A 227,523-nucleotide genomic window follows, 5' to 3' on the forward strand; every position below is an offset into this window, starting at 1 on the left:
TCCGCCGCATCCGTACCTTGACCCTCGCTGCCCTCGCGCTCACAGCCGCAGCGATCGCCCCCACCCGTGCCGAAACCGTCGGCGAAGTCGGGGTCGATTGGCTCGGCAACGACATCAAGATCGATGCCGTGCGCGATCCGAAGGTCAGCGGCGTGACCTGCCACGTCACCTATTTCGACCGCAGTGTCATCGACCGCCTCAAGAACGGCAATTGGTTCGAGGATCCTTCGAACAATTCGATCGCCTGCCGGCAAACGGGTCCGATCGCCATTGGGGACATCGAACTGTCGAATGAAGGCGAAGAGGTCTTTCGCTCCGGGCTGTCGCTGATCTGGAAGCACCTGCTCGTGACGCGCATCTACGACAAGGCCAACGACACGCTCATTTACCTGGCGCATTCACGCCAGGTGACGGATGGATCCGCCAAAATGTCGATCTCCACGGTTCCGCTTTTCGGCCAGTCCGTAACCTGGGAAAATGGGCGGCCCGACTGATGCGGTCTCTGGACACGAAGGAACGGGACGGCAAATGAGGCCGTCCCGCTCGCCTGCGCGGCGATGCGGGACAGCTATACCAAATCTCGATGATTAGGAACGAGACTTGGTATTAACAGTTTTAACGACCTTCAGTGCTGCCGGTGCTGAATTAGCGCCTCGGGGGAACGATTCCCCGATAGTACTGACCCTCACCGGGCGTGTACTCCGGATAGGGATCGCGGTCGATCGTCCGCCCATCGAAGATGCTGCCCGTCGGCATCACGTCGATGCTGCCGGTCGGCATGCGGTCGACACGCTCATTCGGTGTCACGGTGACCGGCGGCAGCGACATCAGCGGCTGGCTCTGGGTCCCCGGAGGGTTGTGCGGATCGACGCCCTGGTAATAGCTGTCCGCCAAGGTCGGTGCGGCGCCTCCAAGGAGCGCGGACGAGAGGACAAGTGCGGGAATCGACGTCTTCAGAGATGGTCTCATAGCGTTCACTCCTTTGTCCGTTCGGCATCCCGCCTCCGGCGAACGCCGAGCTTCACGACAGCCAGGCGCATCCATTCATGCGCACAGGACGGCAGTCGTTCTTCGGGATTTCTGCGCATTCCGTCCTTAAATCGGAGGCGATTTAAAGAACACGCAACGAGTTAACGCCACACCGCGGCGGATGTTCGGCGTAAGCGTTGACGTTTGGTCACGTTTACTCATACGAGCGTGATGCCGGCCTGCACGGAATTTGACTTGACGCACATCTCAATGCACGCGCGGCCGGCGATCAGCCGGCCGAGCGCTCCAGTCAAGCAATCCGGCTGCTAATTCACGGAACTGGCGCCGGAGGGATGATGCCCTGGTAGTAATCTCCTTCGCCGCCCGCTTGATATTCATTCAGATGTCGCTCACGGATCTCCGAGGGCGACAGGTTGTAGATCGGCGCTGGACGGACATAGACCGGTCCCATAGGGCCCGGATCGACATAAATGCTGCCCGTCGGCATGGTGTCCACGTAGACGCTTCCGGTGGGCGCGGGATCGAAATAATACGGGCTCACTGTCCGCGGCACGACAATGATCCTGTTCTGGGTTCCCGGCGGGTGATGCGGATCGATGCCCGGATAAAAACCGTTCGCAAGGGCCGGAGTCGCCGCGCCAGCAAGCGCCGAAGAAAGGGCGAAAGCCGCTAGTGACGTTTTGAGCAATGTTTTCATGGCTGTGCTCCTGTTCCGATCAGTATCCGCATGCTTCGCGAAATACTGGAAGGTTCGCCATGATAACTCGTTTCCCGCTCTAGGTGTTCCTGCCAGCAATCGGCATGGTCACTTCGCGCAGGCGGCCGCAGCGCGAGCGAGCGCCGCTGCCTGCGCCTACTGCATGTCGCGTGGCGTTGTAGGGCCCGCGCCTTCTGCTCTCCGAAAGTCGAATCCGAATTTCGGAAAATTCTTCAGGCGGCCTGGGCTAGTTCGTCGGCGATTACCGTATCCAGATTGAGGAAACAGACCATCGTCTTCTCGAGCGCGACGATACCGCGGCAGAAGGCGCGCTGGGGTTCCGGTATGATTTCCGGCGCCGGTTGCAGGTCCTCGCCGCGGATGGTCATCATGTCCGAGACCTGCTCAACCAGCAGGCCGACGAGCTTGCCGTTGATGTCGGTGACGATAATGGCCGCGCGCTCCGACGGTTCGGTCATCTTCATGCCCAGCCGGCTCGCCATGTCGATGACCGGGATCACCGCGCCGCGCAGGTTGATGAGGCCGAGCACGTAAGGCGGCGTGTGCGGCATCGGCGTCACCGGCGCCCAGCCGCGGATTTCACGGATGGCCATGATATCGATGCAGAATTCCTGGTCTCCGAGATGGAAGGAGACGATTTCGAGTTGGGCACCAGTCTGCTTGATTGCGTTGCTCATGATCAGAATTCTTCCCAATTGTCACTGGACGGCGCGGCCGCCGATGTGTTGCCGAATGCGCCCGCCAGCTTGCCCATGAGCGCCTTGGCGGGGGATGGAGCGGGTCGGGTGGCTGCCTGCACCGAGGCGGGCTTGCGCAGCGGCGCCGGTCTTGCAGGGGCTGCCGTGGCCAGCACTTTCTCTGATCCGGCCCCGGCACTCCTCATGGCCGGTCGCACCGGGGCTGCCGTCGACGCCGATGTCGGGGCCGCAGCGCGCAGGGCGGTTTCTCGCATCTCGCCATTGCGGAACTGGTTGACGAGTGAGCTCAGCCTTTCGGCGTCCTGGGCAAGCGTGTGGCTCGCCGCATTGGTCTGCTCGACCATCGCGGCGTTCTGCTGCGTCATCTGGTCGAGTTGGCCAACAGCCGTGTTGATTTCGTTCAGCCCGGTCGACTGCTCCCGCGCCGCTACCACGATCGAACTCATATGTTCGTTGATGCGTGCAACATTGACGCCGATGCGACCGAGGGCGTCGCCCGTTGCCCGAACCAGCTTGACGCCGTTTTCGACTTCGTCGCCAGAGCGCGTGACCAGCGCCTTGATATCCTTCGCCGCGCCGGCGGCCCGCTGCGCAAGCTCGCGAACCTCCTGGGCGACGACGGCGAAGCCCTTGCCCGCCTCGCCCGCCCGGGCCGCCTCGACGCCGGCGTTGAGCGCCAGCAGATTGGTCTGGAAAGCAATCTCGTCGATGACGTTGATGATCTTGCCTATTTCGTTGGACGCGTCTTCGATTCGCGCCATGGCGGCGATCGCATCGCCGACGATGCGGCCGGATTCCTCGGCGTTGACGCGCGTCTCATCGACCATGCGGCTCGCCTCTTCGGCCCGCTCTGTCGCCGTTTTCACCGTTGCGGTGATCTCCTCTAGTGCGGCGGACGTCTGCTCCAGCGAGGCGGCCTGCTTTTCTGTCCGCCGCGCCAGATCGTCGGCGGCGCTGCGCATCTGGCGGCCATTGCCCTCGATCGAAACAGTGTTCTCTTTCACATTGGCGAGTGCGTGGCTGAGCCGGTCGACCGCATTGTTGAAATCGCGCCGAAGCGCATCGAGGTCGCCGTCGAAAGGCTCGTGAATGGCAACGGCAAGGTTGCCCTCCGCGAGTTGATTGAGCGCGCGGCCCAGGGCATCGACGGCGGATCCGATACGGGCAACCGCCTGCTCGCGCTCGGCCGCCTGGCGTTCCCGCGCCTGGTCCATTTCTTGCCGGTCGGCGGCGGAAGATTGTTCGAGCGCCCGCGCCTCGATGGCCGCGGTGCGGAACAACTCGACCGAGCGCGCCATCTCGCCGATCTCGTCGCCGCGCTCGAGCGTCGGCACGGCCGAGGAAAGATCGCCCGACTGGATCCGCCGCATGCTGTCGCGCAGGCCAAGCACGCCGCGGCGCAGCACGCCTCCGTGGAACCAGATCAGCGCAAGCATGCCGCCCATCGCCAGAACTCCGGCGAGCGCCTGGAAGAGCACCGCATTGCCGGACTCCACGCGCGCGTCGGCAATGCGGTCTGCGGCGAGAGTGGCGGCAGCTTCGGCCATTTCGGTCAGCGCCGCGCCCATACGCTCGCCGGCACGGTCGATCACGTCGTCGACGCGCGCGAAATCCGCCGCGGGCGCGCCGGCTTCCACCATCTGTTTCAGGTCCACCTCTACAGCTTTGCGCAATGCGGCAAGATCGTCCTCGTAGGTGGAAAGAACCGGCTCCTTGCCAACAAGGCGCGCCAGTCCCTTGAGATCTTTCGTCTTCGCGTCCAGCAAGTCGAGCGAGGCCTCAATCCCGCGCAGGCGCTCCGGCTGAATCTTGCGCTCCTCACGATCGATGATCGTATCCATCGCGATCAGCACGAGTTCGATGCCGGCGAAGCGCATTTCCTGCGCCGTTCTCATACCCTGCTCCGCCACCGCTGCCTTCTCGAGAGCCGCCTCCGACCGGCTGTTCTGATACCAGCCGACCGCCAGGACGGAGCCGAAACCGAGCAAGGCGGCACCTGCAAGTGTTGCCAACCTCTGGCTGACCGAAAGGTGGCGCTTGGCGGTGGAATGTTCGTTCATGATGGACAGCCCGTGACACGGACCTGCCTCCGCCGGCATGGTCCTTCGTTGCGGTGAATGCGGAAGCCGGACCTGATCGAACCGGATGACGTCATGTCAGAGGGAAGCGGTGCACTTCTCCGCATTGACGGACTTTGGCAAACAGACCTTAACCATTCGCTAAAATACAATCACCGATCATCGGCGATAGCCGCAATTTGCCGGCGCCCCTTCCCTCGCCGTACGACGATGTTATGATCCGCCCCATGCGCATGGAAACGAAGAAAGCAATCTCTCCCCTCGTCCTCGCCTTCGCCGCGGCGGTGCTCGCGCTCGTCTCCCTGTTCGCGTTCCAGGGCTGGATCGCGCACAGCGCGGATATCTTCCTGTCGCTTGGTCAGGCGGGCCTTGCCTGGTGCCTCTGAGCCGGGGAGGCTCAATACTTGCCATGCAGTAGCTTGCGCCGATACGGTAGCGCCTCGTTCCGGCTCATGCCTGCGGCAATTGTGTCTTTGCGCCGCCCTCAGCGACGCGGTATCAAGGCATTGCGCGTTTTTTGATGGCGGACGATGAGCCGCAACGGACCGGTGGCAATGATGAAATCCATACGTATCGTTCTCTGGGCAGCCATCCTCGTCATGGTGGCCGTGCTCGGCTGGCTAACCTACGATATGACGCAGTCCAGTCAGCAGGCATCCGCCGGCCCCTTCGGCGTGCCCTTCACACTGGTGGCCCAGAACGGCCAGCCAATCACCGAAAAGGCGTTCACAGGCAAGCCGACTGCGCTTTTCTTCGGCTTCACCCACTGCCCCGAAGTCTGCCCGACGACGCTCTTCGAGTTGAATGGATGGCTCGAAAAGGTCGATCCGAAGGGCGACCGGCTGCAAGCCTATTTCATCACCGTCGACCCGGAGCGCGACACGCCGGACGTTCTCGGCCAGTACGTGTCGAACGTCTCCAAGCGCATTACGGGCATTTCCGGTCCTTCCGACGACGTCCTGGAAATGGTCAAGGGTTACCGCGTCTACTACAAGAAAGTGCCGACCGACGAGGCAAACCCCGACGGCGACTACACGATGGACCATACCGCGTCGGTATTCCTGCTCGACGCCAACCGAGAGTTCCGGGGCACGATCGCCTATGGCGAGAACCCGGACACGGCGGTCAGGAAGCTTGAAAACCTGATCAAGGGCTGATTTCGCCCCGTTCCATTCCGCGCAAGCCGATGCTTTACCTTTACGCCGCATTCATGATAGCGGCGGATCGACTTCACAGCGTCTCGCGCGCCGGTTCGCACGACGAAAGGGCGCTGGCCGCAGCCGAAGGAAAGACCATTGAGCGAGATACGCCTTTTTGTCAGCACCACCGAGAAGCAGGCCGAAGCCGTTCTCGACCTCATGACCGCAGTTTTCGGCGAGGAGGACTTTGCGATCGCGACGATGGAGATCGACGAGAAACGCGACCTCTGGGAAGCCTCGGTCTATATGATGGCGGATGAGGAAGCTGAGGTGAAGGCGCGGCTCGAAGAGGCGCTGCAGGCCGGCTTCTCCCATCTTCCGATCGAACGCGAGGTGTTGCCGGACGTCGACTGGATCGCCAAATCGCTCGAAGGGCTTGCTCCCGTGCGCGCCGGCAGCTTCGTCGTGCATGGTTCCCATGATCGCGACAAGGTGAAGACCGGCGAGATCGCCATTGAAATCGACGCCGGTCAGGCCTTCGGCACCGGCCATCACGGAACGACCGCCGGCTGTCTGGAAATGCTCGCATCCGTCGCGCGGGCGCGGCGCATCCGAAACGTGCTCGATCTCGGCACCGGCAGCGGCGTCCTGGCGATCGCCGCCTGGAAGCTCCTGCACGTGCCGGTGCTCGCGACCGATATCGATCCGGTCGCAACCCGCGTGGCGACCGAGAACGCTCGCCGCAACGGCGTCGTCAGCGGCCTTGCCTTCGCGACCGCGCCGGGCTTCCACTCCACCACCTTCAGCGCCAACGGCCCGTTCGATCTGATCATCGCCAATATTCTGGCGCGGCCGCTGATGAAAATGGCGCCAGAACTCGTCCTCAATCTCGCTCCCGGCGGCTCGGTCATCCTCTCGGGCATCCTCGCCGAGCAGCGCTGGAAGGTCCTCGCCGCCTATAACGGCCAGCACCTCAAACATATGCGCACGATCTGGCGCAATGGCTGGGTGACGATCTATCTGGCCAAGTAGCGATGATCGCAGGGGCCGAGGCTTGCGGCCAATCTTTCCGCTCTCGTTCCTAGCTGTGCTTGTACACGGAGCCCGACTAGGCTCGGCGCCCGGCCCGAGCCTCGGCCCGAAAAACGAAGAGGCCACCCGTTCGATCATGAACGGGTGGCCCCTTCGAAAGAAAGGCGATGCCGAAGCATCGCCATGGCCGATCGAAACCGACCATTTGCCCGCGAGCCTGAGGAGGAGGAGCGCTCGAGCGGGCTCTACCGTTCCGAAGTTGACCACCCTGAGGGAGGAGGAGAACAGATGACCAACTATTCTCGGAACTGCAGCTTCTTGAACCGGGAACGGTTGCCCCTGTTCGTTGGCCGCGCTTATAACCCATAAATTCTGTAGGGAAAGATGTTTTTCCCGCATGGGAGCCATGCACCCGGCGCATAAATATGACAAATGAGCTTCGATCAAGAAATGCGAGGCGAAAGCACGGCAGGATATCGCCTCTTTCCCCTGAAGCAGGCTTTCCGCTAACATGGCGAACTCACCTGCGGTCTTCGCAAAGTTTTACCGGACGTATCCATGTTTCAATCCTTCGAAGTCACTTCCACGCCCCAGTTCGGCAGGGAGCGTGTCGCCGCCTTGCGCGCCGCTTTCGCGCCGCTTGGTATCGACGGCTTTCTCGTGCCGCGGGCCGATGAATTTCAGGGCGAATACGTACCAGCCTGCTCCGAGCGGCTCTCCTGGCTGACCGGCTTTACCGGCTCGGCCGGCGTCGCGCTTGTCACGGAACGCGACGCGATCGTCTTCGTCGACGGACGCTATGTAACCCAGCTCAAGGAGCAGGTCGACGCGAGCGTCTTCACCGGCGGCGACCTCGTCGGCGAGCCGCCGCATGTCTGGCTGGAGCGCCACGGGCCGAAGGGATGCCGCCTCGGCATAGATCCCTGGCTGCATACCGCGGCCGAAGTCCGCCGCCTGGAAAAAGCGCTTGCGACGATCGACGGCAGGCTGGTCTTGCTAGGGGACAATCCGCTCGACCGCATCTGGACCGACCGACCCGCCGCCCCGGTCGGCCGCGTAACGATCCAGCCGCTCGAGCATGCCGGTCGGCTGGCGAAGGACAAGCTCGCCGAGATTGCCGCGGCCGTCGAGAAGGCGACGGCGGCGGCCGTCGTGCTGGCAGATCCCTCCTCCATCGCCTGGACCTTCAATGTCCGCGGCAGCGATGTCCCGCATACGCCGCATCCGCTGGCACGCGCCATCATCCATGCAAATGGACGTGCCGAAATCTTCATCGACAAGCGCAAGACCGGGATCGAACAGGAGGCCTACATCACACAGCTCGCCGACATCCTGCCGCCGGCCAGTTTCGAGGATCGCCTCGCCACGCTTTCTTCGAGCGGTGCAGCGATCATGATCGATCCGGATCTCTCCTCCTTTGCGATCGGCGAACTTATCCGCAGCAAGGGTGGCGTGGTGATCGAGGCAACCGATCCCGCCCGCTTGCCGCGCGCCTGCAAGAATGCGCAGGAGATCGCCGGATCGGTCCGTGCCCACCTCCAGGACGGGGCCGCAATGGTTGAATTCCTCGCCTGGCTCGACAAGGCCGACCCCGGCAGCATCACGGAAATCGGCGCGACGAAGCGACTTGAAGCCCTGCGCACCGCCGTCGGCGAACGCATGCAGAATCCGTTGAAGGACATCTCCTTCGATACTATCGCCGGCGCTGGCGCGCATGCGGCGATCATGCATTACCGGGTGACGACGGACACCGACCAGGCAATCGAAGCCGGAACCGTGTTCCTGATCGATTCCGGAGCGCAATATGTCAATGGCACCACGGACATCACCCGCACGGTGGCTATCGGTTCCGTACCGCAAGAGCAGAAACGATTCTTCACCCTGGTCCTGAAAGGCATGATCGCCATCAGCACGGCGCGCTTCCCCAAGGGCACGCGCGGCGTCGACCTCGACCCCCTCGCCCGCATAGCGTTGTGGAAGGCAGGTGCCGATTATGCCCACGGCACGGGCCATGGCGTCGGCTCCTATCTGTCCGTGCATGAGGGGCCGCAGCGTATCGCCCGCCTTGCGACGCAGGAGTTGCTGCCGGGCATGATCCTCTCGAACGAGCCGGGCTACTACCGCCCTGGCGCCTTCGGCATCCGCATAGAGAACCTTGTCGTCGTCCGGCAAGCGGCCGACATCGAAAGCGGCGACCTGCCCATGCTCGGATTCGACACCCTGACCTACTGCCCGATCGACCACCGGCTCGTGCTGCCGGCATTGCTGACGGACGAGGAGCTGGCCTGGCTCAACGATTATCACGCCGAGACGCGCGAGAAGCTGATGCCCTTGATTGCCGACGAGGAGACCCGTCGGTGGCTGGCGGCTGCCACGGAAGCGATCCGTCGCTGAGTGAGGCAAACCGGAAGAAGAGAAAGGGAGGCCCGGCGGCGTGGGTGGGGCTACAGGGGCAACCGGGCCTCCGTTGGGAGGTTCGATGTCTCAACCAACGCCACCGTCATATTTCACGCAGAGGCTTCGCGTAACCCGGGAATTCTACGGGTTCTGCAGGATTTTCAGACGGAAATCGCGATTGGTCGTCCGCTATCCTTCCAGGAAAGTGGAGAACGCGACGATGCCCGCTGGCCGATTCAGATTCCAAGCAAACGCTTCGCCTCGCCGAGCGCTGCCTCCGAACCGGGATGATCACCGGCATTGTGCAGGTCTTCTCCCTGCTGGCGCAATTGCTTGACCTTATTCATGTCGGCCTCGGAAAGGGAAGCCGTCTGCAGGGCCGCATCAATCGCCGCCATTTGGCTCGGGCAGGAATTCGCAAAGGCAGTCACAGGCGCGAGCGCCAGAAAAAGGGCAACCGAGATCCTGGTCAACATGGTTGCTTCCTCCACGACCGGCGGCCTGTTCCGCCCGCCGGTAACGGGAGCATCATAAACCGCGGCCGGTCCGCCGCCAAATCCCGACACTGTGATGCGCGGCAAAGGCTATAGGATGCCGTGCCGAATCGCCATCACGACAGCCCAGCCGACAACCAGCATACGGAGCGTCGAGAAGCGGAGCCCGACCGCGAAGGCGACCAACATCGATGCCGCTACCTCGATTCCGCCACTGACGAAGGCGGGGGCCACAAGCGTCGTCAGCACCGCCGCCGGCACGGCGTTGAGCGCCGCTTCGAGGCGCGGCGGAATGTGCTTCAACTGGGTGATCAGCACATAGCCGCCGACCCGGGTCGCGAAGGTGGCGACCGCCGCGGCGAGGATGACAAAGAGCAGGTCGAAATGCTGGACCGTGTCCATGGCTCAGTTCCCCTGCTCCAACGGATCGCATTGCCGCTCCGCCCGGCTGTTGGGCAGGCAGGCGGCCAGAACGATACCGGCGAGCGCGCCGATGCTGACATGCCAGGGCGAGCCGACGAAATGCATGGCTGCAATGGAGGCGACCGCGCTGGTCGCCACGATCGGCAGGAACCGGTCTCGCTTGCGGAAGCCGAGCACGAGCCCTAGAAAATAGATCGGGAGGAGCACGTCGAGCCCGATCGCCTTCGGATCGCCGATCATCTGCCCGAAGACCGCGCCCACCACCGTGGTGACGAGCCAAAGGACATAGATGATCAGGGCGAAGCCGAGATACCAGGAGAAGGTCACCGGAAGATCGCGCTCCGCCCGCCTTTCGCTCTCGGCATATTGAGGATCGACCAGCAGGAAGAAAGCGAAGAACTTCTGAATTGGCGTGTAGTGTTTGATGTGCCTCGTAAGCGAGGCCGAATAAAGCACGTGGCGGAAGTTGACCGCGAAGATCGAAAGCACGATCAGCCACGGCTGGACATGGTTGCCGAAGAGCTCGATGCCGACCATCTGGCTGGCGCCCGCATAGACGGTTGCGCTCATCAACACCGCGTCTGCTATCGAAAAGCCGTTATCGATTGCCAGCGCGCCGAACAATGCGCCAAACGGCGATGCCGCCACGATGACCGGGAAGCCCTCGCGCAGGCCCTCGCGAAATTCAGCTCTGTTCATGAGAATCCTCCGGCGGACACCCAAGCGCAAGAACGCATCGGCCGCCGCTTTTCCTTGGAGAAATAGGAGTTGCGGCAGGAAACGACAATTCAATTAGGCTGATGCAATGATTGAATCTTCTGATGCTTGAAAAGTCCGACCACTCACCGACGACTGATTGCGCCCCTGTCGCGCCTATCGAAGCGCCCCGGGAATCGGAACCGATATTTGGAACCCCGATGCGCAGATTCGAAGCGTTACAGCGATCTTTGCGCGTCTGAAAAGACGCGCGGCGCTGTCGCTCAGCGCTTCACCTGAAACGTATGCTCGATCCCGGGGAACGTACGGGCCTTCACCTCGTTGGCATAGTCTTCGACCGCCTTGGAAATCGCCGGCGCGAGCTCGGCGAAGTGTTTGACGAAGCGCGGTTTGAAATCGTTGAACAGACCGAGCATGTCGTCCGAGACGAGGATCTGGCCGTCACAGGCGGGCGACGCGCCGATGCCGATCGTCGGCGACCGGAGCATTGCGGTGATCTCGCGGGCAACCGGCTCGACCGTGCCCTCGATGACGATCGCGAAGGCGCCGGCATCGTCGATCGCCTGGGCATCGCGTCGGATCTTCGCCACTTCCTTGTCGTTGCGCCCGACCGAACGATAGCCGCCGGTGGTGTTCACGAGCTGAGGCATCAGCCCGACGTGGCCGAGCACCGGAATGCCGCGGGAGACGAGGAAGTCGACCGTCTCGGCCATCTCCGCCCCACCCTCAAGCTTGACCGCGCTGCACCCGGTTTCCTTCAGGACACGCGCGGCGCTTCGGAAGGCCTGTTCCTTCGATTCCTGATAGGAGCCGAAGGGCAGGTCGACGACCACGCAGGCGCGCTCCGCACCGCGCATCACCGCCTGGCCATGTGCGATCATCATGTCGAGCGTCACGCCGACCGTGGTGTCGAGGCCGTAGAGTACCATGCCGAGCGAATCGCCGACGAGCAGGAAATCGACATGCGGATCGAGGAGCCGCGCGATCGGCGTCGTATAGGCCGTGAGGCTGACGATCGGTCGCTCACCCTTCAGAGCCTCGATATTGGCGGGGCTGAGCCGCCGCTTCGTATTCTGAACGCTCATTCTCAGGCTACCTTTGCATAACTGGCGGAATTCGGTGCGATGACGCGATTGTCGAGCAGCTTCGTCGTCCCGAAGCGGACGAAGAGGAGGAGCAGCACCGGCTTGTCGCCGATCTTTCCGATCGGTTCGAGTGTATCCGGATCGCGCAGCGCCACCACTTCGGGGCGGGCGAGCGGCTCGGATGAAAGAAACTCTGTGACACCTTTCTCGACGGCGCCGGGATCGCTCTCACCGCTTGCAATCAGCCGCTCGGCCTCGTCCAGGGCCTTTGGCACGATCGCAGCGGCGCGGCGCTCCTCGGCCGTGAGATAGATATTGCGCGACGAACAGGCGAGCCCGTCGTCCTCCCGCACTGTCGGCACGCCGACGACCGCCACGGGCTGCGCCAGATCCTCCACCATGCGGCGGATGATCTGCAACTGCTGGAAGTCCTTCTCGCCGAAATAGGCGCGGTCGGGCTGGGCGATGTTGAACAGCTTGCTGACGACGGTCGCGACCCCGGCAAAATGCCCAGGCCTTACCGCGCCCTCGAGTTCGGAGCCCAGCTTGGGCAGGTCGACGACGGTTTCCATCGGCCGCGGATACATGTCGGCAACGCTCGGCGCGAAGAGGAAGTCGACGCCGCCCTCCTCCAGCATCCTCTCGTCGCGGGCGAGGTCGCGTGGATATTTGGCGAGATCCTCGCTTGGCCCGAACTGCAGAGGATTGACGAAGATGCTGGCAACGACCACGTGGTTTTCGCTGCGGGCGCGGCGAACGAGCTCCATGTGACCGACATGGAGATAGCCCATGGTGGGCACAAGCCCGATCGACTTCCCAGCGCGCCGGTGCTCGGCAAGGGCCGCACGCAGCGCGGCGATGGTGGTGATGGTCTTCATCTCCGGACCCTCCAATCCGCCGGGGCAGGAAAGACGCGCCCCGTTTCGCTGATATGGCTAGCCGCCGGCCCCGCGAAAAGGCAATTGCACAAATTTTGGCGGCAAAGCTCTATCTTGTGCGGCGCAAAAACACAAATGGAAATGGCGGAAGCGTGGCGACATCAAGGCAGCGATAATCGAGAGACGGTGGCTCGAAACACTGCGAGACCGGCATTTCCTGCGCACTACATGGACAACGAGAGAGACCTTGAAAGCCGTTGCCTCCGCGCCAGATATTTTTCTCGCCCCCTGTCGGCAAGCGGCCCAAGCCGGCGTCCTTTGCCGGTCACACCACATCACGAGGAAAAATCCATGCGCATGATCTTCGTCAATCTGCCGGTCAAGGACCTCGAGGCCTCCCGCGCCTTCTTCTCCGCCCTCGGCTTCACCTTCAATGAGCAGTTCTCCGACGACACCGCCGCCTGTACGGTCATCGACGAAAACGTCTTCGTCATGCTTCTGACCGAGCCGAAGTTCCGCGACTTCATCACCGGCGAGATCAGCGACACCGCCAAGGGCACGGAGGTCATCACCGCCCTCTCCGCTGCGAGCCGGCAGGAATGCGACGACATGCTGGAGAAGGCGCTTGCGGCAGGCGGCAAGCCCTGGAAGCCGGCCATCGACTACGGCTTCATGTACGGCGTCAGCTTCCAGGACCCCGACGGCCACGTCTGGGAATTCATGTGGATGGACATGTCCGCGCAGCAGGCGTGAGCGACGGTCACGCCTTCCAGGTCTCCCTGCGCCGCCGACGCGGCGTGGAGGCTGGATATCTTTGTCCTTGAGCGAGATCGATTTAAGGAGCCAATAGCATCCGATAAGATACCCGGCGCCTTCCTCATCGCTCACAATGGCAACAATGGCGGAGGCATCCAGAAACATCAGACGCCGCCCCATTGCTCGTCCATGAATTTCTTCATGTATAAATTGGGATCGTCCGGCCGCATAGCGCGGACATCATCCTGAATCTTCTTGATCCGGTCCCTCAGTGTCAGTGGTATAGCACGCTGCGCGTGCTCCAGTTCATGTTGCAACGCGGTGTGAACTGCCTCTGTCTTATCGGGCGCTTCGATGACCTCCTGGACCTGCTACGCCAGCGCATCAACGGCACTATCTTGGCAACCGGGCTCGGCCGATGGCCCTGCTGCCAACGACAATCCAATCGGCGCAATTCGTGAAGCAATAGGGTTAGAAGCGGTAGGTCACGCCCGCGCCGATCAGCCACGGGTCGAGTTTTGCCTTGCCGCTCAGCGGACCGAGGACATCGTGGTCTGCCTTCCAGTCGGTTTCGAGGAAGATCTTCTTCACGTCGAAATTCACGCCCCAATGCTTGTCGACCATGTAGTCGAAACCGACCTGCAGCGCAGCACCCAGGTGATTGTCGACGTCGAGGTTGCGGAAGCCGGGCTTTTCACTCTGGTTGTAGAACAGCGAGTAGTTGATGCCCGCGCCGACATAGGGCTTGAAGGCGCCGAAATCGGTGAAATGGTACTGCAGCGTCAGCGTCGGCGGCAAGAGCCAGGTCTTCCCCACCGGCACGCCGACAGCGCCATCTTCCTTGATGTTGGCGTAGGTCGTGCCAAGGACGAGTTCAGCAGCGATGTTATCAGTGAAGAAGTAGCTGATGTCGAGTTCCGGGATCACCGTATCGGAAAAGGAAAGGTCCGAGCCGGGCACGCCTTTGATCGAACCACTATCCTCAGTGATTACGCCTAGGCCGCGTACGCGGATCTGCCAAGGGCTTAGCCCAATCGCCACGTCCTCCGCCACAGGGGCAACCGGTGCCGGCGTCAAATCCGCAGCGGCCGCCCCGAAGGCGAAAAAAGCCGCACCCGCACCTACGATCCACCTCGGATGCCGTGCCCCATTCATCATCATTTGAACTCTCCTTGAATCAGCAATGATCTTTGCAAGGAGAGCGTTAGGCCTGCGCCGGCAGACACCGGTTGACCGAGATCAACCGTCCCACCAAAAATCCGCCTGACAGTGCGCGCGCCACCCGCGGGCGTCGGCGGATGCGAGCCGACGCGGCCCAAAAGCGTGACCTATGGCCCGCGGGCTAAGGAGTCATAGATAATGGCAAAGGGTATAAGCGCTTCGCATGAAGCCGATCAAACGCGTGCTTTAGGCGCCGATCAGCGCCAGCCACTCGTCCTCGTCCATGGTCTGGATGCCGAGCTCGCGCGCCTTGTCGAGTTTGGAGCCGGCGCCAGGGCCGGCGACGACGATGTCGGTCTTCTTCGACACCGAACCCGCGACCTTGGCGCCGAGGCTCTCGGCCTTTGCCTTTGCCTCGTCGCGCGTCATCTTTTCGAGAGAGCCGGTGAAGACGACCGTCTTGCCGGCAACCGGGCTGCCGGTGGTGACCGGCATTTCGGCGCTCTCCGGCGTCACCTCTTCGAGCAGGTCCGAGATGACCTTGACGTTACGCGGCTCCTTGTAGAACTCGACGATGGCGCGGGCGACGACCTCGCCGATGCCGTCGATGCTGTTGAGTTCGTTCCAGGCGTCACCGGAATAGCTGCCCGCCTCTTTCATCGCCGCGCCGAATGTTTCGTAGCTACCATAGGATCGCGCCAGGAGCTTCGCCGTCGTCTCACCGACATGGCGGATGCCGAGGGCGTAGATGAAGCGGTGGAGCGCGATCGAGCGGCGGGCATTGATCGCATCGTAGAGCTTGCGCACGCTGACCTTGCCGAAGCCCTCGATATTCTCGAGCTTCGTCAGCGAGGTCTCCTGCCGGCGCTCCAGCGTGAAGATATCGGGGGCCGTGCGGATCTTCAGGTTGTCGTCGTCGCTCTCGAAGAAGAACTCGATCTGCTTGGAGCCGAGCCCCTCTATGTCCAGGGCATTGCGCGAGACGAAATGTTTCAGGTGCTCGACCGCCTGCGCCCGGCAAACGAAGCCGCCCGTGCAGCGGCGCACCGCGTCGACCTTGCCGGTCTTCTCGTTGATGTCGCGCACCGCATGGCTGCCGCAGACCGGGCACGCCATCGGGAAGCTGTAGGGCGCCGTGCCCTCCGGCCGTTCATCCATCACCACGTCGACGATCTGCGGGATCACGTCCCCTGCCCGCTGCACGATCACCATGTCGCCGATGCGGATGTCCCGGCCATCGCGGATCGGCTCGCCATTGTTGCCGACGCCGCGAATATAGTCCTCATTGTGCAGGGTGGCATTGGTAACGACGACGCCGCCGACGGTGATTGGCTCCAGCCGCGCGACCGGCGTGAGCGCACCGGTGCGGCCGACCTGGATGTCGATGCCCTTCAATCGCGTGAAGGCCTGCTCGGCCGGGAACTTGTGCGCGGTTGCCCAGCGTGGGCTACGCGAGCGGTAGCCAAGCCGTGTCTGCAGGTCGAGCCGGTCGACCTTGTAGACGACGCCGTCGATATCATAGTCGAGATCCGGGCGCTCGCGCTCGATATGGTGATAGTGCTCCAGCAGTTCGTCAGCGGAATGGAAGCGGCGCATCAGCGGATTGACCGGGAACCCCCAGGCCCTGAATGCCTCCACCATGCCGAACTGCGTATCCGCCGGCATGTCCGAGACTTCGCCCCAGCCATAGGCGAAGAACCGGAGCTTGCGGCTCGCCGTCACCTTGGCATCGAGCTGCCGGAGCGAGCCGGATGCCGTGTTGCGCGGGTTGACGTAGAGCGGCTTGCCCTGCGCGGCCATCTCGGCATTGAGCGCGGCGAAATCCGATTTCGCCATATAGACCTCGCCGCGCACCTCGACGACATCCGGCGCATCGGCCGGAAGCCTCTGCGGGATCATGCCGATCGTGCGGATGTTGGCGGTGACGTTCTCCCCCGTCGTGCCGTCGCCACGCGTCGCCGCCGTCACCAGGCGGCGGTTCTCGTAGCGGAGCGACATGGAAAGCCCGTCGATCTTCGGCTCGGCGGTAAAGGCGATGGAATGGTCCGGGATGAGACCCAGATAGCGATAGACGCTCGCCACGAAGTCGCGCGCATCCTCGTCGGAGAAGGTGTTGTCGAGCGAGAGCATCGGCCGCGCATGAAGGACGGGCTGGAATGTGAGCGACGGTGCCGCACCGACCGTCTTCGACGGGCTATCCTCGCGGATCAGCGCCGGAAAACGCGCCTCGATCAGATCATTGCGCCGCTTTAGAGCGTCGTAGTCAGCATCCGAGATTTCCGGCGCATCCTGCCCGTGATAAAGCGCATCATGGCGTGCGAGTTCAGCGGCGAGAAAGGCAAGCTCCTCGGCCGCTTCCGCTTCGCTCAATTCATCGACGGTTTTCTGATTGCTCGACATGCGCCACGACTCCGAAATGGGAGTCGTCTTATAGCAAAGATAAGCGACGGGAAGACCGGTTCCCTCGCGTTTTCAACGCCTTTGCGTCCGAAAGATCAGCCATTGCCCGCCAGCAATCTTGCCGCGGCCGCTCTCGCCTCCTCGGTGATCGAAGCGCCGGCCAGCATGCGGGCGATTTCCTCGGTGCGTGCGTCGTCGTCCATACGGGCGACGCGGGTGGCGATCGTCTCGGCCTTCTCCGCCGACGGCCCCTTGGAGATCAGCAGATGTGTCGCCGCCCGGGCGGCGACCTGCGGCGCATGCGTCACGGAAAGCACCTGGACGGTCTTCGAGAGCCGCTTCAGCCGCTGACCGATGGCATCGGCCACCGCGCCGCCGACGCCGGTGTCGATCTCGTCGAAGACGAGCGTCGGCGCCGAGCCGCGATCGGCCAGCGCCACCTTGAGCGCCAGCAGGAAGCGCGAAAGCTCGCCGCCCGAGGCAACCTTCATAATCGGCCCCGGCCGGGTGCCGGGATTGGTCTGCACATGGAACTCGACGACGTCGATACCATCGGCCGTCGGCAGGGCCGGATCCGTCGCGACCTCGACCATGAATCGCGCGCGCTCGAGCTTCAGGGCCGGCAGTTCTTCCATCACCGCGGCCGAGAGCGCCGCCGCCGTGTTGCGGCGCTTATCGGAAAGCGCACGCGCTGCTCCGTCGAAGGCGGCTCGTGCCTCCGCGACCTGCGCTTCGATCTGCTTCAGCTTCTCTTCGCCCGCATCGAGATCGGCGAGGTCGGAAATCATCCGCACGGCGAGGGCCGGCAGCTCGACGACGGGCACGGAATATTTGCGGCCTGCGGCTCGCAGCGCAAACAGCCGCTCCTCGACGCGCTCCAGTTCCTTCGGGTCGAACTCGGTATTGCGCAGCGCCCGTTCCACCGCCATCTGCGCGTCGGAAAGCTGATTGAGCGCGCCGTCCAGAAGCTCGACGGTTTCCTCGAGCAGGCCCGGCGCCTCGTGGCTCTTGCGCTCGAGCCGCCGAACGAGCGAGGCGATCAGCGGCACGGGCGACGCGTTGCCGTTCAGGAAATCGGACGCCTCGCTGATGTCGCCGGCGATGCGCTCGACCTTCATCATCCGCGCCCGCGCTTCTGCCAGTTCGTCCTCCTCGCCATCGCGCGGCGACAGCGCTTCCAGTTCCTCGACGGACGAGCGCAGGTAATCCGCCTCCCGCGCCGCCGCCTCCACCTTTTCGCGGTGCTTCTTGAGGCCGCGCTCCGCATCCTTCCAGGCGCGGTAGAGCGTTGCAACCTCGTCGGCCGCCTCGACGGTACCGCCGAAGGCGTCGAGCAGTGCGCGATGGGCGTCGACGTCGACAAGCGCCCGGTCATCATGCTGGCCGTGAATCTCAACGAGCGTCTGTCCCGCCTGGCGCATCAACTGCACGCTCACCGGCTGGTCGTTGATGAAGGCCTTCGTGCGGCCGTCCGCCGATTGTACGCGGCGGAAAATGAGATCGCCGTCGTCGTCTATGCCGTTTTCGCGCAGGAAGAGCCGCGCCGCATGTGCCACCGGCACGTCGAAGACGGCCGTCACCTGGCCCCTGTCCTCGCCGTGACGGACGAGTGAGCCGTCGCCGCGGCCGCCGAGTGCCAGCGACAGGCTGTCGAGAAGGATAGATTTGCCGGCGCCGGTTTCGCCGGTCAGCACCGAGAGCCCGGCGTCGAAGCTGAGGTCAAGCCGTTCGATCAGGACGATATCGCGGATCGAGAGCTGCGCGAGCATCCGATTTCAGATCTTCCTAGAGCAGTTCCAGCAAAACTGCGTCGCGGTTTTGCGTTCGGAATTGCGTGAAAACAAAAGGCGAGGCAATCAGGCGCCGATGAGCTTCTTGCCGGCGCGCGCGATCCAGGACGTGCCGCTTTCGCGCGGTTCGAGACCGCCCGACTGCAGCAGCTTATAGGAATCGGCGTACCACTTGCTGTCCGGGTAGTTGTGACCGAGAACCGCCGCCGCCGTCTGGGCCTCCGCCGTCACGCCCATGGCGTAATAGGCCTCGACGAGACGTGCCAGCGCTTCCTCGACCTGGTTGGTATTGGAATATTGCTCGACGACGACGCGGAAGCGCGAAATGGCGGCAAGATATTCCTTGCGCTCGAGATAGTAGCGGCCGACCTGCATCTCCTTGCCGGCCAACTGATCGCGGGCAAAACGGATCTTTGCCTGCGCATCGTCGACATATTCGGACTCGGGATATTTATCCACGACCGCCTGCATCGCGTCGATCGCTTTCATCGCCGGCTTCTGGTCCTGCGTCACCGCCGGAATCTGCTTTGTATAGGCGAGGCCCTGGATATATTGCGCATAGGCCGCGTCTTCCGACTGCGGATAAAGATTCAGATAGCGACTGCTGGAGTTGATCGCCTCCTGATACTGACCATTGCGGTAGGCGACGAAGGCATTCATCACCAGCGCCTTGCGGGCGTATTCGGAGAAGGGATGCTGACGGTCGATCGCCTCGAACTTGCGCGCCGCTTCGGTGGTCTTGCCGGCGTTGAGATTGGCGAGACCCTGATTATAGAGCACTTCCGGCGGATCCGTCTCGGCGGCAAGCTTGGTGATATCGATGTCGGGATCGTTCTGGCAGGCAGTGATCAGGCTGCTGCCGGCAAAGATCGCAAGGACGATCGTGGCAACGCGCGCCGCTTTTCTCATCTCAACAGAAACTGCAAGAACCATCGGATATTCCCGTTTCACCTACAACGCCGCGCATCTAAATAGAGGCGCAAAGATGCTGTAGCACTTCAAGTTACTGCATGATTCTTTCGATCTCAGGAATCATGCGGTCGCGGTCGGCTCCAGACTTGCGCGTTTTAGAGCAAGTTGCCTCAAGACCGCAACGTCATGATCGGCAATTCATGCAAATTTGTGGCACTGATACCGACCTGCATCGATATCGACCGATTGTGTGGAACCAGCTGCGGATCTGAGGAATGCGTCATTTCAGACGCAGAGGTCGGCGCTGAAGCCGAATGACTGCCGAATTCGTCTGAAAGAAAATGCCGGCCCCTGAGGGCCGGCGACTGGAGAAACGATGAACTTGGTTGCTATGCCGACCAGGGCGAATGGCCGGTGGCCGCAACCGCGACCATGTCGCGCAAGCGCGTGCGCTGGCGCTGTGTCGCAGTTTCCACCACCTCGTAGGCGCTCGGATCGCTGAGCAAGGCCTTCAGCGCATTGGCGTTCATCCTGTGGCCGCCGCGATAGGAACGGTAGCAGCCGAGAAACGGCGCGCCTGCGAGCGAAAGATCGCCGACGGCGTCGAGCGTCTTGTGGCGCACGAACTCGTCGGCATAGCGCAGCCCCTCAACATTGATGACCGTGTTGTCGTCCGAAATCACCACCGAGTTCTCGAGGGACGAGCCGAGCGCGAAACCGCCCGCCCACAGCCGCTCGACGTCGCGCATGAAACCGAAGGTGCGCGCCCGCGACATTTCCCGCTTGAAGACCGCGGGAGTCAGATCGCCCTTCCAGGACTGGCGGCCGATCAGCGGACAATCGAAGTCGATCTCTACCTCGAAGCGCATGCCGTCATACGGCGTGAACTCCGACCAGGAGGCGCCGGATTCGACGCGCACCGGCTTCAGCACGCGGATATAGCGGCGCTTCACGGCAAGCGCGCGGATGCCAGCCTGCTCGATGGCTTCGATGAAAGGCTCCGAACTGCCGTCCATGATCGGCATTTCCGCGCCATGCACCTCGATCAACAGGTTGTCGAGGCCGAGCGCGTAGATCGCCGCCATGACGTGTTCGATGGTCGCGATGGAGGTCGCCGGCGAGAAGCCGAGAACCGTGCAAAGATCCGTATTGCCCACCTGCGACGACACGGCCCTGAATTCGCTGATCCGCCCGTCCGCGAGCACCCGCTGGAACACGATGCCGGCCTCGGCCTCGGCCGGATGGAAGGTGATCTCCACCTCCGAGCCCGAGTGAACGCCAATTCCCTTGAGGGTCACCGGGTTTGCAATCGTCGTCTGAAACCCGAGCAATTCAATTCCCATTCTCGTCGTCACTTTCAATCAACGGCCGAAGGCCAATCTGCTAACGGGCGAGCGACGTTCGACACCAACGGCCGAGATCTCGACACTGCGGCTCGAATTCCCTTTCGAACCAACAGCGTCCAATCGAATCGCATGCGCCCCCATCCCGATCGTGAAAATAAGAGTTCGGAGGCACCATTCCAAATCACTGTTCGTTTCGTTTTGTTACGCAATTCAAACGCACACAACAGAACAGGCAACCCATTGAAAGATTAATCAATAATGGAAAATGCCCGGGCGTAAGCCCGGGCACCGGCAAGGGAAGGAACGACCGCGGATCAGCTCGACTGGCGGCGCAGGAAGGCCGGAATTTCGAGCTGATCGTCGTCATGCGTCCGCATCTGCGGCGTGACGCGGCCCTGGTCGTCGAGTTGGCCGCGACGCGGCGCGTATAGGCTCGCCTCCGGCGAAAGGGGGCGACGCTGCTGCGACGCGGCGCTGGGCGCAGGTGCGGTCATGTCGGAAGAGACGCTCTGGGTGTCCCTTTCGCGCAATCCGAGCGAGCTCGTGATCCGGTTGAGGAGGCCCATCGGACCACGCTCTTCCTGCAGCGACGGGGCCGCCGGCTGTGCGCGGCGCTCCATCTCGGCCTTCACGACCGGCGGAAAGTCCTCGACCTTCGGCATGCGGACCGCCTCGGCATGCTGCCGCACGACCGGGGCCGGCTCCTGGCGAAGCGGTTGCGGTTGCGGCTGAGCCTGCAGCGACGTTTCGGCGGGCCGCTGTACCGGCTGGGCCTGGCGCGCTACGGGAGCGGCCTCCACCGGTGCAACTCCGGCAAAGAGCTTGCTCTGCGGACGAAAGGCCTCGTCCTGGGCTGGCTGGGCCGGGCTCAAGACCTGGGCGCGGGTGGCGATATCCAGTTCGCGTTCCATCTCGGCCTCACGGATCGCCACAGCGACGTGATCGACCGGCTGCGGCGCCTGCTGGACAGGCTGTGGCGCTGCCTGCTGAACCGGCTGCTGCGGCTGGGGCGCCGGCTGCTGTTGCATGGCCGGTTGCGGCTGGGCCGGAACCGCAGCGGACGGGCGAACGATCGGCTTCGGCGCTACCGGGCGAAAGTCGGCCGAACGGCCGGAACCTTCCGCGATCGCGCGATCGATGCCGGTTGCGACGACCGAGACGCGGATCAGGCCCTCGAGCTCTTCGTCGAAGGTCGCGCCGAGGATGATGTTGGCGTCGGGGTCCACTTCCTCGCGGATGCGCGTCGCGGCTTCGTCGACCTCGAAGAGGGTGAGGTCGCGGCCGCCGGTGATGGAAATGAGCAGTCCTTGCGCGCCCTTCATCGAGGTCTCGTCGAGGAGCGGGTTGGCGATCGCGGCTTCGGCAGCGGCCATGGCGCGGCCCTCGCCGGAGGCTTCGCCCGTGCCCATCATGGCCCGGCCCATCTCGCGCATCACCGAGCGGACGTCGGCGAAGTCGAGATTGATGAGGCCTTCCTTGACCATCAGGTCGGTGATGCAGGCGACGCCCGAATAGAGCACCTGGTCGGCCATGGCAAAGGCGTCCGCGAAGGTCGTCTTGTCATTGGCGATCCGGAAGAGGTTCTGGTTCGGGATGACGATCAGCGTGTCGACCGACTTCTGCAGGTCGGCGATGCCCTGGTCGGCGATGCGCATGCGGCGACCGCCTTCGAACTGGAAGGGCTTGGTAACGACGCCGACGGTGAGAATGCCCTTGTTGCGAGCGGCTTGCGCGACGATCGGGGCCGCGCCCGTGCCGGTGCCGCCGCCCATGCCGGCGGTGACGAAGCACATATGAGTGCCGTTCAGATGATCGATGATTTCATCGATGCACTCCTCGGCGGCTGCCCGGCCCACCTCCGGCTGCGAGCCGGCGCCAAGACCTTCGGTGACGGCGACACCCATCTGGATGATCCGTTCCGCCTTGGTCATGGTGAGCGCCTGCGCATCCGTGTTGGCGACGACGAAATCGACGCCCTGGAGGCCTGCGGTTATCATGTTGTTGACGGCGTTGCCGCCGCCGCCGCCGACGCCGAAGACCGTGATGCGGGGCTTCAGCTCGGTAATGTCCGGCTTCTGCAAGTTGATGGCCATTTTACCGTTCCTTCTCTTACTCTGGCCGCCTTGCCGAGCCGGCCAAATCCTTGAAAACTCAAACACCTGGTCTCGCCGGCACTGGTGCCCGGCAAAACCTAGAAGCTTTCCTTCAGCCATTGCCCCATGCGGGCAATGCGGCTGTTGCCGCCGAAGGCCGAGAACACGCTGCCGTCGCCGGCATGGGTCTCGAGATCGGCGACCTGCGGGTAGATCATCAGTCCGACCGCCGTGGAAAATGCCGGCCCCTTCGCCGCGGCGGGCAGACCGGAGACCCCGAGCGGCCGGCCGATGCGGACATTGCGCGCCAGGATGCGCCGAGCTGCCTCCGGCAGGCCGGTCAGCTGGCTGGCACCGCCCGTCAGCACGATCCGCTTGCCGACGACCGGGCTGAAGCCGGAGCGCTGGATGCGGTCGCGGATAAGCTCCAGCGTCTCCTCGATGCGAGCGCGCACGATGCGGGAAACGAGCGCGCGGGGCACATGGGTCGGCTGGTCCCGCTCGTCCTCGCCGATCGGCGGAACCGAGACGATGTCGCGCTCGTCGGCGCTGTTGGCGAGCGCCGAGCCGTGTACGACCTTGAGCCGTTCCGCATCCTCGATGCGGGTCGAAAGACCGCGCGCGAGGTCGGTGGTTACGTGATGACCGCCGAGGCTGACGGCATCGGCATGGACAAGCTTGCCTTCGGCGAAGACGGATATCGTGGTCGTGCCGCCGCCCATGTCGATCGCGGCGCAACCAAGCTCGACCTCGTCGTCGACAAGTGCCGATAGGCCGCTGGCATAGGGGGTGGCGACCATGCCCTCGACCGAGAGATGCGCGCGATTGACGCAGAGCTCGAGGTTCTTCAGCGCTGAGCGCTCCGCCGTCAGCATATGCATGTCGACGCCGAGCACGTCCCCGAACATCGCCAGCGGATCACGGATGCCGCGTTCGCCGTCGAGCGAGAAGCCGGTCGGCAGCGAATGCAGGATCGCCCGGTCTGTGCGCTGGGATTGCTGGCCCGCGGCGGCGAGCACCTTCCTCAAGTCATTAGCATCGACCTCCTGGCCGCCGAGATCGATCGTCGCGGTATAGACGTCGCTCTGCAGGCGCCCGGCCGAAACGTTGACGATCAGGCTGTCGATCGTCAGGCCCGCCATGCGCTCGGCGGCATCGACCGCAAGCCGCACGACACCTTCGGCCGCATCGAGATCGGCAATCACGCCGTTCTTGACGCCGCGCGACTTCTGGTGGCCGATGCCGATGATTTCGATGTTGTGGGTACGGCCGGGGAGAATCTGGCTTTCGGCGCGCGGCGTCAGCCGGCCGATCATGCAGACGATCTTGGTCGAGCCGATATCGAGCACGGAGACGACATGAGACCGTTTCGACGAAAGCGGCTTCAGGCGCGGAAGGCCGAAACTGGAGGAACCGAACAGATTCATATCCGCTTCTCCTGCTTCTCGAGTTCCTTCAGCATCTTCTCCCTCGCCTTGAGCGCGACCTCCCGGCGCGCCACGGCATCCGGGGTCAATTGAACGGTCGTGCGATCGTCGAGCCTCAGATCGACGGCGGCAATGTCGCGCTCGAGAAGCCGATGCCCTTCTTCCATTTCGGCGAGCACCTTCATCGCCCGAGCGACGTCCCGTTCGGGAAGCTTGACGACGATGCCGTTCCTGAGGACCAGATCCCAGCGCCGCCCCGCCACACGCACGAAGGCCTTCACGCGCGAGCGGAATTCCGGCCAACGGGAGAATTCGTCGTAGAAGTCGGCGGCCGCCGTCTCGGCATCGCGGCCGACAAAGAGCGGCAGCGTGGCGAACTTGTTGTCGCGCAACGGCGCGATGACGCTGCCGCTGCGTTCGATGAGCGACAGGTCCGATCCGTGCTGCCAGATGCCGAAGGCCTTGCGCTCGGTGAGGTCCACCTCGATCGTGCCGGGATAGACCTTGCGCACGGTGACGCTCTCCACCCATGGCAGCTCGCCGATCAGCCGACGCGCTTCGGCGATGTCGAGTGCGACCAGCGAGGTTGCCCCGTCGAGTCCGAGCTGCTGGAGGATATCGATCTCAGAAGTCTGCTCATTGCCGGAAACACGCACATCCTCGATCGCAAAGCCTGCAGCGGTCGTCGAGGCCTGCGCAAAGTTCTGCGTGTGGCCGCCCAGTGACATCCCGTAGAGGCCGGTCGCCAGCAGGAAGACGGCGGTCGAGAAGGTCCCCGTATGCGCAGGAAATCGGACGCGCCCCGTCCCGAGGCCGACGAGCAAGCGTGCGCTCTTGCGCAGCGGACGCGGCAATACGAGAGCGCCGTCCGCCTCGGCCGAACCGCCGAGCGGGTGACGAACCCTTTTGCCCCTTTTGCCCCTCAACGCAAGCACGATGCGTCCTCCACCATCCACCTGAGAAATTCACCAAACCGAAGGCCCGCATGCTGTGCCATTTCAGGAACAAGAGAGGTCGGGGTCATGCCGGGCTGGGTGTTGATCTCCAGCCAGACAACCTCGCCCTCGCCCTCGCCGCGATCATCGAAACGGAAGTCGGAACGACTGACGCCGCGGCAGCCGATAGCCTCATGCGCCTTCAATGCGAGTGTTTGTATTTTTTGGTAAATATTTGGTGAAATCTCAGCGGGAATGACGTGTCTTGAACCACCTTTTACGTATTTGGAATCATAGTCGTAGAAGGCATGGCCCTGGGGAATGATTTCGGTGACGCCGAGAGCCATGTCACCCATCACGCCGCAGGTGAGTTCGCGCCCGGCGACATAGCGCTCGACCATGACCCGGTCGCCGTAGCGCCACTCGCTCGACGTGATGACCTGCGGCGGATGCGACTGATCCTCCTTGACGATGACGACGCCGAAGCTCGAGCCTTCGCACACCGGCTTGACCACATAGGGCGGCTTCATCGGATGTTTGCTGTCGAAAGCATGGCGATCCATCACCAAGGCTTCGGCGACCGGTATGCCGGCAGCCTTGGCGACATGTTTTGCCTGCGCCTTGTCCATGGCGAGCGCGGAGGCAAGCACGCCGGAATGCGTATAGGGAATTTCCAGATATTCCAGGATGCCCTGGATCGTCCCGTCCTCGCCGAAGGGGCCGTGGAGCGCGTTGAAGACGACATCAGGACGCAGTTCCGCCAGTACCGCCGCAACATCGCGCCCGACATCCACGCGCGTGACGCGATAACCCTCGGCTTCCAGAGCATCCGCGCAAGCTGCCCCGGAGGAAAGGCTCACCGGCCGCTCCGAGGAAAATCCACCCATCAGGACAGCAACGTGCTTGCCGCTCATTCAAACCCCCAAACAATACGCCACTATCGCGAAGCTTGCTTGCGCCTGGCTGATTCAGCCCTTGAGTCGCGAGATCGCCGCGTAGGGCCACTACAACGACATTATGGTTAATGAACCGTTTACTTTGGTTAACTCTTGTTGTGGTGCCACTGCGCTTCCGCCGGGCAGAATCAACCAATAACAGCCGTCACGGCTGAATCGGGACTTTGTAAGGCGGAGGCGGGAAATGCCGCGCGGGGCCGGATCCATCGGCGCGCCGGCGGATATGCGGATGGGCCGCAGCGGTTTCCGCCGCGGGCCGTTTTCATCTCAACAGGTCGCCGCCTCAGGCGACGGCGCGGCCGAGAAATTCCTTGATCTCGTGGCCCGGCATGAAATTGCCGACGCGCTTGATCTCCCATTCGAGCTTCACGCCGGAATGCTCCATCACGCGGGCGCGTACGGTCTCACCGAGATATTCGAGTTCGTAGCCGCTCGCCTGGCCGGTGTTGATCATGAAGTTGCAATGGAGCGGCGACATCTGGGCGTTGCCGACCATCAGCCCCCGACAGCCGGCTTCGTCGATCAGCTTCCAGGCGGAATGCCCCTCCGGATTCTTGAAGGTCGAACCGCCGGTCTTTTCCCGGATCGGCTGTACCGTCTCGCGGTGCTGGCGTACCGCGTCCATGTCGATGCGGATCTTCGCCTTGTCCTCCTGATAGCCTTCGAAGACCGCATGCGTGAAGATCAGATCCTTGGCCGCGTCGGAGTGGCGATAGGAATATCCCATGTCCGCATTGGTAAGCACATGCCTGTTGCCCTGGCGGTCGACCGCATGGACCTCGACCAGCCGCTCGCTTGTTTCGCCGCCATTGGCGCCAGCATTCATACGCAGCGCGCCGCCGATCGACCCGGGAATGCCGTAGTAGAAGTAGAAGCCGCCGATGCCGTGGTCGAGCGCCATGGCGGCGATGTTCTTGTCCGGGCAGATCGCGCCGGCCTTGATGCGGTTTTCGCCGACCATTTCGAGATCGCCGAAGCCCTTGGCCGAAAGCCGGATGACAACGCCAGGAATGCCGCCGTCACGCACGAGCAGGTTCGAGCCGACGCCGATCACCATCACCGGCACATCTCTCGGCACGAGCTTCAGGAAGGCGATGAGATCGTCCGTGTCGTGCGGCTGGAACATGAGTTCGGCAAGGCCGCCCGCGCGAAACCAGGTCACACGGTCCATCGGCGCGTCGGGCGTGATGCGGCCGCGAATTGCATCGACGCCACTTCCGAGCGCCTCAAGGAGTTTCTGACCGTTAACCTGCTTCATGCTCGATTTCCTGAAATTCCGCGAGGTCCCTGGGCAGGGTCGCGGCCCAATAGGTAATGCTGCCAGCCCCCAAGAGAACCACAAAGTCGCCCGGCTGCGCAATCTTGGAGACGATCGGCGCGAGCGCTTCCTGGCCGGAAAGATGGCGGGCATCGCGATGGCCGGCCGCCTTGATGCTGCTGACGAGCGCTTCGGAACTCACGCCGTCGATCGTGTCCTCGCCCGCCGCATAGACGGGCGCGATCAGGATCGTGTCGGCGTCGTTGAAGCAGGAGGAGAAATCCTCGAACAGGCTCGACAGCCGCGAATAGCGGTGCGGCTGGTGAATGGCAATGACGCGGCCGCCGCAAGACTCGCGCGCCGCCTTGAGGACGGCTTTGATCTCCACGGGATGGTGGCCGTAATCGTCGAAGATGCGCGCCCCGTTCCATTCGCCGACAAGTGTGAAGCGACGCTTGACGCCACCGAAGGAGGCAAGCCCGCGGGCGATATCCTCCGGCTTCATTCCGAGCCGCTGGGCCACGGCGACGGCCGCCGTGGCGTTCGAGACATTGTGCCGGCCGGGCATGGGCAGGCGCAGGTCTTTGAGTTCGATCACCTGGCCGGTGCGACGACGGCGAATCACGACATCGAAAACGGAGGTCGCACCGTCCATGCGGATATTGTGGTAGCGCACGTCGGCCTGCGGGTTCTCGCCATAAGTGACGATCTTGCGGTCCTCGATCTTGCCGACCATGCCCTGGACCTCGGGGTGATCGAGACAGAGCACACCGAAGCCGTAAAACGGCACGTTCTCGACGAACTGCCGAAACGCCGCGCGCACCGCATCGAAACTGCCGTAGTGGTCGAGATGCTCGGGATCGATATTGGTGACGACGGCGATGTCGGCGGGAAGCTTCAGGAATGTGCCGTCCGACTCATCCGCTTCGACCACCATCCAGTCGCCCGCGCCCATGCGCGCATTGGTGCCGTAGGCATTGATGATGCCGCCATTGATCACCGTCGGATCGAGACCGCCGGCATCGAGCAGCGCCGCGACCATGGAGGTCGTCGTCGTCTTGCCATGTGTGCCGCCGATCGCGATCGCATTGCGGAAGCGCATCAGTTCCGCCAGCATCTCGGCACGACGCACGACCGGCAAGAACTTCTCGCGCGCGGCGATGAGTTCCGGATTGTCCTTACGGATCGCAGTCGAAACGACCACGACTTCGGCATCGCCGAGGTTCTCGGCCCGATGGCCGACCGAGATCTCGATACCCTTCTGCCGCAGGCGCTGGACATTGGCATTGTCGGCCTGGTCCGAACCCTGAACGCGATGACCGAGATTGTGCAACACCTCGGCAATGCCGCTCATGCCGATACCGCCGATACCGATGAAATGTACGAGCCCGATCGTCGTCGGCATTTTCATGAGCGTGTTTCCTTGAATTTCGCCACTGTCGAACCGCTGGCAATAGCGTCTACCAGGGACGCAAGCAAGCGCGCCGCCTCCGGCTTGCCGGTTTGGCGGGCCTTGGCCGCCATGTCGGCCAGGCCCTCTGGATTGTTCATGGCATCCGATAGAAGCGTCCCGAGGCGGTCGGCACTGAGTCCGGCCTGCGCGATCACCTGCGCCCCGCCCTTGGCGGCAAGGGCCGCAGCATTCGCCGCCTGGTCGTGATCGAGCGCATAGGGATAGGGCACGAGGATCGATGGCCGGCCGATGGCGGAAAGTTCGGAAACGGTCGAGGCGCCGGAGCGGCAGATGACGAGATGCGCCGAAGCGAGCCGCGCGGCCATGTCCGAAAAGAAGGGGGAGACTTCGGCCCGGATGCCGAGTTTCTCATAGGCCGCGATCACCCCTTCGCGGTCCTCCGGACGCGCCTGCTGCGTCACCTTGAGCCGCTGGCGCTGCCCGTCGTCGAGGCGGCAGATCGCCTGCGGCACCGCCTTGGAGAAGAATTGCGCTCCCTGGCTGCCGCCGAAAACGACAAGATGGAACATCCCGTCGCCTGCGGAGGCGTAGGGGTGCGCAGCCGCCTCGAGCACGGCCGAACGAACCGGGTTCCCCGTCGTCACGGTCTTTGCGGAGAAGGCTCCGGCGCCTTCGGGGAGGAACCCGCCCGCAATCGCCTGCACCCGCGAAGCCAGCATTCGGTTGGCGCGGCCCATGACAGCGTTCTGCTCGTGGATCAGCGAGGGAACCCCCATCTGGGTCGCCGCGAGCAGCGGCGGCACCGTCGGATAGCCGCCGAAGCCCACCACCGCACGGGGTTTCAGCCGCGCGATCAGCCGCCGCGCGGCCCTGAGCCCCGTCCAGAGCTTCCACGTCGACCGCGCCAGTTTGATCGGATTTTTCGAGCCGATCGTCGCCGACGGCACCACATGGAGCTCGTCCGCCGGAAACTTGCCGGCAAAGCGCTCGGCACGACTATCGGTCACCAGATGCACGCAATAGCCGCCGGCCTTCAGTTCATGCGCCAGTGCTTCCGCAGGAAAGAGATGTCCGCCGGTGCCGCCGGCGGCCAGAAGAACAATGCCTTTATTGTTACCCATAACCATGTCCTACTCCGCCGGGATCCCGACGCCGGAGCGGAAGAGGCTGCGCTCGACCGCGCGCTTTTCCGGTCGATGCCGAGTCAAAGCGAGGATGAAGCCCGCCGTTACGCAGATCGCCACCATCGACGAACCACCATAGGAAATCAGCGGCAGGGTCATGCCTTTTGCCGGCAGCAGTTCGAGATTGACGCCGATATTGATCAGCGACTGGACGCCGATCTGCAGCACCAGGCCGGCGACGGCAAACCTGTTGAAGTCGTTGCGTTCGCGGAATGCATGGTTGAGACCGCGCATCACCAGGAAGGCAAAGATCATCACGATGACCATGCAGAAGAGAATGCCGAACTCTTCAGCCGCCACGGAAAAGACGAAGTCGGTGTGACTGTCGGGAATGATGCGCTTGACCACGCCCTCGCCCGGACCGCGACCGAGCCAGTCGCCGCGGATGATCGCCTCGCGCGCCGTATCCACCTGGAAGGTATCGCCCTCGCCGGTCAGGAACCGGTCGATACGGCCGGCGACGTGCGGCAGCACGGTGTAGGCTGCGAAGAAGCCACCCATCGCCAAAGCCGCAAGCACGATAATCCAAAGCCACGGCATGCCGGCCATGAAGAACATGCCGCCCCAGACCGTTGCGGTCAGCACCGTCTGGCCGAGGTCCGGCTGGGCGACGAGCAGCGCGCCTACGATGCCGAAAAGGAGGATGGATAAAAGATTTCCGGGAATTTCCGGCTGCTTCGCGTGCTCGGCAAAGAGCCAGGCGCAGACGACAACGAAGGCGGGCTTCATGAACTCGGAGGGCTGGATGGAGATGCCGGCGATGGAAATCCAGCGCATCGAACCCTTCACCTCCTGTCCGATGAAGAGGACGAGGACCATCATTCCGAGCGAAGCGCCGAGCAGGATGATCGCCGCTCGCCTCACCTGTCGCGGCGAGAGGAACGAAATGCCGATCATTACCGAGAGCGAGGGAAACAGGAACAGCGCGTGGCGCTTCACGAAGTGAAAACTGTCGAGGCCGAGCCTCTCGGCAACCGGGGGGCTTGCCGCGAAAGACAGCATGAAACCGACCCCCATCAACAGGATGAAAGTCGCCAGAAAGAGCCTGTCTATCGTCCAGAACCAGTCGGCCACGGGGCCACGTTCGGCTCGGCTTACCATCTGTCTGTCCCCTTTTCGGCGCCTTTGCGCCCGTCCTTGAAACCGGCCCGACTGCCGCGCCCCTTCTCGCGGCCGTCAGATGAGCATGGTCACGCCTTCGAGCGCCGCCACATGGCCGACGAAGGCATCTCCGCGCAATTCGAAGTTCTTGTACTGGTCGAAGCTTGCGCAAGCCGGGGAAAGCATCACCGCCGCAGGGCCTTGCGTGTCCCGCGCCGCATCCGCCGCCGCATGCGCCACCGCTTTCTCGAGCGTCCCGGAAATCTCGTAGGGTACCGCCCCGCCCAGCGTCGCGGCAAAGGCCGGCGCCGCCTCGCCGATCAGGTAGGCCTTGGCAATCTTCGGGAAGAACGGCGCAAGCGAGGTGATGCCGCCCTCCTTCGGCAGCCCCCCGGCGATCCAATAGATCCGCTCATAGCTCGAAAGCGCGGGCGCGGCCGCATCGGCATTCGTCGCCTTGCTGTCGTTGACGAAGACGACTTCGCCTATTTTTGCGACCGGCTGCATCCGGTGCTTCAGGCCCGGGAAGCTCTTCAGCCCGTTGGCGATATCCTTCTCGTCGACCCCGACGGCGAGGCACGCGGCAACGGCCGCGGCAGCGTTCTGGGCATTGTGCCCGCCGCGCAGGGTCTCGATGCCGGAAAGGTCAAAGAAGAGCGCGGACGTGCCGCCATGAGCGCGCATCAATTGCGCGCCCTCGGCATAAATGCCCTCGGCAAGCACGTGACGGCGTGAGATGCGCACGACCTTCGTGCCGGCTCGCTCGACCCGGTCGGCGATCAGGCTCGAGAAACTGTCGTCGACGCCGACAATCGCGGTACCGCTGCCCGCCACCAGCCGTTCCTTGATATCGGCATAGTGCTGCATGGTGCCGTGTCGATCCAGGTGGTCGGGTGTCAGGTTGAGCAGGATGCCGGCCGTCGCGTCAAGCGTCGGCGCGAGATCGACCTGATAGGAAGAGCACTCGACGACATAGAAGCGTCCGGCCTGTGGCCGATCGAGCGTCAGCACCGCCGTGCCGATATTGCCGCCAAGCTGGGTGTCGCGCCCGCTCGTCTTCAGGATATGCGCAATCAGCGCCGTCGTGGTCGATTTGCCGTTTGTGCCGGTGATCGCGACGAAAGGGCAATCGGGCGCATGTGCCCGGCGCTCACGCACGAAGAGTTCGACATCACCGATGATCTCCACGCCCGCATGATGGGCAAGATCAACGCTCCAATGCGGCTTCGGATGCGTCAACGGTACCCCGGGCGAAAGCACGAGGGCGGTCATGGCCTGCCAGTCGGCCCCACGCAGGTCCATCGTCGCAATCCCGGCTGCGGCGGCTTTGGTGACGCTCTCCGGATTGTCGTCCCAGGCGGTGACCTCCGCCCCGCCGGCGACAAGCGCCTGGGCCGTCGCCAGTCCCGAACCGCCCAGACCAAAGAGGGCAACCTTCCTGCCGGCGAACGTAGTGACCGGTATCATCGCGGCTCACCGGAGCTTCAGGGTGGAAAGGCCGACCATGGCCAGGATGACGGCAATGATCCAGAAACGGATCACCACCTGGCTCTCCGTCCAGCCCATCTTTTCGAAATGATGATGGATCGGGGCCATCAGGAACACGCGCCGGCCGGTGCGCTTGAACCAGAAGACCTGGATGATGACCGACAGCGTCTCGATGACGAAGAGGCCGCCGATGATGATCATGACGATCTCGTGCTTGGTGGCGACGGCGACGGTGCCGATCAGTCCGCCGAGCGCGAGCGAGCCGGTATCGCCCATGAAAATCGCCGCCGGCGGCGCATTGAACCAGAGAAAGCCGAGACCCGCGCCGATGACCGCGCCGAGGATGACGGCCAGTTCGCCCGTGCCCGGCACGAAATGGATCTGCAGATAGTTCGCGAAGACGGCATTGCCGGCGAGATAAGCGATCAGGCCGAAGGCCGCCGAGGCGATCATGACCGGAACGATGGCAAGCCCGTCGAGACCATCCGTCAGATTCACGGCATTGCCCGCGCCGACGATGACGAAACCACCGAACAGCACGAAGAAATAACCGAGATTGAGCATCAGGTCCTTGAAGAACGGAAAGGTGAGCGACGACCCGAAGGTCGAGCCCGCGGCGCCCGCGGAAAGCGCCGCCTGCATCATGAAGAAGACCGCGATGGATGCGATGACGAATTCGATGCCAAGCCGGGCCTTGCCGGAAAATCCCTTGTCCGATTGCTTCGTAACCTTGAGATAGTCGTCATAGAAGCCGATTGCGCCGAAGCCGAGCGTCACCAGGAGTGTGGAGACGACGTAGATGCTGGAAAGATCGGCCCAGAGCAGGGACGAGCCGACGATGCCGGCGAGAATCATCAGCCCGCCCATGGTCGGCGTGCCGGCCTTCTTGAAGTGCGTCTGCGGTCCGTCGGCGCGGATCGGCTGCCCCTTGCCCTGGCGGATGCGCAAGGAAGCGATCATCGCCGGGCCGAACAGGAACACGATCAGGGCCGATGTGAAGAGAGCTGCGCCCGTGCGGAAGGTGATGTAGCGAAAGAGATTGAAGAATTGAAAGTGGTCCGCCAGTTCCACGAGCCAGATCAGCATAAGGGACTTTCCCCAAAAGTTTGTAGTCGGACACCGTCCGACAGAATCACCTGACAGACGATACCCGCTTGCGTTCGACTATGTTAAGGCCATTTCCCTTGTCCATGGCCTCTATCCACCAGTGCGAAGGCAGCGGTAAGGCCCGTTTTTAAGCTTCCCCCGTCTCGGCCGTCCGTTCCGGATAGGTGCCACGAAGCGCTTCGACGATCTGCCCGCAGCCGGTGCCCTTCGAGGACTTGACCATCACGACGTCGCCGGCAGCGACCGCGCCAACCGCATAGGATGAGAGATCTCCGACCGATTCGCGGTAGATCACGGAAATTTCCGGCGGCAGGGCATCGCGCAGATGCGCCATGGCCGGTCCGGCGAGCCAGACGTCGGCAATGCCCGCCTCGACGATCGGTGTCGCGAGACCCGCATGCACTTCGGCCGCATGCTCGCCCATTTCCAGCATGTCGCCGAGGATCGCGATGCGGCGCCCGCCCGGCGCCGGTTCTGCATCGCGCAGGAGCGCGATCGCCGCCCGCATCGATGCCGGATTGGCGTTGTAGCTTTCGTCGATCAGCGCCATATGGCCGGTGCCGATCTCCAGATGGTGCCGCAGGCCCCTGCCCTTTTCCGGCTGTATCGTCGCAAGCGCAGCGACGACGCGGTCGAGGTCCGCTCCGGCGCACTCGGCCGCAGCGATCACCGCCAGTGCATTCTCGGCGATGTGGCGGCCGGGCGCACCGATTGCGACCTCCAGCGTCCTACCCCCTATACCGGCCCAGAGCACGGAGCCCTCGGCACCGCCGGCAAACTCGACCAGACGATAGTCGGCCTTCGGATTGGCTCCGAAGGAGTGGATGTGACGGACACCCGCCGCCTGGGCCGCCTTTTCGAGCAGCTCATATTGCGGGGTGTCGCGGTTGATGACGGCATGGCCGCCTGCGACGACGCCCTCGAAAATCTCCGCCTTCGCCGCGGCGATCTCGTCGAGGCTAGAGAAATTGCCGAGATGGGCAGCGGCAATGCTGGTGACGAGCGCCACATGCGGGCGCACCATCCGCGTCAGCGGACGGATCTCGCCCGGATGATTCATGCCGATCTCGAAGATGCCGAAGTCGGTCGCCTCCGGCATACGGGCAAGCGTCAGCGGCACGCCCCAGTGATTGTTGAAGGAGGCGACCGAGGCATGCACGCGCCCAAGAGGCGCGAGCACGTGCCGGAGCATTTCCTTTGTCGTGGTCTTGCCGACGGAGCCAGTGACGGCGATGATCTTCGCGGCACTGCGGTCGCGTGCCGCGCAGCCGAGCCGGATCATCGCCTCGAGCACGTCGTCGACGACGATCATCGGCGCGATCAGCCGTCCGAGCGCCGGGATTTTCGCTTCACTGACGACCAGCAGCGCGGCGCCGTTGGCAAGCGCAATGCCGGCATAGTCGTGGCCGTCGACGCGATCGCCCCTGATCGCGAAAAAGGCTTCGCCCTTGCCGATCGTGCGGCTGTCGATCGATATCCCGACGATGCCTTCCGGGAGGGTACCGACCGGCCGGCCGTTCATCGCCGCCAGAAGATCGCTGCTTGTCCAGAGCCAATTCAAGTCACAGCCCTCCCGAGCGCCTTCAGCAGTTCCGCATGGTCCGAGAACGGCAGCGTTAGCGAACCGATCGTCTGCCCCTCCTCATGCCCTTTGCCGGCAACGATCAGCGTATCGCCGGTCGTCAGCATGCCGACTGCGGCGCCGATCGCCTCGGCGCGGTCGGCGATTTCGATCGCGTCCTTGGCGCCAGCCATGATCTCGGCGCGGATCGCCTCCGGAACCTCCGAGCGGGGGTTGTCGTCGGTGACGATCACGACATCCGCAAGCCGGCTGGCGATTTCGCCCATGATCGGCCGCTTGCCCTTGTCGCGGTCGCCGCCGCAGCCGAAGACGAGAATCACCCGCCCGGTCGTGAATGGGCGCACCGAATCGAGCACGTTCTTAAGCGCATCCGGCTTATGGGCATAATCCACATAGGCCAGGGCGCCGTCCCGCGTCTGCCCGACGAGTTCCAGCCGTCCGGAGGCGCCCTGCAGCTTTTCGAGCGCGGCAAATGCCGCCGCGGCGGAAATGCCCGTCGACATGGCGAGACCGGCGGCGACAAGTGCGTTGGCCACCTGGAAATCACCGGCCAGAGGCACGTGGATTTCGAAGATATCGTCGCCAACATGCACCTCCGCCGACTGCTTGTGGCGGAAGTGCTCGACGCGCTTCAAGGCGATATATTCGCCGTCGCGGCCAACGGTGCGCACATCATGACCCGCCCTGCGGGCGGCGGCGATCGCCTCCGCCGACCACTGGTCGTCGGCGAAGATCACCGCGGGCGAACCCTTCGGCAGGAGCGTTTCGAAGAGGCGCATCTTCGAAGCCATGTAGTGCTCGACTGTCGGATGGTAGTCCATATGATCGCGGCCGAGATTGGTGAAGGCGGCGGCCGCGAGCCTGACCCCATCCAGGCGGTTCTGGTCAAGCCCGTGACTGGAGGCTTCCATGGCCGCATGGGTGACGCCGGCATCGGCGAGTTCGGCAAGCAGCCTGTGCAGCGAAACCGGGTCCGGCGTGGTGAGCGAACCGTACTCGTTGCGACCCGGCGCCGTGACCCCGGTCGTCCCGATCATCGCCGCCGGAAGACCGGAATGAGCCCAAATCTGGCGGGTGAAGGATGCAACCGAGGTCTTGCCGGCGGTTCCCGTCACCGCCACCATGGTCTCGGGTTGGCGATGGTAGAAGGCGGCGGCGCCTTGCGCCAGAAAGCGGCGCGGTTCCGCAAGCGTGAAGACCGGGACACCCGCCTCCGCATGGGAATCGGCAGCGACGATCGCCGCCGCGCCGCGGGAAATGGCGTCGGCGATATAGGCGGCACCGTTCGCCTTCGTCCCGGCGACGGCGACGAACAGATCGCCCGGCTTCACCTGCCGGCTGTCGGCCGAGAGGCCGGATATCTCGACATTTGCCGAATCATCCTTCAGTTGCGCCGAAAGTTCCGGGAAGTTTGGCCCCGCCAGGTCCCTGATCTTCATGAACCGCCTGTCTCACATCGATATCGGCCCACCGCGCGCAGTTCCTGCAGCCGCGACGGGTCGCTTTAACACCTTACAGCACCGCGCGTTTTTCAGACGCGCAAGGTCGCTGTAACTCTTTGAATCTGCGCATCGAGCTTTCCGAAAATCGGGTACGGTTTTCGGGCCGAAGCGCTAGAATCGCCGCTTGGTTGATCCCGGATCGGCTCCGACTTCAGGAACCAGGCAGCGGATGACGAATCGTCCGCATTCTCATTTCACGGTCAATAAGACACAAGCAAGGCAGAACCGTCTTCTCCGAATTTCGGCTCGACGCCGAGAAGCGGTGCGGTTCGACTGATGATGTCGCGCACCATGGGTGCGGCGTTCGACCCGGCGGTCCGACCCCCACCTTCGCCGGTCTTCGGGGCATCGATGAAGGTCAGCACGATATATTGCGGATCATCGATTGGAAACGCCGCAAGGAAGGCGTTGAAGTTCTGATCGTGGGCATAGCGGCCGTTGACCACCTTGTCGGCCGTTCCGGTCTTGCCGCCGACATTGAAGCCGGGGACGAGCGCCCGTTTGCCCGAGCCGGCAATGCCGTTCCAGCGCAGGAGATACCGCATGCTGTCGCTGGTGCTCTTCTTGACCACTACGCTTGCGAGATTGTTCGCCTCCTCTTCCGTGCGCGGCAGGAAGGTCGGCGGGATGAGCTTGCCGCCATTGACAAGGGCGGCGCCCGCGACGGCCGTCTGCAGCGGCGTGGTCGAGACGCCGTGGCCGAAGGAGATGGTGATCGAATTGATCTTTTTCCATTCGCGCGGCTGCGTCGGCGCCTTCACCTCCGGAAGCTCCGTCGGAAGCTTCGTCAGCAGGCCCAGGCGCGTAAGGAATTCCCGCTGGCCGGGAATGCCGACGAGGTCCGCGATCTTGGCCGTGCCGATGTTCGACGAGTACTGGAAGATTTCCGGCACGGTCAGTACGCGGCGCTTGCCGTGGAAATCCTTGATGGTGAAGCCGCCGATGCGGATCGGCGCCGACGCGTCGAAACTGTCGTTGAGCGTCACCTTGCCGGAATCGAGGCCCATGGCGATGGTGAAGGTCTTGAAAGTGGAGCCCATTTCGAACGTGCCGTTCGACATGCGGTTCATCCAGCCCTCTTCGGCACCCTCGGCCGGATTGTTCGGGTCGTAATCCGGCACGGACGCCATCGCCAGCACTTCGCCGGTACGAACGTTGAGCACGACGGCGCCGGCCGCGATCGCCTCGTAGTTCTTCATGCCTGCCGCGATAACGTCGCGCACGATATTCTGGACGCGCAGGTCGATCGACAGCCTGACCGGCTCAAGCTTGGCGTCGCTGGTCATGCCGATGGCCGCCAGATCGGCAAGACCCTCGTTGTCGATATAGCGTTCCATGCCGGCGATGCCGCGATTGTCGATATTGACGTGACCGACGATGTGGGCGGCGGTCGGGCCGCCGGGATAGAAGCGGCGCTTTTCCGGGCGGAAGCCTATCCCCGGAATGCCGAGCGCCAGGATCTCGCTCTGCTGCTTCGGGGTCAATTGGCGGCGCAGCCACTGGAATCGCGAGCTGGACTTCAGCTTGTTGTAGATCTCGCGCGCATTGAGATCGGGAAGGACGGTGGCCAGACGCTCCACAGCCTCGTCGGCATCGACGATCTTGTGCGGCTCGGCATAGAGCGAAACCGTGCGGATGTCGGTCGCCAGGATTTCTCCGTTGCGGTCGAGGAGATCGGGGCGCGAGGCCATCAGGCTGTCGGCGCGGCCTATCGAAGAAACCGTCTCGGGGCTGGCCATGCCATATTGCACCAGGCGCCCGCCGATCACCACATAGACGATCCCGAAACTGGCAATGAGGATCGCCAGGCGACTCTTCGCCTGGCTGGCGCTCTTCTTGCGCGTCCCCTGGAATGTGACGTTGAGACCCGTCTCGGGGGCGCGATTGTTGCCCCCGGCGGAGAAGTGCGCCTTGCTTTTCAAGAGCATGATGCGGGAAAGAAAGGACATCAGTGCGCCACCGAGCCTGTGTTGATATTATCGGCCTGAATGACCGCGGCGATCCCGTCTTCCGGCGCCGCCTCGCCTTCCGGCCGAGGCAGATCGGCCCGCAACATCGGCAACTCCTCGGGACGAGCCAGTTGCGTGGGCGGCGTCGGCGCCAGCTGCAGATCGGCGTCAAAGGCCGCGACGAGCCGTTCGAGACGGTTCGGCTGAGTCAAGAGCGCCCAATCGGCCCTGAGCAGGTCGATCGTATCCTCCTCGAGCTTGATCGCCGCATCCAGTTTGCGGACTTCTTCGCGTTTGTTCTCGGCCTGATGCTTGATCGTGTAGGTGACCGCGGCGGCGGCCGTCATGATGACGATCAGGACGATATCGAGCGTTCTCAGCATCGTTGCTTAGCCCCCTAGCCTTGCAAGGCTCGCCAGTTCCGGAAGATTGAAAATGGACAGATCGCTCCCCGGCGACGGCGCCTCCGTGCGGATGCCGGCCCTGAGCTTGGCAGATCGGGCACGCGGATTGCGGGAGGCTTCGTCATCGCTCGCCGCGATCATAGGCTTGCCGACTGGCGCGAAGGTTGCGGCACGCGCCGCCACCATTGGCAGATGCCGCGAGCCGCCCGCCTTGCCTGCGCGATCCTGAAAGAAGGCCTTGACGATCCTGTCTTCCAGCGAATGGAAAGTGACGACGACGAGACGTCCGCCGGGTTTCAGCACACGCTCGGCGGCAAAGAGTGCGCTGGCAAGTTCACCGAGTTCGTCGTTGACGAAGATGCGTAGCGCCTGGAAGACCCGTGTCGCGGGATGAATCTTGTCCTTGGCCTTGCGCGGCACCACCGTTTCGATCAGGCCCGCAAGGTCGCGCGTCGTCTCGAAAGGCTGTTCGGCGCGGCGCTTCTCGATCGCCCGGGCGATGCGCCCGGCCTGCTTTTCTTCACCGAGGAAGCCGAAGATGCGGATGAGATCGGAAACCTTGCCGCGATTGACGACGTCGGCGGCAGTCACCCCGCTCGCCGACATACGCATGTCGAGCGGCCCTTTTTTCTGGAAAGAGAAGCCGCGCTCGGCCTCGTCGATCTGCATGGACGAGACGCCGATGTCGAGCACAACGCCGTCGAGCCCCCCTTCCGGGGCATGCTCCGCGAGCACGGAAAACCGCGACTGCACAAGCTTGAGCCGTCCGCCGGCGGCCGCGACCAGCGCCTGTCCCGCGGCGATCGCGGTCGGATCGCGGTCGAGCGCAATCACATCCGCACCCGCATCGAGGATCGCAGAGGTGTAGCCGCCCGCGCCGAAGGTGCCGTCGAGAATGACCTTGCCGGGCGCCGCATGGAGCGCTGTCAGCACCTCGGGAAGCATGACGGGAATGTGACGAACCGGTCCGCCATCGGCTTCAGAAGTCCTGTCGCCTAGATCCGCCACCATGCCGCCTCTCCACATTAACTGGGCCGCAACCCCCGTTGCGTGCGCCCTTCCCGGGCCTCCGCCTGCGCCCTCGCAAACGCCTGCGGCTCCCAGAGCTGAAAATGATCGCCCCGTCCGACGAAAGCCACCTCCGTCGCGATGCCGGTGAAGTCGCGGATGAAATCCGTGATCATCAGCCGGCCCTCCGGATCGAGCTTCAAGAAGATGCCACCCCCGTGAACGAGCAGCGACATCTGGTTGGCCGCATCCGAAAACGGATCCTCGGCCGCCATCTGCCTCTCGAACCGCTCCAGAAGCTCCGGCCCGCCGACGCTGATCGCCGGGAAGACGAAATCCTGGAAACAATATAACTCCCGCACGCCCGCCTCCGAAAGCACGGCGCGGAAGGCCGAAGGCACGGAGACCCGCCCCTTGGCATCGATCCGGTTCGTAGCATGTGACAAGAAGCGGTTCATGACGCGAAACGGCCGCCTCCGGTTGACGGGCCATCGTCATCGACCCGCACGAACACACGTCTGCGCGCGCGAAAAACCCCCGCCGGACGCTTACGCATCCGCCTGAACCCTCCGAAGAAGGAGACTTCGAATTTCGCGATGGCGGGCCACGACGCGGCCCTTGCGCAGTACCATTATGGGATAACATGGGACCATATGGGCGTCAATGGGAGAAGGCCGAATTCAGCCTCCTGAATGATCAAATATTGATAGGTTGTTAAGTTTAACAAAGGGTTACGACGACACCCCTAGTCCATTGGAGTCCCGAGCAAATGCGGGTGCCGACAAGCACAGGAACGTGGCCGGAATCGGCTTGCGCCGCGGGCGACCCGAGGCGGGCGCCACGAGTTCCGCGGGCTCTGCGCCCGAAATGACATGGAAGAGAAAATCGCCAGTTGGCCTGTAAGCCGGGTTCTGTATGGCCCCGTCTCCCGCAGGAAACGGAACGTGGCAGCCATTCATCTGGGACTGCGCTTGCGCGCAGCCTCGTGCAACCCACCCGGATGACGGGCCTGGAAACCGGCTGGGCGCTTGCGCGCCCGTGTCATCCCTATTCGGTCTTGCTCCCGGTGGGGTTTGCCGTGCCGTCCATGTCGCCATGTCCGCGGTGGGCTCTTACCCCACCCTTTCACCCTTACTCCGCGAAGCGGAGCGGTTTGCTTTCTGTGGCACTTTCCCTGGGGTCGCCCCCGCCGGACGTTATCCGGCACCGTGTTCCCGTGGAGCCCGGACTTTCCTCACCCCGCGGCCTTTCGGCGCTTGCGGGGCGCGGCTGCCCGGCCAACTGGCAGAGGCTCATTAACCGAGCAAGCCGGCAAGCGCCAGAAAAATCGCGCCTCTCTGCCGCTCGATCGCCGGCTCACTGAAATGCGACGGCGAAATCGGTCTCGTACTCGCTTGCATTCAGACGGCCTTCCATGGCGAGCATTGCGCCAAGCCTGCCGATCTCGTCGGAGCTCTTGGCGGCCTGACCATTGCCGCCCGTCAGAACGGCGACGCGTTCGCTGGCAAAGCCGATATAGGGGTAGCCGTGTCGGGTGAACGACGTGACGCAAGGAGAAAAATGCGTCGAAACCGGCTTGAACCTCGGCATCACTTCGCTGAGCAGCCCGTCCATATGGGAGGCCGCTTCGGCGCTGCCTCCGCTGCGGAACCAGTCCCGGACCGCCGGCTCGCCCGCAAGCACCCGATCGGTCGGGTCGCCGCCGATCTTGATGTAGTGTTTGCCGTCGGCATAGGCAACGGGCGGCAGCAGGTAATAGCTTTTCTCCTGCTCCGGCGCCGCGACGATCAGCGACGGCATACCTTCGAAACCAGGAAGATCATCTTCGCCGACCTCGGCGAACAAGACGCTGCGCGCCTTGACGTCAAGATCGATCGGCCTCGCCAGCAAGGCCGTCGAAAGCGAAAATCCGCCGGCGGCGACGAGTACGCGCCCCGCCCGGATAGCCCGCCCATCGGCGGTGGCCACGACCACCTGCTCCACCTCTTCCGAGACCGAAACCACTTCGGAGCGGATGATCCGGGCACCCTGTCTTTCCGCTGCCTTGGTCTGGGCGCGTACCAGTGCACGCGGATTGATATAGCCTGCGCCGCTTGCCTCGTGGACGCCCGCATGGCCGGCCGCGAAACGGAACCAGGGAAAGCGCTTCGCGAGTGCGCCACCGCCGATCAGGGGCGCTTCCACGCCCATCCTGTCGCGGGCGCGCTCGACCTTCTCGAGATAATCGAAATCGCCGCCGGGAGCCGCGATCAAGCAACCGCTCTCGAAATAGAAATCCATCCCGCTCGCATCCGCGATTTCCGGATAACGATCGATCGAGCGGCGGGCAAGACGCGCCCAGACCGGGTCCGCATCGATCGTGCGGGTGATGCGGGCATTGTCGTAGTGGCTGGCGAATACGCCGCCGTGACTTGCCCAGTCCTCGGGCTCGTCAGGTCCGACGAGCGCAACGATCGCGCCGGCGAGGCTGAGGTGACGCGCCGCCGCCGCTCCCATCATGCCTTTACCGACCACAACGAAATCAAAGCTTTCCGACATGCATTTCCCCGATCTGCTTGCCTGCGGGAATAGCACGTGGATTTTCTACGGTACACCGGAACGCGAGACCTATCCGGCTACCTCCTGCATCGCGGCCGAACCGAGGCTCCGCATCGCGACGATCTTTCAACGTCGTGCGGCGGTCAATCCAGGATCGCCTTGACCTTGCCGCAATAGGCCTTCGAAACAGGATTCATCCGCTTGGCGCCGTGGCCGGCATTGTATTTCAGGATCGTGCCGCAGGTGCTGCCGTCCGAAAGCTCCTGCGCCTTGGCCAGATACAGCATGCCGAACTTAATATTGGTTTCCGGATCGTAGAGCCCTTTGGCAGAGCCGGAATAGCCCATCATGCGCGCGGTGGCGGGCTTGATCTGCATGAGCCCGATCTCGCCGGCGCGGCCCCGTGCCTTTGCATTGAAATTGCTCTCGACCTCCACGACGGCGCGGGCGAGATCGACGGCAACGCCATATTGCTTGGCGTAGGAGTGGATGAGATCGCCATAGTAGGATTTCGGCGAAAGGGAAGGTGTGGGAAATCCTGCGGTCCTGGTAACGGACTTCAGGGATGAGGTCTTGATGGTTCGGTCGACACCCCCTGCATACGACGTACCCATCCCGGCGACGAACATGCCAATGCATGCCGCCACCGCAGCAACAGACGATATTCTCATGTAGTTTGGAGTCTCCGGTCTGCGGATCCGGCCGGACGGCGCACCCCACCGTCGCGACCGGTTTCCCGATCGTTTTTATTTGGCAAGGTCCCGGTCTCTGCCTGCGTCCCCTGCGGTTGACGCGGCGAAAATGACCGCCCCATCATGGTAAACATGTGGCAACGCAAAAAATTTGTGCATAAAGCCGTCGAAGGCGCTAATTTAGCGCGATCGAAATTTGCAACCTATGCGCTGAATTTCGGCAGGCCGGCCAGCAGACGGTGAAGCGTATCTATGGTGGAAATGTCCGCGATCCCGTCCACCCGGGATTGCCGGAAATGCCTTTGGAAGGCGGCCACTACGCCTTCGGTGCGCTCGCAGAAATTGCCCGTGACTTCAATGCCATAGCCGTAAAGCGAGAGCATGGACTGCAGCGCCTCCACCGGCTGCCCGTGATCGCCGCGCTGGAAGAAGCGTCCGCCGCCCACCGGCGCCGGTTCGACCCAGTGACCGACCCCCTGTCGAAAGAGCGCATTCCAGGGGAATTTTTCTCCCGGGTCGACCTTGCGAATCGGCGCCACATCGCTATGGGCAAGCACCCTTTCGGGGGCAATTTGCCAGCGCTCGCCACAATCTCGACACAAATCGACGACGGCCGCGATCTGCGCCGCCGGGAAATCCGGCAGCCCGCCCAGATGGCCTGGATTGGCGATCTCGATACCGATGGAGCAGGAATTAATGTCGGCCTCGCCCTTCCACAGGCTCTTGCCGGCATGCCAGGCACGACGATCTTCCGCCACGAGCTGGTCGACGCGCCCGTCCTCATGCACGAAATAGTGACAGGAGACCTGGCTTTCCTCGCGACAGAGCCAGTCCAGCGCCGAGACCGCTGTTTCCATGCCGGTATAATGGAGAAGGATCATATCCGGCCCGCGCCCGCCCGCGCGCTCCCCATGATTGGGTGACGGCACGAAACGGGCACCGGCGAAGTCGCAGCGCGTCGATGTCATGCGGCGCGGCGTTCTCTCTCGATCGCTTCGTAGGCCGCGTTCAGCGCGGCCATACGATCCGTTGCAATGGCATGAAACTCCTCCGGCACGCCGCGCGCAACCAGCATGTCCGGGTGGTTCTCGGAAACGAGCACGCGATAGCGCTTGCGGATCTCGGCGAAATCGTCCTTCGGCGAGACGCCGAGTACCTGGTAGGGATCGCGTCCTTCGGCATGGACATGACGCGCCATGATGCGTTGGAACCGCGCCTCGTCCATCCTGAAGATTTCGGCGACGCGCAGCAGAAATGCGAATTCCTTCTCATGCACGACGCCATCGGACGCGGCGATATGGAACAGTCCGTCGACGATGTCCTCGAGAATCGGGCAATTGCGCTCGCAGGAGGCGCAAAGCGAGGCCATCTTCTCCGCATAGGCCTCGAAGCCCGCCACGTCCTGGCGCGCGAGATTATACAGCCTGGCGACGTTCTTCGCCTGGTCCGCCGGGAATTTGAAGATATCCCGGAAAGCCGCGACCTCGGCCTCGCTCACAATGCCGTCTGCCTTTGCCATCTTCGCCGAAAGGGCGATCATGGCGACCGAGAAGGCAACCCTGCGGCGCGTTTCCGGATCGCCCTCGAAGAGGGTTCTGACCGCCTCGACCACCCCTGCAAGCGCATTGCCGGTGGCCGTGACGATTTTGAGGAGGCTGTCCCAAACTGTCATGAGTGCGATTGTTCCCTGTCCACCACCGAGCATGGCCAGATGTGGTGGCAAATTGCAAGCGGCTGTCCGCGCGAAACGTCATGGATTGACGAATTTGTGATGGCCCCTCAATAAATCAATTGGCCGTGAATCGCAATTGAATTCGCACGGCGACACGACGGGGGCATCCTCGAATTTCCCGCTAGGCGCCAGGCCATGGGAGCGATCCACAGTCCTGTCGTTTTATTTCCATCCGATTTGCGCTAGATCACAGGGATCATTGAGCATGGCAGCGTTCCGGGAACGCTTACCGTCGTGCGGTCCCGTCGCCCAAATCCCGAGGAGGAATCATGGCCAAGAAGAAAGTCGCAATGCTGACGGCGGGCGGGCTCGCGCCCTGCCTTTCATCCGCCGTCGGCGGCCTGATCGAGCGCTATACGGACATCGCGCCCGACTACGAGCTCGTGGCCTATCGTTCCGGTTACCAGGGGCTGCTTTTGGCCGACCGCATCGAGATCACGAAGGAGATGCGGGAAAAGGCCCATCTTCTCCATCGCCACGGCGGTTCTCCCATCGGCAACAGCCGTGTGAAGCTCACCAATGCCGCCGACTGCGTCAAACGCGGTCTGGTCAAGGAAGGCGACAACCCGCTTCGCATCGCCGCCGACAGGCTCGCAGCCGACGGCATCAGCATTCTGCACACGATCGGTGGCGACGACACCAACACCACGGCGGCCGATCTTGCCGCCTATCTCGGCGCCAATGGTTACGACCTCACCGTGGTCGGCCTGCCGAAGACCGTCGACAATGACGTGGTGCCGATTCGCCAGACGCTCGGCGCCTGGACGGCGGCCGAATACGGCGCGCGCTTCTTCGACCATGTCAGCAACGAGCAGAGCGCCGCCCCGCGCACCCTCGTCGTCCACGAGGTGATGGGCCGCCATTGCGGTTGGCTGACCGCGGCGACGGCACGCGCCTATATGCAACTGTCCGGCAGCAAGGACTATGTCGACGGCTTCATGATGAACGAGCAGTTGAAGAACATCGACGGCCTCTACCTGCCGGAGATGAAGTTCGACCTCGAATCGGAGGCCGCGCGCCTGCGCGACATCATGGACCGGGCCGGCTTCGTGACGCTGTTCGTCAGCGAAGGTGCCTGCCTCGATGCGATCGTTGCCGAACGCGAGGCGGCCGGCGAGACGGTCAAGCGCGATGCTTTCGGCCATGTGAAGATCGACACCATCAATGTCGGCAACTGGTTCTCAAAGCAGTTCGCCGCCCTCCTCGGCGCCGAACGCGCGATGGTGCAGAAATCCGGCTACTATGCCCGCTCCGCACCCGCCAATGGCGACGACCTGCGCCTCATACAGAGCATGGTCGACCTTGCGGTCGAAAGTGCGCTCAACAAGGTTTCCGGCGTCACGGGCCACGACGAGGACCAGGGCGGCCGCCTGCGCACGATCGAATTCCCCCGCATCAAGGGGGGCAAGCATTTCGACACGTCGGCGAAATGGTTCGGCGAGGTGATGGACACCATCGGCCAGAAATGGCAGGCGGCAGACTGAGGTCGCGCAACGGTTAGCGATGCCCTCTCCTCGGGTTTAACCCGAGGAGAGGGCATTCCTCACGCGACACCGGCGGATCATCCACTCATTGGAGTTCGAACGACGGTGTGAAATCGCCGCGCTGCTTGCCGCAGTGGACGGCATGGGTTAAGGGAGATTGAGCACAGCGGACGGCAGCCGCTGATTTGCAAGGGGCTACGGGGCCCAGAAGCACGAAAGTGACAGCATGGCGAAGATCCGTATCTCCCTTTCGAAACAGGCGCTTGCGGCCTCTGCACTGGTTTCCATCGGAATTGCCTCCGGGTGCTCGACCGTCGAGCGGACCTCACTTGAAGAACTGACCGCCGTGCAGACGGTCACACCCATCCCGAAGCCGGGAACGGAGATGACGGCCTATGCGCTGCCGGCACCGGTCGGTGCAACGGCCGACGCATCCGCCACACTTGCGGCCGAGGCAGCGACCTCGACCACCGCGACGGAGGCCGCGGTAGCTGAAGCCGGCGCTGTATCGTCACCGGATGCGACGCTTGCCTTCGCCGCGCCGCAGACAACCGCGGTTCCGGACGCACGGCCCGCCCAGGCCATCCAGGTGGCCATGGCAGAGACTGGCGCGGCGCCCCTGTCGCCGGAAGTGACCGCCGCCGCCGACTCGGCGAGCGAACCGGCCGTCCCGCTGCTCGGCATTGCCGCCGCAATGGAATCGGATTTCGACACCGGCGAACCGGTCGGCCTCGAAACTCTCGTTGCCAAGCGCATGATCGTGCCGACCGAGCGGCCAAAGAGCGGCGTCATCGGTTCTGCGGTCGATGCCGTCGCCAAGGCCATTCCTGGCTCGCTGAAGCTCACCCGGACACCGACGAGTTCCCGACCCGAGCTCGACCGGCTGATCGAGTACTACGCCGAACTCAACGGCCTTCCGGTCGAACTCGTGCATCGTGTGGTCAAGCGCGAGAGCAATTACAATCCACGCGCCTACAGCCGCGGCAATTACGGGTTGATGCAGATCCGCTACAACACCGCCAAGGGGCTTGGCTATGAGGGCCCCGCCGAGGGCCTGTTCGACGCGGAGACCAATCTCAAATACGCGACCAGATATCTGCGCGGTGCCTGGATGGTTGCCGACAATCAGCACGACGGTGCCGTGCGCCTCTATGCCAGTGGCTACTACTATCATGCCAAGCGCAAGGGTATGCTCGACGAACTCGGGCTGCAGTAAATCCCCGACCCCGGCCGCGCTCAATCGAGCGCATCGATGACTTTGGCGTTCAGCGCCTGCACATTATAACCGTCGCGCCAGGGCGTGAGGCCGAGCCGGACGACGGCGAGGCGAAGAGAGGGAACGAGCATGATGGCTTGCCCGTCATGCCCAAGCATCCAGAAGCTGTCCGCCGGGAACCCGCCCGTCCCGGCCCTTATGCCATTCGCCGTGAGCCAGACCTGGCCCGAGCCGTAATCGCCGCCGGAGGCTGCGGAAGGTTTGCGCATGAAGTCGACGTAGCCCTCCGGCAGAAGCGCCCTCCCCTTCCAGCGCCCGTCGTCGAGCAGGAACTGCGCAAAGCGTGCCCAATCCTGCGCCGTCGCATACATGTAGGACGAGCCGACGAAGGTGCCGCTTTGATCCGCCTCCATCACCGCGCTCGTCATGCCGAGAGGTTCGAACAAAGCCAAGCGAGGATAGGCGAGCGCGGCGGCCGGATCGTCGAAGCTCCTCATCCAGAGCCGGGACAAAATGTTGCTGGTGCCGCTCGAATAGCTGAACTTCGTGCCGGCCGCCGCTGCGAGCGGTTTCGATGCGGCGAAACCGGCCATGTCGCTTTCGAGGAAGAGCATGCGCGTCACATCGGTGACATCGCCGTAGTCCTCGTTGAAGGCCAGACCGCTTTGCATCCCCAGGAGATCCGAAAGCTTGATTGCGGCGCGTTCGTCGCGATCCCATTCGGCCAGGAGACGGTCCTGCTCTAAATCCATCCGCCCCTCGGCAATGCGCATGCCGACCAGCGCCGCCGTGACCGATTTCGTCATCGACCAGCCGAGCAAGGGGGTGTCGCGATCAATGCCGGGGCCGTAGCGCTCCGCCACAAGGCGGCCATCGCGAATGACCGCGATGGCGCGCATGCCGGGACCTGCCAATTCGGGATCCTCGAGAAAGGTCTGGATCGTTGGGTCGATCTCCGCCCGCCCCCCCTCCGGCCATTCCGCTTCGGGATCGCCGGCTTCGGGATCGCCGACCGCAGCCTTCGACCCCGCGTTTCCGCCAGCCGCCGGATTTGCGAAAGCCTCGGCGACGCCATTGCCGGTGTTCATGCAGCCGAGCCCCGGCCGATGGACCGCACGGCCGGGCGCGGCGAACCCGAATATGCGCGCGGTCACGCGCTGCTCGTGATGGTCGACGGATATGCTGACGAACTTCAGCAAGGGATGGCCGGGGGCCTGGACATCCACCGCGAGCACCTCTTGTGGGTCGCGCCCGGCGAGAAAGACATTGGAGCAGACGATCTTGGCGGCGTATCCATCGCCGACCTTCAGAAGCTCCGGCGGATAGAGCGCCAGCCAGCCGGCGGCGGCTGCCGGTGCCGCAACGGCCAAGGCTCCGAACTTCTTCGACAAACCTCGCATGATCACTCCTGTTCCCCATGAGGAAACCAGAATTGCCGGAAAAGAGAAAGCCCCATAGGCAGGTCGTCCCGGATTTGCCGCGCGTCTCCGAGAAGGTCATGCACAGACTGCGCGCGCGCCCGTCATCAAAGTGTAGTCGAGTCATTTTAGAAGCGGCTCAGTTTCAACTTGGATGGCAGCAAGATGACGGACCTCGCACCCGATGCCGGCTTCGGCAGGAAGAACACGAAGCTGAAGAGCGCGCTCCTCCAGCATAAGACCTTCTCCTTGGCAGGCCTTTCAGAGCGACTGTTCGGGGTGCTCTTTTCGGGCCTGGTCTATCCCCAGATCTGGGAGGATCCGATCGTCGACATGGAAGCGATGCAGATCCGCTCCGGACACCGGATCGTGACAATCGGCTCCGGCGGCTGCAACGTGCTGACCTATCTTTCCGCCTGCCCGGCCCGCATCGACGTGGTCGACCTCAATCGTCATCATATCGCACTCAACCGGCTGAAGCTCGCGGCCTTCCGCCACCTGCCGAGCCACAAGGACGTGGTGCGGTTCCTCGCATCCACCGGCATGCGCACGAACGGCGACGCATTCGACCTCTTCATCGCGCCGAAGCTCGACGCCGCCAGCCGCGCCTATTGGACCGGCCGCGACATCACGGGGCGCCGCCGCATCAGCGTTTTCGGCCGCAATATCTATCGCACCGGCCTGCTCGGCCGCTTCATCGCCGCCAGCCATCTCCTCGCACGGCTGCATGGCATCGATCCGGAGGATTTCGTCCGGGCGCGCTCGATGCGCGAACAGCGGCAATTCTTCGACGACAAGCTCGCGCCACTCTTCGAGCGCCCGGTCATCCGCTGGTTGACCAGCCGCAAGAGCTCGCTGTTCGGCCTCGGCATTCCGCCGCAGCAGTTCGACGAGCTCGCCAGCCTCAGCGACGAGAGGTCGCTCGCGGCCGTGCTCCGTCACCGCCTCGAAAAGCTGACCTGCCATTTCCCGCTGCGTGAAAACTACTTTGCCTGGCAAGCCTTCGCCCGGCGTTACCCGCTGCCGCACGAGGGCGATCTGCCTCCTTATTTGCAGGGCTCGAAATACGAAACGATCCGCAATCATGCGGATCGCGTTGCCGTCCACCACGAAAGCTTCACCGAACTGCTCGCCCGCAAGCCTGCCGCCTCGGTCGACCGATACGTGCTGCTCGACGCCCAGGACTGGATGAGCGACCGGCAATTGAACGACCTCTGGAGCGAGACCACCCGCACGGCCGATGCCGGCGCGCTGGTGATCTTCCGCACGGCGGCGGAAGCCAGCATCCTGCCGGGCCGGCTTTCGGCCGCACTGCTCGAACAGTGGGACTACGATGCGGAAACCTCCATGCGGCTCGGTTCGCAGGACCGCTCGGCCATCTATGGCGGTTTCCATATCTACCGAAAGAGAGCATGAGTGCCGTGCAAGAAGCGGAAAACAACCATGCGCGGCTCATGGACCGGATGTACCGCTATCAGCGCTACATCTACGACTTCACCCGCAAATACTATCTCTTCGGGCGCGACACGCTGATCCGTGACCTTCAGGCGCCACCCGGCGCCTCTGTGCTGGAGATCGGTTGCGGCACCGGCCGAAACCTCGCCATGATCGGCGAACTCTATCCGGAGGCGCGTCTGTTCGGGCTCGATATCTCCGCCGAGATGCTGGTGACCGCCAGGTCAAAGCTCAAGCGGCACGGCCGCCCGGATGCGGTGCTGCGCGTCGCCGACGCCACACATTTCCATGCCGCCTCCTTTGGCGAAAAGAGCTTCGACCGAATCGTCATCTCCTATGCGCTGTCGATGATCCCTGCATGGGAAAAGGCGATCGAGGCGGCGATCGAGGCGCTCAACCCGGGCGGCTCCCTGCACATCGCCGATTTCGGCCAACAGAAAGGCTGGCCGGGTGGCTTCCGCCGCCTGCTGCAGGCGTGGCTGAGGCGCTTCCATGTTTCGCCGCGCGACACGCTCTTCGACGTCATACGCGAGAAAGCGGATATTCGCGGGGCGACGCTCGAACTCAAATCGATCGGCAGGGGCTATGCCTGGCTCGCCGTCTATCGCCGGCCCGCCACAGATTGAACTCGAGCGCGCTCGTCCAAACAGACGCGCAGAGTTGGCCGCGCGCCGCAATTCCTGCTTGAGCTAACGCAATTTTTACGATGATATGGTGAAAAGGAGGCAAGCCTCCCCGGGGGACATCGCACAGACATGGAAACCATCGCGTGAGGCAGGATCGTCGTTCGTCTCCAAATGGAACCCTCATGCGCCGGATTCTCCTGGCTCTGTTGCCAATCGCGTCCCTTCTTTCCGCCTGCTCGTCCACCGATTACGACCTGGTGAAGACGGCTTCCATCCCGCCACGCTTCCACGATACCGATCCCCAGGATTTCGGCGACCGTACCCCGCACCATCACAGCATCCACGGCATCGACATCTCCAAGTGGAACGGCAATATTGACTGGGTGAAGGTCAAGAATTCCGGCGTTTCCTTCGCCTTCATCAAGGCCACCGAGGGCAAGGACAGGCTCGACGCCCGCTTCCACGAATACTGGCAGCAGGCACGCGCCGTCGGTCTCGCCTACGCGCCCTATCATTTCTACTATTTCTGCTCGTCCGCCGATGCGCAGGCCGACTGGTTCATCGCCAATGTGCCGAAGAGCGCTGTCCATCTGCCGCCCGTGCTCGACGTCGAATGGAACGGCGAATCGAAGACCTGCCGCTATCGACCGGCCCCGGAAACTGTGCGCTCCGAAATGAAGCGGTTCATGGACCGACTGGAAACCCATTACGGCAAGCGGCCGATCATCTACACCTCGGTCGATTTTCACCGGGACAATCTGGTCGGCGCCTTCAACGACTATCATTTCTGGGTACGCTCCGTCGCAAAGCACCCGAAAGACATCTATGTCGACCGTCGATGGGCATTCTGGCAATACACCAGCACCGGCGTCATTCCGGGCATTGACGGCCGGACGGACATCAATGCCTTCGCCGGGTCGACCAGGAACTGGCAGAAATGGGTCGCCGCCGTCTCGCAGGCGCGATAGCCGCAAGACTGGTTTAAATCCGCTCGTCTTGCCGCCACATTTCTTCATTCGGTCATAATGCTCTGGAAGAGCGTCGGCGGATTTTCCCAGTGGACAGCATTGCAGCCGGTTGCCCGATAGAACCCGGCCGGACATGGAAAGGATCAAGATGCGCAAGGCCCTTCTCTCCCTCGGACTGCTCGCTCTTGCCAGCACCACAGCAGCGGCACAAACCCAGACTGCCGCGCCGGTCGCCTGCGGCGGTGATCTCCAGACCTTCCTGGAGGGCGTCAAGGCCGAGGCGATCGCCCGGGGCGTTCCCGCCGAGGCCGCCGACCATGCGCTTGCGGGTGCCGCCATCGACCAGAAGGTATTAAGCCGCGACCGCGCCCAGAGCGTCTTCAAACAATCCTTCACGGAGTTTTCCAAGCGCACCGTCAGCAAGTCGCGCCTCGATATCGGCGCCAAAAAAATGCGCGAGTATGCCGAGATTTTTGCCCGCGCCGAACAGGAATTCGGCGTGCCGGCGCCGGTGATAACCGCCTTCTGGGCGATGGAAACGGATTTCGGCGCCGTTCAGGGCGATTTCAACACGCGCAATGCCCTGGTGACGCTCGCCCATGACTGCCGCCGCCCGGAGATGTTCCAGCCGCAGCTTCTCGCCGCGATCGAGATGGCCCAGCACGGCGACCTCGATCCCGCGACGACCACCGGCGCCTGGGCCGGCGAGATCGGTCAGGTTCAAATGCTGCCGGAGGACATCATCGCCTATGGCGTCGATGGTGACGGCGACCACCATGTCGATGTGAAAAAGAGCGCGCCGGACGCGATCCTGACGGCGGCGAAATTCATTCAGAGTCTCGGTTTCAAGGCGGGCCAGCCCTGGATCCAGGAAGTGACCGTCCCCGCCCAGCTTCCCTGGGAGAAAACGGGGCTGCAGTCGGGCATGACCGCGGGCGACTGGTTCGCCCTTGGCGTCACCCCACGCGACGGCAACACCGCCAACAGCGCGCTCGAAGCATCGCTGGTGCTGCCGCAGGGCCACAAGGGCGTCGCCTTTCTGACCTATCCGAACTTCAACATCTATCTCGAGTGGAACCAATCCTTCATCTACACGACGTCGGCCGCCTATTTCGCCAGCCGCCTCGCTGGGGCACCGCCCTATCAGCCAGGCAATCCGGAGCCGGGGCTCGGCGACGCGGAAATGAAGGCGCTGCAGGAAAAGCTGCAGGCGCTCGGGCACGATGTCGGCAAGATCGACGGAATTCTCGGTTCCGGCACCCGCACCGCCCTGCAAAAGGAGCAATTGAAGCGCGGGCTCCCGGCAGACGGCTGGGCAACGTCCGCTGTGTTGAGCGCGCTCTGACGAGCTAACGAAGCGCTATTCTTGATTCTCGCAGGAAGCGGGTGGCAACGCCCGCATTCTTCCATTATTGCTTGCACGAATCCAATTTTCCGGAACTCGGGATAAGCACTGCTTCCCCAAGTCCGCCGAGCACCGATGGCAGACAACCCATGCAATATGTTCAGACCGGAAAGACGCAGATGAGCCTGCGCCTGTGGGCGCTGTTGATGCTGCTCGGCGTGATCTGGGGCGGCTCGTTCTTCTTCGCTCGCGTGGCCGTCCTCCATGTGCCGCCCTTCACCCTCGTGCTCGCGCGCGTCGCTCTCGCCGCTCTTGCATTGCATGTCTATCTTCGCGGCCGCCACGGCCTCTACCCGGCACTCACCGCGCGTTGGCGCGAATTCCTCGTGATGGGGCTCATCAACAACGCTATCCCGCACGCCTTCATCTTTCTCGGCCAGATCCATATCGGCGCCGGCCTCGCGGCAATCCTCAACGCGACAACGCCGGTCTGGACGGTGCTGATCGCCAACATCGCGACCGAAGACGAAAAGCTGAGTGCCGCGAAAATCAACGGCTGTCTGCTTGGCCTTGCCGGCACGATCGTGCTTATCGGGCCGAACGCTCTGTCGGACCTCTTCGGCCGCGCGAGCGACATTCCCCTCTGGGCGCTCGTGCTACCGGTTCTGGCGGCGGTGAGCTATGGCCTTTCCGCCACCTACGGCAAGCGCTTCCGCGACCTGACGCCGACCGTCACCGCAGCGGGACAACTGACGGCCTCCACGGTCCTCATGCTGCCGGTCGCCGCCTTTACCGACATGCCATGGACCTTGCCGCTGCCGCCGATCACGGCCATGGGAGCAATCCTCGCTCTCGCGCTGGTCTCGACCGCCTATGCCTACATTCTCTTCTTCCGGATCATGGCGGAGGCGGGCGCCACCAATACATCGCTGGTGACCCTGCTGGTGCCGCCAAGCGCGATCCTGCTCGGCTATCTCTTCCTTGGAGAAAGGCTGCAGGCGATCGACTTCGCCGGCATGGCCCTGATCGCGGCCGGCCTGGCGGTTCTCGACGGGCGCATCCTGAGACGCCGCCGCCCGGCCTGAAGATTCGCAAAGATCGACCTGCCGGCGTGTTCACGCGCCGTTACAGCCGTTCATATTAACTCCCGCGCAGTAAATATGAAAAAAATGTGGCACGAAAATTCTTGTTTTGTACCAATGAGTTAGTCCTGTGCATATGTGCGACCGGTTCACCTGTTTTCGCGCTGCAGCACAAGATTTGCTTTGAACTGCCGCTCTTTCGCCCTATGTTTTACCCGTCAACGCAGGGAGGATCATCCTATGGGACTTACACATTCGTTGAATGTCCTCATGATCAGTGCAGCGTTCGCGTTTGTGGCCGTTATGCTCTTCGTCTGAAGCAGGGCCGCTGAAAGTCCAAAAAGGAAGAGGGACTTAAGTTTCCGGAATTAGAATCGCAGCAAATCCGGGGAGGCAGGCCGCTCCAGGAGCACCCGGCCTAGAGAGCTGTAACAGGACCGAAGCCCATGGACGTGGATGCGTTCATGGGCTTTCGCATTCAGGCGGCGGCGCCATCGCCAGCGCATCGGCGTGGATCCGAAAGCCCATAGCGTCCTTTGCGCGAAAGGACGCTCGGCAGCCAACGATGTTGCCCTCTTGCCACAGAGCCCGATGATGCCTGCAATTCGCAATTGCAGAGACTTGCCGAACGGCAAATCTCATGTAAGATACACACACTCGCAATTCAATCAGAGGAGGCGTGAGATGGATACTGTTGTCGTGTTTGTGCGCCTCTCTTGCGGAGCGATTCTGCCGTCGATGCATCATAAATCGACCGGAAGCCGATTTACATCCAAGGGACTGTAATCCTTGGATTTCCGCTGAAGCGGCATCTTTCCCATTTGACCTGACGTGACCGTCTGACGGAGCGACGTCTCGCGACTTCCGCTGCCGCATCGGCGCGTCTCTTCACCATCGAGAGGACCCGGCAGCGTTACCGCGTCGGGACGGAACACCATGCGCGATTCACAATTATTGATTGCAAATACTCTTACGGCCACGGTTGATGACCTGTGCCAGCAATTCGGCGTCTGGAAGACTGCGCGTGCATTGGCGCGCGCCGCCTGGCGGCAGCGCCAGACCACGAGCCATGTCTCCCACCTGTCGAATCGCATGCGCCGGGACATCGGCCTGCCGGAAAGCGACGATACGCCCGAGCAAATCGGTTCTTTCCTGTGGGACATCAGGATTTGAGACCGGGCAACAACGGGAGGCCACGACGGTTGGAAGAGCCCGATTGTCGTGGCCGGCATACATATATGGAGCGTCAGGCCCTGCGGGAAGAAAACCGCAGGCTCTTCCCCAATACAGCGCCGCGCGTCTTATCAGACGCGCAATGGTCGCTGTAGCACTTTGGATTGCTGCATGTCTTTGTCCTTAAATCGAGTTCGAATAAAGGAGACATGCAGTAGTCTTTCAGCGCGCTCCTGCGGCCGTCTTGATCGAGCCGACGGCCATTTCCCGGGCGTTCACCGGCGAACGGACATAACCGAGGAGTTCGCACACGGCGATGACGAGAGGGGAGCGGTTCATGGTGTAGATGTGAAAGTCGCGCACGCCGCGCCGAACGAGATCGACGATCTGCTCGGCGGCGATGTGACTTGCCTCCCGGAACCTCTCCTCCGGCTGGTCATCGAGATGCGCGAGCCGCGAGGTGATCGCATCTGGCACCGTCGAGCCGCAAAGCCCGGCGAATTTCATCACCTGCGATAGATTGTTGATCGGCAGGATACCCGGGACGACCGGGACTTCAATGCCGGCACGCCGCACCTGATCGAGGTAGCGCTCGAAATCGTCATTGTCGAAGAAGAACTGCGTGATCGCCCGCGTCGCGCCGTTGTCGACCTTTCGCTTCAACATGTCGATGTCGGCCGCAGCATCACGACTTTCCGGATGTTTTTCCGGATAGGCGGACACCGATATCTCGAAATCGCCGCGCGCACGCAGCGCCTTGACGAGCGCCGCAGCGTTCTCGTATCCGCCCGGAAACGGCTGGTAAGCGCTGCCGACGCCTCCCTGCGGATCGCCCCGCAATGCCACAAAATGGCGGACGCCGCAGGCGACGAACTCTTCGATGATTGCATCGACCTCGGGCTGGGGTGCGCCGACGCAGGTCAGATGCGCGGCCGTGTTGCTGAGTCCCATCTCGCCGATCATGCGCCTGGCCGTCGTCAGGGAGCGGGCTTTTGTCGAACCGCCGGCGCCGTAGGTCACGGTCTGGAAGGCCGGGGCGAAGGCCGAAAGATCCGCCACCGTTTGAAAGAGCTGCGCTTCCATTTCTTCGTTCTTCGGCGGGAAATATTCGAACGAGAGGCTGATCTCGGCGCGCTCGCTCGGATGAAGCGTCGTTCTTTCCATGCTCAAACTCCCCCCGCCTGAAGACGCTGGCGCATATCGGCGATGTTGCTGGCAACGCGCTGGTCGCGCGCGAGCCAGATGGTGACCGTCAGTTTCCTCTCATCGGCGCCCTCGGGCGCGAGATCGGTCGTCTTCTCGAGCGCGAGACCGGCCCGCTGCAGCCAATCGGTCATCGTCTGGTGCGAAAAGCCGAGCCGCGCATGCGCATGCTCGTCGCGCAGATATTCGAGCCCATGCGGGGCAAAATCGATGATGACGAGGCGGCCGCCGGGCATGAGCATGCGCGCGGCCTCCGCGATCGCCGCCTCGGGCTCCGCCAGATAATGCAGCACCTGATGGATCGTCACGAGATCGAAGGATTGATCGTCGAGCGGCAGGTTGAAGATGTCGCCATGGCGGATCGACGCCTTGGTGATGCCGGCCTTGTCGAGGTTGGAGCGGGCAACCGCCAGCATGTCGCGGCTGGCATCGACACCGATCCCGCGCCGGTAGATGCCTTCGAAGAGTTGCAGGATACGGCCGGTGCCGGTTCCGAGATCGAGCAGGCTGTCAACGGGTTCGTCGCCGACCATTGCCTTCAGTGCCGCCTCGACATCGCCTTCGCTCACGTGCAGACGCCTCAGTTCGTCCCATTCGGCGGCGTTGCGGCTGAAATAGGCCTGCGCCTTTTCCGCGCGCGCCTTCTTCAATGCCACAAGCCGCATCTCGTCGCGCGCGAGAACGGCATCATCGGCAGCGGCCGCCGACAGCAATCCGCGCACAAGCGCCACGCGGCCACCTTCCTGGCGCAGCCGGAAATAGGCCCAGGCGCCTTCCTGATAGCGATCGATCAGGGCGACTTCGCCGAGGAGTTTCAGGTGCCTCGAGATGCGGGGTTGCGACTGGCCGAGAATTTCGGTCAAGTCGGTTACGGTGAGATCGCTGGCGGCAAGCAACGCCAACAGGCGCATGCGCGTCGGCTCCCCCGCCGCCTTCAAGACGTCGACCAGCGCATCCAAGCCAAGTGTGTCACGATCAACCATCGCCTTCCCCATCAACACATAAAGATATCTTTATGTGAATTACGGATGGCACGCAAGCGAATTTGCGCAGGAAGGCAACGGGATGGCGTTGGCAGACAGGCGGGCGAAAAGCTCCGCGGACCAGACGATACCGCATGGCCGCGCTTCTGAACCGCGAGGCCCAAGGCCTCGACCCTCATTCCTGTGCTTGTCACAGGGATGAGGCGCTGGGGGTGACCGCGCCCTAACGCGTCAGGCGCTTGTAGGTCACCCGTGTCGGGTTGACCGATTCGGGGCCAAGCCGGCGGATCTTGTCCTTCTCATAGTCTTCGAAGTTACCCTCGAACCACTCGACGTGGCTGTCGCCCTCGAAGGCGAGAATGTGGGTCGCGAGACGGTCGAGGAACATCCGATCGTGGCTGATGATCACGGCGCAGCCGGCGAAGTTCTCGAGTGCATCCTCGAGCGCGGCCAGCGTCTCGGTGTCGAGATCGTTGGTTGGCTCGTCGAGCAGGATGACATTGCCGCCGGATTTCAGCATCTTGGCGAGGTGCACCCGGTTGCGCTGGCCGCCGGAAAGCGTGCCAAGCTTCTGCTGCTGATCGCCTCCCTTGAAGTTGAAGGAGGAGCAATAGGCGCGCGAATTGACCTCGTGCTTGCCAAGCTTGATGACATCGTTGCCGCCGGAAATCTCTTCCCAGACGGTCTTGTTCGGGTCGAGCGCGTCGCGGCTCTGGTCGACATAGGCGAGCTGCACGCTGTCGCCGATGCGGAAGGAGCCGTCATCCGGCTGCTCCTGGCCGGTGATCATCCGGAAGAGCGTCGTCTTGCCGGCGCCGTTCGGACCGATGACGCCGACGATGCCGCCCGGCGGCAATTTGAAGCTCAGCCCATCGATCAGGAGCTGGTCGCCATAGCCCTTGGAAAGGTTGTCCGCTTCGATGACGACCTGGCCGAGCCGCTCGCCGACTGGGATGATGATCTGCGCGTCGCCCGGGCGCCGATCGGCCGCCGCCTTGACCAGCTCGTCATAGGCGCGGATACGGGCCTTGGACTTGGCCTGACGCGCCTTCGGGCTCGAGGAAATCCACTCCTGCTCGCGGCTGATCGCCTTCTGCCGGGTAGCCTCCTCCCGTCCCTCCTGCGCCATGCGCTTGGCCTTGGCTTGGAGATAGGCCGAATAGTTGCCCTCATAGGGAATGCCTCGGCCACGGTCGAGTTCGAGGATCCATCCGGTAACGTTGTCGAGGAAGTAGCGGTCGTGGGTGATCATCAGCACGGCGCCCGGATATTCGCGCAGGTGCTTTTCGAGCCAGGCGATCGTCTCGGCGTCGAGATGGTTGGTCGGCTCGTCGAGCAGCAGCAGGTCCGGCTGCGAGAGCAAGAGCTTGCATAGCGCGACGCGGCGCTTCTCACCGCCCGAGAGGTTATTGACGTCGGCGTCGCCCGGCGGGCAGCGCAGCGCATCCATCGCCATTTCCACCTGGCTGTCGAGGTCCCACAGGTTCTGGCTGTCGATGATGTCCTGGAGCTTCGCTCCCTCTTCCGCCGTCTCGTCGGAATAGTTCATCATCAGCTCGTTGTAACGGTCGAGGATCGCCTTCTTGGCGGCGACGCCCTCCATGACGTTCCCGACCACGGTCTTTGCGGGGTCGAGTTGCGGCTCCTGCGGCAGGTAGCCGATCGTAGCGCCTTCCGCGACCCAGGCCTCGCCGGTATATTCATGGTCGAGGCCGGCCATGATTCTCAGGACCGTCGACTTGCCGGCCCCGTTCGGACCGAGGATGCCGATCTTGGCGTCCGGATAGAAGGACAGATGGATGTTCTCCAGGACCTTCTTGTTGCCGTAGGCCTTATTGAGCCCGGCCATGTGATAGATGAATTGACGTGCCATAAAGCATGCTCCGCATCGGAAGGGGAATTTGGCCGCTATGTAGGCGAAATATGGTGGCGGGGCAATCCGCCAAAGGCTTTGCCCACGCCGATCCCTTGCTCGCGGAGTGCCGCTTCGATCAAGTCCGTTTGACGGCGGCCACGATCCCCTTTGCACATTTGAACTCGGTCGGTCCGGCCGCCTGGATCAGGTTCCGAAGATCCGCCCTGCCCGAAAATTCTCCGGTCAGGCCGATGGTGAGGCCTGTGATCACACTTCGCCCAGCCACCGTCTGGCAACGCATCCGCACCCGCTCCCCAGCACCGGCTCCGAAGCTTTTGTCGAATGCCGCCTTGATCTCGGCTTCGCCGACCTCGGCTCCGATCCTGCCGGCAAAGAGCACCTGCACGGCGGACTCGTTCAACTGGTCGAGCAGACGAAGCTGCAAGGCGAAGTAATCCTCGGCATTTTCCGCCTGGCAGGTGCCGCTGCGCAGCCATTGATGCCGGTCTAGGCCGGATTTCACGCCCGGCATGGCGACGAGCAGGCGCGCGGCCGTCTCGTCCGCCATGGCGAGCTTCGGCAAGTCGAGCCAGTCACCCTTGCGGTCGCGGCCCTTCAGTTCCGCCTCGACGCCGCAATAGCTCTTCCTGAGCGGCCACAGGCCGTGAAGCGAAAAATGCGTCGCGTCGACCCGCTCGGCCGCCTGCTCGGCGCACTCCTTGCGCGTCGGCCGCGTCTCGCAGAAACCCGGCTGCCAGCTGACCGCCAGGACATATTGCGTCCGGCCGGCTTCCACCGCCTCCCCGCCCCCGGCCGCCGCTTGTTCCTGCGCCGCCGCCGGAGATACAAGAACCAGACCCAGCACAAGCGCTGCAACCCGCGCTACACTCACCATTCCCCGCACTGCCATAATGGCCTCCATTGAAAAACAAAACGAGAACAAAAGAACAACAAAAGCGGGAAAATTGCAACCCCCTGCTGAAGGCGCCTTACAACACCCCGGAATTCTCCTGACCTCATGCGCAACAAGCAACAAGCGGCGATTGCCTTTGGCGGCCAAATCGATTTGATATCTCAGGGCAGATTTATGCTCGGCTCTTCCGCAAGGGCATGGCGGTGCCGTGAGGAAATGTTCGGAGATTGGAATGTTCGGGCAGGTAAAAACGCTTCAAAGCCCGACGGGCGCTATGCTCGCCTGGCGCCACTGGCCTGCCTCTGGCGAACCGATCGCCATTCTGCTCGTCAGCCATGGCCTAGCCGAGCATTCCGGTCGCTACGCCCGCTTGGCAGAAGCCATCGCCGCCGACGGCATTCATATCTACGCCCATGACCACCGCGGACATGGTCATACGCGCGCACCCGACGCGCCGCCGGGGATGTTTGCCCGGAAGGGTGGCGTCGAAATGGTCATTGCCGACTTGCGCGCCGTGCGCGAGATGGCCGTCGCGCGTCACCCCGGTCTGCCGGTCATCCTCTTCGGACACTCCATGGGTGGCCTGATCGCCCTCAATGCAGCCGAAACGCATCCTCGATCCTATGATGCGCTCGCCGTCTGGAACTCCAATTTCCGACCGGGTTCTGCCGGCCGCGTGGCCCAGGCGATTCTCCGGATCGAGCGAATGCTGAAAGGCTCGGATGTGCCGAGCCCGATGCTTTCGCGTCTCACCTTCGGCGCCTGGGCTCAGGCTATCCCGAACCACAAAACCGCCTTCGACTGGCTGTCGCGGGACGAGGAAGAGGTTGCGAAATATATCGCCGATCCGCTCTGCGGCTTCGATGCCACCGTATCGCTGTGGATCGATCTCTTCATTCTCGTCTATGCCGGAGCGCGGGCGGACCGATTGGCGCGGCTCCCCGCGCGCCTTCCCGTTCACCTCGCCGGCGGTACCGCCGATCCGTCGACCGACGGCGGAGCGGCAATTCGCTGGCTTTGCGATCGCATGAAGGCGCGCGGGATGACGGACGTAACGGTCGCGATCCATGAGGGCATGCGTCATGAAACGCTGAACGAGCTCGGCCGGGAGAAGGCGACGCAAGACTTTGCCGCCTGGTGCCGGGACGCGGTGGGCGTGAAAGCCCCTACGGGCGCACTCTCATGAGCGATGTGGTCCTCTCCCGGTCGGCACCGGACCGCCGTGTCAGCTACGGCCTGATGCTGATGGTTCTTTCGGTGCTGATTTCGCCGGTGATCGACGTCTTCGCCAAGCTGGCGATCGCCACCGTCCCGTCGGCGGAGATCACCGCCGTGCGTTTCCTGCTGCAGGTCGTCTTCATTCTCCCTGTCGTCCTCTACCGGCGCACTCTGCTCGATCTCACCTGGAAAAAAAGCGCGCTGCATGCGCTGCGCGGCGGTCTCCTCGTTCTGACCATGCTTTCCTTCATCACGACGCTCAAAGTGATGGAGGTGGCCGATGCTATCGCCATCTTCTTCGTCGAGCCGATCATACTCACCATTCTCGGCAGCATCTTTCTGAAGGAGACGATCGGCTGGCGGCGCTACACCGCCTGCGCCGTCGGCTTTTTCGGCGCCATGCTCGTGATCCAGCCGAGCATGCAGGAGGTCGGACCGATCGCGCTCCTTCCGATCGTCGCGGCTTTCACCCTCGCCGTCTTTCTGCTCCTCACCCGAATGGTCGCGCAAAACGAGGACCCCTGGTCGATGCAGTTCCATGCGGGCATCTGGGGCTGCCTTTTCTGCCTCGTGCTGCTGGCGTTCGGCCAAGGAACGGGCTCGAGCATCGTAGATCCCGTCTGGCCGGAAGGGCGCGTCTGGCTCTACCTGTGGGGTGTCGGCGTCGCTGCCACCGTATCCGGCGTGCTCGGCGTCTATGCCTATCGCGCCGCCCCCGCCTCGGTGCTCGCGCCCTTGCAGTATCTGGAAATCGTGTCGGCGACGATCCTCGGTTGGCTCGTCTTCGGCGATCTGCCGGATGCGCTGAAGTGGCTCGGCATCGCCATCATCATCGGCTCCGGCCTCTATATCATCTGGCGCGAGCGACGGCTGCAGAAGACCGCCGGCACGCCGCCGGTCTCGCCGGCAATCTGAGGCGAAAAACAAAGCATTGGGAGGCGTTCGCATGAAAACGGGAGGGCAACTGGTCGTCGAGGCGCTGGTGGCGAACGGCGTGAAGCGCATATCCTGCGTACCGGGGGAAAGCTATCTGGCCGTGCTCGACGCGCTTTGCGACACCGATATCGACGTGGTCGTCTGTCGCCAGGAGGGGGGCGCCGCGATGATGGCGGATGCCTGGGGCCGGCTGACCGGCGAGCCCGGCATCTGCATGGTTACCCGCGGCCCCGGCGCAACGAACGCGTCTGCCGGCCTCCACATCGCCCGGCAGGACTCGATCCCGATGATCCTGTTTATCGGCCAGGTCCAGCGTGACGCCCGCGAGCGCGAAGCCTTTCAGGAGATCGAATATCGCCGCGCCCTCACCGAGGTCGCGAAATGGGTCGGCGAGATCGACGACCCCGCGCGCATCCCGGAATTCGTCACCCGCGCCTTTGCCGCCGCCACCTCTGGCCGCCCCGGCCCGGTGGTGCTCACGCTGCCGGAGGACATGCTCACCGAGACCGCCAAAGCCCCCGCCGCACGCGCCTACCAGCCGGTCGAAAGCCATCCGGGACCAGGTCAGATCGCCCGCCTCGAGGCGCTCCTCACGGAAGCGAAACGACCGATCGCCATTCTCGGCGGCACCCGCTGGACGGCTGACAGCGTCGCCGAATTCCAGCATTTCGCCGAGCGCTGGCATCTGCCGGTCGGGTGCTCCTTCCGCCGCCAGATGCTGTTCGACCACCTGCATCCGGTCTATGCGGGCGACGTCGGCATCGGCATCAATCCGGCGCTTGCGGAGGAAATCCGGCAAGCCGATCTCGTTCTGCTCGTCGGCGGCCGCTTCTCGGAAATGCCCTCCTCCGGCTATACGCTGATCGATGTGCCTTATCCGAAACAGACGCTGGTCCATGTGCATCCCGATCCATCCGAAATCGGACGCGTCTATCGCCCGGATCTCGCAATCGCCGCGAGTCCCCGCGATTTCGTCGCCGCGCTCGAAATGGTGCGGCCTGCCGCAGACCCTTCCTGGTCCCCTCGCACGGCGGCCATGCACGCAGCCTATCTCCGATGGTCGACTCCGCCGGTGACGGGGCCGGGCAACGTCCAGATGGGGCCGATCATGAACTGGATCGAGGCCAACACTGACCCCGATACCATCTTCACCAATGGCGCCGGCAACTATGCCACCTGGCTGCACCGCTTTCATCGCTTCCGCCGTTACGGCACCCAGGCGGCCCCCACCTCCGGCTCCATGGGCTACGGCGTGCCGGCGGCGGTGGCGGCCCGTCACCTCCACCCCGACCGCGAAGTCATCTGCTTTGCAGGCGACGGCTGTTTCCTGATGCACGGCCAGGAATTCGCGACCGCGATTCAACATGCGCTGCCGATCATCGTGCTCGTTATCAACAACGGCATCTACGGCACGATCCGCATGCACCAGGAGCGTGAATATCCCGGCCGCGTCAGCGCGACGGATCTGACCAATCCGGACTTTGCCGCGCTTGCCCGCGCCTATGGCGGCCATGGCGAGACGGTGGAGCGGACGGAGGAATTTGCCGAAGCCTTTCTTCGGGCCCGCGCCAGCGGCAAGCCGGCGATCATCGAGATCAAGCTCGACCCGGAAGCGATCACGCCGACCCGCACCCTCAGCGAAATCCGTAAGGGTTGAGAAGAGACAACGCCAAACCTCGGCGCCAATCTTTGCATTTGAGGCACCCGCCTTTTACCGCGCCTGCCTTCAGCAGAGACTCGGTCCTGTCATGCCGAAACCTCCATGCACGCCGGCTAACGGACGACGTGCCTTCAGCCGCGGATATGCAGCGTCTGCTGATAGACGGCGGTGGAGCGAGCCCCGGAACGGCAGTAGCCCAGCATCGGGCGCGGAAATTCGTCGAGTGCATCGACCATGCGGGTGACGGCGTCTGCCGTGACACCCATCGGGCCGATCGGGATATGGGTGATTTCCAATCCCAATTCCTCGGCACGCGCGGCGATCGCATCGAAGGTGGGTTGGTCGGGTACTTCGAAATCCGGACGGTGGCAGACGATGGACTTGAAGCCGAGCGCCTTGATCTCGTCGAGGTCCGCGACCGTGATCTGGCCCGCGACCGAATATTCATCGTTGATCTGGCGAATGTCCATGATGGCGTTTCCTCATGAGTCCTTTGCCTTGGTGTAGGCCGGGCGGCAAGCGGCGTCAATCGCCGGAGCGGGATGAGGAAAAGTGTGTGCGGTTTTCCGCCCGCATCCCGCTGAAACTAACGGAACATTGCTTTCAGGAGACCGCGAAGGCGAGCGCATAGTCGCGGCGCTCGCCCGGCTCCAGAAGGGCGAGTTCGCCGCCGGCAGCAAGCTCGGCCCGCTTCGCCAGCCGGTGCGACGCCGGCTCGATGCTGATCACATCGGCACTGCCGCGCTGGCAGCGCCAGATCTGCAGAAACGGCAGCGTCTCGGCCCGGAACCGGACGTGAAGGCTGCGGCCTGCAAGCCCCGGCAGCGCGACAAGCGAAACCTCCGCCCACCCGTCGCCGCCAGCGACGGCGGGCAAGCAGAAATGGGCGCTCTCCTCTGCGCCGAAGCGCCAGGCAAGCGAACCGCCCTCGACCGACGTGCTTTCGATCAGCGTTTCCGCGCCGAGGAGGCGGCCGGCGATGTTCATGTGATACATCATCATCGGCGCAAAGGCCGTAGCTCCGATATTGACGACTCGATCCTCGAGCAGCACGCCTCCACCATCCCGCTCGGCTCGCCAGCAGCGCTCGATCGCCGCCCTGCCGCCGCAGGCAAGTTCGACCTCGATGACGGCCGTGCACCGGTTGCCGGCGGAAGCCATGTCCGTTCTCGTCACCGGTGTCCCGCAGAGCGACCCATGCAGCGGATAACGCGCGCCGTCACCCCGGCCGGGGAACGGTTCCGGATGACGGATATGGTCGGGGCCGCACGTGAAGAAGAAACCGGCCAATGCGCGGTCGATCCGTGGATCTCCGTCGGAGGGAACTGCGTCGCCGGGCGACAGATCGACGCCGGCAACGACGAAGGCGGCGATATCAAGGGCAGACGATCGGTCGAGCAGGAGACAGACCTCGCCCCCAGGGCCTGCACTGTCTCCTTTCTTGGCGCCGGTCCCCACTTCCATCCGTTTACCCCCCAGAATCAGCTGTAACGAGGGTAGAATAGCCTAACGGGACAGGTGTTTGCCCGGCACTTCCCCATGAACTATCCGGCACCGGAAAACGTTATGAATTCAAGAAACTCGGGGCGTGGCGGCGATCGGCCGTTGCGCTCGCTGGCAGGCTCGCCTAACGGATTTAAGGGAATGTTCATGATGAATTCATTTATTTCACATTAACGTCGAAATCGGCATGTACCGCCGCGAGGCAGCCCCGAATGAAAACAGGTTCTATCGTGACGTCAGCGACCCGCATTGGACTTTCGCTTCTCACCGCCGCCGGTCTTGTGGCCGTGGAGCTGGCGCCTGCGCATGCACAGGAAGGCTATCGCGGCTATTGGCACCGCGGCGATGTGATGCTCGTTACGCCCGAGGGTGACATTCTCGACTACATGCCCCGGGATGGCGAAGTGCACGCCGTGCGCGATCGCAGCGGCCGCACGGTTCTGATCGACGACTGGGGCAATATCGTTGCGACCGTCGTGCCGAATGACGGCTATGGCGTGCGCCGCCGCGGCTACGGCGTCGACGTCTATTCCAACCGGCGCGACCGCGGAGACGTCTACTCCGAGCCCGGCGAGTTTACCGGCACCGTCCCCGATTATCGCGATGTGACGCCGGCACCGGTGGAGCGCGAAGAGCTTCCGAACAGCCTGCCTTCGCTGACCGAGGGCGACCAGGCCGCCTATGATCCGCAATATGACGAACCGTTGAGGCAGCCTATGCCGCGGGCTGCCCCGGTAAAGGGCAAGTCCCAGGCGGAGATCGCGGCGCTGCAGGTTTTCCTTGACCGGGAAGGTTTTTCACCCGGCGTGATCGACGGCAGGATGGGGTCGAACGTCACCAAGGCGATCGAGGCCTGGCAGCAGGCAACCGGCGAAACGCTCGATCCCAACAACACCGAGGATATTCTCGAACGGCTGCGCTTCAACGGCGGTCTTCCGATCGCCACCTACACCATCACCGCGGCCGATGCGGCCGGGCCCTATGTCGCCTCGATTCCGGAAGATTACGCCCACAAGGCCCAGCTTCCGCACCTTTCCTTCACGTCCACCGCCGAGATGCTCGGCGAGAAATTCCATATGGACGAGAACTACCTGCGCGAACTCAATCCGGGTGTCGATTTTTCCATTCCGGGCACGACGATCAAGGTGATCAATCCGGGTCCGAATAAGACCGGCAAGGTGGCGCGGATCGTTGCCGACAAGGGGCGCAAGCAGGTTTTCGCCTATGATCAGGCCGGGAAGATGATTGCCGCCTATCCGGCGACGATCGGATCCGCCGACACGCCCTCGCCGACCGGCACCGTGAACGTCGAGCGGATCGCTTTCAATCCGGGCTACACCTACAACCCGAAGATCAATTTCAAACAGGGCGCGAACGATAAGATCCTGAACCTGCAGCCTGGCCCGAACGGCCCGGTGGGCACCGTCTGGATCGCGCTCTCCAGGCCGACCTACGGCATTCACGGAACCCCGGATCCGTCCAAGATCGGCAAGACGCAGAGCCATGGTTGCGTGCGGCTGACCAACTGGGATGCGACCGAACTCGGCAAGATGGTAAGCCCGGGCGTCACCGTCGAATTCGTGGATGAGCCTGGGGCGCAGATGTCAGGGGATGTCTTCAGTCCTTATCAATAACACGCCGCCGGACTGGGCGGAGCCGCACGGAGCATTCTCGCCCCGCTTTTGCCGCTTCGTCCGGCATCGTCAGCCTTCATGACTTCATGAAACATTGTCATGAAAATGTTTGCCACATTCGCTCTATCACAGGCAAAGAACCCCGGCTGACAAAGGAATATCCGCGATGGCGACGGAGCGCCTCCTTCCCAATCTCTGGCATGCGACGGCACCGGCTGCCCCCGCAACCGCACCCCTAACGGGGGAATTGAGGTGCGATGTGGCGATCATCGGCGGCGGCTTCACCGGCCTCTCAGCCGCCCTGCATCTCGCCGAGATGGGCGTGAAGGCGGTGGTGATCGAAGCCCGGGCCATCGGCCATGGCGGCTCGGGCCGCAATGTCGGTCTCGTCAATGCCGGCATGTGGGTGAAACCCGACGACCTCATCGCCACACTCGGAACCGAAGCCGGAAACCGTCTGCTGCATGAACTCGGCGACGGCCCGTCGCTCGTCTACGAGCTCGTCGCCAGACACGGTATCGCATGCGAAGCAGTGCGCAACGGAACGCTGCACATGGCCGCCGGCGCCGAGGGATTGAAAGAGATCCGCGAGCGCGAGGCGCAGTGGCGGAAGCGCGGCGCGCCCGTCGAGGTGCTGCCGGCCGAGAAGGCGCATGCGCTTTCCGGCGCCGAAGGTTTCACCGGCGCCCTGCTTGACCGGCGAGCCGGCACGATCCAGCCGCTCGCCTATGCACGGGGGCTCGCCGCTGCGGCGATCGCCGCCGGCGCCGAGATCTTCACCGACACGCCGCTCCAGGCCGCCGAACGCACGGGTGACCTCTGGAAACTCGAGGCCGGTCGCGGCACGCTTACGGCCCGATATGTCATCGTCGCCACCAATGCCTATGGCGCGCTGGTGAACAGCGCGCCATGGAAGGCGCAGACGCAGGAACTGACGATCCTTCCCTTTTTCCAGTTCGCGACCAATCCGCTTGCCGACGGCATCGCCGAACGCATCCTGCCCGAGCGCCAGGGAGCCTGGGACACCGGCCTCGTGATGACGTCGTTCCGCATGGATCAGCAGAATCGGCTGATCTTCGGTTCCATCGGTCGGCTCGACGCGATGGCGGAAGGCACCCACCGCGCCTTTGCCGCCCGCGCGGTGCGCAGACTCTTCCCCTATGTAGGCGATTTCCGCTTCGAATATTGGTGGGATGGCCGCATCGGGATGACCACCAACAACCTGCCGGTCATGCACAAGCTCGCGCCCGGCGTCGTTTCGATCAGCGGCTACAACGGCCGTGGCATTGCGCCCGGAACCGTCTTCGGCCGCGCGCTTGCCCGCTACGTCTCCGGCGACATCTCGGCAATTCCGCTCACCGAAACCCCGATCATCCCGGACCCATGGCGGAACCTGAAGTCCGCCTTCTACCACGCCGGCGCCCAGGCCAAGCACTTCATCGACCGGCGTTTCTAGGGGCGCCATCTCCGCCACCCCGGGGATCCCTGTGCTCGTCAGGGGAGTTTACGTAGGCCGGCCTCTTCGACGACCTACGCAGCGGCCTGGTACCCGGACGTCCCCGGCTTGGCGCTGCCCGAGGTACGGAAGGCGCTGAGGCGTAGGGCGATCTGCTCGACCTCCGTCGTCAGCGCCTGGCTCGAGGCGTTCGCCTGTTCCACCATCGCCGCGTTCTGCTGAGTGATCGTATCCATTTGAGTAAGGGCGCTGTTGACCTCCTGCAGGCCCGTCGCCTGTTCGGCGGTACTGGCCCTGATCGAGCCGAAAACCGAACTTACCTCCACAACCTGCGCCACAATCTGCTGCAGCGATTGCGCCACCTTGTTGACCGAGGCAACGCCGTCTTCCACCTGCTCGCGCGATTTCGCGATCAAGGATTGGATGTCCTTGGCCGCATCGGCGCAGCGTTGCGCAAGGGCGCGCACCTCGGACGCAACGACGGCGAACCCCCTGCCGGCATCGCCCGCACGCGCCGCCTCGATTCCGGCATTGAGCGCCAGGAGATTGGTCTGGAAAGCGATCTCGTCGATGACGTCGACGATCCGGGCGATGCTCGTCGACGAGGTTTGGATTTCCTGCATCACGCCGATGGCGTGGTTGACGACCTCGCCGCTCTGCTCGGCATTCGAACGCGCCGCCATAACCGTCGAGTTGGCCTGGTCGGCGCCCTCGGCCGTCTGGCGCACGGTACGGGTGACCTCTTCGATCGCGGCGGCGGTTTGCTCGAGATTGGCGGCCTGGCGTTCCGTTCGCTTGGAAAGGTCATCGGCCGCCGCGGCGATTTCCTTGGCGTTCACATGAATCTGGCTGGCACCGGCGCCGATGCCGCCGATGGCCTGCCCAAGTTCCGCGATCGCATGGTTGAAATTCTCGCCGAGTTCCCTGTAGGCCTCGGGCAGATTGGAGTCGACCCGCGCCGTCAGATCGCCGTCGGAAATCCTGGCCAGCGCCGCGCCAAACGTGCGACCCACCAGCTCCCGCTCTCCGGCAAGTGCCCCCTCCTGCACCGCGCGCTGCTTCGTCAGGTCCGAGGCGTTCATATAGACGGAGATCGAGAGGTCCATGTCGAGGAAGATGCCCTTGATGAGGCTTGCGATCATCGCCCCCATTTCTTCTGCGGAGATCTTTTGGCGCGAGAACGCACCGCCCTTCGGCCAATGCGCCTTCACGACCTCGCCGATCAGATGCTCCGCGATCAGCGCGTAACCGCCGATATACCAGCGCGGATCCAGGCCAATCTTGGCATGGACCTGTCCAATGGTACGCACCTTGGCGCCGTATTCGTCATTGAAGTCGCCGTCAACGATATTCGCCCAATGACCGACCTGTGCGCCCTTGGCAGCCTTCATGTGGGCGTCGGACGAGAAGAAGCGGTTCGTTTCCGGCGTCTGCCGCACCTTGGCGTAGAAGCGGTCGAGCGCAGGTCCGAGCGCCGTCTGCAAGACGGGCTTCAACGCCCTGAGCTTCGCTCTCGCGGCATCATCCAGTGCCATGAACTCGAGGCGGCCGGCAAGATCGTTGTTGCCGCGTCCGGCTTGTTCCGTATTCATCCGCAAACTTCCCTGCGTACAAAGGTCTCTCAATGGATCATGGAAGGTTCGGAACCGAGGATGTCGACGGCATCCGGGGGAACCACCTGTCGGCCGCTTTCATGGCGGCCGCCCCAAAGACGAGGCGACGGCGCAGGCTCACTTTCCGTAGAATGGGGTTAAAGTAACAGGGTAAAGGAAGCCTTACGGCAGGTCGTATTCGCTCGCTTCTGCGCGAAAATCTCAACCGGAATTGACACTCGTCAAACCCGGTCGAAATTCGGGAGGAACACTCCTGGATGAGATATCAGGCGGCGCGCGGCAAAGCCCAGTGCAGGCGCAAGGCAAGGGAGCGGCGAACGCGCATGGGGAGGATCTCCTGCACTTCGCGGGCAAGCGCAAAGGCATTTTCGCGCGCCTTGTCAAGATTGCTGACGCGGTCTGCATCCATGGTCTGCAGCGTTCCGCCGCATTCGAAGATCTCGCGATAGGCGGCACGCTCGACGATCGGGGTGTCGAGGACGGAAACGCCGCGGGCGGCGAGCAGGGCCTTGATCGTCTGCAGCGCCCGGGTGGTGACCAGCGAGCTGACGCGCGTCAGTACCACCGCGTGGTTGATGCGCGTCCTCGCCTTCTCTTCGATCTGGCGGATGAGTTCGAGGATCTGCACCGCGCCGCGCGCATCCATGGCGCAGCCCTGAACCGGGATCAGCACCTGATCGGAAAGCCCGAGCGCCAATGCGACGATCGCGTCCTTCGCGCCGGCAAGATCGATCACGATGAAATCGACCTCATCCTTGAGTTCGCGGATGTGGCAGGGCAGAGAGGCCGGCGTGATGTGCGAAATCACTTCGAGATTGGGGATGTTGCCGGAAAGCTCGAACCAGTTGGTGATCCAGCGCTGCGGATCCGCGTCGAGAATAACCACGCGGCTTCCCTGTCGGGCAAGTTCCGTTGCCAGGATCAGAGCCGCCGTCGTTTTGCCGGCGCCACCCTTCGCATTGGCGAGTGTAATGACCGCCATCTTCCACCTCGTTCTTTCGATGCTCCATCCCCCCGCGCCTCGGGGCAGATTCGATTAACGGAACCTTTCAGAACATGGTTAACAAAATGGAAATTTGCGACTGCCAAAGATTAACCGCGGCGCTGCCGCTTCAGGCCCTTGCACGCAAGAAAGCCCGGGAAATCAGCGCTTTCCCGGACCTTAAAGAAATTAACGCATCGGCCCGAAGATCGTACCGATTGTCGGAAAGCCCGACGCGCAATTCAAAGAGTTGCAGCGATCTTTGCGCGTCTGAAAGACACGCGATCAGATACACTCGACAAAGAGCTTCCTTGCCGATTCGAGCGTCAGTTCCACCGGATTGCCGCCGGCCGTCGGATCGACGATCGCCATTTCCGCCATTTCGTCGATGCGGTCGGTCCCGACCCCGAGGGCCGCGAGACTGTCCGGAACGCCGAGTTCCTCGCGCAGTTGCAGCACATAGTCGTAGAAGCCGTCAAAGCCGCCGGCAATGCCGAGATAGGCGGCGGCGCATGCGATCTTTTCCTCGATCGCCGGGCGGTTGAAGCGCAAGACCGGCGGCATCACGACGGCATTGGTCATGCCGTGATGGGTGTTGTAGATGGCGCCGACCGGATGGGAGAGCGAATGGATGGCGCCCAGCCCCTTCTGGAAGGCGACCGCCCCCATTGCCGCCGCGCTCATCATATGGGCGCGAGCCTCGACATCGGCGCCATCCTTGTAGGCGCGCGGCAGGTACTCCTTGACGAGCCGCATGCCTTCGAGCGCGATGCCGGCCGACATCGGGTGGTAGAACGGTGAGGAATAGGCTTCCAGGCAGTGGGCAAAGGCATCCATGCCCGTGCCGGCCGTGATCACCTTCGGCATGCCGACCGTCAGTTCCGGATCGCAGATCGTCACCGCCGGCAGGAATTTCGGGTGGAAGATCACCTTCTTCACATGGGTCTGCGAATTGGTGATGACGCTTGCACGGCCGACTTCCGAGCCGGTGCCAGCCGTGGTCGGCACCGCGACGATCGGCGCAATGCCCTCGACATTCGCGCGCGTCCACCAATCGCCGACATCTTCGAAATCCCAGACCGGCCGCGTCTGGCCGGCCATGAAGGCGATGCATTTGCCGAGATCGAGGCCGGAGCCGCCGCCGAAGGCGACGACGCCGTCATGGCCGCCATCCTTGAAGGCCTTGATGCCGGCCTCGAGATTGACGTCGTTCGGATTCGGATCGACCTCCGCGAAGATCGCGCGGCCGAGACCGCCGGCGTCGAGGATATCGAGTGCGCCTTGCGTGATCGCCATCGGCGCGAGGCCGCGATCGGTGACGAGCAGCGGCTTCCTCATGCCGACGGCCTTGCAATGGTCGGCAAGCTCCTTGATCCGGCCGGCACCGAACTTGATGGCCGTCGGATAGCTCCAGTTGGCAATGATCGTCATGCTGTCACTTTCTTCAGGTGATAGGATTTGGGACGGGTAAGATTCTGGAAGCCGATGACGGAGAGCGATCCGCCGCGGCCCGTTTCCTTGACGCCGGTCCAGCAGAGCGCCGGGTCGAGATAGTCGGCCCGGTTCATGAACACCGTGCCGGTCTCGAGCTCGCCTCCGATCCGGGCGGCACGTTCGGCGTCCTTCGTCCAGAGCGAGGCCGTCAGGCCATACCGGCAATCATTCATCAGTTCGATCGCCTGCGCATCGGTCTTCACCTTCATGATGCCGACGGCCGGGCCGAAGGTCTCCTCGCGCATGAACGCCATCGAGTGGTCGACATCGACGAGAAGCTGCGGCGCGAGATAGGCACCGCCGTCGTCCTCGGGGAAGAGCTTCGGATCGATCAGCGCCTTTGCCCCCTTCGACACCGCATCGGCGATCTGGCCGCGCACCGTCTCCGCGAAGCGCCTGTTGGCCATGGGACCGAGCGTCGTTTCCGGGGCAAGCGGGTTGCCGAGCTTGTAATTGGACACCCAGGCGACGGATTTTTCGACAAAGGCATCATAGAGCGACTCGTGCACATAGATGCGTTCGATGCCGCAGCAGCATTGGCCGGAATTATAGGTGGCGCCGTCCATCAGCGTATCGACCGCCGCGTCGAGATCGGCATCCTCCATCACATAGCCCGGATCCTTGCCGCCGAGTTCGAGCCCGAGGCCGGTGAAGGTGCCGGCCGCCGCGCGCTCGATCGAGCGCCCGCCTTCGACCGAACCGGTGAAATTGATGAAGTCGAAGCTCTTGGCGGCAATGAGCGCCGCCGTCGTCTCGTGGTCCAGGAACAGGTTCTGGAAGACGTCCTCCGGCACGCCGGCCTCGACAAATGCGCGCACCAGGCGCTCGCCGACGAGGATCGTCTGGCTCGCATGCTTGATCACGACCGTATTGCCGGCCATCAGCGCCGGAGCGACGGTGTTGATCGCCGTCATATAGGGGTAGTTCCAGGGCGCGATGACGAAGACGACGCCATGCGGCTCGCGTTCGATGCGCCGCTCGAAGCGCTCGCTCTCTTCGACGACAAGCGGCTTCAAAGCGTCGCTAGCAATGGAAGCGACATAGTTGGAGCGCTCATTGAAACCCTTGAATTCGCCGCCATAGCGGACCGGCCGACCCATCTGCCAGGCAAGTTCCGGCACCACCTCGTCGGCCATGTCGTTGAGCCTTGCGACGCCGGCAAGCACCAGCTTGACCCGTTCGTCAAGCGGCCGTTTCGCCCACGCCTTCTGTGCGAGCCGCGCTTTCGCCACCGCCTCCTTGGCGCGCTCCAGCGGCATGGCCGGGCGCTCGGCATAGACCTCGCCATTGACCGGCGAAATGCATCTGATCATCGTCATGATCGCCTTCCTGCTTTCCTGTTCGACTAATCTTTCGCGAGTTACCCCTCCCCAACCCCTCTCCACAAGGGGGAGGGACTTAACCTGCGGCACCGCCTTTTGACAGTAACTCGGCCGTGCCGCTTGCGGCGGCGCTGAGTTGGTCACGAAGGTGACGTCAGCAAGCCCCTCCCCCTTGTGGAGAGGGGTTGGGGAGGGGAAATTCAGGCACCTACGCCCGCTCGAAGCCGCGCGCGACCTCCCAATCGGTGACGCGCCGGTCGTATTCCTCCTGCTCCCAGCGGGCCGCGCGCGTATAATGGTCGACGACGTCATCGCCGAATGCGGCCCTCAGCATCTCCGATCCGCTCAGCAAATCGGCCGCTTCCCTCAACGTGTGCGGAATTTCGCGCACGTCCTTGCCGTGATAGGCATCGCCGACGAAGGGCGCCTCCAGTTCCAGCTTGTTTTCGATCCCCGCGATGCCAGCCGCGAGCAAAGCGGCGAAGGCGAGATAGGGATTGAGGTCGGAACCGCCGACGCGGCACTCGATGCGGATCCCCTTGGTGCCGTCGCCGCAGAGGCGATAACCGGCCGTGCGGTTGTCCTTGCTCCAGATCGCCTTGGTCGGCGCGAAGGTGCCGGCCATGAAGCGCTTGTAGGAATTGATGTAGGGGGCAAGAAAATAGGTAATATCGCTCGCATGAGCGAGTAGCCCGGCAACATAGTGACGCATCAGCTCGGACATGCCGTAGCGGCCGTCCTTGTCGTAGAACATCGGCGTCTCGCCGTCGGCACTCCACAGCGACTGGTGAATATGCGACGAGGAGCCGGCGGCCGAGTAGTTCCACTTGGCAAGGAAGGTGATCGCCTTGCCACGCTGCCAGGCGATCTCCTTGCAACCGTTCTTGATGATTGTATGGCGGTCGGCCATCGTTAGCGCATCCGCATAGCGGACGTTGATCTCTTCCTGGCCGGCGGACGCCTCCCCCTTGGAGTTTTCCACCGGAATGCCAGCGCCCTGCAGGCCGTTGCGGATCGCCCGCATCACGTCCTCTTCCTTGGTCGTCTGGAAAATGTGGTAGTCCTCGTTGTAGCCGCTGACGAGCTGCAGGTCGCGGTATCCGGAGAGCCGCGCATCGTCATAGGATTGGTCGAAGAGGAAGAATTCGAGCTCACTCGCCATGAAGGCCTTGAGGCCCATCCCTTCGAGCCGCGCAACCTGTTTCTTCAGGATGGCGCGCGGCGAATGCGCCACCTCCGTATGGGTGTCGTGGTCGAGCACGTCGCTGATGACGAGCGCCGTTCCTTCGAGCCAGGGAATGCGCCGCAGCGTCGCAAGGTCAGGCTTCATCGTATAGTCGCCATAGCCCTTTTCCCAGCTCGTCGCCCTGTAGCCCTGGACCGTCTCCATCTCCAGGTCGGTTGCGAGCAGATAGTTGCAGCTATGCGTTTCCTTCCAGGCGCTCTCGACGAAATACTGGGCATGAAAGCGCTTGCCCATCAGGCGGCCCTGCATATCGACCTGGCAGGCGAGCACCGTGTCGATGCGGCCCTCGGCCACGTCTTTCTTCAAATCATCGAATGTATAGTTCGCGCTCATGGAGAAGTCCTGGTTCCGGTGTCGATCCGGTTTGCGTTGGCCCGTCGGCATCCGGGACCGCGGTGCCGCCCCGGATGCGAAGTTGGTGACGATCGTGATCAGCTGTAGCGGTAGGGCGGACCTGCCTTCTCCATCACGTCACGATATTTCTTGAGGATCTCGACGACCTTGGCCGCGCGCGGGCTGGTGGCCGCGATCTCATCCCAGAACTTCAGCGCTTCCTGTTCCACGGTCTTCCATTCCTCGTCCGGAATGGTCGTCAGTTCGAGCTTGGTGCCTTCGGCGCGCAACTGCGCCTCGCCGCCCCAGTACCAGTGCTGGCGATAATAGTGCGAGGAGTCGATGCAGAGACGGAACAGCGTCTTGAGATGCTCGGGAACCTCGTTCCAGCGGGCGGAGTTTGCGAAGAACGAACCGCACCAGGCGCCGGAGATGTTGTTGGTGAGGAAATACTTGGTCACGTCCGCCCAACCGACCGTGTAGTCCTCGGTGATGCCCGACCAGGCGAGACCATCGAGTTCGCCGGTCTGCATGGCGACCTGAACGTCTTCCCAAGGCAACGTCACCGGCACGACCCCGAAGCGCGTCAGGAATTTGCCGGCCGTCGGGAAGGTGAAGATGCGCAGGCCCTTCAGATCCTCGAGCGACTTGACCGGCTTGACGGTCGCGAAGTTGCAGGGGTCCCAGGACCCGGCAGATAACCAGGTGACACCCTCGACCTCGCCATAGGCCTCGGCCCAGATTTCGTTGAGGCCGTATTGGTGGAAGAGCGTCGGCACGTCGAGGCTGTAGCGCGAGGCAAAGGGGAAATAGCCGCCGAATACCTTGATGTCGACCGGCGAGGCCATGGAATCGTCGTCGCTCTGGACGGCATCGATCGTGCCCGCCTGCATGGCGCGGAAGAGTTCGCCCGTCGGCACCAGCTGGTCGGAGGTATAGAGATCGATCTGCATCTCGCCATTGGCCGCCTTGTTGAAGGCGTCGATCGCCGGCTTGATGACGTGCTCGGCGAGCGCCGGGCCGGCATAGGTCTGCAGGCGCCAGGTGATCTTGCCCTGCGCGCGCACGGCCGGCGCCGCCAGCGCCGTGGTGCCGGCGGCGGCAGCGAGCCCCGCCTTCTTCAGAAAATCGCGTCTGTTGGTCATCTTTCTGTTTCCCTCTTTCCTGGTTCAGTTGCACTTCTTCTATTTATTGGAGCCCTGCACCAGCGGAGAGGGCTCAATGTCTTGCGGCGCAAAGCGCCGCCTCCCGTCAGCCCCTCACATAGACGTGCTGCGGCAACCAGAGTGCGATCTCCGGAAAGGCCGTCACGATCGCCAGCCCCACCATCATGACAAGGACGAAGGGCAACACCGATTTGTAGATATCCGCCAGGGTGATCTCGGGTGGCGCCATGGCCCGCATCAGGAACAGGTTGTAACCGAATGGCGGGGTCATGTAGGCGATCTGGCAGGTGATCGTGTAGAGCACCCCGTACCAGATGAGATCGAATCCGAGGCTGCCGACGAGCGGTATGTAGAGCGGCGCCACGATGACCAGCATCGCCGTGTCGTCGAGGAAGGTGCCCATGAGGATATAGGAGATCTGCATCAGGATCAGCACCTCCCAGGGACCAAGGCCCCATTTCTCCAGGAACAGGTACTCGATTGCCTTGACCGCACCGAGACCGTCGAAGACGGCGCCGAAGCACAGCGCCGCCAGGATGATCCACATGAACATGCAGGATATCCCGAGCGTCTGCTCCACCGTCCGGTCGAACACGCGCCAGGTCAGCCGTCCTTTGACCCAGGCCGCCACGAGCGCGGAGATCGCACCGACAGCCGAGCTTTCGACGAGGCTGGTGATGCCCATGACGAAGAGGCCCATCATCAGGAAGAAGATCATGAAGGGCAGGATGCCGGCTCTGAGCAATTTGAGCTTCTCGGCGAGCGGAAGATCTCGTTCCTCCTTCGGCAGCGCCGGCCCGAGATGCGGCTGGATCTTGCAGCGGATGACGACATAGAGCGAAAACAGGAACGCCAGAAGCAGGCCCGGGAAGACACCGGCGAGCCAAAGCTGTCCGACCGGCTGGCGGGCGATCATGCCATAGAGCACCAGCACGACGCTCGGCGGCACCAGGATGCCGAGTGAGCTGCCCGCCTGGATGACGCCGGAGACCATGGTCTTGTCATAGCCGCGCCTCAGCAGTTCCGGCAGCGCGATCGTCGCTCCGATCGCCATGCCGGCGACGCTGAGACCGTTCATGGCGGAGATGATGACCATGAGCCCGATGGTTCCGAGCGCCAGCCCCCCGCGCAATCCGCCCATCCAAACATGGAACATCTTGTAGAGGTCCTCGGCGATGCCGGACTCCGACAGCATGTAGCCCATGAAGATGAAGAGCGGCAGGGTCAGAAGAGGATACCACTTCATCAGCTTCATCGAGGCGGCAAAGGCCATTTCGAAGCCGCCGTCGCCCCACAGGAATGCGGCGGCGACCACGCCGACGAAACCGATCGCGGCGAAGACGCGCTGACCGGTCAGCATCGTCATCATCATCGACGAGAACATCGTGAAGGCGATCATTTCGTAGCTCATGCGAGCGGCCTCCCGATGGCGTGGGCAAGGTCTTTGATGAAGATGGATGTCGCCTGGAGGAAGGTCAGCACGATGCCGATCGTCATAATGATCTTGATCGGCGCCATATAGGGCGCCCAGGCCGAATAACTGGTCTCGCCATATTTCAACGCATAGGCGGTACTGGAAACGCCGCCGTAAAGCAGGAACGCCAGATAGACGAGCAGCAAGATGATGGTGACGGCATCGACTATGGCGCGTGTGCGCAGCGTCCAGCGGCCATAGAGCAGGTCCATGCGGACGTGGCTGTCGAGCTGCAGCGAATAGGCCCCGCCCAGGAGATAATAGGCAGCCATGACGAACTGGGCCATTTCAAGGGTCCAGAGCGATGGCAACAGCCACGCCTTCGAAATCGATGAATAGAGCAGGATGCCCATCATCGCGAAAATCAGATACATGGTGGCCCTGCCGACGCGCCGATTGAATCCATCGACGACTCGGACATAGGTCTTCAGATATTCAGGCATGGCGGCAACCCCGCCGGGCGCATGCGTTATCCCCTCGAGGAAATGCGCCTCCCCGTGCTGTCCATCCAGGCATCGGCTGTCTTTCTCCTGTTCAATAGATCACCGGTCATCACCGCGAGCGCTGCCGCTCCCCAGGGGCTTTTATTGTGCGGATAAGGCAGCCGCGCTCTTGGCGAGCAGCCCTTCCAGATAATCGGCCATGCCCCTTTGGCCGATCTCGTCGCGGATGAGATCGTTCCTGATCTCGATCATCACATTGGGCAGTCCGTAACGGACGCCGTATTCTATCAGACTGTGCGTCACCCCGTCCTGAGGACCGTATGGCTCGTTGCGGCGGACGTCATAAGTGCCATCCGCGGCCGCAATCGCCAGCATACGGTCGGCGAGCCGGCTGTCGGCATCATGGAGAATGCCAAGCTGCACGGCGCGCGGCCTGCCAAAATAGACCGGGGTGAAGCTGTGCATAGTGACGAGCACGGGCCTCCGCCCGCCCGCCTTGCGCTCGACCACGAAGCGCGACACGGCATCGTGAAAGGGCCGGTAGAGCTCGTCGACCCGCGCCCGGCGCTCGGCCTCGGACATCGTCCTGTTGCCCGGCACCTCGTAGATCTCGCTGGCGACTGGCATTGCGGCCTCCGATTCCGGCGGCCGGTTGCAGTCATAGGCAAGACGGGAGAACCGCTGATGGATCAGCGCGCCGTCAAGTTTTGCGGCGAGCAGATCGGCAACCGCAAGCGCGCCCGGATCCCAGGCGATATGGCTCTTGAGAACGTCCTCGGAGAGCCCGAGCGTCCCCAGTCGCTGCGGCAGGCGGCGCGACGCGTGCTCGCACAGGAAGACGAATTCTCCCTTTGCCTCCGCATTCGTGACGGTGACCGGATTGCCTTCGGCGTCAGTCAAAAGCCTTGTCACAACCGGCGCCCCCATCAAACAGCCCAGCCGACGATAATCGTGAAAAGAATTCTTCACAGAAAAACGACTGTCAACCAGAATCTGAAACAATCTCTTCAAAAATCCGATTGACTCCTGTCGCGACGGCGATGTTAAATTCACCTCAAGCTGGCAGAGACCGGCTGAGGGGCACGGCATTGAACGATACTGCGGCATCCATGACGGTGTCGGATGTGATCAACGCACATTTCACGGCGCTGACGCGCGCCGAGAAGCGCTTGGCGGAGACACTTCTAGACAACTATCCCGTGTCCGGACTCGGCTCGATCACCACGGTCGCCGAGAACGCGGGGGTCTCTTCGCCGACAGTTGTCCGCATGGTGCAGAAGCTCGGCTTCCGCGGTTTTCCCGATTTCCAGGCGAGACTGCACCAGGAACTGGAGGCGACGATCTCCAATCCGATCGCCAAGCACGATCGCTGGGCGGCGAGCGCACCGGGGACGCATATCCTCAACCGTTTCGCCGACGCGGTCATGGGCAATATGCGCCAGACGCTTTCGCAGATCGAACCCGCCGAATTCGACGACGCCGCGGCACTCGTCGCCGATCGCAAGCGCCATGTCTATCTCGTCGGCGGGCGCATCACCCGCTCGATGGCCGACTATCTCTTCACCCATCTTCAGGTCATACGCACCGGCGTCACGCAGATCGCCCACAACCCGAGTTCCTGGCCCCACTATGTGCTGGACATGCAGCAGGGCGATGTCCTGATCCTTTTCGATATCCGCCGCTATGAGCAGGAAATGGAGACGCTCGCCCGCTTTGCCCGCGAACGGCGCGTCGAAATCGTGCTCTTCACCGACCAGTGGGGCTCGCCTGTGGCCAAGTCCGCGTCCAAGGTTTTCCGCGCGCGGATCGAGGTACCCTCGGCCTGGGACAGCTCGGTCCTTCTCCTGTTCCTCGTCGAGGCGCTGATCGAGGCCGTGCAGAGTTCAAATTGGGAGGAAACCCGCGACCGGATGAAGACCCTCGAGGGCCTGTTCGACTCGACCCGCATTTTCCGCAAGCCGGTCTAGGAGGTGCCCGGCATTATCCGAGGTCAAATGATGAAGCATGTGGCGAGCGCAACACCTCGACCCTCGAAGAACCGGCTTTCGAGCCACCGCATCTTGGTTGTAAGCGGGGCGACGACTGTCACATAAGTTTCATCGCAGCGCTTTATCAGCATCGCCGAAACTAATGGAAACCCAATAAGGAGAACGCCAGTGATTTCAAAGACTCAACGCTTGCTCTCGCTTTCGACCGCCGTGCTTCTGGCGACGACGGCCATCGCCGCCGCCGAGCCCAGCGAGGAGCTCATCGCCGAAGCCAAGAAGGAAGGCATGCTCACCACCATCGCTCTGCCCCACGACTGGTGCGGCTATGGCGACGTCATTGCCTCCTTCAAGGCCAAGTATCCGGAAATCCAGGTCAACGAACTGAACCCGGATGCCGGCTCGGCCGACGAAGTCGAAGCCGTCAAGGCCAACAAGGACAACAAGGGCCCGCAGGCGCCCGACGTTGTCGACGTCGGCCTCGCTTTCGGTCCGCAAATGAAGGCCGAAGGCCTGCTGCAGCCCTACAAGGTCTCCACCTGGGACGAGATTCCGGACTCCGTCAAGGATGCCGAGGGCTACTGGTACGGCGACTATTACGGCGTGATGTCCTTCCTCATCAACAAGGACCTCGTTACCAATTCGCCGAAGGACTGGGCCGATCTGCTGAAGCCGGAATATTCCGGCCAGGTCGCCCTCGCCGGCGATCCGCGCGCTTCGAACCAGGCGATCCTCGGCGTACTCGCCGCAGGCCTCGCCAAGGGCGCCAAGGCCGGGAAGGAAGCCGGCGAAGCCGGTCTCGACTTTTTCGCCGAGTTGAACAAGGCCGGCAATTTCGTCCCGGTCATCGGCAAGTCGGGCACGCTTGCCCAGGGCTCGACCCCGATCATCGTTGCGTGGGACTACAACGCGCTCGGTTGGGCCAAGACGCTGGAGGGCAACCCGCCGACCGAAGTCGTCGTTCCGGAAAGCGGCGTTCTCGCCGGCGTCTACGTTCAAGGCATCTCGGCCTATGCACCGCATCCGAATGCCGCCAAGCTGTGGATGGAGCACCTCTATTCCGACGAAGGTCAGCTCGGCTGGCTGAAGGGCTTCTGCCACCCGGCACGCTTCAACGCGATGGTCAAGGACGGAAAGGTTCCGAAGGAACTGATCGACGCCCTCCCGCCGGCGGATGCGTATGAAAAGGCTTACTTCCCGACGTTGGAAGAGGTCGACGCGAACAAGGCTGCCGTGACCGGCGGCTGGGATTCCGTCGTCGGCGCAAACGTCCAGTAAGCGTTTCCGCAATCATTCCGTCCCGGCCGGTTTCCCGTCCGGGACGGATGCGACAATCATCGGAACTTTAGAGGAACGGCCGCGTCTGCGACGCGGCCCCGTAGGGCGCAAGGAATGTCAACTGCTCACATCAGCGCCAGGTCGCCGGCGCGTCGTCTTCCGCTTCACTGGCTGGGCATCCTGCCCTTTGCCGCTTTTGTGACGCTTTTTCTCATTCTTCCGACGATGAAGATCGTGGTCGGCGCCTTTCAGACACCGGACGGCAGCTTCACGCTCGATAATATCCAAGGTCTTTTCACCCCTTCGATCCTCGCAGCCTATTGGATCTCCATTAAAATCAGCGTCGCTTCGGCGCTCCTCGGTTGCCTGGCCGGCTTTGCCATCTCCGCAGCCGTCGTGTTCGGCGGATTGCCGAGAGGTATCCGCGGGCCGCTACTGACTTTTTCCGGCGTCGCGTCCAACTTTGCGGGCGTACCGCTGGCCTTCGCCTTTCTCGCAACGCTCGGGCCGGTCGGCATCGTCAACGTTTTCCTGCGCTCGGAGCTTGGCGTGGATCTGCGGGCGCTCGGCTTCAACATTCTGTCCTTCTGGGGCCTGACCATTACATATCTCTTCTTCCAGATCCCGCTGATGATCCTCATCATCACGCCCGCACTCGACGGACTGAAGCGCGAGTGGCGCGAAGCGGCATCGATCCTCGGCGCCACCGGGTTTCAATACTGGCGGATGGTCGCCTTTCCGATCCTGCTCCCCTCTATCCTTGGCACCCTGGCGCTTCTCTTCGCCAATGCCTTCGGCGCCGTCGCAACCGCCATTGCATTAACCGGCTCGTCGCTCTCGATCGTGCCCATCCTGCTCTTCGCCCAGATCCGCGGCGACGTGCTCGGCAATCCGCACCTCGGCTACGCGCTTGCCTTCGGCATGATCGTGGTTACGGGTGTCGCCAACGCAATCTACATCTGGCTTCGCGCCCGCAGCGAGAGGTGGCTGAAATGAAGAAGATCTGGGCCTGGGGCGCCCTCTTTTTCGGCATCCTCTACTTCACGCTTCCGCTCGTGGGGATGACCAACTTCTCGCTGAAGATGCGGCGCGGAGAATATTCCTTCGAGGCCTATGCGAGAGTGTTCGGCGATCCGCGCTTCCAGGAGACCTTCACCTACTCCGTGACGCAGGCGCTCTTCACCATCGTCTTCGGTGTGCTGCTCGTCGTGCCGACGGCCTACTGGATCCGCCTCAAGCTGCCGGGCCTGCGTCCCTATGTCGAATTCGTGACGTTGCTGCCATTGGTCATTCCGGCAATCGTCATCGTCTTCGGCTATATCCGGCTCTACAACACATCGAGCTGGCTGCCCCTGACAGGCTCCGCTTTCGGCACCAACATACTGCTAATGTTCGGCTATGCCACGCTGGCGCTGCCATACATGTACCGTGCGGTGGACACCGGCCTCAGGACAATCGACGTGGCCACGCTTACCGAAGCCGCCCAGAGTCTGGGCGCCGGTTGGACCACGATCCTGGCGCGGATCATACTGCCCAACGTGCTTGTCGCCGTGCTCTCCGGCGCCTTCCTCACCTTCGCCATCGTCATCGGCGAGTTCACCATGGCAGCGCTGCTGAACAGGCCGGCTTTCGGCCCCTATATGCAGCTTCTCGGCGCCAACCGCGCCTATGAACCGGCGGCGCTCGCCGTCATCGCATTCGGAATCACCTGGGGCTGCCTCGGCCTCATCCAGCTCGTCTCGCGCTTCCAGAAAAGCGCGCCTCCCAAGGCCTGAGGACCGTTCGCATGAGTTTCCTGTCACTGACCAACATCAAGAAATCCTTCGGCCCGGTCCAGGTCGTGCACGATTTCAACATGGGCATCGAGAAAGGCGAATTCGTTTCTTTTCTCGGGCCTTCCGGCTGCGGCAAGACGACCATCCTCCGGATGATCGCCGGCTTCGAGACGCCCTCCGACGGGACGATCACGATAGACGGCAAGGACCAGGGTTCGCTCAAGCCCAACCAGCGCAATATCGGCATGGTGTTCCAGGCCTATGCGCTGTTCCCCAACATGAACGTGCACGACAATGTCGCCTTCGGCCTCAAGGTGGCCGGCGCTTCCAGGTCGGAAATCGATACTCGGGTGAAGCAGATGCTCGGGCTCATCAAGCTCGACCACCTGGCGGACCGTTTCCCCTATCAGATGTCCGGCGGTCAGCAGCAGCGTGTGGCGCTGGCCCGCGCCCTTGCGGTGAAGCCGCAGGTGCTGCTGCTCGACGAACCTCTCTCGGCGCTCGATGCGAAGATCCGCGTCTCGCTACGCGAAGAAATCCGGCAGATCCAGCAGCAGCTCGGCATTACCACCGTGTTCGTCACGCATGACCAGGAGGAGGCGCTGTCGATCTCCGATCGCATCGTCGTCATGAATGCCGGGCGCGCCGACCAGATCGGCACGCCTTTCGAGATCTACAACACGCCGGCGACCCGATTCGTCGCCTCCTTCGTCGGCACGCTCAACATCATCGAGGCCAAGGTGGCCGACCCGGCCACCGGTGCCGTCATGGTGGGCGACCAACCGGTTACTCTGGCGGAGCCAATTGCCAACCTGAAGGGTGGCGACACGATCTCGCTGGCCTTGCGGCCGGAGGCAGGCTCCATAGCCGAGAGCGCCAGCGGCGATACATCGCTTGTCGGCGAGGTCGAAGCGACGAACTTCCTCGGCTCGGTCATCCGCACCAGGCTGCGCGTGGGCAATGACCTGATCTCTTTCGACATGTTTAACAATCCCGGCGTCGTGCCGCCGTCTTACGGCGAGAGCGTCAAACTGCGTTTCGCCGCCAAGGACCTGCTGGTGATCCGCGAATAGGCCCTGCCTCCCGGCCGCGACCTCTCCTGCGGCCGGGTGCCCCGAAAAAATCTGTCGTGATTTCTCGCTTTTTCGTCGTTCACCGCATTTGACCGGCGCCGAGCCGTCTCTATAGTCGCGAGCGTTCTCAGGGCGGGGCGAAATTCCCCACCGGCGGTAACGACCGGCGAGCCGAAGGCTCTTCGGTCGAAGCCCGCGAGCGCTTCGAGCAGCCTGCTTGAAGGTCAGCAGATCCGGTTGAACTCCGGAGCCGACGGTTATAGTCCGGATGGAAGAGAGCAAGCAGGGGTGACGTCCCTCCGACAGCGCCGCGCATCTTGTCAGATGCGCGAAACACGCAGAAGGGTCGTTGCGCATGCCTGTTCGCCCGACGGGATCATTGGAAATATGCCAACCCTGAAAGGCTTGAGATCATGACCGTTCTTTCCCACCCCTCGATCAGGATTGCCATCGTCCGTGCCCGCTGGCACGCCGATATCGTCGATCAGTGCGTCGATGGCTTCATCGCGCAGTGGACGTCGCTCGGCGGCAATGCGGCCGATGTCGAGATCTTCGACGTTCCCGGGGCGCTGGAAATCCCGCTGCACGCACAGATGCTCGCGAAGTCCGGACGCTACTCGGCGATCCTCGGCACCGCCTTCATCGTCGACGGCGGCATCTATCGCCACGACTTCGTCGCCGGCACGGTGCTCGACGGCATGATGCGCGTCCAACTCGACACGAACGTGCCGGTCCTCTCGGCCGTGCTTACGCCGCACAACTTTCAGGAATGCGAGTCGCTGATCGCCTTCTTCCGCGACCATTTCGTTATCAAGGGCGAGGAAGCGGCGAACGCCTGCGCGCAAATCCTCGACGCCCGTGCCAAGCTTGCGCTCATCAACGCCTGACGGTCTCGTTCAATTCGGAAGGAGGGCGCAGCAGGGGCGCGCCATCCTTCTTTCTGAACCCATGAGGAATCATTGCTCTCAATGTCCGAGACTATTGATGTAGAGCGACAGGAGTTGCGTCTGCGAGGAGATGCCGAGCTTGCGGTAGACGTTGCGACGATGGACTTTCACGGTCCCGGTCGAAATGCCGAGCTTCAATCCGATCGACTCCGATGAATGCCCCTGCAGCACGAGTTCGATGATCGAAGTCTCCCGCTCCGTGAGGTTGAGATGTCGCCAGACACCATCAGCGGGCGGATGCGTCGCCTTGCGGCGGTTCCGACCGGTTTTTGCGAGCGCCGCGTCGAAGCGGCGGTCGAGATCGGCCCAATGGTGCCGTACCAGCGCTGCGACGAGCGGTTCGACCTTCTTGAGCAGCGCGAATTCCGCCGCGCTGAAGCTGCCGGTCGCTTCCCGCCGCATCAGCGATAGGACGACGGTCACCTGCCCGCTCACTGGAACAAAGAAGCCTACCTCCTCCGCAAGACCGGTCTGCACATAGTAGGTGCGGTAATATTCGCTGGAGAAGAAGCGATCGGGGGCGAGTTCCCGCATCCGCCAGACCCCCGGCTTCGGCGCGCAGGCGGCATGATAGAAAGGATCGAGCAGATAGGGGCCGGCCTGGTACAGGCTCACGAAGAGCACATGCTCCTTCGCGTTGAACGTGCTGAAGAGATCGAGCGGCCGTTCTTTTCCCCGATATGCGAAGACGACGACATAGTCGAAACTCATCAGGCTCAGCATCAGCCGTCGGAACGTGTTTCCGAGAGCCTCGTCCTCCATCGAGGCGCCGTCCACCAAAGACGCTGTGACCCGAAAAAGTCCCTCGAAGTCGATGCCCAAATCGCCCTCCCGGCCCGTTCCCGCCCTGCAGCGCGTCCGCGGATATACTCCTGCCACAGGCCAATTAGCGCTTAAATACCTCTCTTGGGGTATATACCTGCACGCCCTCATCTGACTAGGCTGCTTATCAATGACGGGGGGACGAGGCGGCGCCAGAACCGTGAACGATCTCCGATAACAACCGCAGGGAACAGACGTGGGATCCGCTTCGACGAACGATATTGAATTCCGTTCGGTCGCCAAACGCTATGGCAGCGTGACGGCCGTGTCCGGCATCGACCTAGCGGTTCCCAAGGGCGCCTTCGTCGCCTTGCTCGGCCCGTCCGGCTGCGGCAAGACCACATGCCTGAGGATGATCGGCGGTTTCGAGCAGCCGAGCGAGGGGACCGTTCATATCGGTGGCGAAGCGGTGAACGGCGTGCCTGCCTATCGCCGGCCGGTCAACATGGTATTCCAGCACTATGCGCTGTTTCCCCATCTCGACGTCGCGCAGAACGTCGCCTACGGGCTGAAGCAGATGCGCCCGCGCATCGCCGCCGCCGAAATAAGCCGGCGGACACAGGAAGCGCTGGAAATGGTGCGCCTCGGCGGCTTTGCGAAGCGCCGCATCCACGAAATGTCGGGCGGACAGCAGCAGCGAGTCGCACTCGCGCGCGCCATTGTCAACAAGCCTAAGGTGCTGCTTCTCGACGAACCGCTCGCCGCCCTCGACAAGAAGCTGCGCACCGCCATGCAGATCGAGTTGCAGAGCCTGCAGCGCGAGCTCGGCATCACATTTGTGCTCGTGACGCACGACCAGGAGGAGGCGCTGTCGATGAGCGACCTCGTCTGCGTCATGAACGCCGGCCGGATCATTCAGGTCGGCACGCCCGAGGAGATCTATGACCGGCCGGCGACGCTCTTCGTCGCCGATTTTGTCGGCAAGACCAACCGCATCGCCGCCACGATCGAGCCCGGCGCGGGTCCGATCCGGCTCGCGAACGGCCTGGGATTGACAAAACCCGCGCGGGTGAACGGTACCGTCGGCGCCGCCATGGTGGCGCTGCGCCCGGAGGCGATCCGTCTCGTGCGCGACGGTGCCTCGACGCTCGAGGGCACCGTCACCCATCGCATCTTTCTCGGTTCTTCGGTGGAATATTCCGTCGAGGTCGACGGCCTCGGCGATTTTCTGGTGACCGCCGACCGCCGAGCCCTCGTCGAAAGCGAGCTCGCCGAACCGGGAGAAAGGATCGGTCTCAGCTTCGATGCGAACGCAATGCATATCTTCCCGGCCTGACCGGCCGGTCTGCTGCCATAAATGCCTGTCAAGAACAAGGGAACAGCGTCATGACCAAGTGGTACAGAGAAAATGCCCCAATCACTGCAGCGAAGCTCGCCGACGAACTGATGCGCCTGAAGCGCGGCTCGGTCTCACGGCGCCATTTCCTCGGCGTAACCGGCCTCGGCCTCGCCGCCGCTGTCCTGGCACGCCAGCCCGGCCTCTTCAATTCAACCGTTTTCGCCGGCGATCTCGGCAGCCAGATGTCGATCGCCACCTGGCCGAACTATCACGATCCCGCCACCTTCGAAGCCTTCACCGCTGCCACCGGCGTCGCCGTCGAGGTCAATGTCTTCGGTTCGAATGAAGAGATGCTCGCGAAGCTGCAGGCGGGCGGCACCGGCTGGGACCTGTTCGTTCCCACCAATTATACGATCTCGACCTATGTCAAGCTCGGCCTGATCGACGAACTGGACATGGGACAATTGCCGAACTTCGATGCGTCGACCGAGAATGCGCGCTTCACCCATGAGGGCATGGTCGACGGCAGGACCTATGCGGTTCCCAAGAACTGGGGAACGACCGGGATTGCGGTGAACACGAGCAAGATCAAAGCGCCGGTATCCAGCTGGAAGGACTTCTTCGAGGTGGCGATGTCGGAGGCCGACGGCCGCACAATGGTGCATGATTATCAGTTGACCACCATCGGCAATGCGCTCGTCTCGCTCGGCTACTCCTTCAACTCGATCAAGCCGGAGGAGTTGGCCAAGGCTGAGGAACTGTTGCTCCGCGTCAAGCCGCATCTCTACGCGATCAACAGCGACTACCAGCCGGCGATGCGCGCGACCGATGCCTGGATGACCATGTGCTGGACCAATGACGGCGCCCAGCTCAACCGCGACATGCCGGAGATCGAGTACGTGCTCGGCAAGGACGGCGGCGAGATCTGGACGGACTTCTATGCCATCCCGAAAAGCGCCGCCAACAAGCCGGCCGGCTATGCGCTGCTCAATTACCTGATGGCGCCGGAAAACGCAGTCAAGGAGCACATCGCCAACGGCGCGCCGACCACCGATAGCCGCGTGCTGAAGCTGCTGCCGGAGGAGGTCACCTCGAACAAGATCGTCTATCCGGACGAGGCGTCGCTGACGCCGCTCGAGTTCGGCGCCGCCGTGACCTTGACCGACCCTGGTCGCGCCGAGCTGATGGCCCGCTTCAAGTCCGCCTGACCCGTCACAGACAGCCTTTTCCCTCTCATCCGGCACGGCAATCCGAAATCTGGCCGAAGTCTGGATGGGGGGGGGGACAAGTTCAACAGCACCCGGCCGATCCCCCATGCGTGCAGCAAACAGGAAGAGGAATCTCGTAACGGCGGCGCTCATCGCGCCGGCAGCCGGCTGGCTCTCCGTCTTCCTCGTCCTCCCGTTCATCGCTATGCTCGTCTTCGCCTTTGGCGAACGGGCGCCCGAGGGCGGCTATCAGCCGGCCTTCACCTTCGCGCAGTTCGCCAATCTGCCGACGCGCGCCACCGCCTTCTGGAACACGCTGATGCTGGCGCCGGCCGGGGCCTTCCTCTGCCTGCTGGTTGCCTACCCAACCGCGTATTATCTCGCGGTGAAGGCAAATCCGCGCTACCGGCTCATCCTCGTCTCGCTCGTCGTGGTGCCGTTCTGGACGAGCCTTCTCGTGCGCACCTATGCGTGGATGTACATCCTTGGATCGCGCGGAATCCCCAATCTTCTGTCGATGATCGGCATTGAGGACGTGCGCCTGCTCAACACCCCGGGCGCCGTCCTGCTCGGCATCGTCTATGGCTACCTACCGCTGATGATCATGCCGATCTACGTGAGCCTCGAGAAGCTCGATCGCAGGCTCCTGGAGGCATCGGCCGATCTCGGGGCGAAACCCGTCTCGACCTTTTTCGGCGTCACGCTGCCACTCTCCCTACCCGGCGTCATGACAGGGGTCGCGCTTGTCACCATCCTGCTCCTCGGCGAGTATCTGATCCCGCAACTCCTCGGCGGCGGCAAGGTCTTCTTCATCGGCAACGCGCTCGTCGATCTCTTCCTGCAATCGCGCAACTGGCCCTTCGGCTCGGCGATCGCCGTTACGCTCGTCGCCGTGGTTGTCGTGGTGCTGATGGCGGCGATGCGGATCGCCTGGAAAATAGCCGGAACGCGGCAGGTGGATCTCGTCTGATGCGCGCCTTTCTCTCCGCCGTTTATCTGTTCCTCTACGCGCCGATCGCCCTCGTCGTGCTGTTCTCCTTCAACGCAGGTCGAAATGCGAGCGAGTTCACCGGCTTTTCCACCGCTTGGTACGGCAAGGCGCTCTCGAACACCTTTCTCGTCGCCGCGCTGCAGAACAGCCTGATCATCGCCTTCACCAGCGCCGTGCTCGCCGCGATCTTCGGCACGATGGCGGCGCTCGGGCTGGAACGGCTCAGGCCGCGGATGCGCGCGCTCTTCGATGCGCTGCTTGCCGCGGCGATCGTGGTGCCGGGCGTCGTCATCGGCATCGCTACGCTTGTCGCCCTCGTCGCGCTCTTTTCCATCGTCAATCCGGCACTCGCGAACCTTTGGCCGGGGGAGCGGCCGCCGCAACTCGGGCTCGGCTATGGCTCGATCATCGCCGCGCACGGGCTGTTCTCAATGGCGCTCGTCACCATGATCGTCAAGGCGCGCATCGCAAGCCTCGGCCGCGACATCGTCGAAGCGTCGAGCGACCTCTACGCGACGCCACTGACGACCTTCCGACTGATCGTGCTGCCGCAGATCCTGCCGTCGATCCTCGCCGGCTTCCTGCTCGCCTTCACCTTTTCCTTTGACGACTTCATCATCGCCTTCTTTGTCGCGGGCTCGAAAACGACGCTGCCGATTTACGTCTTCGCATCGATCCGCCGCGGCGTGACGCCCGAGATCAACGCGATCGCGACGATGGTGCTGGCCGCATCGCTGCTCCTCATTTTGAGTGCTCGCCTGTTGATGCGCGAAAAGAAGAGCAAATCCGGGGAGTGAAACGATGATTCTGAAAGACCGGATCGCCATCGTCACCGGAGCGGGCTCCGGCATCGGCAGGGCTGGCGCCGCCATGATGGCGCGCGAGGGCGCCCATGTCGTCATCATCGACCGCAGTCGGGAGGCTGCGGAAGCAACGGCAGTCTCGATCGCCGGCGCGGGCGGCAGCGCCGAAGCACTCGCCGTCGACGTCACTGATGACGCCGCGCTTTCGCATGGCGTCGCCGATGTGCTCGACCGCCACGGCCGCGTCGACATCCTGCACAACCATGCCGGAGCCCAGGTCGCGGGCGACCTCGAAGGGGTCGACGTCGAGGGTTTCGACCGGTCCTGGAAGCTGAACGTGCGCGCCCATTTCATGGCGGCCCGGCTCGTCATGTCGTCTATGAAGCGCGCCGGCCGCGGCGTCATCCTCAACACCTCGTCTTCATCCGGCGTGCTCTATGACCGCGAGATGATCGCCTACACGACGACGAAGCACGCGGTGATCGCCATGACTCGGCAAATGGCCGGAGACTACGCAAAATTCGGAGTGCGGGTGAATGCGCTCTGCCCCGGATGGGTGGACACGCCCTTCAACGAACCCTTCATTCGCCAGATGGGCGGTCGCGACGCGATCGAAGCCTATATCCGCGACAAGGTGCCGCTCGGCCGCTGGGCAAGCGTCGAGGAAATCGCCGAGTCGATCCTCTTCCTCGTCTCGGATCGGTCTTCCTACATCACCGGTCAGATCCTCGTGGCCGACGGGGGCGAGACGGTGGTCTGAGTTTGAATCGGCGCCTCAGCACGACTCGGCAAGCCGCTGTTCCGACTCGGACAAATGCCGTCGTTGAACCGGGGTATGAGATCATTGAATTAGATTTTGAGCTTCAGCCGCCGGCGCGTCTCGCTCGGGCTCTCGCGATAGTGCGCCCGATAGCTGCGCGAGAACGATGAAGAGGAATTAAAGCCGGAAATCGCCGCGATATCGGCAAATTCCATCCGCGTCTCGATCACCTTGCGGCGTGCCGCATTAAGCCTCAGCGCCAGATAGTGCTCGTGCGGCGCAACCCCCATGGTCTCCCGGAAAAGGTCCTGCAGGTGCCGCGCGCTGACGCCGACGCGGCGTGCTAGCTTCGCAAGCGTCAGCGGCGCCTCGACGGTTTCCTCCATCAGCCTGACCGCCACGCCGACACGGGCGTCGAGAATGCGCATGTTGCCGATCGCCGGCACCTGCAGGAGGTCGCCGCGGGTGCGCTCCTGCTCGTAGATGAAGAGGCGGGAGACTTCGAGCGCCAGCGAATAGCCATGCGCCCGCCGGATCAATTCCAGCATCAGATCAAGCGTGGGCAGCGATCCTCCGGTGGTGATGCGCTTGCCGTCTATGACGAAACGCTCGCGGACCATCGTCACCTGCGGATAGGTCGAGGCAAAATCCTCGAAATCCTCCCAATGCGTCGTCGCGGAGAAATTGTCGAGCAGGCTTGCCTCCGCAAGCAGCCAGGAGCCGGATTCGATCCCCGCCATCGCCACGCGGTGCCGCGCGGTCTGAGAAAGCAGCATCTTCAAATGCGAGGTGGCGCCGCGCCGCCAATTGTAGCTTGACAGCACGAAAAGTGGCGCCGTCTCGCGCTGCGGCCGGAACGCACCGGCGACAGGGATCGGGATGCCGCTCTTGGTCTCGATCGCCTCGCCGTCCGGACTGAACATCGTCCAACTGTAAAGGCTGCGTCCGGCAATCCGGTTGGCGGCCCGCAACGGCTCCACGACCGACGCGACGAGAATGAGATTGGTCTCCGGCAGGACCAGCAGATCGATGTGCTGCACCTGCAAAGCAATGTCTTCCATTTGCGAAACTCCCCGCTCGTGCCGAGAATGTATAGGATCCTTCCGTTTATGGAAAGCAGCGGCGACCTTTCTGGCTCGTAATGGGCTCAACGAAAAGGGAGACAGCTATGCCGCTCAGCATGAACCGAGAGGTTTTCATCACCTGCGCAGTCACCGGTTCGGGGGACACCGTTTCGAAATCCGGCCACGTTCCGGTGACGCCGAAACAGATCGCCGAAGCCGCGGTCGACGCCGCCAGGGCGGGTGCCGCAATCGTCCATTGCCATGTCCGCGATCCGGAGACCGGTGCGCCCGCCCGCCGCCTTGATCTTTACAGGGAGGTGACCGACCGCATCCGCTCCGCCGATGTCGACGTAGTTCTCAACCTGACCGCGGGCATGGGCGGCGACCTCGTCTTCGGCAATGTCGAGAGCCCCTTTCCGTTAAACGAAAACGGCACGGACATGGCCGGCGCCACCGAGCGCGTCTCCCATGTCGCCGAATGCCTGCCGGAGATCTGCACGCTCGACTGCGGCACGATGAACTTCTCGCTCGGCGACTATGTCATGACCAACACGCCGTCCATGCTGCGCGAAATGGCGCGTCAGATGACGGCGCTTGGCGTGCGCCCGGAAATCGAGGCGTTCGACACCGGCCACCTCTGGTTCGCCAAGCAACTCGTCGAGGAAGGTCTGATCGAGGATCCGGTGCTGATCCAGCTCTGCATGGGCATTCCCTGGGGGGCGCCGGACGATCTCAACACCTTCATGGCGATGGTAAACAACGTGCCGGCAAACTGGACATTCTCGGCCTTCACGATCGGCCGCAACGCCATGGCCTATCCGGCCGCCGCGATCCTTGCCGGCGGCAATGTCCGGGTCGGCCTCGAGGACAATCTGTACGTCGCCAAGGGCCAGCTCGCGACCAACGCCCAGCTTGTCGAAAAGGCCGTATCGGTCATCGAAGGCATGGGCGCCAGGATCATCGGGCCGCAGGAGGTCCGCGAAAAGCTGAAGCTGACGAAGCGGTAAGAACACCCCTCCCCGCCCTCCCACAAGGGGGAGGGCTTACTGCGCGGTACTGCATGGGCCTGAAAGCTAGCGTCGGTACCTGTTGAGGCGTTGGGACGGAACAGCGGCAAGCACAGCGCAGCGAGGGACGAAAAGGACCTGGAGCCACCCATCCCTCCCCTTGTGGGAGGGTGGCCCGAAGGGCCGGAAGGGTTACGACGCAAATGGAGAGGGCATGACCATTATCACCAAGGCCGCCTGCATCGGCGGCGGCGTCATCGGCGGGGCCTGGGCGGCACGTTTCGTGCTTGCCGGCATCGACGTCAACATATTCGACCCGCACGCGGAAGCCGAGCGCATCATCGGCGAAGTCATGGCCAATGCCGAACGCGCCTATGGCATGCTGACCATGGCGCCGCTGCCGCCGCGTGGCAAACTCGCCTTCTGCAAGAGCATCAAAGAAGCCGTCGAGGACGTTGACTGGATTCAGGAAAGCGTTCCGGAGAGGCTGCCATTGAAGCGCGGCGTCCTCACCGAAATCGACGCGGCCGCCCGCCCAGACGCGCTGATCGGATCATCGACCTCCGGGCTGTTGCCCTCCGACCTGCAGACGGAGATGAAGCATCCGGAACGCATGTTCGTGGCGCACCCCTATAACCCGGTCTATCTACTGCCGCTGGTGGAGCTCGTCGGCGGGAAGAAAACCTCGCCGGAGACGATCAGGCGCGCGGAAGCAGCCGTTGCGGAGATCGGCATGAAGGGCGTGGTCATTGCCAAGGAGATTGAGGCCTTCGTCGGCGACCGTCTTCTCGAAGCGCTCTGGCGCGAAGCGCTCTGGTTGATCAAGGACGACATCTGCGACACCGAGACCCTCGACGATGTCATGCGCTATTCTTTCGGCATGCGTTGGGCGCAGATGGGCCTTTTCGAGACCTATCGCATCGCCGGCGGGGAAGCCGGTATGCGCCATTTCCTCGCGCAGTTCGGCCCCTGTCTGAAATGGCCCTGGACCAAATTCACCGATGTCGTCGATCTCGATGACGAACTGATCGAGAAGATCGGCGCGCAGTCAGACGCGCAGGCGGCGGGCCGTTCGATCCGCGAACTCGAGCGCATCCGCGACGAAAACCTCGTCGGCATCATGCATGCGCTCAAGGCTGGCGACGGAGGTAAGGGCTGGGGCGCCGGCAAGCTGCTCGCAGACTTCGAGACGCGCCTCTGGGCGAAGGGCGGCAACCCGTCGAAAACCTACGACACCTCGGGGCCGCTGCGCCTCGTCGACACCAGGGTCAACGCCGCCTGGGTCGACTATAACGGCCACATGACCGAGCACCGCTATCTGCAGCTCTTCGGCGATACGTCCGATGCGCTGCTGAGGCTGATCGGCGTAGACTTCGCCTATGTCGAGGCCGGCCACAGCTACTATACGGTGGAGACCCATATCCGCCATCTTGGCGAGGCGAAGCTCGGACAGGCGATTTACACGACGCTGCAGCTCCTGAGCTCCGACGACAAGCGCATCCACTTCTTCACGCGGATCCACGACGCGGCGTCCGGCGAGGTCATCGCCACCGCCGAGCAGATGATGCTGCACGTCGATGCCAGCGCCGGCAAGTCGGTGCCGGCACCCGCAGAGGTGACGGCGAAGCTGCGACCGATCGCGGACGCTCATGCGAGGCTGCCGGTGCCACAGGGTGCAGGGCGGCATGTAGGGCAGCGGCGCTGAAGGCCTTGCGGGCGGATGTGCCCCCATCCGCCCGCGGGACCTCTCCCCGCCTGCGGGGAGAGGGTTAGTCCTCGGGTTAAACCCGAGGAGAGGAGCAAAATGCAACGCCCGCAGCGGCCAACAGGTCGATGAGGAGCGATCGGCAGGCGAAAGCAAGCGAATAAAAATTGACGAGGGAGAACGATGAATTTCGCATTGACCGAAGAACAGCAGATGATCGTCGACACGGTCCGCAGCTTCGTCGAGACCGAGATCTATCCGCATGAGAACGAGGTCGAGCGCGCCGGCATGGTGCCGCGCGAGCTCGGCCTCGAGATCGCCCGCAAATGCAGGGAGCTCGGCTTTTTCGCCTGCAACTTCCCCGAAGAAGTCGGCGGCGCCGGGCTCGATCACCTCACCTTCACGCTCGTCGAGCGCGAACTCGGCCGCGGATCGATGGGACTCACCGTGTTCTTCGGCCGCCCCTCCGGCATTCTGATGGCCTGCAATGACGAGCAGCGCGAGCGTTACCTGCTGCCGGCCGTTCGCGGCGACAGGTTCGACGCGCTTGCCATGACCGAGCCGGATGCGGGGTCCGACGTGCGCGGCATGAAATGCTTCGCCCGGCCGGACGGCGGCGACTGGATCGTCAACGGCACGAAGCATTTCATCAGCCATGCCGACATTGCCGATTTCGTCATCGTGTTCATCGCCACCGGCGAGGAAGAGACGCCGCGCGGGCCGAAGAAGAAGATCACCTGCTTCCTCGTCGACCGCGGCACCCCGGGTTTCGAAATCCGCGAAGGCTACAATTCCGTCTCCCATCGCGGCTACAAGAACTGCATCCTTACCTTCGACGATTGCCGGCTGCCCTCCGCGCAGATCCTCGGCGAGGTGCACAAGGGATTCGAGCTTGCCAATGACTGGCTCTATGCGACGCGGCTGACGGTTGCCGCCACCTCGGTCGGACGGGCGCGCCGCGCTTTCGATTACGCGCTGAGCTATGCCGCGGAGCGCAAGCAGTTCGGCAAGCCGATCGGAGCCAACCAGGGCGTCTCCTTCAAGCTCGCCGACATGATCACCGAAATCGACGCCGCCGACCTGCTGACGCTTTCGGCCGCCTGGAGGCTCGATCAGGGTCTGCCGTCGAACCGGGAAATCGCTTCGGCGAAGGTCTTCGCCACCGAGATGCTTGCCCACGTCACCGACGAGGCGATCCAGATCTATGGCGGCATGGGCCTGATGGACGACCTGCCGCTCGCCCGCTTCTGGCGCGACGCTCGCGTCGAACGCATCTGGGACGGCACCTCGGAGATCCAGCGGCACATCATCAGCCGCGATCTGCTCAGGCCGTTGGGGGCTTGAGCGATGGCGACTTTTCTCGCTTGCGATGTTCAAAAGACCCCTCCCCAACCCCTCCCCACAAGGGGGAGGGGCCACACTGCCGCGCCCTCCTTCCCTAACTTGAACGGACGCCACACGTGGAGATGTCGGGTTGGGCGAGACGGCGCCGCCACGAAGCCCCTCCCCCTTGTGGGGAGGGGTTGGGGAGGGGTCTTTCCTGGCAAAGGAATCCGGAGATGACACGGATTCCCCGCTCTCTCGATCGCCTCATCCGCCCCCGCTCCATCGCGGTCTTCGGTGGCAAGGAGGCCCGCCGGGTCATTGAGCAATGCGACCGGATGGGCTATTCCGGCCAGATCTGGCCGGTCCATCCGCGCGAAGAGGAAATTCTCGGCCGCCGCTGCTACCGCTCCGTCACCGAACTTCCGAAGGCGCCGGACGCCGCCTTCGTCGGGGTCAACCGGGCGCTGACGATCGAGATCATCCGCGAACTTGCGACGCGCGGCGCCGGCGGCGCCATCTGCTATGCCTCGGGTTTTCGCGAGGCGGCGAACGAGCTTGCCGACGGCAACGGCCTGCAGGAGGCGCTGGTCGCGGCCGCCGGCGACATGCCGATCGTCGGGCCCAATTGCTACGGCTTCATCAATATGCTGGATGGCGCCCTGCTCTGGCCCGACCAGCACGGCATGCAACGCGTCGAGCGCGGCGTCGCGATCCTCACGCAATCCTCCAACATCGCCTGCAACATCTCGATGCAGAAGCGCGGGCTGCCGCTCGCCTATGTCATGACCGCCGGCAACCAGGCACAGACGGGACTTTCCGACCTCGCCTGCGCCGTCGTCGAGGATCCGCGCGTTACCGCCGTCGGGCTCCACATCGAGGGTTTCGACAGCATCGAAGCGTTGGAGCGTCTGGCGGCGCGCGCGCGGCAGTTGCGTAAGCCGATCGTGGCGCTGAAGGTCGGCAAGTCGAAGGCCGCGCAGCTTGCGACGGTGTCCCACACCGCCTCTCTTGCCGGCAATGACCGCGTCTCTTCGGCGCTTCTCGCCCGCCTCGGCATCGGCCGCGTCGACACGCTTCCGGAGCTTCTGGAAACGCTGAAGCTCCTGCATCTCCACGGCCCGCTCGATAGCGCCGATATTTCCTCGATGAGCTGTTCCGGCGGCGAGGCCTCGCTGATGGCGGATGCGGGCGTCAAGCGCCGGCTCAATTTCCGTCCTCTCAAGGAGGACCAGCGCCAGCCGCTCAAGGAAGCCCTCGGCGAAATGGTGACGATCTCCAATCCGCTCGATTACCACACCTTTGTCTGGGGCAATCGCGAAAAACAGAGTGCGGCCTTCGCCGCGATGATGCGGGGCGGTTATGCGCTCAACCTGATCGTGCTCGATTTCCCCCGCCTCGACCGCTGCGACGCCGCCGACTGGGTGACGACCTGCGAGGCGGTGATCGACGCAGCGAATGCGACCGCTGCCGCTGCCGGAATCGTTGCCAGCCTTGGTGAAAACATGCCGGAGGAAACGGCGCTCTCGCTGATCGCGGCGGGCGTCGTGCCTTTCTTCGGCATAGACGAGGCGCTCGCCGCCGCCGAGACCGCCGTCTCCATCGGCGCCCACTGGAGAAAGCCCCCTCTCCCGCCGCTCGTGACGACGGCGGTTTCAGAGGGCGAAGCCGAAACCCTGACGGAGGCCGAAGCCAAAGCGGAACTCGCGCGAGCCGGCATAGCCGTTCCGCCGGGCAGAACCGCGCAATCGCCGACGCAGGCGGCGAATGCCGGCGACGCGCTGGGCTTCCCCGTTGCGCTCAAGCGCCTGGGCGTCGCACACAAAACTGAAGCCGGCGCGGTCAGACTGGATCTCGCCTGTCGCGATCAGGTGCTTGCCGCGGCCGAGGCGATGGCCTCGGGCGCATCCGGCTATCTGGTTGAGAAGATGGTCGCCAAACCGGTCGCGGAGGTGATCGTCGGCGCCACGCGCGACGCGGTCGCGGGCCCGGTGCTCACCATCGGCGCCGGCGGAATCCTGGTGGAACTGCTGGACGACACGGCGATCCTGACGCTTCCGACGACGGAAGAGGCAATCCGCGAAGCCATTGATGGCCTGAAGATCAGCAAACTGATGGGGGGCTATCGCGGCGCTCCGCAGGCGGATGTCGCATCTCTCGTAAAAACTGTCGCTGCCGTGGCATCCTATGTCGTTGCAAACGCTGCGAAACTCGACGAACTGGATATCAATCCCATAATGGTGTTGCCGGACGGCCGCGGAGCCGTTGCCGCCGACGCCCTGATCCGCCGGAGGAAATAGCGCCTATGACCGGACCGATCCACACCCGTCGCGAAGGCGGCATCCTCGAAGTCACCATCGACCGGCCGAAGGCGAACGCCATCGACTTGAAGACGAGCCGGATCATGGGCGAAGTCTTCCGGGATTTCCGCGACGATCCGGACCTCCGGGTAGCCATCGTCACCGGTGCCGGCGAAAAATTCTTTTGCGCCGGCTGGGACCTTAAGGCCGCGGCAGCGGGCGATGCCGTCGATGGCGATTACGGCATCGGCGGTTTCGGCGGCATGCAGGAACTGCGCGACCTCAACAAGCCGATCATCGCCGCCGTCAACGGCATCTGTTGCGGCGGCGGCTTGGAAATCGCGCTGTCGACGGACCTGATCCTCGCCGCGGAGCATGCAAGCTTTGCGCTGCCGGAGATCCGCTCGGGCACGGTCGCCGATGCCGCCTCGATCAAGCTGCCGAAGCGCATCCCCTACCACATCGCCATGGACATGCTGCTGACCGGCCGCTGGCTCGAGGCCGGCGAGGCCCATCGCTGGGGCTTCGTCAACGAGATCCTGCCGGCCGCGCGGCTGATGGAGCGCGCCTGGGAACTCGCGCGCCTGCTCGAAAGCGGACCGCCGCTCGTCTATGCCGCCATCAAGGAAGTCGTGCGTGAAGCCGAGGGCCGCGACTTCCAGACGACGATGAACAGGATCACCCGCCGACAGTTCAGGACGGTCGATGTGCTCTATTCGAGCGAAGACCAGTTGGAAGGGGCGCGCGCTTTTGCCGAGAAGCGCGATCCGATCTGGAAAGGGCGATAGGCAGGTGCCGCGAAGTCCCAGGGCTTTGCGATCAGAACCTGCGGCAAAGCCAAGGAATCTAAGCAGATAATCGTGGGTAAACCCATGAATATCTGCTTAGAATGAAACGACCGGCCGCACGTCGACGAAGAACGGCCCCCATAGACAGACTTTATGGGAAGAATTGATAAACTGGGACGTTACAAGCTGCATCCAACTGGCTAGCCTTAGCAGCAGCGGTGGCCCTGAAAGAACAGGAGGACGGGCAAGAAGATACTCGAACAGGCTACGAAGCCGCCTTGAGCCATTACAAAATGGCGAAGCGCAACAGTCTCTGACGATAGACAACAAACGGCGAATGCCGGCTAAAGAAGGGAACAGGGGAATGAGCGATTACAAGGACTATCTGACACGACAAGTCATGCTGGGCAAAATGAACCGGCGCGAATTTCTCGGACGCGCGGCCGCCCTCGGTATAGCCGCGTCGACGGCGAACACGCTTTTCGCGACCAGTGCCGCAGCGCAGGAGCCGAAGCGCGGCGGTCACCTGAAGCTCGGCCTCGAGGGCGCAGCCGCCACCGATTCCAGGGATCCGGCGAAGGCGCTGTCGCAGTTCCTGTTCGTCGTTGGCCGCAACTGGGGCGACACCCTCGTCGAAAGCCATCCGACGACCGGTGCACCGGTGCCGGCGCTTGCCGAATCCTGGGAGCCTTCCGCCGACGCGTCGACCTGGACCTTCGCGATCCGCAAGGGCGTCAAGTTCCACGACGGCAAGGAACTGACCGTCGACGACGTGGTCAAGACGCTGCAGCGCCACACGGACGAGAAGTCCGAGTCGGGCGCGCTGGGCGTCATGAAGTCGATCAAGGAGATCAAGGCGGACGGCGACAAGCTGGTGCTGGTGCTGACGGAAGGCAATGCGGACCTGCCGCTGCTTCTTTCCGACTATCACCTGATCATCCAGCCGAACGGCGGCCTCGATAATCCCGACGCGATGATCGGCACCGGTCCTTACAAGGTCATGAGCTTCGAACCGGGCGTGCGCGCCACCTTCGAGAAGAACGCCGACGACTGGCGCACGGACCGCGGCTATGTCGATTCGGTCGAACTCATCGCCATGAACGACGCGACGGCGCGTATCGCCGCGCTTTCCTCCGGCCAGGTGCACTTTATCAACCGTGTCGACCCGAAGACGGTGTCTTTGTTGAAGCGGGCGCCAACCGTCGAGATCCTGAACACTTCCGGCCGCGGCCACTACGTCTTCATCATGCACTGCAACACCGCGCCGTTCGACAATAACGACCTTCGGATGGCGCTGAAGCTGGCGATGGATCGCGAGACCATGGTCCAGCGCATCCTTGGCGGCTACGGCAAGATCGGCAACGACTTCCCGATCAACGAAACCTATGCCCTGTTCCCGGAGGGGATCGAGCAGCGCACCTACGATCCGGACAAGGCCGCCTTCCACTACAAGAAGTCGGGTCACAGCGGATCGGTCCTGCTGCGCACGTCCGACGTCGCCTTTCCGGGCGCGGTCGACGCGGCCGTTCTCTATCAGGCGAGCGCAAAGAAAGCCGGCATCGACATCGAGGTCAAGCGCGAACCGGGCGACGGCTATTGGACCAATGTCTGGAACGCCCAGCCCTTCTGCACCTCCTATTGGGGCGGTCGGCCGACCCAGGACCAGATGTATTCGACCGCCTATCTGTCGACGGCCGACTGGAACGACACCCGCTTCCTGCGCCCGGATTTCGACAAGCTCCTGCTCGAGGCACGTTCCGAACTGGATGAGGCCAAGCGCAAGGAGATGTACCGCACCATGGCGATGATGGTGCGCGACGAGGGCGGCCTGATCCTGCCCATGTTCAACGATTTCGTGAACGCGGCGAGCAAGCAGGTGAAGGGCTATGTCCACGACATCGGCAACGACATGTCGAACGGCTATGTCGCGACCCGAGTCTGGCTGGACGCCTGACGATGGCAAGCGGACCAATGGCTGGTCCGGTTCCGACGGATGAGACCGCGCGCGAAATCGACGCGCGGTCCACCGACCCTTCCGGAATGCCAGCAAACCCCACAGCCGCCGTCGCCACGGGCGAGATCGGCGGCACGTTCTGGCGGCGTTTCGTCTTTCGTCGTCCGCTCGCGGCGCTGATCCTCAAGCGCCTCGGGCTAAGCGTTGGACTGCTCTTCGCCGTGTCGCTGATGATTTCCGGCGGCATCGAGGCGCTGCCCGGCGATTTCGCCACCACCTATCTCGGGCAATCGGCGACGCCCCAGGCGGTGGAGAACATCCGACGGGATCTCGGCCTCGACCGGCCGTGGAGCGAACGCTACTTGAGTTGGCTCGGCGGCGCTGTCACGGGCGATTTCGGCACCTCCTGGGCGAGCAAGCAATCCGTCAGCGAACAGATCGGCAAGCGGCTCGGCAATTCTCTCTTTCTCGCCTTCTTCGCGGCACTCGTCTCGGTGCCGCTTGCCGTCGGCCTCGGCATGGTGGCGGTACAGTTCCGCAACCGCATGCCGGACAAGATCATCAATGTGATCTCGCTTGCGGCGATTTCACTGCCGGAATTCTTCGTTGGCTATCTTCTGATCATGGTCTTTGCCGTCGAATGGGGCGTCGCCACCTTCCCGGCCACCGTCTATGACAGCATGGCGCTTGCCGATCGGCTGTCGGCGATCGCGCTTCCCGTCGCGACGCTCGTGCTGGTCGTCCTTGCCCACATGATGCGCATGACGCGGGCGGCGATCCTCAACGTGATGTCCTCGGCCTATGTCGAGACGGCGGAACTGAAAGGGCTCAGCACCTTCCGCATCATCGCCCGTCATGCCGCGCCGAATGCGGTGGCGCCGGTGATCAACGTCATCGCACTCAACCTCGCCTATCTGGTCGTCGGCGTGGTCGTCGTGGAGGTCGTCTTCGTCTATCCGGGCATGGGGCAATACATGGTCGATGCGGTGACGGTGCGCGATATGCCGGTCGTGCAGGCCTGTGGCCTCATTTTCGCAGCCTTCTACATCTTCCTCAACATGGCGGCCGACATTCTCGCCATTCTCGCCAATCCGAGACTGAGGCATCCGCGATGAACGTGAAATCCATACCAATCAGCGCCTGGGTTGGCATTGCCGGCATCGCCATTGCGATCCTCTGCGCGGTCTTCGCGCCATTTCTCGCCCCCTTTGGCGAGCGGGAAATCGTCGGCGAGATCTGGATGCCGGCCGGTGGGGAATTCCTGCTCGGAACCGACAATCTCGGGCGCGACCTGCTCTCGCGCCTGATCTATGGCGCCCGCACCACCATCCTGGTGGCGCTGGCGGCCACCGTACTTTCCTTCGCGCTTGGCATGATCTTAAGCTTCGCCGCAGCCGTGATGGGCGGCTTCGTCGACCAGCTGTTTTCGCGCTTCAACGACCTGATGATGGCGATCCCGACACTGATCTTCGCCCTTGTCGTGCTTGCCGTGCTGCCACAGCACCTCTGGATCCTGATCCTCGTCATGGCCGTGCTCGATTCCACCCGCGTCTTCCGCATTGGCCGTGCCGTGGCGCTCGATGTCGCGGTGATGGAGTTCGTCGAGGCGGCAAGGCTGCGCGGCGAAGGCTCGCTCTGGATCATTTTCCGGGAAATCCTGCCGAACACGCTGTCGCCGCTGCTCGCCGAATTCGGCCTGCGCTTCGCCTTTTCGATCCTGTTCCTCTCCACGCTCTCCTTCCTCGGCCTCGGGATCCAGCCGCCGGCCGCCGATTGGGGCGGCATGGTCAAGGACAACAAGGACGGCATCATCTTCGGCATCTCGGCCGCGCTCGTGCCCGGTGCCGCGATCGCCACGCTTGCCATCTGCGTCAACCTGGTCGTCGACTGGCTGATGAAGCGTACTTCGAGCCTGAAAGGAGGCCGCGGCGATGCCTGATCTGCTTTCCGTAAAGAACCTCAAGATCGAGGCGACGAGCTATCCGCCGGGCGAACCGCCGAAGGTGGTCACATTGGTCGAAGGCGTTTCCTTCGAGCTCGAGAAGGGCAAGGTGCTGGGCCTGATCGGCGAATCCGGCGCCGGCAAGTCGACGATCGGCCTTTCGGCGCTCGCCTATGGCCGCGGCGGCGTCCGCATCACCGGCGGCGAAGTGCTGCTCGACGGCAAGGACATCCTGAAGCTCGACAAGACCGGCATCCGCATGATCCGCGGCGCCCGGGTCTGCTACGTCGCCCAATCCGCCGCTGCCGCATTCAACCCGGCCCACAAGCTCGGCGACCAGGTGATCGAAGCCTCGCTCCGCCACGGCATCATGACGCGCGAGGAAGCAAAAGAGCGCGCGCTCTATCTTTTCCGCGTGCTCGGCCTTCCCAACCCGGAAAACTTTGGCGAGCGCTATCCGCACCAGGTCTCCGGCGGGCAGTTGCAGCGCGCCATGACCGCCATGGCGCTCTGCCCCAATCCGGAGTTGATCGTCTTCGACGAACCGACGACGGCGCTCGACGTGACGACGCAGATCGACGTGCTCGCGGCCATCAAGCACGCGATCGAGGAAACGCGTACGGCGGCGCTCTACATCACCCACGACCTCGCGGTGGTGGCGCAAGTTTCCGACGACATCATGGTGCTGCGCCATGGCAAGACCGTCGAATACGGCACGACGAAACAGGTGATCGAAGCCCCAAAGGAAGACTATACGCGGGCGCTGGTCAGCGTCCGCCAAACGAAGCGGGCAGAAGCCGAAGACCAATCCGGCACACTTCTCAAGATCGAGCATGTCCATGCCGCCTATGGCAACGGCTTCAAGGTGCTGCATGACGTCTCGATGCATCTGCCGAAGGGCCAGACGCTGGCGATCGTCGGCGAATCCGGCTCCGGCAAATCGACCCTCGCGCGCGTCATCACCGGGCTCCTGCCGCCGACCGAGGGGCGGATCACCTTCGAGGGCAAGGAGCTGCCGAAGGCTCTGAAGAGCCGGACACAGGAGGAACTGCGCCGGATCCAGATGATCTACCAGATGGCGGACACGGCGATGAATCCGCGCCAGACGGTGCGCGACATCATTGGACGGCCGCTCTCCTTCTATTTCGGAATGCGAGGCGCGAGGAAGACCGAACGTATCAAGGAACTGCTCGACCAGATCGAGATGGGATCGCGCTTCCTCGACCGCTATCCCGCCGAACTGTCCGGCGGCCAGAAGCAGCGCGTCGCGATCGCTCGGGCGCTCGCCGCCGAGCCCGAGCTCATCCTCTGCGACGAACCGACCTCGGCGCTCGATCCGCTTGTGGCCGAAGGCATCCTGAATCTGCTTCTGAAGCTTCAGGAGGAAACCGCTGTTTCCTATGTCTTTATCACCCACGACATCGCCATCGTCCGAGCCATTGCCGATAGCGTCGCCGTGATGCATCGCGGCCGGCTGGTTCGCTTCGGGCCGAAATCGAAGGTACTGTCGCCCCCCTTCGACGACTATACCGACCTCCTGCTGAAGTCGGTTCCGGAAATGGAGATCGGCTGGCTCGAAAGGGTGCTCGCGACTCGGCGCATGGAAAGCGCCGGGAATTGACGGCAGGCGGATCGGCGGCGCGCCCTTTTACGCCCGCACGCTCCTTCCGCTGCTTAAGATAGTGCGCCTTCAGGTGCATCTCGAGGAACTGCATGACCGACCGCAACTTCACCGTCATCGAAAACGAATGGATCGCGCTCAAAGACGGGACTCGGCTTGCCTCGCGCATCTGGATGCCGGAGGGAACCGAGCAGAACCCCGTGCCGGCGGTGCTCGAATTCCTGCCTTATCGCAAGCGCGACGGCACCAGTGCGCGCGATGAATCCACCTATCCCGGCTTCGCCGCAGCCGGCATCGCCGGCGTTCGCGTTGACATCCGCGGATCGGGCGAATCCGAAGGCGTGATCGACGGCGAATACACGCCGCGCGAGCTGTCCGACGCATCAGAGATCATCGAATGGATCGCCGCGCAACCCTGGTCGAACGGCAAGGTCGGCATGATGGGCATTTCCTGGGGCGGCTTCAACGCGCTGCAGGTGGCCGCCCTCAAGCCGCCGGCCTTGAAGGCGGTGATCTCCATCGCCTCGACCGTCGACCGCTACAATGACGACATCCACTACAAGAACGGCTGCCATCTCTCCGCACAGCTCTCCTGGGCTGCGACCATGCTCGCTTACCAATCGCGCTCCCCCGATCCGGAACTCGTCGGCGAACGCTGGAAGGAAATGTGGCTGGAGCGGCTGGAGAACGAACCCTTCTTCCTCGAGGAATGGCTCGAACACCAGCGCCGCGACGACTTCTGGCGCCACGGCTCCATATGCGAAGACTTCGACGGTTTCCCGGTTCCGGCTCTCGTCATCGCCGGCTGGGCCGACGGCTACCGCAACACGCCGATCAAGGCGATCGAGGGTCTGGGCGACAGGGCCAAGGCGCTGATCGGCCCCTGGGTGCACAAATATCCGCATTTCGCCTGGCCGAAGCCGCGGGCGGATTTCCTCAGCGAGGCGATCCGCTGGTGGAACCGCTGGCTGCGAAACGAACGGAACGATGCCGAGCAGCTGCCGCAGATGCGCGCCTATATCCTCGACGGGCCGAGACCGGCGCTCCGCCGCGATGAGGATGCCGGCCGATGGATCGCCAAGGATGTTTGGACGGCACCCGAGATGCGCTCCTTCGGCATTGCCCGCGACGGCAGCCTCGCCAGCGGCCGTTCGAGAGAAGGCATCGGCGACGTCTACCTCCGTTCGCCGCTCGACACCGGCACGGCCGCCGGCGAGTATTTCACCCTCAAGCCGGACGCGGAGCTGGCGGGCGACCAGCGCATCGACGATGCCGGCTCCCTCACCTTCGAGACGCATCCTTTGCTCGAGGCCGAGGACTATCTCGGGCAACCGGTCCTCAGCCTCGACGTCAGTTGCGCCGCCGCGACCGCCAACCTGATCGCACGCCTCGTCGACGTCCATCCGGACGGCACGGCGACCCGCGTCTCCTTCGGCGTGTTGAACCTGGCCCACCGCAACGGCAATGCAAAGCCGGTGCCGATGGAGAAGAACCATAGGACGCGCATCACTCTCGTGCTCGACGCCTGCGGCTATCGCTTCCGCGCCGGTCATCGTATCCGCCTGTCGCTGTCGACATCCTATTGGCCGATGATCCTGCCGAGCCCAAGCGATCCCGGCCTGACGGTCGACACGGAGAGCCTGTCGCTTTCGCTGCCGCTCCTCGGGGACCATCGCGAAATCGTCGTGCCGCAGCCAGCCAATCCCAACCCGCTGCCGCATTATATCGCGCACTCGCAGCCGCAGACCCGACGGACGGTCGAACGCGACATGACGCGGGGCGTGACCCATTACACGATCTATGAGGACACAGGCCTCGTCGAGCACCCCGATACCGGCAATGCGACACAGGACATACGCTGCGAAATCTGGTCGATCGCCCCCGACGATCCGCATTCTGTGACGGGCGTCTCCACCTGGACCTGTACCGCCCGGCGCGATGGCAGATCCTTGAAGACGATCTCGAAGTCGCGACTTTCCTGCACCGGGAGCGAATGGATCACCTCGGCCAAGGTCGAAGCGTTCGAGGAGGAGACAAAGATCTTTGAAAAGACCTTTGAGAAGCGCATTCGACGGGACCTGATGTGAGGCCGTGGATGTCGTAAGCCTTGCAGAGGATGGAGGATGGATCTGCACCGTTCGAAACCGATGCCGGCCGAGCCGGAAATTCTCGCCTTCCATGTGCGTTGCGAAGCCTTCTATCCGGCTGACGCCGTGAATGCTTCCGTGGGGGATCAGCGGCGATACTACGACGCGCTCTGCGCCGAATTCGATGCGCCGACACCGGACGGGCTGACGCGGCGAGATGCCCGCATCGGTGGGCGGATTCCGGTCCGCTATTACCGGCCGGCGGAGGTCGCGACCGAGGCGCGCATTATTTATCTCCACGGCGGTGGCTTTGTCGTCGGTTCGCTCGACAGCCACGACGCCATTTGCGCAGAGCTGGCGGACAGAACGCGGGCGGAACTGGTCTCGGTCGACTATCGGCTGGCACCGGAGCATGTCTGGCCCGCGGCCCACGAGGACTGCTACAGCGTGCTCGAGACGCTGATCGCCGAGGGCAGGCCACTGGTGATCGTCGGCGACAGTGCCGGCGGCAATCTCGCGGCCGGCCTCGTGCTCAGGGCCAGGTCGGAAGGGCTTGCCGGCATCGCCGGACAGGTGCTGATCTATCCCGCGCTCGGTGGCGATCTCGTCGGCGGCTCCTATGTCGAAATGGGTGAAGCGCCCGGGCTTTCGACGGCGGATGTCGCCTATTACCGGGAGATCCTGAGGGCACCGGCGGCCGATGTCTTGGCGCACCCGCTCAAGGCGAAGGACTTCGCCGGGCTGCCGCCAACCTATATAACCGCCGCCAGGTTCGACCCCTTGCGCGACGACGCACGCACCTACGCGGCTGAGCTTGCTGCCGCGGGCGTCGACATCACCTTTCGGGAGGAGCCGCAGATGATCCACGCCTGGCTCCGGGCGCGGCATGTGAGCCCAGGAGCGCGGGAGGGCTTCCGCCGCCTCGTCGATGGCGTGGCGAGACTGGTCGGAACGGCATGAGCGCAGCCGGAGAGACCGACCTCGCACGACTGCTTGCGCAGATGAATCCGATCCTGCGCGAGAACGAATATGTCTATTGCAGCGTCCAAGGCGACGTCGAGCGCTGGATCCCGCTCGAACCGATTGGCACTTTCCGCGAGGCCGAGGGCGTGACGCTGATCCTTGAGCGCTCGCGCGCCGAAGCCGCCGGGCTGCCCTATGGTCCCGTGTTGCGCCTGATCACGCTCGGCGTTCATTCTGCGCTTGAGGCGGTCGGCCTCACAGCGGCGGTCTCGGCCGCGCTCGCGCGCCAAGGCATCAGCGCCAATATCGTCGCCGCGTTTTACCACGACCACATCTTCGTGCCGGCTGCGGATGCAGCGCGGGCCCTGGAAGCATTGCGGGCGCTGTAGCCCGGCTTCGCTTAGCTCAAAGCAGGTGGAACAGCCCAACACATGGACTTGCGTTCCCTGCTCCGGCTGGTCTTAATCGCTTCATGGCATTCACGCTCCGACAATTGCAATATTTCGTCGCCGTCGCCGAACAGGGCTCCGTCACCCGCGCGGCACAGAACCTGTCGATCTCCCAGTCCTCGATAACAGAGGCGATCAAGGAACTTGAGGGAGACCTTGGCGTCGAGCTCTTCGACCGCCATCCGCGCGGGCTCTCCGTTACCCATAACGGCCACCAATTCCTGCGCCACGCGACCAAGATACTTGCCGATGTTTCCGATGCGCGGCGCAGCTTCTCCGACAGCCGCGAGGAACGAGGCGGCAAGCTCAATCTCGGCGTCACCTCGCTGGTTGCCGGTTACGTGCTCTCCGACCTGCTCGCCCGCTATCGCCGCGCCTGCCCGGGTGTCGAGGTGAGCGCCCTCGAAGACAATGGCTCCTATCTCGAACATCTACTGATCGGTGGCGAACTCGACGTGGCGGTCATGGTGATCTCAAACCTGCGCGATCGCATGGCGCTGCAGGCGGAGATCCTCGAAACGTCGCCTTACCGCCTGTGGCTGCCGATTGGGCATCCGCTCGTCAGCGCCGACATCATCTCGGTCGGGGATATCGCCAGGGAACCGCTGATCATGCTGACGGTGGACGAGATCGAGGAGAACACCGGCAAGCTTCTGACGGCGCTCGGCGCGCGGCCGCATGTGGCCTTCCGCACCCGTTCCGTCGAAGCCGTCAGGAGCCTCGTGGCAACCGGCGCAGGCATCGCCCTGTTGCCGGATCTCATTTATCGGCCCTGGTCGCTCGAAGGCGACCGGATCGAGAGTCGCGATGTCTCCGGCGCCCTACCGGTGGTGCAGGTCGGCATGGTCTGGCGCAAGGGGTCGAGCCTGCCGCACTCGGCACGCGACTTCGTCGGCATCGCCGAGGCGATGCGCAGCGCACGACCCCGCTGATCCGTAGTGATATCGGAATTTCCGATAACGGCATTCTGATTAATGAATTTGCGAATACGTCGGAATAGAGGCACGCTTCACCTCGGGAATAAAGCCGCTGAATGAGCGGCTCAACTGGGGAGACTTCCGATGAAGCAGATGTTGAAATCCTGCACGGCGCTGACCCTGTCGCTCGGCCTCGCCGCCCCTGCCCTGGCGCAGGAGCCGCTGAAGGAACTCGGAGCGGGTGAAGGCGCACTGTCGATCGTCGCCTGGCCCGGCTATATCGAGCGCGGCGAGACGGACAAGAACTACGACTGGGTCACCGAATTCGAGAACAAGACCGGCTGCAAGGTCAGCGTGAAGACCGCCGCCACCTCCGACGAGATGGTGGCGCTGATGAATGAAGGCGGCTTCGATCTCGTCACCGCCTCGGGTGACGCCTCGCTACGCCTCGTTGCGGGAAAGCGCGTCCAGCCGATCAACACCGATCTGATCCCTAGCTGGAAAACGATCGACGAGCGCATGCAGAACGCGCCCTGGCATACGGCCGACGGCATCCATTACGGCACTCCCTATGTCTGGGGACCGAACGTGCTGATGTACAACACGGACGCGTTCAAGAGTGAACCGCCGAAGAGCTGGAACGTCGTCTTCGAAGAAATGACGCTGCCCGACGGCAAATCCAACAAGGGGCGCATCCAGGCCTATGACGGCCCCATCCATGTCGCCGATGCGGCCAACTACCTGATGACGCACAAGCCCGAGCTGGGCATCAAGGATCCTTACGAGCTCGACGAGGACCAGTACAAGGCCGCCCTCGACCTGCTCCGCAATCAGCGCAAACTGGTCGGTCGCTACTGGCACGACGCCATGATCCAGATTGACGACTTCAAAAACGAAGGCGTCGTCGCTTCCGGCTCATGGCCATTCCAAGTCAACCTGATGCAGGCCGAGAAGCTGCCGATCGCCTCGGTCATTCCGGAAGAAGGCGTGACGGGTTGGGCCGACACGACCATGCTGCATGCCGACAGCGAGCATCCGAACTGCGCCTATATGTGGATGGAACACACGCTGTCGCCGAAGGTCCAGGGCGACGTTTCCGCCTGGTTCGGCGCCAATCCCTCCGTCGGCGCCGCCTGCAAGGGCAACGAGCTTCTGACCGACGAAGGCTGCGCCACCAATGGCTACGACGATTTCGAGAAGGTCAAGTTCTGGAAGACGCCGGTGTCCAAATGCGAAAGCCAGGGCGAATGCGTGCCCTATCACCGCTGGGTATCGGACTATATCGGCGTGATCGGCGGGCGGTAATCCTCCGGCAATCGGATTGCAAGCATTTGCCCCTCTCCTCGGGTTTAACCCGAGGACTGGCCCTCTCCCCGCAAGCGGGGAGAAGGTCGCGGCAGCGGGATGAGGGGCCGGAATCCTGGAGAATTTCTATGACCGCCGTCCTTTTCGACAATGTTTCCCGCCACTTCGGCGCGGTGCGCGCCGTCGATCGCGTGAAGCTCTCGATCGCCGAGGGCGAGTTCTTTGCCATGCTCGGTCCGTCGGGCTCCGGCAAAACCACTTGCCTCCGGCTGATGGCCGGCTTCGAGCAGCCGACCAGCGGCCATATCGAGATTTTCGGCGAAACCGCCGAGGGCGTGCCCCCCTACCGGCGCAGCGTCAACACCGTCTTCCAGGACTACGCCCTCTTCCCGCATCTCTCCATCCTCGACAATGTCGCCTATGGCCTCATGGTCAAGGGGATCGGCCGCGAGGAACGGCGCAAGGCCGCCGAGGATGCGCTCGCCATGGTCAAGCTGCCGGGCTACGGCGAACGCCGGCCGGGGCAGCTTTCCGGCGGACAGCGGCAACGCGTGGCGCTTGCCCGCGCGCTCGTCAACAAGCCGAAAGTGCTGCTTCTCGACGAGCCGCTCGGCGCGCTCGATCTGAAGCTGCGCGAGCAGATGCAGGAGGAATTGAAAAGCCTGCAGCAATCGCTCGGCATCACCTTCGTCTTCGTCACCCATGATCAGGGCGAGGCGCTGTCCATGGCCGACCGTCTCGCCGTTTTCAACGAGGGGCGCATTCAGCAACTGGGCACGCCGGAGGAGGTATATAAGCGCCCGAAGACCCGCTTCGTCGCCGATTTCGTCGGCTCGGCCAACGTGCTGCCGGTCGATCTCTGCCGCAGGCTTGGGCTGAAGGCGTCCTTCGCCAGCCTGAGGCCGGAGGCAGTGGCGATTGCGCCTGCCTCGAACGGCGCGCTCAGCCTTTCCGGCACGGTGGCGTCGCGCAGCTTCCTCGGCGCGACCAACCGCATCGTCGTCAATGTCGACGGCGCGCGCATCGCCGTCGCCAGTCCCGCCGCGAACGTCGTTCCCGCCATCGGCAGCCCCGTCACGCTCAGCTTCGCCGCCAGCGACCTGCATCCAATGGAGGACGCATGACGACCGTTGCCGAAAGCTTCCCCCTTCCCGAGCGCCGCGGTACCGCCGGCCGCCTTTCCGACTTCTTCTGGAGGCACCCGCATGTGCTCCTGGCGATTCTCCTCGGACCGCCGCTGCTCTGGCTCGGCATCGTCTATCTCGGTTCGCTCTTCGCGCTTCTCCTGCAAAGCTTCTTTTCGATCGACGACTTTTCAGGTCTGATCAACTACGAATTCACGCTTGCGACCTATCGCCAGCTCCTGAGCGAGGCCAATCTCGACATCATCATCAGGACGGTGGTGATGGCGGCCCTGGTGACGCTCGCCTCCGCCGTCGTCGCCTTCCCGATCGCCTATTACGCCGCCCGCTACGCCCGCGGCAAAGGCAAGGCGCTGTTCTACCTCGCCGTCATGCTGCCGCTCTGGTCCAGCTATCTCGTCAAGGTCTATGCCTGGAAGCTGATCCTCGCCAAGGAAGGCATTCTCACCTGGTTTCTCGCCAAGCTGAACCTTCTCTGGCTGCTCGACGCCTGGCTATCGCTTCCCATCGTCGGCGGCAGTTCGCTTTCGATCAGCTACAGCGGTACGTTCATCGTCTTCGTGTATGTCTGGATGCCCTTCATGATCCTGCCGATCCAGGCGGCGCTGGAACGGGTGCCGGCCAATCTGATCGAGGCCTCGTCCGATCTCGGCGGCACGCCGGCGCAGACTTTCCGCCACGTCATCTTTCCGTTGGCGCTGCCCGGCATCGTCGCCGGCTCGATCTTCACCTTCTCGTTGACCCTCGGCGACTACATCATCCCACAGATCATCGGCTCGTCGCGGCTCTTCATTGGCCAGGCCGTCTATGCCCAGCAAGGCACCGCCGGCAACGTCCCGCTCGCCGCCGCCTTCACGGTCGTGCCGATCGTCATCATGGGAGCCTATCTCTGGATGGCCAAACGCATGGGGGCCTTCGATGCGCTCTGAGAAATCTAACCACGCCCCCCTCGGCCTGAAGATCGCCGCCGCCGCCGGCCTCGCCTTCATGCATCTGCCGATCCTACTCATCTTTCTTTACGCCTTCACGACCGAGGAGAAGAGCTATCAGTTCCCGCCGCCGGGGCTGACGGCGCATTGGTTCGCGGTCGCCTGGAGCCGGCCGGATGTCTGGGCGGCGCTGACGCTCTCTCTCAAGGTGGCATCGATCGCGACCGCCACCGCACTCGTGCTCGGCACGCTCTGCGCGGCGGCCGTCAGCCAGACGCGCTTTTTCGGCCGCGAGGCGATCTCGCTCCTCGTCATCCTGCCGATCGCGCTTCCCGGCATCATCACCGGCATCGCGCTCAGATCGGCATTCTCGATCGCCGAGATCCCGTTTTCCTTCTGGACCATCGTGCTCGGCCACGCCACTTTCTGCATCGTTGTCGTCTACAACAATGCGGTTGCCCGCTTCCGGCGCATCTCCGGCTCTTTGATCGAGGCCTCGATGGATCTCGGCGCCGACGGCTTCCAGACCTTCCGCTATGTCATCCTGCCGAACATCGGCACGGCGCTGCTTGCCGGCGGCATGCTCGCTTTCGCGCTGTCCTTCGATGAGGTGATCGTCACCACCTTCACGGCCGGTCAGCAGTCAACCCTGCCGATCTGGATGCTTGAGGAGCTGATCCGACCGCGCCAGCGCCCGGTCACGAATGTCGTTGCCATGATCGTCGTGATCGTCACCTTTTTGCCGATCCTCGGCGCCTACTACCTCACCCGCGACGGCGACAAGGTTGCCGGCGCCGGCAAATGATAACCTGAAGGGAGAACAGACATGGACACCCAACTCCTGATCGGATCGCGCTTCGAAGCCGGGACGGAAGCCGAGGAGCATATCCTGAACCCGAGAACGGGTGCCAGGATCCTCGACCTCGCCGAAGCCTCTCACGCGCAAATCGACGCGGCCGTCGACGCGGCCGACCGCGCCTTTTCGAGCTGGTCGCAGACGACGCCCGCCGAGCGTTCCGCCCATCTCCTGAAAATCGCCGATGCGATCGAGAGGCACGCCGACGATTTCGCAACGCTGGAAGCGTTGAACTGCGGCAAGCCGATCAGTGCGGTCAAGAACGACGAAATGCCGGCCATCATCGATTGCTGGCGCTTCTTCGCCGGCGCGGTGCGCAACTTGCATGCTCCGGCGGCGGGCGAGTATTTGCCTGGCCATACTTCGATGATCCGTCGCGACCCGATCGGCATTGTTGGCTCGATCGCGCCGTGGAACTATCCGCTGATGATGATGGCCTGGAAGCTTGCGCCGGCGATCGCCGGCGGCAATACCGTCGTCTTCAAGCCTTCCGAGCAGACGCCCTTGACGGCATTGAAGCTGGCGCGGCTTCTGGCCGACATCCTTCCCGAGGGCGTCGTAAACGTCATCGCCGGCCGCGGCGAAACGGTCGGCAACACGCTGATCAATCATCCGAAGATCACGATGGTGTCGATCACCGGCGACATCGCCACCGGCAAGAAGGTGCTTGCCGCCGCCGCCAAGACGGTGAAGCGCACCCATCTCGAACTCGGCGGCAAGGCGCCGGTTGTCGTCTACGAGGACGCCGATCTCGAAGCGGTCGTCGCCGGCATCCGCACCTTCGGCTACTACAATGCCGGCCAAGACTGCACCGCCGCCTGCCGCATCTATGCCGAGGACGGCATCTACGAGAAACTGGTCGCCGACCTCTCGTCAGCCGTCTCGACCATCAGGTACAATCTTGAGGACGACACCGAGAACGAGATCGGTCCCTTGATATCGAAACGCCAGCGCGACCGCGTCGCGAGCTTCGTCGAACGGGCGGCCGACCAGAAGCACGTTAAAATCACCACCGGCGGCCGTGCCGGCAGCGAGGACGGCTACTTCTTCCAGCCGACAGTGATTGCCGGCGCGACGCAGGAGGACGAAATCGTCCGCCGCGAAGTCTTCGGCCCGGTCGTCTCGGTGACGCGCTTTACCGCCAAGGATGACGTCATCGGTTGGGCGAACGACAGCGACTACGGCCTCGCCTCCTCCGTCTGGACGAAGGACATCGGCAAGGCGATGCGAGCCGCCTCCCGGCTGCAATATGGCTGCACGTGGATCAACACCCATTTCATGCTGACCAACGAGATGCCGCATGGCGGCGTCAAGCAATCGGGCTACGGCAAGGACATGTCGATCTACGCGCTCGAGGACTACACCGCCGTGCGCCATATCATGATCAATCACGGCTGACTCGGCCAACAGCCGCTCTCCCCTGCTCGTCCTCCGCAGCAGCTGCGGAAGGTGGCGTTGCAGCCGCCGCTGTTGCATAACCGGCAGCGCCATCGCTCAGGCGGGCATCGACACGATGCCCGCCTCCCGCCGAAAGGCGAGGCAGGGCACTCGGGGGCCGTTGCGGTGATTGCCAGCCTGGCGCCAGCCACTGTAAGACTCCATCAGGAGAGTCTTCATGCTGTGGCTGATTGCATTGCTGTCCGGTGTAGCCATCGTTTATTTCGCGGTCCGCTATGGCCGTTTTCGCAATTGGGTGGAACCGGTCCTGTCGATTGCGGTTGCATTGGGACTTGCCGCCGCCTTCCTGATCTGGCTGAGTGAGGGCACGCCCGAGCAGACGCCCCGCCCGCAACCGACGAGGACCGGCGCCGGTCTCTCCGCTTCCGACATCGTGCTCCGGGACCTCACCTTCGAGTCCAACCAAGCCGAGCGCAGCTACCGTGTCCACGGCTCCATCGACAACACTTCCGATATCCCGCTGGAATATTTCCGGTTAACCGTCACCCTGGAAGACTGCCCCGATGGCACATGCCGGCGCATCGGCGACGACACGGCCCTTATTCTCGTTCGCGTCCCCGCAGGCCAAACCCGTCCGTTCGAAACTTTTCTCACCTTTCCGTTCCGTGCGGATGAGCCGCCCGTAGCGCCGAAGTGGAGCTACGAGGTGAGTCAGGTCAGAGGTGCGACACGGCGGTGATCGCAGCCATTTCAAGAAAATATGCAAGCGGCTTCGCTCGCACCCGCGAAAACGGCCTGCCCTCAGCAATAAATGCTGTACCTTTCCCGGATCGCCCGGTCGATCTCCGGTTCGATCACCGAAGGGGCGGCATCTGCGAGGATGCGGTTCTTTCTTGCAATCGCGCGCTGCACGAGATCCGGCCGGCCGATCTCGGCCCACTCCTTCGGGCTCGTCCGGTCCGCCACCGCCGGGTAGATATATTCCGTCTGCATCAGCCCAAGCGTCTGCGGATGGCCGAGATAATGGCCGGGGCCGTCGAGACAGACGGAGCGCATGGTCTCGAGCGAAACGGAATCCTCCGTCACATCGATGCCGCGGATGCAGCGTTGCACCTGGCCGAGCAAGTCGTCGCCGAGCACCAGCGATTCCAGGCAGAAGCCGAGTAGCGAGGCGTGCATGCCGACGGCCTCATAGACCATGTTCAGCCCCGAAAGCCCGGCCATGACGTTGGAGATCGCCTGCTCCCAGCCGGCCTGCATGTCCGGCAACTTCGCATCGGCGATACCTGCGGCAGCCCCGCCCGGCAGGCGGTAGAACTGGTGCATCTGCGCGCAGCCCGCCGTCAAAAGCGCCTGCTCGCCGGAACCGCCGGACATTGCCCCGGTTCTCAGGTCCGAAACGAAGGGCCAGGTACCGAAGACGGCCGGATGGCCGGGCGAGAGCGCGTTGACGTAAACGACACCCGCCAGGCATTCCGCAACCGCCTGGACGATCGCGGTCGCGAGCGGCGCCGGGGCGGTCGCACCCGCCTGCCCGGCCGAAAGCAAAAGGATCGGCATGCCACCGCGGATGCACTTCTCCATGGTGATGCAGCTCTCTTCTGCAAACTTCATCGGCGGCACCACGAAACAGTTGGAATTCGAAACGAAGGGCCGTTCACGCCACCGCTTCTCGCCGCCGGCAATCATGTGGATCAGATCGAAGCAGCCCTCGACATGCGTCGGGTCGGAGAAGCTCGTGCCGACATGCTTGGTCGTGCCGGCGCAGCAGGCATAGAGCGTGTTGATGTCCATCAGGAAATTGTCGGGAATGTCGCGGCAGACCATCGCCCGCTGGAAGAAATGAACATTGTCGAGGTGTTGGACGAGCTGGGCGGCGTTCAGGAGGTCTCTTGCGGTCGACTCGCGGTATTCCCGCTTCTCGACATCGACCACATGCACCGCCGCACCCGCGGTGCCGTAATAGACGCGGGTGCCGCTGAGTTCGAGATCCTGCCTGGGATCGCGGGCGTGAAGGGTGATGTCGCGCGCGGCAATGGCGAGCATGTCCTCGACCAACGCCCGCGGAAAGCGGATACGCCCGTCGTCGCCGAGGATCGCACCGGCGCCGGTCATGATCTCGATGCCGGACTTCGGCGCGTTGGCAAGGCCGATCTCTTCCAGCGCCTCGAGCGCCGCCTCATGGATGCGCTTCGCCCCCGCATCCGTCAACGGCTTGTATTGGCCGCCGGAAAGACCGGGGCGGACCGGCCTGATGTTCTCGGCCAAGGGTGCCGAGCGCAAGGCGACGCGCGCCGCCCTCCCCCCCGACCGTCTCGAAACCGCAACTGCGCATTCCTCAGCCATCATTCATCTCCCAATGGCGCTCTTGTTTCGCGTGACCCGGTTCCCGCTTTCGCGGCAAGCTTACGCTTGCACTCGCTCCGCCTTTGGATCGTACATAGGTCTAAGCGATGCCTCGGCCTTGACCCGGGTTCCGGCAATTTCGATCTCATAGCTTGACGCCAGCACGTGCGCCTCGCTCTCGCCCCTGCACGGCACGTAGCCGAGCCCGATCGCGCCGCCGAGATGGTGGCCGTAGTTGCCGGACGTGATCGTGCCGACGATTTCGCCATCGCGGACGATCGCCTCATTGTGGAAGAGCAGCGGCTCCGGATCGGCAAGCCGGAACTGCACCAGCCGGCGCGCCAGGCCTTCCGTCCGCTTGGCAACCACCGCATCCCGGCCGACGAAGTCGCCCTTGTCCAGCCTCACGGCAAAACCGAGCCCGGCCTCGAGCACGTGGTCCTCATCGGTGATGTCATGGCCGAAGTGGCGGAATGCCTTCTCGATGCGGCAGCTGTCGAGCGTATGGAGGCCGCAGAGTTTCAGGCCGACACCCCGGCCGGCCTCCTCCAGCGTCTCGAAGACATGCGCCGCCTGGTCTGTCGAAACATAGAGCTCCCAGCCGAGCTCGCCGACATAGGTCACGCGATGAGCGCGGGCGAGCCCCATGCCGATCTCGATCTCACGCGCCGTGCCGAAGGGATGGGCCTCGTTGGAAAAATCGTTGGGGCTGACCTTGCGCATCAGATCGCGCGATTTCGGTCCCATGACGCAGAGCACGCTTTCGGCCGCGCTTACGTCGGTGATCACCACGAACGCGTCGCCACGATGCTTGTGCAGCCAGGCGAGATCGCGTTGCAGCGTGGCGCCCGGCACGACGAGCAGGAAGGCGGTCTCCGCAAGCCGCGTGACGGTCAGATCGCTCTCGATGCCGCCGCGGGCGTTCAGCATCTGGGTGTAGACGATGCGGCCCGGCTCGACATCGATCCGATTGGCGCAGAGACGCTCGAGGAAGGCGAGCGCATCGCGCCCCTCCACGCGGATCTTGCCGAAGGAGGTCATGTCGAAGAGGCCGACTTCATTGCGGACGGCCAGATGTTCTTCCCGCTGGTTGTCGAACCAGTTCTGCCGCTTCCAGGAATAGCGGTATGCGCGCTCTTGGCCCTCTCGCGCGAACCAGTTGGCGCGTTCCCAACCGGCCACTTCGCCGAAGACGGCGCCGCGCGCCTTCAGATGCTCGTGCAGCGGCGAGCGGCGGACGCCACGGGCCGTCGCCATCTGGCGATAGGGGAAGTGATCAGCATAGAGCAGGCCGAGGGTCTCGGAGACGCGCTCCCTGAGATAGGCGCGGTTCTTCTGGAACGGCTGGGCGCGGCGGATGTCCACCTCCCAGAGATCGAAGGGCGGTTCGCCGTCGTTCATCCATTGCGCCAGCGCCATGCCGGCGCCGCCGGAGGAAACGATGCCGATGGAATTGTAGCCGGCCGCAATCCAGTAACCCTTTAGCTCGGGCGCCTCGCCGAGATAGTAACGGTCATCCGGCGTGAAACTCTCCGGGCCGTTAAAGAAGGTGTGGATGCCGGCCGTCTCCAGCATCGGCATGCGGGCGACGGCCATTTCGAGAATCGGCGCGAAATGGTCGAAATCCTCCGGCAGCTGATCGAAGCAGAAGTCCTCGCGGATACCCTCCATGCCCCAGGGCTTCGCCTTCGGCTCGAAGGCGCCGATCAGCATCTTGCCGGCATCTTCCTTGTAATAGGTACACTCGTCCGGCACGCGCAGCACCGGCAGGCGGGCGAGGCCGGGGATCGCCTCGGTGACGATATAGAAGTGCTCGCAGGCATGCAGCGGCAAAGTGACGCCGGACTGGCGGGCCAGTCCGCTCCCCCACATGCCGGCGCAGTTGACGACGTTTTCCGTCTCGATCGTGATGCGCTCGCCATCCTCTTCGCAGGTGACGCCGCTAACCCGTCCTCCTTTGGTCAGGACCGAGGTGACCTTCACCCCCTCGACGATCGTGGCGCCGTTCTGCCGCGCGCCCTTGGCGAGCGCCATGGCGATATTGGCGGGGTCGCATTGGCCGTCGAGCGGCAGATGCACCGCCGCCTTCACGTCGGCGACATTGAGGTGCGGATAGAGTTCCTTGACTTCCCCCGGACTGATTTCGCGCACATCCACGTCGAAGGCGCGGGCGAGCGAAGCCTGCCGGTAGATCTCTTGCCTGCGCTCCTCCGTCAGCGCCACGGTGATCGAGCCGTTCTGGCGCATGCCGGTGGCAATGCCGGTTTCCGCCTCGAGCTTCACATAGAGATCGGCCGAATATTTCGCGAGCCGCGTCATGTTCTGCGAGGCGCGAAGCTGGCCGATCAGTCCGGCCGCATGCCAGGTAGTGCCGCAGGTGAGCTGCTTGCGCTCCAGGAGCACGACATCCGTCCAGCCGAGTTTCGACAAATGATAGGCGACCGAGCAGCCGGAAATGCCACCGCCGATGATCACCGCGCGTGCTTTTACAGGGATCGCTTTCGTCATGCCTTCAGTCTTTCATTCGAGGGATCCCAGAGCGGCTGGTCCGGCTCAACGGTGGCATTGAAGCGCTCGCCGAAAATCTCGACCTCGACCTCCTGGCCGGGAACGGCGAGATCGGCGCGCAGCATTCCGAGCGCGATCGACTTGCCGACGCGGTAACCCCAGTTGCCCGAAGTCGTCTCGCCGACGACCTCGCCGCCGGACCAGAGCGTCGACATGTAGGGCGCGTCGCACTCCCCGGCCTCGACCGTCAGCGTGACGAAGCGCTTGGTCACGCCGCGCTGCTTTTCCCTCTCCAGCGCCGCCCTGCCCTTGAAGCTCGGCTTCGACCAGTCGACGAAGCGCTCGAGCCCGCCCTGAAGGATCGTGTAATCGGTCGAGAGGTCCCCCTTCCAGGCGCGGTAGCCCTTTTCGATGCGCAGGCTGTCGAGCGCCTCCATGCCGAAGGGCTTGAGCCCATGCCACTGCCCGGCATCCCAGACCGCATCGAAGATCGCCGCCGTATCCTCGACCTTTGTGTGGATTTCCCAGCCGAGCTCGCCGGCGAAGGATACCCGCACGAGCTGGCAATAGCGTCCGGCGATCGCGGCCGTCTGATGCGTCAGCCACGGCAACGAGAGATCGGCGCCGGTGACCGCCGCAAGAATTGTGCGCGACTTCGGCCCGGTCAGGATCTGGCAGGCGAATTTCGCCGTCACGTCCTCCAGTGTGAAGGCGGCATCGGCGGGGCGGTGCTTCCGCAGCCATTCGAAATCGTGCCACTGCGCCGTCGCCGCGGTGATCAGGAAGAAGAAATCTTCCTCGATCGCCATCACCGACATTTCCGTGACAATGCGGCCCATGTCATCCGCGAAGTAGGCAAGGCCGATGCGCCCCGGCTTCGGCATTCGGCCGGTGATGAGGCCGGAGAGCCATTGGCGCGCGCCCTCGCCCTTCAGCCGGAAGCGCGAGAAGCCCGGCAGGTCGAGAATGCCGGCGGCATCGCGCACCGCCAGGCACTCCTCCTCGATCCGCTTCGCCCATGGTCCCTCGCGTCCCCAGGTCTGCGTCGCCGCCTCGGATGTGTCGTCGCCGGGCTTGGCGTACCACATGGCGCGTTCCCAGCCGTTATAGGGCTTGAACTGCGCCCCGAGCGAGGCGATGCGGTCATGGATCGGCGAGAGCTTCCTGTTGCGCCCGGCCGGCCAGTAATGTTTCGGGAAATGCATCGCATATTCGTGGCCGTAGATTTCCATCCCCTTGGCGATGCAATAGTCCCGGTCGGTGTAATCGGTATAGCGCCGCGGATCGCAGGACCACATGTCCCATTCCGTCTGGCCTTCCATCACCCATTCGGCGAGCACCTTGCCGGCCCCGCCCGCCTGGCAGATGCCGAAGGTGAAGACGCAGGCCTCGAAAGCATTCGGAACGCCCGGCATCGGCCCGATCAGAGGATTGCCGTCCGGGGCATAGGGGATCGGTCCGTTGATGATGCGCGAAAGACCAGCCGTGCCGAGGATCGGCACCCGCTCGACGGCGTCGTTCAAGTACCATTCCAGCCTGTCGAGATCGTCCGGAAAGAGCTGGAAGGAGAAATCCTCCGGCATCGGGTCTTCGGGCGTCGACCAATGCGCCCGGCAATTCCGCTCGTAGGGGCCGAGATTCATGCCGTATTTCTCCTGCCGGAGATAGTAGGAGGAGTCGACGTCCCTGAGCAGCGGCAGCTTGTGGCCCGCTTCTTTCGACCAGGCGGCAAGCTCGGGGATCTCGTCGAACAAAATATATTGATGGCTCATCACCATCATCGGGACCTCGCGACCGAACATCCTGCCGACCTCACGAGCGTAATAGCCCGCGGCATTGACGACATATTCGCAGCGGATTTCGCCTTGCGGAGTCGTCAGCACCCATTCGTCCGTTTCGCGCCGCGCAGCGGTCACCGGGCAGAAGCGGACGACCTTCGCACCGAGATCACGCGCCCCCTTGGCAAGCGCCTGGGTCAATTGCGCCGGATCGATATCGCCGTCATAGGGATCGTAGAGCGCGCCGGTCAGATCATGCGTTTCGAGGAACGGATAGCGGCCGCACATCTCGTCCGGCGTCAGGATATCGAGGTCCATGCCCTGATAGCGTCCCATGCCGACGACGCGCTTGAACTCCTGCAGCCGCGCCTTCGAATGGCCGAGGCGGATCGAACCCGTGACGTGGTAGTTCATCGGGTAGTCGACGCGTGCCCCGAGTTCGCGATAGAGCGAAGCGGAATAGCGCTGCATGTTCATGATCGACCAGGAGGAGGAAAAGGTCGGCACATTGCCGGCCGCGTGCCACGTCGAGCCGGCGGTGAGCTCGTTCTTCTCCAGGAGCACGCAATCGCTCCATCCGGCCCTGGCAAGGTGGTAGAGCGAGGAGGCCCCGACGGCTCCCCCGCCAATGATCACGACGCGTGCGTGAGACGGCAAACTCGACATGCACTCTCCCTCTTTTGCCGCGATATTTGACGAGGAGCGACGCGCCATCAAGGAAGCGATCGAGGCTTTATTGATCGACAATTTCGATTAGATTGCATGATGACGGTCGGGAGAGCGACGCAAAAATGCAAGTTGATCTGATTGAGACATTTCTGGACCTGATGGAGACGCGCAGCTTCAACCGCACGGCCGAACGGCTGAACGTCACCCAGTCCACCATTTCCCATCGGATGAAGGCGCTCGAGGCCCAGTTCAGCCGCAAGCTCTTCAGCCGCAACAAGGGCGGCACCGTTCCGACAGCCGCCGGCCTGCGCTTTCTCGATTATGCAAAAGCCTTGCAAAATCAATGGCACGAGGCAACGCGGGCAGTGGCGGGTGCCGGCGCGCTGGAACGTTCGATGCGGCTCGCCATCCAGCATGATCTCGCCGAGAGCTTTGTCGGCCCTTGGCTGGCGGCAATCCGCCGCGAGTTCCCGGAGACCGAGATCTACATGGAGGCGGACTATTCGAACCAGATGAACCGCGATCTCGCCGCCGGCGATCTCGATCTCGCGATCCTCTATACGCCGCATTACCTGCCCGACCTGCACTACGAACGGATCGGAGAACTGCATTACAAAATGGTCAGCGCCGAGCCCCGCGACCTCGCCGGGATCCGGGCGGAAACCTATATCCGGGCGAACTATTCCCCCGCCTTCGAGCGGGTTCATCGCCTGGCGCTGCCGCATCTCTCCGTCGCGCCGGTTGCGGCCGGGCAGAACATGGCAATCACTGCGCTCCTGCAGACGCTCGGCGGTGCCGCCTATGTCACCGGCGACACGGCCGCACGCCTCGCGAGCGACGGCCTCGCATATATCGTCTCGGAGGCGCCGGTGATACCGCAGACCATCTATGCCGCAACCAGCCTGCGCAGCCGGCACGCGCACCAGCACCGCAAGATCATTGGTTTGATGATGGAGCTTTTATCGGGTCCGTAAACGTTCGCCGCGACGCGGATCGCAAAGCCGGTGCTCAATGCGCGCGGAATTGCGCCTTCAGCCGCAACACATCGGCCGCACTCACCCCTTGCGGATCGACGACCGCGACCCATGCGTCGATATAATGTTCCGGCGCATAGACATGGCCGAAGCCGATCGGTGAAGTCGTCGCGAGCGCCATGTCGGCGAGAAGCTGCAGCCCGGTCACCATGGGAAACCAGCTCAGCGCCGGCGAGACGTCGGGGCCGCGCGGCACCTTCATCCAGTCGGGCTCGCGGTAAAATGCATGCGGATCGAAGAAGGTCACCGGATCGCTCGCATATTGCAGGTAGACGATCCGCATCGCGCCCCAATTCACCCCTGGGATATCGAGGTCGTTCTCCTGATTTGTGAAGCGGATTATCGAACTGTCGCGATAGCGCGGCAGCCAGGCGGGCGAATCCGGGACACGGTCCGCCGTAACCGAGCGCCAGAGGTCGCTTTGGAAGGGCGGACCGCTCCAAAGCGCCCCCTGGAAGGGATCGCTGATGATGTCGAAGAGATCGAGCGAGCCCTGCGAATTCATGGCGCCGAGGCTCAGGCCGTGCAGATAGAGCTTTGGCCGCCGGTCGTGCGGCAAGGTCGTCCAGTAGCGATAGACCTCCTCGAACAGCGCATCGGAGGTCTCGGCTCCATATCCCGGCTCGACCAACAGCGAAAGCCAACTTGTGAGGTAGGAATATTGCACCGCCACACTCGCGACATCGCCTTTCAGCAGATATTCGAGCGTATCGAGCGCGGCGGGATCGATCCAGCCGGTTCCCGTCGGCACGACGATCACCAGCGATCCACGCTCGAACCCGCCGGCGCGCTTGAGCTCTTCGAGCGCCAGCCGCGCCCTTTCGCGCGGCGTCTCGGCGGAGTTCAGCCCGACATAGACCCGCACGGGATCGGGCGCACTCCGGCCGAAGAAGGCGCCGATCGCCCTACCCGACGGCCCGGAAGCCACGAACTCGCGCCCCTGCCGACCGAGTTCGTCCCAGTTCAAAAGAGAGGCATCGCTTCCGGTCTTCACCGGATCCATCGGCGCCGCCACGTCGGGATCGATGAGCGCGTCGAGCGTCTGGAAGGAACTGTCGGCGGCATGCAGCGCGAGGTTGAAAATGACGCCGTTGGCGAGCGACCAGAAGAGCATGATCGCCATGAGGCCGCCGATCGCCCTGGCGACGGGACGTGTGAGGAACCGTTCCAACCAGCGCGAAATGACGCGGAAGATGAGCCGGAACAAGCGCGCGGTGAGGACGAGCAGCAGGAAGACGAGACCTGCAACGAGGCCGAGCTTGACGGGTTCAACACTCTCGATGGGCGCGAGCCCCATTATGCTGCGCACCGTATTCTGCCATGCTGTCGTCTGCCACAGGAACACGGCCGCCGCGGCGATGCAGACGATCGCTGCTGCAATCTTCAGCGTGCGCTGACGCCGCGGCGAAGGCTCGCGCAACTCGAAGAAGGACCAAAGCCAGCGCAGAAACACGCCGATCGCGTAGCCGGCCGCAAGCGAAGCGCCGGAGATCACTCCCTGGATCGCATAGGGCCGCGGAATGAGGCTCGGCGTCAGCGAAACCGCAAAGAACAGGACGCCGACGAGCATGCCGGACGCGGAGAACGAACGCAGGAAGCCGCCCACCGGATGCGGCAGCGGCCGCGTCCTACCCGATAGTTCCGTCTGCCGAAACCGTTCCATCGCGGACCTCCACTCCATACGTCGCCGCCGCAATCGTCACTTCCGTTTGTCGTCCGGGGAATGCAAACCTCTGTCCGCCCTGCTGACGCCCAGAAGCCGATTCCGATCGGGGAAACATGCAGGCGCGCAGTCTCGGCGGCAATGTCGCCCCATGAGCCGGCACAGTCAATTGCCGCAATCCGGCCCCTACTCCGCAGCGCCGGCCTTGTCGGCATAGTTCGGGCCGCGAGTCACCTCGACCGGCGTCTTCATGATGATCTCGCGATGCGGGAACGGGATCGAAATGCCGGCCGCCTTGAAAGCGTCCCACAAGGCAAGCAACACTTGGCCGCGGATATTCGTCAGTCCGTTGCTGGGGTCGGAAATCCAGAACCGCAGCTTGAAATCGAGCGACGATGCCCCGAAGCCGGTCATCCAGCAGACCGGCTGGGCGTAGGTGCTGGCGACCCGGGGTGTGGCCTTTGCCGTCTCGATCGCAATGCGCACGACCTCGTGCGGGTCGCTGTCAAAGGAGGTCCCGAAGTCCACTTCGATGCGGACATATTCGCTGGAAAAGGACCAGTTCACCACCTGCTGCGATATGAAGTCCTCATTGGGAATGAGATATTCCTTGCCGTCCCTGGTGATGACGGAAACGAAGCGGGATCTGAGGTCGCGGATCGAGCCGAACGTATCGCCAAGCGTGATGGTATCGCCCGGCTTGATGGACTTATCGAGCAGGATGATGATGCCGGAGATGAAGTTGGAAACGACCTTCTGCAGGCCGAAGCCGATACCGACGCCGACCGCGCCGGAAAAGATGGTGAGTGCCGTCAGGTCTACCCCCGTTGCCGACAGCGCGACCGCGCCGGCGAACATGATCAGCCCGATCTTGATCAATTTGCTGATAAGCACCTTGAAGGAGGGCGTGAGATCCCCGGAGCGGTCGATCCAGTGCGCCGTCACATTGCCGATCAGGACGGCCGCCCAGATCAGCGCGGCGGAAAGGACGATCGCCTTCAACACGATCAACATCGAAAGGCGAACAGCGCCGAGATTGATCGCCACGCCATCGAGAGCCGCCAGCACGACCTCGTCCAGCCCGAGTGCATAAAGCGCAAAGTAAGACCAGCCGGCGACGGCGACCACACGCGCCAGCACCAGGTTCCGGATGATCCGCGTCAGCACCGAAATGACGAACCACGCGGCGGCGAGCGTGAGCGCGGTGGAGACCAGCCAACGATAGGACGGCCAGCCATACCGCAACAGCAGCACATCCGCGATCCACAACCAGATGATCAGGAAGACCCATTTGAGCCGCCGCATGAAGGCGATGATCACGCGAAGCAGGTCCGGATTTCCCTTGATCGTGCGCGCGCGTGCTTCCACCGCCGGCTCTATGTGTTTCGCCAGGATGCGGGAAACCAGGTAGCCGACCGCGATCAACGCCAGCTGGTAGAGAGTCCACTCATTCAAGACCATCGTCCGCAGCCAGGACTCCGTGGCCTCGATCGCTTGCAGGAAATCCATTGCCGTCCTCCCAGAGCGCCGGGCGCCCGGTGACGGTGAATGCGCCACGGACCCACCCTAGTTCTTTGAATCTAGGCCAATTTTCCCATTTTCAATGCTCGTGGCGGCAGAGAGCCTTTGAAGGCCATAGACAGACCCGCCCCCGCAGACCGCCGTGGCAATCCAGCTCGAGTTCACTCCCAGGAATCCGCCGATCGAACTCGCCGGCGATATTCTGCGCCTTATCTCCTCGATACCGGCGGAAATCTGCGCCGGCCATGATCAAGCTGCTGCAAATCGCCAGGACCGGTCCAAGCATTTGATATAATTTGAAAGAGCCAGGCCCGTTCACCCGGAGGAGAAAGCAATGACCGCGCCGCACCCATCAAAGACCCATATCGGCAATCATAAACTGCATCCCGAAACGCTGATGCTCAATTATGGCTACGACCCCGAGCTCTCCGAAGGCGCGGTCAAGCCGCCCATCTTTCTCACCTCCACCTTCGTCTTCCACTCGGCGGAAGAGGGCCGCGACTTCTTCGACTTCGTCTCGGGCCGGCGCGAACCGCCGGCGGGCGTCGGCGCCGGGCTCGTCTATTCCCGCTTCAACCATCCGAACAGCGAGATCGTCGAGGACCGGCTCGCCGTCTATGAGCGGGCGGAAGCGGGCGCACTCTTTTCCTCCGGAATGTCGGCGATCGCGACCACGCTGCTCGCCTTCGTTCGCCCGGGCGATGTCATCCTGCATTCGCAGCCGCTGTACGGCGGCACCGAAACGCTGCTGGCGAAAACCCTTCCGAATCTCGGCGTCTCCGCCGTTGGATTTGCCGACGGCATAGACGAGCAGGCGGTCAACGGCGCGGCGGAGGAGGCGATGAAGAAAGGCCGCGTCGCCTTCATTCTGATCGAGACGCCGGCCAATCCGACCAACAGCCTCGTCGACATCTCCCTGATCCGCCGCATCGCCGACGGGATCGGCGAAAAAATGGGGCACCGGCCGATTTTCGCCTGCGACAACACCCTGCTCGGCCCGGTGTTCCAGCACCCGATCGATTATGGCGCGGACCTCTCGCTCTATTCCCTGACCAAATATGTCGGCGGTCACTCCGACCTGATCGCCGGCGCGGTCCTCGGTTCCAAGGCCCTCGTCAAACAGGTGAAGGCGCTGCGCGGGGCGATCGGCACTCAGCTCGACCCGCATTCCTGCTGGATGATCGGCCGATCGCTCGAAACCCTGTCGGTCAGGATGGAGAAGGCGAACGACAACGCCCGTATCGTCGCCGAATTCCTGCGCGACCATCCGAAGGTCGAGCGCATTCACTACCTGCCCTTCGACGACGGGGAATCGAATGCCGGCCGTGTCTTCGCCGCCCAGTGCACCGGCGCCGGCTCGACATTCTCCTTCGACATCGCCGGCGGCCAGGAGGCGGCCTTCCGCTTCTTGAATGCGCTGCAGATCTTCAAGCTCGCAGTCAGCCTCGGCGGCACCGAATCGCTCGCAAGCCACCCGGCCGCCATGACCCATTCGGGCGTGCCGATCGAGGTCAGGCGCCGGATCGGCGTGCTCGAATCGACCATCCGCCTGTCGATCGGCATCGAGCATCCGGACGACCTCGTCGCCGACCTCGCCAATGCCTTGACGACGGCCTGATTCAACTGCGGGCGAGGCCGAGCACGAAAAGCGCCAGCGCCCCGATCGAGGCGATAGTGCGGACATGATTCCAGCGAACCCAGTCGGTCAGGTAGCGCTGCTGCCAGAGCGCTGCGGCAGCCTCGCCGCGCGCCGCTGCGAGCGCATCGTTCAAAGGAACGTTGAAAATGACAGTCACCAGGAATGTGCCGACGAGATAGGCGAGCCCACCGGCGGCAAGCAGGTAGCTCCCCCTCTCGCCCATTATGAAAGCAGCAACAATCAGCGCCAGGCCGAGAATCGCGGTGCCCATGAAGGCAACCAGGAACAACGGGTTCTGGATCGCCACGTTTATGGCGTTCATGGCGGCGATTCCCTGTTCCGCCGGAAGCCGCGACAGGGCCCGCATGACGCAGACCGAGAAGACGAAGAAGAGCCCCGCCATCAGGCCGGAACCGATGGCGGCTGCAAAAGCAAGGCCGGGAACGAAAGCTGCCATGACTTATCTCCAGATCGAGCAAGCGGGAACTGCAAGCGCTCGGAACGGGAACGCAACTGCAGAGATAGACGAGAGGCGCGATACAGTCACGAGGCGCAGCACCATTTTGGAAAGATCGGCCGCCCGCCATTTCGCAAGCCCGCGCCTGGCATCAATCCCGTTCATTTTACGGGTCCGGCTCGATTGACATCAGGCGCGGCCGCACCTAATCATCGGGGATCGATTGGTTCCCGGAAAGCGAACGCGCTTCGGGAGTAAACGGGAACGTGACGGGTGGACCCAAGCTGGGCATCTTAATCACGGCCGACCCCGCGACTGTAGTGCGGTGTGAATTTGCCGTTCCGGAGCGATCCGGAAAAAGCCACTGGGAAGGACCGCGAGAGGGCGGTTCGATCTGGGAAGGCGAGGCAAATCCCTGGTGTAAACCTGACGCCGCGAGCCAGGAAACCTGCCAATCGATGCGGGCGCAACGCCCAATCGGGAACATCCCTTGCCATCACGGAGGTTGTCATGGCTACGTCTAACGTTTCGAGCGTCTCGCTCTCCCTCAGCGATCGTCTGGTTGCGGGCATTCTTGCCCTTATGATCGGCGGTTTCCTCGTCTTCGGTGCAGGCCTTGCAAATTCGGCCGTGCTCCACGACACGGCGCACGACACCCGCCATTCCTACGGCTTCCCCTGCCACTAAGCCAATGGAACGCCTTGCGCGTTCCGGATCGAAGCTGAACAGAGCCGTCAGGCGCTCCGAGCATGTGCGCATGCCATCCGGCATGATGTCGCGGCTCGCGCATCGGCGTCCTTTGTGCGCTCTGAAAGGCGCAGGGCGCTGTAGGGGTGCCCGACTGCGTTGGCTGGACCGTGCTCCCTACAGCGCCGCGCGCGTTATCAGACGCGCAAAGGTCGCTGTAGCACCTTATATTGCTGCATGTCTTTGTCGTTAAATCGAGGACGATTAAAGGAGACATGCAGTAGGGGAAGCGCTGCATTGAGGAAAATCGACACATGATCGTCAAGACACTTCTGGCCGCAATCGTGGCCGGGCTGATCGCCGGCGTCTTCATGACCGCCGCCCAGGAACTGCGCGTCACGCCGCTGATCCTGCATGCCGAGGAATTCGAGGGCGGAGAGCAGCCTGCTGCGGGTCACGAGGAGCATTCGTCTCTGAACGGTGTTTCGCCGCTCGAAAAACTTCTCGCCTTCGTTTCGCCGATAACGCCCGCCTATGCCCATGAGGGCGGACACGAGGAGGAGAGCGGAATCCTGTTCGGCATGAGCCGCTTTTCAGGAACGCTGCTCGCCAACCTGGTCACGGGCGCCGGCTTCTCGCTGCTGCTTGCCGGCATCAGCATCATGACAGGCCATCGGATCACGCTTGCAAACGGGGCGCTCTGGGGCGCCTGCGGCTGGCTAGCCGTGCACATGCTGCCGGCGCTCGGTTTGCCGCCGGAGCTGCCCGGCTTCCCGGCTGCCGACCTTGGCGAGCGCCAGGTCTGGTGGGCCTTGACCGTGCTGCTCTCTGCCGCGGGTCTCTACCTGCTGGCCTTGCGCGGAGAACTGGGCTCGAAGGTCGCGGGCCTCGTGCTGATCGCCGCACCTCACGCCTATGGCGCGCCGCAGCCGCTCGATATGTCGAGCAACGTTCCGGCCGTCCTTGGCGCGGAATTCGCGGTTGCGGCACTAGCCACGACACTCGCCTTCTGGATCGTCCTCGGCATCGTTTCGGGCTTCATCAACGACCGGGTCGTGAAGGCCGGCTAAGCAGGCTCACCCCTCCCCAACCCCTTTCTCGGCCGCACCGTTTCCACCCAAATCTCGCCAGTTGGAGCAGACGCTAGAGCGCGTTTCGATCTGACTGGATCAGATCGGCGCTCTAACGCTTTCGTTCTGAGGCATGATCTTATCGATCCTCGTTTCACTCCGGTCGGATCATGCTCTAAGGGTATTGGGAGCGCAGGCGATCGCCGCGGGCTCCAAGCCCCTCCCACCTGTGGGGAGGGGCTTGGTTCGGCTAAGGGCATTCTCAGTCAGTTTGGTGAGTGCGTCCATTCTATCGTGGGTGACAATCCACCACTTCACATCCAACCGACTTCCCCTCCGGCTCAAGCAAATGCGCCTTTAATCTCTCGCGCCGTGTCTCGGCCCTCAGCAGCACGCAGGTGTCGCAGAAATCGCCGCCTTCCGTCCGATAGTAGAGACAGCAGCCGCTGCGCATCCGATAGGTTCGACAAAGCGCACCGCCCGGGGTTTCGACGCTTATCTCTTCATATCGCAGGTCGCGCGACGCGAGCGGTGAGCCCGCGCGTTTGACGATGGCGAGAGCCCGCTCGATCGCGACCGCCTGCTCCCCCCGCAGACGCCCGATTTCCAGGAAAGCGCCCGCCAGGCCGTCGGTCGCAAGCCGCCATTGCGCCCGTGCGGAAAGACCGCAGCGGCGCTTGATGAGCGCTATGATCGATTTCATATGCAGGACGAAGCCATCGTGGAACTGTTGCTCCCCCTCCTCACCTTTCCCGGCGGCCGCAGACGGCGCATCGAGGAGGAAATGAAAGCGGCCAGCCTCGAAGCTTCGCCCGCCATCGATCCGCGGATAGGTCTCGAAGCGGAGCCCCGCGATCCGGGGCACAAGGCCGGTGGCGAGATAGACAGCGCCCATCGCGAGGCCGAGTGGGTGACAGTAGAAGGCGATCAGATGCGCCGCCCGGATCTTGTCGTCCATCCCGGAGGCGAAGCGGTCCTGATAGGCAAGGCAGGCCTCCATTCCGGTCGAGCCCTCCGCCCAGAAGGCGGCCGTGACCGCGAAGCCCATCGGCCCCTCGAGCGAGCAGCCAACTTCCGGAAAGGCAGCCGTGAGCCAATCGATCGACGCCGCAAATCCCCCGCTCTCCCGCATCGGCCCTGCACCCTCCTCACCATTCACACTCCAGCGCCGCCCGTCTCATGCGAGGCGCAAAGGCCGCCTCTCTTACTCAGCACACGCGGTGAAAGCCATCCGCCCGTAAAGCCCGCCCTTTCCAGCCCCCGCGTGAACGCCGGAATGCCGCGCGTCAGCTCCCAAAGCAAGCCGCTTCGCCAGTTCTCGATCATCATGACCGTGAGTCCCTGGTCAAGCCCGACGACGCGATCGTCCACCCAGCCTTCGGGCCCCTCACCCGGCAGGCTCGGATTGAAGCCGCCGGGAAGGCGCCCCTCGCGAAGCAGCGCCGGATAGCGGGCGAGCAGGTGGGAAAGGCCGCTCAGGCAGGCGTCCGGCTCGAATGGCAGGCCAGCAAGCGGCGCCCAGGGAACCAGCGTACCGTCATCGGCGCCGAAGGGGGCGCCGCGCGCCGCATAGCCGAGCAGTCTCTGCCAACGGCCATTGCGGAGCTTCGCCCTTCCCCGTGGCGCATGGCAGGCGCTGAACCCCCAGAGGTCGCGGCAATAGCCTGCAAAGCCGTGCGGATTCGCCTCCGCATGGGCGCGCTGGAGCCTGATCGCCCGGCGCGTGTTCTCGAAATAGTCGCTTGACGCCTCCTGCATGCCCCCGTCGCGAATGGCGCGGAAGTCGATCCAGGCATGCGGAAAGAGATGGATGAAGAGCGCGCCCTGGTGAAGATGCCGCGTTCCGTCGATCGTCAGCCATTCGTGTGCCGCGGCATAGGCGCCGTAGCTTTCCGGCGCGATCGGATGGTCGGGAGCGCCGAGCGCCAGCACATAGATCAGCAGCGCCTCGCTATAGCCGCGCCAGCGGTGCTTCAGGAAGCGCCCGGGCGGCCTCCATCCCATGGTGATCGTCTCGCCGCGATTGAGCGCCCAAGCCCAGTCTGCCCGCGCGTATAGCCGCTCGGCAAGATCGCGAATGCGCGCCTCGGCCGCGTCCTGCCGGGTGAAATAGGCGGCAGCCGTCAGCACACCGGCAAGGAGCAGCGCACTGTCGATCGTCGAAAGCTCGCTATTCCAGGCGCGCTCGCCCGTCCGCATGTCGAGGAAATGGTAATAGAAGCCGCGATAGCCGCTCGCCCGGGAATCGCTCGCCTGCCTGCTGCCCTCGAGGAAGCGCAAAGCGGTGAGTACGCGTTGGGCCGCATCCCCCCGGCCGATCCAGCCGCGCTCCACCGCGACCGGATAGCAACTGAGCCCGAAGCCGGTTGCCGCGATGCTCGCCGGCGAACCGGGCCGCGCCGTATCGGCGACGAGGCCAGTCCGCGCACCCGAATGCAATAGAAAATAATCGAAGGCGGCGCGCTGCAGGCGGTCGATCCGGGCAAGATCGCTGAAGGGCGCGGCATGGAGCATCGGGGCGGCCTCGTTCAATATCCGCGCCCTTTGACGCGGCGATCAACTATTATTGTAGCCGCGGCTTACCGCAACAGTCGCCGATTTGCGATCCTGTGATAAAGTCCCGTGATGGAGCCGGTCGGAAACCGAAGCTTCCGACGGCAGAGCTGATGATCGGCAGATGCGATGTTGAGCACTCTGGCATTGATCCTGTCTCTTAGCGGCAGCCCCGTGCAAACGGCGGCCGCTCCCCCCGATGTCGACGTGGAACTGCTGCTGGCCGTCGATGTCTCCGGCTCGATGGACATGGAGGAGGCGCGGGTGCAACGCTCCGGCTATGTCCAGGCGCTGCGGCATCCGGATTTCATCAATGCGATTGAGGGCGGCTATCTCGGTCGCATCGCCATCGGCTATTTCGAATGGGCCGGGATGGTCAACGAGGCCTCGGTCGTCGGCTGGCAGGTCATCGAAAGCGCGGAAGACGCCGATGCCTTCGCCTCGCAGATCGAGGCCCGGCCGATCGGCCCCAGGCGCGGCACGTCGCTCTCCAATGCGATCCTCTTTGGCACGAACCAGATCGAGTCGAACGATTTTTCAGGCACCCGGCGCGTTCTCGACATTTCCGGCGATGGGCCAAACAATACCGGGCCGCCCGTACCTCCTGCGCGCGACGAGGCCGTCTCCCGCGGCATCGTCATCAACGGCCTGGCAATCATGATCCGCCCGTCCTTTTCGACCGGGCCGCTGGACGAATATTACACGGCCTGCGTCATCGGCGGTCCGGGCGCCTTCGTACTGCCGGTACACGAGCCCGAGGATTTCGCGATCGCGATCCGCCAGAAGCTCGTTCTCGAAGTGAGCGGGCTGCCGCCCGCGGCGACGCTCACCCCCGCTGCCGCGGAATCCGCGGCAGACTGCATGATCGGCGAAAGGCTGCGACCGGGCTTCCTCGACAGGATCTACCCGGAACTGGACCGCTAGCCCGCATTTCTCACACTCGCTATGCCCTGCGCCGGTTGAAACAAGCGACAGGGTAGGAGAATGGTACAGAGCGGTGTGGGCCATCGGGCAAGCCATTTGACGCACACTGTCGCCTGCTTCAACCGGCCCGAAGGGTCGCGTTTTGGCGGACGTCTTCAGGCGAAAGCCGCTTGACCATAGCTTCGGCTATGCTTTGCGCGCCTTTCGCCTGCATTCGTCTCGCCAAAACGTGACGCAGGGCACAGCGAGTGTGAGAAATGCGGGCTAGACCCCCTACTGCAGCACCCGCGGGCTGAAGTCCAGGTCCACTCCGGTGACGGTGTCGCGTCGGTTCCGTATTTCACTGGACACCGCCTGCAGCGCCAGATCGACGCAGTATTCCAGGGCCTGCGCATCCATGGCGCGAGCGCTGTCGCGGATATGCGTCAGCATTCTCGCAATGCTCGCGAGTTCCGATTCATGATCGGCCGTAGACGAGACAGAGTAAGTCATCTGAACCCCCATTCCAGCTTTCCCTTGGCCGACTATAGCCGAATTCCGTGTTATTGCGCGTTGCACAAGCGTTGCACGCTATATGGTTGTGTACCGTAAAGGACTTACAAGTAGACGTCGTGTAGAAACAATGCAACCGCAACCGCGCTTTCGCCGCGGTCGCGGATCACGCCACCCGTCCTTACTCGATCGCCAGTCGAGAACTCGCGCGAGGATACTCTATGCCCTCGCCTGGAGTGGCGATGGCCATTGCTTGAGAGTAAACTGAAGTTGGAGGTGTTTCCATGCGCCGTCTGCTCGCCGCCGCCTTTGTGTTCGCTCTTGCATGCCAAGCCCGAGCGGAAGTTCTGATCGGGGTCGCGGGCCCAATGAGCGGAAAACTTGCCTGGACTGGTACCCAGCTGAAGCGCGGCGCGGAGATGGCCGTGGCCCAGATTAATAGTGCCGGCGGCGTACTCGGCCAGCAGGTCCGGCTTATAGTGGCCGACGACTACTGCGATCCTCAGCAGGCGGTTGCCGCGGCCAAGAAGCTTGTCGCCGACGGTGCGGGCTTCGTCATCGGGCATTATTGCTCCGGAGCCTCGATACCCGCTTCCGAGATTTATGAGGAGGCGGGCGTTCTGCAGATTTCGCCGTCATCGACCAACCCGTCATTGACCGATCAGGGACGCGCCAACGTCTTCCGCGTCTGCAGTCGCGACGATGCCCAGGGCTTCGTGGCCGGCAATTATCTGGCCGACCATTGGGGCGAGAAGAGGATCGCCGTTCTTCACGACAACACGACCTACGGCAAGGGTCTCGCCGACGAGACTAAAAAACAGTTGAACAAACGCGGAGTGACCGAAACGATCTACCAGAGCTACGCCCCCGGGAAGGACGACTATTCGGCCGAGATTGCTGCTTTGCAGGCAGCGGAAATCGCGGTGCTCTATCTGGGCGGCTACCATACGGAGACCGCGCTCATGGTTCGCGCCGCGCGCGACCGAGCCTATTCGCTTCAGGTGATCTCCGGCGATGATACGGCAACCGAGGCATTCGGCCTTATTGCCGGTCCTGCCGCCGAGGGCACGCTCTTTACCTTTGTCGCCGACCCGCGCCAAAATGCCGAGGCAGCGGAAGTCGTCGAGCGCTTTCGGGCCGAGAATTTCGAGCCCGACTCCTGGACTCTGCACAGCTACGGCGCCGCACAGGTCTGGGCACAAGCGGTGACGAAGGCGGGATCGCTGGAGCTGAAGCGCGTCATCGCGGCGCTGCGCCAAAATCATTTTGACACGGTGTTGGGCCGGATCGATTTCAATGAGAAGGGCGATCTCACCGTTCAGTCCTGGGTGTGGTATGTTTGGAGAAATGGCGAGTACGTGCCGATGCAGTAATTTCGCGCTCACTGATGCGGCTCGCCCGTGAGGCAGACTGTGCGGACCATGTTGACCGCATTGGCCGGAGCGAGGGGTCGCCGCGATGTTTGAGCGTCTTGGCATTCGCGGTCGTCTGCTGTTCGCCTTCTTCGGTATCAGCGCCTTCGCGGTGCTTGCATCCGCGGGCGCCCTGTACGCATTCCTGCAGTTGAGTCGGATGCTCGAACGGGTGACTGAGCACCGGGTCCCATCTGCAACTGCATCACTTGAACTCTCCCGCCACGCCGAGAGGGTTGCGGCCACGGCACCCGCCGTCCTTGCTTCGAACAGCAAGGCGCAACACAGCGAGATGTCGGCCGCGATCAGGAGCGAGATGGCGCGCCTCGAAGAGCTGCTTGCCGACCTTACAGGTGCGACGTTGAGCACAGCCGTCGTCGGTGAGATCGAAGACGCGGCGATTGGTCTGCGACGTAACCTGAACGCTCTCGATAATCTGGTCTCTGTCCGGCTTGCCGCTGTTGCACGCAAGGACGAACTCATACGACGCCTGTCGACCACAACCAGTGCCAGCCAGCGGCTTGTCGCACCCGGTATACTCGTGATGAGCTCCAAGGTACCCCGCTGGCGCGCGGCCACGGAGGATGAGAAAGCGACACCAGAGGCACGCGCCGCCGCGACCATGGATCTTGCGCGGGCAATCGCCGCCTACTTTCCTCAGCAGGCCGCTCAACGGGAGATCTCGGCTATAAACGGCACGCTCTTGCAGGCGGCAGCCGCACCGACCCGCGGCGACTTGTCGCTTCTTTCGTTTCCCTTGCACCGCTCGGTCGATGCCCTCGAGGCGGTGACACCCGAATTCGATGAGCAACTGCGCACGCGGTTTCAGCAACTCGTCGGCGAATTCAAGGCGCTGATCGACGGACCAGGGAGCATTCCAAGCGCCCGCGATGAAGAGCTCGCGGTGCTGGCAGAGGGCGAAAGACTGGTGGCGGAGAACAAGCGATTGTCGCGCAATCTAACGTTTGCCGTGGACCGCCTGGTGGCGGCCGCCAAGGGCGATATCGCCGAGGCGGGCCGTGAAGCCGTCATGGTTCGGAGCTTCGGTACCGGAATCGTCCTTGGCTCCGCACTTCTCAGCCTGCTGAGTTCAATCCTGATCGTGTGGCTCTATGTCGACCGCAACCTCCTGGCCCGTCTCGCGGGTTTGAGCCGCAGCATGCTCGCGATAGCGGCGGGCAATCTTCGGGTGCCGCTACCGGAAACCGGCGGCGACGAGATCGGCCGCATGGCCAAGGCCCTTCGCGTGTTCCGCGACACGGCGGTCGAGATCGAGGAAAAGAACCTGCGCGATGTCGCCGAAGCTCGCCAGCGCCTGGTCGATGCAATTGAAAGCATTTCGGAGGGCTTCGCCTTTTATGACGGAGAGGACCGGCTTCTCCTCTGCAATAGCAGATATCGTGAGATTCTATATCCGGGAATGGACGAAACCGTCGTTTCCGGAACCCGGTTCGAGAACATCATCCGCGCGGCGGCGGAACGCGGCCTGATAGAGGACGCGATCGGCCGGGAGGAAGAATGGGTCGCCGAGCGTCTGGCAGCGCATCGCAATCCCTCCGGAACGCTCTTGCAGCAGCGTGACCCGGATCGATGGATCCAGATCAGTGAACGCCGGATTTCAGGTGGCGGCACTGTCGCGGTCTATTCGGACATCACCGAGCTGAAGCGCCGGGAGCAGGATCTTTCCGAGAAAACGACAGCGCTCGAGGCACTCTCCGCCAAGCTTGCCAAATATCTCGCGCCGCAGGTTTACAGCTCGATCTTCAGCGGCCGCCAGGACGTCAGGATCGAGAGTCAGCGAAAGAAGCTGACGATCTGCTTCTCCGACATCGCTGCATTTACCGAGACGACAGACAAGATGGAATCGGAGGAATTGACCCAACTCCTCAACCAGTACCTCACCGAAATGTCGAAGATCGCGCTCGCCTTCGGTGCAACCGTCGATAAATATGTCGGCGACGCCATATTGATGTTCTTCGGCGACCCCGAAACCCGCGGAGTGAGGGAAGACGCGATCGCCTGTGTTTCAATGGCTCTCGCCATGCAGCGGAGAATGGGCGAACTCGGCGAGGCCTGGCGCGGCATCGGCATCGAGTCGCCGCTGCGTTGCCGGATCGGTATTCATACCGACTATTGCACGGTCGGCAATTTCGGCAGCGAAGACCGGATGGATTACACGATCATCGGCGGCGCCGTAAATCTCGCCGCGCGCCTCGAGCACGAGGCAGCACCCGGAACCGTGCTGATCTCCTACGAAACTTTCGCGCAGGTACGGGAGCTGATCCACTGCGAGGAAATGGGTCACATCCGCATCCGGGGAATAGCCTATCCCGTCGCCACTTATCGCGTCATCGACTTCCGGACCAACCTGACCGGAGGTTCTCAGTCCATTCGGACGGAACTGCCTCATCTGATACTTGAGGCGGAGCCTGACCTCATGTCGACCGGCGAGCGCAAAGAGGCGGTTGCCGCCCTTCGACGGACCCTCGACCGGCTTTGTCGCTAGCGCATCGGCCGAAAATCGTACCGGATTTTCGCAAAGTTCGATGCGCAGATCTCGCCGATAGCGGATAGGGGCAAAATCCCCTCACGAGGCAATCGCCTTCGACAGGGCCCGCGGGCCGAAACGGCGGGCTCTTTCGCCCTCAGGGTGTTCGAGCGCCGGGGCAAAGACCTTGACGACGGAAAACGGCAGATCGTCGCAAGACAGAGGAACGGCGATCAGCCGCTCGACACCCATCCCCTTCACCCGATCGATGACGTGGCGCAGCAGCGTATCGACCCCACCGCCAATGCTGGAAGTCTGAACCGCCTTCGCCTGCGGCACCGCCAGGAAGGCGCGCCGCGTCGATTCCGGCAGCGGCCGCTCGAAAGCCTCGGAATAGACGTCGTCGCGGGCGCCGCTGATATAGGTGAGCCGCGACTGCGCCGCCTCGGTGACTGCCCGGATCGCGGCGCGGCTGGCGGAGAGATGCGCCCCGCAACCGCTCGTCACCTCCACGTAGCGCAGGCCCGCGGCGGTCGCCGTGCCACGCGGCCCGAGAAACGCCAGGAAACAGGGAATGGCAATGTCGCTGGTGATGTCGAAGAGCCGCAGGTCGAGCTCCGCATCGCGAAGGCGGCCGACGAGCGCGTCGAGCGCCGGATCGCCGAGCGCCTCGGGGGCGATGCATTGCCGATGGCGGATATCAGGACCGGACACCTGCCAGAGAACATGCGCGTCGCGCTCGACCCGCTCCAGAAGGCCGTGCAGGATTGCCTCCTCCCGGATGTTGCCCGATGCGAGCCCGTCGGAGGACATCCAGAAACGCGAGGGCCGCGTACGGTCGAGAAGCGTCGCCCCGAGCGGCACGAATATGTCGCCGCCGGAGACGAGATCCGTGCCGCGAACCCATTCGGCCGCTTCATCCCGAGGAAGATCCCCCTGCCCCGCGGAGATCAGCGCGTTGAGCGGATCGACGGCCCGCCCCGAGGCGCTGAGCTCGTCGGCCGTCGCCATCACCGTTTCGACTGCCGGCTCGCCGGCAACCGCGCGCTCCAACGCTTCCATGACGGCGGATATGCGTGCATCCGCATCCGTCAGGCCCTTGCCCTGCGCAACGACGATGGAACGGGAATTTGGCGTATAGGCACACCAAATCGGGATTCCGACCCTGTCGAGACCCGTATGCCTGGCGACACGCGTTACGCCGAAGACGCCAAGATAGGGCCGAACGCGGGCGAACGTTTCTTCCGGGGTGCACACCCGGTCGGAATAGCTGTTGCCCGCGATCGGCCTCTTCTCAATGTCGAGATCAATCACCCGTCCATGTGACCGGCGAAAACCTCGTCGGCCGCCGACACCGCCACCGCGAGATCGACATTCTTGACGAAAACGCTCCCCGGCCTGCGAAGTGCGTTCACGCTCGCCAGTTCGCCCGTCACGGAATTAAGGGCCCTCACCGTTCCGTTTCCGAGATCCGCCAGCCACAGGCCAGATTCCCCCGGGATACCGATCACAACAACTCTAGCCATACTGCTTCCCTTCATGCTCTTTGATCAAAATCCCGCTTTCTTCAGCCCCTCACGGTAGAGGTCCTTCTGCCATTGTTCCTTGAACGGAATGACAGCAAGCCATTTGTCAACGTCGAAGGTCGGGTTGGCCTTCAATACACGCATTCTGTAGTGGCGCGCCTTCTTGTAGTTCCCAAGCATCGCCCAGCTCGCTGCGACGAGCCTGCCGCCCGGCGTCTTGTCCTTCATCCTCTGCACAAAGCCGATGCACTCCTGGTATTGGCCGAGGCTATAGCTGGCACCTGCAGCACTCCAGAGATAGGCGTCCGGCGCCAGCGGATTAAGCGAAAGCGCCTTATCGAGCTTTTCCAGCGCCTCGGCCGGGCGGGAGGAGTGTATGAGTGTGTCGGCATGGCTGTAGAGCACGTCGGCATAATGCGGACTCAATTGCTCGGCCTGGTCCAGCGAAGAAAGGCTTTCGTCCAGATCGCCCCGATAGAGCTTGACGACACCCACTTCCCGATGGGCGGCGGACAGAGCATCGTTGCTCTCAATGGCCTCCCACGCGTGCTGCTCCGCCATTGTCAGGAGCTCTTCGTCGGCGCGCGCTGTCAAAAGCCACTCGTTCACGTAGGTCCGCGCGATGCCGCTCAGCGCCGGCGCGAAATCCTGCTTGTGCTTCAGTGCCTCGCGAAAATCGCGACGCGCCCGACGAACCTCCGGCAGGCCGAGGCCGGAAAGATTTCTGAGCCCGGCCAAATAGACGTAATAGGCCTCCGGATGCTCCAGATACTCCAGATACTCCGCCTGAGCCGTCTCGACCCGATGCGTCACAGCCCGGGCGATATGAAAGGCGATCTGCTCGCGCTGCTGGAGAAGGCCGACGGGCGAGACCGGAAAGCGCTCCGCCCAGACGATCTGGTCGGAAGGCAGGAAGATGAGCTGGGTGAAAAGGCCCCGATCCGACATATGGCAATCGAGCGCATAGGTGACGCCGTGCTTCTCGAGAAAGGCGGCCTTGTCTGCGGCCTCGCGAATGCGCTCGGCCGTATAGGGTGCTACGACCGACATCGAACGCAGCGAACAGAGCCCGATGGTGATGTCCTCGATCACCGCCACGCTGACGGCGTGGAGCATGGGGTCGCTGCCGAAGGCGGCGGGCGGAAGCAGCGCAACCCGCGGCACCCGGGCCATGTCCGGCGCCCTGACCTCCCCCGGCATCTCGCGGGAAATTGCGCCGGGCGGCAGCAATGCCTTGGGCGAAGCGACCTCCAGCAACGGGCCCCGGCTGGCGCGCTCCAGAATTTCGAGAATGGCCGTATCCGCCGGGTCGAGTTCGAGCAGGTGCATCGAGGCCGTGCGCAGCATTGCCCGATCGGAAAACCGCCCTTCGCCGTCAATCAGCGCCCCCCGAAGCCGGGCGGTGAAATCTCGCCGCTTCTCCGCAACCCAGTCCGCATAACGCCCCGGCGGCAGGTCCGCGAAAGCGAGGAAGGTTTCACGCCAGAGCGAAAGCGCCTTGCGGAAGTCTTCCTCGGAGCCATTCGGCGCCTCGAAATCGGCGAGATCTGAGGTGACCGGCCCGAGCGTCACCTCCGCTTCCGTCGCCGACAGGACCAGTCCACCGCCCGTCGCCAGATGCCGCATGCGCCAGAGCGTCGAGCGTAAGTTGTTGAAGGCGACGGCCTTTTCCCGTTCCGGCCAGATCAGCGCCGCGAGCTTCTCGCGGGAGGCTACCTCCCGTTCGGATGCGGCGAGATAGGCAAGGATCAGCAGACCGCGCTCCGGGCACACGACGACCGCGCCGCCGGCATCGGTCAGCCGCAACTCCCCGAAAGTCTGAAGATGATAACCGCACCCCGTCACGAAAAGCTCAACGGCATTACAGCTTCACAAAACCACGACCCGGCACGACCCGCCGGATCGGACGTCGCCGCCCTTTCGATAGGAAGCCTGATGCCCCGCTCATTCCCGCCCCTCGCTTGACTGTCTCGCTCGATCCGCCGGTTGAGAACGGCGCATCCTCGAAAAAGAAGGAAAAGTGCACGTCCAGAATTTCCGCGATCCTCTCCAGGCGCCTTGCGGAGACCCGCGACTCACCCTTCTCATATTTCCGGATTTCCCCGACGGGCACGCCCAAAGCCGCAGCCATCTCGCCCTCGCCCACCTCCAGCATCGCGCGACGAAGCCGAATGCGGCGACCGACAAAAACGTCGATGCTATTGGGCAAGCTACGCCCCATCCGACGACTCCTCGCGTCAACTGCTGGCTGCTCATGTAGAAGGATGCTTGAAAATGGAGAGGGATGCAACCCGAAGGTTAGGTGGTGCACAGGGTTGGTATGTCGCAGCGATGCTGCTTCGGGCGGGGATCGACATGGCATACTGGAAACAAGGGGGTCAGGGCCGATTGGCTCACCTTTTAACCGACCAGTTGGCAAGACCCTGATTTTTTTGGTGATTGGTGGGCCCGGAGGGACTCGAACCCCCAACCAAGCGGTTATGAGCCGCCGGCTCTAACCATTGAGCTACAGGCCCTTTCGGCGTCAGCCGGCCCGCGAACCAATGGCAATTCGCGGGGTCGTGAAAGGCTCTAGCCGAAATCCTTTTTGCCGACAAGCCATTGCCGCAATGCCTACACAATCGATAAGCATGGATTGACGGCAGAAAACAACCGGAGAGAAACATCCATGATGTCCACACGCATTGCCCGCGCGGTGCAAGCCACCGCCATCGCCGCCGCCTTTGCCGGCCCTTTTGCGGCCGCCGCCCTGGCGCAAGACAACGGCAACGGGGAGAAGGCGCGCGTGGATACGCCCCGCGGCCGCCAGGCGGTGATCAAGGTCTCCGGCGAGGGCCGTGCGACGACGGCGCCGGACATGGCGATCGTGCAATTGAGCGTGGTCAAGGATGGAAAGACCGCGCGCGAGGCTCTCGACGCCAACAACAAGGCGATGGCGGAGGTGCTTGCGGCGCTCCGGCAGGCGGGCATTGCCGATCGCGATCTGCAGACGAGCGGCTTTTCCATCAATCCGCAATATCACTATCCGCCGAATGATGACGGCGGCAACCGACCGCCGGAGCTCGTCGGCTATCAGGTGGTCAACGGCGTCACCGTGCGCGTGCGGGATCTGACGAAACTCGGTGAGGTTATCGACAGCTCGGTTTCGCTCGGCATCAACCAGGCGGGCGGCATCGAATTCACCAACGACAATCCGGATGCGGTGATCACCGAGGCCCGCAAGGCAGCCGTCGCCGACGCGATCGGCAAAGCGCGGGTGCTGGCCGAAGCCGCCGGCGTCTCGCTCGGCCGGCTGATCGAACTCTCCGAACAGCCGGCACGCCCCGAACCGCCGGTGCCCTTCGCGCGCATGGCAAAGGAATCCGCCGCCGACCAGGTGCCGATCGCCACCGGCGAAAACGCCTATAATGTCACCGTCAACGTGACCTTCGCGATCAATCAGTAGGGGTTCGATGCGCTTCGAGTATGGGTTGTACCGCTGGCCGCCCCTCCGCCTGCCCGTCCACTGCAGCGGCTGCGCTGCAGCTGCGGAGTGTGGACCGGCACCTTCTCCCCGCAAGCGAGGCGAAGGGGCTCGCGGCACCGCCTCGGTCCGCCTCACAGCGACGGCATCTCAGCGCTCCACGCGGTAGGCCGCTGCGGGAGGAAACGACGAGGCAAGCACTCGTCCCCTCGCCCCGCTTGCGGGGAGAGGTTGGTCCTCGGGTTAAATCCCGAGCAGAAGAGTAAACCGCCGCAGACCCTAACGCATGCGGAAGTACAAAAAAGCCCCCGGCGCGCCAAGCGTCGGGGGCTCTCTTTTCCGTCAGCCCGGGAAGAGACTGGACGGAGGGGATTACCAGCGGCCGATGATCGGGCAACCGCGGACATTGGCGAAGATGATCGCCTGACGGTCGCCGTGGCGGCGGCCGGCGACGACAACCTGGCGGCGCGAGATGTCGGCGATATGGGCGCGGCGCAAGCCACGGTCACGCGCCTTCTCTATGGCGAGCCCCGGGACGCAACGGCCGCGGCGGCCGCCCCAACGATCGCCACGATCCCAGCGGTCGCGGCGCCAGTCGCGCTCGTCGCCCCAGCGATTACGATCGCGGTCGCGATACTGGACATCGACGCCCGGTCCGATTTCGAAAACGAGCGAGTCGGCCGAAGCGACGGAGGCCCCACCGGTAAGACCGGTCAAGCCGACGACGGCGGCGACGGTAGCATTGATTAGGAACTTCTTCATGGCATTTCTCCGGTGCAGCGAAAGTCTCGTTTCAGCAGTCAATCTCTACGATTGAGCCGACTATAGGCCGGACAAGCTGAACGTTCCCGGAACCCCCCATTCATGTGCTGTTCAGATACGCCGCGCTGTCCGGGCATAATCGCCATGCCAAATCGCAGGGGTGGAAGGGCGGCAGCCAAACGCCGGCGCCTTCCGATCGGAGAAGAAACGGCCGCGATAGGGATTTGTTCCTGTCTGCCGCCGCTCGTCGGCCCGGCAGCCGAGGGCGTGGCAGTCCGACGGGCCTACTGCATGTCTGCGCTTTAGAGACAAACACATGCAGCAATTCAAAGTGCTACAGCGACCCTTGCGCGTCTGAGAAGACGCGCGGCGGCGTAGTCAGCCGGCCGCCAATTCCCGTTCGAAGTGGCGGATGTTGCGATAGTGGCTGAGCCGCACGATCGCGCCATCCTCGATCTCGAAGACGAAAACGCTCGGGATGGAATAGCTCTGGCCCGACGCCTGCGGAAAGCCGGCCAGGGTCTCGCGATAGATGCCGCGGGCGGTCGTGTCGGCGGCCACATGCTGCCCGGATGCCTCGTGCATCAGTACAATGTCCTCGAAGCTCTCGTCGAAGTGGCGGAGATAATTCATGATCCAAGCCCTGAGCGGCTCGACGCCGAGCATCCGCTGGCCGGTGAGCGGGTCGAAAGCGACGTCTTCGTCGACGAGGCTGGCAATCGTCTCGAAATCCCGCGCGTTCACGGCGTCGATGAAGCGGCTGGCAATCGTCTGGGCGTCAGGCATCGTCTCCCCCTGTTTTCAACTGCCGAGATGCAGCACGACCTCGCGCCGGTGGGCGCTGTCGCGGTGTTCAAAAAGGTAAAGCCCCTGCCAGGCGCCGAGCGCCATCCGGCCGTTCATCACCGGCACGCCGAGCGAGACCTGGGTCAAGGCGGCCTTGATGTGGGCGGCCATGTCGTCCGCCCCCTCCTGCGTGTGAACGACCCAGCGCATGGATGAATCGGACGTCGGCGGCACCAGGCGGTGGAAGAATTCCCGCAGGTCGCGCTGCACGTCCGGGTCGGCGTTTTCCTGGATGAGGAGCGAGGCGGAGGTATGGCGGACAAAGAGGGTGAGAAGCCCCTCTGACACGCCCGACCCTCGCACGAATTCGGCCGCCTCGCCGGTGAACTCGTAGAGGCCCTGCCCGCTTGTGGCGATGGTGATGACGGTTTGCGGCATCTGTTGTCGATCCTGTTTCGAGGCGCCGCGCGAACCGGCGCCTACCCCTTCTCGCCTGCCCTGCAGGCGACCGGCATGAGCGTCTGGGTTGCCGACAACTTAACCGGAACCTACCATAGGTGAAAGCACGGTCACAGCTCAAGGAAGCTCTTGAAGCCTCCATAGATCATGCGCTTGCCGTCGAAGATCGATTTCCATTCGTCGCCCTGCAGCCGCGGATCCGCCATTATCTTGGCGACGATCGCGTCGCGGTCCTCGCGGGATTTGTAGGTGATCCACGAGAAAACGACGGTCTCGTCGTCCGACGCTTGCACCGCGCGCGGAAACGACGTCACCTCGCCATAGGGCACGTCGTCTCCCAGGCACTCCACATAGCTGAGCGCGCCATGTTCCATCCACACGTCGCCGGTCTTGCGCGCCAGGTCCTTGTAGGCCTCGACTTTCGCCTTCGGCACCGCGACCAGGAAGCCATCCACATAGGTCATATTCGTTTCCTCCGTTGATAGACTGCCAAAGGACGGCTGAGGCCGAACAGTTCCGACAGGCGGCGACTATTTTCGCTATTTTTTTGACGGCGGCGGCCGACAGCTCTCAGTTGCCGCAGCCTTGCAATTGCCGCGCGTAGAGGGCCGCCATGCCTGACGCCCGCTTGGCGCCCGCCTTTGCCGTATCGCTCCAATTGCCGCGGGCATAGCCGCCATGGCCGTGATAATACGCGATATAGAGCCGGTAGGGATCGTTGAGCGCAATACCGTTCCGGCGGTGGCTTTCGTTGTGATACCACGCGATGAAGCGGATCGCGTCGGCGAAGTCGGTCCGCCGCGCCATCCAGCGCCCGGTTTCCGCCTGGTAGCGGCCCCAGGTGCCGTCGAGCGCCTGCGAATACCCGTAGGCGGTGGAAATGCGCTTCCAGGGAATAAAGCCGAAGAGCTTGGTGCGCGGCGGCCTGGCATTATGCCGGAAACCGGATTCGGTATAGATCGTCGCCATCAGCACGGGCACGGGCACGCCATATTCGCGCTCGGCGCTCTTGGCGGCGCGGCGCCAATCCTGGAACAGGCCATCTCGCTGCTCGAATACCGCGCAGGCGTTCCGGGTGTTTTTCGGCACCGTTCCGCAGCCGGCCAGCAACAGGAGGACGACGACAAAAACGCAACGCATCGCAGAACCTCTCGTTTGCGAGAGATTGATAAAGCGTAAATGTTAAGGATCGGTATTGAGTCGAAACTCGAAAGAAGGGAGGCGGGAGCCGGCGGGTAAGCCGCGAACGCCTTTCAGTGTCGCTTGTGCGTCCTTCCTTCAGAGCGCACAAGCCATGCTGAGGGGGTCCTGAATTCCCGCATCGGCCCGATGATCGGGCACGATTTCGGGCCGATGCGTCAAATGCGCAGCGCCTCGATGGGCCGAAGTAGCACGACGGCTCTTACTATCCGAGGGTGCCGATCAGTTCGCGGTAGGCCGCCTCGGGGAAGGCTTTCAAGGTCCGCGTCCTGACATTGCCATAGGTGCCGAGCGTCAGGGCGAAACGCGCGGCGATGGCATCGTCCGGCGCCTCACAGATGGCGACCATGTCGTATTCGCCCATGGTGAGATAGAATTCCTTGAAGGAGCCGCCCATCTCTTCCAGCACCTTCCTTGCCGCGTCCAGCCGTTTCGGGGACTCGCGTACGTTCTTGATACCCTGCTCGGTCCAATTGAGAAGCACGACATATGTGGTCATCTCTTCACCTCCCAAGGGCATCCCGCCTTCGATTGAAAGCGGCAAAAGATGCCCCGATTCGTGAAGGAGCAGAGCAGGCTGGATTGAGCCGGCCCGTTATCCGCTCCAACTTCTGCAGAAAACGATGACATTCATGATCTAAGCCGCTTCAACCCAGATCACCACTGAGGACAAGGGGGTCGACGCCTGCGGCGCAACGGCTGCTCGTGCACTGCGACCCAGTGCCCTTTGCTACAAGCCGCGAAGTATAAACCTGCAGCCGGAAGCTAACAAGTTGGCGAGATGGCGCAGCGCGCCTGCCCCAAACGAGAAAAGCCGGGCTTTTCGGCCCGGCTTTTCTCGTCTTGAATTGTCCGCGGTCAGCTGTCCAGGAAGGAACGCAGCTTGCGCGAGCGACTCGGGTGCTTGAGCTTTCGAAGCGCCTTCGCCTCGATCTGGCGGATACGCTCGCGGGTGACGGAGAACTGCTGGCCGACCTCTTCGAGCGTATGGTCGGTGTTCATGCCGATGCCGAAGCGCATGCGCAGCACGCGCTCCTCGCGCGGCGTCAGCGAGGCGAGGACGCGGGTGGTCGTCTCGCGCAGGTTCGCCTGAATGGCCGCATCGATCGGCAACAGCGCATTCTTGTCCTCGATGAAATCGCCGAGATGCGAATCCTCCTCGTCGCCGACCGGCGTTTCGAGCGAGATCGGCTCCTTGGCGATCTTCAGCACCTTGCGGACCTTTTCGAGCGGCATGGCGAGCTTTTCCGCCAGTTCCTCCGGCGTCGGTTCGCGGCCGATCTCGTGCAGCATCTGGCGCGAGGTGCGCACGATCTTGTTGATCGTCTCGATCATGTGCACTGGAATGCGGATGGTGCGGGCCTGGTCGGCGATCGAGCGGGTGATCGCCTGCCGGATCCACCAGGTCGCATAGGTCGAGAACTTGTAACCGCGACGATACTCGAACTTGTCGACCGCCTTCATCAGGCCGATATTGCCTTCCTGGATCAGGTCCAGGAACTGCAGGCCGCGGTTCGTGTACTTCTTGGCGATCGAGATCACGAGACGCAGGTTCGCCTCGACCATCTCCTTCTTGGCGATACGCGCTTCGCGCTCGCCCTTCTGCACCATCGACACGATGCGGCGGAACTCGGCGATGGAGATGCCGGTTTCGGTCGCGAGATTCTGGATCTCCTGGCGGATGTCGCGGATCGTCTGGTTCTCGGCCTTGGCAAATTCCTTCCAGCCCTTGCCGGCGAGATTGCTGATCGACTTCATCCAGTTCGGATCGAGCTCGGCGCCGGAATATTGCTCCAGGAAAGCCTCGCGGCGGACGCCGTAGGATTCGGCGAGGCGTAAGAGCCGGCCCTCGTTCTGCGTCAGGCGCTTGGAGATGTCATAGAGCTGCTCGACCAGCGCATCGATGCGGTTCTGGTTGAGCGACAGCGACTTCACCGCCTTGATCAGCTCGTCCTTCAGCTCCTTGTAGCGGCGCTCCTGGGCCGGCGACAGCGTGCCGGTCGCAGCCAGACGCGCTTCCACCTGCTGGTCCTGCAGCTTGCGCAGCTTCTTGTAGGTCTCGGCGATGAGGTCGAGCGTCTCCATCACCTGCGGGCGCAGCTCCGCTTCCATCGCGGCGAGCGAGAGGTTGGACTCGTCGTCGTCCTCTTCCTCTTCCTCGACCGGCTGGCCCTCGCCGCCGACATTGGTGATGTCGTCGTCATTGGCCGCCGTGCGCGTCTTGCGAACCTTTTCCTTTTCTTCGGCCGCCTTGCGGTCGGCCTCGATCTTCTCCGGGCTCTGGAACTGCGGCGCCGCCTTGGCTTCGGGACCGGAATAGGTGGTCTCGAGATCGATGATCTCGCGCAGAAGCGTCTGGCCCTCGTTCAATTCGTCGCGCCAGATGATCAGCGCCTGAAAGGTGAGCGGGCTCTCGCAAAGACCGGCAATCATCGTTTCGCGACCGGCCTCGATACGCTTGGCGATGGCGATTTCACCCTCGCGGGAGAGAAGCTCCACAGAGCCCATCTCGCGCAGATACATGCGCACCGGGTCGTCCGTGCGGTCGGTCGGTTCCTTCTTCTTGCTGGCCGCAAGCGCGGTGCCGCCCGAGGGCGCAAGTTCGCCGCCCTCGCTCTCGCCCTCGTCGGCGCTGTCCTCGTCATCGCCGCCCGCGACGTCCTCGGCCTCCTCGTCCTCGACGACGTTGATGCCCATATCGGACAGCATGGCCATCGTGTCTTCGATCTGCTCGGAGGTCACCTCTTCGGACGGCAGGACGGAGTTGAGCTCGTCCATGGTCACATAGCCGCGCTTCTTGGCGGCCTTGATCATCTTCTTGACAGCGTCGTCGGAAAGATCGAGAAGCGGACCGTCCGGCGCACCTTCGCGTTCAACGTCCGCTTCTTCGTTTTCTTTGACTTTTGTTGCCATTTATTCGTCGCTTTCCTTGTCGCAACCGGCCTGCACCCGGTGCCAATTCCGCTCGGAAGTTTCGGGCACGCCGCGTACCCGCCACCGATTCATTTCCCCTGACGTAACGGGATGTTGTTTAATTCCTAATTAACCACGACAGCGTTCGCGGTTGAGCGGGCAAGCTTCGACAGTCCTGCCACTCAGTCGTTTCTGGCATGAATCCCTATCCGCCGTACCATGTCGCCATTTCTGCTTGAAATGGTGATTCCCAGAATTTTCGATCCCGTCAAGCTTTTCCGGTGAAAAACCGCGCAATTCGGCCAAAAACGGTGTTGACAGGACTTCTTGCCGCATATCAGCGTTCGCTCAACATGTAGGAGCAACCCGCGAAAAGACAAGGGCTCCGCGCGTATTCCGGCAGAGCACCTCCTGTCCCGTTTCGGTTCGGGAATTCCTTACGCCCAGTCCATCACGACCTTGCCGGAATTGCCGGAGCGCATCGCCTCGAAACCCTCGCGGAAGTCGTCGATGCGGATACGATGGGTGATGATCGGCGAAAGGTCGAGACCGCCCTGGACGAAGGCGATCATCTTGTACCAAGTCTCGAACATCTCGCGGCCATAGATGCCCTTGAGGTTCAGCATCTTGAAGATCACCTTGTTCCAGTCGATCTCGAAGCCCGCCGGCGCAATGCCCAGAATGGCGATCTTGCCGCCATTGTTCATCTTGTCGATCATGTCGCGGAAGGCCGGTGCGGCCCCCGACATCTCGAGGCCAACATCGAAGCCTTCCGTCATGCCGATCGCGCGCATCACATCGGCGAGGTTTTCCTTGGAGGCGTCCACGACATAGTCGATCCCGACCTTGCGCGCGAGGTCGAGGCGAACCGGATTGATGTCGGTAATCACCACTTTGCGGGCGCCGCACCGCTTGGCAACCATCGCACCCATGATGCCGATCGGACCGGCGCCGGTGACGAGCACGTCCTCGCCGACGAGGTCGAAGGAAAGCGCCGTATGCACGGCATTGCCGAAGGGATCGAAGATCGCCGCGATCTCGTCCGGCACGTCGTCAGGGATCGAGACGACATTATATTCCGGCAGTGAGACGAATTCGGCGAAGGAGCCCGGACGGTTGACGCCGACGCCGAGCGTGTTGCGACAGAGGTGCCCCCGGCCGGCGCGGCAGTTGCGGCACTTGCCGCAGACGATATGGCCCTCGCCGGAGACGCGCTCGCCGACATGGTACTTGGTGACGGCCGAGCCGACTTCCGCGATCTCGCCCATGAATTCATGGCCGACGACCATCGGCACCGGAATGGTCTTCTGCGCCCATTGGTCCCAGTTCCAGATATGGACGTCTGTTCCGCAGATCGCCGACTTCTTGACGCGGATCAGCACGTCGTTCGGACCGATCTCCGGCACCGGCACTCGCTCCATCCAGAGCCCGACCTCCGGCTTCGTCTTGACCAGCGCCTTCATCATGTTGGTCATTGCAGGATCCTCACTCCTCCGATCATCTGCCCTTCAAATCACACCGAGCTCGCGGCCCACTTCCTCGAACACCGCAATCGCCCGCCGGACGTCCTCCTCACTGTGCGCCGCCGACATTTGCGTGCGGATGCGCGCCTGCCCCTTCGGCACCACCGGGAAGGAGAAGCCGATGACATAGACGCCCTTTTCCAGCATGCGTGCGGCCATCTCCTGCGCCAGCGCCGCGTCGCCAAGCATCACCGGGATGATCGGATGCCCCTCGCCGGCAAGCGTGAAGCCGAGCTTCGCCATCTCGGCCCTGAAGAGCGCCGCATTGGCAGAGAGCCGCTGGCGCAGCGCGTCTCCGTTCTCGATCAGGTCGAAGACCTTGAGCGAGGCGGCGGCGATCACCGGAGCGAGCGTATTTGAGAAGAGATAGGGCCTGGAGCGCTGGCGCAGCCAGTCGACGACCTCGGCTCTGGCCGAGGTGTAGCCGCCGGAGGCACCGCCGAGCGCCTTGCCGAGCGTGCCGGTGATGATGTCGACCCTGCCCTCGACGCCGCAATGTTCGGCGGAGCCGCGGCCATGCCTGCCGACGAAACCCACGGCGTGGCTGTCGTCGACCATCACCATCGCGTCGTATCTCTCCGCCAGATCGCAAACGCCCTCAAGATTGGCGATGATGCCGTCCATCGAGAAGACGCCGTCGGTGGCGATCAGCTTGAAGCGGCTGCCCGCGGCCTTCTTCAACTCCTCCTCCAGCGCCGCCATGTCGTTGTTCGCATAACGGAATCGTTTCGCCTTTGAGAGCCGGACGCCATCGATGATCGAGGCGTGGTTCAGCGCGTCGGAAATGATGGCGTCCTCCTCCCCGAGCAGCGTCTCGAACAGGCCGCCATTGGCATCGAAGCAGGAGGAATAGAGGATCGTGTCTTCCATGCCGAGGAAGGCGGAGATGCGCGCCTCGAGTTGCTTGTGCTCCTCCTGCGTGCCGCAGATGAAGCGCACCGAGGCCATGCCGTAGCCATAACGATCGAGTGCCTTCTTCGCCGCCTCGGCGAGTTCCTCATTGTCGGCAAGCCCGAGATAGTTGTTGGCACAGAAGTTCAACACCCGGGCACCCGCGGCGATTTCGATCTCGCCCGACTGTTTCGAGGTGATGACGCGCTCGGACTTGTAGAGCCCCGCCTGCTTCAGGCCAGCGAGTTCCGAACTGAGGTGGGAGAGGAAGGCAGAGGTCATGATGGGCCGCTTTCAAAAAAAGGCGTTTGTCTAGACAAATAGCACGCCGGCTCACAACGTGCAGCCAAATCTCGCTGCATTGTCGAGGCGAACTGCGCGGGATTCAAGCACCTTCCACGCCGCCGACGCGGCGGAGGCCTGGAGCGGGCGCCGTCTGGCGCCAGCCTCTAGGCTCTGGTCCCTCGATTCCAGGTCATTCACGGCACCGGCGCACCGTGAATGACTCCACGGTCACAGCACACCCACTCGGTCACCCCGCATCCTCAAACGCATCGATCACCGCAAGAAAGGCCTCGCCGTATCTCTCCCGTTTGCTCTCGCCGATGCCGGGGACGTCGAGAAGGTCGTCGAAACTGCGCGGGCGCCGCTTGGCGAGGGCGATCAAAGTCGTGTCGGGGAACACCACATAGGGCGGCACGTCGAGCTCCCGGGCGATCGACAAGCGCTCCGAACGAAGCCTTTCGAAGAGTTCGAGGTCGGAGCCCGCAAGCTCCGAACGTTCGCGCGCGGCGGATGATTTCTGTTCGCGCGCCGCCTTGCCCGACGTCGGCCGGTCCTTGCGGAAGAGCAACTGCCGCTCCCGGCGGAAGACGGCACGCGCCTCCGGCTCGAGCTTCAGGGCCCCGAAGGCAGCATGATCCACGGTGAGCAGTCCGGCGGCAAGCAATTGCCGGAAAACCGACTGCCAGGTGCGCGCCGGCAGATCCTTGCCGGCGCCGAAGACTGGCATGTCCACATGACCGAAGCGCTCGGTCTTCTCGTTCACCGTGCCGATCAGCACATCGACCACATGGCCGGCGCCGAAACGCTCACCGGTACGGTAAACGGCGGCGAGCGCCTTGATCGCCGCCTCCGTCCCATCCCAGGTCTCGACCGGCTTCAGGCAGGTGTCGCAATGGCCGCAGCCGCCCGGATGGACTTCGCCGAAATGCGCAAGAATGGCCTGCCGGCGGCAGCCGGCGGTCTCGCAGATCGCCAGCAGCGCATTGAGCTTCGACCGCTCGATGCGCTTGATCTCCTCGGGCGAACCGCCCTCATCGATCATCCGCCGGCGCTGGATGACGTCGGCCATGCCATAGGCCATCCAGACCTCGGAGGGCAGCCCGTCACGCCCGGCCCTGCCCGTCTCCTGATAATAGGCTTCGACGGAACCCGGCAGGTCGAGATGCGCGACATAGCGCACATCCGGCTTGTCGATCCCCATGCCGAAGGCGACGGTGGCGACGAGGCAGAGGTTCTCCTCCTTGAGGAAGGCGTCCTGATGGGCATCGCGCAAAGCCCGGTCCATCCCGGCGTGGTAGGGCAGCGCGCGGATGCCTTGCACGTTCAGCCATTCGGCCGTGTCGTCGACCTTGGCGCGCGACAGGCAATAGACGATGCCGCTTGCATCCTTGAAGCGAGACAGGAAGCGCAGGAGCTGTTGGCGCGGCTGGTCGCGTTCGACGATTTCGTAGGCGATGTTCGGGCGGTCGAAGCTGGAGGTGAAGACCCGCGCACTCCCGAGCGCCAGGCGCTCGATGATGTCGTCGCGCGTGTGCCGGTCGGCAGTGGCGGTGAGCGCGATGCGCGGCACGCCTGGAAAGCGTTCCGAGAGGCAATGGAGACCACGATATTCCGGCCGGAAATCATGTCCCCATTGCGAGACGCAATGGGCCTCGTCGATCGCGAAGAGGGCGATGTCGGTGTCGGCGACCATCTCCGCGAAGCCTTCGGTGACGGCGCGCTCCGGCGTGACGTAGAGCAGGTCGAGCGCACACGATGCCAGCGCGCGGCGGACCGCGATCGCCTCGTCGCGCGAAAGTGAGGAGTTGAGCGCCGCTGCGCGGACGCCGAGTTGCTTCAGTGCCTCCACCTGATCGCGCATCAACGCGATCAGCGGCGAGACGACGATGCCGACGCCGTGGCGGCAAAGCGCCGGAATCTGGAAACACAGCGACTTGCCGGCACCCGTCGGAAACAGCACCACGGCATCGCCGCCCGCCGCCACATGCTCGACGACGGCCTGCTGCTGGCCGCGAAAGGCGGAATAGCCGTAGACGCGTTTAAGGACCTCGAGGGGATCGGCGGCGCCCGCCGTTTCGAACAGGTGGGCGGTGGTGTTGCGGCTTTCAGGCATGGAATCGCATTCCTCGGCTGCAGCAGGCTGGAATCTGGCGCTGAACCACGCATGGGCAGCCGATGAGCAATCCACGAGCCCCCATCACCGCGCCGCCGGCCCTTTGACGCGACCGGACAGCACCCCGAAGCCTTCGATGATCGCTTCCAGCTTGTCCATTCGGTGGAGCTCGAGCTGCACCTCCTCCATGGCACGCACCAGACGCTGACCCTGCTCTACGTCCTCGGTCGCCGCGGCTTCCGCGATTTCACGCTCCAACTCCCGCTTCTGCCAGAGCAATGCCTTCGTCCGCCGGTGAAGGGTGAGCGCCTGGAGGTAGCCCTCGCGCGCGTCCTCCGGAGCCGCGACGGCCGTCGCTGTCCAGAGCCGCGCATAGCGCACCTGCTGATCGAGTTGGCCGATCAGAACGCCGAAGCCCTCCGCCTCCAACTGCTCGATAAGGCCCTCCCGCGTCAGCCGCGGTCCGCTTGCTGCCGCGGCGTTCAGCACCGCAGCCCAGCAGCGCTGCAGGTCGCGGTGGTCGAACTCGATGGTCGAGATCTCGTCATATTCGTCGAACAGCAATTGCGGGTGATTGACGATGGTGATGGCCAGCACGCTTTCGCGCAGAAGCGGCGCGGCCTGCTGGCCGCTGACGAGCGACGTGCGTGCCAGCCGGTCGGAGATCGAGGTCGGGCCGGCAGCATTGCGAGCGCCTGCAAAGCCTCTTTGTCCGCCGCGCTCTCGCCCGCCCCGCTCGAAGGGCCGCCGATCACCCCGAAAGGGAGTGCCGGCTTGCAGGAAGGCGTTCAGCCGGTCGCGCATGTCCTGGCCGTAATGGCGGCGCACGCTTTCGTCAGCAATGACGGCGGTCACCTGCCTCAGTCGAGCTTCGAGCTCGGCGCGCTTTTCCGGCGTATCGAAGCTGCCGCCCTGCACCTCGCGCAGCCACACCATATCGGCGAGCGAGCGGGCATTGGCGAGCACCTTGTCGAAGGGGTCGCGTCCTTCATAGCGCACGAGATCGTCCGGATCCTTGCCATCCGGCAGCATGGCGAAACGCACCGAACGCCCGGGTTTCAAGTGCGGCAGCGCCAGGTCGACGGCGCGGTTGGCGGCGCGGATACCGGCGCCGTCGCCGTCGAAGCAGAGCACCGGTTGCGACGTCATCTTCCAGAGCAGATCCAGCTGGTTTTCGGTGAGCGCCGTGCCGAGCGGGGCAACGGCGTTTTCGATGCCGGCCTGATGCAGCGCGATCACGTCCATATAGCCCTCGACGGCGATGATCGTGCCGGCGCCGTCCGCACCCTGCGCCGCCCGGCGGGCGCGGGCGAAATTGAAGAGGACATTGCCCTTGTGGAAGAGCTCGGTCTCGTTCGAATTCAGGTACTTCGCCGGCGCATCCGGCGACATCGCACGGCCGCCAAAGGCGATCACCCTTTCGCGCGCCGAGAGGATCGGGAACATGATGCGATCGCGGAAGCGATCATAGGAAACCGGAATGTCCGGACCATGCACGACGAGCCCGCAGGCCTCTATCTGCTCCTTGCCGACGTCCTTGCCTGCGAGAAATTCCTTGAGCGCATTGCGGCTGTCGGGCGCATAGCCGAGCCGGAACATGTCGATCGTCCGACCTGTCAGTCCCCTCTCGCGCAGATAGGCGCGGGCCCTGGCACCACTCGCGGTCTGAAGCTGGTCTTCGAAGAACTGGGTCGCCAATTCCATCACGTCGAGCAGGCTCGTGCGCTCCTTGTCGCGCCGTTCGGCCTCCGGATCCGGCTGCGGCATGGGCACGCCCGCCATGTCGGCGATCTGCTGCACCGCTTCGGGAAAGCTCAACCCTTCGAGATCAGTCAAGAAGCGGAAATGATCACCGGAGACGCCGCAACCGAAACAGTGATAGCGGCCCTTGCGGTCCTCGCAATGGAAGCTCGGCGTCTTTTCGCCATGAAACGGGCAGCAGGCCCAATAGTCACCGCGCGAGACATTGGTCTTGCGGCGATCCCAGGTCACGCGCTTGCCGATCACGTCCGATATCGGGACGCGGTCGCGGATCTCGTCGAGAAAGGACGGTGAAAAGCGCATGGATTTCCTCTGGCCGACTCCCCCTATAAGCGGGAAGCCGACGGGATGCCACAGTGCGGATCCACCTTGCCCGCAATTCACAGGGGCATGAAAGAAGGGAGACGAGCTCGAGTCCAGCCCTGCCGGGGTCGTTTTCTCACTGCGAAATCGACGGCCCGCCGCGAACGGGCGGGCCCGCCTCTACTTCAACAGGTCCTTGACGACGCCGGAAGCCTTGGCGAAGTCCATCTGGCCGGGATAGCGCTCCTTCAGCGCGTTCATGCACTTGCCCATGTCGCGGAGCCCGTGCGAACCGGTCTCCTTCACGACCTTGGCGCAAAGCTCCTTCACCTTTTCCTCGGGCAACTGCTCGGGCAGGAACTCGCCGATGATCGCGATTTCCTGCCGCTCTTGCTCGGCCAGTTCCGGCCGGCCGCCTTCATCGTAGACGCGGGCCGATTCCTCGCGCTGTTTGATCATCTTCGCGAGGATCTGCATGATCTCCTCGTCGCCGACCGGATCCTTGCCCTGGCCGCGATTGGCGATGTCGCGATCCTTGATCGCCGCCTGGATCAGCCGGACGGTCGACGTTCGCCTTGCGTCCTTGGCCTTCAGCGCCTCTTTCAGTGCGTTGGCGAAGTGCTCGCGCATATTCTTCTCCATGCCGAAACCGGCCCCTGCATCTCAATTCGGAACCGGCTCGATTGCGTCATTGTTATCGTCGTCTTTAACCACTGCGGCAGGTGCAATCAAACGGAATACGCAACCCTTTGAATTATAAGGATCTTTATTTTCCCGACAATTCACAGGCGGCTGGTTGACCCCGTTCAAGCCTTTGGCTATTTTCCGGCACCTGCACGACATCGGCATGACACATTCTTCGCGGGGGTTCCCGCGCGTCCATGCCTGAGCATATGAGATGGCGATATATCGGCCGGCTTTCAAGCCGCTCCGCCGGCCGCCGCAACGGGATAGGAACGATGACCGCGACACCCGCATGGACAATCCAGAAACCCACTGCCTTGCTCGTTCTGGCCGACGGCACGGTGATCGAAGGCAAGGGCATCGGCGCGACCGGCAAGGTCCAGGCGGAAGTCTGCTTCAATACCGCCCTGACGGGCTATCAGGAAATTCTGACGGACCCCTCCTATCTCGGCCAGATCGTCACCTTCACCTTCCCGCATATCGGCAATATCGGCGCCAATGACGAGGACATCGAGGACCTGACGCCCGCCGCCCGCCACGGCGCCGTCGGCGTGATCTTCAAGGCCGACATCACCGATCCCTCCAACTATCGCGCCGTCAAACATCTCGATGCCTGGCTGAAGGCGCGCGGCATCATTGGTCTTTCCGGCATCGACACGCGGGCACTGACGGCCTGGATCCGCGAGAACGGCATGCCGAACGCTGTCATCGCCCATGATCCGAACGGCGTCTTCGACGTCGAGACGCTGAAGGCCGAGGCGAAGGCCTGGAGCGGCCTCGAGGGCCTCGACCTCGCCAGGGTCGCAACCTCCGGCCAGTCCTACCGCTGGAGCGAGACGCCCTGGGTCTGGAACGAGGGCTATTCCACGCTCGGCGAGACGGATGCCGCCTACCATGTCGTCGCGCTCGATTACGGCGTCAAGCGCAACATTCTGCGCCTCTTCGCCGGCCTGAACTGCCGGGTCACCGTCGTCCCGGCGCAAACGAGCGCCGAAGAGGTTCTGGCGCTCAAGCCCGACGGCATCTTCCTCTCGAACGGCCCGGGCGACCCGGCGGCGACCGGCGAATATGCCGTGCCGGTGATCCGGGACCTGCTGAAGTCCGACATACCGGTCTTCGGCATCTGCCTCGGCCATCAGATGCTGGCGCTGGCGCTCGGCGCCAAAACGGAGAAGATGCATCAGGGCCATCACGGCGCCAACCACCCGGTCAAGGATCATACCACCGGCAAGGTCGAGATCGTGTCGATGAACCACGGCTTCGCGGTCGATTCGAAGTCGTTGCCGCAGGGCGTTGAAGAGACTCACATTTCGCTCTTCGACGGCACCAATTGCGGGCTGCGCCTCGCCGGCAGGCCCGTCTTCTCCGTCCAGCACCATCCGGAGGCCTCCCCCGGCCCGCAGGACAGCCACTATCTGTTCCGCCGCTTTATGAACCTGATCCGCGAAAAGAAGGGCGAGCCGGCGCTGGCCGAGCGCTGAGAGCAGTCGCGCCTGTCTGGCGTGCCAGAGGGGGCATTGCCGCCAAACCTTAAACTTTCCCGAGGCAAAAAGACTGCAGTTTCAACCCATTACCATACCAACCTGAATCGGCATGCCGCAAAAAAGCCCGCCACAACAGGCGGGCTTCTCTTCAATTGCGGTAAAAACCCGCCCTTATTTGCAGGCCGCGCAGAAGCGCTGGATGCGGCGGCATGCCTCTTCGAGCTGCGTCTCGGAGGTCGCGTAGGAAATGCGGAAATTCGGGCCGAGGCCGAAGGCCGATCCGTGCACCACCGCGACGCCTTCGGCTTCGAGAAGCTCGGAGACGAAATCCTCGTCGGTTTCGATGACCTTGCCCGAAGGGGCGGTCTTGCCGATCAGTCCGGCGCAGGACGGATAAACGTAGAAGGCGCCTTCCGGCGTCGGGCAGGAAATGCCCTTGGCCTGGTTCAGCATCGAGACGACGAGATCGCGACGACCCTGGAAGATTTCCTTGTTGCGCGAGATGAAATCCTGCGGGCCGTTCAGCGCCTCGACGGCCGCCCATTGGGCGATCGAGGTCGCGCCGGAAGTCTGCTGGCCCTGGATCATGTCCATCGCCTTGATGAGCTCAAGCGGACCCGCGGCATAGCCGATACGCCAGCCGGTCATCGCATAGGCCTTCGAAACGCCGTTCATCGTCAGCGTGCGGTCGTAAAGGCCGGGCTCCACTTCGACCGGGGTAGCGAATTTGAAGTCGCCATAGGTCAGGTGCTCGTACATGTCGTCGGTCAGCACCCAGACGTGCGGATGCTTCATCAACACTTCCGTCAGTGCCTTCAACTCGTCATGGGAATAGGCCGCGCCGGAGGGGTTCGACGGCGAGTTGAAGACGAACCATTTCGTCTTCGGCGTAATGACCTTTTCAAGGTCCTCGGCCTTGAGCTTGAAATTGTTCTCTTGCTTGGTCGAGACGAAAACCGGCGTGCCGCCGCACAACGCCACCATCTCAGGATAGGAGACCCAATAGGGTGCCGGGATCACGACTTCATCGCCCGGATTGAGCGTCGCCATGAAGGCATTGAAAAGAATCTGCTTTCCGCCGGTGCCGACGATCGTCTGCGCCGCAGTGTAGTCGAGGCCGTTCTCGCGCTTGAACTTCTTGGCGATGGCTTCGCGCAGCTCCGGAATGCCGGAGACCGGCGTGTATTTCGTCTCGCCGCGGTTGATCGCGTCGATCGCAGCCTTCTTGATGTTATCGGGCGTGTCGAAATCCGGCTCCCCTGCCCCGAGGCCGATGACGTCGCGGCCTTTCGCTTTCAATTCGCGGGCTTTCTGCGAAACGGCGATGGTGGCGGAGGGCTTTACACGGGAAAGGGCATCGGCAAGGAAGGCCATGATGTGAGTCCTGATCGTTTCGAGGCGGGCGTGAAAACGCTAGGGAGCAGGATATCGGGCCCCATAGCGGTTAGGTCTATGTCGAAAGACGTCCTGTCTTGCAAGCGCCACCAAGGCAAAATCGGCGCAATGCCGTTTAAAATGCGTCACCATGACAATGATTCATCCGCTCGATCCGAGGTTTGCGCAGGGTCGGACCGCCCGGAAATTCGCGCGATCAGCATGTGGATGCTCATCATGCATTCCGATCACACGCGGGAAAATCCGCCAGCATTCGCGCTCCGATCTGCCCCGATTTCGCCACAACAACTGTCACGGAGCGCCGCAATTCCGTCCCGCAAGAGCCGAGATCCGAGCCGCATCATGAATGCTCCGAATGCATCGCATCGTGGGGCGTGCCATGTTTCTCGACGACGAAATTTCCGACCGGCATCCGCGGCCGAACGAGGCGCGCTGGGGCTTCTATCTGGCGATTGCCGCGCTCGCCGCCTGCGTCCTGATGATCCTCGGCCTGTTGGTGCCGGCCACGGCACAGGCGGCGGAAAGCACGTCACCGCCTGCGGTACATATGCGCGCGAACGACCCGCCGCAAAGTAAGATCGCAATTGGGGCAAGGCTGTCGGATCCCGGTCCGACAATGGCGGCGTCGATGGCGCAGCGCAGCGCCGAAGTGGACCCGGGGATGGGTCTGACGACCGCGGCCGACAGGCAGATCCTCGCCGGACTCATCCTGCTTGCGACCGCGCTTTTCGGCGGAACCGCATTCGGCTTCTGGCGCAGCCAGAAGGTGGAGGTGATATACGCGAAGGTCAGGCACCATGGCCGATGACGCGGACGCCCCGACCGACAAGCGCCCAAACGGCCAGCGCCCAACCAGCCAGCGCCCAACCAGCCAGCGCCAAGCCTTCCTCGCCCGGCTGTCGGCGGTCGAGACCATCGTCGCCGCCGCCATCGCCCTCATTGCCATCGCCGGCCTCATGCTCATTGGCAAGGGATTCTATATGAAGGCAACTGCAAGTTTCCTCCAATCGACCTCGATTTAAGGACCAGGACATGCGGCGCTGAAAATGCTGCAGTGATCTCTTGCCCCCTTCTCGGTAAAGCCCTTTTGATCAGATATGACTTGAAGCGTCGGGTGCGGCGCTCCAGCTTAGCCCCGTGCGCTGGTGCAAAAGCCGCGCAAAAGCCGTCGGGCGAGACAGCGCCCCTCCGCAGGAGCGCGACGGAAGGGAAAGCGGATGCGACAGCCGTGGTCGGGAAGAACCAAGCTCCACAGGATCCACGCGGCATGCGTTCCGCTTGCGGCCGTCCTCGCGGGCGGACTGCTCCTCATGCCAATAGAGCCGGCCAATGCCGCGGAGACTCGGCAATTTGCAACGCAGAAGGGGACGATCGTCGTCGAGACGCTCACGACCGGGCTTGAGCATCCCTGGGCGGTCGAGGCGCTGCCGGATGGGGCGCTCATCGTCACCGAGCGCCCGGGGCGGCTGCGCATTCTGCGAGACGGCAAACTCTCTGCGCCTATCAGCGATGTGCCCGAAGTAGCGGCACACGGTCAAGGCGGGCTGCTCGACGTCGCCCTCGATCCGCAATTCGCAACGAACCGTACGCTCTATCTCACGTTCGCAGCGCGCGGCGAGGGAGGCTATGGCACCGTGGTCGCGCGAGCCGTCCTATCGGAAGACGAGGAGCGTCTTACGAATGTCGAGGAAATCTTCCGGATGAACCGGTTCACACGGGCGGGCCAGCATTTCGGGTCGCGCATCGCCTTCGATCGGGACGGCAGTCTGTTCTTCGGCATCGGCGATCGCGGCGACGACGAGCGAGCCCAGGACCCGCGCGACCATGCCGGCTCGATCCTGCACATCAACACCGACGGCTCGATACCCGCCTCCAACCCTTATCGCGGCGACACCGGCGGACGGGCGGAGATCTGGTCCATAGGACACCGCAATCCGCAGGGCATCGCATTCGATCCCGTCGAAGGCACGCTTCTGACCGTCGAGCACGGCGCCCGCGGTGGCGACGAGGTCAACAATCCCCTCCCCGGCCGCAACTATGGTTGGCCGGTGATCACCTATGGCCGCGATTATTCCGGCGCCGAAATCGGCGAAGGATCCGCCAAGGAGGGCCTTGAGCAGCCGCTCTATTATTGGGACCCGTCGATTGCCCCCGGCGCAATCGCGGTCTATCGCGGCAAGATGTTTCCGGAATGGGACGGCGATCTCCTGGTCGCAGCCTTGAAATACCAGCTGCTCGCCCGGATGGACCGCGACGAAAGTGGAGCGATCATTGCCGAGGAACGGCTGTTCGATGGCGAGTTTGGCCGGCTCCGTGACGTGGTCGTTGCGCCCGACGGCGCGCTGCTGATGGTCACAGACGAGGATAACGGCGCTGTGCTCCGGGTCTCCAAAGCCCCGACACAGTAAACTTCCGCAAAGCTCCAGCGCACCAGCCCGACACCGGATTTTCGGGAAGCTACGAAGAGTACGGCGCTTCGCGGAACAACTTGCAAGCGGCGTGTCAGAATAGTCTGCCTCTTTCATCGCCCCTCATTGCGGCTTCGCAACCGGAAGCACACGAGCATGGTTCTTGCCGAAGAAACACGCAATTGCTACAGCGCGGATGCAACCGCGGCACGACGCCGATTTGGATTGCTTCCATCCAAACCAAAGCGAGAGGGCGACCGTGACGCGCATTCAGGCCAATCTGTTCCTGCTGCTATCCGGTGCGATCTGGGGCGCCGGCTTCGTTGCGCAATCGACGGCAATGGATGTGATCGGTCCGCTCTGGTTCATCGGCCTGCGCTTCGCAATTGCCACGCTCGTCGCGCTGCCGCTGGTGTTTATCGAAGCACGGCAGACCAAAAGGCCGCTATCCCGCGGGACGATGCGCAACTTCGTGTTCATCGGCCTGGCGCTGTTCGGCGGCGCAGTTACGCAGCAGTTCGGTCTGCTCACCACCAGCGTCACCAATTCCGGCTTTCTGACCGGCCTCTATGTCGTCTTCGTGCCGATCCTGACCATCGTCTTCCTGCGCCGCAGGCCCCATTGGGTCATCTGGCCGGCGGCACTGATGGCAAGCCTGGGCATCTTTCTCTTGAGCGGCGGCACCCTGTCGGGCCTGAACGGCGGAGACCTGCTGACGATCGTCTGCGCGCTTTTCTGGGCGATCCAGGTGATGCTCATTGGTATCTTCGCGGCGCGTACCGGCCGGCCGATGCTGCTTTCGATGACGCAATTTGCCGTCTGCGCAGTCGTCGGCATCCTGCTGGCCGCCGTGTTTGAGCCCTTGAGCGTCGAGGCCGTGGAAGCCGCCCTGCCGGAAATCCTCTATGCCGGCGTGTTTTCGAGCGGCATCGCCTTCATCTGTCAGGTCGTCGGCCAGCGGTACACGACGGCAGCGCAGGCGGCGATCTTCCTTTCGAGCGAGGCCCTCTTCGCAGCCCTCTTCGGCATGGTGCTGCTCGGCGAGGCCATCACGCCGGTCGGCTATGTCGGCTGCGCCGTCATTTTCGCGGCGATGCTTGCGGTCGAACTCGTGCCGGAATTGACAAGGCGACGCCAGAAGACCGCGGCCGCTTGAGCGGCAGCCAGCAATATTGCGCCTGCAAAGGACGTGAACTTACTGTATTACTTAATGCTGTATTGTCGTTCTACTTTCCACCAAAATGGAACATCAGTTCCACGCGGGGAATAGTATCAACACCTGCAATGGTTGCCCGATTGCCCGGATGAAACGGATCCTGTGTAGAGATCGAGCCAAATCAGTCGTTTGCGCCTGACTGCGGCGTCGCCCAATACGGCAGCATGTTCCAGAGCGACAAAATTTGGCGCAAACCTGCCGTTGGGCCTGGCACACCTCAAAAGACGGGTGGATTCAACAGCTTGCGATATATCTCTAAAAACACCGGTAAAACCGCGAATTGCGCCATTTTTGAGCAATGGCAAAAAGCAACGCCGCTTCCCAAAAGTTTTGCTTGCCAACTTAAAATAAACTGATCACTCTTACTTCTGTTCGGGCAATTTGCGAACACGGGAAGATCTTGAAAATAAGCGGGCCGGAGGACGCAAAAGCACTCCGGGCGGCAAGCTGCGGGGAGGATAATTGTGCCTTCCCATGGATGGTCGCGATAACAGGACCCTTTCCTCAATTGTCGAGAACTGCCTGCCCCCACGCCCATTTGGGCAAACTGCAATGCCACCCATGATCGGGTGGAGAGAAAAGGACCTGACGCATGGCCGAGACTGGCACCGTAAAATTCTTCAACACCGACAAGGGCTTTGGCTTCATCAAACCTGAAAACGGTGGCGCTGATATCTTCGTACATATTTCCGCTGTACAGGCTTCCGGCCTGAGCGGGCTTTCGGAAAATCAGAAGGTCTCCTTCGACACCGAGCCGGATCGTCGCGGCAAGGGCCCGAAGGCTGTCAACCTTCAGATCGTCGGCTGACGATACCCTCCGTCGATTGATACTTTCTTGACCCGGCAGCCATGCCGGGTTTTTTCGTTCAGGCTCCGTTCAGTTTGGCCCCGATAGTTTCCGATCATCATGAAAGCCGGAACTGGCCGGCCCAAGGCACAGGAATGAAGCGCATGAACAAGTTCTGGAAAGCAGCCGTTCTCTCGATCGCAGCAGCCGCCGTGGTGCTTCCCACCTTCGGCAGCGCCCAGGCGCGAGATCGTCACCACCACAACAGCGATGCCTGGGCGGCCGGTGCTGTCGGGCTTGTTACCGGCACGCTCATCGGCGGCGCGATCGCCTCGCAACCGCGCTACAGCGAACGGGTCTATATCGATCCGGAACCCGAATATTATGAGCCGCGCCCGGTCTATCGTCCCCGCCCCGTCTATCGTCCCGTCGTGGCCGAAAGCTACGGCCTCGAGCCCTGGACACCGGCTTGGTACCGCTACTGCTCGCAGCGCTACCGCTCGTTCGATCCGGACAGCGGCACCTTCATCGGCTATGACGGCCGCAGCCATTTCTGCACCGCCGGCTGATAACGCGAAGAATTGACAAAGCCGCGCTCATCCCCCGAGGTGCGCGGCTTTTCCTATGTCTCAATCCAGATAAGTCGCGCGGCACAGTAGCTTCTCTTCAGAGGCCGCGCAGAAACGGATTGGTGCGGCGCTCCTCACCGATCCGACCGCCGGGACCGTGACCGCAGATGAAGCCGACATCGTCCCCGAGCGGCAGGATCTTGTCGCGAATGGACTGAAGAAGCTGCTGGTGATTTCCGCCCGGCAGGTCGGTGCGCCCGATGGAACCGTGGAACAGCACGTCGCCCACATGGGCGAAATTCTGGGTGCGGTTGACATAGACGACGTGGCCGGGCGCATGGCCCGGGCAATGCAACACCTCGAAGACGTGGCTGCCGAAGGACACCACATCTCCCTCCTCCAGCCATTGGTCAGGCAATACGTTCTCCACCTTCATCGCCAGGCCGAAGCGTTCCGCCTGCTCCTCCAGCCGCTCGAGCAAAGGCTGGTCGTCCTTGTGCGGGCCGAGGATCTGAACCCCCAGCGCATCCTTCAGTTCCTTGGCGCCACCCGCATGGTCGATATGGCCATGCGTAAGCCAGATCGCTTTCAACGTGATGCCGTTTTCGCGGACCGTCTGCAGGATGACGTCAACGTCGCCGCCGGGATCGACGATCACCCCGTCCTTTGTCTCGCTGTCGAACAGGACAGTGCAGTTCTGCTGAAAATGCGTAACCGGGATGATGCCCGCCTGTAACATGCCAACCATGCCCTCGTTTGTGAACGTCTTTACAGCGCCGCGCGTCCTATCGAGCGCGCAAAGTTCTCTCTGGCACCCTGCTGCGTGTCTTTATCCTCAAATCGAGCCGAGTAAGGAGACGTGCAGTGGCGGGTCGCGCCCGCAGAAGGCCACCTATAGCCTTATATGGGTGGAATGACAGCTCAAACCAGGAAATCGCCTCAACGAAGCGCCACGATTCCCGGCGCCGGCGCCGGCGGCGCGAGTTGCACGGTCGTGAGCAGCAGCGCGGTTACGGCGAAATTCGCCGCAACGACGATGACGACCAACGGGCGAAGCTGCCGCTCGGCAGCGCTGATTTCCCGCACGGATTGACCCTGCATGTCGTCCCCCCAATTCGTTCGGCCGAAAAAAGCATGGACGGTGGTTTCCCTTCGGCGCCCAGGTTTCGGCCCAATATGGCGCAACCACACATTTCGTGATGTCACGGGGGGAACATCACTCTGGCGCGAGGCGTTTTTTCGTTCATCACGAATGAGGAGCAAAAGGATGAAGACCCTCTTCCCCCATCTTATCCGAGCGGCAACGGCGGGCCTGATCCTCGCCGCAGGCGTTCCCGCCGCCTTTGCGGACATGAACGCCACCGTTACGACTGACCTCAATCTGCGCGCCGGCCCCGGCCCCCAATATCCGGTCCTTGGCGTCGCGCCGGGCGGCAGCACAGCCGCACTGGAAGGCTGCATCGAAGGCAGCCTGTGGTGCCGCGTGAATGCCGGCGGCGTCAGTGGTTGGGCGTATTCCAAGTATCTGCAGACGGAAAGCGGCGGTTCGACGGTGGTCATTTCCGAACGGCGCCAGGAAATCGGGGTTCCCGTCGTCTCCTACGAGGCCACGGGAGCAACGGTCACCACTGGACCCGAACCGCTTGAGCTCATAGGCCGTGTCGACGACATCCCGACCGTCGCCCCGCCTCCAACGGTGAGGACCTATATCACCGAAAACCCGGTGGAGCCGGTTTATCTCGAAGGCGAGGTGGTCCTCGGTGCCACCGTACCGAGCGCGGTAGCCGTGCGACCCATCCCGGATTACGAGTATGAATATGTCGTGGTCAACAACCAGCCGGTGCTGGTCGAACCGGCGACGCGACGGATCGTCTACATCTACCGTTGACGCGCCGCCGGCCGGTTTCATTCCCTCGTCACAGTGCCGTGCGCCATGTCAGACACGCGGCGCTGTCGGGCTTGAAATTGCCGCGTGTCTTTGATCTAGAAGGTTGCTTCAATGCTGCAGGTGGAAGGGCGGCTGGGCGCCTGTCCATTTTCTGCGTGTAAGAAGCACCCGATGGGGCCGCACCCATGCGGCGGTAGCCGTTTTTCACCCCTTCACGCGCAAGATGGCGAAGGCGCGCTCTTTATCCGCCGATTAGAGGCGTCCAGCTGGCCCGGCTGGAACTAAGTCAATAAAACTGACATATCTTTTCACCGCGAACCGCAAATAGCGTGAAAGGAAATGACTGCGTGGCGGGCCAACCGAGGAACAACAGCCAACACCTGACCAAAGCCCACGGCAAGGATGACGAGGCGATCGATTTCGAGATGATCGAACTCCTGTTCTTCGCCTATCGCGACTTCACGAGCGATCCGGATGCCATTCTGGAAAAGAGCGGCTTCGGCCGGGCGCACCACCGCGTCGTGCATTTCGTCAACCGCGAACCCGGCATGACCGTCGCCAATCTCCTGGACACGCTGAAGATCACCAAACAGAGTCTCGCCCGGGTCCTGAAGCAATTGATCGATTCAGGCTACATACGCCAGCTGACCGGTCCGGAGGACAGGCGTCAACGCATGCTCTACACGACAAAAGAGGGGCAAGCCTTGGCAAGAGCGCTTGCCGAGCCACAGTCCCGCCGCATAGCCGATGCATTGGCAGAGGCAGGTCCGGGGGCGCGCGACGTCGTGAAGCGGTTTCTCGCCAGCATGAGGAACACCACTGCGGAATAGTCTGGGGCAGGTCTCTCTGTGGACCAGCCCGCCGGAATCAGCGACATGGGCGACCGCTCGGCGATGTTTCCATACGCGCACCGAATCTGAAATGGCGGCGCTCGACCCGAACGCCACGACCGGGCCAAGCGCCTATATCGCTTTTGTTTGCCGCATGTTTTAGGGTTCTGGCCCGAAATCGGTTGATGAAACCTGCGGATCGAGGGGAAGTGCCAAATCGGCTCAGCGAGGAACGAGGTCAGCGAATGTTGAAGGCAAAGGCGAAAGTTTCCGATGATGCAGCGCATCTTCTGATCGTCGACGACGACCGGCGCATTCGCGACCTGCTCAACCGCTATCTGCTCGAACAGGGCTTCCGCGTGACGACGGCGGCGGATGCCAACGAGGCTCGGCGTAAGCTTGTCGGACTCGACTTCGACCTTCTGATCGTCGACGTGATGATGCCGGGCGAAAGCGGCATCGCGCTGACCCAGAGCCTGCGGCAGATCAAGACGGTGCCGATCATCATGCTGACTGCCCTGGCCGAAACGAACTCACGCATTGAGGGCCTCGAAGCCGGCGCAGACGACTACCTGCCGAAGCCTTTCGAACCGCGCGAACTCGTGCTCCGGATCAGCAATATTCTAAGGCGAAACCAGCCGGCGCAGACGCCGAAGGTCGATCAGGTGATTTTCGGCCCCTATACGTTCTCCGTCGTGCGCAAGGAGCTCCGGCGCGGTGCCGAGCAGATCCGACTGACCGACCGCGAACAGGAGATCATGATGCTGTTTTCACAACGCGCCGGCGAGACCATACCCCGCCACGAACTGATCGGCGACGATGCGGAAGTCGGCGAACGCACGATCGACGTCCAGATCAACCGGCTGAGGCGCAAGATCGAGGACGATCCCTCCAATCCCGTCTGGCTGCAGACTGTGCGGGGGATCGGCTATCGATTGAGCGTGGACTAGCGAGGCGCCCGCGCACTAACATAAGGCATGTTCCGGCAACCAAAATGGGCATTGATGGCTAGCCCGCATTTCTCACACTCCTTGTGCCCTGCGCCGGTTCAAAACGGCGACAGCGTGGGAGAATGGCGGCTGCCTCCGGGCGAAAACCGCTCAACCGTAGGACGGGCTACGCTTTACTCGGCTTTCGCCCGTATCCAGCGCGCCTCAATCCCACGCAAGGCGCAAGGAGTGTGAATAATGCGGGCTAGCATCGACAGCCTCAAGCGGGAAAGGTCGAGCCCCGCCGACGGCGCCTGGAAGCGCCTCGCCCGCTGGCTGCGTCGTCGCCTGCCGATGGGGCTTTATGCCCGTTCGCTGCTGATCGTCGTCATTCCGATGGTCCTCCTGCAGTCGGTCGTCGCTTTCGTCTTCATGGAGCGGCACTGGCAGCTCGTAACGCAGCGTCTCTCTGCCGCGGTCACCAACGACATCGCTGCGATCGTGGACCTGATCACGACCTTTCCAAAGGATGGCGATATCAACGAGATCGTCCGCATCGCTGGGGAGCAGCTCGGTCTCAATATCAGCGTCGAGCCGGGCGGCGAACTGCCGCCGCCGCGCCCGAAGCCGTTCTTCGAAATTCTCGACCGGATTCTGAGCGAAGAGATCTCGAACCAGGTGCGGCTACCTTTCTGGATCGACACCGTCGGGAACTCGAAGATCGTCGAAATCCGGATCAGGCTCGAAGACGGCCGTATTCTCCGGATCTATGCCCGACGCAATCAGGCCTATGCATCGAACACCCATATCTTCCTCGTATGGATGGTGGGCGCGTCGCTGGTGCTGCTGACGATCGCCATTCTCTTTCTTCGCGGCCAAATCAGACCGATCCTGGCCTTGGCGAACGCCGCCGAGAGTTTCGGCAAGGGACAGAAGATCGACGATTTCGCACCTCGCGGCGCCGACGAGATCCGTCGCGCCGGCCTCGCCTTCATTCTGATGCGCGAACGCATCGAACGCCAGATCGAGCAGCGCACGGCGATGCTGACCGGCGTCAGCCACGATCTGCGCACGATTCTCACCCGCTTCAAACTGCAGCTTGCGCTCGCCGGCGACAGTCCCGACCTCGAAAACCTGAATCAGGACGTCGAGGACATGCAGAACATGCTCGAGGGCTATCTGGCCTTTGCCCGCGGCGAGGCGGAAGAGGATGTCGGCCAGTTGAAGCTCAGTGATCTCATGGCCCGCTTCACTGCGGAGGCGGAACTCTACGGTAAGAGCCTGACCACTTCGGTCGAGGGCCAGGACGAGATCCGTGTCCGGCCGAACGCCTTCACCCGGCTCCTCGCCAACCTCGTCTCCAACGCCTATCGATACGCCGACACGGTCCACATCGACGCGCGGCAGAGCCCAAAATGGCTTACAGTCATCGTCGACGACGACGGCCCCGGTATTCCGGAAACCGTGCGGGAGGACGTATTCAAGCCGTTCTTCCGGCTCGACGAGGCGCGCAATCTCGACAGTTCCGGTACTGGACTTGGGCTCGCCATCGCCCGCGACATCGCCCGCAGCCACGGTGGTAACGTGACGCTTGCGCAAAGCCCGCTCGGGGGCCTGCGGGCGACCGTACGCGTGCCAACCTGATGCGCTCTCCGCGCGCGGCAAATCAGCATTTGCACCGGCTAATGCAGTCGCATCGTCGATCTCATTCTATCTGTGCCTGTCGCAGATAGAATCAAATGGAATGTACATGGAGCTTTTACATCAGCCGTCTGCCGTTCGGCACCGGCCTCTCGGTTGCCGCAAGCACGATCGCACCGCCCTCATCCGCAAAGCCGAGGGTCAGGACTTCGGAACGAACCGGGCCGATCTGGCGCGGCTGGAAGTTAACCACTGCGAGCACCTGGCGGCCGACCAACTCCTCCGGTTCGTAATGCACGGTGATCTGCGCCGAGGATTTCTTGATGCCGATCTCCGGGCCGAAATCGATCTTCAGCTTGTAGGCGGGTTTGCGTGCCTCGGGAAACACTTCGGCTCCGACAACCGTACCGACCCGAATGTCAACGCGCTCGAAATCAGAAAATTCAATGGTTTCCGACATTGCAGTTCCTTGCGAAGAAAGTTGGGGCTGCGCTCGGCTGACTGCCTCTCCGACCGGACCGATATGAATTGCAGGCGAGCGTTTGCGAGTCCGATAAGATGCGATGCTCCGCGGCGCAATCCGATTCGGACGATTTTGGAGAAGTTGGTTAGCCGGGCTCGCCATGGCTCTCCTCCCACGGCGGATGCGCAAATTCCCGGGCGAGAAAATCCACGAAGGCACGCACGCGCGGCGACAGGAAACGGCGATGCGGATAAACAACGCTGATCGGCTCGGACTCCGTTCGGTTGCAGTCGGTGAGCACGGCTTGGAGGCGGCCATTCTGAATATCGGGGCCGACGAGTATTTCCGAAAGGCGCACGATACCAATGCCGGCGAGAGCCAGCCGTCGCAAGGCTTCGGTGCTGTTCGCCTCCACGGAACTGCGGATGCGAATTGTGCGGCGCCGGCCGCCTTCGTCGAATTCCCAGACGTTCAATCGGCCGCCGGATGTGATCCCCAGGCACCTGTGCCTTTCAAGATCGTCCGGTCGTTCGGGAACGCCACGACGCTCCAGATAGTCCGGCGAGGCGCAGATGACGCGCCGATTGGCCGCCAGTCGGCGCGTGATCAATGCGGAATCGCTTTGCGCCGCCACACGCACCGCCACATCCGCATCGCCGTTCATAAGGTCCGCGATCGCATCGGTGAAATCGAGCTCCAATTCGATCGCCGGATAGCGCTGGATGAAGGCCGAAAGCATCGGCACGATCAGGCGGTGGCCGAAGGCGCTCGGCAGGCTGACACGCAACCGACCGCGCGGCTCCGCACCCGGCTGGATTGCCAGCTCCGCCTCCTCGAGATCGCTCAGGATCCGGCGAGTGGCTTCCGCATAAGCGTGTCCCTCCGCCGTAAGGCTGATGCTGCGCGTCGAGCGCTGCAGTAGGCGCACGCCCAGCCGGCTCTCAAGCCGACCGACGATCTTGCTAACGGCGGATGGCGTCATCCTCAGCCGCCGCGCCGCCGCCGAAAAGTCCCCTTCCTCCACGACGGCGAGAAATACCGCCATGGTCTCCTGTCGCTCCATCGCATTTATTTCGAAACGTCACAGATGAGCGGAATGTAGCAAGGATTATCGGGGGCTTCCATGGAGACTATCGTCTCCTTTCGCAAACAATGATCGACGGTGAAACAGATGGACGAGCAGTTCGAAATATTCGACGGTCACGATCTCCATGCGGTGGCACGCCGCCAGCGCAGCGCTGCCATCCGCCTGACCTGCCTTCGGGCGGTCGGCTGGCTGGTGCAACTCGTGCTAAGACGAAACCGGAGCCTCGCCTCTGAACGCAGACAAGCTGCGGCGTGCCACGGCTGCTGAGCCCGGGCGACCACGATGCCCGGACAGTGTCTATTCGGAACTGGCCAATTCCTGGGCGCGGCTGCGCGCCGCGGCGATGGCCTTGTTGAAAAGCGGCTGCATGCCGTCATCCGCCATCAGTATGCCCAGGGCGGCAGCGGTCGTACCGCCGGGCGAGGTCACATTCTGGCGCAGGCGCGCGGCATCGTCGGAGGACTGGTACAGGAGTTCGCCAGCCCCCGCGACGGTTTCCCGCGCGAGCCGCATGGCAAGGTCCGCCTCGAGACCGAGCTTGCGCCCGGCCTCCGCCATGCACTCGACGAGATAGAAGACATAGGCCGGGCCGCTGCCCGAAACGGCGGTCACCGCATCGATATCGGCCTCGCTCGCAACCCATTCGACCGGACCGCTGACCTTCAACAGATCATGGACGAGGACCCGTTGCGCTTCCGTCACCCGAGCATTCGGAAACGCGCCGGTCACGCCGCGGCCGATCAGCGCCGGCGTGTTCGGCATCGCCCGAACGATCGCCGCCTCGCCGAGGTGACGCTCGATGAGGGCGAGCGTCTTGCCGGCGGCAACGGAAATGATCACCGTCTCCGGACCGACGAGACTCCTGAGCGGCGGCAGGGCTGCATCCATGACCTGCGGCTTGACGGCCAGGAAGATCACGCCTGCCTTGACCCCATCCGGCACGAAGGTCGCGTGGCCCACGCCGTGGTCTGCAATGAGTTTGGCCATGACGGGAGGCGGGCCCGGATCGATTACGAGCACGTCGCTGCCGCGGACGCCGCTTTTCAGCCAGCCGCCGAGCATCGCACCGCCCATATTGCCGGCGCCGATGAGGACGATCGGACCTGAATGGGATGCCTGCATCTCACGCCTCTCCGACGGTTTCGAACATGACCGTGTCGATGGCGCGCTGGGCATCCATTCCTGACCAGACGACGAACTGGAAAGCCTGGTAATAGGACTCACAGGCATCGAGCGCACTCGATAGCAGCACCTCGACCTGCCGGTTCGTCGGCTCCGCACCACCGGCAAGCAACAGAGATTGCCGGAAGATGATGACCTCTTCTTGGCGCCAGAGATCAAAGTGGCCCATCAGCACCTGGCCATTGATGTGCGAGAGCAGCCGGATGACCTCGTTGACCCGGCCTTCGGGAACTTTGACGTCGAAAGCGCAGGCCAGGTGCAGCGCCTCGAATTCCTCCATCCAGGAAAAGGAAACGTGATAGTCGGCCCACCGGCCCTCGACCGTCATCGCGATCTCGTCCTCGCCGGATCTCTCGAAAGACCAGTCATTGTTGGCGGCAACGAATTCGATCATGTCGACCGGATTTGATTGGCGCTCGGCTTCCAGTTCCAAAAGGCTCATGCATCACCCTAAAGGCACGGCACGGGCGCGCAAGATCACGTTCACAAGACGCAACGCTTGAAAACCCACACCGGATACGGACACACTATGATTGCTGGACCTGCGACTATCCTGGCTTACTTACCCTGCCCGAAGCTTGCGTGGTCCGTTTCGAATCATCATTTAAAATCAGTGTATAGCGGCAGAGTCAGGCTGCCAGCCCCTTAGCCGAAAAATTGAAGGAAAGATCGGCTCAACCCGCTGTGATTTTGTTTTAGCGCCGAAGCTTAACCGACTCTGCGATAAGGCTTTTTTGCGAGTGTCCACAGGTGGAAAACTTTTCAGAATTCGTTAACGCGGAAATCCGGCAACACCCTGACGTTGTACGAGAACGCGTCGCCTTGACGCGTCGGCCCGAAAATCAGGGCCGATCCCATCGGCGCGAAGAGCCGCCGCATGAATGGAATGGGTCGCCGGGCGACCGACGATGACACGCGCGCCCGATGCGAGGCAGTCCGGCCGACCACCTCCTCATACCGCTTGCGAAATTACTTGCCCGTCTCTGCAAGGCGCGCTTCCAGCGCCGCGATGCGGGCGAGAAGCGCCTCGTTTTCGTCACGCGCCTTGGCGGCCATTTCCTTCACCGCCTCGAACTCCTCCCGCTTGACCACGTCGAGCGAGTTCAGCCAGCCTTCGGCCTGGGCGCGAAACGCTGCTTCCATTTCGCGGCGCACACCCTGAGCAGCGCCGGCGGCATCTGTCATCAGTTTGGCAAAATCATCGAGAATGCGGTTGGCGCCTGTGCTCATCGTCCTGATCTCCCTTTCGGTTCCGTGCGCGGATCCCTTGGAATTCAGGTAGGGTCCTCGGGTGGAGGATGCAAGGAAAATAAACGGCGCGAAGCAGTCCGAGACCCCGCTCGCGGCTTGACCCGGTGAAGTTCGGTCGCCATGTTCCGCCAAGACATTCGGTCGCCAGAGAGTACACCTTGGAAACCATCGCCACTCGCCTCGCCATCCTCCCCTTTCCGGAGATCGACCCCGTCATCTTCACGATCGGGCCGCTCGCCGTGCGCTGGTACGGCCTCGCCTATGTGGCTGGCATTCTGCTCGGCTGGTTCTATGCCCGGCGCATCCTTCAGAGACCTGCCCTTTGGCGCAACGCCACGCCCGCCCTCACTCTGACGCAGCTCGATGATTTCCTCCTCTGGGCGGCCGGCGGTATCGTCCTCGGCGGGCGCCTCGGTTACATCCTGTTCTACGACATCGATGCCGTGCTCGATAACCCGATCCGGGCGATCGAGATCTGGAACGGCGGCATGTCGTTCCATGGCGGCCTTCTCGGCACCACGTTGGCGATGATCGTCTTCGCGCGCAAACATGCGATTGCTGTTTGGAGCCTGTTTGATCTCGTGGCCGCCGTGGTGCCGATCGGCCTCTTCTTCGGCCGCATCGCCAATTTCATCAATGGCGAACTCTGGGGCCGCCTGTCCTCCATGCCCTGGGCGGTCGTCTTTCCGACGGGAGGACCCTTCGCGCGCCACCCGAGCCAGCTATACGAAGCCGCGCTCGAGGGCTTCCTGCTTTTGGCGGTGCTTGCCTACTTCGTCTATCGCCGGAAGGCGCTGAAAAACCCCGGTCTCGTAACCGGCATCTTTACCTGCGGCTATGCGGCAAGCCGCATCTTCGTCGAATTCTTCCGCGAGCCGGACCCGCAGCTCGGTTATCTTTTCGGCGGCTGGCTGACCATGGGCATGCTTCTTTCCGCGCCCTTGGCGCTCGCCGGAATATGGGCAATCCTGCGTGCGCGCCGGGCCGCTGTCGCCGCCACTTGATTGGGCCGAGCCATGACCAACCCACTTGCGGACAAGATCAAGGCCTTGATCAGGGCCAGCGGGCCGATCAGCGTCACCGATTATTTCTCCCTCTGCCTCGCCGATCCCGAGCACGGCTATTACCGCGTGCGCGAGCCCTTCGGCGCCGCCGGCGACTTCACCACGGCGCCGGAGGTGAGCCAGCTCTTTGGCGAGATGATCGGCATTTTCCTGGTCCATGCCTGGCAGCAACATGGTTGCCCAAAGCCCGCGATGATCGCCGAAATCGGCCCGGGCCGCGGCACGATGATGGCGGATATCCTGCGCGTCGTCCGTCGCCTCGCTCCGGACCTCTACGAGACGGCAGGCATACACCTCGTCGAAACGAGCGAACGGCTGCGGGAGGTGCAGGCGACCACACTCTCCGCCCATGACGGCAGGATCCATTGGCATCAAAGTTTCGACAGCCTGCCGCCGGGCTTCCTGCTCCTCGCCGCCAACGAGCTTTTCGACGCCATCCCAATCCGCCAGTTCGTGCGCACGGCGCAAGGGTTCCGCGAGCGTATGGTCGGGCTCGACGGCGATGACCGGCTCGCGTTCGCCGCAGGCGTCGCCGGGATCGATCCATCACTCCTGCCGACGCCGCCGCAGTCGGTGGCCGAAGGCACGATCTTCGAGATCGCCCCGGCGCGCGATGCCGTGATCGCCGCTCTTTGCGAGCGTCTGCGCGCGGGAGGCGGCACCGCCGTCATCATCGACTACGGGCATCTGGCAACCAGCTATGGCGACACACTGCAGGCCGTGCGAAAGCACCACTACGACCTGCCGCTTGCCCATCCGGGCCAGGCAGATCTCACCAGCCATGTCGATTTCGAACAGTTGGCGCATCGCGCCAGGGCGGAAGGCGTCCAGATCAACGGACTGGCCCATCAGGGCGACTTCCTCGTCGGCCTCGGCCTTCTGGAGCGCGCCGCCGCACTCGGGCGCGACAAGGACGGGGCCACGCGCGAAGGCATTCGCGACGATGTCGAACGTCTTGCCGGCGCCGGCGCCGGCAAGATGGGCGAGTTGTTCAAGGTCCTGGTCGTCAGCAGCCCGGAAGTGAGCTTGGCACCTTTCAAGAAGAAGGCCGCCTGACGTTTTTGACCCGAAAATCGGAACGGATCTCCGGAAAGCTCCACGCGCGTCTCAAAGCGTTATAGCGGCCTTTTGCGCGTTCGAAAGACGCACGGCGAACGCGACGGCCGGACTGCTCCCCGCAAGGGAATTGCCGTGGTCGCTTGCGTGCCATTCCGCCCCGCCGACGCCGTCCGACGATTGACAGTCTTGGCAGGCCGGGCCAACATCCAGGCAAATCAGCCGCGAGCCACGGGGCCGAAATAGCGCCTCAACTCCAACCTATCCTATTGACTCCAAAGGGCGAAAACACCGAATGCAGGACGACGCCTCGATTTCCCCCGTGCAAAGTCCGCTCCTTGGCGCCATGGCCGGCCGGGAGATCACGCATGGCTTTTTCACCCGCCAGGGCGGCGTCTCCGAAGGCATCTATCGCGGTCTCAATGTGGGCCTCGGCTCTAATGACGACCAGGCGCGCGTCGGCGAGAACCGCGCCCGGGTGGCCCGCTGGTTCGACACCGAGCCGCGGCGGCTTGCCACCGTTCACCAGATCCATTCACCCGACGCGATCGTCGTCGATGCGAGTTTCGACGGCATCCGACCCGATGCCGACGCGCTGGTGACGGCGACGCCCGGCATCGTGCTCGGCGTTCTTTCTGCCGATTGCGGACCCGTGCTTTTTGCGGATCCGGAAGCACGCATCATCGGCGCGGCCCATGCCGGCTGGAAAGGAACGCTTGGCGGTGTGCTTGAAAGCACGATCGCGGCCATGGTCTCGCTCGGCGCGCGCCGGAAGCGCATCGTCGCCTGCCTCGGCCCCTCGATCAGCCGCCAGCACTATGAGGTCGGACCCGAATTCGTCGAGCATTTCCTTGCGGCCGACGCGCGCCACGCATCGTTCTTCAGCCCCTCGGGCCGCAATGGGCACGCCATGTTCGATCTGCCGGGGCTCACGATCGAGAAGCTGACGGAGGCCGGCGTGACGGCGGAAAACCTCGATATCTGTACCTATGCCGACGAGGGCCGCTTCTTCTCCTATCGCCGCACCACGCACCGGCAAGAGCCGGACTACGGACGCCAGATATCCGCGATTTGTCTACGGGAGGTTTGAGATGGCGCTTCACTTCGCCGAAGAGGAATATGCCAGCCGTCTGGCCCGGCTTACGGCCCGGATGCAGGAAGAAAAGCTCGATGCCTTGCTCCTCTTCGCGCAGGAGAGCATGTATTGGCTGACCGGCTACGACACCTTCGGTTATTGCTTTTTCCAGACGCTGGTCGTGAAACGCGACGGAGAGATGGTGCTGCTCACGCGTTCGGCCGATCTGCGGCAGGCGCGCCACACGTCGAATATCGAGCGGATCGAAATCTGGGTCGACCGCGTCAATGCCGATCCCGCCGGAGACCTGAAGAACCTGCTGAGCGAACTCGACCTGCTCGGCTCCCGTATCGGCGTCGAATATGATACGCACGGCATGACCGGAAAGACGGCGCGGCTCGTCGACAATCAACTTTCCACCTTCGGCGAGCTTGTCGATGCCTCGCTGCTCGTCAGCCGGCTGCGGCTGATCAAGAGCCCGGCGGAGATCGCCTATGTGGAGAAGGCGGCGAGCCTCGCCGACGACGCGCTGGACGCGGCGCTACCCCTGATCCGGCCCGGCGGCAGCGAGGCGGATATCCTCGCCGCGATGCAAGGTGCGGTCTTTGCCGGCGGCGGCGACTATCCGGCCAACGAGTTCATCATCGGCTCCGGTGCCGATGCGCTGCTCTGCCGCTACAAGGCCGGCCGGCGCACACTCGACGCCAATGACCAGCTGACGCTCGAATGGGCCGGTGTCAGTGCCCATTATCACGCGGCTATGATGCGCACGGTGGTGATCGGAGTGCCGACCAACCGCCATCGCGAACTCTACAGCGCCTGCCGCGAAACAATCCAGGCGATCGAAATGGTACTCCGGCCCGGCAATACCTTCGGAACCGTCTTCGACGTTCACTCGAGGATCATGGACGAGCGCGGCCTCGCCAGGCACCGGCTGAATGCTTGCGGCTATTCGCTTGGTGCCCGCTTCTCGCCGTCCTGGATGGAGCACCAGATGTTCCATATCGGCAATCCCCAGGAGATCGAACCCGACATGTCGCTCTTCGTGCACATGATCATCATGGACTCCGACAGCGGAACGGCCATGACGCTCGGCCAGACTTACCTGACGACGGCCGGTGAGCCACGCGCCCTCTCGCGCTTCGGCCTGGACTTCATTTCTGCGTAAGGAATACGCCCTATGATCCCCGGCGAGAAATGAAGCGAAGTGCGGGCAGCGCGGTCTTCGGACTGCAACCCGCGCCAGAATTCAAGCCGGGACGGTAGGAATGATGCGAAAGCAGATCATGCCGATCGCAAGCCTTGGTCTTGCCGCGGCCCTTGCGGGCTGCAACACGACGGATGCTCTTATTCCACAGGTGGACGTCGGCGAAGGAAACTTCCACTCGCCGCCGGTGACGCAATCCGACCTCGATACCATGTCGGCGCAGACGGCGGTGATGCCGGTGGAAAGCGTGCCGCCAAGCCGCACGGCGGCCTTCTCTGCGCAGCCGCATGTCGCGGGCCCGCCGACGCAATCCGCGGCCGACTATGCCGATTACACGGATCCCGCCGGTACGCTGGAGGGCCAGGCAAATCGGCTTGCGCAAGGCGCAGCCCCAATTCAGACTACGCAGCCGCCTGTGCAGCAGCCGCAGAGCGAGCCGATTCCGCAGGAGTCTTCTCAACCGTCTCGCACGGAATCGGCTGCGGCCGCGCCGGCAGAAAGCCAGCACGCCGCCGCATCGCCTACCGCTGGTTCCAGCGCGGGCAGCATCCGGTTCCTGCCGATCATCGGGGCGCCGGTTCAGGCGGTGACGCCGCTCTCCAGGCAACTCGGGGCCTCGGCCCGCGCGGAGGGGCTTGCCATCAAGAGCTCCGGCGATGCCACGAGCGACCATATCCTCAAGGGCTATTTCTCGGCGCTCCAGGATGGCGGCAAGACCACCGTGGTCTATGTCTGGGACGTTCTCGACGGCAGCGGCAATCGCCTGCATCGCATCCAGGGACAGGACACGGTCGCCGGAAGCGCGGCCGAGCCCTGGAGCGCAGTGCCGCCCGAGACGATGCAGGCAATCGCCGAAAGGACGATCAGCGCCTATCTCGAATGGCGTCGCTCCAGAGCGGGCTGAGAAAAGCGCCGCGCTTCCCACCCGCATCCCGCACCAAACTTGCTTAGCTCGATCATGTTCTACGGATTTAGGCCGGTCGGGCCAAATTCACCGTGATCCTGGCCAGCAGATTGCAAAGATTTTAGGATAACGACCCCTGCGGCGCAGCAATCCCCCTTGCATTCGACTTCAGGGACGCTAAAAAGCGGCCGATCAGTCTGACAGCGGCCGTCCGCAACGATTGCCCGCGATCGGAATGGCTCACGGAATCTGCGCGGTACAAGCCGTCCCGGACTGGCCCCGGATGGCGACCGCGCCAGCGCAAGGCGGACCGTCAATGAAGGTTTTCGCAGGCAATTCGAACCGGCTGCTGGCCGAAGCGATCTGCAATTATCTCAACCTGCCCCTCGGCAAAGCCACGGTCCGGCGCTTCGCCGACCAGGAGATCTTCGTCGAAATCGGCGAGAACGTGCGCGGCGAGGATGTGTTCATCATCCAGTCCACATCGTTCCCGACCAATGATCACCTGATGGAACTGCTCATCATGATCGATGCGGTTCGCCGCTCCTCCGCCCGGCGCATCACCGCCGTGCTTCCTTATTTCGGCTACGCCCGGCAGGACCGCAAACCCGGACCGCGCACCCCGATTTCCGCCAAGCTCGTCGCCAACCTGATCACCGAAGCCGGCGCCGACCGCGTTCTCACCCTCGATCTCCATGCCGGCCAGATCCAGGGCTTCTTCGACATCCCGACGGATAACCTCTATGCGGTCCCGATCCTCGCGCGCGACGTCAAGGAAAACTACAATCTCAACAATGTCATGGTCGTTTCACCGGACGTCGGCGGCGTCGTGCGTGCCCGCGCCCTTGCCAAGCGGCTCGACTGTCTGCTCGCGATCGTCGACAAGCGTCGCGATCGTCCTGGTGAATCGGAAGTCATGAACGTCATCGGCGAGGTCAGCGGCAAGGATTGCATCCTCATCGACGACATCGTCGATTCCGGCGGCACGCTCTGCAACGCTGCCGAAGCACTCCTGAAGAACGGCGCCATCAGTGTCACCGCCTACATCACCCACGGCGTCCTCTCCGGGGGTGCCGTCGCCCGCGTCACGTCGTCGATGCTGAAGGAACTGGTGATCACCGATTCCATCCAGCCGCCGACGGCGGTGCAATCGGCCCATAATATCCGCGTGATCTCCACCGCCGCCCTGCTCGGCGAAGCGATCAGCCGCACCAGCCAGGAAGAGTCGGTATCAAGCCTGTTCGACTGAGGCCGCACCTCGAGATTTGCAGCCGATCGCGAGCCGCGATCGGCTGATGACCTTTTTGTCTCACACGGATGAGGCCGCGGCTCGGGCAGACGTTGCGTTTCTTTCTTCCTGGCCTCGCGTGCTGTCAACGGGAGTGCCTCATGAGCAGTGGCGAAAGAGACCCATGCAGCACACCTGCCACCGCCAATTCCGTCAAAAAGACTCCCAACCGTCAGCCGTAACCGCAGCATTGCCGTGGAAGACCGCAGCCACCTTGGTTGCCATGACCCGCGCCGGGGAAGTGACGGGCTTCGAGGCGGGCGTTGCCTCGGCCGGTCGCGTCTGACGCAAAGCCGTGCTCACTCCAACATTGAACTGACCAAGCAGATCGAATAGCGCCTCGGCTTCCTTCGCAAGGCTGTGAGCCGCGGCCGTGGATTCTTCGACCATAGCTGCGTTCTGCTGCGTGCCCTGATCCATGGTGTTGACGGCCTGATTGATCTCCTTGATCCCGGTTGCCTGCTCTTTGGCTGCTTCGACGATCGCCTCGACATTGCCGTTGACCTGTTGGACCTGCGACACGATGGTGTTGAGCACCGTGCCCGTTTCGCCAACCAGCGCCACGCCGCTCTTAACGTGCGCGTTTGAATCGGTGATCAGATCCTTGATCTCCTTGGCGGCCTTGGCCGACCGCTGCGCCAGCTCGCGCACCTCCTGGGCAACGACGGCGAAGCCTTTTCCGGCATCGCCCGCGCGCGCCGCCTCGACCCCGGCATTGAGTGCAAGGAGATTGGTCTGGAAGGCGATCTCGTCGATGACGCCGATAATGTTGGAGATCTCCGACGACGAGCTTTCGATCTTGCCCATTGCCTCGATGGCACTGCGCACGACTGCGCCGGAATGCTCAGCATTTTCGCGAGTCTTGCGCACAAGCTGCCCCGCCTCTTCTGCACGGTGACTGGTATCGGCCACCGTGGTCGTGATCTCTTCTAGGGCGGCGGCCGTTTCTTCCACCGAGGCTGCTTGCTGCTCCGTCCGCTTCGACAGATCATCCGATGCCGATCGAATCTGCTGCGAGCCGGCGGCGATTGCGCCCGCATTCTCCGCCACCGCCTGCATTGTCGTGCGCAGCTTCTCCACCGCGGCGTTGAAGTCGATCCGGAGTTTTTCCAGCGTGGGAATGAATGGAGTACTCAGGTTCTGCGCCAGGTCACCGTTCGAGAGCCTGTTCAGGGCGGCTGCGAGTTGGTCGACATTGTTCACCCGAGCGGTAACGTCGGTCGCGAATTTGACGACCTTAAAAACCTTGCCGCTCATGTCGAAAATCGGGTTATAGGAGGCCTGGATATAAACTCTTGTCCCACCTTTACCGATGCGCGTGAATTCGTCGGCGACGAATTCACCGCCCGACAGGCGCTGCCAAAAGCGGTGATAATCCTCGCTTTTCGTATAGACGCTGTCACAGAACATCGAATGATGGCGGCCCTGGATTTCCGAGAGCTGATAGCCGAGCGTTGAGAGGAAGTTCTCGTTCGCGGTGAGGATTTCGCCGTTCGGCGTGAACTCGATGACGGCCTGGGCGCGCGATAGCGCGTCGAGCTTGCCGGCATCTTCGGCGCCCTTCAGTTTCTGCGCCGTGATGTCGGTCGCAAATTTGACGACCTTATACGGCTTGCCACCTCGGAAGACGGGATTGTAGGACGCTTCGATCCACACCTCTTTGCCGCCCTTGCCTATGCGCTTGTACTGACGCTGGTCGAACTCACCGCGATTGAGCCGGGCCCAGAACTCACGATAATCGGAGGACGAGGCTTCTGCAGGATCGACAAACATCCGGTGATGCTGGCCGACGATTTCCGAAGCCTCATAACCAAGGGCGCTACAGAAGTTGCGGTTCGCGGACAGTACCTTGCCGGTCATGTCGAATTCGATGATGGCCTGCGACTTGTTCATCGCAGACAGGACCGCCTTGGCATCTGAACCAAAGCCAAATGGAATTGCTTTCATGCTATTTCCTCCTTGTAAGCGAAGCGAGCCGTAACCGCTCCCGTCAATGCCGCTCCCGTCAATGCCGTTCGCCGTTTCCCACCCGCCGCAGGCAGGATCGAGAGGCCGGCACATCGATGTGAGCCAGGGCACCAGTGTTGTTTGTCGAATGTGCAAGGATCTCGCGCCGCGAAACCGGCTGCCATCATGGCAGGCGGGAGATGGGTAGCCTCGCTGTCCCCAAACTGGGATGCGATGGTTTCCAAACAGTGAAGGAAAGAGTGTTTTATTCCAAAATTCTTATTTAGCGGCGACTCAATTCTGCGGGGCTTCCACCCTACATCGAAATGACAGCGCATCGTCGCCTTGTACGTGTCAATTTTTGGGTGGCGCATCGGCCCGAAAGTCGTACCCGAGAAAGCGATGCGCAGAGGCAGATTTACGCCGATCTTTGAACGTCTGAAAGGACGCGCCGCGCCGCAGTCTCCGCACGCCACGCATGCGGACTATCTCTCCATGCGAGGTAGTTCCCGAGGCAGTACTGCGCATGCCTCACCACCCCCGCCAAAGAGCCGAGAACGGGTGAGGAAGCGCTTCTCCCGTCCGTTGTCGAGCGAGAACATCCCGCCCCTGCCCGGCACCACGTCGATGATCAGCTGCGTGTGCTTCCACGCTTCGTATTGGCTTGCGCTGATATAGACCGGGACGCCGTCGATCTCGCCCAACTTCACGTCATTGCCTCCGACGATGTAATCGTCTGCCGGGTAGCACATCGGCGAAGAGCCGTCGCAGCAGCCGCCGGACTGATGAAACAGGATTTCCGGATGGTCGCGCCGAATTTCGCGGATGAGATCGATCGCCGCATCGGTCGCAAGCACCCGCGGCTCGCCATGGGTGTCCGTCATCAATTCTCTCCTTCCACAACGGCCGACAGGCCCCCGAAGGATATCGGGGGCCCGCCGGGAGGATCCCCGGCGATCGCCGCCGGAGCGGAACGATCAGAAGAAGCCGAGCGCCTTCGGGCTGTAGCTCACCAGCATGTTCTTCGTCTGCTGGTAATGGTCGAGCATCATCTTGTGAGTCTCGCGGCCGATGCCCGATTGCTTGTAACCGCCGAAGGCCGCGTGGGCCGGATAGGCATGGTAGCAATTGGTCCAGACACGGCCGGCCTGGATGTCGCGGCCGAAGCGATAGCAGCGGTTGGCATCGCGGCTCCAAACGCCGGCGCCGAGGCCATAGAGCGTGTCGTTGGCGATCGCCAGCGCCTCGTCCTCGGTCTTGAAGGTCGTCACGGATACGACCGGACCGAAGATTTCCTCCTGGAAGATGCGCATCTTGTTATGGCCACGAAACACCGTCGGCTTGACGTAATAGCCGCCGGCAAGCTCGCCTTCGAGCGCATTGCGCCCGCCGCCGGTCAGCACCTCGGCGCCTTCCTGCTTGCCGATGTCGATATAGGAGAGGATTTTTTCGAGCTGTTCGCTTGACGCCTGCGCGCCGATCATCGTCGCGGGATCGAGCGGATTGCCCTGCTGGATCGCCTCGACCCGCTTGATCGCCCGCTCCATGAAGCGGTCGTAGATGCTTTCCTGGATCAGCGCACGGCTCGGGCAGGTGCAAACCTCGCCCTGGTTGAGCGCGAACATGGCGAAGCCTTCGAGCGCCTTGTCGAAATAGTCGTCGTCCTCGTTCAACACGTCGGCGAAGAAGATGTTCGGCGACTTGCCTCCGAGTTCGAGCGTCACCGGGATGAGGTTCTGGCTGGCATATTGCATGATCAGCCGGCCCGTGGTGGTTTCGCCGGTGAAGGCAATCTTGGCGATGCGGGGGCTGGTCGCCAGCGGCTTGCCCGCTTCGAGGCCGAAGCCGTTGACGATGTTGAGCACGCCCGGCGGCAGAAGGTCGGCGATGAGTTCGGCAAGCACGAGGATCGAGGCGGGCGTCTGCTCGGCCGGCTTCAGCACCACGCAATTGCCGGCCGCAAGCGCCGGCGCCACCTTCCAGGCAGCCATCAGAATGGGGAAGTTCCACGGGATTATCTGGCCGACGACGCCGAGCGGCTCATGGAAATGATAGGCGATCGTGTCGTGATCGATCTCGCCGATCGAGCCTTCCTGCGCGCGGATGCAGGCGGCAAAATAGCGGAAATGATCGATCGCCAGCGGAATGTCCGCCGCCATCGTCTCGCGAATCGGCTTGCCGTTGTCGAAGGACTCGGCCCGCGCCAGGAGTTCCAGATTGTCCTCCATCCGCGCCGCGACCTTCATGAGGATGTTGGAGCGTTCGGTGGTCGAGGTTCGGCCCCATTTCTCCTTCGCCGCATGGGCGGCATCGAGGGCCAGTTCGACGTCGGCCGCATCCGAACGGGCGACCTGGCAAATCACACCGCCGGTGATCGGCGTCGTATTATCGAAATAGCGACCGGAGACCGGCTCGCGCCATTCACCCCCGATGAAGTTTCCGTATTTGGCCTTGAACGGGCTCTCGACGATCTTCTGATGCAGCATGGCTTCCTCCCTTGGAAAAACAGCGTTCTGAATTGCTGTGGAAGAAAGGGTGAGGCCGAATGCCGATTTTCGATAGAGCCCCGCCGCAGACGGAAACGCCATCTGTTTCAGAATTGCGACAGGTAGAGCGCAGCGCGCTGAAAGTCCGCTAAACAACGCTAATAGGGAACGAAGCCCGAACCGCGTCACGTTGCCCGCCGCTTCATCGACAGGATCAGCGGCTTTCTGCCAGTCACGTTTGCGGCTCGATCCAAAGAGAGTCGCCAGAGTCCACACGATCCGGTAAACGGCGGCCGGGATGCCTATCCCGCGCCGATGGGACCGGCGCGAGCGCTCTGTGTCGCGCCCACGCCGCCCTTCCCTTTATAGCACTCAGCCATATTTACACCTTCACTGCCGGAAGGCGGTTTCTTCAAGAGGCCTGGGGCATGTCCATCATAATCAGCATCCTGATCACGGTCCTTGTCATCGCCTTGGTGCTGTACCTCGTGCAAAAACTTCCGATTGACTCGACGATGAAGCAGATGGCTCAGATCGTCGTTGTAGTCGTCGGCATCGTCTCGTTGCTCAGCTCGCTAAACGTATTTTGATTAAGGCCTGCCACTACTCGACCCAGCCGACACCACCGGCCGGGAGTGCTCTCAGCCCGCTTTCCCGCCATTCCGGTGCGGATTGGACGAAGGCGTCAACATACCTGCGCGCCAGCCGGACTTGAAATCGCAAGAGGCTCGTTGTCGAACTGCTCATTCCGGTCCTTGGTCGCTTTTGCCCGCCGCCTCCATCCGCGTCATCGCCACTCCTGCCTTGAGTTTCCCTGCGCAGCGGTTTTTCGACTGCGCCGCCTTGATTATCCCGTTCTCCAAGCGAAGGCGTGATCAAGGTTCTCCCAAGAAGTCATGTTAACAAATTCTTGGCTTAGGAAAATAATAAATGTAGTACAGTATAATCATTGGGACGTACGGCGGTATTGCTCAGATTTGTTGGCTTATATTTTCCAACATTTTTCCTTGTATAAATAATATTTCTTGGCGCTCCTATCAATTGAGCGCCAAAGGTGCTATGTAAGGATTGCTGTCGCCCTATGCGCCGACCGTAGAAAGAATCTCTATGAAATGCGCCCACTCCATGACCGCGTCGGCATCCGGCGCGCGGAATCCAAGGGCGGGATCATCATTTCCGACATTGCCAAGGAAAAGTCGCGGGGAGGCGAATTGATCGCCGTTGGTCCAGGCACGCGTGATGAAGGCGGCAAGCTGATTCCGCTCGACGTTACGGCCGGTGATACGATCCTGTTCGGCAAATGGTCCGGCACCGAATGAAGATCGACGGCGAGGAACTGATCATGAACGAGGCCGACCTCATGGGCATCGTCGAAAAGACCGTCGCTGCCTGACGGTCGATTTCCGACCCCGCAATCTCAAGACCGAACTGGACGAACATAATGTCTGCCAAGGAAATCAAATTCTCCACTGATGCGCGCGATCGCATGCTGCGCGGTGTCGAGTTGCTCAACAACGCCGTGAAGGTGACGCTGGGTCCCAAGGGCCGCAATGTGGTCATCGACAAGGCCTATGGCGCGCCGCGCATTACCAAGGACGGCGTCGCCGTTGCCAAGGAAATCGAGCTGCCCGACAAGTTCGAGAACATGGGCGCGCAGATGGTGCGTGAGGTGGCCTCTAAGACAAACGACCTCGCCGGTGACGGCACCACGACGGCGACTGTGCTCGCTGCCTCCATCCTGCGCGAAGGCGCCAAGCTCGTCGCCGCCGGCATGAACCCCATGGATCTCAAGCGTGGCATCGACCTTGGTGTCGCTGTCGTCGTCAAGGAAATCCGGGCGCGCGCCAAGGAGGTCAAGTCCTCGGGCGAGATTGCCCAAGTCGGCACCATCGCCGCCAACGGCGACGCGACAGTCGGCGAGATGATAGCCAAGGCGATGGACAAGGTCGGCAATGAAGGCGCCATCACCGTCGAGGAAGCCAAGACTGCCGAGACCGCACTCGACGTTGTCGAGGGCATGCAATTCGACCGCGGCTATCTCTCGCCCTATTTCGTCACCAATGCCGAGAAGATGCGCGTGGAATTGGAGGACCCCTACATCCTCATCCACGAAAAGAAGCTTGGCAATTTGCAAGCGATGCTGCCGATACTCGAGGCGGTCGTGCAGAGCGGCAAACCGTTGCTGATCCTCTCCGAGGATGTCGAGGGCGAAGTTCTGGCGACGCTGGTCGTAAACAAGTTGCGCGGTGGCCTAAAGGTCGCAGCCGTAAAGGCGCCGGGCTTCGGCGACCGCCGCAGGGCCATACTGGAAGACATTGCCGTCCTCACGGCCGGCCAGATGATCTCCGAGGATCTCGGCATCAAGCTCGAGAACGTCATACTCGACATGCTCGGCCACGCCAAGCGCGTGCTGATCGAGAAGGATACCACCACGATCGTCGACGGTTCCGGCGATAAAGCGACCATCCAGGCGCGCATCCAGCAGATCAAGGCACAGATCGAGGAGACGACCTCCGACTATGATAAAGAAAAACTGCAGGAACGCCTGGCGAAACTCGCCGGCGGCGTCGCGGTAATCCGCGTCGGCGGCGCGACGGAAATCGAGGTCAAGGAAAAGAAGGACCGCATCGACGATGCGCTGAACGCCACGCGTGCCGCGGCTGAGGAAGGCATTGTTCCTGGCGGTGGTGTTGCCCTGTTGCGCGCCAGGTCGGTCCTGGTCGGATTGACCGGAGCGAATGCGGACGTCACGGCCGGCATCTCGATTGTGCTCAGGGCGCTTGAAACCCCGATCCGGCAGATCGCCGAGAACGCCGGTGTCGAAGGCTCGATCGTCGTGGGAAAACTCACCGACAGCAGGGATTACAACCGGGGCTTTGACGCGCAGACGGAGACCTATGTCGATATGATCAAAGCCGGCATCGTCGACCCGGCTAAGGTCGTGCGCACCGCTTTGCAGGACGCCGGCTCAATCGCGGCACTTCTGATCACTGCCGAAGCGATGATCGCCGACATTCCCTCAAGAGAATCTGCCCGGCCGGCCGGTAACGGCGGCATGGGCGGGATGGGATATTGAGAACAGTGCCTGAGCGGCGTTGGTGCACGGATGACCTGGTAAACCGATTTGAGGCCCACATATGCGAAACGCGTTGATTTTGCTGGGCAGCCAATTGGCTTCGCGGCGTCAGAGGCCGCCATTCACCAAAAACGACGACGAAGGTCACGAGGGGGTCACGACGCAGGACGGGCTCGAACCGGTGCCTATGTCGTCCGCCGATGAAGGCGCCACGCTCATCGAAAGGACGTTCGGCAACCAGATCAAGCCCGCTGCGAACGGCAGCGCCTCGCTCGACAAGGGCGAGAAATGACAGAACCCCTCTGTCCAACGGAAAGGATGGCGACGAAGTTCGTGATTGCGTTCTACCGTGTTCGGGATGCGGACGACGCGCATGCGATCGTCGGTCCGCGAAACCGCGGAAGCTGCCGATTTCGACGAGGCGACAGAGATTGCGCGGGAGCTCTTGCGGACGCTCGACATGCCGCAGCGTCCGGACGTCGTCGAAGGTGATGGAAACACGATCCATTCAAGCAGGTTCAACACCATCGAAAATCTTGATGAAAGGCCACAACCATGAACGCCCACAGCAATGAAACTGAAGCCGGGCGAAATGCGCTTGCGATCAGCATCTGGGAAAATGAAGGTGGGACGCCAGCGCCCGACACAATGGATGATCAATGCGGCCGCCGCATCGATGCGGATCGCTCCTGGGCGGTCTATCACGTGTTCACAGGCGCACCGGCGCGTGTCGGCGGCAACCTTCGCAATATCGAGCGCCGGATAAAACGGATCAGGCTATCGGCACCCGCGCGGTCCGCGTCCGAAACAGAGGCGCGCTGATTATGACGCTGTCATTTCCGAATCCGAGCCGCAGCCTCGATGAAAAAAGGAACGCCGTCCGTTTCCTCGTCCATGACGGTATGTTCGAGGTGCGGTTCTTCGTCGAGGCCGGCGCGCTCGCGATAGCGGGTGCCGAATTGGGCAGGTCGGAAATCTCGGAATTAAAGCTCCTTTCTGCTTTTGACGCGTTGCGTCCGTCCATCTACGATGTCGCACGCAAGGCCTATTCCAGTGGCCGCCACGATTCCTACACACTGACCGCCGCTGATTTCCGCTAGGATGGATCCAGATGCTGATCCGCTACGGCTATGAGATCACGCTGAACTGCCAGCAACCGACCGCGTTGGTGTGCCTGTTGTCGGTCCACGAGGATCGCGCGGCCGATATCCGCGTTCCTGAAACGACATTCACCGCCCCCGATGTGCCGACATCGACCTATCGCGATCTCTTCGGCAACCGCTGCCGGCGGCTTGTCGCACCGGCCGGCGACTTGACGATATGGGGTGATGCCACAATCGAGGACGACGGCAAACCGGACAAGGTGCTGCCAGCCGCCCAGGAACTCCCAGTGTCGAAGTTGCCGGACGATTGCCTCGCCTACCTCATGGGCAGCCGCTATTGCGAAACCGACCGTCTCAGCCAGATCGCTTGGGACATGTTCGGCGCGGTCGCGCCCGGTTGGGGGCGTGTGCAAGCGATCTGCGATTTCGTTCACGACCATATCCGTTTCGACTACATGCAGGCCCGATCGACGCGGACCGCCTTCGAAGTCTTTCATGAGCGCGTTGGTGTCTGCCGCGACTTCGCGCATCTTGCGGTCACCCTTTGCCGCTGTCTCAACATTCCCGCACGCTATATCAACGGTCATCTCGGCGACATCGGCGTCCCGGTCGTCGACCCGATGGATTTCAGTGCCTGGATGGAGGTCTTCCTGGACGATGGATGGCACACGTTCGATCCGCGCAACAATACGCCGCGTGTCGGCAGGATCGTGGTTGCACGCGGCCGTGACGCAGCCGATGTCCCCCTCATCAACTCGTTCGGGCCGCACGTCCTGAAGTCGTTCCGGGTGTGGACTTATGAGGTGCCGGCCTTGCAATAGCCGCTGGGAGCATTCGCCAGTCGCGATCAAAACGCAGGAGTGGTTCACGGCATGAACGACAGCCTCTCACGGCTTCCCAGGGAACCGGCAGATCGGCTCACCAAGCCGTTCATGCGATTCCTCCGCATCGAGGCTACGGCGGGCATTATCCTTTTGCTCAGCACGCTCTTGGCGCTAGGCCTCGCAAACACGGCGTGGTCGTCGTCGTTTCTCGCCTTATGGGAGATGCCCGCGGGCGTCAGAGTTGGCGACATCGAGATCTATCGTTCTCTGAAGCACTGGATCAACGACGGACTGATGACGCTCTTTTTCTTCGTCATCGCCCTTGAGCTGAAACGCGAGCTGGTGCTGGGGGAGCTGCGCAATCCGCGCATAGCCGCTCTCCCCGTCGCCGCTGCTCTCGGCGGGATGGCGGTGCCGGCCGGTCTGTTCTCGCTGCTGGTCGGCGGCGGGCCGGGTGCGAGCGGCTGGAGCACCGTGATGTCCACCGATACGGCCTTCCTCATCGGGTGCCTTGCGGTGCTTGGTTCGCGCATACCAGGCCGCTTGCGGCTGTTCCTGCTCTCTCTTGCAATCTTCGACGATGTCGGCGCCATCCTGGTCGTGGCGATCGGCTATGGCGAAGCCTTGAATTGGGTCGCACTCGCAACCGCCATTCTCGGGCTTGCTGTCGTCGCAGGGATCGCGCGTCTGGGCATCCGCAGCATTCCGGTGTATTTCGTGATAGGCGGCGGCATCTGGCTGGCATTCGACGCATCGGGCGTCCATGCGACGCTCACCGGAGTGATTCTTGGATTAATGACGCCGGCGCGGAGGTGGATAAGCGACACACGCCTCCACGCGATACTCGACCGGGTGAGCGCCTATCCGCCCGGCGACCATTGGAGCCGCGACACGGCGGCACGCAACGACCTCCATCGGGCAGGCGTCGCGACCCGCGAAGCACTGTCGCCGATCGAGCGTCTCGAGATCGCTCTCCATCCCTGGGTTGCCTTCGTGATCATGCCGCTTTTTGCGGTCACCAACGCGGGCGTTCCGATCGCGGATGCAAACTTCGACCTTCCCCTCACGATCGCAATTGTCGCCGCCTTCGTGATCGGCAAGCCCGTTGGCATTGTGCTCTTCAGTGTTCTCGCAGTGAAACTCCGCTTCGGGGCTCGTCCAGACGATCTCCCGTGGAGCCTGCTGGCAGCCGGAAGCCTGCTGACCGGGATCGGCTTCACCATGGCCCTGTTCATTGCCGAACTTGCTTTCGAGCTCGAGCTACTGAACTCCGTCAAGCTCGGCGTTCTCGGCGCTTCCGTCGTCTCGGCAGCACTCGGTCTTCTGGCGTTGACCTGGCTGACGTCTCCTGGAAGACGGTAGTCCGCGATCCGGTTTAAGGCATTCGCTGACTAGCAGCCTGGCAACGAACTAACTCGCAAGCGCTTCACGGCCCGTCACTTTGTCCATGCTGATGGCGAAAAAAATGGGAAGGTATCCGGGTGGCTTCTCATCCGCGCCCCAGCTAAGGGCACCTGGCTCCCACCAATCATTGTAGACGTTCAGTATGCCCCACGCGTGCTTCTTCTCCGTCTCTTCGTGGAATTCGCGGTACCTGCCCTCGATGATTACGCATTTCCATCGGTGCTGATCAGTGGAATGTTCGATCTCGACGCAGACAAGCGGATTGCTCCGCATGAATTCAATCTTTCTTCCCGGCATCGAAAAACTGAAAATTTGGCCCTCTGCTCGGATATAATATATCGGCACAACATAAGGTTGATTGTCACGGCAACATCCAAGCCGGGCCACGCGCTGCTCGGAGATGAGTATGCTGCATTCACTGGGTAGCATTTCGCGCAATCTCGTTGGCGTTGCTCCGTCCAGATCTCTTGTTCGGTCGACGTCCTCGATGCTTGCGGATGACCGCAATCTACTCTTGATCGTAGCACGGGATGGCATGCGCGGGTGCCATAAAACGTCGGATTCGCGCGTGTGGATCGGTTTCCCTTCGGAGGTGATAATTGATTGCAATTCTCTCGGAAGGGTCCATGCTGTGATTAAGACCAAACCTTCTAGCGCACGCCTCACGGTCCCGCGGAGTTCCGCCGAGATGCCCCAATTAAAGGAGGGCAGCATGTCTTCCGCCTTGACCCAGCAATACCTTACCTCGCTCAACATCAAGATGTTGAAGCGTGTGCTTGACACAACAGGACTGTTTGACGTCGATAGCGCTTGGCACCGAGAAAAAAGGCAGGATGCGGCGAGATATCTCATCACAGCTTTCCAGGATGGCGTTCATTCGGAGGCGGCGCTTTCAGCCTCGCTCATGCGCCAGATCAAGGTGTTTTCCTCGCCTTCTTCGCCTATTTCGATCGCCGATCCGCTTCAAAAAGAGGATGAGAGGCGTTGGGAGAACGAAGGCGGCGGCATGGCTAGACACCACCAGCTCGCATTTTGATCAATGATTAAGTTGGGAGCCAAATCTGGCCGGAGAAAATCAGGGATTGTATCAAGCGATCGACAGCCAACCGTTGTTAAGCGGCGCCGGGAGGAAGCGGCGTGGAGCGTGGTGCCGGAACCGCTTGCGAGGGATCAGCCGACCCGACCCTTTTCTGAAACGAGGATCCGTCAACTCAATCCCTTGGATCGGCTTCCAAGTGGTCAGCCGCAGCAGAGGGCGACGCCCGTAGCGTACGCTCTTCGAGTTCCGTTACGACCCACTCGAGAAAGAGGTTGTAGGCCACCGCCAGTAGGGTCGGCCCGAGAAAAAGCCCGATTAATCCAAAGGCCAGGACGCCGCCAACGAGCCCGAACAGACCGAGCAGCACGGGCAGATTGATGTTCTGGCCGAGCAGATATGGTCGTAGGAAGTTGTCAATGCTGCTGACGAGAAGCAGACCCCACATAGCGATGAAGAGGCCCCACCAAACTGACCCCTGCATGAGAAGCCAGAGTGCAACCGGCCCCCACACGAACGGCGGTCCCGCGGGCACAAACGAAAGCAGGAACGTCAGGCAGCCCAGCAATAACGATTGGGGCACACCGGCGATCCAGAAACCGACGCCGGCCAGTAGGCCTTGGGCAAGGGCCGTTCCGATCATTCCGTATACGACACCTTTCACGGTCATGCCGATGACCGCGAGCAACCTCCTAGCGCGAGTGCCGGCAACCCGCTCACCGATTTGGCGCATGAAACTGATCATGCGTCGGCCGTGCAGGAACAGGAAAAAGGTGATGAATATACTGAGCGCGACTTCGAGGAGGCCGGTGCCGAAAGCTGCACCGCCAGCGAGAGCAATGTCGGTGACAGGACCGGTCAGCTTTTTGAGCTCAACGATGAAGGCAGGAGCGTCATGGGCTAAGCCCTCCCAATAGGTAGCCAAATTCTCACCAACAACAGGCAGACCTTTCACCCAATTCGGTGGTGCCGGGGGACCCTGCTCTAGGACGCGCGTTATTCCCTCGGCCAGATTCTTTATATCGTCGGCGAGCGCCGTCACAACGAAAGCAAGCGGCGCGGCCACAACAATGACCACTAGCATCGTCATAGCTGCTGCGGCAGCCGCCCGGTTGCCACCCACAGCACGTTCACATCGGCGGTAGATAGGCCATGTCGAGAAACAAATCACCGCGGCCCACATTATTGCCGACAGGAAGGGCCAAAGGACGAGAGCGCAACCAATCGCCAGCAGCACAAGCGCGCCGATGCCCAGGAGCTGCTCGATCAGTCTGCTTAGAGGAAACATGACCCCTCCTCCGGTTCCTTGCGATTCTACTCCCAATTTTGATCTTGGTGCGCAGGGCGCCGTGCAGAATCGCTGATTTGCCCCCCCAACGCCATCGCTGACCAGACACCGTCGCTGTGGCGGACGTGCCAAAGTTGGCAACCATCCCCGTGGATGCCTGGAGCCGCGATCGCCCTCCATCTTGGACGCGGAGCTTGCTTCGAAGCGGCCGCAATTGGCAGCCTGCCTGTTTTCAACTATTATACATCTAGCCGTTAGCGGATTGTAAGAATGCGAAATAATCGTAACATCTTGTATATTATCATTGGCGCATTAATCATCATTGCGGCAGTCTTTGCTTATCAGTATTTTCAAGAGCGACGGGATATAGCGGAGATCGAAATCAATTTCGGCGAGGACGGTATTTCGGTCGAGAGGAAATAGAACCAGATTCAAAATGGAGATAAAGAGATGTCCTTGGGAACGATACTTCTAATTATTCTTATAATATTTTTGTTGGGCGGGTTTAGTGGACGATTCGGAGGCTATGGCTACGGTTACGGGCACGGCGGCATTGGTGCCCTCGGCGTCGTGGCGATCGTTCTGCTCATTCTGGTCCTTACGGGCAGACTTTAGGCCGACACCACGGTGAACCTGAGATCAGAATTGAAACGACGCTCGCGCGCTAAACGGGCGGCCAAAACCACATGATCAGAGGAACGCCTAGCAAGACCACAATGAACGAGAGCGGCAGCCCCAACTTCCAATAGTCGCCGAAGCGGTAACCGCCGGGCCCCAGCACCAAAGTGTTGCACTGGTGTCCAACAGGCGTGAGAAAATCGCACGCCGCCCCTACCGCGACTGCCATCAGAAACGCATCCGGATTGTAGCCAAGTCGCTGAGCAAGGGTGACCGCGATCGGTGCGATGACGAGAACGGTGGCCGCGTTATTCAAAAACGGCGTTGCGGCCATTGCGACAACCATGATCATTGCAAGCGCACCGTAGAGGGGCAAGGTGCTGGCGAACCGAGCGAGGCCGCCGGCGATAAGGTCTGCACCACCGGTCGTACGGATCGACTCGCTCACGGGAATGAGAGCGCCGAGCATTATCAGGATGGGCCAATCGACAGCCTCGTAAGCTTCCCGAAGCGAAAGTGACCCGAGCAATACCGTCAGGACAGCAGCAGCAAAGAAGGCCGTGGCAACGGGCAGCAGGCCTAATGCCGTTAGCAGCATGGTACCAGCCAGGACCAGCACCGGAATCAGGCCCTTTCGCGGATTGCCCAAGCGGATCTCACGCCCGGCCAACGGAAGAAGACCGAGTTCCATCAGCCTGGTCGGGAGAAGCACGAGATCGCCCTTCAAAACGAGAACGTCGCCTGGTCTTAACGCGATGTCGCGCAAACGCTCGGTGAAGCGCTTGCTGCTCCGGCTCACCGCGAGAAGATTGATGTTGAAACGGTCATGTAGCGCCAGGCGCTTGGCGGTTTGCCCGATCAAAACCGATTTCGGGCCGATCACCACCTCGATGCCGCCAATCTCCTCGTCTACTCCCTTCGCTTCCGTCGGACGGTCGTGCCCTTCCAGTTCCAGACGCGTGCGCCTGATGCCTCGCTCCAGCGCCTGAGGGTCTCCTTCCAACAGAACGATATCGCCCTGACGAAGGACGACGTCCGGCAACGGCATCAGGCGCTCGACCCGGTTGCGAACAAGGCCGGTGACAAGGACCTCCTCGTCCAACAAGGTCGACAAATGACCGATCGATTTGCCGATGACAGACGAAGTCGCGGTAACGCGGGCCTCTGTCATGTAGTCCTTGATGTTAAGCGCCTTCTCCATTGTCGGGACCGCCTCGCGTCCCGTGGGAAGCAGCCGGTAGCCAAACGCCAGAAAGACCACCCCCGCTGCGGCAAGCCCTAAGCCGACCGGAGTGAAATCGAACATGTTGAAAGGTCGGCCCGTCAGTTCCTCGCGCATCCGGGAAACGACAATATTCGGTGATGTGCCAATGAGGGTAATGAGCCCGCCAAGCAAAGAACCGAACGCCATCGGCATGAGAAAGGACGAAGGGGAAGCTTTCGACCGGCGCGCCATCTGGAAGGCGACTGGGATCATCATCGCCAGCGCGCCGATGTTCTTGATGAACACGGAGAGAACCGAGACGGTCGTTACGAGAATAACAACCTGAGCCTGCACAGAGGTCACGCTGGGCGCCACCCGATGGAGCAATGCCCCTATGACACCACTGCGCTCAATCGCGGCGCTTACGACAAGCGCGCTGGCTACAATGATGACAATGTCGTCCCCGAAGCCGGAGAAAGCTGCCTTGTGCGGCACGATGCCGGTGAAAACTGCGGAAAGCAACGCGAGAACCGCAATGAGGTCGTAGCGGAGCCGTCCCCATATGAAAGCGACCATCAGGCCGATCAGAATGGCGAAGGCGAAAGCCTGAGCCTGTGTCATGGATAAAGTCCCGACCAACTCTTCCCAATGTCAGGTCCATTTTACTCGCCTGAAGGAGCTAATGTCGGAATAACTTGCCAGCGTCGTTCAACGGCGCGGCACTCCGAACCTGCGTTCGAGCTTAGAGAGCGATGCGCGCATGATCAGAAGACTACAGGATGCCTCCGAACAGGAGTATGCGCCGCCTACATCCCATTGATTCCGTGTGTTTCTGAGCATTGAGGTTTCTGCCACAAGGTTTTCGGCAAGGCTGGAGATTTGGCATGGCGGATGGTGAAGGATTTGTCGGGCGATGCGAAGTTGTGGAGCCTCGTCGTGGAAACCGACGATGGCCCGATGCTGTGAAGGCGCGGATTGTTGCGGAGAGCCTTCAGCCTGGAGTTCGGGTCGCTGACGTTGCGCGTCGTCATGATCTCGTTGCGCATCAACTTTCTTGCTGGCGACGACAAGCACGTCAGGGTCTTCTGGCGCTGCCTGCCGAACTGATGCCAGCCATTGAGGACGGGCCTATCGAACCCGCTTTTGTGCCACTTGCGATTACGACGGAGCCGAAGACGGCTACCGATGCTTTGCCGATCCCGGATCCGGTCGCGGCCGCTTCGCAGATCGTGACGGTAGAAATAGGCGCAGACCTCGTGGTGAGGGTTCCCGGCGATGTGCCGGTTGATCGGGTTGCAGCCTTGGTGCGTGCGATGCGAGGGACGGCGTGATCGTCGCGGGCCAACGATTACCGATCCTGATCGCGACGCGGCCGGTGGACTTCCGCTGTGGCCATCAGGCGCTGGCATTGATGGTGCAGACCGAGTTGAAGCTTGATCCGCATTCCGGGGTGACGGTGATCTTCCGGTCGAAGCGCGGGGATCGCCTAAAAATCCTGGTATGGGATGGCACCGGAATGGTGCTGATCTACAAGGTTTTGGAGCAGGGAAACTTTGCCTGGCCCAAGGTGCAGGATGGAACGATGCGTCTTTCTCGGGCTCAATACGAAGCCTTGTTCGAAGGGCTTGATTGGCGACGGGTTATGGCGCAGCGGGTGACAGCGCCGACTGCGGCAGGATGACTCACCTGTTCGGTTTTGGCATTGTTTTATTGGGCTTTTCTGCTTCGATTTGCTATGAAGCTGCATGTCGCAGCCCATCGATCTCAGCCAGTTCCCGGACCTTCCCGTCGAGGTATTGAACGCCTTTGCGGCGGTGCAGTTCGAGCTGTCGGTGGAGCGTGCGGCACGTCAGCATGAGCAGGCGGTGGTGGCCGAAAAGGACGCCTTCATCACCGAGCTGAAGGAACTGATCGAGAGGCTTGAGGGCCAAGTTCAGGACTACCGCCGCACGAAGTTCGGGCCGAAATCGGAAAAGCTGGATCCGACGCAGATGGAACTGGCGCTGGAGGACCTGGAGACGGCCATTGCCGAAACACAGGCAAAGATCGCCGTCGTCGAGGAAAAGATCGCGGCGAGCGGACCCGATATCGGCAAGGACGTCCCTCGCAAACAGCGTAAGACGCGCGCGCTGCCGCAGGGCCTGCCGCGGGTCGAGCGGGTGATCGAGCCCGACAGCATTGCTTGCCCCTGTGGTTGCGGCAAAATGGTTCGGATCGGCGAAGATCGGACGGAACGGCTCGATCAAATTCCGGCGTGCTACCAGGTGATCGTCACGATCCGCCCGAAATACGCTTGTCCCAAGGGCCGCACGGGCGTGGTTCAGGCCAGAGCGCCGGCGCATTTGCTGGAAGGTAGCTGGCCGACCGAAGCCCTGTTGGCCCAGGTCGCCGTGTCGAAGCATTCCGAACATATGCCGCTCAACCGTCAGGCGACAGTCATGGCCCGGCACGGAGTGCCGATCGACCGCACCGTCCTGGCAGATTGGATGGGCAGGACGGGTGCTGCGATCGCGCCGGTGGTAGACCACATGGCCATGATCCTGAAACAGGGCAGCTCAAGACTCTATGTCGACGAGACCACGGCCCCGGTGTTGGATCCGGGAGGCGGCAAGACCAAAACCGGCTATCTCTGGGCGGTTCTGCGCGACGATCGCGGCTGGAACGGCTCTGCGCCGACTGGTGTGGTCTTCCACTACCGGCCTGGGCGTAAAGGCGAATATGCCGCAGAAATCCTCGACGGCTTCAACGGCACGATCCAAGTCGATGCCTATGGTGGTTACTCGCACCTCGCCACGCCGGACCGCACGGGCGGCGATCCGTTGAAGCTGGCCTTCTGCTGGGCGCATGGCCGCAGAAAACTGATCAAGGCCAAGCCGAAGAAGGGTTCGCCCATCGTCGACGAGGCGTTGCTGCGTATCGCCGCTCTCTACAAAATCGAGGACAGCATCCGAGGCCGTGATCCCGGACACCGCCAGACTGTGCGCCAGAACCTGTCCCGTCCGCTAGTCGATGAGTTCTTCACCTGGTTGTCCGCGCAGGCCGCGCGCGTCTCGCGCAAGTCCGACCTCGGCGTGGCCATGGCCTATATGCTGAGACGACAAGACGGCTTCCGGCTGTTCCTCGATGACGGCTGCGTCGACATCGATTCAAACCTGGTCGAAAACGCCATACGCAGCCCGGCCATGAACCGCCGCAACGCGCTGTTTGCAGGCCATGACGAGGGTGGCCGAAATTGGGCCCGCTTTGCCAGCCTGATCGGCAGCTGCAAAATGAATGGCGTCGAACCCTACGCCTACCTGCGAGATCTCTTCATCAGCCTGGCCAATGGTCATCTCGCGAAAGATATCGACGCCCTCATGCCATGGGCCTACGCGCAACGGACCAGCGCCTCATAGTGAGCTCGTCAGGGACTCTTCGATGAGCTCACGGGACATCCGCAAGCGATAGACCTGACCGTTGCAACCGCAAAATCAATGGGGTGGAGACGCCGCATACGAACAGGACCGAATAGACAATCACAGCAATCGCCAGCGTAAACGCAAGCGATACGAACAGGCGCGTGAAGTCGTAGGTATAGAAGCGGGCGGGATGAGGTTTTTCATAGCGATCTCCTAAGTTTCGTCGAGATGCCCAAAGCGCCGCGTTAGCGCGCTTCAGGATAGCGAGCGACTGCAAGTCGTGCTGACCTTGCCGAGGATGTCCGCTGGAACTTGAATATCGGCCATAATGGTCGCCACCAGTTCGTCACGTTTCGCACGATTGTCGTAGCCCTTAAGCGTTGCGAGATCCGTGCTGTTGGCCGTAGCCATTCGCCCTGCCGCACTCGAGCAAATGCCGGCAAGCGCGTCCACGCTGGCCGTTTCTGCCGCCAGAGTGCTGGCAGTCGTGGTGGTAATCCATCCAGCATTGAAGCCGATGATCGGCGCGGCGAAAAGCCCGACAACTAAACCAATCGCGTAGGGTTTTGTCCGTTCAAGGATTTGATCGAATGTCATGATCTCATTCCCTCTAATCAGGTTGATTATCGGGATCGTTGCGGGCCCGTGCTCCGACCAGGAGCCAATGGCAATCCAGTTTTTTTCACAGTGCGCTCTAAATTAACTAAAGTAAACAACCAATTCTGGATTCATCAGAAAAAATAAATTTTCAACTAATGAACGCATAAAAGCTTGTCTGAAAACAAAAGATCTCGATATGTCAGCGCTTCTCTATTTTACATAACCATAAAATTATTTTCTTCAAAAACATATCTTCACCGGAAAATCATGGTAAAGCCACATTCAAGGCATAAAAGAATTATGATTGCTTTTTGAGGCCCGCTCGGCTTTTTGCTTTATCAGAGGAAAACCCCACCGATCTCGCTTCAACATATCCACATGCGGACTTGGTTCAATGAGGCTGTAGGACAGTCGCTGTTCGGGCTGCAATTGGCGCCAAACGGCCTCCTTCGTTGCTCAGTCTCGCCACCACGTACGCCACAGAAAAGGAGGGCAGCATGTTTGCCCGGACGACACATCGAACAGTCCATTTCGATCGACCATTCTGGATGCCGAACCTCGGTGAGATGGTGGCTCCTGGCGACTACCAAGTCGATGATGACGAGGAGTTGATCGAGGGCATCTCCTGGCTCGCCTATCGCCGTGTGGCGACCTTTATCAAGCTACCAGCCACGGCCGAGAACAAATACCGAATGCGACTTGTGGCCATCGATCCCGAGGAACTTGAACGCCTCATTGCAGTCGATCGCCACGAAGACACAATCTCCCCGTCGTCCTAACCACTGCGTCTTCATCGATTTCGCATGGGTCTCTCAGTGCGCCTCATAGATCGCGCACATATTTCACCCCGTGCGGCGGAAACCTATCATATCACCGCCAAACTCCCCTTAAGGGACAACTCACCCCAGTATCGCATCCGCAATGATGAACTCGGCCAAGAGCGAGTGAGCAACGAAGATAATCTGGAGCCGATTGACGGGTTGGCATCCGATCACTGAGCAGCGTCCAGTCGTCGCGCAGGCGACTGCGGGAGGAGAGCTGCAGATGAAAAGCAAACACGAAGAGCACGCGCTCCTCATCAGCGCATGGGAATCCGAAGGCGGCGCGCCGAACAGATCCGGACAGCTCGATCAGTACGGCCGCCGTTTCGATGGAGACGGAACCTATACGATCTATCACCTCTTCACCGGAGAGACAGCAGAGATAGGCCCTTGGAAGATGGAAGGGCTCAGCCCCAAAAATGCAGTGCGCGCGCTGCGTATTCTTAATACCCCCAGGCTGGCCGGCGGTCGCCTCGACCTGTGAAGAAACACCGTCGCGCATTTTGGCAAGAAGTGCCGTAGGAGCGACCCCCGCGTGACAGCCGTTTTGCGGCGCTCTGTTAAGTGCGGTCGCACGCACCGACGATGAGGCCGTCGACCTCTATGGCAAGACATCGCCCAAAATGATACTGGCGGGAGATCCAGCTTGCCGGTGGCAGTTCCGGGATCGATGCGGTCAGGAACATTCCTGCTCAATCTCCAGTTCCGGCGATCTTCATAAGCGGCGTTTCCTGAGCGCCTTCTGACTGGTGCAAGACCGGGACCGGCGTTTCTGGTGACGAGGCCGTTCAACGCGGGGTGAAGGCGCATTCTTCAATGAGTACGCGGGCGCGTAAGGTCCGTTTATCGGCATGAGTTGGAGCCCGCCAAGCCGCCGTCCTGACATATCACTGCGACGGCTCGAACTAATTCGACCGTTGTGAGTTTATTGGTAAGCGGTGTTCTCAGGCCACGGGCTTGGGTTCTGGCTTATCGGCGTAGGCCCAAGGCAGTAGGTCGTCGAGCTGGCTGTTCGGGTGGCCATTGACGATCTTGGTGATGACGTCGGTCAGATAGGCAAGTGGCTCAACGTCATTGAGCTTGGCCGTTTCGATGAGCGAGGCGATGGTCGCCCAGTGTTCGGCCCCAGCGTCGGAGCCGGCGAACAAGGCATTCTTCCGATTAAGGGCAATCGGCCGGATGGAACGCTCGACGGTGTTGGAATCGATCTCGATACGGCCGTCATCGATGAAACGGGTCAGCCCGTCCCAGCGTGAGATCGTGTAGCGGATGGCTTCGGCGAGCTTGGTCTTCTGGCTGATGAGGGAGAGTTGCTGGGTCAGCCAAGGCGCGAGACTGGCGATGATCGGACGGCTCTTGTCCTGCCGGACGGCGCGACGGTCCTCGTGGGTGAGACCGCGGATATTGTCCTCGATTTTGTAGAGCTCGGCGATACGCCTGAGCGCTTCGCTGGCAATGGGTGCAGGACCGGCGGCGGCCAGTTCATAGAAGCGCCGACGCACATGGCTCCAGCAGAATGCCAGGGACACGCTGTTGCCGGCGGCGAGCGCTCGATAGCCAACGTATCCGTCCACCTGCAGGACGCCGACGAAGCCATCAAGATGCGCCATCGGACGTTCGCTCTTGCGATCGGGCGCATAGACATAGACAACACCAGGCGGGTCGACTCCCTGCCATGGCCTGTCGTCGCGAGCATAGGCCCAAAGCTGCCCGGTCTTCGTCTTTCCCCGACCCGGATCGAGTACCGGAGCGGTCGTCTCGTCGGCGAAGAGTTTGGACGAGGCCTTCAAATGCTCGAGCAGCCTTTGGTGAACCGGGCGCAGGTGCCAGGCGGCTCGACCGACCCAGTCGGCGAGTGTCGAACGGTCGAGATCGATCCCCTGTCGCTTGTAGATTTGCGCCTGCCTGTAGAGCGGCAAGTGATCGGCATATTTGGAGACCAGTACCTGGGCGACGGTCGCCTCGGTCGGAATGCCGCCTTCGATCAGCCGTGTGGGAGCCGGAGCCTGGACGACGACTTCCTCACAGGCGCGGCAGGCATATTTGGGACGGCGCGTCACCAGAACGCGGAACTGGGCCGGCACGATGTCGAGCTTCTCGCTGACGTCCTCGCCGATCCGGTGCAGGCCGTTGCCGCAGCAGGGGCAGTCATGGCTCTCGATGTCGATGACCACATCGATGCGCGGCAGATGGGCAGGAAGTGAGCCGCGGTTTATCCGCCGCTTGGCGACCCGCTCCCGGTGCAGATCGCTCGCTGCATGTTCCTTCTCCTCCAGACCGTCCGCCTCGACCTGTTCGGCTTCCTCGAGCCCAAGGAGAAGCTGATCCTCTGGAAGCGTCTCGGCTCTGCGGCCAAATCGGTGGCGCTGCAATTCCTTGATGATCTGCCGCAGCCGGGCATTCTCCGCCTCGCGCGAAAGCACCATGGCTTTGAGCGCGTTCAGGTCGTCGGGAAGCTCGTCGGCCGTCATCGTCATGGAGCGACAACAGCATAATCCGGCGACCAAAACGAGGGCGTGGGTGAGCCTGATTCAATTGGTCGCAGCGGCTAACCAGCCTTCTCCGGGATGCGCGTCTCGAAGGGCGCATGGACGCGCTTCCAATCCAGTCCCTCGAACAATGCCGAGAACTGCGCGGCCGTCAGGCGCATCGCACCGTCCTGCATCTTGGGCCAGTGGAACTCGCCATCCTCGAGACGTTTGGACACTAGGCACACCCCGCTGCCATCCCAGAAAACCAGCTTGATCCGGTCTGCGCGTTTGGCCCGGAACACGTAGATCGTGCCGGAGAAGGGATCAGCACCCATCTCGGCCTTTACCAGCGCCGCCAGGCCCTCCGCACCTTTGCGGAAATCGACAGGCCGGGTGGCGACCATGACCTTTACCGCTCCCGACGGCCCGATCACGACTGTGCCTTCACCGCTTGAATGACGGCGGCAATCGTGGCCGCGTCCGCGCCGGATGCGATCCTGACGAGCGCCCCGCCGATCTCCAATTCGATTGCGCCGCTGCTCGACTTCTTTCTCGATGCACGGGCCGGTTCAGGCTCCTTCGCCACCGCCTTCGTCGGCACATCCAGGACCGCCGGCGCAAACATCGGAACACCCTCGACATCAGGTACAGCTTCCAGCGGCTTGCGGGCGAGCCGACGCCAGGTGAACAATTGCTGCGGGGTCAATCCATGACGCCGCGCCACGGAGCAGACCGTCACGCCCGGCTCATAACTCTCCGCGACGATCTGCGCCTTGCGCTCGTCACTCCACTCCCGCCGACGACCGCTGCCCGTGAAAACCTCGAAACGGCGCGCCGGCTCTTCATCGCTGGATGTAAGTGTAAGCTGTGAAATCGACATATGTCCAAGCCCTCGTTCGGGCTCAACATCGTCAATCACGCACTGATCCGGAAGGTGCGGTCAAAACACCGCTTACGTTTATTGTATCAGGCGCAAACCCGGAGAAAACGCACATGGATTGGAATCGGGTCGAAGGCAATTGGAAGCAATTTAAAGGTAAGATCAAGGAGCAGTGGGGTAAGCTCACTGACGACGATCTCGACCAGATCGCCGGTAAACGCGACCAGCTCGAAGGCAAAATCCAAGAACGCTATGGTCTTGAGAAGGACCGCGCGAAGAGGGACATTGAAGACTGGTACAGCAAACAGGACGACTGGTAAGGGTCCCGCTCTGGCATAATTAAAACTCCGCCGTCGGCGGGGTTCTTAGTCGGCTCTAAGTGGCTCTTGCCGCGGCACAGAATGCTGCCCAATTCACTGAGGTCGTTGGAACTTTCGATTGCTTCAAGGCGTTTCCGGGTTCCTGAACAGCCTCAAAGGGGTGGACCATGCGACGTATTCTGATTGCTCTTGCTGCGACTACGATGATTGTTGGAGCGGCTGCCGCGCAGACAGCGGAAACCACGACCACCGAAACCTTCGTCACCGCCAAGCCGACCGACGTGCTGAGCTACAATCTCGTCAATCTCAACGTCACCAACAATGCTAACGAGTCGATCGGGGAGATCAAGGATCTGGTGCTCTCGGAAGGTCAGCTCACCGGATATATCGTATCGGTCGGAGGTGTCCTCGGGATGGGCGAGCGCTACGTTATTGTCAGCCCGAAGGCCGTCAAAATCACCTACGTCGAAAACGACAAGAAATGGACGGCTGTGATGGACGCGACCAAGGATCAGCTCAAGGCGGCCCCCGAATTCAAATACGAAGGCCGCTGGAAACGCTAATCCCGAACGACGGCCGCGCTTGTCGTTCCTTAATTCTCCATTATAAGGACACGTTGAATGGCCGAGACTCTTAAGCCTGCCGCTCCGGGCGTCGGCGATACGCAGGAAGCACTAGAAAAACAGATCGCGACGCTTCGCAATGAAGTGACAGAGATCAACAAGATGCTTGCGAAACGAACTGTCGGCGTTTTGCATCAAGCGCGCGAACGGGCATCCGATCTTTACGACGATGCGTCGAAAACGGCGGCGGGCGCAGCGAAGCAAGTAGGCACGCAGCTCCAAGCGGTATCAGAAGTCGCGCGAAAAAACCCGGGCACCACAGCGACTGTGCTTGGCGGGGTCGGCATTGTCGGTTTTCTGCTGGGCGTGGCTGTCGGCCTGACTTTAGCGGATACGCGCCGCCGTTGGTATTGATTCACACTGTTCAAAATTGGGGCCGGATAGGCCCACTTTCTTCAAAGGCAGGATTGCTCCCCTCATGCAGCGAAACAATACCTTGTACCTGATCATTGGCGGCCTGGTTGTCGCTGTTATAGTCCTGGGCGTCTACCTCTATCGCGAGGAAACGAAGCCGGCCGGCGTTGAACTCCGGCTCGACCAGAATGGCGTTTCTGTCCAGGAAAACTGAGTGCTGAGCCAAGAGCGAACGGGGGCGGAGGCCGTCCTCCACATGAGGTTTCGGGGCGCTCAACAAATGTCCCTAAAGCTGGTTCCTTCGTCTCCGCCGCTTTACGAAGAGGCGTCGGCTAAAGGACCGTTGAGAAGTTGTGAAATCCAACTGCGCTATGGCGAACGGCTTCTCAAGCACGATGCTGTTTGAAACGCCCCTCGACGGCCATTCCACCGCGCCGTGTCCACTGATGTAGACGACAGCTACCTCCGGGTCGATCTCCCCGACAATGCGCGCCACCTCCCAACCGTCCAGGGCCCTGTCCGGGATCCTGATGTCAGTGACCACACCCTCGGCTGCGCCTTCTGCGCTCCTGAGGTACTCCACGGCCTTCGTTCCGCTGGAGGCACGCGACGACATTGAAGCCTGCCTCCGTCAGCGCTTCTTCAAACTCGAAGAGTAACAGCCCTTCGTCTTCCACAAGCATAATCGTGACCGGTTCCATGGCCTTCGACCGTTGCCCATCGCAATGACGGGAAACGCAGGGAACGCAGGCGAAGGGCAACTGTTCCAATGTTCCAATGCAACTTAGTGTCGTTGTAAGTGCCGGCCGGCGGAGCTGCCACCTGGTTCGTATCCACCAGCCGACCCCATTGGTTTCTTTATGTCGGTGTCGTCACCGGGCCAGGTAGTCAATCGATCACCACGGCGTTGCGCACGTGAGCTTGGTTGTGTCAAGGATAAGGAATTCACTTCAGCGTTATCATTGCGTAGTTTAAAATGGAACAAAACCCCGTGCTAAACGTTATATAGCGTTGGAGTACAATCACGAGAAAAGCACCGTGCTAGGAACTCCTAGGAGACGTACATGGATATCACCACGCTTCTCATCATACTTCTGATAGTTATTCTGCTAGGTGGCGGCTTCTACGGACGAGGACGCTGGTATTAACCACACCGGATGTTTTACTTGTCCAACAGAGAAATCTTGGGAGTAAAGTTACTGGCAAGTTGTGGCGCAACGGCCACACTCTAGTATAAAACAGCGCTGCAACGGGTTCCCCGTGCTTCAGCCGCGCTCAGCGGCCGCAATAGCCGGGTGTGACCTCGTTTCGACGGCTGCCGTCCGTCTCGCGTTTGGGACCTTAAAGAAGTCCAGGGTGGACAATGTCGGCGTATTGCGACTGCGCCGCCGCTGCCACGCCGGGCTCAACAAAGGCGAGCAGCGCCATGCCCTGGCGCAGGCCATCTATACGTTCCGACAGGGGCATCGATTGCAGCCATGAGGCCCAGCAATACCGGGCGTCGGGCTTGAACCTCGTCACCGCGGCGATCGTCTATTGGAACTCGATCTATATGGCCGACGCCGTGGCGCACCTGCGGGCACAAGGCGAAATCGTCCCGGACGATCTCCTGACCCATACCTCACCGGATGGGAGCACATCGCCTTCTCCGGCGATTTCCTTTGGGATCGTGCCGCGAAGACAACCGACCGGAAACCGCTCAACCTGGCTGGAAAACACCGAGCGGCCTGACTGCGTTCAGGCTTCGTTCTACGTCAGCGTTGTTTAGCGGGAAACTAACGCTATGCCCTAAGGTAGACTGGGGCAGTAATGCCGAAACGCAGCAATACACCGTCGCTGCCGCGGAATTGCCGTGACTACTTGGCGGTGATGAGGTGCAAGGCAGAATTGCCCTGGGTGACGGCCGCGGTTGATAGCTTGCGATCGAAAGTCGCCAACTGGCCGCCATGCACCTTCGCGAGCGCAAGCAGGTAGGTGTCCGTCACCTGGGCTGAAGTCAGGATCTTTGCCGAAGCGACGTTGCCTGAACCGACAAGACTCACGTCGTCCGGCCAGAAACAATGTCCGGGGAGCGATCGCAATTTCCCTACGATTTCCATCACAAGTGCTGGCGAACCGGGAAAATTGGGATATTTCGGGTTGCCGACGATCCGGACGACGCCATTTTCGGTAATAGGACAGGTGGCCCACGCGTTTCGGCCGGTCGATGCGAACCAGTGGTGCGCATCATCATGGGCGACGTGGCCCGGATCGATCAAGGCAATCAATACATTGACGTCGAGCAGGAAAGTCACGGCAATTCGTCACGCAATGCGTTGACAATATCGAGTGTCACCGGTGGCGCGTCGGGTCGGGGCGATAGCAGAGGAATTCCATTGCGCTCGCCGCCGCTCTGCGGCCGGCGGAGGGAACGCCTCGCCAGGTCGGAAATGACTTCGCCGACGCTCCGGTGCTGTTGCGCCGCCATCGCCTTGGCGGCGACCAGAACATCGTCGTCGATCGCCAGTGTCGTCCTCATACCTGCCTCATCGCGCATCGGTCATCACGCATCATATAAAGCAGAGGGGCGGAATTCTCAAGATTGAACCGACGAGAGGTGCCGCGGGTGGGATCAGCGGGCCAGGTTCAGTTCAGCGAAAGCCGCTTCATCTTGCGATACAGCGTAGCGCGGCTGATACCGAGGAGATCGGCGGCCATCGAGACGTTGCCGTTGGTGCGCGACAGCACGCGGCGAAGAGCCGCCCGCTCGGCATCCGGCAACTCGCCGCCATCGCGCGGAGCCCCCTCATCGAGAAGGTCGGACGCGGGAACGCCAGCGGCGATGCGCCTGTCGTCGAGCCCCAAGCATTGCCGGGCCGCCCGCGTCGCGCCGAGCACGAGGTCGTCGCGATCGACTGCAAGCAGCGCCGGTCCGGCACGGTCCACCGGCACGAGCACGATGCGTGCCCCGGCGAAGGCGCGCCGGAAGAGGTTCGCCTCGACCCGCGCGGCGGCGTCGCGCACAGCCTGGGAAAGGATCGAAAGCGTCCCCTCGGAAGCGTCGTCACGGCAGGTGGAAATATCGAGCGCTGCAGCCAGGCGCCCGGCCTCGTCACGGATCGGCGCCGTCGCGCAACTGAGCCCGATATTGCTGCTCAGGAAATGCTGGTCGCGATGAATGACGACGGAGCGTTCGTCCGCGATCGCCGTACCGATTCCGTTCGTACCGACGCTCGCCTCGCTCCAAACCGTTCCGGACCAGAGGCCGACCCCGCGAAAATCGGCGTCGTCCCCGACCGCACCACGCCGCTCGAGCGCTATCCCTTTTGTGTCCGTAAGCAGAAGGCAGCACCCCGCCTTGCCGATGAACGTGAACAACCGATCAAGCTCACCGGCCGCTTCCACAATCAAAACGCCGGAGCGTTCGCGCGCCTCGAGAAACTCGCTCTCCGTGAGGCGCCACGGCTTCCGTACCTCCTCGGGTGCCAGCCCATGAAGGGTCATGCAGCGCCGCCACGAGGCGGCAACCGGCGACCTCGCGGCAGCCGAAGACTGGTGTGCGATCCTGTAGACCTGTTCCGAATGATCCGTGGCTGCAGGCATTCGCTCCCTCCCTGAAAGCGTCCGCGAAGGCAGATTGCCCCGACCTCCCGGGTTCGGCGCTGCTGCATTCTACCGGCACTATAGCCGGCGATCGCGGGCAAGGTCCAGCCGGACGATAGTCGCGCAGCGAAGGCTGCCGGCATCGATATACCGGACGATATGCTACTGCATCGGTACCTCGAGTCGCCCGCAAGTTCAGGCTTTTCGTCCATGCTTCGTGATTTTTCCGTTCAAACTCTCTTCATGGGCGTGCTGACCGCCTTCGTCGGCTTCGCCAGCTCCTTCGCCGTTGTGCTTCACGGTCTCACCGGTGTCAGCGCGAGCGAGGTTCAAGCCGCCTCAGGGCTGATGGCGCTTTCGATCTCGATGGGCGCCTGCGCTATTGTCCTCAGCCTCGCGACGCGGCTTCCCGTAAGCATTGCCTGGCCCGGCGCGGCCTTGCTGGCGGACTCGGGTGCCGTGGAAGGCGGTTTCAGTGCCGCGGTCGGCGCCTTCCTCCTCTGCGGGCTGCTGATCGTCGCCGCCGGACTTTGGAAACCGCTCGCCCGGATGGTCTCCTCCATCCCGTCGGCGCTTGCCAATGCGATGCTTGCCGGCGTGCTCATCGGCCTCTGCTTCGCGCCGGTAAAGGCGTTCGCCTTCAATCCGCTTTTCGGTCTGCCGATCGTCCTCGCCTGGGCGGTCGTCGGCCGCGTCAACAGGCTCTATGCCGTGCCGGCCGCGCTGCTTGCCTTCGTCCTCGTGATCGCCCTCGGCATCGACATGCCGGACGATGCGCTCGGCGAGCTCTCCTCGGCGCTGGTTCCGAGATTGGAGCTCATCCCGCCCGTCTTCAACACTGCGGCCGCGGTCAGCATCGCGCTGCCGCTCTTCATCGTGACGATGGCGTCGCAAAACATTCCCGGCATCGCCGTGCTGAAGGTCAACCACTTCCAACCGAACCCCGGCCCCCTGTTTGCAACGACGGGGCTCTTTTCGCTGCTGAGCGCACCCTTCGGCGGTCATGCGGTCAATCTGGCGGCGATCACCGCGGCCATTGCGCCGGTACCGATGCCCATCCCGACCGCGGCCGCCGCTACTGGTCGGCGATCAATGCCGGGATCACCTATATCGCCTTCGGGCTCCTCGCCGGTGTCGTCACCGCCTTTGTCGGCCTCGCTCCGCCGGTGCTGATCGAAGCCGTGGCCGGGCTTGCCCTGATCGGCGCCTTTTCGAGTTCCGCCATGGCTGCATTCACGGAAGCCGACTCCCGCGAGCCCGCCGCCGTCACCTTCCTGGTCACGGCATCCGGCGTCAGTTTCGCCGGCGTCTCCGGCGCCTTTTGGGGGCTGATTGCCGGCGGTCTCATGCTGGCGCTCGCCCGCTTGCCCGGCAGAAGGCATAGGAACCGTACCGCCTTGCATTTCATGCCGTTCTCCGCTATGGACCGCGCGTCCGCGCAGACACCCTTGGAGGCAACGCGGATGGCGTCGCCCTGCGGCTCCAGGTTTTTCCGCCCCCGGGCTTTGGCCCTTGACGGATGAACTCTCCAAATAACCAGAAAGGTCTAACCATGAGCCAGAGTTACGAGCTCAAGGCCGAGACGCGCGAACGGGTTGGTAAGGGGTCCTCCCGCGAACTTCGCCGCAACGGTCTTATCCCGGCTGTCATCTACGGTGACAAGCAGCCCCCGCTTTCGATCGCGCTGTCCACCAAGGACGTGACGATGAAGATCCACGCCGGCGGTTTCATGACCACCGTTGCGACGATCGACGTCAACGGCGAGAAGATCCGCGTCCTGCCGAAGGACTATCAGCTGGATCCGGTCCGCGACTTCACCATGCACGTCGACTTCCTGCGCGTCTCGAAGGACAGCCAGGTTTCCGTCCAGGTTCCGGTTCACTTCGAAAATGAAGAGAAGTCCCCGGGCCTTAAAAGGGGTGGCGCTCTCAACATCGTTCGCCACGACGTCGAACTGAACGTTTCCGCTGACGCCATTCCGGAATTCCTGACCGTCGATCTCACCGGTCTCAACATCGGCGACACCGTCCACATCTCGGACGTCAAGCTCCCGGCTGGCGCGACTCCGGTCATTGGCGATCGCGACTTCACCATCGCGACGATCACCGGCCGTGTACAGGAAGCCGAAGAGACGGAAGCGGAAGGCGAAGCAGAGGCTTGATTTCGGGCTTCTGAGCTGCCGCACACTTTCGTACTGGATCCAGAGACCCGCCCCATTTCCCATGGGGCGGGTCTCACTGTTCCAACCACAGACAACGCTTGCGCGTTGCCTTTCCAAGGACGATTTCAGCAACATTTAAGGATTTGATGGTGTGCTGCGCGTGGAGAGCGCAGCGTGGCAGTCCAAGAGAATCCGAATGCAAAAATCAAGACCATCCACCGGCGGGACCATCTCATGATGCACTCGGTGGAACACCGTTTTGTCGCAATCGTCTGCAGCGCGATGCTCATTTTCGTTGTACCCCTGTTGATGCTCTTCCTGAGCATGTCCGGCGACCGCGTCGCACGGGAGCGCCTGCACAACATCGAATTGCTGATGGAGGCCAGCGGCGAGGCGCTCGGCAAGCCTATCTGGGACTTCGATCAGGACGGCATCGAGCGGATTGCGCGATCGCTGATGAACGCGCGCGACATCCGCGCCGTCGTTATTCGCGATACCGCGGGCAAGGTCCTCACGCGGCTGCCCGGGGCGCAGCCCGATGCGCCCGCCGCCTATACTCTGAGCACCTCGATCAGCTACGACGCTGTGAACGGCACCCGAACCGTCGGCACGCTTGAAACCCTCGTTCCCGCATCCGGCATGCTGTCCCGGTTCAGCAAGGACGAATGGGCGGTTCTCGGCATCCTGCTCGTCGCCGTAGCCATCGTCTTCACGGCAGCTTTGATCGGCAACCGCCTGACCGTGGTCCGGCCGCTGATGCGGCTGACGGCGGCGATCGAGGCGACGCGGCGCCTCGGCTCGCGCCATCGGGTCGACTGGACGTCGCACGACGAAATGGGCGCGCTCGCCGCGAATTTCAACGCGATGCAGGACCGGCTCGCGCGCGAGGAAACGGAGCTGAAGACCGCGCATGCCCGGGCGACGGAGACCTATAATCAGACGCCAGCAATGCTCTTCTCGCTCGACGCAGAAGGACGCTTGACGGCGGTCAGCGACTACTGGCTTCTGGCAACCGGCTACAGCCGTGATGCCGTGATCGGTCGGACTTTTACTGACTTCATCGACGCGCATTGGCGGGAAGCCTACCGTCTGCGTTTGCGGGCCGGCACAGCGGACAGTCCCGCCAACAGCGAGGTCACGCTGCCCTTCCGCAAGGCGGACGGCGAGTTCATGACCGTTCTGATCCTGGAGACAGAAACGAAGGGCGGCGAGACTTCGCTCTCGGTAATGACCGACGTGACGGCACTGAAACAGGCTGAAAGCCGCAACCACTTGCAGGCGATCACCGACCACCTGACGGGCCTCCTCAACCGCCAGGGCTTTGAGAGCGCGCTGGATGCCGCGTTTCTGAGCGCGGATCAATGCGGCATGCAACTCGCCTGCCTCTTCATCGACCTCGATCGCTTCAAATGGATCAACGACAATTTCGGCCACGCCGCCGGCGATGCGGTGCTGCGCCTCACGGTGGAGCGGATCGGCACGGCGCTCGGTCCGGACGACGTGCTGGCGAGGCTCGGCGGCGACGAATTCGCCATTCTCGTACAGTCGACGGACGTCATCGCGCTTGCCGGGGAGATCGGCGAGCGGATCTCAGCCGCGCTGCGTGCGCCCATGCCGATCGCCGGCAACGACCTGTCCGTCAGTGCCAGCATCGGCATTTCGGCCTATCCGCTCCATGCAGAAAGCGCCGCCGACCTGCTGCTGAAGGCCGACATGGCAATGTATGCACGCAAGCGCGACGGCAAAAACGGGCTGAGGATCTTCGATGCCGGCATGCTCGACGCCGCACGCGAGCGCCACGAGATCGAGCAATTCATCGAGGCGGGCCTCAAGGAAGACTGGTTCGAGGCCTGGCTGCAGCCGATCGTCAGCCTCCACGACGGCCAGATCGTCGGCTTCGAGGCGCTGATGCGGCTCGACCACCCGCAAAAGGGCCTGCTGCCGCCGGCCAAGATCATCAACATTGCCGAAGAAACGGGCACCATCAGCCGCATCGGTGATCGCGTGCTGGAAAAGGCGATCCGCCATCTGGCGACGATTTCCAGTCTCGATGGAACCCAGGAAACCTACCTTGCCGTCAACTTCTCGCCGCTGCAGTTCGAACTCACTTTGCCTCATAAGCTCGCGGCACTTCTGCTCAAGCATCACATTTCGCCGCACCGCATCGTCGTCGAGATCACCGAAGCGGTGCTGATGCTCGACAATCCCGAAGTCCACGCAGTCCTGAAGCAGCTCCAGGAATTCGGTTGCCGTATCGCGCTCGACGACTTCGGCACCGGCTATTCCTCGCTCAGCTACCTCAACCGCTTCCCCGTCGACATCGTGAAGGTCGACCAGTCCTTCACGCGATCGCTCAGTTCCAGTTCCGCGGACGTCAGGCGCAAGAGCCGCATGCTCATCAAAGGCATTCGCACCATCTCACATCAGATGGGATGCACGGTCGTGGCCGAGGGCATCGAAACTAAGGAGCAGTGGCAACTCTTGCGCAAGCTCGGTGTGGATTATGGCCAGGGCTATCTCTTCAGCCGGCCCATGCCGATTAGCGGCATGCTGACGATGCTGGAGAACGAATCCGAGGCGAAGACGAGCTCAACCGGCTAGGCTGAAGCCGGATCCTGTCCGAGCCTGGGGACGGACGAAAGGAAAATACGGCGTGAAGAAACTGATCCTGGCAATCCTGCTCAACCTGGCCGCCACAGCCCACGCCGAAACGATCCATTTCCTCACCGAAGAGTACCGACCTTATAACTACCTGAGCGATAACGGTCCGGGCGGCGCCTCCGTCGACCAGGTCGCCCTGATCATGAAGGCCTTGGATCTTCCATACGACATCGAGGTCCTGCCTTGGGCGCGAGCCTTTGCGCTTGCCGAGAGGCAGCCTTTCCACTGCGTCTTCACGACCGGTCACGACGCCGAGCGGGACAGGATTTTCAAATGGATCGAACCGCTTCTGGTCGACCACATGGTCATGGTCCGCCGCAAGGACGCCACCGCGGCGCCGAAATCACTGGAGGAGGCAAAGCATTTCGTCATCGGCACGCAACGCGGGGACTTCTCCGCCGGCTATCTGAAGGAGCACGGATTTCAGCGGATCGATTTTGCCGCCACACTTGATTCCACGCTCAAGAAACTCCTCGCCGGCCGCGTCGATCTGATGATGACCTCGGAAAAGACCTTCGAGACGATGCGGGCCGGCGGCACGCCGGTCGAAGCGGCGCTTAGGTTGGACGGCAAGCAATACGGCATTGCCTGTCACAAGGACATGCCGGAGGAGATCGTCTCGCGCATGCAGGTCGAACTGCACCGGCTGATCGCCAACGGCACGCAGGACCGGATCTTCGAAGCTTACGGCCTGCGCCCGAACGGCATCCGGCAGGCGACGAAATAGCATTGACTTGCCCGGACAGCGGTGGTTTTGGGTGGGCGAGCGGGAATGCTGAGTTGTCCGTCAGCCGCCGAGGCATTCGACGCCGTCCGACCCGCTTCGAAGCACTGGGAGTTTGGCCGTATGCTGATTATAGCGGGACTTGGCAATCCGGGCCCCAAATATGCGGGCAACCGTCACAATGTCGGCTTCATGGCGGTCGACGCCATCCAGGGGCGGCAGGGCTTTTCCTCCTGGTCGAAGAAGTTCAAGGCGGAGATCGCCGAAGGCGAGGTCGCAGGCGAACGCGTGCTGCTGATGAAACCGCAGACATTCATGAATCTTTCCGGCGAGGCCGTGGGCGAGGCCATGCGGTTCTACAAGCTCGCGCCGAAGGACATCGTCGTGATTTACGACGAGCTCGATCTGCCGGCCGGCAAGGCGCGTATCAAGACGGGCGGCGGGCATGGCGGACACAACGGCATCAAGTCGATCGACGCTCATTGCGGGAAGGAATATCGCCGACTTCGCCTCGGCATAGGCCATCCGGGCGTGAAGGATCTCGTGCACGCGCATGTGCTCGGCGATTTCGCCAAGCCCGATCAGGCCTGGCTTTCGCCCCTCCTCGACGCGATCGCCGACAACGCCGACATGCTGGTGAGGGGCGAGGACTCGCAGCTTCTGAACAAGATCGCGCTTGCGCTGGGCGGAAAGCCGGAGACGGAAAAGCCCGAGACCACGAAGAAGCAGACGGCTCGCTCCCATATCCACCAGGCGCGCAATGCGGCCCAACCGAAGAAGCTCCCGGCAACCGGCCCGATGGCCGAGATTTTGAAGAAGATGTTCGGCGCCAAGGAGGATTGACGGGCCTGGCGTCCTCCCGTGACGGGCACAGGAATGAACGGGGCCGCACCATCCACTACAGCGCCGCGCGTCTTTTCAGTCGCGCAAGGTTCGCTGTAGGTCTTCGTATCTGAGCATTGTGCTTTCCCTGCCGAATTTCACTCCTCCGGCTCGCTGGTGAACAGGAGCGGGAAACCCGCCTCCTTGCCGAGGTCGGTCGCCTCCTTCGCCTTCGTTTCGGCGATGTCCCGGGCACAGATCACAACCACGGAGGTACCGAGCTTGTGCGCGGTCATCATCACCCGGTAGCCGGTCTCCTCGCTCATGCGGAAAACCGCCTTCAGCACCATCACGACGAATTCGCGCGGCGTGTAGTCGTCATTGACGAGTATGACCTTGTAGAGCCTCGGCCGCTCGAGCTTCGGCTTCGTCCTGGTTTTGCGTCTTACGACAACATCCTTGTCACTCATCGGAACACCCGTTGATGACATGGGAAGACAGCGACTTCGCAGTCCCACTATTGCGCGCCGGGCAAGGGCATTCAAGCCTGCAGCGCCGCGCCATTTATCAGATGCGCAAACCTCGCTGCAGCAATCGGCGTCCATTTGGCGAGATTTGGTCTTAGCTGGCGCCTGCATGCGCGAAGGCTTGACCGCTCGGCTCCTTTATCCCATAGCCACGCCCAAGAAATTCGAAAACGACAGGTTTCAGCCATGGGCTTCAAATGCGGTATCGTCGGGCTGCCGAATGTCGGCAAGTCGACACTCTTCAATGCGCTCACCAAGACGGCGGCGGCACAGGCGGCGAATTACCCGTTCTGCACGATCGAGCCGAACACCGGCGAAGTGGCCGTGCCGGACCCGCGCATGCGCAGGCTTGCCGATATCGCCAAGTCGAAGGAGATCATCCCAACCCGCATCTCCTTCGTCGACATCGCCGGCCTCGTGCGCGGCGCCTCCAAGGGTGAGGGTCTCGGCAACCAGTTTCTCGCCAATATCCGCGAAGTCGATGCGATCGTGCATGTGCTGCGCTGCTTCGAGGACGATGACATCACCCATGTCGAGGGCCGCATCCATCCGGTCGAGGACGCCGAGACCATCGAGACCGAGCTGATGCTCGCCGATCTCGAGAGCCTCGAGCGGCGCACCGAACAGACGCGCAAGCGGGCGACCGGCAAGGACAAGGAGTCGATGGCGCAGCTTCCGATCATGGAGGCCTCGCTGAAGCTGCTGCAGGAAGGCAAGCCGGTGCGGACGCTGTCGGCGAAGCTTGCCGCCGACGAACTGCGCATCCTGCAGGGCCTGAACCTTCTCACATCCCATCCGGTCCTCTATGTCTGCAATGTCGCCGAAAGCGACGCCGCCACGGGCAACGAGCACACCCGCGCCGTCGAAGCAATGGCCAAGGCTCAGGGAGCCGAAACGGTCGTCATCTCGGCTGCGATTGAATCCGAGGTGGCGCAATTGCCCGAGGAGGAAGCCAGGGAATTTCTCTCCGCCCTCGGTCTCGAAGAGGCCGGCCTGGACCGGCTGATCCGTGCTGGCTACAGGCTGCTCGATCTCATCACCTATTTCACTGTCGGCCCGAAGGAAACGCGCGCCTGGACGATTCCGCGCGGCACCAAGGCGCCGCAGGCGGCCGGCGTCATCCACTCGGATTTCGAGCGCGGCTTCATCCGCGCCAACACGATCGCCTATGACGATTTCATCGCATTCGGCGGCGAAACCGGTGCCAAGGAGGCCGGCAAGGCGCGCGACGAAGGCAAGGAATACGTCGTCCAGGACGGCGACGTCATTCACTTCCGCTTCAACACCTGACATGCGATGAACACCGAGCCAGCGATGCTCTATTTCGAGGATTTCACGCCGGGGCGGCGCTTCGGCTACCGGCCGAAGGCCGTCCGGCCTGCCGACATCGTCGCCTTTGCCAGCGACTTCGATCCTCAGCCGATGCATCTCGACGAGGAGGCCGGCCGACGCAGCATTCTCGGCGGCCTATCCGCTTCCGGCTGGCACACGAGTGCCATCGGCATGCGCATGATGATCGATGCCTTTCTCGGGCGTTCCGCCTCGCAAGGCTCACCCGGCATCGATTTCATGGACTGGAAAAAGCCGGTTTTGGCCGGCGACGTGCTCTCGGGCTTCAGCCTGGTCATGGAATCGCGCCCATCGACGTCTCGGCCCGGCATCGGGTTCGTGAAGTTCCGCAACGAGCTCACCAACCAAAGTGGCGAAACGGTTGCGGTCTCGGAAGGCTCGATCATGTTCCGCCGCCGTGACAGAGGCATGCGACCATGATAACGCTGGAGCAGCTTTACGCCGCCGGCCGCAGGGTGGTAATCGGCAACCTGACGTTTGCGGCAGAAGATGTCGTCCAATTCGCCCGTGACTTCGATCCGCAGCCGTTCCATCTGGACGAGGAGCAGGCCAGGCATTCGCTTTTCGGCGGCCTCTGCGCCTCCGGCTGGCACACCAGCGCCGGATGGATGAAGTGCTTCGTGCGGTTCTGGGAGGACGAGGCCCGGCGGCTTGCAGCCGAGGGACTCTGCGCGCCGAGGCTCGGCCCTTCGCCCGGCTTCCGCGATCTCAAATGGCTGAAGCCGGTCTATGCCGGCGATACGGTGACCTACGCAGTCACCCTGCTCGAGGCTCGTGCCCTTGCATCGCGCCCCGGCTGGAAGATCAACACACTCCTCTGCGAAGGCGAGAACCAACATGGCGAAGCCGTGATCCGCTTCGAAAGCAAGGTCATCGAATTTACGTGAGGCGGGTAAGCGCCTTCCGCTCAGTGCCCTTCGAAGGAGACCAGCGTACGGACGTCGACGCCCAGCGCCTCGAGTTTCCTGCGCCCGCCGAGTTCCGGCAGATCGATGACGAAGCAGGCGGCAACGATCTCCGCGCCCATCTGAAGCAAGAGCTTGGCGGCGCCTTCGGCGGTTCCGCCGGTGGCGATCAGGTCGTCGACAAGGATTACCTTTTCGCCCGGCACGATTGCATCCTTGTGCATCTCTATCTCGTCGACGCCGTATTCGAGGCTATAGGCGATCCGGACCGTCTCGTGCGGCAGCTTCCCCTTCTTGCGGATCGGCACGAAGCCGGCGGACAGCTGATGCGCGATCGCGCCGCCTAGAATGAAGCCGCGCGCCTCGATGCCGGCGATCTTGTCGATCTTGGTGCCGGCATAGGGATGAACGAGTTCGTCGATCGCGCGACGGAACGTCTTCGGATTGCCGAGCAACGTGGTTATGTCGCGGAACATGATGCCGGGCTTCGGATAGTCCGGAATGCTCCGAATGGCAGAAATCAGTTCCGATTGAACAACGGTCATGCTGGAGAAAGCCTTTGCGCGTTTGAAAGTGTCGCAGCCATAGCATCAACAAAGCGCGGACTTACAGGATTTTCTTCGGCTCGGGCCAGACTTGCGCGGCTTCGCGGGTCTCGGCGCGGGTCTTAATACCCGCCCGCCAGCATCTTCCGGACGAGGGCTGGACAACACGCAAGCCCTGCCCCCAACCCGCATCGATCCACTCAAACCCCACAGGATTTGGCCGAACGCCGGAGTTGATGTTAGGCTTGTCGCCGGGTTGCGGCCGGTCGCGGCGCTGCCCATTTGCAGAGCGAAACACAGCGGGATGAGGGTGTCGGCGGAACTTTCCGCTTGCATCCCGCTTCGACTTCCTGGAGCGAGGCCGGCACTTCGGCGCACCCGCGGCCACGGCCAAAGAGAAGGAGGAACACCATGCGCTTATTCGAATGCGGTACGCTCGTCCCCGGTTGCGATTGGCACACCCGCGCGGACAATGATGCGGAGATCGTACGCCGGGTCGTCGAGCATATGCGCGAAACCCATGGAGAAACGGTCATCCGCGAAAACATGGTCGACAACATCAAGGCGCGCATCGTCGACGAGCCACAGGCTGCGTGACGCCGGACGCCACTTGCAGCGCTGCGCGTCTCATCAGACGCGCAAACGTCGCTGTAGCTTTGAATTGCTGCATGTCTCGTCCTGAAATCGAGGTCGATCGAAGGAGACATGCAGGAGCGTTAGCGCGCCTGCACCAGGGACTCGAGCCGGGCGACGAGCGTTGCCCGGTCGACGCTGAAATTGCGCTCGATCCAGAAATTCTCGAGTTGCGAAAGAAGCGTTCCGACCTGCGGCCCCGGCGCCACGCCGGCCTTCAGGACGTCGGCTCCAGTCAGTGGAAAGGCCGGTCTCCGCCATTTTTCCGCACGTGCCAGCAGCCGCTGAAACGCGGCCGTCTCGGCCAGAAAGGCCGGATCGGTCTCGGCCTTGCGGCGGGCGGAGGCAAGTGAAAGCTTCAGGCGCGCGATCGTCCCCTCGGCGTCGTGGCGGTAAAGCGCGCGATCAAGGGCCGCATCCGGCAGGGCGGCGGCGATCTCCGGCGCCTCGGCGAACCGGACGAGATAGGCCGCTTCCGCCTTTGAGAGACGCAGGCGCGACGCCATTGCCGCAATCCGTTCGGAATCGGGTGGAATCATCGCGGCAAGCCTCAAAAGCGGATCAGGCGCCCAGGAGAAGGTCTTTTCCGCGGTAATCAGGGCCGGGATAGCGTCGATGCCCCATTTTTCGGTCTCCGGCAGAACCTCGCCGAGCACGCCCGCCTGGCGCATCCAGAGAAGCGCGCGGCCGGGATCCGCGGCTGACAGCAGCTTCTTCATCTCGGTCCAGACCCGTTCGGCGGAAAGCGTCGCAAGCTTCGCGCGGGCCTGCGCGCAGGCCCTGAGGCCCTCCGCGTCGGGCCGGCCGCTGCCAAAGTGGGCGAAGAACCGGAAGAACCGCAAGATGCGCAGATAATCTTCGGCGACACGTTCGGCGGCATTACCGATGAAACGCAGCGTCCGGCTTTCAATATCGGCTAGGCCACCGACATAGTCGAAGATCTCACCTTCGCTGTTTGCATAGAGTGCGTTGATGGTGAAGTCGCGGCGCGCCGCATCCTCTTTCCATCCCGATCCGAAGGCGACTTCGGCGCGCCGGCCGTCGGTCGCAAGGTCCTCGCGCAAAGTCGTCACCTCGTAGGGCACGCCGTCGACGACGAGCGTGACGGTGCCGTGGTCGATCCCCGTTGCGACCACCTTGATGCCGGCGGTCTTCGCCCGCTCCGCAACGTCTTCTGGGTGCCAGGTGGTCGCGAGATCGACATCGCCACCTGGCAGGCCAAGAAGGGCGTTCCGCACCGCGCCCCCCACGACCCGTGCTTCTCCGCCGTCAACGTTCAAGAGCGCGAAGACCCGGCGCAGCGCCGGTGCCTGAAACCAGGGCTCAGCGGCAATGGAGGTCATGCGTAAAGCCTTTCATAGAGCATGCGGACAATGCCTGCGGTGATGCCCCAGATGTTTCGTTCACCATAGGGCATGCGGTAGAAATGCCGCTCGGCACCATCCCAATGGCGACTTCCCCGCCCATGGTTCTTCGGGTCCATTAGAAACGAGAGCGGCACCTGGAACACGCTTTCGACTTCCACCGGATTGAGGACGAGCTCGAATCCCGGCTGCACCACGGCGAGAACCGGCGTGATACGGAAGCCGGAAAGCGCCATGTAATGCGGCAGACGGCCGACGGGATCGACGAAGCGCGGATCGAGCCCGATCTCCTCTTCGGCCTCGCGCACCGCCGCCATCTCGACAGACGGATCCTCAGGATCGACGGCGCCGCCGGGAAAGGCGACCTGCCCGGAATGCTTGCGCAGCGTCGAGGTCCGTTGGGTAAAGATCACGCTGGCATCCTCCCCGTCGTCGACGACCGGTACAAGGACGGCCGCGTCTTTCAGATTCAAGGTCTCGAGGTAAGGCACGATGCCGGGATTGAGCAGGAAATCCCCATGATCGCGCCAGGAAGTCTCAACCGGACCACCCGTCTGCTTTCGCGCGCGGCGACGAAACTCCTCGGCGGAAAAGAGCGGACGACTCATCGGGACAGTGCTTCCAGTTCCGCCGCCGGCATGATCGGGAAGACGGCCCCGCCCGACCGCACGCAGAACATCTCGGTCCCGCCGATCTGAGCCTTCTCTCCGAGCTCTACAAGATCGTACATGACCGGCCGGGAAACGAGCGCCTCCAAACGGCCGCGCACATGCAGATAAGGTTTCAGCTCGCTATTCTCACCATGGATGACGAAGCGCAGCGGATGGTCCGGACCTGCCTCGACCACATCGCCGACATTGGTGCGGAAGGTCAGCACGCTTGCTCCATTCCGTGCGGTCACACTCATCTCAACCGCTAGGAATGGGGCATCGGCAACACGGATGCCAACCTTTTCCACCGGCGTGACGAGATAGGTCCTGCCGTCCTCGTCCTTGCGCAGCACGGTCGAAAACAGTCGGACGAGCGGCTGGCGGCCGATCGGCGTTCCCATGTAGAACCAGGTTCCGTCGCCGCGGATTTCCATGTCGATGTCGCCGCAAAAGGGCGGGTTCCAACGTTCCACCGGAGGCAGTCCCTTCGCTTCTCCGCCGGTCTGACCGGCAGCGCGAGCGATCAGTGCGGCAAGGCCCGCCGCGTCACTCGTCTGCTGAATCTTCGGCTCTGCCATCGTTCTGTCCCGATTGGCCTCGATCTTTTCCCTGAAGCACTGTGCGTCCGACAAGGTTTTCGGACGTTAGGCGCTCCGTGGCTCACGAGATAGTGCGTCTGCGGCGGCTTGTCAGCCGCCCGCCAGAGTCTAAATTGAAAAACTGGACCGAAGGTTCGAAGGACCGCGATTCGGTTCCGAACGTATGCGTGGGGAGACAGGCGATGAGTGTGATGAAGGGTGCGACGGAGCTCGCCGACGAGAAGGCGATCGTCGCCGCCGCGGAGGCCGCCCTCGGCGAAATCGCGCACATCCGCGCTGAGGTCGGCAAGGTCATCTTCGGCCAGGAAAGCGTCGTCGAGCAGACGCTGCTCGCGGTGCTGTCGGGCGGCCATGCGCTGCTCGTGGGCGTGCCGGGTCTCGCCAAGACCAAGCTCGTCGCGACGCTCGGAACGGTGCTCGGCCTCGACAACAGCCGGATTCAGTTCACCCCCGACTTGATGCCCTCGGACATCCTGGGCTCGGAGGTGATGGATCAGGACCAGGCCGGCCATCGCTCGTTCCGTTTCATTCCCGGACCAATCTTCACGCAGCTTCTGATGGCGGACGAGATCAACCGCGCCTCACCGCGCACCCAGTCGGCGCTGCTGCAGGCGATGCAGGAATATCACATCACCATTGCCGGCGCGCGCAAGGACCTGCCGCAGCCTTTCCATGTGCTGGCAACACAGAATCCGCTTGAGCAGGAAGGCACCTATCCCCTCCCCGAGGCGCAACTCGATCGCTTTCTGATGCAGGTCGATGTGGGATATCCGGAACTCGCCGCCGAAAGGCAGATCCTGTTGGAGACCACCGGCGTGTCGGAGGCGGAAGCTCGCCCCGTCATCAACGCCGCACGTCTCCAGCAACTCCAGTCGCTGATCCGCCAGATGCCGGTGGGCGAGAAAGTGGTCGACGCGATCCTCTCGCTCGTCCGTTCTGCCCGCCCGGGAAACGGCAATGCGACGACGGACAAGAATGTCGCCTGGGGACCCGGGCCGCGCGCCGGGCAGGCGCTTATGCTTTGCGCCCGCGCACGCGCTCTCTACGACGGCCGACTGGCTCCTTCCATCGACGATATACTCGCCCTTGCCGAACCCGTGCTGCAGCATCGTATGGCGCTGACCTTCGCCGCGCGCGCCGAGGGCATGACGGTACGCGACGTCATCGGCGATCTGGTGAAGCGAGCCAAGGGATAACGCATGGCCGCGATCGGGCAGATAGTCGCGCGTACGCCTTCCGGCGAGGTTCTGTCGCGCGCCCAGCAACGCGCGATGCTCGTCCCCGATTGCCTCGTCGAGGCGCGCCGGATTGCCAACACGGTGATTTCCGGCTGGCACGGCCGGCGCAAGCGCGGCATCGGCGAGAATTTCTGGCAATTCCGCCCCTATAGCCTGGGCGAAAGCATGTCGCGCATCGACTGGCGCCGCTCCGCCCGCGACGACCACACCTATGTGCGTGACCGCGAATGGGAAGCCGCGCACACGATATGGCTCTGGGCCGATCTCTCGCCGTCGATGATGTACAAGTCCACGCTCGGCCAGGTCTCGAAGGAAAGCCGCGCGCTGGTTCTGATGCTGGCGCTCGCCGAAATTCTCGCCCGCTCCGGCGAGCGGATCGGCTGTCCGGGTGTCATGGAGCCCGTTTCCGCCCGCAACGCCGCCGAACGGCTCGCAACCGCGATCATGCTGAGCCCGCTCGCCGAGGGCCTTCCGGAGACGGGGATGATCCGCGGCATGAGCGATCTGGTGCTGATCGGCGATTTTCTGGACCCGGCGGACGCGGTGATGGAGCGGCTCGGCCCCGTTGCGCGTCGCGGCCTGCGCGGTCATGTGGTCGAAATCGCCGACCCGGCCGAAGAGGTCTTCCCCTATGCCGGGCGCACCGAGTTCACCGATCCCGAAACCGGCGAGAAGCTGACGGCCGGCCGCGCCGAAATCCTGCGGGAAGACTACCAGCGCGCCTATCGCGCACGCCGCGACAGCCTGGGCGACGGGCTGCGGCATCTCGGTTGGACATTCATTCCGCACCGGACCGATAGACCGGCGTCCGAGGCGCTGGTCGCCGTGCATATGTATCTTTCCGGAATGCCTTCCCGCGCGACCCATGGAGGGCTCCTATGATCGGCGGCCTCTCCCTCGCCTTCGCCAATCCGATGATATTGTCGGCGCTTCTGGCCCTGCCCATCATCTGGTGGCTGTTGCGCATGACGCCCCCACGCCCCGCAGCCGAGGTGTTTCCTCCGCTGCGCGTCCTTGCCTCGGTGATCAAGCGCGAGGAGACGCCGTCGAAGAGCCCCTGGTGGCTGACGCTCATCAGAATGCTGATGGCCGCCGCCGTCATCCTGGCAATCGCCAATCCGGTGTTCAACCCGCGCAGCAACACGCTCGCCTCCTCCGGTCCGCTTCTATTGTTGATCGACAACAGCTGGGCGACCGCGCCGGATTGGGAGCGCCGGGTCGAAGTCGCCTCGGCACTGATCGACGACGCGGAGGCAAGGGACGTGGCCGTGTCGATCGTGCTCACCGGCGACCGGCAGCACGATGCCACTCCGGGATCGGCAGCCGCCGCGCGCACCCGGTTGGCGGCCGCCGCGCCCGCGCCGCTCCCGGCAAACCGGCGATCGGCTCTTGCGGCGCTCGATACAGCCTTTACCGATACCGCGCCTGGTACCGCGGCCTTCATCACCGACGGCATCGAAACAGGTGACACCCAGACCATGCAGGCGCTTGCCGAACTCGGCGCGGCGGACGTCCGGGTGATCGAGGCGGACGGCGCCCAGGCGGTGGCGATCACCGACACGATGAACGAGTCGAGTGGCATGTCGGTGACGGCAACGCGCCTGAAGACGGACGCGAACCGTTCCCTTCCGCTTGTCGCCTATGACAGCCGCGGCCGTGCGATCGCCGACGGCTCGATCGATTTTGCCTCCGGCGAAGGGGTCGCGAAGGGAACGATCGAAGCGCCGTTCGAACTGCGGAACGACTTTGCCCGCATCGGCATCGAAGGCGCGGGCACGGCCGGCGCGATGCACCTGCTCGACGACGGGTTCCGCCGGCGCCGGGTGGCGCTGTTGAGCGGAGAGGCGCGCGACCGGTCGCAGCCGCTCCTTTCGCCGCTCTATTATATCGATCGCGCGCTTGCCCCCTATGCCGATCTCATTGAGCCGCGTGAGACCGATCTCGCCATCGCCATTCCCGAGCTCCTCGATCAGCGCCCATCGGTCTTGATCATGGCCGACATCGGCCGCTTGCCGGAAGAGACCTATCCGCTGATGACGAAATGGATCGAGAATGGCGGGACGCTCATCCGCTTTGCTGGCCCCAGGCTTGCCGCAGCCCCGGCAGATGATCCGCTTGTTCCGGTGACGCTGCGGCAAGGCGAGCGGGCGCTCGGCGGCGCCTTGTCCTGGTCGGAGCCACAGCCGCTCACCGATTATCCGGCCAACGGCCCCTTTGCCGGCATGGCGCGACCGACAGACATCCTCGTCAAGCGCCAGGTCCTCGCGGAACCGACGGCCGATCTGGTGGAGCGGACCTGGGCGAGCCTCGCGGACGGCACGCCGCTGGTCACCACCGCGGTCCGCGGTTTGGGCCGCATCATCCTGTTCCATGTCAGCGCGGAGGCCACCTGGTCGAACCTGCCAATTTCCGGCGATTTCGTGGAAATGCTCCGCCGCAGCGTCCAGCTTTCACGCAGCGGCGGCGTTACCGGCGAGACCAAGGCCGTCAAGGCACAGGCGCTCGCACCTTATCGCCTTCTGAACGCCGATGGCGTGCTGGTCGCCGAAACCGGCACTGCCCGCCCGCTCGAAGTGCGGCCCGGCAGGGAACCGGTCGCGACACCGGACAACCCGCCCGGCCTTTACGGCTCGGAGGACGGCTTTACGGCACTGAATCTCCTGCCGCGCGACGCGGAACTGAAGCGCATCGACATGACCACCGCCGGCCCCTACGCCTCGGAACGGCTCGTCCAGGCGGAAAGCTGGTCGCTGAAGCCGGCGCTGCTGACGCTCGCCCTCGTGCTGCTGCTGGCCGACGCCGTGATCGTCCTGTTCATGGGGGGTGCCTTCTCACGCATCCGCTCGGCGCGCTCGGCGGCGGCACTCATTTGCCTCATCGCCGGGGCTGCCCTTCTGCTTCCGCCGCAGGCTTTCGCGGACGACATACGCCCGGGCGACGATCGCATTCTCGAGCGGCTGGATACCACCCATCTCGCCTATGTCGTCACCGGCGAGGACGAGGTGGACCGGCTGTCGGAGAGCGGGCTCAGGGGGCTCACCAGTTTCCTGACCTACCGCACGACGCTCGAGCCCGGCGCTCCCGTCGGCCTCGACATCATGAGCGACGAGCTCAGCCTCTACCCGATCATCTATTGGCCGATCTCGGCAACAGCCCCGATGCCAAGTCCACAGGCCGTGAGCCGGATCGACGCCTATATGCGCGCTGGCGGTACCGTGCTCTTCGACACCCGCGACCAGTTCTCCTCGCTCGGCGCCTCGTCGAGCGGCACGAGCCCGAACACGGAGCGGCTGCAGGCGATCCTCGGCAATCTCGACATTCCGCCGCTGGAGCCTGTTCCGACGGATCACGTTCTGACCAAGGCGTTTTATCTGCTGACGAATTTCCCGGGCCGCTATAACGGCAGTCCGCTCTGGATC

At 62.7% G+C, this 227,523-nt stretch carries 209 protein-coding genes, 1 tRNA gene, 1 other RNA gene, 4 pseudogenes and 2 riboswitches (2 of these 217 cut by a window edge); of the genes and pseudogenes, 109 read left to right on the forward strand and 106 right to left on the reverse strand.

Going from position 1 to position 227,523, the window contains the following annotated elements; translation table 11 throughout:
* Positions 1-494 carry the 3' portion of a CreA family protein gene (locus AC4P1R_RS10005; RefSeq protein WP_069461547.1) on the forward strand. It extends 4 nt beyond the left edge of the window, so 494 of the gene's 498 nt are visible here — the last part of the coding sequence; its start codon lies beyond the left edge, outside the window; the stop codon is at positions 492-494.
* Between the two features lie 151 nt (positions 495-645).
* Here the strand turns inward: AC4P1R_RS10005 and AC4P1R_RS10010 are convergent, their stop codons facing one another.
* The 4 genes from AC4P1R_RS10010 to AC4P1R_RS10025 all read right to left on the reverse strand — a co-directional run bounded on the left by AC4P1R_RS10010 (position 646) and on the right by AC4P1R_RS10025 (position 4,466).
* Positions 646-969, reverse strand: coding sequence for a hypothetical protein (locus tag AC4P1R_RS10010; RefSeq protein ID WP_492176840.1), 324 nt, complete (start codon positions 967-969; stop codon positions 646-648).
* A 331-nt stretch (positions 970-1,300) separates the two neighbouring features.
* The gene (locus AC4P1R_RS10015) at positions 1,301-1,687 is read right to left on the reverse strand and encodes a hypothetical protein (RefSeq protein ID WP_069461545.1); all 387 of its coding nucleotides are present in this window, start codon (positions 1,685-1,687) and stop codon (positions 1,301-1,303) included.
* Between the two features lie 233 nt (positions 1,688-1,920).
* Positions 1,921-2,385 carry a chemotaxis protein CheW gene (locus tag AC4P1R_RS10020; RefSeq protein ID WP_069461544.1) on the reverse strand — a complete coding sequence of 155 codons (465 nt, stop codon included), beginning with the start codon at positions 2,383-2,385 and terminating at the stop codon, positions 1,921-1,923.
* A 2-nt stretch (positions 2,386-2,387) separates the two neighbouring features.
* The gene (locus AC4P1R_RS10025; RefSeq protein WP_492176841.1) at positions 2,388-4,466 is read right to left on the reverse strand and encodes a methyl-accepting chemotaxis protein; all 2,079 of its coding nucleotides are present in this window, start codon (positions 4,464-4,466) and stop codon (positions 2,388-2,390) included.
* 233 nt (positions 4,467-4,699) lie between these two features.
* Between AC4P1R_RS10025 and AC4P1R_RS10030 the strand changes: the two genes are divergently transcribed.
* The 4 genes from AC4P1R_RS10030 (at position 4,700) to AC4P1R_RS10045 (ending at position 9,049) form a co-directional block, all read left to right on the forward strand.
* Positions 4,700-4,870, forward strand: coding sequence for a hypothetical protein (locus tag AC4P1R_RS10030; RefSeq protein ID WP_225191688.1), 171 nt, complete (start codon positions 4,700-4,702; stop codon positions 4,868-4,870).
* A 171-nt stretch (positions 4,871-5,041) separates the two neighbouring features.
* The gene (locus AC4P1R_RS10035) at positions 5,042-5,641 is read left to right on the forward strand and encodes an SCO family protein (RefSeq protein WP_492176842.1); all 600 of its coding nucleotides are present in this window, start codon (positions 5,042-5,044) and stop codon (positions 5,639-5,641) included.
* 138 nt (positions 5,642-5,779) lie between these two features.
* The gene (locus tag AC4P1R_RS10040; RefSeq protein ID WP_492176843.1) at positions 5,780-6,655 is read left to right on the forward strand and encodes a 50S ribosomal protein L11 methyltransferase; all 876 of its coding nucleotides are present in this window, start codon (positions 5,780-5,782) and stop codon (positions 6,653-6,655) included.
* A 558-nt stretch (positions 6,656-7,213) separates the two neighbouring features.
* Complete coding sequence (locus AC4P1R_RS10045) at positions 7,214-9,049, forward strand: aminopeptidase P family protein (protein WP_492176844.1); 1,836 nt, start codon at positions 7,214-7,216, stop codon at positions 9,047-9,049.
* Between the two features lie 239 nt (positions 9,050-9,288).
* Here AC4P1R_RS10045 and AC4P1R_RS10050 read toward each other — a convergent pair whose 3' ends face one another.
* From AC4P1R_RS10050 to panC, 5 genes are all read right to left on the reverse strand, one after another.
* On the reverse strand, positions 9,289-9,528 hold the full coding sequence (locus AC4P1R_RS10050) for a PA2433 domain-containing protein (RefSeq protein WP_492176845.1): 240 nt from the start codon (positions 9,526-9,528) through the stop codon (positions 9,289-9,291).
* Positions 9,529-9,636: 108 nt separating this feature from the next.
* Positions 9,637-9,948, reverse strand: coding sequence for an AzlD family protein (locus tag AC4P1R_RS10055; RefSeq protein ID WP_069461540.1), 312 nt, complete (start codon positions 9,946-9,948; stop codon positions 9,637-9,639).
* 3 nt (positions 9,949-9,951) lie between these two features.
* Positions 9,952-10,668, reverse strand: coding sequence for an AzlC family ABC transporter permease (locus AC4P1R_RS10060; protein ID WP_069461539.1), 717 nt, complete (start codon positions 10,666-10,668; stop codon positions 9,952-9,954).
* Positions 10,669-10,949: 281 nt separating this feature from the next.
* Positions 10,950-11,771 carry a 3-methyl-2-oxobutanoate hydroxymethyltransferase gene (panB, locus tag AC4P1R_RS10065; RefSeq protein ID WP_069461538.1) on the reverse strand — a complete coding sequence of 274 codons (822 nt, stop codon included), beginning with the start codon at positions 11,769-11,771 and terminating at the stop codon, positions 10,950-10,952.
* Positions 11,772-11,773: 2 nt separating this feature from the next.
* The gene (gene panC / locus AC4P1R_RS10070) at positions 11,774-12,649 is read right to left on the reverse strand and encodes a pantoate--beta-alanine ligase (protein WP_069461537.1); all 876 of its coding nucleotides are present in this window, start codon (positions 12,647-12,649) and stop codon (positions 11,774-11,776) included.
* 351 nt (positions 12,650-13,000) lie between these two features.
* On the opposite strand from panC, the gene AC4P1R_RS10075 reads away from it, so the two are divergent.
* Entirely contained in the window at positions 13,001-13,402 is a 402-nt protein-coding gene (locus tag AC4P1R_RS10075; protein ID WP_069461536.1) for a VOC family protein, read from the forward strand.
* Between the two features lie 167 nt (positions 13,403-13,569).
* Here AC4P1R_RS10075 and AC4P1R_RS10080 read toward each other — a convergent pair whose 3' ends face one another.
* From AC4P1R_RS10080 to AC4P1R_RS10210, 27 genes are all read right to left on the reverse strand, one after another.
* A complete protein-coding gene (locus AC4P1R_RS10080) occupies positions 13,570-13,722 on the reverse strand; it encodes a hypothetical protein (RefSeq protein ID WP_492176846.1) in 153 nt (50 codons plus the stop codon).
* Between the two features lie 154 nt (positions 13,723-13,876).
* Complete coding sequence (locus tag AC4P1R_RS10085; RefSeq protein WP_492176847.1) at positions 13,877-14,566, reverse strand: OmpW/AlkL family protein; 690 nt, start codon at positions 14,564-14,566, stop codon at positions 13,877-13,879.
* A 246-nt stretch (positions 14,567-14,812) separates the two neighbouring features.
* Positions 14,813-16,966 carry an NAD-dependent DNA ligase LigA gene (ligA, locus tag AC4P1R_RS10090; RefSeq protein ID WP_492176848.1) on the reverse strand — a complete coding sequence of 718 codons (2,154 nt, stop codon included), beginning with the start codon at positions 16,964-16,966 and terminating at the stop codon, positions 14,813-14,815.
* Positions 16,967-17,061: 95 nt separating this feature from the next.
* Positions 17,062-18,735 (reverse strand): DNA repair protein RecN, encoded by a 1,674-nt coding sequence (gene recN / locus AC4P1R_RS10095; protein ID WP_492176849.1) that lies wholly within the window; start codon positions 18,733-18,735, stop codon positions 17,062-17,064.
* Positions 18,736-18,822: 87 nt separating this feature from the next.
* Positions 18,823-19,689: an outer membrane protein assembly factor BamD gene (locus AC4P1R_RS10100; RefSeq protein WP_069461532.1), complete on the reverse strand. Its 867-nt coding sequence runs from the start codon at positions 19,687-19,689 to the stop codon at positions 18,823-18,825.
* A 368-nt stretch (positions 19,690-20,057) separates the two neighbouring features.
* The gene (gene lpxC, locus AC4P1R_RS10105) at positions 20,058-21,011 is read right to left on the reverse strand and encodes a UDP-3-O-acyl-N-acetylglucosamine deacetylase (protein ID WP_151611469.1); all 954 of its coding nucleotides are present in this window, start codon (positions 21,009-21,011) and stop codon (positions 20,058-20,060) included.
* Between the two features lie 317 nt (positions 21,012-21,328).
* Positions 21,329-23,107, reverse strand: a complete 1,779-nt coding sequence (ftsZ, locus tag AC4P1R_RS10110) for a cell division protein FtsZ (RefSeq protein WP_492176850.1) — start codon at positions 23,105-23,107, stop codon at positions 21,329-21,331.
* A gap of 98 nt (positions 23,108-23,205) precedes the next feature.
* The gene (gene ftsA / locus AC4P1R_RS10115; RefSeq protein ID WP_069461529.1) at positions 23,206-24,534 is read right to left on the reverse strand and encodes a cell division protein FtsA; all 1,329 of its coding nucleotides are present in this window, start codon (positions 24,532-24,534) and stop codon (positions 23,206-23,208) included.
* A complete protein-coding gene (ftsQ, locus tag AC4P1R_RS10120) occupies positions 24,531-25,469 on the reverse strand; it encodes a cell division protein FtsQ (protein ID WP_069461528.1) in 939 nt (312 codons plus the stop codon). The genes ftsA and ftsQ overlap by 4 nt, the downstream gene beginning before the upstream one ends.
* A complete protein-coding gene (locus AC4P1R_RS10125; protein ID WP_492176851.1) occupies positions 25,457-26,383 on the reverse strand; it encodes a D-alanine--D-alanine ligase in 927 nt (308 codons plus the stop codon). The genes ftsQ and AC4P1R_RS10125 overlap by 13 nt, the downstream gene beginning before the upstream one ends.
* A gap of 325 nt (positions 26,384-26,708) precedes the next feature.
* Positions 26,709-27,683, reverse strand: coding sequence for a UDP-N-acetylmuramate dehydrogenase (gene murB / locus AC4P1R_RS10130; protein WP_151611471.1), 975 nt, complete (start codon positions 27,681-27,683; stop codon positions 26,709-26,711).
* Positions 27,670-29,094 (reverse strand): UDP-N-acetylmuramate--L-alanine ligase, encoded by a 1,425-nt coding sequence (gene murC / locus AC4P1R_RS10135; protein WP_492176852.1) that lies wholly within the window; start codon positions 29,092-29,094, stop codon positions 27,670-27,672. The genes murB and murC overlap by 14 nt, the downstream gene beginning before the upstream one ends.
* Complete coding sequence (murG, locus tag AC4P1R_RS10140; RefSeq protein WP_492176853.1) at positions 29,091-30,218, reverse strand: undecaprenyldiphospho-muramoylpentapeptide beta-N-acetylglucosaminyltransferase; 1,128 nt, start codon at positions 30,216-30,218, stop codon at positions 29,091-29,093. The genes murC and murG overlap by 4 nt, the downstream gene beginning before the upstream one ends.
* A 9-nt stretch (positions 30,219-30,227) precedes the next feature.
* The gene (ftsW, locus tag AC4P1R_RS10145; protein WP_151611473.1) at positions 30,228-31,382 is read right to left on the reverse strand and encodes a putative lipid II flippase FtsW; all 1,155 of its coding nucleotides are present in this window, start codon (positions 31,380-31,382) and stop codon (positions 30,228-30,230) included.
* Between the two features lie 75 nt (positions 31,383-31,457).
* Positions 31,458-32,849: a UDP-N-acetylmuramoyl-L-alanine--D-glutamate ligase gene (murD, locus tag AC4P1R_RS10150; protein WP_492176854.1), complete on the reverse strand. Its 1,392-nt coding sequence runs from the start codon at positions 32,847-32,849 to the stop codon at positions 31,458-31,460.
* A gap of 6 nt (positions 32,850-32,855) precedes the next feature.
* The gene (gene mraY / locus AC4P1R_RS10155; RefSeq protein ID WP_069461522.1) at positions 32,856-33,956 is read right to left on the reverse strand and encodes a phospho-N-acetylmuramoyl-pentapeptide-transferase; all 1,101 of its coding nucleotides are present in this window, start codon (positions 33,954-33,956) and stop codon (positions 32,856-32,858) included.
* A 148-nt stretch (positions 33,957-34,104) separates the two neighbouring features.
* The gene (locus AC4P1R_RS10160; RefSeq protein WP_492176855.1) at positions 34,105-35,538 is read right to left on the reverse strand and encodes a UDP-N-acetylmuramoylalanyl-D-glutamyl-2,6-diaminopimelate--D-alanyl-D-alanine ligase; all 1,434 of its coding nucleotides are present in this window, start codon (positions 35,536-35,538) and stop codon (positions 34,105-34,107) included.
* Positions 35,535-36,998 (reverse strand): UDP-N-acetylmuramoyl-L-alanyl-D-glutamate--2,6-diaminopimelate ligase, encoded by a 1,464-nt coding sequence (locus AC4P1R_RS10165; RefSeq protein WP_069461520.1) that lies wholly within the window; start codon positions 36,996-36,998, stop codon positions 35,535-35,537. The genes AC4P1R_RS10160 and AC4P1R_RS10165 overlap by 4 nt, the downstream gene beginning before the upstream one ends.
* 263 nt (positions 36,999-37,261) lie before the next feature.
* Positions 37,262-39,010 (reverse strand): peptidoglycan D,D-transpeptidase FtsI family protein, encoded by a 1,749-nt coding sequence (locus AC4P1R_RS10170; protein WP_151611476.1) that lies wholly within the window; start codon positions 39,008-39,010, stop codon positions 37,262-37,264.
* Positions 39,010-39,393, reverse strand: a complete 384-nt coding sequence (gene ftsL, locus AC4P1R_RS10175) for a cell division protein FtsL (protein WP_069461518.1) — start codon at positions 39,391-39,393, stop codon at positions 39,010-39,012. The genes AC4P1R_RS10170 and ftsL overlap by 1 nt, the downstream gene beginning before the upstream one ends.
* A 6-nt stretch (positions 39,394-39,399) precedes the next feature.
* Positions 39,400-40,425 carry a 16S rRNA (cytosine(1402)-N(4))-methyltransferase RsmH gene (gene rsmH, locus AC4P1R_RS10180; protein WP_492176856.1) on the reverse strand — a complete coding sequence of 342 codons (1,026 nt, stop codon included), beginning with the start codon at positions 40,423-40,425 and terminating at the stop codon, positions 39,400-39,402.
* 14 nt (positions 40,426-40,439) lie between these two features.
* Positions 40,440-40,880 (reverse strand): division/cell wall cluster transcriptional repressor MraZ, encoded by a 441-nt coding sequence (mraZ, locus tag AC4P1R_RS10185; RefSeq protein ID WP_069461516.1) that lies wholly within the window; start codon positions 40,878-40,880, stop codon positions 40,440-40,442.
* Positions 40,881-41,306: 426 nt separating this feature from the next.
* Positions 41,307-41,707, reverse strand: an RNA gene (gene rnpB, locus AC4P1R_RS10190) — RNase P RNA component class A.
* A gap of 71 nt (positions 41,708-41,778) precedes the next feature.
* Positions 41,779-42,960 carry an NAD(P)/FAD-dependent oxidoreductase gene (locus AC4P1R_RS10195; protein ID WP_492176857.1) on the reverse strand — a complete coding sequence of 394 codons (1,182 nt, stop codon included), beginning with the start codon at positions 42,958-42,960 and terminating at the stop codon, positions 41,779-41,781.
* Positions 42,961-43,103: 143 nt separating this feature from the next.
* The gene (locus AC4P1R_RS10200; protein ID WP_069461514.1) at positions 43,104-43,631 is read right to left on the reverse strand and encodes a lytic transglycosylase domain-containing protein; all 528 of its coding nucleotides are present in this window, start codon (positions 43,629-43,631) and stop codon (positions 43,104-43,106) included.
* A 224-nt stretch (positions 43,632-43,855) separates the two neighbouring features.
* A complete protein-coding gene (locus AC4P1R_RS10205; RefSeq protein WP_069461513.1) occupies positions 43,856-44,620 on the reverse strand; it encodes an N-acetylmuramoyl-L-alanine amidase in 765 nt (254 codons plus the stop codon).
* Positions 44,617-45,324, reverse strand: a complete 708-nt coding sequence (locus AC4P1R_RS10210) for a J domain-containing protein (protein WP_069461512.1) — start codon at positions 45,322-45,324, stop codon at positions 44,617-44,619. The genes AC4P1R_RS10205 and AC4P1R_RS10210 overlap by 4 nt, the downstream gene beginning before the upstream one ends.
* Positions 45,325-45,653: 329 nt before the next feature.
* Between AC4P1R_RS10210 and AC4P1R_RS10215 the strand changes: the two genes are divergently transcribed.
* Complete coding sequence (locus AC4P1R_RS10215) at positions 45,654-46,868, forward strand: pyrophosphate--fructose-6-phosphate 1-phosphotransferase (RefSeq protein WP_069461511.1); 1,215 nt, start codon at positions 45,654-45,656, stop codon at positions 46,866-46,868.
* 226 nt (positions 46,869-47,094) lie between these two features.
* Positions 47,095-48,084, forward strand: coding sequence for a transglycosylase SLT domain-containing protein (locus AC4P1R_RS10220; RefSeq protein WP_492176858.1), 990 nt, complete (start codon positions 47,095-47,097; stop codon positions 48,082-48,084).
* A gap of 20 nt (positions 48,085-48,104) precedes the next feature.
* Here AC4P1R_RS10220 and AC4P1R_RS10225 read toward each other — a convergent pair whose 3' ends face one another.
* Positions 48,105-49,484 carry a serine hydrolase domain-containing protein gene (locus AC4P1R_RS10225; protein ID WP_492176859.1) on the reverse strand — a complete coding sequence of 460 codons (1,380 nt, stop codon included), beginning with the start codon at positions 49,482-49,484 and terminating at the stop codon, positions 48,105-48,107.
* A 183-nt stretch (positions 49,485-49,667) separates the two neighbouring features.
* On the opposite strand from AC4P1R_RS10225, the gene AC4P1R_RS10230 reads away from it, so the two are divergent.
* From AC4P1R_RS10230 to AC4P1R_RS10255, 6 genes are all read left to right on the forward strand, one after another.
* Positions 49,668-50,918: a BtaA family protein gene (locus tag AC4P1R_RS10230; RefSeq protein ID WP_492176860.1), complete on the forward strand. Its 1,251-nt coding sequence runs from the start codon at positions 49,668-49,670 to the stop codon at positions 50,916-50,918.
* Complete coding sequence (locus AC4P1R_RS10235) at positions 50,915-51,583, forward strand: class I SAM-dependent methyltransferase (protein WP_492176861.1); 669 nt, start codon at positions 50,915-50,917, stop codon at positions 51,581-51,583. Before AC4P1R_RS10230 ends, AC4P1R_RS10235 begins: the two co-directional genes overlap by 4 nt.
* Positions 51,584-51,765: 182 nt before the next feature.
* Positions 51,766-52,551 (forward strand): glycoside hydrolase family 25 protein, encoded by a 786-nt coding sequence (locus tag AC4P1R_RS10240; RefSeq protein WP_492176862.1) that lies wholly within the window; start codon positions 51,766-51,768, stop codon positions 52,549-52,551.
* Positions 52,552-52,699: 148 nt separating this feature from the next.
* Positions 52,700-53,896, forward strand: a complete 1,197-nt coding sequence (locus tag AC4P1R_RS10245) for a lytic murein transglycosylase (protein WP_492176863.1) — start codon at positions 52,700-52,702, stop codon at positions 53,894-53,896.
* A 149-nt stretch (positions 53,897-54,045) separates the two neighbouring features.
* Entirely contained in the window at positions 54,046-54,981 is a 936-nt protein-coding gene (locus AC4P1R_RS10250; protein ID WP_492176864.1) for a DMT family transporter, read from the forward strand.
* Between the two features lie 933 nt (positions 54,982-55,914).
* Positions 55,915-56,151: a YjiS-like domain-containing protein gene (locus AC4P1R_RS10255; RefSeq protein WP_069461503.1), complete on the forward strand. Its 237-nt coding sequence runs from the start codon at positions 55,915-55,917 to the stop codon at positions 56,149-56,151.
* Positions 56,152-56,373: 222 nt separating this feature from the next.
* Here the strand turns inward: AC4P1R_RS10255 and metF are convergent, their stop codons facing one another.
* The 4 genes from metF to AC4P1R_RS10275 form a co-directional block, all read right to left on the reverse strand.
* The gene (gene metF / locus AC4P1R_RS10260) at positions 56,374-57,315 is read right to left on the reverse strand and encodes a methylenetetrahydrofolate reductase [NAD(P)H] (protein ID WP_492176865.1); all 942 of its coding nucleotides are present in this window, start codon (positions 57,313-57,315) and stop codon (positions 56,374-56,376) included.
* 2 nt (positions 57,316-57,317) lie between these two features.
* The gene (locus AC4P1R_RS10265; RefSeq protein WP_069461501.1) at positions 57,318-58,337 is read right to left on the reverse strand and encodes an ArsR/SmtB family transcription factor; all 1,020 of its coding nucleotides are present in this window, start codon (positions 58,335-58,337) and stop codon (positions 57,318-57,320) included.
* 223 nt (positions 58,338-58,560) lie between these two features.
* On the reverse strand, positions 58,561-60,210 hold the full coding sequence (ettA, locus tag AC4P1R_RS10270) for an energy-dependent translational throttle protein EttA (RefSeq protein WP_069461500.1): 1,650 nt from the start codon (positions 60,208-60,210) through the stop codon (positions 58,561-58,563).
* A 118-nt stretch (positions 60,211-60,328) separates the two neighbouring features.
* The gene (locus tag AC4P1R_RS10275) at positions 60,329-61,102 is read right to left on the reverse strand and encodes a ribonuclease T2 (protein ID WP_492176866.1); all 774 of its coding nucleotides are present in this window, start codon (positions 61,100-61,102) and stop codon (positions 60,329-60,331) included.
* Between the two features lie 235 nt (positions 61,103-61,337).
* Here AC4P1R_RS10275 and AC4P1R_RS10280 point away from each other — a divergent pair, with 235 nt between their 5' ends.
* From AC4P1R_RS10280 to AC4P1R_RS10290, 3 genes are read left to right on the forward strand one after another with little or no spacing between them, the layout of a single operon-like run.
* Complete coding sequence (locus tag AC4P1R_RS10280) at positions 61,338-62,291, forward strand: alpha/beta fold hydrolase (protein ID WP_069461498.1); 954 nt, start codon at positions 61,338-61,340, stop codon at positions 62,289-62,291.
* Positions 62,288-63,238: a DMT family transporter gene (locus AC4P1R_RS10285; RefSeq protein ID WP_069461497.1), complete on the forward strand. Its 951-nt coding sequence runs from the start codon at positions 62,288-62,290 to the stop codon at positions 63,236-63,238. Before AC4P1R_RS10280 ends, AC4P1R_RS10285 begins: the two co-directional genes overlap by 4 nt.
* Positions 63,239-63,269: 31 nt before the next feature.
* Positions 63,270-64,916 (forward strand): thiamine pyrophosphate-binding protein, encoded by a 1,647-nt coding sequence (locus tag AC4P1R_RS10290; protein ID WP_492176867.1) that lies wholly within the window; start codon positions 63,270-63,272, stop codon positions 64,914-64,916.
* A gap of 134 nt (positions 64,917-65,050) precedes the next feature.
* Here the strand turns inward: AC4P1R_RS10290 and AC4P1R_RS10295 are convergent, their stop codons facing one another.
* On the reverse strand, positions 65,051-65,389 hold the full coding sequence (locus tag AC4P1R_RS10295) for a protein tyrosine phosphatase family protein (protein WP_069461495.1): 339 nt from the start codon (positions 65,387-65,389) through the stop codon (positions 65,051-65,053).
* 133 nt (positions 65,390-65,522) lie between these two features.
* A complete protein-coding gene (locus AC4P1R_RS10300; RefSeq protein WP_069461494.1) occupies positions 65,523-66,383 on the reverse strand; it encodes a DUF4432 family protein in 861 nt (286 codons plus the stop codon).
* 251 nt (positions 66,384-66,634) lie between these two features.
* On the opposite strand from AC4P1R_RS10300, the gene AC4P1R_RS10305 reads away from it, so the two are divergent.
* Both AC4P1R_RS10305 and AC4P1R_RS10310 read left to right on the forward strand, forming a co-directional pair.
* Entirely contained in the window at positions 66,635-68,056 is a 1,422-nt protein-coding gene (locus tag AC4P1R_RS10305; protein WP_069461493.1) for a L,D-transpeptidase family protein, read from the forward strand.
* A gap of 166 nt (positions 68,057-68,222) precedes the next feature.
* Complete coding sequence (locus AC4P1R_RS10310) at positions 68,223-69,512, forward strand: NAD(P)/FAD-dependent oxidoreductase (RefSeq protein ID WP_492176868.1); 1,290 nt, start codon at positions 68,223-68,225, stop codon at positions 69,510-69,512.
* A gap of 74 nt (positions 69,513-69,586) precedes the next feature.
* Here the strand turns inward: AC4P1R_RS10310 and AC4P1R_RS10315 are convergent, their stop codons facing one another.
* The 9 genes from AC4P1R_RS10315 to AC4P1R_RS10355 form a co-directional block, all read right to left on the reverse strand.
* The gene (locus AC4P1R_RS10315; protein WP_492176869.1) at positions 69,587-71,104 is read right to left on the reverse strand and encodes a methyl-accepting chemotaxis protein; all 1,518 of its coding nucleotides are present in this window, start codon (positions 71,102-71,104) and stop codon (positions 69,587-69,589) included.
* Between the two features lie 286 nt (positions 71,105-71,390).
* Positions 71,391-72,107: an AAA family ATPase gene (locus AC4P1R_RS10320; RefSeq protein ID WP_069461490.1), complete on the reverse strand. Its 717-nt coding sequence runs from the start codon at positions 72,105-72,107 to the stop codon at positions 71,391-71,393.
* A 285-nt stretch (positions 72,108-72,392) separates the two neighbouring features.
* Positions 72,393-73,538, reverse strand: a complete 1,146-nt coding sequence (locus tag AC4P1R_RS10325; RefSeq protein WP_492176870.1) for an iron-containing alcohol dehydrogenase — start codon at positions 73,536-73,538, stop codon at positions 72,393-72,395.
* A complete protein-coding gene (locus AC4P1R_RS10330; protein WP_069461488.1) occupies positions 73,535-74,920 on the reverse strand; it encodes an aldehyde dehydrogenase family protein in 1,386 nt (461 codons plus the stop codon). Before AC4P1R_RS10330 ends, AC4P1R_RS10325 begins: the two co-directional genes overlap by 4 nt.
* A 211-nt stretch (positions 74,921-75,131) precedes the next feature.
* Positions 75,132-76,502, reverse strand: coding sequence for a glutamine synthetase family protein (locus tag AC4P1R_RS10335; RefSeq protein WP_492176871.1), 1,371 nt, complete (start codon positions 76,500-76,502; stop codon positions 75,132-75,134).
* Positions 76,503-76,600: 98 nt separating this feature from the next.
* Positions 76,601-77,647 (reverse strand): TRAP transporter substrate-binding protein, encoded by a 1,047-nt coding sequence (locus AC4P1R_RS10340; protein WP_069461486.1) that lies wholly within the window; start codon positions 77,645-77,647, stop codon positions 76,601-76,603.
* 106 nt (positions 77,648-77,753) lie between these two features.
* Positions 77,754-79,079: a TRAP transporter large permease gene (locus AC4P1R_RS10345; protein ID WP_492176872.1), complete on the reverse strand. Its 1,326-nt coding sequence runs from the start codon at positions 79,077-79,079 to the stop codon at positions 77,754-77,756.
* Positions 79,076-79,585 carry a TRAP transporter small permease subunit gene (locus AC4P1R_RS10350; protein WP_069461484.1) on the reverse strand — a complete coding sequence of 170 codons (510 nt, stop codon included), beginning with the start codon at positions 79,583-79,585 and terminating at the stop codon, positions 79,076-79,078. The genes AC4P1R_RS10345 and AC4P1R_RS10350 overlap by 4 nt, the downstream gene beginning before the upstream one ends.
* Before the next feature lie 141 nt (positions 79,586-79,726).
* On the reverse strand, positions 79,727-80,497 hold the full coding sequence (locus tag AC4P1R_RS10355) for an N-formylglutamate amidohydrolase (RefSeq protein ID WP_069461606.1): 771 nt from the start codon (positions 80,495-80,497) through the stop codon (positions 79,727-79,729).
* A gap of 176 nt (positions 80,498-80,673) precedes the next feature.
* Here AC4P1R_RS10355 and AC4P1R_RS10360 point away from each other — a divergent pair, with 176 nt between their 5' ends.
* From AC4P1R_RS10360 to AC4P1R_RS10385, 6 genes are all read left to right on the forward strand, one after another.
* Positions 80,674-81,552: a MurR/RpiR family transcriptional regulator gene (locus tag AC4P1R_RS10360; protein WP_151611494.1), complete on the forward strand. Its 879-nt coding sequence runs from the start codon at positions 80,674-80,676 to the stop codon at positions 81,550-81,552.
* Between the two features lie 189 nt (positions 81,553-81,741).
* Positions 81,742-82,848, forward strand: coding sequence for an ABC transporter substrate-binding protein (locus AC4P1R_RS10365; RefSeq protein ID WP_069461482.1), 1,107 nt, complete (start codon positions 81,742-81,744; stop codon positions 82,846-82,848).
* A 114-nt stretch (positions 82,849-82,962) separates the two neighbouring features.
* A complete protein-coding gene (locus AC4P1R_RS10370; RefSeq protein ID WP_151611496.1) occupies positions 82,963-83,844 on the forward strand; it encodes an ABC transporter permease in 882 nt (293 codons plus the stop codon).
* Positions 83,841-84,623 carry an ABC transporter permease gene (locus AC4P1R_RS10375; protein ID WP_069461480.1) on the forward strand — a complete coding sequence of 261 codons (783 nt, stop codon included), beginning with the start codon at positions 83,841-83,843 and terminating at the stop codon, positions 84,621-84,623. The genes AC4P1R_RS10370 and AC4P1R_RS10375 overlap by 4 nt, the downstream gene beginning before the upstream one ends.
* Positions 84,624-84,634: 11 nt before the next feature.
* Positions 84,635-85,696: an ABC transporter ATP-binding protein gene (locus tag AC4P1R_RS10380; RefSeq protein WP_492176873.1), complete on the forward strand. Its 1,062-nt coding sequence runs from the start codon at positions 84,635-84,637 to the stop codon at positions 85,694-85,696.
* A gap of 119 nt (positions 85,697-85,815) precedes the next feature.
* A riboswitch (FMN riboswitch) is annotated at positions 85,816-85,980 on the forward strand.
* A 129-nt stretch (positions 85,981-86,109) separates the two neighbouring features.
* Positions 86,110-86,583: a 6,7-dimethyl-8-ribityllumazine synthase gene (locus tag AC4P1R_RS10385; RefSeq protein WP_151611497.1), complete on the forward strand. Its 474-nt coding sequence runs from the start codon at positions 86,110-86,112 to the stop codon at positions 86,581-86,583.
* A gap of 78 nt (positions 86,584-86,661) precedes the next feature.
* On the opposite strand, the gene AC4P1R_RS10390 is transcribed toward AC4P1R_RS10385, so the two are convergent.
* On the reverse strand, positions 86,662-87,465 hold the full coding sequence (locus AC4P1R_RS10390; RefSeq protein ID WP_083265483.1) for a helix-turn-helix transcriptional regulator: 804 nt from the start codon (positions 87,463-87,465) through the stop codon (positions 86,662-86,664).
* A gap of 196 nt (positions 87,466-87,661) precedes the next feature.
* Here AC4P1R_RS10390 and AC4P1R_RS10395 point away from each other — a divergent pair, with 196 nt between their 5' ends.
* From AC4P1R_RS10395 to AC4P1R_RS10415, 5 genes are all read left to right on the forward strand, one after another.
* Complete coding sequence (locus AC4P1R_RS10395) at positions 87,662-88,741, forward strand: ABC transporter ATP-binding protein (RefSeq protein WP_492176874.1); 1,080 nt, start codon at positions 87,662-87,664, stop codon at positions 88,739-88,741.
* A gap of 50 nt (positions 88,742-88,791) precedes the next feature.
* A complete protein-coding gene (locus AC4P1R_RS10400) occupies positions 88,792-89,952 on the forward strand; it encodes a polyamine ABC transporter substrate-binding protein (protein ID WP_492176875.1) in 1,161 nt (386 codons plus the stop codon).
* Positions 89,953-90,058: 106 nt separating this feature from the next.
* Entirely contained in the window at positions 90,059-90,922 is an 864-nt protein-coding gene (locus AC4P1R_RS10405) for an ABC transporter permease (RefSeq protein ID WP_069461475.1), read from the forward strand.
* On the forward strand, positions 90,922-91,740 hold the full coding sequence (locus AC4P1R_RS10410; protein ID WP_151611499.1) for an ABC transporter permease: 819 nt from the start codon (positions 90,922-90,924) through the stop codon (positions 91,738-91,740). Before AC4P1R_RS10405 ends, AC4P1R_RS10410 begins: the two co-directional genes overlap by 1 nt.
* Positions 91,741-91,744: 4 nt before the next feature.
* Positions 91,745-92,506: an SDR family NAD(P)-dependent oxidoreductase gene (locus AC4P1R_RS10415; protein ID WP_151611500.1), complete on the forward strand. Its 762-nt coding sequence runs from the start codon at positions 91,745-91,747 to the stop codon at positions 92,504-92,506.
* Between the two features lie 89 nt (positions 92,507-92,595).
* Here the strand turns inward: AC4P1R_RS10415 and AC4P1R_RS10420 are convergent, their stop codons facing one another.
* Positions 92,596-93,567 (reverse strand): GlxA family transcriptional regulator, encoded by a 972-nt coding sequence (locus AC4P1R_RS10420; RefSeq protein ID WP_151611501.1) that lies wholly within the window; start codon positions 93,565-93,567, stop codon positions 92,596-92,598.
* Between the two features lie 107 nt (positions 93,568-93,674).
* On the opposite strand from AC4P1R_RS10420, the gene bcoG reads away from it, so the two are divergent.
* From bcoG to AC4P1R_RS10515, 19 genes are all read left to right on the forward strand, one after another.
* Entirely contained in the window at positions 93,675-94,577 is a 903-nt protein-coding gene (gene bcoG, locus AC4P1R_RS10425) for a 3-dehydrocarnitine:acetyl-CoA trimethylamine transferase BcoG (RefSeq protein ID WP_492176876.1), read from the forward strand.
* A gap of 214 nt (positions 94,578-94,791) precedes the next feature.
* Entirely contained in the window at positions 94,792-96,282 is a 1,491-nt protein-coding gene (locus tag AC4P1R_RS10430; RefSeq protein ID WP_069461470.1) for a carnitine 3-dehydrogenase, read from the forward strand.
* 183 nt (positions 96,283-96,465) lie between these two features.
* Positions 96,466-97,626 carry an acyl-CoA dehydrogenase family protein gene (locus AC4P1R_RS10435; protein ID WP_069461469.1) on the forward strand — a complete coding sequence of 387 codons (1,161 nt, stop codon included), beginning with the start codon at positions 96,466-96,468 and terminating at the stop codon, positions 97,624-97,626.
* Positions 97,627-97,841: 215 nt separating this feature from the next.
* The gene (locus tag AC4P1R_RS10440) at positions 97,842-99,905 is read left to right on the forward strand and encodes an acetate--CoA ligase family protein (protein ID WP_492176877.1); all 2,064 of its coding nucleotides are present in this window, start codon (positions 97,842-97,844) and stop codon (positions 99,903-99,905) included.
* A gap of 5 nt (positions 99,906-99,910) precedes the next feature.
* Positions 99,911-100,693, forward strand: a complete 783-nt coding sequence (locus AC4P1R_RS10445; RefSeq protein WP_069461467.1) for a carnitinyl-CoA dehydratase — start codon at positions 99,911-99,913, stop codon at positions 100,691-100,693.
* Positions 100,694-101,057: 364 nt separating this feature from the next.
* Positions 101,058-102,647, forward strand: coding sequence for an ABC transporter substrate-binding protein (locus tag AC4P1R_RS10450; protein ID WP_069461466.1), 1,590 nt, complete (start codon positions 101,058-101,060; stop codon positions 102,645-102,647).
* A 2-nt stretch (positions 102,648-102,649) separates the two neighbouring features.
* Positions 102,650-103,762, forward strand: coding sequence for an ABC transporter permease (locus AC4P1R_RS10455; protein WP_492176878.1), 1,113 nt, complete (start codon positions 102,650-102,652; stop codon positions 103,760-103,762).
* Positions 103,759-104,586, forward strand: a complete 828-nt coding sequence (locus AC4P1R_RS10460) for an ABC transporter permease (RefSeq protein ID WP_069461464.1) — start codon at positions 103,759-103,761, stop codon at positions 104,584-104,586. Before AC4P1R_RS10455 ends, AC4P1R_RS10460 begins: the two co-directional genes overlap by 4 nt.
* Complete coding sequence (locus tag AC4P1R_RS10465) at positions 104,579-106,210, forward strand: ABC transporter ATP-binding protein (protein WP_492176879.1); 1,632 nt, start codon at positions 104,579-104,581, stop codon at positions 106,208-106,210. The genes AC4P1R_RS10460 and AC4P1R_RS10465 overlap by 8 nt, the downstream gene beginning before the upstream one ends.
* Positions 106,211-106,302: 92 nt before the next feature.
* Positions 106,303-108,297: a CocE/NonD family hydrolase gene (locus tag AC4P1R_RS10470; RefSeq protein WP_069461462.1), complete on the forward strand. Its 1,995-nt coding sequence runs from the start codon at positions 106,303-106,305 to the stop codon at positions 108,295-108,297.
* 36 nt (positions 108,298-108,333) lie between these two features.
* A complete protein-coding gene (locus AC4P1R_RS10475) occupies positions 108,334-109,257 on the forward strand; it encodes an alpha/beta hydrolase (RefSeq protein ID WP_069461461.1) in 924 nt (307 codons plus the stop codon).
* Positions 109,254-109,649, forward strand: coding sequence for an ACT domain-containing protein (locus tag AC4P1R_RS10480; protein ID WP_492176880.1), 396 nt, complete (start codon positions 109,254-109,256; stop codon positions 109,647-109,649). Before AC4P1R_RS10475 ends, AC4P1R_RS10480 begins: the two co-directional genes overlap by 4 nt.
* 83 nt (positions 109,650-109,732) lie before the next feature.
* A complete protein-coding gene (locus tag AC4P1R_RS10485) occupies positions 109,733-110,641 on the forward strand; it encodes a LysR family transcriptional regulator (protein ID WP_069461604.1) in 909 nt (302 codons plus the stop codon).
* Between the two features lie 129 nt (positions 110,642-110,770).
* The gene (locus AC4P1R_RS10490; protein WP_492176881.1) at positions 110,771-111,931 is read left to right on the forward strand and encodes an ABC transporter substrate-binding protein; all 1,161 of its coding nucleotides are present in this window, start codon (positions 110,771-110,773) and stop codon (positions 111,929-111,931) included.
* A 128-nt stretch (positions 111,932-112,059) separates the two neighbouring features.
* Positions 112,060-113,055, forward strand: a complete 996-nt coding sequence (locus AC4P1R_RS10495; RefSeq protein ID WP_069461459.1) for an ABC transporter ATP-binding protein — start codon at positions 112,060-112,062, stop codon at positions 113,053-113,055.
* Positions 113,052-114,002, forward strand: coding sequence for an ABC transporter permease (locus AC4P1R_RS10500; RefSeq protein WP_069461458.1), 951 nt, complete (start codon positions 113,052-113,054; stop codon positions 114,000-114,002). The genes AC4P1R_RS10495 and AC4P1R_RS10500 overlap by 4 nt, the downstream gene beginning before the upstream one ends.
* A complete protein-coding gene (locus tag AC4P1R_RS10505; RefSeq protein WP_069461457.1) occupies positions 113,992-114,807 on the forward strand; it encodes an ABC transporter permease in 816 nt (271 codons plus the stop codon). Before AC4P1R_RS10500 ends, AC4P1R_RS10505 begins: the two co-directional genes overlap by 11 nt.
* A gap of 21 nt (positions 114,808-114,828) precedes the next feature.
* Positions 114,829-116,256: a gamma-aminobutyraldehyde dehydrogenase gene (locus tag AC4P1R_RS10510; RefSeq protein WP_492176882.1), complete on the forward strand. Its 1,428-nt coding sequence runs from the start codon at positions 114,829-114,831 to the stop codon at positions 116,254-116,256.
* Positions 116,257-116,473: 217 nt separating this feature from the next.
* Positions 116,474-116,995, forward strand: a complete 522-nt coding sequence (locus AC4P1R_RS10515; RefSeq protein WP_492176883.1) for a hypothetical protein — start codon at positions 116,474-116,476, stop codon at positions 116,993-116,995.
* Between the two features lie 62 nt (positions 116,996-117,057).
* Here the strand turns inward: AC4P1R_RS10515 and AC4P1R_RS10520 are convergent, their stop codons facing one another.
* From AC4P1R_RS10520 to AC4P1R_RS10530, 3 genes are read right to left on the reverse strand one after another with little or no spacing between them, the layout of a single operon-like run.
* Positions 117,058-118,602 (reverse strand): trimethylamine methyltransferase family protein, encoded by a 1,545-nt coding sequence (locus AC4P1R_RS10520; protein ID WP_492176884.1) that lies wholly within the window; start codon positions 118,600-118,602, stop codon positions 117,058-117,060.
* Between the two features lie 60 nt (positions 118,603-118,662).
* Complete coding sequence (locus tag AC4P1R_RS10525) at positions 118,663-121,110, reverse strand: GcvT family protein (RefSeq protein ID WP_492176885.1); 2,448 nt, start codon at positions 121,108-121,110, stop codon at positions 118,663-118,665.
* On the reverse strand, positions 121,107-123,554 hold the full coding sequence (locus AC4P1R_RS10530; RefSeq protein WP_492176886.1) for a GcvT family protein: 2,448 nt from the start codon (positions 123,552-123,554) through the stop codon (positions 121,107-121,109). The genes AC4P1R_RS10525 and AC4P1R_RS10530 overlap by 4 nt, the downstream gene beginning before the upstream one ends.
* Before the next feature lie 125 nt (positions 123,555-123,679).
* Here AC4P1R_RS10530 and AC4P1R_RS10535 point away from each other — a divergent pair, with 125 nt between their 5' ends.
* Positions 123,680-124,531 carry a LysR family transcriptional regulator gene (locus AC4P1R_RS10535; protein WP_492176887.1) on the forward strand — a complete coding sequence of 284 codons (852 nt, stop codon included), beginning with the start codon at positions 123,680-123,682 and terminating at the stop codon, positions 124,529-124,531.
* 34 nt (positions 124,532-124,565) lie between these two features.
* On the opposite strand, the gene AC4P1R_RS10540 is transcribed toward AC4P1R_RS10535, so the two are convergent.
* Together AC4P1R_RS10540 and AC4P1R_RS10545 are read right to left on the reverse strand one after the other, a co-directional pair.
* A complete protein-coding gene (locus tag AC4P1R_RS10540) occupies positions 124,566-126,254 on the reverse strand; it encodes an alpha/beta hydrolase (RefSeq protein WP_492176888.1) in 1,689 nt (562 codons plus the stop codon).
* Between the two features lie 186 nt (positions 126,255-126,440).
* Positions 126,441-127,763, reverse strand: coding sequence for a mechanosensitive ion channel family protein (locus AC4P1R_RS10545; protein ID WP_069461449.1), 1,323 nt, complete (start codon positions 127,761-127,763; stop codon positions 126,441-126,443).
* Between the two features lie 346 nt (positions 127,764-128,109).
* Here AC4P1R_RS10545 and AC4P1R_RS10550 point away from each other — a divergent pair, with 346 nt between their 5' ends.
* Entirely contained in the window at positions 128,110-129,393 is a 1,284-nt protein-coding gene (locus tag AC4P1R_RS10550; protein ID WP_492176889.1) for a cystathionine gamma-synthase family protein, read from the forward strand.
* Between the two features lies 1 nt (position 129,394).
* On the opposite strand, the gene AC4P1R_RS10555 is transcribed toward AC4P1R_RS10550, so the two are convergent.
* Positions 129,395-129,871 carry an anthrone oxygenase family protein gene (locus AC4P1R_RS10555; protein WP_151611510.1) on the reverse strand — a complete coding sequence of 159 codons (477 nt, stop codon included), beginning with the start codon at positions 129,869-129,871 and terminating at the stop codon, positions 129,395-129,397.
* A 207-nt stretch (positions 129,872-130,078) separates the two neighbouring features.
* Positions 130,079-130,341, forward strand: a riboswitch (cobalamin riboswitch).
* A gap of 40 nt (positions 130,342-130,381) precedes the next feature.
* Here AC4P1R_RS10555 and AC4P1R_RS10560 point away from each other — a divergent pair.
* Positions 130,382-130,558 carry a CbtB domain-containing protein gene (locus tag AC4P1R_RS10560; protein WP_034851357.1) on the forward strand — a complete coding sequence of 59 codons (177 nt, stop codon included), beginning with the start codon at positions 130,382-130,384 and terminating at the stop codon, positions 130,556-130,558.
* 314 nt (positions 130,559-130,872) lie between these two features.
* A complete protein-coding gene (locus tag AC4P1R_RS10565) occupies positions 130,873-131,628 on the forward strand; it encodes a CbtA family protein (protein WP_492176890.1) in 756 nt (251 codons plus the stop codon).
* Between the two features lie 289 nt (positions 131,629-131,917).
* Here the strand turns inward: AC4P1R_RS10565 and AC4P1R_RS10570 are convergent, their stop codons facing one another.
* A complete protein-coding gene (locus tag AC4P1R_RS10570; protein ID WP_492176891.1) occupies positions 131,918-132,760 on the reverse strand; it encodes a (2Fe-2S)-binding protein in 843 nt (280 codons plus the stop codon).
* A 23-nt stretch (positions 132,761-132,783) separates the two neighbouring features.
* Positions 132,784-134,142, reverse strand: a complete 1,359-nt coding sequence (locus AC4P1R_RS10575) for a glucoamylase family protein (protein WP_492176892.1) — start codon at positions 134,140-134,142, stop codon at positions 132,784-132,786.
* A 168-nt stretch (positions 134,143-134,310) separates the two neighbouring features.
* Here AC4P1R_RS10575 and AC4P1R_RS10580 point away from each other — a divergent pair, with 168 nt between their 5' ends.
* On the forward strand, positions 134,311-135,105 hold the full coding sequence (locus tag AC4P1R_RS10580) for a DUF1194 domain-containing protein (RefSeq protein WP_492176893.1): 795 nt from the start codon (positions 134,311-134,313) through the stop codon (positions 135,103-135,105).
* Positions 135,106-135,378: 273 nt separating this feature from the next.
* Here AC4P1R_RS10580 and AC4P1R_RS10585 read toward each other — a convergent pair whose 3' ends face one another.
* Positions 135,379-135,609, reverse strand: a complete 231-nt coding sequence (locus tag AC4P1R_RS10585) for a hypothetical protein (protein WP_069461442.1) — start codon at positions 135,607-135,609, stop codon at positions 135,379-135,381.
* A 272-nt stretch (positions 135,610-135,881) separates the two neighbouring features.
* Here AC4P1R_RS10585 and AC4P1R_RS10590 point away from each other — a divergent pair, with 272 nt between their 5' ends.
* Positions 135,882-136,970 carry a branched-chain amino acid ABC transporter substrate-binding protein gene (locus AC4P1R_RS10590; protein WP_492176894.1) on the forward strand — a complete coding sequence of 363 codons (1,089 nt, stop codon included), beginning with the start codon at positions 135,882-135,884 and terminating at the stop codon, positions 136,968-136,970.
* Positions 136,971-137,055: 85 nt separating this feature from the next.
* A complete protein-coding gene (locus AC4P1R_RS10595; RefSeq protein ID WP_492176895.1) occupies positions 137,056-139,515 on the forward strand; it encodes a PAS-domain containing protein in 2,460 nt (819 codons plus the stop codon).
* Positions 139,516-139,596: 81 nt separating this feature from the next.
* On the opposite strand, the gene AC4P1R_RS10600 is transcribed toward AC4P1R_RS10595, so the two are convergent.
* From AC4P1R_RS10600 to AC4P1R_RS10620, 5 genes are all read right to left on the reverse strand, one after another.
* Entirely contained in the window at positions 139,597-140,808 is a 1,212-nt protein-coding gene (locus AC4P1R_RS10600) for a YcaO-like family protein (RefSeq protein ID WP_492177735.1), read from the reverse strand.
* Positions 140,808-141,023: a hypothetical protein gene (locus AC4P1R_RS10605; RefSeq protein ID WP_492176896.1), complete on the reverse strand. Its 216-nt coding sequence runs from the start codon at positions 141,021-141,023 to the stop codon at positions 140,808-140,810. The genes AC4P1R_RS10600 and AC4P1R_RS10605 overlap by 1 nt, the downstream gene beginning before the upstream one ends.
* A gap of 24 nt (positions 141,024-141,047) precedes the next feature.
* On the reverse strand, positions 141,048-142,868 hold the full coding sequence (locus AC4P1R_RS10610; RefSeq protein ID WP_492176897.1) for an AfsR/SARP family transcriptional regulator: 1,821 nt from the start codon (positions 142,866-142,868) through the stop codon (positions 141,048-141,050).
* Between the two features lie 16 nt (positions 142,869-142,884).
* Positions 142,885-143,244 carry a helix-turn-helix domain-containing protein gene (locus AC4P1R_RS10615; RefSeq protein ID WP_069461437.1) on the reverse strand — a complete coding sequence of 120 codons (360 nt, stop codon included), beginning with the start codon at positions 143,242-143,244 and terminating at the stop codon, positions 142,885-142,887.
* A 219-nt stretch (positions 143,245-143,463) separates the two neighbouring features.
* Positions 143,464-143,539, reverse strand: a tRNA-Ile gene (locus AC4P1R_RS10620).
* Positions 143,540-143,691: 152 nt separating this feature from the next.
* On the opposite strand from AC4P1R_RS10620, the gene AC4P1R_RS10625 reads away from it, so the two are divergent.
* Positions 143,692-144,468: an SIMPL domain-containing protein gene (locus AC4P1R_RS10625; RefSeq protein WP_492176898.1), complete on the forward strand. Its 777-nt coding sequence runs from the start codon at positions 143,692-143,694 to the stop codon at positions 144,466-144,468.
* 390 nt (positions 144,469-144,858) lie between these two features.
* Here AC4P1R_RS10625 and AC4P1R_RS10630 read toward each other — a convergent pair whose 3' ends face one another.
* The 12 genes from AC4P1R_RS10630 to AC4P1R_RS10685 all read right to left on the reverse strand — a co-directional run bounded on the left by AC4P1R_RS10630 (position 144,859) and on the right by AC4P1R_RS10685 (position 158,112).
* Positions 144,859-145,248, reverse strand: a complete 390-nt coding sequence (locus tag AC4P1R_RS10630; RefSeq protein WP_069461435.1) for a hypothetical protein — start codon at positions 145,246-145,248, stop codon at positions 144,859-144,861.
* 378 nt (positions 145,249-145,626) lie between these two features.
* A complete protein-coding gene (locus AC4P1R_RS10635; RefSeq protein ID WP_492176899.1) occupies positions 145,627-146,034 on the reverse strand; it encodes a ketosteroid isomerase-related protein in 408 nt (135 codons plus the stop codon).
* A gap of 15 nt (positions 146,035-146,049) precedes the next feature.
* Entirely contained in the window at positions 146,050-146,472 is a 423-nt protein-coding gene (locus AC4P1R_RS10640) for a secondary thiamine-phosphate synthase enzyme YjbQ (protein ID WP_492176900.1), read from the reverse strand.
* Between the two features lie 131 nt (positions 146,473-146,603).
* Positions 146,604-146,957 (reverse strand): DUF1428 domain-containing protein, encoded by a 354-nt coding sequence (locus tag AC4P1R_RS10645; RefSeq protein ID WP_492176901.1) that lies wholly within the window; start codon positions 146,955-146,957, stop codon positions 146,604-146,606.
* A gap of 106 nt (positions 146,958-147,063) precedes the next feature.
* Positions 147,064-147,633: a transglycosylase SLT domain-containing protein gene (locus AC4P1R_RS10650; RefSeq protein WP_069461431.1), complete on the reverse strand. Its 570-nt coding sequence runs from the start codon at positions 147,631-147,633 to the stop codon at positions 147,064-147,066.
* A 265-nt stretch (positions 147,634-147,898) separates the two neighbouring features.
* Positions 147,899-148,192: a GYD domain-containing protein gene (locus AC4P1R_RS10655; protein WP_069461602.1), complete on the reverse strand. Its 294-nt coding sequence runs from the start codon at positions 148,190-148,192 to the stop codon at positions 147,899-147,901.
* A 359-nt stretch (positions 148,193-148,551) separates the two neighbouring features.
* Entirely contained in the window at positions 148,552-150,606 is a 2,055-nt protein-coding gene (gene rpoD / locus AC4P1R_RS10660) for an RNA polymerase sigma factor RpoD (RefSeq protein ID WP_069461430.1), read from the reverse strand.
* A 437-nt stretch (positions 150,607-151,043) separates the two neighbouring features.
* The gene (tdh, locus tag AC4P1R_RS10665) at positions 151,044-152,081 is read right to left on the reverse strand and encodes an L-threonine 3-dehydrogenase (protein WP_069461429.1); all 1,038 of its coding nucleotides are present in this window, start codon (positions 152,079-152,081) and stop codon (positions 151,044-151,046) included.
* A gap of 33 nt (positions 152,082-152,114) precedes the next feature.
* Positions 152,115-153,302: a glycine C-acetyltransferase gene (locus tag AC4P1R_RS10670; RefSeq protein ID WP_492176902.1), complete on the reverse strand. Its 1,188-nt coding sequence runs from the start codon at positions 153,300-153,302 to the stop codon at positions 152,115-152,117.
* A 250-nt stretch (positions 153,303-153,552) separates the two neighbouring features.
* Positions 153,553-155,418, reverse strand: a complete 1,866-nt coding sequence (gene recQ / locus AC4P1R_RS10675; protein WP_492176903.1) for a DNA helicase RecQ — start codon at positions 155,416-155,418, stop codon at positions 153,553-153,555.
* A gap of 84 nt (positions 155,419-155,502) precedes the next feature.
* Positions 155,503-157,482 (reverse strand): DNA primase, encoded by a 1,980-nt coding sequence (gene dnaG / locus AC4P1R_RS10680; protein WP_492176904.1) that lies wholly within the window; start codon positions 157,480-157,482, stop codon positions 155,503-155,505.
* A gap of 180 nt (positions 157,483-157,662) precedes the next feature.
* Positions 157,663-158,112 carry a GatB/YqeY domain-containing protein gene (locus AC4P1R_RS10685; RefSeq protein WP_069461601.1) on the reverse strand — a complete coding sequence of 150 codons (450 nt, stop codon included), beginning with the start codon at positions 158,110-158,112 and terminating at the stop codon, positions 157,663-157,665.
* 329 nt (positions 158,113-158,441) lie between these two features.
* On the opposite strand from AC4P1R_RS10685, the gene carA reads away from it, so the two are divergent.
* Positions 158,442-159,647 (forward strand): glutamine-hydrolyzing carbamoyl-phosphate synthase small subunit, encoded by a 1,206-nt coding sequence (gene carA, locus AC4P1R_RS10690; protein ID WP_069461425.1) that lies wholly within the window; start codon positions 158,442-158,444, stop codon positions 159,645-159,647.
* Positions 159,648-159,821: 174 nt separating this feature from the next.
* Here carA and AC4P1R_RS10695 read toward each other — a convergent pair whose 3' ends face one another.
* On the reverse strand, positions 159,822-161,024 hold the full coding sequence (locus AC4P1R_RS10695) for a pyridoxal phosphate-dependent aminotransferase (RefSeq protein WP_069461424.1): 1,203 nt from the start codon (positions 161,022-161,024) through the stop codon (positions 159,822-159,824).
* 376 nt (positions 161,025-161,400) lie between these two features.
* On the opposite strand from AC4P1R_RS10695, the gene AC4P1R_RS10700 reads away from it, so the two are divergent.
* The 6 genes from AC4P1R_RS10700 (at position 161,401) to AC4P1R_RS10725 (ending at position 166,025) form a co-directional block, all read left to right on the forward strand.
* The gene (locus AC4P1R_RS10700) at positions 161,401-161,853 is read left to right on the forward strand and encodes a hypothetical protein (protein ID WP_151611521.1); all 453 of its coding nucleotides are present in this window, start codon (positions 161,401-161,403) and stop codon (positions 161,851-161,853) included.
* On the forward strand, positions 161,843-162,067 hold the full coding sequence (locus tag AC4P1R_RS10705; protein ID WP_069461422.1) for a hypothetical protein: 225 nt from the start codon (positions 161,843-161,845) through the stop codon (positions 162,065-162,067). The genes AC4P1R_RS10700 and AC4P1R_RS10705 overlap by 11 nt, the downstream gene beginning before the upstream one ends.
* 288 nt (positions 162,068-162,355) lie before the next feature.
* Positions 162,356-163,453, forward strand: a complete 1,098-nt coding sequence (locus AC4P1R_RS10710) for a PQQ-dependent sugar dehydrogenase (RefSeq protein ID WP_492176905.1) — start codon at positions 162,356-162,358, stop codon at positions 163,451-163,453.
* Positions 163,454-163,712: 259 nt separating this feature from the next.
* Positions 163,713-164,609 (forward strand): DMT family transporter, encoded by an 897-nt coding sequence (locus AC4P1R_RS10715; protein WP_492176906.1) that lies wholly within the window; start codon positions 163,713-163,715, stop codon positions 164,607-164,609.
* A gap of 652 nt (positions 164,610-165,261) precedes the next feature.
* Positions 165,262-165,477: a cold-shock protein gene (locus tag AC4P1R_RS10720; RefSeq protein WP_037415073.1), complete on the forward strand. Its 216-nt coding sequence runs from the start codon at positions 165,262-165,264 to the stop codon at positions 165,475-165,477.
* Between the two features lie 143 nt (positions 165,478-165,620).
* Positions 165,621-166,025, forward strand: a complete 405-nt coding sequence (locus AC4P1R_RS10725) for a BA14K family protein (protein WP_069461599.1) — start codon at positions 165,621-165,623, stop codon at positions 166,023-166,025.
* A 97-nt stretch (positions 166,026-166,122) separates the two neighbouring features.
* On the opposite strand, the gene AC4P1R_RS10730 is transcribed toward AC4P1R_RS10725, so the two are convergent.
* Positions 166,123-166,764 carry an MBL fold metallo-hydrolase gene (locus AC4P1R_RS10730; RefSeq protein ID WP_069461598.1) on the reverse strand — a complete coding sequence of 214 codons (642 nt, stop codon included), beginning with the start codon at positions 166,762-166,764 and terminating at the stop codon, positions 166,123-166,125.
* Positions 166,765-166,964: 200 nt separating this feature from the next.
* Positions 166,965-167,126, reverse strand: coding sequence for a hypothetical protein (locus AC4P1R_RS10735; protein ID WP_165614772.1), 162 nt, complete (start codon positions 167,124-167,126; stop codon positions 166,965-166,967).
* Positions 167,127-167,292: 166 nt separating this feature from the next.
* On the opposite strand from AC4P1R_RS10735, the gene AC4P1R_RS10740 reads away from it, so the two are divergent.
* The 4 genes from AC4P1R_RS10740 (at position 167,293) to AC4P1R_RS10755 (ending at position 171,316) form a co-directional block, all read left to right on the forward strand.
* Entirely contained in the window at positions 167,293-167,913 is a 621-nt protein-coding gene (locus AC4P1R_RS10740) for a DUF1236 domain-containing protein (protein ID WP_069461420.1), read from the forward strand.
* A gap of 347 nt (positions 167,914-168,260) precedes the next feature.
* The gene (locus AC4P1R_RS10745; RefSeq protein WP_492176907.1) at positions 168,261-168,743 is read left to right on the forward strand and encodes a MarR family winged helix-turn-helix transcriptional regulator; all 483 of its coding nucleotides are present in this window, start codon (positions 168,261-168,263) and stop codon (positions 168,741-168,743) included.
* Positions 168,744-168,988: 245 nt separating this feature from the next.
* A complete protein-coding gene (locus tag AC4P1R_RS10750) occupies positions 168,989-169,693 on the forward strand; it encodes a response regulator (protein WP_069461418.1) in 705 nt (234 codons plus the stop codon).
* Positions 169,694-169,930: 237 nt separating this feature from the next.
* Complete coding sequence (locus tag AC4P1R_RS10755; RefSeq protein ID WP_069461417.1) at positions 169,931-171,316, forward strand: ATP-binding protein; 1,386 nt, start codon at positions 169,931-169,933, stop codon at positions 171,314-171,316.
* A gap of 115 nt (positions 171,317-171,431) precedes the next feature.
* Here the strand turns inward: AC4P1R_RS10755 and AC4P1R_RS10760 are convergent, their stop codons facing one another.
* On the reverse strand, positions 171,432-171,773 hold the full coding sequence (locus AC4P1R_RS10760) for a tRNA-binding protein (RefSeq protein WP_069461416.1): 342 nt from the start codon (positions 171,771-171,773) through the stop codon (positions 171,432-171,434).
* Between the two features lie 148 nt (positions 171,774-171,921).
* The gene (locus tag AC4P1R_RS10765; RefSeq protein ID WP_492176908.1) at positions 171,922-172,821 is read right to left on the reverse strand and encodes a LysR family transcriptional regulator; all 900 of its coding nucleotides are present in this window, start codon (positions 172,819-172,821) and stop codon (positions 171,922-171,924) included.
* A gap of 126 nt (positions 172,822-172,947) precedes the next feature.
* On the opposite strand from AC4P1R_RS10765, the gene AC4P1R_RS10770 reads away from it, so the two are divergent.
* Positions 172,948-173,130, forward strand: coding sequence for a hypothetical protein (locus AC4P1R_RS10770; RefSeq protein ID WP_492176909.1), 183 nt, complete (start codon positions 172,948-172,950; stop codon positions 173,128-173,130).
* A gap of 30 nt (positions 173,131-173,160) precedes the next feature.
* Here the strand turns inward: AC4P1R_RS10770 and proC are convergent, their stop codons facing one another.
* The 3 genes from proC to AC4P1R_RS10785 form a co-directional block, all read right to left on the reverse strand.
* A complete protein-coding gene (gene proC, locus AC4P1R_RS10775) occupies positions 173,161-173,985 on the reverse strand; it encodes a pyrroline-5-carboxylate reductase (RefSeq protein ID WP_492176910.1) in 825 nt (274 codons plus the stop codon).
* 1 nt (position 173,986) lies between these two features.
* Positions 173,987-174,487, reverse strand: a complete 501-nt coding sequence (locus AC4P1R_RS10780; protein WP_069461412.1) for a type III secretion system chaperone family protein — start codon at positions 174,485-174,487, stop codon at positions 173,987-173,989.
* A 527-nt stretch (positions 174,488-175,014) separates the two neighbouring features.
* Positions 175,015-175,275, reverse strand: a complete 261-nt coding sequence (locus tag AC4P1R_RS10785) for an accessory factor UbiK family protein (RefSeq protein ID WP_069461411.1) — start codon at positions 175,273-175,275, stop codon at positions 175,015-175,017.
* Positions 175,276-175,454: 179 nt separating this feature from the next.
* Between AC4P1R_RS10785 and lgt the strand changes: the two genes are divergently transcribed.
* The 6 genes from lgt (at position 175,455) to AC4P1R_RS10815 (ending at position 181,851) form a co-directional block, all read left to right on the forward strand.
* Positions 175,455-176,300: a prolipoprotein diacylglyceryl transferase gene (gene lgt, locus AC4P1R_RS10790; RefSeq protein ID WP_069461410.1), complete on the forward strand. Its 846-nt coding sequence runs from the start codon at positions 175,455-175,457 to the stop codon at positions 176,298-176,300.
* Positions 176,301-176,312: 12 nt separating this feature from the next.
* The gene (locus AC4P1R_RS10795; RefSeq protein ID WP_492176911.1) at positions 176,313-177,416 is read left to right on the forward strand and encodes a class I SAM-dependent methyltransferase; all 1,104 of its coding nucleotides are present in this window, start codon (positions 176,313-176,315) and stop codon (positions 177,414-177,416) included.
* Positions 177,417-177,711: 295 nt separating this feature from the next.
* Positions 177,712-178,506: a peptidoglycan editing factor PgeF gene (gene pgeF, locus AC4P1R_RS10800; protein ID WP_069461408.1), complete on the forward strand. Its 795-nt coding sequence runs from the start codon at positions 177,712-177,714 to the stop codon at positions 178,504-178,506.
* A gap of 1 nt (position 178,507) precedes the next feature.
* Positions 178,508-179,659, forward strand: coding sequence for a M24 family metallopeptidase (locus AC4P1R_RS10805; RefSeq protein ID WP_069461407.1), 1,152 nt, complete (start codon positions 178,508-178,510; stop codon positions 179,657-179,659).
* A 103-nt stretch (positions 179,660-179,762) separates the two neighbouring features.
* Positions 179,763-180,602: a hypothetical protein gene (locus AC4P1R_RS10810; protein ID WP_492177736.1), complete on the forward strand. Its 840-nt coding sequence runs from the start codon at positions 179,763-179,765 to the stop codon at positions 180,600-180,602.
* Positions 180,603-180,918: 316 nt separating this feature from the next.
* Positions 180,919-181,851 (forward strand): ribose-phosphate pyrophosphokinase, encoded by a 933-nt coding sequence (locus AC4P1R_RS10815; RefSeq protein ID WP_069461405.1) that lies wholly within the window; start codon positions 180,919-180,921, stop codon positions 181,849-181,851.
* A 192-nt stretch (positions 181,852-182,043) separates the two neighbouring features.
* Here AC4P1R_RS10815 and AC4P1R_RS10820 read toward each other — a convergent pair whose 3' ends face one another.
* The 3 genes from AC4P1R_RS10820 to adh form a co-directional block, all read right to left on the reverse strand.
* Entirely contained in the window at positions 182,044-183,837 is a 1,794-nt protein-coding gene (locus AC4P1R_RS10820; protein ID WP_069461404.1) for a methyl-accepting chemotaxis protein, read from the reverse strand.
* A gap of 485 nt (positions 183,838-184,322) precedes the next feature.
* Positions 184,323-184,721 carry a DUF779 domain-containing protein gene (locus AC4P1R_RS10825; protein WP_492176912.1) on the reverse strand — a complete coding sequence of 133 codons (399 nt, stop codon included), beginning with the start codon at positions 184,719-184,721 and terminating at the stop codon, positions 184,323-184,325.
* Between the two features lie 93 nt (positions 184,722-184,814).
* On the reverse strand, positions 184,815-186,323 hold the full coding sequence (gene adh, locus AC4P1R_RS10830) for an aldehyde dehydrogenase (protein ID WP_225191284.1): 1,509 nt from the start codon (positions 186,321-186,323) through the stop codon (positions 184,815-184,817).
* Positions 186,324-186,751: 428 nt separating this feature from the next.
* Between adh and AC4P1R_RS10835 the strand changes: the two genes are divergently transcribed.
* The 8 genes and pseudogenes from AC4P1R_RS10835 to nhaA all read left to right on the forward strand — a co-directional run bounded on the left by AC4P1R_RS10835 (position 186,752) and on the right by nhaA (position 192,688).
* A complete protein-coding gene (locus AC4P1R_RS10835; RefSeq protein WP_086017997.1) occupies positions 186,752-186,913 on the forward strand; it encodes a Thivi_2564 family membrane protein in 162 nt (53 codons plus the stop codon).
* 522 nt (positions 186,914-187,435) lie between these two features.
* A pseudogene (locus tag AC4P1R_RS10840) lies at positions 187,436-187,716 on the forward strand (co-chaperone GroES).
* A gap of 48 nt (positions 187,717-187,764) precedes the next feature.
* On the forward strand, positions 187,765-189,399 hold the full coding sequence (groL, locus tag AC4P1R_RS10845) for a chaperonin GroEL (protein WP_069461401.1): 1,635 nt from the start codon (positions 187,765-187,767) through the stop codon (positions 189,397-189,399).
* A gap of 61 nt (positions 189,400-189,460) precedes the next feature.
* Positions 189,461-189,691, forward strand: a complete 231-nt coding sequence (locus AC4P1R_RS10850) for a hypothetical protein (RefSeq protein WP_492177771.1) — start codon at positions 189,461-189,463, stop codon at positions 189,689-189,691.
* 81 nt (positions 189,692-189,772) lie between these two features.
* Complete coding sequence (locus AC4P1R_RS10855; protein ID WP_245314854.1) at positions 189,773-189,958, forward strand: hypothetical protein; 186 nt, start codon at positions 189,773-189,775, stop codon at positions 189,956-189,958.
* A gap of 265 nt (positions 189,959-190,223) precedes the next feature.
* Complete coding sequence (locus AC4P1R_RS10860) at positions 190,224-190,499, forward strand: DUF1488 family protein (protein WP_492177737.1); 276 nt, start codon at positions 190,224-190,226, stop codon at positions 190,497-190,499.
* A gap of 11 nt (positions 190,500-190,510) precedes the next feature.
* Entirely contained in the window at positions 190,511-191,323 is an 813-nt protein-coding gene (locus AC4P1R_RS10865; RefSeq protein ID WP_492176913.1) for a transglutaminase-like domain-containing protein, read from the forward strand.
* 51 nt (positions 191,324-191,374) lie between these two features.
* The gene (gene nhaA / locus AC4P1R_RS10870; protein WP_492176914.1) at positions 191,375-192,688 is read left to right on the forward strand and encodes a Na+/H+ antiporter NhaA; all 1,314 of its coding nucleotides are present in this window, start codon (positions 191,375-191,377) and stop codon (positions 192,686-192,688) included.
* A 48-nt stretch (positions 192,689-192,736) separates the two neighbouring features.
* Here the strand turns inward: nhaA and AC4P1R_RS10875 are convergent, their stop codons facing one another.
* Positions 192,737-193,486 (reverse strand): pyridoxamine 5'-phosphate oxidase family protein, encoded by a 750-nt coding sequence (locus AC4P1R_RS10875; protein WP_492176915.1) that lies wholly within the window; start codon positions 193,484-193,486, stop codon positions 192,737-192,739.
* On the opposite strand from AC4P1R_RS10875, the gene AC4P1R_RS10880 reads away from it, so the two are divergent.
* Positions 193,443-193,766 (forward strand): hypothetical protein, encoded by a 324-nt coding sequence (locus AC4P1R_RS10880; protein ID WP_069458009.1) that lies wholly within the window; start codon positions 193,443-193,445, stop codon positions 193,764-193,766. The two genes, AC4P1R_RS10875 and AC4P1R_RS10880, sit on opposite strands and share 44 nt — an antisense overlap.
* 175 nt (positions 193,767-193,941) lie before the next feature.
* Here AC4P1R_RS10880 and AC4P1R_RS10885 read toward each other — a convergent pair whose 3' ends face one another.
* Entirely contained in the window at positions 193,942-195,054 is a 1,113-nt protein-coding gene (locus AC4P1R_RS10885; RefSeq protein ID WP_069458010.1) for an AI-2E family transporter, read from the reverse strand.
* 450 nt (positions 195,055-195,504) lie between these two features.
* Between AC4P1R_RS10885 and AC4P1R_RS10890 the strand changes: the two genes are divergently transcribed.
* Positions 195,505-195,669 (forward strand): DUF3309 family protein, encoded by a 165-nt coding sequence (locus AC4P1R_RS10890; RefSeq protein ID WP_069458011.1) that lies wholly within the window; start codon positions 195,505-195,507, stop codon positions 195,667-195,669.
* A 49-nt stretch (positions 195,670-195,718) separates the two neighbouring features.
* On the opposite strand, the gene AC4P1R_RS10895 is transcribed toward AC4P1R_RS10890, so the two are convergent.
* Positions 195,719-197,497 carry an SLC13 family permease gene (locus AC4P1R_RS10895; RefSeq protein ID WP_151611533.1) on the reverse strand — a complete coding sequence of 593 codons (1,779 nt, stop codon included), beginning with the start codon at positions 197,495-197,497 and terminating at the stop codon, positions 195,719-195,721.
* Positions 197,498-197,760: 263 nt separating this feature from the next.
* Here AC4P1R_RS10895 and tnpA (AC4P1R_RS10900) point away from each other — a divergent pair, with 263 nt between their 5' ends.
* The 3 genes from tnpA (AC4P1R_RS10900) to tnpC (AC4P1R_RS10910) all read left to right on the forward strand — a co-directional run bounded on the left by tnpA (AC4P1R_RS10900) (position 197,761) and on the right by tnpC (AC4P1R_RS10910) (position 200,271).
* Positions 197,761-198,207, forward strand: coding sequence for an IS66-like element accessory protein TnpA (gene tnpA / locus AC4P1R_RS10900; RefSeq protein WP_113133470.1), 447 nt, complete (start codon positions 197,761-197,763; stop codon positions 198,205-198,207).
* Complete coding sequence (tnpB, locus tag AC4P1R_RS10905) at positions 198,204-198,557, forward strand: IS66 family insertion sequence element accessory protein TnpB (RefSeq protein ID WP_159415856.1); 354 nt, start codon at positions 198,204-198,206, stop codon at positions 198,555-198,557. Before tnpA (AC4P1R_RS10900) ends, tnpB (AC4P1R_RS10905) begins: the two co-directional genes overlap by 4 nt.
* Before the next feature lie 64 nt (positions 198,558-198,621).
* A complete protein-coding gene (gene tnpC, locus AC4P1R_RS10910) occupies positions 198,622-200,271 on the forward strand; it encodes an IS66 family transposase (protein WP_247961104.1) in 1,650 nt (549 codons plus the stop codon).
* A 258-nt stretch (positions 200,272-200,529) separates the two neighbouring features.
* On the opposite strand, the gene AC4P1R_RS10915 is transcribed toward tnpC (AC4P1R_RS10910), so the two are convergent.
* Complete coding sequence (locus AC4P1R_RS10915; protein WP_492176916.1) at positions 200,530-200,871, reverse strand: hypothetical protein; 342 nt, start codon at positions 200,869-200,871, stop codon at positions 200,530-200,532.
* Between the two features lie 500 nt (positions 200,872-201,371).
* On the opposite strand from AC4P1R_RS10915, the gene AC4P1R_RS10920 reads away from it, so the two are divergent.
* The 4 genes and pseudogenes from AC4P1R_RS10920 to AC4P1R_RS10935 form a co-directional block, all read left to right on the forward strand.
* Positions 201,372-201,653 (forward strand): hypothetical protein, encoded by a 282-nt coding sequence (locus AC4P1R_RS10920; RefSeq protein WP_492176917.1) that lies wholly within the window; start codon positions 201,372-201,374, stop codon positions 201,651-201,653.
* Positions 201,654-201,677: 24 nt separating this feature from the next.
* Positions 201,678-201,872, forward strand: coding sequence for a hypothetical protein (locus AC4P1R_RS10925; RefSeq protein WP_492176918.1), 195 nt, complete (start codon positions 201,678-201,680; stop codon positions 201,870-201,872).
* A gap of 46 nt (positions 201,873-201,918) precedes the next feature.
* Entirely contained in the window at positions 201,919-202,179 is a 261-nt protein-coding gene (locus AC4P1R_RS10930) for a hypothetical protein (protein WP_069458015.1), read from the forward strand.
* An 85-nt stretch (positions 202,180-202,264) separates the two neighbouring features.
* Positions 202,265-202,488 (forward strand): annotated as a pseudogene (locus AC4P1R_RS10935) (response regulator); the annotation flags it as partial.
* A gap of 151 nt (positions 202,489-202,639) precedes the next feature.
* Here AC4P1R_RS10935 and tnpC (AC4P1R_RS10940) read toward each other — a convergent pair.
* From tnpC (AC4P1R_RS10940) to tnpA (AC4P1R_RS10950), 3 genes are all read right to left on the reverse strand, one after another.
* Entirely contained in the window at positions 202,640-204,172 is a 1,533-nt protein-coding gene (tnpC, locus tag AC4P1R_RS10940) for an IS66 family transposase (protein ID WP_492176919.1), read from the reverse strand.
* 71 nt (positions 204,173-204,243) lie between these two features.
* Positions 204,244-204,600: an IS66 family insertion sequence element accessory protein TnpB gene (tnpB, locus tag AC4P1R_RS10945; RefSeq protein ID WP_069456438.1), complete on the reverse strand. Its 357-nt coding sequence runs from the start codon at positions 204,598-204,600 to the stop codon at positions 204,244-204,246.
* Complete coding sequence (gene tnpA, locus AC4P1R_RS10950) at positions 204,597-205,085, reverse strand: IS66-like element accessory protein TnpA (RefSeq protein ID WP_207543998.1); 489 nt, start codon at positions 205,083-205,085, stop codon at positions 204,597-204,599. The genes tnpB (AC4P1R_RS10945) and tnpA (AC4P1R_RS10950) overlap by 4 nt, the downstream gene beginning before the upstream one ends.
* Positions 205,086-205,159: 74 nt before the next feature.
* Here tnpA (AC4P1R_RS10950) and AC4P1R_RS10955 point away from each other — a divergent pair, with 74 nt between their 5' ends.
* The 5 genes and pseudogenes from AC4P1R_RS10955 to AC4P1R_RS10975 all read left to right on the forward strand — a co-directional run.
* Positions 205,160-205,366 carry a CsbD family protein gene (locus AC4P1R_RS10955; protein WP_037471827.1) on the forward strand — a complete coding sequence of 69 codons (207 nt, stop codon included), beginning with the start codon at positions 205,160-205,162 and terminating at the stop codon, positions 205,364-205,366.
* 167 nt (positions 205,367-205,533) lie between these two features.
* Positions 205,534-205,929, forward strand: coding sequence for a PRC-barrel domain-containing protein (locus AC4P1R_RS10960; protein ID WP_069458016.1), 396 nt, complete (start codon positions 205,534-205,536; stop codon positions 205,927-205,929).
* Between the two features lie 57 nt (positions 205,930-205,986).
* On the forward strand, positions 205,987-206,343 hold the full coding sequence (locus tag AC4P1R_RS10965; RefSeq protein ID WP_037461821.1) for a hypothetical protein: 357 nt from the start codon (positions 205,987-205,989) through the stop codon (positions 206,341-206,343).
* A gap of 64 nt (positions 206,344-206,407) precedes the next feature.
* Positions 206,408-206,557, forward strand: coding sequence for a hypothetical protein (locus AC4P1R_RS10970; RefSeq protein WP_165614709.1), 150 nt, complete (start codon positions 206,408-206,410; stop codon positions 206,555-206,557).
* Between the two features lie 1,160 nt (positions 206,558-207,717).
* Positions 207,718-208,074 (forward strand): annotated as a pseudogene (locus AC4P1R_RS10975) (Tn3 family transposase); the annotation flags it as partial.
* A 125-nt stretch (positions 208,075-208,199) separates the two neighbouring features.
* Here the strand turns inward: AC4P1R_RS10975 and AC4P1R_RS10980 are convergent.
* From AC4P1R_RS10980 to AC4P1R_RS10990, 3 genes are all read right to left on the reverse strand, one after another.
* Positions 208,200-208,637 (reverse strand): TA system VapC family ribonuclease toxin, encoded by a 438-nt coding sequence (locus tag AC4P1R_RS10980; RefSeq protein WP_069458017.1) that lies wholly within the window; start codon positions 208,635-208,637, stop codon positions 208,200-208,202.
* A complete protein-coding gene (locus AC4P1R_RS10985) occupies positions 208,634-208,861 on the reverse strand; it encodes a CopG family transcriptional regulator (protein ID WP_116288757.1) in 228 nt (75 codons plus the stop codon). The genes AC4P1R_RS10980 and AC4P1R_RS10985 overlap by 4 nt, the downstream gene beginning before the upstream one ends.
* A gap of 107 nt (positions 208,862-208,968) precedes the next feature.
* A complete protein-coding gene (locus AC4P1R_RS10990) occupies positions 208,969-209,925 on the reverse strand; it encodes a helix-turn-helix domain-containing protein (protein WP_069458019.1) in 957 nt (318 codons plus the stop codon).
* Positions 209,926-210,135: 210 nt separating this feature from the next.
* Between AC4P1R_RS10990 and AC4P1R_RS10995 the strand changes: the two are divergent.
* From AC4P1R_RS10995 to pth, 5 genes and pseudogenes are all read left to right on the forward strand, one after another.
* Positions 210,136-211,289, forward strand: a pseudogene (locus AC4P1R_RS10995) (benzoate/H(+) symporter BenE family transporter); the annotation flags it as partial.
* Between the two features lie 188 nt (positions 211,290-211,477).
* The gene (locus AC4P1R_RS11000) at positions 211,478-212,086 is read left to right on the forward strand and encodes a 50S ribosomal protein L25/general stress protein Ctc (protein WP_151611535.1); all 609 of its coding nucleotides are present in this window, start codon (positions 211,478-211,480) and stop codon (positions 212,084-212,086) included.
* A gap of 234 nt (positions 212,087-212,320) precedes the next feature.
* The gene (locus AC4P1R_RS11005) at positions 212,321-214,687 is read left to right on the forward strand and encodes a putative bifunctional diguanylate cyclase/phosphodiesterase (protein WP_151611981.1); all 2,367 of its coding nucleotides are present in this window, start codon (positions 212,321-212,323) and stop codon (positions 214,685-214,687) included.
* A gap of 52 nt (positions 214,688-214,739) precedes the next feature.
* Complete coding sequence (locus AC4P1R_RS11010; RefSeq protein ID WP_069458021.1) at positions 214,740-215,474, forward strand: substrate-binding periplasmic protein; 735 nt, start codon at positions 214,740-214,742, stop codon at positions 215,472-215,474.
* Positions 215,475-215,594: 120 nt separating this feature from the next.
* The gene (gene pth / locus AC4P1R_RS11015) at positions 215,595-216,314 is read left to right on the forward strand and encodes an aminoacyl-tRNA hydrolase (RefSeq protein ID WP_069458022.1); all 720 of its coding nucleotides are present in this window, start codon (positions 215,595-215,597) and stop codon (positions 216,312-216,314) included.
* 137 nt (positions 216,315-216,451) lie between these two features.
* Here pth and clpS read toward each other — a convergent pair whose 3' ends face one another.
* Positions 216,452-216,763, reverse strand: coding sequence for an ATP-dependent Clp protease adapter ClpS (clpS, locus tag AC4P1R_RS11020; protein WP_069458023.1), 312 nt, complete (start codon positions 216,761-216,763; stop codon positions 216,452-216,454).
* 243 nt (positions 216,764-217,006) lie between these two features.
* Between clpS and ychF the strand changes: the two genes are divergently transcribed.
* From ychF to AC4P1R_RS11035, 3 genes are read left to right on the forward strand one after another with little or no spacing between them, the layout of a single operon-like run.
* Positions 217,007-218,110 (forward strand): redox-regulated ATPase YchF, encoded by a 1,104-nt coding sequence (gene ychF / locus AC4P1R_RS11025; protein WP_069458024.1) that lies wholly within the window; start codon positions 217,007-217,009, stop codon positions 218,108-218,110.
* Positions 218,111-218,134: 24 nt separating this feature from the next.
* Positions 218,135-218,590 (forward strand): MaoC family dehydratase, encoded by a 456-nt coding sequence (locus tag AC4P1R_RS11030; RefSeq protein ID WP_273360674.1) that lies wholly within the window; start codon positions 218,135-218,137, stop codon positions 218,588-218,590.
* Positions 218,587-219,057 (forward strand): MaoC family dehydratase, encoded by a 471-nt coding sequence (locus tag AC4P1R_RS11035; RefSeq protein WP_083265293.1) that lies wholly within the window; start codon positions 218,587-218,589, stop codon positions 219,055-219,057. The genes AC4P1R_RS11030 and AC4P1R_RS11035 overlap by 4 nt, the downstream gene beginning before the upstream one ends.
* Positions 219,058-219,077: 20 nt before the next feature.
* On the opposite strand, the gene AC4P1R_RS11040 is transcribed toward AC4P1R_RS11035, so the two are convergent.
* Positions 219,078-219,620, reverse strand: coding sequence for an adenine phosphoribosyltransferase (locus AC4P1R_RS11040; protein ID WP_492176920.1), 543 nt, complete (start codon positions 219,618-219,620; stop codon positions 219,078-219,080).
* A 411-nt stretch (positions 219,621-220,031) separates the two neighbouring features.
* Here AC4P1R_RS11040 and AC4P1R_RS11045 point away from each other — a divergent pair, with 411 nt between their 5' ends.
* A complete protein-coding gene (locus tag AC4P1R_RS11045; RefSeq protein ID WP_069458027.1) occupies positions 220,032-220,217 on the forward strand; it encodes a DUF1059 domain-containing protein in 186 nt (61 codons plus the stop codon).
* Positions 220,218-220,336: 119 nt separating this feature from the next.
* On the opposite strand, the gene AC4P1R_RS11050 is transcribed toward AC4P1R_RS11045, so the two are convergent.
* The 3 genes from AC4P1R_RS11050 to AC4P1R_RS11060 are packed head-to-tail and all read right to left on the reverse strand — an operon-like array spanning position 220,337 to position 222,845.
* The gene (locus AC4P1R_RS11050; protein WP_069458028.1) at positions 220,337-221,596 is read right to left on the reverse strand and encodes a CCA tRNA nucleotidyltransferase; all 1,260 of its coding nucleotides are present in this window, start codon (positions 221,594-221,596) and stop codon (positions 220,337-220,339) included.
* Entirely contained in the window at positions 221,593-222,225 is a 633-nt protein-coding gene (locus AC4P1R_RS11055; protein ID WP_069458029.1) for a CoA pyrophosphatase, read from the reverse strand. Before AC4P1R_RS11055 ends, AC4P1R_RS11050 begins: the two co-directional genes overlap by 4 nt.
* Positions 222,222-222,845, reverse strand: coding sequence for a DUF1285 domain-containing protein (locus AC4P1R_RS11060; RefSeq protein WP_069458030.1), 624 nt, complete (start codon positions 222,843-222,845; stop codon positions 222,222-222,224). Before AC4P1R_RS11060 ends, AC4P1R_RS11055 begins: the two co-directional genes overlap by 4 nt.
* Before the next feature lie 203 nt (positions 222,846-223,048).
* Here AC4P1R_RS11060 and AC4P1R_RS11065 point away from each other — a divergent pair, with 203 nt between their 5' ends.
* The 3 genes in view from AC4P1R_RS11065 to AC4P1R_RS11075 are tightly spaced (at most 3 nt apart) and all read left to right on the forward strand, a layout consistent with a single transcriptional unit that may run on beyond the window.
* Complete coding sequence (locus AC4P1R_RS11065; RefSeq protein WP_069458031.1) at positions 223,049-224,062, forward strand: AAA family ATPase; 1,014 nt, start codon at positions 223,049-223,051, stop codon at positions 224,060-224,062.
* Positions 224,063-224,065: 3 nt separating this feature from the next.
* On the forward strand, positions 224,066-224,986 hold the full coding sequence (locus AC4P1R_RS11070; RefSeq protein ID WP_069458032.1) for a DUF58 domain-containing protein: 921 nt from the start codon (positions 224,066-224,068) through the stop codon (positions 224,984-224,986).
* Positions 224,983-227,523, forward strand: the 5' portion of a protein-coding gene (locus AC4P1R_RS11075) for a DUF4159 domain-containing protein (RefSeq protein WP_492176921.1). The gene runs 273 nt beyond the window's last position; the window shows 2,541 of its 2,814 coding nt (coding positions 1-2,541); its start codon is at positions 224,983-224,985; its stop codon lies off the right edge, out of view. The genes AC4P1R_RS11070 and AC4P1R_RS11075 overlap by 4 nt, the downstream gene beginning before the upstream one ends.

It is taken from the genome of Sinorhizobium sp. Y406, from assembly GCF_058732025.1.

Excerpts from the sequence above, each read along its gene's own strand:
- AC4P1R_RS10010 (WP_492176840.1), bottom strand. The coding sequence starts at position 969 with ATGAGACCATCTCTGAAGACGTCGATTCCCGCACTTGTCCTCTCGTCC.
- AC4P1R_RS10015 (WP_069461545.1), bottom strand. The coding sequence starts at position 1,687 with ATGAAAACATTGCTCAAAACGTCACTAGCGGCTTTCGCCCTTTCTTCG.
- AC4P1R_RS10020 (WP_069461544.1), bottom strand. The coding sequence starts at position 2,385 with ATGAGCAACGCAATCAAGCAGACTGGTGCCCAACTCGAAATCGTCTCC.
- AC4P1R_RS10025 (WP_492176841.1), bottom strand. The coding sequence starts at position 4,466 with ATGAACGAACATTCCACCGCCAAGCGCCACCTTTCGGTCAGCCAGAGG.
- AC4P1R_RS10030 (WP_225191688.1), top strand. The coding sequence starts at position 4,700 with ATGATCCGCCCCATGCGCATGGAAACGAAGAAAGCAATCTCTCCCCTC.
- AC4P1R_RS10035 (WP_492176842.1), top strand. The coding sequence starts at position 5,042 with ATGAAATCCATACGTATCGTTCTCTGGGCAGCCATCCTCGTCATGGTG.
- AC4P1R_RS10045 (WP_492176844.1), top strand. The coding sequence starts at position 7,214 with ATGTTTCAATCCTTCGAAGTCACTTCCACGCCCCAGTTCGGCAGGGAG.
- AC4P1R_RS10050 (WP_492176845.1), bottom strand. The coding sequence starts at position 9,528 with ATGTTGACCAGGATCTCGGTTGCCCTTTTTCTGGCGCTCGCGCCTGTG.
- AC4P1R_RS10055 (WP_069461540.1), bottom strand. The coding sequence starts at position 9,948 with ATGGACACGGTCCAGCATTTCGACCTGCTCTTTGTCATCCTCGCCGCG.
- AC4P1R_RS10060 (WP_069461539.1), bottom strand. The coding sequence starts at position 10,668 with ATGAACAGAGCTGAATTTCGCGAGGGCCTGCGCGAGGGCTTCCCGGTC.
- panB (WP_069461538.1), bottom strand. The coding sequence starts at position 11,771 with ATGAGCGTTCAGAATACGAAGCGGCGGCTCAGCCCCGCCAATATCGAG.
- panC (WP_069461537.1), bottom strand. The coding sequence starts at position 12,649 with ATGAAGACCATCACCACCATCGCCGCGCTGCGTGCGGCCCTTGCCGAG.
- AC4P1R_RS10075 (WP_069461536.1), top strand. The coding sequence starts at position 13,001 with ATGCGCATGATCTTCGTCAATCTGCCGGTCAAGGACCTCGAGGCCTCC.
- AC4P1R_RS10085 (WP_492176847.1), bottom strand. The coding sequence starts at position 14,566 with ATGATGATGAATGGGGCACGGCATCCGAGGTGGATCGTAGGTGCGGGT.
- ligA (WP_492176848.1), bottom strand. The coding sequence starts at position 16,966 with ATGTCGAGCAATCAGAAAACCGTCGATGAATTGAGCGAAGCGGAAGCG.
- recN (WP_492176849.1), bottom strand. The coding sequence starts at position 18,735 with ATGCTCGCGCAGCTCTCGATCCGCGATATCGTCCTGATCGAACGGCTT.
- AC4P1R_RS10100 (WP_069461532.1), bottom strand. The coding sequence starts at position 19,689 with ATGGTTCTTGCAGTTTCTGTTGAGATGAGAAAAGCGGCGCGCGTTGCC.
- lpxC (WP_151611469.1), bottom strand. The coding sequence starts at position 21,011 with ATGGGAATTGAATTGCTCGGGTTTCAGACGACGATTGCAAACCCGGTG.
- ftsZ (WP_492176850.1), bottom strand. The coding sequence starts at position 23,107 with ATGGCCATCAACTTGCAGAAGCCGGACATTACCGAGCTGAAGCCCCGC.
- ftsA (WP_069461529.1), bottom strand. The coding sequence starts at position 24,534 with ATGAATCTGTTCGGTTCCTCCAGTTTCGGCCTTCCGCGCCTGAAGCCG.
- AC4P1R_RS10125 (WP_492176851.1), bottom strand. The coding sequence starts at position 26,383 with ATGAGCGGCAAGCACGTTGCTGTCCTGATGGGTGGATTTTCCTCGGAG.
- murB (WP_151611471.1), bottom strand. The coding sequence starts at position 27,683 with ATGAAGCAGGTTAACGGTCAGAAACTCCTTGAGGCGCTCGGAAGTGGC.
- murC (WP_492176852.1), bottom strand. The coding sequence starts at position 29,094 with ATGAAAATGCCGACGACGATCGGGCTCGTACATTTCATCGGTATCGGC.
- murG (WP_492176853.1), bottom strand. The coding sequence starts at position 30,218 with ATGGGTAACAATAAAGGCATTGTTCTTCTGGCCGCCGGCGGCACCGGC.
- ftsW (WP_151611473.1), bottom strand. The coding sequence starts at position 31,382 with ATGGTAAGCCGAGCCGAACGTGGCCCCGTGGCCGACTGGTTCTGGACG.
- murD (WP_492176854.1), bottom strand. The coding sequence starts at position 32,849 with ATGATACCGGTCACTACGTTCGCCGGCAGGAAGGTTGCCCTCTTTGGT.
- mraY (WP_069461522.1), bottom strand. The coding sequence starts at position 33,956 with ATGCTGATCTGGCTCGTGGAACTGGCGGACCACTTTCAATTCTTCAAT.
- AC4P1R_RS10165 (WP_069461520.1), bottom strand. The coding sequence starts at position 36,998 with ATGAAGATCAGGGACCTGGCGGGGCCAAACTTCCCGGAACTTTCGGCG.
- AC4P1R_RS10170 (WP_151611476.1), bottom strand. The coding sequence starts at position 39,010 with ATGTCCTTTCTTTCCCGCATCATGCTCTTGAAAAGCAAGGCGCACTTC.
- ftsL (WP_069461518.1), bottom strand. The coding sequence starts at position 39,393 with ATGCTGAGAACGCTCGATATCGTCCTGATCGTCATCATGACGGCCGCC.
- rsmH (WP_492176856.1), bottom strand. The coding sequence starts at position 40,425 with ATGGTGGCGGATCTAGGCGACAGGACTTCTGAAGCCGATGGCGGACCG.
- mraZ (WP_069461516.1), bottom strand. The coding sequence starts at position 40,880 with ATGAACCGCTTCTTGTCACATGCTACGAACCGGATCGATGCCAAGGGG.
- AC4P1R_RS10195 (WP_492176857.1), bottom strand. The coding sequence starts at position 42,960 with ATGTCGGAAAGCTTTGATTTCGTTGTGGTCGGTAAAGGCATGATGGGA.
- AC4P1R_RS10200 (WP_069461514.1), bottom strand. The coding sequence starts at position 43,631 with ATGAGAATATCGTCTGTTGCTGCGGTGGCGGCATGCATTGGCATGTTC.
- AC4P1R_RS10205 (WP_069461513.1), bottom strand. The coding sequence starts at position 44,620 with ATGACATCGACGCGCTGCGACTTCGCCGGTGCCCGTTTCGTGCCGTCA.
- AC4P1R_RS10210 (WP_069461512.1), bottom strand. The coding sequence starts at position 45,324 with ATGACAGTTTGGGACAGCCTCCTCAAAATCGTCACGGCCACCGGCAAT.
- AC4P1R_RS10215 (WP_069461511.1), top strand. The coding sequence starts at position 45,654 with ATGGCCAAGAAGAAAGTCGCAATGCTGACGGCGGGCGGGCTCGCGCCC.
- AC4P1R_RS10220 (WP_492176858.1), top strand. The coding sequence starts at position 47,095 with ATGGCGAAGATCCGTATCTCCCTTTCGAAACAGGCGCTTGCGGCCTCT.
- AC4P1R_RS10225 (WP_492176859.1), bottom strand. The coding sequence starts at position 49,484 with ATGCGAGGTTTGTCGAAGAAGTTCGGAGCCTTGGCCGTTGCGGCACCG.
- AC4P1R_RS10230 (WP_492176860.1), top strand. The coding sequence starts at position 49,668 with ATGACGGACCTCGCACCCGATGCCGGCTTCGGCAGGAAGAACACGAAG.
- AC4P1R_RS10235 (WP_492176861.1), top strand. The coding sequence starts at position 50,915 with ATGAGTGCCGTGCAAGAAGCGGAAAACAACCATGCGCGGCTCATGGAC.
- AC4P1R_RS10240 (WP_492176862.1), top strand. The coding sequence starts at position 51,766 with ATGCGCCGGATTCTCCTGGCTCTGTTGCCAATCGCGTCCCTTCTTTCC.
- AC4P1R_RS10245 (WP_492176863.1), top strand. The coding sequence starts at position 52,700 with ATGCGCAAGGCCCTTCTCTCCCTCGGACTGCTCGCTCTTGCCAGCACC.
- AC4P1R_RS10250 (WP_492176864.1), top strand. The coding sequence starts at position 54,046 with ATGCAATATGTTCAGACCGGAAAGACGCAGATGAGCCTGCGCCTGTGG.
- AC4P1R_RS10255 (WP_069461503.1), top strand. The coding sequence starts at position 55,915 with ATGCGCGATTCACAATTATTGATTGCAAATACTCTTACGGCCACGGTT.
- metF (WP_492176865.1), bottom strand. The coding sequence starts at position 57,315 with ATGGAAAGAACGACGCTTCATCCGAGCGAGCGCGCCGAGATCAGCCTC.
- AC4P1R_RS10265 (WP_069461501.1), bottom strand. The coding sequence starts at position 58,337 with ATGGTTGATCGTGACACACTTGGCTTGGATGCGCTGGTCGACGTCTTG.
- ettA (WP_069461500.1), bottom strand. The coding sequence starts at position 60,210 with ATGGCACGTCAATTCATCTATCACATGGCCGGGCTCAATAAGGCCTAC.
- AC4P1R_RS10275 (WP_492176866.1), bottom strand. The coding sequence starts at position 61,102 with ATGGCAGTGCGGGGAATGGTGAGTGTAGCGCGGGTTGCAGCGCTTGTG.
- AC4P1R_RS10280 (WP_069461498.1), top strand. The coding sequence starts at position 61,338 with ATGTTCGGGCAGGTAAAAACGCTTCAAAGCCCGACGGGCGCTATGCTC.
- AC4P1R_RS10285 (WP_069461497.1), top strand. The coding sequence starts at position 62,288 with ATGAGCGATGTGGTCCTCTCCCGGTCGGCACCGGACCGCCGTGTCAGC.
- AC4P1R_RS10290 (WP_492176867.1), top strand. The coding sequence starts at position 63,270 with ATGAAAACGGGAGGGCAACTGGTCGTCGAGGCGCTGGTGGCGAACGGC.
- AC4P1R_RS10295 (WP_069461495.1), bottom strand. The coding sequence starts at position 65,389 with ATGGACATTCGCCAGATCAACGATGAATATTCGGTCGCGGGCCAGATC.
- AC4P1R_RS10300 (WP_069461494.1), bottom strand. The coding sequence starts at position 66,383 with ATGGAAGTGGGGACCGGCGCCAAGAAAGGAGACAGTGCAGGCCCTGGG.
- AC4P1R_RS10305 (WP_069461493.1), top strand. The coding sequence starts at position 66,635 with ATGAAAACAGGTTCTATCGTGACGTCAGCGACCCGCATTGGACTTTCG.
- AC4P1R_RS10310 (WP_492176868.1), top strand. The coding sequence starts at position 68,223 with ATGGCGACGGAGCGCCTCCTTCCCAATCTCTGGCATGCGACGGCACCG.
- AC4P1R_RS10315 (WP_492176869.1), bottom strand. The coding sequence starts at position 71,104 with ATGAATACGGAACAAGCCGGACGCGGCAACAACGATCTTGCCGGCCGC.
- AC4P1R_RS10320 (WP_069461490.1), bottom strand. The coding sequence starts at position 72,107 with ATGGCGGTCATTACACTCGCCAATGCGAAGGGTGGCGCCGGCAAAACG.
- AC4P1R_RS10325 (WP_492176870.1), bottom strand. The coding sequence starts at position 73,538 with ATGACGATCATTGCCAACTGGAGCTATCCGACGGCCATCAAGTTCGGT.
- AC4P1R_RS10330 (WP_069461488.1), bottom strand. The coding sequence starts at position 74,920 with ATGACGATGATCAGATGCATTTCGCCGGTCAATGGCGAGGTCTATGCC.
- AC4P1R_RS10335 (WP_492176871.1), bottom strand. The coding sequence starts at position 76,502 with ATGAGCGCGAACTATACATTCGATGATTTGAAGAAAGACGTGGCCGAG.
- AC4P1R_RS10340 (WP_069461486.1), bottom strand. The coding sequence starts at position 77,647 with ATGACCAACAGACGCGATTTTCTGAAGAAGGCGGGGCTCGCTGCCGCC.
- AC4P1R_RS10345 (WP_492176872.1), bottom strand. The coding sequence starts at position 79,079 with ATGAGCTACGAAATGATCGCCTTCACGATGTTCTCGTCGATGATGATG.
- AC4P1R_RS10350 (WP_069461484.1), bottom strand. The coding sequence starts at position 79,585 with ATGCCTGAATATCTGAAGACCTATGTCCGAGTCGTCGATGGATTCAAT.
- AC4P1R_RS10370 (WP_151611496.1), top strand. The coding sequence starts at position 82,963 with ATGTCAACTGCTCACATCAGCGCCAGGTCGCCGGCGCGTCGTCTTCCG.
- AC4P1R_RS10375 (WP_069461480.1), top strand. The coding sequence starts at position 83,841 with ATGAAGAAGATCTGGGCCTGGGGCGCCCTCTTTTTCGGCATCCTCTAC.
- AC4P1R_RS10380 (WP_492176873.1), top strand. The coding sequence starts at position 84,635 with ATGAGTTTCCTGTCACTGACCAACATCAAGAAATCCTTCGGCCCGGTC.
- AC4P1R_RS10385 (WP_151611497.1), top strand. The coding sequence starts at position 86,110 with ATGACCGTTCTTTCCCACCCCTCGATCAGGATTGCCATCGTCCGTGCC.
- AC4P1R_RS10400 (WP_492176875.1), top strand. The coding sequence starts at position 88,792 with ATGACCAAGTGGTACAGAGAAAATGCCCCAATCACTGCAGCGAAGCTC.
- AC4P1R_RS10405 (WP_069461475.1), top strand. The coding sequence starts at position 90,059 with ATGCGTGCAGCAAACAGGAAGAGGAATCTCGTAACGGCGGCGCTCATC.
- AC4P1R_RS10410 (WP_151611499.1), top strand. The coding sequence starts at position 90,922 with ATGCGCGCCTTTCTCTCCGCCGTTTATCTGTTCCTCTACGCGCCGATC.
- AC4P1R_RS10415 (WP_151611500.1), top strand. The coding sequence starts at position 91,745 with ATGATTCTGAAAGACCGGATCGCCATCGTCACCGGAGCGGGCTCCGGC.
- AC4P1R_RS10420 (WP_151611501.1), bottom strand. The coding sequence starts at position 93,567 with ATGGAAGACATTGCTTTGCAGGTGCAGCACATCGATCTGCTGGTCCTG.
- bcoG (WP_492176876.1), top strand. The coding sequence starts at position 93,675 with ATGCCGCTCAGCATGAACCGAGAGGTTTTCATCACCTGCGCAGTCACC.
- AC4P1R_RS10430 (WP_069461470.1), top strand. The coding sequence starts at position 94,792 with ATGACCATTATCACCAAGGCCGCCTGCATCGGCGGCGGCGTCATCGGC.
- AC4P1R_RS10435 (WP_069461469.1), top strand. The coding sequence starts at position 96,466 with ATGAATTTCGCATTGACCGAAGAACAGCAGATGATCGTCGACACGGTC.
- AC4P1R_RS10440 (WP_492176877.1), top strand. The coding sequence starts at position 97,842 with ATGACACGGATTCCCCGCTCTCTCGATCGCCTCATCCGCCCCCGCTCC.
- AC4P1R_RS10445 (WP_069461467.1), top strand. The coding sequence starts at position 99,911 with ATGACCGGACCGATCCACACCCGTCGCGAAGGCGGCATCCTCGAAGTC.
- AC4P1R_RS10450 (WP_069461466.1), top strand. The coding sequence starts at position 101,058 with ATGAGCGATTACAAGGACTATCTGACACGACAAGTCATGCTGGGCAAA.
- AC4P1R_RS10455 (WP_492176878.1), top strand. The coding sequence starts at position 102,650 with ATGGCAAGCGGACCAATGGCTGGTCCGGTTCCGACGGATGAGACCGCG.
- AC4P1R_RS10460 (WP_069461464.1), top strand. The coding sequence starts at position 103,759 with ATGAACGTGAAATCCATACCAATCAGCGCCTGGGTTGGCATTGCCGGC.
- AC4P1R_RS10465 (WP_492176879.1), top strand. The coding sequence starts at position 104,579 with ATGCCTGATCTGCTTTCCGTAAAGAACCTCAAGATCGAGGCGACGAGC.
- AC4P1R_RS10470 (WP_069461462.1), top strand. The coding sequence starts at position 106,303 with ATGACCGACCGCAACTTCACCGTCATCGAAAACGAATGGATCGCGCTC.
- AC4P1R_RS10475 (WP_069461461.1), top strand. The coding sequence starts at position 108,334 with ATGGATCTGCACCGTTCGAAACCGATGCCGGCCGAGCCGGAAATTCTC.
- AC4P1R_RS10480 (WP_492176880.1), top strand. The coding sequence starts at position 109,254 with ATGAGCGCAGCCGGAGAGACCGACCTCGCACGACTGCTTGCGCAGATG.
- AC4P1R_RS10485 (WP_069461604.1), top strand. The coding sequence starts at position 109,733 with ATGGCATTCACGCTCCGACAATTGCAATATTTCGTCGCCGTCGCCGAA.
- AC4P1R_RS10490 (WP_492176881.1), top strand. The coding sequence starts at position 110,771 with ATGAAGCAGATGTTGAAATCCTGCACGGCGCTGACCCTGTCGCTCGGC.
- AC4P1R_RS10495 (WP_069461459.1), top strand. The coding sequence starts at position 112,060 with ATGACCGCCGTCCTTTTCGACAATGTTTCCCGCCACTTCGGCGCGGTG.
- AC4P1R_RS10500 (WP_069461458.1), top strand. The coding sequence starts at position 113,052 with ATGACGACCGTTGCCGAAAGCTTCCCCCTTCCCGAGCGCCGCGGTACC.
- AC4P1R_RS10505 (WP_069461457.1), top strand. The coding sequence starts at position 113,992 with ATGCGCTCTGAGAAATCTAACCACGCCCCCCTCGGCCTGAAGATCGCC.
- AC4P1R_RS10510 (WP_492176882.1), top strand. The coding sequence starts at position 114,829 with ATGGACACCCAACTCCTGATCGGATCGCGCTTCGAAGCCGGGACGGAA.
- AC4P1R_RS10515 (WP_492176883.1), top strand. The coding sequence starts at position 116,474 with ATGCTGTGGCTGATTGCATTGCTGTCCGGTGTAGCCATCGTTTATTTC.
- AC4P1R_RS10520 (WP_492176884.1), bottom strand. The coding sequence starts at position 118,602 with ATGGCTGAGGAATGCGCAGTTGCGGTTTCGAGACGGTCGGGGGGGAGG.
- AC4P1R_RS10525 (WP_492176885.1), bottom strand. The coding sequence starts at position 121,110 with ATGACGAAAGCGATCCCTGTAAAAGCACGCGCGGTGATCATCGGCGGT.
- AC4P1R_RS10530 (WP_492176886.1), bottom strand. The coding sequence starts at position 123,554 with ATGTCGAGTTTGCCGTCTCACGCACGCGTCGTGATCATTGGCGGGGGA.
- AC4P1R_RS10535 (WP_492176887.1), top strand. The coding sequence starts at position 123,680 with ATGCAAGTTGATCTGATTGAGACATTTCTGGACCTGATGGAGACGCGC.
- AC4P1R_RS10540 (WP_492176888.1), bottom strand. The coding sequence starts at position 126,254 with ATGGAACGGTTTCGGCAGACGGAACTATCGGGTAGGACGCGGCCGCTG.
- AC4P1R_RS10545 (WP_069461449.1), bottom strand. The coding sequence starts at position 127,763 with ATGGATTTCCTGCAAGCGATCGAGGCCACGGAGTCCTGGCTGCGGACG.
- AC4P1R_RS10550 (WP_492176889.1), top strand. The coding sequence starts at position 128,110 with ATGACCGCGCCGCACCCATCAAAGACCCATATCGGCAATCATAAACTG.
- AC4P1R_RS10555 (WP_151611510.1), bottom strand. The coding sequence starts at position 129,871 with ATGGCAGCTTTCGTTCCCGGCCTTGCTTTTGCAGCCGCCATCGGTTCC.
- AC4P1R_RS10560 (WP_034851357.1), top strand. The coding sequence starts at position 130,382 with ATGGCTACGTCTAACGTTTCGAGCGTCTCGCTCTCCCTCAGCGATCGT.
- AC4P1R_RS10565 (WP_492176890.1), top strand. The coding sequence starts at position 130,873 with ATGATCGTCAAGACACTTCTGGCCGCAATCGTGGCCGGGCTGATCGCC.
- AC4P1R_RS10570 (WP_492176891.1), bottom strand. The coding sequence starts at position 132,760 with ATGCGGGAGAGCGGGGGATTTGCGGCGTCGATCGATTGGCTCACGGCT.
- AC4P1R_RS10575 (WP_492176892.1), bottom strand. The coding sequence starts at position 134,142 with ATGCTCCATGCCGCGCCCTTCAGCGATCTTGCCCGGATCGACCGCCTG.
- AC4P1R_RS10580 (WP_492176893.1), top strand. The coding sequence starts at position 134,311 with ATGTTGAGCACTCTGGCATTGATCCTGTCTCTTAGCGGCAGCCCCGTG.
- AC4P1R_RS10585 (WP_069461442.1), bottom strand. The coding sequence starts at position 135,609 with ATGGGGGTTCAGATGACTTACTCTGTCTCGTCTACGGCCGATCATGAA.
- AC4P1R_RS10590 (WP_492176894.1), top strand. The coding sequence starts at position 135,882 with ATGCGCCGTCTGCTCGCCGCCGCCTTTGTGTTCGCTCTTGCATGCCAA.
- AC4P1R_RS10595 (WP_492176895.1), top strand. The coding sequence starts at position 137,056 with ATGTTTGAGCGTCTTGGCATTCGCGGTCGTCTGCTGTTCGCCTTCTTC.
- AC4P1R_RS10605 (WP_492176896.1), bottom strand. The coding sequence starts at position 141,023 with ATGGCTAGAGTTGTTGTGATCGGTATCCCGGGGGAATCTGGCCTGTGG.
- AC4P1R_RS10615 (WP_069461437.1), bottom strand. The coding sequence starts at position 143,244 with ATGGGGCGTAGCTTGCCCAATAGCATCGACGTTTTTGTCGGTCGCCGC.
- AC4P1R_RS10625 (WP_492176898.1), top strand. The coding sequence starts at position 143,692 with ATGATGTCCACACGCATTGCCCGCGCGGTGCAAGCCACCGCCATCGCC.
- AC4P1R_RS10630 (WP_069461435.1), bottom strand. The coding sequence starts at position 145,248 with ATGAAGAAGTTCCTAATCAATGCTACCGTCGCCGCCGTCGTCGGCTTG.
- AC4P1R_RS10635 (WP_492176899.1), bottom strand. The coding sequence starts at position 146,034 with ATGCCTGACGCCCAGACGATTGCCAGCCGCTTCATCGACGCCGTGAAC.
- AC4P1R_RS10640 (WP_492176900.1), bottom strand. The coding sequence starts at position 146,472 with ATGCCGCAAACCGTCATCACCATCGCCACAAGCGGGCAGGGCCTCTAC.
- AC4P1R_RS10645 (WP_492176901.1), bottom strand. The coding sequence starts at position 146,957 with ATGACCTATGTGGATGGCTTCCTGGTCGCGGTGCCGAAGGCGAAAGTC.
- AC4P1R_RS10650 (WP_069461431.1), bottom strand. The coding sequence starts at position 147,633 with ATGCGTTGCGTTTTTGTCGTCGTCCTCCTGTTGCTGGCCGGCTGCGGA.
- AC4P1R_RS10655 (WP_069461602.1), bottom strand. The coding sequence starts at position 148,192 with ATGACCACATATGTCGTGCTTCTCAATTGGACCGAGCAGGGTATCAAG.
- rpoD (WP_069461430.1), bottom strand. The coding sequence starts at position 150,606 with ATGGCAACAAAAGTCAAAGAAAACGAAGAAGCGGACGTTGAACGCGAA.
- tdh (WP_069461429.1), bottom strand. The coding sequence starts at position 152,081 with ATGACCAACATGATGAAGGCGCTGGTCAAGACGAAGCCGGAGGTCGGG.
- AC4P1R_RS10670 (WP_492176902.1), bottom strand. The coding sequence starts at position 153,302 with ATGACCTCTGCCTTCCTCTCCCACCTCAGTTCGGAACTCGCTGGCCTG.
- recQ (WP_492176903.1), bottom strand. The coding sequence starts at position 155,418 with ATGCCTGAAAGCCGCAACACCACCGCCCACCTGTTCGAAACGGCGGGC.
- dnaG (WP_492176904.1), bottom strand. The coding sequence starts at position 157,482 with ATGCGCTTTTCACCGTCCTTTCTCGACGAGATCCGCGACCGCGTCCCG.
- AC4P1R_RS10685 (WP_069461601.1), bottom strand. The coding sequence starts at position 158,112 with ATGCGCGAGCACTTCGCCAACGCACTGAAAGAGGCGCTGAAGGCCAAG.
- carA (WP_069461425.1), top strand. The coding sequence starts at position 158,442 with ATGACCGCGACACCCGCATGGACAATCCAGAAACCCACTGCCTTGCTC.
- AC4P1R_RS10695 (WP_069461424.1), bottom strand. The coding sequence starts at position 161,024 with ATGGCCTTCCTTGCCGATGCCCTTTCCCGTGTAAAGCCCTCCGCCACC.
- AC4P1R_RS10700 (WP_151611521.1), top strand. The coding sequence starts at position 161,401 with ATGCATCGCATCGTGGGGCGTGCCATGTTTCTCGACGACGAAATTTCC.
- AC4P1R_RS10705 (WP_069461422.1), top strand. The coding sequence starts at position 161,843 with ATGGCCGATGACGCGGACGCCCCGACCGACAAGCGCCCAAACGGCCAG.
- AC4P1R_RS10710 (WP_492176905.1), top strand. The coding sequence starts at position 162,356 with ATGCCAATAGAGCCGGCCAATGCCGCGGAGACTCGGCAATTTGCAACG.
- AC4P1R_RS10720 (WP_037415073.1), top strand. The coding sequence starts at position 165,262 with ATGGCCGAGACTGGCACCGTAAAATTCTTCAACACCGACAAGGGCTTT.
- AC4P1R_RS10725 (WP_069461599.1), top strand. The coding sequence starts at position 165,621 with ATGAACAAGTTCTGGAAAGCAGCCGTTCTCTCGATCGCAGCAGCCGCC.
- AC4P1R_RS10730 (WP_069461598.1), bottom strand. The coding sequence starts at position 166,764 with ATGTTACAGGCGGGCATCATCCCGGTTACGCATTTTCAGCAGAACTGC.
- AC4P1R_RS10735 (WP_165614772.1), bottom strand. The coding sequence starts at position 167,126 with ATGCAGGGTCAATCCGTGCGGGAAATCAGCGCTGCCGAGCGGCAGCTT.
- AC4P1R_RS10740 (WP_069461420.1), top strand. The coding sequence starts at position 167,293 with ATGAAGACCCTCTTCCCCCATCTTATCCGAGCGGCAACGGCGGGCCTG.
- AC4P1R_RS10750 (WP_069461418.1), top strand. The coding sequence starts at position 168,989 with ATGTTGAAGGCAAAGGCGAAAGTTTCCGATGATGCAGCGCATCTTCTG.
- AC4P1R_RS10755 (WP_069461417.1), top strand. The coding sequence starts at position 169,931 with ATGCGGGCTAGCATCGACAGCCTCAAGCGGGAAAGGTCGAGCCCCGCC.
- AC4P1R_RS10760 (WP_069461416.1), bottom strand. The coding sequence starts at position 171,773 with ATGTCGGAAACCATTGAATTTTCTGATTTCGAGCGCGTTGACATTCGG.
- AC4P1R_RS10765 (WP_492176908.1), bottom strand. The coding sequence starts at position 172,821 with ATGGCGGTATTTCTCGCCGTCGTGGAGGAAGGGGACTTTTCGGCGGCG.
- AC4P1R_RS10770 (WP_492176909.1), top strand. The coding sequence starts at position 172,948 with ATGGACGAGCAGTTCGAAATATTCGACGGTCACGATCTCCATGCGGTG.
- proC (WP_492176910.1), bottom strand. The coding sequence starts at position 173,985 with ATGCAGGCATCCCATTCAGGTCCGATCGTCCTCATCGGCGCCGGCAAT.
- AC4P1R_RS10780 (WP_069461412.1), bottom strand. The coding sequence starts at position 174,487 with ATGAGCCTTTTGGAACTGGAAGCCGAGCGCCAATCAAATCCGGTCGAC.
- AC4P1R_RS10785 (WP_069461411.1), bottom strand. The coding sequence starts at position 175,275 with ATGAGCACAGGCGCCAACCGCATTCTCGATGATTTTGCCAAACTGATG.
- AC4P1R_RS10795 (WP_492176911.1), top strand. The coding sequence starts at position 176,313 with ATGACCAACCCACTTGCGGACAAGATCAAGGCCTTGATCAGGGCCAGC.
- pgeF (WP_069461408.1), top strand. The coding sequence starts at position 177,712 with ATGCAGGACGACGCCTCGATTTCCCCCGTGCAAAGTCCGCTCCTTGGC.
- AC4P1R_RS10805 (WP_069461407.1), top strand. The coding sequence starts at position 178,508 with ATGGCGCTTCACTTCGCCGAAGAGGAATATGCCAGCCGTCTGGCCCGG.
- AC4P1R_RS10810 (WP_492177736.1), top strand. The coding sequence starts at position 179,763 with ATGCGAAAGCAGATCATGCCGATCGCAAGCCTTGGTCTTGCCGCGGCC.
- AC4P1R_RS10815 (WP_069461405.1), top strand. The coding sequence starts at position 180,919 with ATGAAGGTTTTCGCAGGCAATTCGAACCGGCTGCTGGCCGAAGCGATC.
- AC4P1R_RS10820 (WP_069461404.1), bottom strand. The coding sequence starts at position 183,837 with ATGAAAGCAATTCCATTTGGCTTTGGTTCAGATGCCAAGGCGGTCCTG.
- AC4P1R_RS10825 (WP_492176912.1), bottom strand. The coding sequence starts at position 184,721 with ATGACGGACACCCATGGCGAGCCGCGGGTGCTTGCGACCGATGCGGCG.
- adh (WP_225191284.1), bottom strand. The coding sequence starts at position 186,323 with ATGCTGCATCAGAAGATCGTCGAGAGCCCGTTCAAGGCCAAATACGGA.
- AC4P1R_RS10835 (WP_086017997.1), top strand. The coding sequence starts at position 186,752 with ATGTCCATCATAATCAGCATCCTGATCACGGTCCTTGTCATCGCCTTG.
- groL (WP_069461401.1), top strand. The coding sequence starts at position 187,765 with ATGTCTGCCAAGGAAATCAAATTCTCCACTGATGCGCGCGATCGCATG.
- AC4P1R_RS10850 (WP_492177771.1), top strand. The coding sequence starts at position 189,461 with ATGCGAAACGCGTTGATTTTGCTGGGCAGCCAATTGGCTTCGCGGCGT.
- AC4P1R_RS10855 (WP_245314854.1), top strand. The coding sequence starts at position 189,773 with ATGCGATCGTCGGTCCGCGAAACCGCGGAAGCTGCCGATTTCGACGAG.
- AC4P1R_RS10860 (WP_492177737.1), top strand. The coding sequence starts at position 190,224 with ATGACGCTGTCATTTCCGAATCCGAGCCGCAGCCTCGATGAAAAAAGG.
- AC4P1R_RS10865 (WP_492176913.1), top strand. The coding sequence starts at position 190,511 with ATGCTGATCCGCTACGGCTATGAGATCACGCTGAACTGCCAGCAACCG.
- nhaA (WP_492176914.1), top strand. The coding sequence starts at position 191,375 with ATGAACGACAGCCTCTCACGGCTTCCCAGGGAACCGGCAGATCGGCTC.
- AC4P1R_RS10880 (WP_069458009.1), top strand. The coding sequence starts at position 193,443 with ATGTCTTCCGCCTTGACCCAGCAATACCTTACCTCGCTCAACATCAAG.
- AC4P1R_RS10875 (WP_492176915.1), bottom strand. The coding sequence starts at position 193,486 with ATGTTGAGCGAGGTAAGGTATTGCTGGGTCAAGGCGGAAGACATGCTG.
- AC4P1R_RS10885 (WP_069458010.1), bottom strand. The coding sequence starts at position 195,054 with ATGTTTCCTCTAAGCAGACTGATCGAGCAGCTCCTGGGCATCGGCGCG.
- AC4P1R_RS10890 (WP_069458011.1), top strand. The coding sequence starts at position 195,505 with ATGTCCTTGGGAACGATACTTCTAATTATTCTTATAATATTTTTGTTG.
- AC4P1R_RS10895 (WP_151611533.1), bottom strand. The coding sequence starts at position 197,497 with ATGACACAGGCTCAGGCTTTCGCCTTCGCCATTCTGATCGGCCTGATG.
- tnpA (WP_113133470.1), top strand. The coding sequence starts at position 197,761 with ATGGCGGATGGTGAAGGATTTGTCGGGCGATGCGAAGTTGTGGAGCCT.
- tnpC (WP_247961104.1), top strand. The coding sequence starts at position 198,622 with ATGTCGCAGCCCATCGATCTCAGCCAGTTCCCGGACCTTCCCGTCGAG.
- AC4P1R_RS10915 (WP_492176916.1), bottom strand. The coding sequence starts at position 200,871 with ATGACATTCGATCAAATCCTTGAACGGACAAAACCCTACGCGATTGGT.
- AC4P1R_RS10920 (WP_492176917.1), top strand. The coding sequence starts at position 201,372 with ATGTTTGCCCGGACGACACATCGAACAGTCCATTTCGATCGACCATTC.
- AC4P1R_RS10925 (WP_492176918.1), top strand. The coding sequence starts at position 201,678 with ATGGGTCTCTCAGTGCGCCTCATAGATCGCGCACATATTTCACCCCGT.
- AC4P1R_RS10930 (WP_069458015.1), top strand. The coding sequence starts at position 201,919 with ATGAAAAGCAAACACGAAGAGCACGCGCTCCTCATCAGCGCATGGGAA.
- tnpC (WP_492176919.1), bottom strand. The coding sequence starts at position 204,172 with ATGACGATGACGGCCGACGAGCTTCCCGACGACCTGAACGCGCTCAAA.
- AC4P1R_RS10955 (WP_037471827.1), top strand. The coding sequence starts at position 205,160 with ATGGATTGGAATCGGGTCGAAGGCAATTGGAAGCAATTTAAAGGTAAG.
- AC4P1R_RS10960 (WP_069458016.1), top strand. The coding sequence starts at position 205,534 with ATGCGACGTATTCTGATTGCTCTTGCTGCGACTACGATGATTGTTGGA.
- AC4P1R_RS10965 (WP_037461821.1), top strand. The coding sequence starts at position 205,987 with ATGGCCGAGACTCTTAAGCCTGCCGCTCCGGGCGTCGGCGATACGCAG.
- AC4P1R_RS10970 (WP_165614709.1), top strand. The coding sequence starts at position 206,408 with ATGCAGCGAAACAATACCTTGTACCTGATCATTGGCGGCCTGGTTGTC.
- AC4P1R_RS10985 (WP_116288757.1), bottom strand. The coding sequence starts at position 208,861 with ATGAGGACGACACTGGCGATCGACGACGATGTTCTGGTCGCCGCCAAG.
- AC4P1R_RS10990 (WP_069458019.1), bottom strand. The coding sequence starts at position 209,925 with ATGCCTGCAGCCACGGATCATTCGGAACAGGTCTACAGGATCGCACAC.
- AC4P1R_RS11000 (WP_151611535.1), top strand. The coding sequence starts at position 211,478 with ATGAGCCAGAGTTACGAGCTCAAGGCCGAGACGCGCGAACGGGTTGGT.
- AC4P1R_RS11005 (WP_151611981.1), top strand. The coding sequence starts at position 212,321 with ATGATGCACTCGGTGGAACACCGTTTTGTCGCAATCGTCTGCAGCGCG.
- pth (WP_069458022.1), top strand. The coding sequence starts at position 215,595 with ATGCTGATTATAGCGGGACTTGGCAATCCGGGCCCCAAATATGCGGGC.
- clpS (WP_069458023.1), bottom strand. The coding sequence starts at position 216,763 with ATGAGTGACAAGGATGTTGTCGTAAGACGCAAAACCAGGACGAAGCCG.
- ychF (WP_069458024.1), top strand. The coding sequence starts at position 217,007 with ATGGGCTTCAAATGCGGTATCGTCGGGCTGCCGAATGTCGGCAAGTCG.
- AC4P1R_RS11030 (WP_273360674.1), top strand. The coding sequence starts at position 218,135 with ATGCTCTATTTCGAGGATTTCACGCCGGGGCGGCGCTTCGGCTACCGG.
- AC4P1R_RS11035 (WP_083265293.1), top strand. The coding sequence starts at position 218,587 with ATGATAACGCTGGAGCAGCTTTACGCCGCCGGCCGCAGGGTGGTAATC.
- AC4P1R_RS11040 (WP_492176920.1), bottom strand. The coding sequence starts at position 219,620 with ATGACCGTTGTTCAATCGGAACTGATTTCTGCCATTCGGAGCATTCCG.
- AC4P1R_RS11045 (WP_069458027.1), top strand. The coding sequence starts at position 220,032 with ATGCGCTTATTCGAATGCGGTACGCTCGTCCCCGGTTGCGATTGGCAC.
- AC4P1R_RS11050 (WP_069458028.1), bottom strand. The coding sequence starts at position 221,596 with ATGACCTCCATTGCCGCTGAGCCCTGGTTTCAGGCACCGGCGCTGCGC.
- AC4P1R_RS11055 (WP_069458029.1), bottom strand. The coding sequence starts at position 222,225 with ATGAGTCGTCCGCTCTTTTCCGCCGAGGAGTTTCGTCGCCGCGCGCGA.
- AC4P1R_RS11060 (WP_069458030.1), bottom strand. The coding sequence starts at position 222,845 with ATGGCAGAGCCGAAGATTCAGCAGACGAGTGACGCGGCGGGCCTTGCC.
- AC4P1R_RS11065 (WP_069458031.1), top strand. The coding sequence starts at position 223,049 with ATGAGTGTGATGAAGGGTGCGACGGAGCTCGCCGACGAGAAGGCGATC.
- AC4P1R_RS11070 (WP_069458032.1), top strand. The coding sequence starts at position 224,066 with ATGGCCGCGATCGGGCAGATAGTCGCGCGTACGCCTTCCGGCGAGGTT.